Consider the following 228133-nt stretch of genomic DNA (forward strand, 5'->3'; position numbering starts at 1 on the left):
ATCCGGCCCGAGTCCCGGTGTGCCCGCCCGACGATGCCGGGCACCAGATCGGCGAAATACCCGGCGGTTCCCTTGGTTTCGAGTTCGGTCACCATCGCGCGGATCGCGTCGGACGGCACACCGGTGCCCAGTGTCGAGCCGAAGGTGGTGATGCCGAGAACCCGTCGTGGGTGCAGCGCGGCCAGCGCGACGGAGATCGTGCCGCCGAGAGAACCGCCGGCGAGATGAACCTGGTCCAGCCCGAGACCGTCGAGAACGGCCAGCACGTCCGGGACGTAGCCCTCCTCGACGGTGAACGGGCCGGCCTGCCCGGATTCCCCGTGGCCACGCAGATCCAGCGCCACGACCGGCCGGTCGAGCCGGGCGGCGACATCCGCCCAGACCACGGCCGCGGAGTTGATGGGGTGGATGAGCACGAGCGGGGCGCCGGGCCGGTCGCCGGTGGTGCGCAGCACCGACAACCGGCCGGTCCGTCCCGCGATGCTCACGCGGTCCAGGCCCATTATTCCGTCCCGTACTTGGGCATCTGCGGATCCTGGACGCTGACGTGCATATGCCAGATCCGCCAGTCCGGCTCGCCCTTGCCGTCGTCACGGCGGAAGAACTCGGTGGTACGGAACGGGGTCGGCACCGCGCCGGACTGCCCCGGCGCCACGACGTCCGCGACCCCTTCGGCGGTGAGCAGCGCGACGTCACCGAAGATCCGGACGTCCGGCCCGACCGTGTCCTTGATCGCGGTGATGTCCAGCCCGATCTTCGCCGCGTTGACCCACAGGCGATGTTTGTCCAGCACACCGTGGTAGGTGTGGCCGTTGAGGTTGAACTGGTGGTAGCCGTCGCCTTCCGGGAAGTACGCCGTCATCCGGTCGGCGACGAGGCCCACGTTCGCCTCATACCAGCCCTGGTGCACCGCGAGGATCCGCTCGAGGTCACTGCTCATGGTGATTCCCTTTCAGTGGGTGAATTCGCCGGTCAGCTCGCCGACGGCGGCGAGGGTCTCTTCCGCTCCGTCCGCGACGACGGTCGCGATCGCGACGTTGTCCGCGCCCGCGTCGAGGTACTCCCCGATCCGCGCCCGCGCGGCGTCCTGGCCGCCCACGATGCCGAAGACGTCGAGCCAGTCGTCCGGCATCTCCGCCGCGACCACTTCGGGACCGCCACGGGAAAGCATGTCCGCCAGCACCTCGTTGGCGCCGACCGCGGCGAACAGCGGGCCGGGACCTGTCGCGGCGAGGTAGAAAGCGAGGACCGCCTTGAGCGCCTCACGTGTCGTGGCCACCTGTCCCGGGTCCCGTGTGACGTTGGCCGCGGCGAGAACGCTGATCGTGATGCGCTCGTCGCGTCCGGCCGCCAGGGCGGCGGCGTCGAGCTTGCGCCGCGCCGTCCGCACGTACTCGACCGGCGCGAGGGCGCTGACGAGCAGACCGTCGGCGAGCTTCCCCGTCAGATCGAGGCCCTTGTCGCCGAGCACCCCGGTGAACAACGGCACCGGCTCGGGGACGGGATGCGTGAGGGCGACTCCGTCGAAGGTGGCGAACCGGCCCTCGTCGTCGACCGTCTCTCCGCTCAGCAGCGCCCGGACACCGGTGAGGGTTTCGCGCAGGGCGCTCATCGGCGATCGTTGAGTCAGGCCCATCTGCGCGGTCCAGGCGGGGACGCCGTGCCCGATCCCGGGGATCAGCCTGCCGGGGTACGCGCGGGCGAGGGTGCCGATCTCCATGGCCAGCAACGCGGGATGGCGGACGACCGAGGACACGACGCCGATGCCGACCGGGATCCGCGACGTGGCACCGAGCGCGAGCGCGGCCCCCGCCACGCCACCGAGGAAGAAGTAGTCCTCCGGGAGCCACATCTCCCCGAAGCCGGCGGCTTCCGCCGCCGCGGCCTGCTTGCCGATCTGTTCCGGTGGCGTGGTGCTGCCGAGCAGCACTCCCAGCCGGCTGCGAACGGAGTGGGTCATCGACGGGCTCCTGTCGTGCGGACGGGATCAGGATGGTGCCCTCGACGTTACGAACGGGTCGGTGCCCGCTCTTCGGGCACGGCGACGAACCCTGGAGCGGGTTCCTGTGCGCGGTGCACTACACGCGCCGTTTCGACCTTCGCTACTGTCCACAAGGGACACTTTGGGTCAGGGATCCGTTCAGGGTGGTCCACTCGTGGCCTCGGCTGGGTGCCGGCGCCTTGGGCCCGCCCGGAGTACGTGAAGGTCGAGTTTCCTCGGCCGAGACGAGGGAAGGGGTCCTTCACTCGCGACCGCTGTGGCTGCTGATACTTGTGCGGCTCGGGTGACGACAGACCCCACAAGTGTCCTATGTGGACGACCGTCCGCGGATTCCGTCCAGGAGATAAGCGGTGCGGCGGTCGTAGTCTTCCCGGGCGGGCAGCTCGCCGTATTTGAGGGCGAGGGCGTTGTCGACGACGAGTGCGTGGAGATCGGCCGCGGTGAACTCAGGCCGCAGCGCACGGGCGGCCCGCGCCGCCGCGACGAGCTCTTCGTTGGCCTCGCCGCCGACCCGGCAGATCTCCATGAGCCGCCCCGAATGCGGATATGTCCGCAACAGGACGTCGTTGACGGCGGGCTGGCGGTATTGGAGGTCGCGGATCGCGGTGAGGTAGTAGGCGATCCGCTCACCGATGTCGCCGAGGGTCCGGCTGTGGTCGATGACGGCGAACAGCTCGGTCGCGACGACCTCTTCGATGACGGCGTCGATGAGGCCGATCCGCCCGCCGAACCGGTTGAAGATCGTGGCCTTGCTCACCCCCGCCGCCTTGGCGACCTCCTCCAGCGGCACCGTCAGGCCCCGCCCCTGGAAGGCGTCGATCGCGGCAGAGCGGATCTGCTCGGAATTGCGCCTGGCGTCGGCGCGCAGCCGGGATTCCGAAGGCGCCCCACCGGCCAAGGCTCTCACCGTCTCTCGTCGTCGTAAGTTGACTCCGCCGGTCAGCTTACCTACTGTCGTCGGCGGAAGAGAAACTGACCACCGTGGTCAACTTACTCGCCCACAGGAAGAGGCCGAGAGCATGATCGTTGTCACCGGCGCCACCGGCGGGCTCGGCGGCGCCACCGTCGAGCACCTCCTCAAGCGCATACCCGCCGGACGGATCGCCGTCAGCGTCCGCGACACCGCCAAGGCGCGGCACTTCGCAGACCGCGGCGTGCGCGTGCGGCAGGGGTCCTACGACGACCCGGCCGCGCTGCGCGACTCCTTCGCCGGTGCCGAGCAGGTCCTGCTGGTGTCCGGGAACGACCCGGCCGCCGACCTGGTCGGCCTGCACCGCACTGCCATCGAAGCCGCCGTCGCGGCCAGCGCCCAGCGGATCCTCTACACGAGCCAACAGGGTGCCGTCCCCGGCAACCCGTACCGGCCTTCGGACTTCCACATCGCCACCGAGGCGATCCTCGACGACTCCGGAGTCGCCTGGACCGCGCTGCGCAACGGCGCCTACGGTCCACTCGCTCAGGTTCTCGGACCGTGGCAGCGGACCGGCGAGATCGCCCAACCGGAAGACGGCCCCATCCCGTACACCGACCGCACCGACATCGCCGAAGCCACCGCGGCCATCCTCGCCGGTGACCGCTCCTTCGACGGCCCGGTCGACCTCACGGCGCCGACCGCCGTCACTTTCGACGATCTCGCCAAGATCGCCTCCGACCTCACCGGTCGCACCATCGAGCGCGTCGTCGTCGGCGACGAACAGTGGATCGCCGATCAGATCGAGGCCGGCGTCCCGGAGCAGACGGCCCGGCTCATCCTCACCTGGTACCAGGCCGCCCGCGCCAGCCACTTCGCCGAAACCGGCCCGGCACTGGCCGAACTCCTCGGCCGCGAGCCCCGCACCGTCGCCGACCGGCTCGCAGCCGACATCGCCGTCTCATGAGCCTATCCGGATCCGGCACGGGCCGTCCGGTCAGTAAAGATCGGGAACGACGAGCGTGCTTTCTTCGACCTTGACGTGCCCTGCTTCGACGAGGTCCGCAGCACGGGCGAGGAACGCGGAGAGCGACGGCGCGACCGGCTCGCCGAGGTCCGGCACGTTGGGGCGGCACACGACCTGCCCGAGGGTGCCAAGTTCGCCGGGAGCCAGGTCCAGGAAGTAGCAATCGCCCTGGAACGCGAGGAACGGCAACCAGGACTCCGACCACACCGTCCACCGGAGACACGCGGGTTGCTCGACGGGTTCGGCCATGTCGCCGACCACGTCGGTGAGCATCCGGTGCATCCCGATGATCTCGTCGACGGTCAGGAAATGATGGAAGTTGAGCGGGCCGTTCAGTTCGCCGGGATCGTCCTGGCCCGCCGACACGCTCAGGAGGTCACGCAGTTCGGCCGGGAGGACGAGCCCGGTCTCGGTGGCCAGCCGGTCGAGTTCGTGTTCGGAGGCGCCGGGCAAGAACGGTGCGGCGTCGGGCAATTCGCGCTCGATGATGCCTCGCAACCGTGCGAACTCACGGGCGGTCTGGTTCATGGCGGCCAGTATTCACCACGCACGGGCAAATCCGGATGCCCTCGATCCGGCCCGGCCAGTACTCTCCGGCGGATCACGGAATCAGGGGGTAGCCGCGTGTCCAGCCACTTCGAGGCGATCGGGATCGCCGTCGCGAGTCAGGAAGAGTTCGGGGAGCGGGTGGTTTCCCTGATCAGCGCGGGCACCGCCCGGCCTATCACCAGGAAGATCAGCGAGCACGTCTGGACCGATCCGTCCGGTGCCCGGTTGGTCGCGCAGACCCACCGCGGTGAGATCGAATTCCTGCTGCCGTGCCTGGCAGGCGCGGCGCCCGCGGTGCCCGTGGGCGACGTTCGCCTCGTCGACGACGAGACCGCGATGCTCGACCTCCTGGACGGTGTCGGCGGAGAGCTGATCTGCCCCATCGCGGTCGAACTGGAAGACCGGGCGGTCCTCGCCCACTCCGGCGGGCGGCTGGAGTCCGGCTCGCTGGTGCTGGCGGCGCTGGCCGAAGAAGTCACCGTGCACGCCGACGCCGACGCGTACTCGGCCTCGCAGGACGGTGAGCTGGAATTCGCCGCCGACCACTTCATCCCGTCCGGAACCTTCTCGCCCGAAGACGCCGCACCCGGCTGGACGCCCTCCGCCCACGCGCTGTTCGCCGGCGAGGTCGTCGAGACCGGAACTCCGGTGAACACCGTCACCGGCACGGCATTCCACCGGATCCGGGTCCGCACCATCGCGGCGATCGAACTCGACGTCGCCATCGCGGCCACCGAGCTCGAACGGCCACCCGCGCCCGGCAACATCGTGGCCGGGACCTTCTTCCTGACCGGAAGCCTGGGACTGCGGCAGGAAAACCCCGTGAAGCGGCGGAGCTGGTTCCGGCGGTAAGACCGCTACGACGACCGTTCGCGGCGATAGTGGCGAGCGGCTTTCGCCCGGTTGCCGCAGGTTTCCATGGAACACCACAGCCTGGCGCCGTTCCGCGTCGTGTCCTCGAAATACAGCGTGCACACCGGGTACGCCGAACACCGCTTGATCCGGTCCGGACGAGTGCGAAGCAGGCCCAAGTAGCCGTACGCCGCGAGCCATGCGGGCCGCCAGGCCGCGTCGTCGACCTCGATCACCTCTTCGGCGCCGCCCTCCCGCAGTTCCGGCCGTAACCGCCCGCGCGCCAGCACCTCGTTCAGCGCACGTTCGGCGGAGGCACCGGGGCTTTCGAGCACCTCGCGCAGGACGGAACGCGTGTGGCGCAACGGTTCCTCCGCCCCTGGTATATCCGGCAGACCTCGCTCGGCCAGCCAGGCGGCGACTCCCCCGGGCTCGTCGAAAACGTCACGCCGCTCACCACGATCGGGCCATGTGGTGTTCAGCAGATCGAGGGCGAGGGGCTCACCGGACAGAGGACGTTGCAGCACGAGAACCATTCTACCCTCCGTCAGCCGGTTGACAGGTTAGGTTGCCGCATGCTTGGCTCTAACCTGTCAAAAGCATTTAGACGGTTAGACCAAGGAGCACCTGCCATGTCCGAAGCCACCCGGTCCGCCGGCGAGGTTCTTCACCGCACCGCGACCATCGACGGCCGGAGCGTCTTCTACCGGGAAGCAGGCGACCCCACCGCGCCGACGGTGGTGCTGCTGCACGGTTTCCCCACGTCGTCGCGGATGTTCCACACACTGATCCCCGCGCTGGCCGATCGCTATCACGTCATCGCCCCCGACCACGTCGGCTTCGGCCACTCCGACGCCCCGCCCGTCGACCGGTTCGACTATTCGTTCGAGAACCTGACCGCGATCACCCTCGGACTCCTCGACGCGCTCGGCCTGGACCGCTTCGCCCTCTACATCCAGGATTACGGCGCGCCCATCGGTCTCCGCATCGCGAGCAGACACCCGGAGCGGGTCAGCGCGCTGCTGGTGCAATCCGGCAACGCCTACGTCGACGGTTTCACGCCGTTCTGGGACATCCTGTTCGCACACGCCAAGGACCGCGAAACCCACGAGGAAGCCGTGCGCGAACTCCTGGAGCCCGCGGCGACCCGCTGGCAGTACACCCACGGCGTCCCCGCCGACCGGCTGGACCGGCTCTCCCCGGACACCTGGACCCTCGACCAGGCCCTGCTCGACCGCCCCGGGAACAAGGAGGTGCAACTGCAGTTGTTCTGGGACTACCAGTTCAACCTCGACGTCTACCCGGCCTTCCAGGAGTACTTCCGCGAGCACCGGCCGCCGACGCTGATCACCTGGGGCGAGCACGACGAGATCTTCGGTCCCGACGGGGCCCGCGCCTTCCTCCGCGACCTGCCCGACGCCGAACTGCACCTCCTCGACGCCGGTCACTTCGCCCTCGAGACGCACGGCCCGGAGATCGCCGCCCTCATCCGGGACTTCCTCGGCCGCGTCCTGCGCTGAGAGCGGCCGCCGTATCCTCGAGGTGAGGCGGAGGTGCGGAATGACGGACGAGCAACTGCTCATCGAATTCGCGCTGACCCGCATGGACCATCCCGACCTCGACCTCGAGGAAGTGGCGACGCTGACCGTCCGGCGGCTCGGCGAGGAGCGGATGCTGGACTTCGCCGGGCTCACCCTCGCGAGCCGGGGCGAACTACGCGGAGCCGTGTTCCCCGCCGCGGTGGAACACGTGCTCCGCGTCGTCCTGACCTTGCGCGGCCCGGACGACTGAGCACCGTTCCGCCCCGGATCAGGCGATCTTGCGCCGGTAGGTGATCGTGGCGAACAAGTACGCGACGGCCAGAAGACCGGCGCACCAGGCGAGGGCCGTCCAGATATCGGTGCCGACCGGCTGGCCGGCGAGCAGGGCCCGGAGCGCGTTCACGATCGAGGTCACCGGCTGGTGTTCCGCGAAGGCTCGCACGGGGCCGGGCATGGTCGCGGTCGGCACGAACGCCGAACTGAGGAACGGCAGGAAGATGAGGGGGTAGGAGAACGCGCCCGCACCGTCCACGGATTTCGCCGAGAGCCCGGGGATCACCGCCAGCCAGGTCAGCGCCAGCGTGAACAGGAGCAGGATGCCCGCCACCGCGAGCCACGTCCCCAGCCCCGCTCCCGAACGGAAGCCCATGACGAGGGCCACCCCGATGACGATCACGAGTGAGACCAGGTTGGCGACGAGCGAGGTCAGCACGTGTGCCCACAGCACGCCCGAGCGCGCGATCGGCAGGGATTGGAAGCGCTCGAAGATCCCGCTCTTCATGTCGGTGAAGAGCCTCAGCGCGGTGTAGGCGACACCCGACGCGACCGTGATCAGCAGGATGCCGGGCAGCAGATAGTTCACATAGGAATCCGTTCCGGTATCGATCGCGCCGCCGAACACGTAGACGAACATGAGCATCATGGCGACCGGCATCATCGCGGTCGTGACGATGGTGTCCATGCTGCGCGTCACGTGCTTCACCGATCGCCCCAAAAGGACGGTGGTGTCGCCGAAGAAGTGCTTGTTCACGGTGTTCCCCCTACTTGTCCGCGCCGACGACGGCGAGGAAGACGTCCTCGAGCGACGGCTGTTTCTCGACGTATTCGACCTTGGCCGGCGGGAGCAGCCGCTTGAGCTCGGCGAGCGTGCCGTTCACGATGATCCGTCCTTTGTGGAGGATCGCGATCCGGTCGGCGAGCTGCTCGGCCTCGTCCAGATACTGCGTCGTCAGCAGCACGGTCGTACCGCGGGCGGCGAGTTCCTTCACCGCGGCCCACACCTCGATCCGCGCCTCGGGGTCGAGCCCGGTGGTCGGCTCGTCGAGGAAGATCACCGGCGGATTCCCGATGAGGCTCATGGCGATGTCCAGTCGCCTGCGCATCCCGCCCGAATACGTCGAGACCTTCCGCGCGCCCGCGCCGGTCAGCGAGAACCGCTCCAGCAGGTCGTCGGCGATCTTGCCCGGCCGCTTCAGATGTCTCAGCCGGGCGACGAGCACCAGGTTCTCGCGTCCGCTGAGGATCTCGTCGACGGCGGCGAACTGACCGGTGAGGCTGATGACCTCCCGCACGCTCGCCGGATGCGTGGTGACGTCCAGGCCGTCGACGGTCGCCGTCCCCGCGTCCGCCTTGAGCAACGTGGACAGGATCCGCACGACCGTGGTCTTACCCGCCCCGTTCGACCCGAGGAGCGCGAAGATACCGCCCCTTTCCACGTCGAAATCCACGCCCCGCAGCACATGCAGCGTCTTGTACGACTTCTCCAGGCCTCGCACCCGGATCGCCTGAGCTTGTGTCGCCATCAGGCCGTCCCCCTTTCCTACTACTCAGCATCACTGACTACCGGTACATAGTAGCGCTGACTACCGGATGCGCAAGCACCTGGGACGCCGGGCGTAGTGGTGACGTCAAGACAGGGCCGTTCGGCATGCGAAGGCCGTAAGCGGCTCTTCAGCCGGCGGACACGACCGGCTCGGCTATCGGGATGCGTACCGCACGCCGGTTCCCGGTCTCCACATTGATCAGCTGTCCCCTGGGTTTCGCCGGCGCCCTCGCCGCGGCTTTCCTCGCACGGGCGGGCGACGGCTCGCCCCAGCCGCTCGTTTCCGTGGTGCTCATGGTCGCGGTGATCGATGCCGTCGCCCTGCTCGGCACCGCACGAGCCGCCTTCGCCACCGCCGCGGTCTGCTGGATCCTGCACTCTTGGCTGATCCTGGGACATCCGTCCGGGCGCGAAGCTCTCGTGTTCGCGCTCAATGCCTTGGGCGCCACCGGTTTCGCGTTCTTGTCGCGGGACATCAGGGTGGCATCGGGTTCACCCGATTCGGTGTCAAGAACCCGTCAACGCCCACGAACCGAAGACCGGCGGAACCCCACGCTGACTGCGTGACCACGACACTCACCCGCCCCGAAAGCGGTACCGACCGCTCCGAACGCCATCGCCTTTCCGTCGTCGGCGGGCTCGCCGCGCTCTCCTTGGACGCGATGGCCTCGGTCGCCTACGGACCCGAGGCCATCGTCATCGTGCTGGCCGTCGCCGGCGGTGCGGGGCTGGGCTTCACGGTGCCGGTCACACTCGCGATCGCGGTCCTGCTGGGTGTGCTGACGCTGTCCTACCGTCAGGTGATCGCCGCGTTCCCCGATGGCGGCGGCGCCTACGGGGTCAGCCGGACCTACCTCGGGCGCCGGGCCTCGCTGGTGGCGGCGGCATCGCTGATCGTCGACTACGTGCTCAACGTCGCGGTGTCGGTGGCCGCCGGGGTCGCCGCGCTGACGTCGGCGTTTCCCGGGCTCCTGCCGTACACGCTGTGGCTGTGCCTCGGCGTGCTGGCGTTGGTCACCGGCGTGAACCTGCGCGGTATCGCCGAGAGCGCGCGGGTGTTCGTCGTGCCCACCGTGATCTACGTCGGCGCCATCCTGACCGTGATCGTCGCCGGCCTGTTCCGTTCCGGCCCGGCCGCGGCGGTCGTCGCGCCGGACCACGCTCAGAACCTGCAGACGGTCGGCATTCTGTTGCTGCTCAAGGCTTTCGCGAACGGTTGCGCGGCGCTGACCGGAGTCGAGGCGATCGCCAACGCCGTACCGTCGTTCCGCAAGCCTCGCGTACGGCGCGCGCAACACGCGGAGATCGCGCTGGGCGGCCTGCTCGGTGTCATGCTCCTCGGGATCGCCGTGCTGATCGGGAAATTCGCCATCCACCCGGTGGAGGGCGTCACCGTGCTCTCGCAGGTGACGACCGCGGCGCTGGGCGACGGCTTCGGTTTCTACCTCGTGCAGTTCTCGACCGTGGTACTGCTCGCCTTGGCCGCGAACACGTCCTTCGGCGGGCTGCCCGTGCTGGCCCAGCTGCTCGCCAAGCACAACAAACTGCCGCATGTGTTCGCCCTGCGCGCGGAACGCCAGGTGTACCGCTACGGCGTCGGTTTCCTCGCCGTCACCGCGGCCCTGCTGCTCGTCATCACCGACGGCGACATGAACACCTTGGTCCCGCTGTTCGCGATCGGGGTGTTCGTCGGGTTCACCCTCTCCCAGATCGGGATGGTCCGGCACTGGCGGCGGAACCGCCCGCCCGGCTGGCGCGGCAAGGCCACGCTCAACGGCTTCGGCGCGCTGCTCACCGGAGCCGCGGCGATCGTGGTGACGACGACCAAGTTCGGCGAAGGCGGCTGGCTGATCGTCGTCGCGCTGCCACTGCTCGTGGCGGCCATGGAATGGGTGGAACGCAGCTACCGCCGGATCGGCGAGCGGCTCGAACTCGGCCTGACGCCCGCTCCCCCGCGACCGCACCGGTCACTCGTCGTCGTCCCCGTCCACACCGTCTCCCGCCTGACCCGTGACGCCCTCGCCGCCGCACTGTCGCTCGGCGACCACGTCGAGGCGGTGCACGTGATCCACCCCGACGACGAACAGGCGGCGCGGGACTTCGTCACGGACTGGGAGAAGTGGCACCCCGAAGTGACGCTGGTCCAGCTCCACGACGAACGACGCCGCCTCGGCGAGCCGCTGGTGGAACACCTCCGCACGGTCGGCGACCGGCACGTCTTCGTGCTGATCGCCGAGGTCGAGCCCGAACATTGGTGGCAGCGGATCCTGCAGAACCAGCGCGGCGGCGTGCTCGCCCGTGCCCTGCGCCGCCGCTCGGACGCCGTCGTCTGCCGGATGCGTTTCCGGTTGACCGCCCGGTGACGCCTCGTCCGGATCAGGCGATGCGCGCGCCACCCTGCGCGGGCACCGCGTCCGTCCATTGAGGACGGCCGGTGACGACGAACGTGGTCTGTTTGGCCAGCGAGACCGCGTGATCGGCGAACCGTTCGTAGTACCGGCTCAACAAGGCCGCGTCGACCGCCTTCGTGGTGCCGTAGGCCCAGTCCTGGTAGTCGATCACGGTGAAGATCGTCCGGTGCAGGTCGTCCATGTCGTCGTCGACACTGATGAGCGTCCGCGCGAGTACCGCGTCACGGCTCTGGACAGCCTGCCCGGCCATCACCGCGAGCCACACCGCGATGCGGCCCATTTCGACGAACCGAGGCACGAGGACCTGCGGCACCACCCGGGCCGGGTACCTGCGCTCGACGGCCTCGGCGACGTGAATCGCCAGCCGTCCCATCCGGTCGAGCTCGCCGACGGCGTGGATCGCCGCCAGCACGACCCGCAGATCGGTCGCCACCGGCGACTGCAACGCCAAGATCGCGTGTGCGTGCCCCTCCGCCTCGGCCTTGGCCCGGTCCAGGGTCTCGCCGTCGGCGATGACCTCGCGCGCCAGCCCGCCGTCGGCTTCGACCAAGGCCGTTCCGGCCCGGTCCATCATGCCGGCGACCAACCGCGACGTCCGCAGCAGCCGGGCGACGAGCCGATCGAGTTGTTCGTGGTACGAGGTGCGCATGCACCCGATCCTCGTGCGGCGGGAATCGCTTCTCGGTGACACGGGACCGAATTTCACGGGAACAGTACGCCGATCGCCCGGACATCGACCTCTTGTTGACGCCTGTCGTCAGCCGACGTGGATGCCCGGCCGCAGCGCCGGATCGCGTTCGCTGGTGCGGATGATCTCGCGGACCACCGGTGCGGTGTCGCCGCGGCCGAGGATCAGGTAGCGGAACAGGTGCCCGAGGGGATTGCCCTCGCTCCATTCGAAATGACACTGCGGCCGCACCCCGGTGGCGTCGCGCAACGCGAGCAGGACGGCCGCGATCGCGTTCGGCGCGGCCGGGCTTTCCACGCGCAGCACCCGGAATCCTTCGATCTCGACACCGCGGACCTTCAGCACGTCGCTGAACCCGGACGGGTCGATGACGTCGATCTCCAGGAACAGGACGTCGGCGGCGCCCGGCACCGGGTTCATGCCGCGCTGCTCCGCCTCCTTCGCCCGGTACTCGTCGGCGTCCCCGGCCTGGCGGCGGTTCGCGATGATGGTCAGCGCGCCGTCGTGGGCGATCGAATCGGTGACGAACCGGCGGGCGGGTTCGTCGAACTCGATGTGCTCCACCCGCAGTTCCGTGGTGCGGGTGACCCGCGAGACCAGCGACACCACGATGATCCCGAGGATGAAGAACGCGGAGATCGTGAGACCGTCGGGCTTCTCGATCACGTTCTCCACCAACGCGTAGATCAGGATCAGGGTCAGGACGGCGAACGCGATCGCCGCCTTGCGCTGGCGCTTCTTCGCCGCCGAGATGGCCACCGCGACCGACGCGGACACCATCATCGCGAGGATCCCGGTGGCGTACGCCCCGGCCTGGGCGTTGACGTCGGCGTTGAAGATGATCGTCACCAGTACGCAGATCGCGGTGTAGACCAGCACCACCGGGCGGACCGCGCGGGCCCAGTCCGGCGCCATCCCGTACGCGGGCAGATAACGCGGCACGATGTTGATCAACCCGGCCATCGCCGACGCCCCGGCGAACCACAGGATCAAGATGCTGCTGATGTCATAGGCGGTGCCGACCCATTCGCCCAGCAGCTTGTGCGCGAGATATGCCAGCGCCCGGCCGTTCGCCTCGCCGCCCGGTTTGAACGCCTCGGCGGGCACCAGGACCGTGGTGACGAAACTCGTCGCGATCAGGTACACCGACATGATCAGCGCGGCGGCGGTCAGCAGCTTGCGGGTGTTGCGGATGCGGCTCGCCAGTTTCCGCTCGGCGTTCTCCCCCTTGGCCGCCACCAGCGGCATCATGCTCACGCCGGTCTCGAAACCGGACAAGCCGAGCACCAGCAAGGGGAACGCCAGGATCGCCGGGCCGATCACGCCGCCGAACCCGCCCCCGCCGGAGGTGAGCGCGTCCAGCCAGCGGTCGAACGCGCCGGGATCGGCGATCACCTCGCCGATCCCGGCGACCACGACGACGGCGTTGAGCGCCAGGAAGATCGCCACCAGCGGGATCGCGACCCCGACCGCCTCGCTGAACCCGAGCAGGAACACCCCGCCCAGGATCAGCAGCAGGATCACCGTGATCAGCACCTCGTGCCCGTGCAGGAACGACGGGGTGATGGGGTTCTCCAGCGCGTGCACCGTGGCGTCCGCCGAGGACAGCGTGATGGTGATGATCCACGACGTCGCGACGAAACCCAGCAGTACCAGGACGAAGATCTTGCCGCGCCAGAACGGCAGCAGGTTCTCCAGCATCGCGACCGACCCTTGGCCGTGCGGGCTCTCCTTCGCCACCCGCCGGTACATCGGCAGCATGCCCAGCAGGGTCAGCGCGACGATCAGCAAGGTCGCCAGCGGCGACAGCGCACCCGCGGCGAGCGCGGCGATACCGGGCAAGTACGACAATGTGGAGAAATAGTCCACGCCGGTCAGGCACATGACCTTCCACCACGACTGCGGCGTCGCGTGCTCCTCATGGCTCTCCGGGCCCACCGGCTGGACCCGGTGCTCCATCAGCCATCGGCCGACCTTGCCCGTCGGCGCCGCCTGCCGGTCCGGACTGTCCACCCGCTCCGGAACAGCGAAATCCGGCACCTCGGTCATACCCCTGGCCTCCCCGCATCCTCCGCATACCGACGCGGACACTAACGATCCGGCGCCAAGAATCGCCGAGCAGGGCGTAAAGAAAACATCAATGTCGCGCGACGTCGCGGCGGGCTACTTCCCGTCCGTGCCGGGCCGGTCACTGATGGACTCCTGATAGGCGTCCGCGTAGGTGGGCGAGTCCTTGATCAGGTCGTCACAGAAGGCGGCCACGTCCTCACCGATGAGTTCCAGCACCCCCTTGCCGGACGCGGCGCCCTCCTCGAAGAAATCCACGATGCCGGAGAGCAGGGGCCCGTCGGCCAGATCGACCGGTCCCACCTTGAACAGGTACTTCTGCATCTCCTTGTAGACGATCTGATAGTCCGGCGGGAGGGCCTTGACCCTGGCCACGTGCGCGCGCCACTGCTTCTTGCCCTCGATGATGTCCTGGATGCCCACGTCAGCCTCCCAGCTGCTTCAGTTTCCTGGCGACATTCCGGTTCAGCTGCGCACGCCAGCGGTCGCGAAAGCCACGGCCACGTTCCTCTCCGGCCAGTGCCGCGCAGAAACCCTCGATGTCGTCGCCCAGCACGTCGCGCACGCTCTGCCCGTCCGCGGCCGTTTCCTCCAGCAGCCCCAAGGCGCCGTCGAAAATCGGCATCAGGTTCCGGCCGGTGAAGTCCGAATAGAGCGAAAGATGCCCCTTGATCTGTTCCCACGCCGCTCGGTGGTCGGCGGGCAAGGCCGCCGCCCTGGCCTCGAACGCCTTCCATTCCCTGGTGAGATCGCTACCCGTGATGGTCTCCCAGAAGTTCATTTCCCACCCTCCTTGAGCTCGCCGATCCGCGAACTGACGTACTCCCACTTCGCCCAGAACCTGGCGAGTTCCGCGCGGCCCGCGTCGTTGAGCGCGTAGAACTTGCGCGGCGGCCCCTGCTCGGACGGCCGTTTCGTCACCTGGACCAGGCCGTTCTTCTCGAGCCGCAGCAGGATGGCGTACACCGTCCCCTCGACCACCTCCGCGAAGCCGAGCTCGTTCAAACGACGTGTGATGGCATACCCGTAGGTCTCCTCACCGCCGACGATCTCCAGCACACAACCCTCGAGCGTGCCCTTCAGCATCTCGGTCAAACCGTCCATCGCGCCCCTTCGGCCATCCAGTACCCAGCGACACTGAGTACCAGTACAAAGTAGCACAGAGTACCGCGCGAGGTCGCGAAGAAGCCCCGGAAACCGTGCTGGTTTCCGGGGCTGGGTGGACGGTTCAGGCCGATACCTCAGTGTCCGCGGGCGATCCATTCGGCCAGATGCGGGGCTTCGGCGCCGATCGTGGTGGGATCGCCGTGTCCGGTGTGGACCTTGGTGTCCTCGGGCAAGGCGAAAAGCCGTTCCCTGATCGAGGAAATGATCGTCGGGAAGTCGGAGAACGAGCGCCCTGTCGCACCGGGCCGCCCGCGAACAGCGTGTCCCCGGAGAAGAGCGCCTTGGCCTCGGGCAGGTGCAGGCAGACCGAGCCCGGTGAATGCCCTGGTGTGTGGATGACTTCGAGCTCCGTGCCGGCGACGGCGATCCGTTCGCCGTCCTCGACACCGCGGAAACGGCTGCCGGGGTGGGTCATCTCCCACAGTTCCCGGTCCCCGGGTGCAGGACGGCCGGCGCGTGCAGGTGTTCGCTCAGCTGCGGAGCGACGGTGACATGGTCGTTGTGGCCGTGAGTGCAGACGACGGCGACGACCTCACGGCCGCCCACCGCCTCGGTGATGGTCTTCTCGTCGTGCGCGGCGTCCACGATCACGACCTCGTCGTCGTCCCCGACGAGCCAGACGTTGTTGTCGACTTCCCAGCTCCCGCCGTCGAGTTCGAAGACGCCGGCGGTGACGACGCGCTCGATCCGCAGGTTCCCGCTCACAGGATCACCACCGAACGCAGGACTTCACCGGCATGCATGGCGTGGAAGGCCTTCTCGACACCGTCGAGGGCGATCCGCTCGGTCACGAACCGCTCCAGCGGCAACCGGCCCTGCAGGTGGAGGTCGATCAGCATCGGGAAGTCCCGCTCCGGCAGGCAATCTCCGTACCAGGACGACTTCAGCGCACCGCCGCGGGAGAAGAAGTCGATCAGCGGCATCTCCAGGCGCATGTCCGGTGTCGGGACGCCGACCAGGACCACGGTGCCCGCCAGGTCACGGGCGTAGAAGGCCGCCTTCCACGTCTCCGGGCGGCCGACCGCGTCGATGACGACGTCGGCGCCGAAACCGCCGGTCAGGTCCTGGATCGCGGCGACCGTGTCGGTCTCACTCGCGTTGACGGTGTGGGTCGCGCCGAGCTCGCGGGCCCACGTGAGCTTCTTTTCGTCGCGGTCGACCGCGATGATCGTGCCGGCGCCCGCCAGCCGGGCCCCGGCGATGGCGGCGTCACCGACACCGCCGCAGCCGATCACCGCGACCGAGTCCCCGCGGCCGACGGCGCCGGTGTTGACCGCCGCGCCGAGCCCGGCCATCACCCCGCAGCCGAGCAGGCCCGCGACGGCCGGGTCCGCGGCGGGATCGATCTTGGTGCACTGTCCGGCGTGGACGAGGGTCTTGTCCGCGAACGCGCCGATGCCCAGGGCCGGGGTCAGCTCGGTGCCGTCGGTCAGTGTCATCTTCTGTGTCGCGTTGAACGTGTCGAAGCAGTACTGCGGACGTCCGCGTTTGCAGGCCCGGCACTGTCCGCACACCGCGCGCCAGTTGAGGACGACGAAATCCCCCGGCCGCACGGAATCCACGCCCTCGCCGACGCTTTCCACGGTGCCCGCGGCCTCGTGACCGAGCAGGAACGGGAACTCGTCGTTGATGCCGCCGTCGCGGTAGGTCAGATCCGTGTGGCAGACCCCGCAGGCCGCGATCGACACGACGACCTCGCCCGGCCCGGGGTCCGGGATCACGATGTCCGTCAGCTCCACCGGAGCATTCCGGGACCGGGCGATCACCCCGCGCACCTGCTGTGGCATTCCCTGTTCCTCCACCGTTCGACGACACAGGCATGCGCATGAGCGCATGCTTCACGTGAGGTTAGGCCGGAAACGCGCGGCGGCGACCTGGCCATCGGTCCAGTGGATCCTGTCCTTTCGACCAGGCGAGCCCGGCGGCTAGGCTCACCCGATGCCCGACTCCGCCGACCTGACCGCGCTGCGCGACGTCATCGAGGGCCCGCTGCGCGAAATCGCCGACCGTTTCTCGCGTTTCCTCGCCGACGGCTGGCCACACCAGGCCCTGGTGATCTTCACCCGGGAATGCACCGGGCGGCCTCGCAAGGTCACCGGCGCCCGGGAGATCACCGACAAGGTCACCATCGCCGAACTCGAAGCGCTCAAAGCGAGCGTGCCGCCCGGCCGTCAGCTGACCACGACGGCCACGCTCGGGGGCGCCACCCGGACGGTCTGGGCCGTGCAGGATCCGATCGGCACCCTGCTCGTCCTCGTCCCCCGGTCGAGCCGGACCCGCTTCCCGCGCCCCGCTCCACTGGCCGAGGTCTTCGGCATCGTCGCGACCTCGATCCGCCAGCAGGTGACCCAGGCCAGCCCCGACTACCTCGCCGAATCCCGCGCGGCCTCCAGCGAACGCGCCAGGACGATCACCGAAATGGCCGCGGCACACGAAACCGCGCTCGTCACGATCCTCACCACACTGCGCTCCACCCGGCTGGACGACCACCGCGCCCGGCTCGCCGCGACCGACTCCGCCTCGGCCGCACTGGTCGCGCTCCGATCGGCCAGGGAGACCGATCTCGCGCAGTCCGAAGAGCCCGCGCATGCCGCGTTCGGCAGGCTGCGGCGGGAAATCCGGCAGATGCTGCGCCATCACGACGCGGAGCTGGAGTTCACGGCCCCGGCGAAGAACGGGCGGCCGGTACCCGGCGAGGTCGCCCATGCCGCCAGGGCGATGACGTGCGCGGCGGTCCTCGCCTTCACCGGCCAGCCGGATCTGACCCGCCTCCGGATCGCCTGGTCGAGCGACAGCACCGCGCTGCACCTCGATGTGCGAGACCAGGAATCCGGGAACCTCGACGTCCAAGGCCTGCGGGCGCAGCTCGACGGCCGCGCGAAAACGCTGGGTGCCACCGTCGAGATCGACGCCGTCGCCGGCTGGGGCAGCCGCGTCACCGTCGACCTCCCGTTCGAGCCTGCCGCGGGCCGGGTCGACGAGACCCAGCTGGCGGATCTCAACCCCCGCGAGCTCGAAGTGCTCCGGCTTGTGGCACAAGGACAACGCAACAAGTCCATCGCCGCCACGCTCGGCATCACCGAAAGCACGGTCAAATTCCACGTGGCCGGCCTGCTGAAGAAGCTGAACGTCACCTCACGCGGGGAAGCCGCGGCCTTGGCATTGAGCGCCGGAGTCTCCGGGACTCAGCCCGCCGTGCCGTAGCCACCCTCTCCGTCACGCTGTCGCCGGCCGCATGCGGCGGCAGTTCGCCGTCGGCGAATACGACTACCTGGAAGGTCGCATTGAACGGCTGACGGAGCTACCGGCAGGCGCGCGCGAACGGCCCTCGAAGCCACCGATCGACCTGTCGCTGGCCACGCAGCCGGACGACGACGAGACCGGGGTGACGGTTCTCGTCGATCACCTTGCGGACCCGCGCGCGCATGATCGGGTGGTAGCGCCACGCGATCCTGACGATGTGCTGCGGATCGGTGAAGAACGTGCGCAGCGGGCCCTCGACGTTTCCCCCGGCGATCTTCGAACCCCGCCCGATACGGCGTTCAAGGGTGCGGACGACGACGCGAGTCATGGTCAGGGCACGCGGATGATCAAGCCACACCAGCACATCGGTCCGCGCCGTCATCTGCTCCCGTACCTCTTCGCCCTGCCACTCGATCGCCCAGGCATCCCCGTCGAGGAACTGCAAGACGTCGGCCTGCCATGTCTCTCGAACCGTCCATTCAGGACCGAGGTAGAAGGACTCGAGCTCGGCGAAAGGCACGCCCATGCGCTCGCACAGGGTTCGCGCGAGGGTCGATTTCCCCGATCCCGCAGGGCCCGCCACCGCAACCCGCCGGACCGGCCGCCGAGGAAGAGGATCGGTCGCCCCGAGAACATGCATGCGGCGATCATAGATCGACTGTCCTGCGACAGACCGTGGCCAGGACATAGGGTCGACTCATGGCGCGCCTGATCCACCTCAACGGTCTCTCACGCGTGGGAAAGTCGACCCTTGCCCGCCGCTACGCCGACGAACACCCAGGAACGCTCGCCCTCGATCTGGATGTGCTCACGGGGTTGATCGGCGGGTGGCAGGAGAACTTCTTCGCTGCCTTGGAAATCGCCCGCGGCCACGGACGGGACATGGCCGCGCGGCATCTTCGCGACGGACACGACGTGATCCTTCCGCAACTGGTGACGGTTCACGACCGCGATCCGGATCCGGCCTTCGAAGCGGTAGCCGTCGCCGCCGGAGCCACGTACGTCGAAGTGGTCCTCCTCGTCGACGACCACGAACATCTGCGACGCCTGCGCGGAAAGCGTTCGGCCAACGCCGTCGAGGCACAGCTCCAGGCGATGCTGGAAGATCCCGATTCCGACCTGGTCGACCGGATCCGTGGTCACCTCGTCGAGCACCTGGCCGGACGTCCGCACGCGATCCGACTCGACACGACCGGCATCGGGGAAGACGAGTCGTACACACGCTTCCTGAACGCGCTCGATGCGGCACAGTGAGCCCTGACGGGTGATGTTCCGGGTGCGATACTGGCCTTCATGACTCCAGCGAACCGCCCGGACAAAGTCCACTTGAGGGCGTTCACCGAGGCCGACCTCGCTTTTCTCGACCGCCTCTGCACGGATCCCGATGCGCTCGGCGAGTTCGACTGGCCCGGATTCGGTGATCCGAGGGCACGCCGCAAGCGATGGGAGAGCGACGGGTACATCTCCGCCGAGTCCGCGGCGGTCGCGATCGCGCGGGCCGACGACACGGTTATCGGCATCGTCTCCTGGAAGCCCCGCGGCTTCCCCTCGGGTGTCACCTACGAGATCGGCGTGGGGGTGCTACCCGAGCATCGCGGGCAAGGGGTGGGCACGGTGGCGCAGAGGCTGCTCGTGGACTACCTGTTCGGCCGCACGACCGCGAACAGGATCGAAGCCCTCACCAATGGCGGTAACCTCGGCGAGCAGAAAGCCCTCGAACGCCTGGGGTTCCGCCGGGAAGGGGTCATGCGCGGCAGGTCCTTCCTGCACGGCGAGTATGTCGATGTGCTCGTCTACGGTCTGCTCCGCTCAGAGCATCGTCCCGGAACGCCATGAGCCCTTGGTCCAGCGGTACATAGCCGACCGGCCGGACCAGTGAGCCCGGCTCGCCGTGTGCCGATCCCTTGCCGACGAACGGAAATCGGCCACGGCGAGCCGGACATGGACTCCGATACATCTCCTGACTCGCGAGCCCCGGAACGACAGCCGGTCAGCTCCTCAGCTTCGTCACGGTCCACAATGCGGTTCCCGCACGGCAGACCCGCAGCCCGACCGCCTCCGCCTGGCCGCCACTGTTGTGCAGGCAGAGCCCGGTCGACACGTTGGTGAAGTACTTGTTCGTCGTGGACGACGTCCGCCAGTCGCTGGCATTGACCTCGCACGACCCGGCGAACACCGACGACGTCCCGGCCGCCAGACACAGCCCGGTCGCCTTGTTCTTGAACTTTCCGGGCGCGTAGTTGTTCCACTTCTGATGGTTGTTCCTGTCTTGGCAAGCATGCGTGTACACGCTGCCTTCGGAATTCGAGTCCAAGCAGCGTTGAACCCCCGCGGCGAATCTGATCCAGAACAGCGACTCGGCCTGCGTCGAAGCGGCGGCGACGCCGGGTGCCGCGGTGAAGGCCAAGGCCGCGGCCCCGGCGACGGCCGCTACTCGGACCGGGATTCCTTTGGGCGTCATGATTTTCTCCTCTTTTCCGGTACGCTTTCCGTCGACCACGAATCAAATGGGCAGCCACGCGTCATTGTCGCGAATTCGACAAGATCGACGTCGTGTTCCGAAATTCTCGCTCCCCCGAACGGAAATCGACGTTAGCGCCTAGTTGACCCGTTTTTGCGGATCGATCTCCGAAAGCACTCCATCGGCGGAATGCGTGATCACGCAACACGCCGACGCACTGCCGGGCACCTCCACGTTCGGGCCAGCGAGATCACCCGCTTGGGCGCCGCAGACCCCACATACGCCGTCGAGCGGGTTCCTCGATGCGGCCGAAAGCGTGAACCAGACACCAAAGCCGGAGATGAGTGTTACATTGCCCAGGCAGAGTGTCACATGGACGGGGGGACGTGCTGTGGGTTTCGAGGTCGACGTCGCGGACATCAGCAACGCGGCGGGCAAACTCGCCGCGGGGAAGCCGCCCACGCTCACCCCCGGCGGCGCGCCGAACGTCGGCGCCACCCATCGGGCCGCCGGGTTCGCCGGAGACTACGACGTCTGGCTCTTGACCAGGCAGGAGGACCTGACGGCCTCGCAGCAGCAGGTCACCAGCCTGGTCGAAGCCATCCGTGCCGCGGCGAAGAGCTACGACGGCACCGATTCGGCCGCGCGCGACACCTTCCTGAAGACGCTGGACAAAGGCTTCGAAGGGATCGACCGGTGAGCTCGGTCTTCGACAAGATCCGTCACCTCCACGACCAGGTGGAAAAGGGCAGCACGACCGAGCTGGACGACCGGGCACGGGCGTGCCGCGCCACCAAGGAAGCCGTGCTGGACGCCAAATCACTGGTCGAGGCGGTCCGCGTTCAGCTCGCCGAAGGCTGGCAGGGCGGAGCCGGCGAGTCGGCGCTCGCCTCGCTCGCGGACTTCAAGAAGAACCGCGACGACCAGGCCGACGATCTCGAAGAGTCGGCGAAGTCGTTCGAGGTGATCCGCGACGCGCTGGCCAAGACGCAAGGCGACGCCCGCAGCCACCTCGCGGACGCCGATTCCCTGCGGAAGAAGCTGGACGACGTTTGGAACGACCTCTCGCACGGCAAGGGCAACATCGTCTTCGCCTGGGCACAGGACAAGGCGATCAAGGCACGAGCCCTCGTCGTGCTCGCCGACCTGGAGCGGATCATCCTCGGCTATGACGCGGTCCTGCTCGCCGAAGGCCTGAAACTGCGGAACAGGACGGGCCAGGTGTGGGAACTCGCGGGTTCGGGGAAGCGGAACCTCGCCGAGATCGCCGCGATCATGCTGCGCGAGATCCCGGGTTTCGCCGAGCTGGTGAAGAACGACCCGAGGCTCAAGGCCGCACTGTTGACCGGCAATTGGGAACTGCTCCTGCAGAACCGCGAGATCGCGCAGAAGATCTACGACTACCTCGGCTTCAAATACGTCGCGGACGGCGACTACTACACCACCGGCGAACACTCGGTGCAGAGTTTCCTCGGCTGGCACGACCTGTACGACAAGCTGGAAAAACTCATCGGCGCGAACCTCGACGCGACCGGCGACGACGGCGACAACATGGAGTTCACCGATCCGAAGACCGGCAAGCAGTACCGCCTGGAGCTGTGGAAGGGCGGTTACGGGTTCGGCGGCGCGTTCGGCGGCGAAGTCGGGTTCTACACCCGTGAACCGGGCTCCTCGGACCCGTCCGGTTACTTCAACGCCGCCCAGGGCGACGACCAGATCAAGGTGACCCAGACGATCTACAACAAGACGACCGACCAGGTCTATTTCACCAACGACGGCCAAGGCGCCGACGGCACCGACAAGAAGCATTTCTGGAACCTGGCGATCCGCACCGACCCGGACGTCGATCCGAGCCAGCTGGCCCAGCGCGCCACGATCGAGGTGCGGGACAGCGGCCTGCGCGACCAGCTCTACAACGAGATGACCCGGTGGGCGGCCGCGCACCCCGAGCAGCACCTCACCGTCACCAAGACGACAGACGATCCACCGGCGCTGAGCTACACGTGGGAGAAGTAAGCCTCGTTCAGGCCAACGATTCCCGCTTGAACTCCCACGGCTCGTCGTCGTCGTTTCGCCGCGGGCTCTCGGTTTCACGCAGCCCGGCGAACACACCGTCGACGTCGATCAGGCCGGCGACCTCGTCGGCGACGCGCCGGCCATGGCGCTCTTCGATGTCTTCGAGCCCCTCGCGCAGGGCGGTGGTCGCGGCGTTCCTGGCGGTGGCCCGTAATCCTCGGGCCAGCTGCTCCGGGTCACTCATGAACCCACTCTAGGCGGTGAGCGGGCTGCGGCGTTCCAGGAAGACGGTGTCCTGCCAGACGCCGTCGCGTCGGGCGATGCGTTCACGGATGCCGACGGTCCGGTAGCCGGCGCTCTGGTGCAAGGCGATGGAGGCGCGGTTGCCGGTGAAGATCGACGTCTGAAGTGTCCAGAGCCCGGCCGCGTCGGCTTCCGTGACCTGCTTGTACAGCAAGGCCTTGCCCACGCCGCGGCCACGATGGCTTTCCGCGACGTAGACGGAGGTCTCGGCGACTCCCCGGTAGCACTCCCGTTCCGACACCGGAACGGCGGCCGCCCAGCCGACCACCTCGCCGCCGATCTCGGCGACCCACCGGTGGCCGGTCAGCCATTTCGCGTCCAGGGCTTCACGGCCAGGGACCTCGGTTTCGAACGTGGCGATCCCGGTGGCGATCCCTTCGCCGTAGATCCGGCGGATCGAGGCCCAGTCGTTGTCGTCCGACGCGCGGACAGCGACGTCCTCCGGCAGGTTTTCCGGACAGCACGGGCGCGGGGCGAGCAGACCCATCACCGCGTCGGCGGCGTGCGGCAGTCCGCTGCAGCAGGCCTGATTGATCGTCACGACCGTGGCCGTGCCTTCCTTGCGCAGGTGCAGAAAGCCGACCTCGGCCAGTTTCCGTACATGGTGGGAACACGTCGACTGGCTGGTGCCGAGGATCTCCGTGAGCGCGCCGACGGTCAGGCCGCGGGGCGAGATCGCGACCGCGTGCAGGAGTTTGACGCGCATGGGCTCGGCCAGACAGGCGAACCAGCCGGCGTAGGTGGCGGCTTCACGCTCGGGCAGGAGTACGGGCACAACCGTGGTCATACCGCACAGTATCGACCAGAATCGATGGTTGCGTCAATCGACCCCGGTCGATACAGTCCCTCGCATCGCTTCAATCGAAATAGATCGATGAAAGGTGCATGGGGATGAACGAGCTGCCTGTCGTGGTGATCGGCGCGGGCCCGGTGGGGTTGGCGGCGGCCGCCGAGTTGGTCGAGCGGGGTTTCGAGCCGCTGGTACTGGAACGCGGCGCGCAAGCGGGCGCGGGGGTCGCCGAGTGGAATCACGTGCGGTTGTTCTCGGCGTGGTCGGAGCTCGTCGCTCCGGCGGCCGGGCGGTTGCTGGAGGACACCGGCTGGGCTCGCCCCGACGGCGACGCGTATCCGACGGGTTCGGACTGGGCCGAGCGGTATCTGCGGCCGCTCGCGACGGCGCTCGCCGATCGGGTGCGGTTCGACGCCGAGGTGGTCGGGGTCGCGCGGCGAGGCCGGGACCGCGTCGTGGACAGTGGCCGTGACGAGGAGCCGTTCACCGTGCACGTCCGCACCGCCGCCGGGGCGGAGGAGCGGATCGCGGCGCGGGCCGTCATCGACGCGTCGGGGACCTGGACGACCCCGAACCCTCTTGGCGGGGAAGGACTTCCCGCCATCGGGGAACGAGCAGCGGCGGATCGGATCGCCTACCGTGTGCCGGATCTGGACGACCCGGCGGTACGGGCCCGGTACGCGGGCGGGCACGTGGTGGTCGCGGGGAGCGGACACTCGGCGCTGACCGCGCTGGTCGCGTTGTCCGGGCTCGCGAAGGACGCGCCGGACACCCGGATCAGCTGGGTGCTGCGCCGCGGCTCGGTCGGCAACACCTTCGGGGGCGGCGACGCCGACCAGCTCCCGGCACGGGGCGCGCTCGGCCTGCGGGCACAGGCGGCGGTGCGGTCCGGGCTGATCACCGTCGTGACCGGGTTCCGCACAGAAGCGCTCGAACGCGACGACGCCGGGAAGCTCGCGCTGATCTCCTCGGCCGGACAGCGGATCGAGCAGGTCGATGAAGTGGTGGCGCTGGCCGGATTCCGGCCCGACCTGACCTGGTTGTCGGAGCTCCGGCTGGAGCTGGACCCGACGCTGCAGGCGCCGGTCGCGCTCGCGCCGCTGATCGATCCGAACGTGCATTCCTGCGGGACCGTCTACCCGCACGGCGCGAAGGAACTCGCCCACCCCGAGAAGAACTTCTACCTGGCCGGGATGAAGAGCTACGGCAGGGCACCGACGTTCCTCGCCATGACCGGTTACGAGCAGGTCCGCAGCATCGCCGCCGAGCTCGCGGGCGACCACGAAGCGGCCGCGCGAGTCGAACTGCGCATGGCCGAGACCGGCGTCTGCGGTGGCGCCGGCCTGTTCGACGAGCCGGACGACGCGGCGGCCGGCGGATGTTGCGCCACACCGGCCCCGGAGGTCCTGACGCTGACGGCGCCGTCGTCCGTCAGCTGACCCGGTTCCCGCGGTCGCCGACGTCAGCCACCGATGTCCAGCGTGGCCTTGATGTCGGCGACGGCGGCGCGGGCGGTCATCCCGACACCGATGAGGGTCGCGGAGGCGGGGCCGGTCCAGTCGCCGTAACCGAGAAGGTGCAGCCGCGGCTCGGCGACCACGCGGGTACCCGCGGTCGGGATCCGGCCGTGCGTGGTCCGCAGCCGCAACGGGGCCAGATGGCCCAACGCGGGACGGAACCCCGTGCACCAGATGATCGCGTCGGCACGACATCCCGACCCGTCCGTCCACGCAGGACCGTCGCTGTCCAGCCGCGCGAACATCGGGCGCGGGTCCAGCAGCCCGGCGTCGCGGGTTTCGCGCACCGGCGGGACGGCGACGATGTCGCCCAGCCCGGCCACTCCGGCGGTGTCGGGCCGTCCGGTCTCGATCGCCTGGCGGCGGCGGGTGGCGACGTCGAAGAGCGCCTTGCCGTCGATGTCGTCGGGCAGATAACGCGGCGGGCGGCGGGTGACCCAGGTCAGGTTCGCCACGCCGACGAGGTCGGCCGCGATCTGGGCGCCGGAGTTGCCGCCGCCGACGACCACGACGTCCTGGCCCGCGAACTCCTTGGGCGACCGGTAGTCCACGGTGTGCAGCCGGCGGCCGGTGAATCCGCCGGGCATCAGTGGCAGGAAGGGTCGCCACCAGGTGCCGGTGGCACTGATGACCGCCTCCGCCGCCCAGGTCCCGGTGTCGGTGCTCACCCGCAATCCGGTGCCCGCCCGGGACACGGCGGTCACCGTTTCCGACCGGAGGATCGGAAGCTCGTAGCGTTTCTCGTACGCGGCGAGATAGTCGACGACATGCCCGGCGGTCGGATACCCGGGTCCTTGGTAGGGCGGCATCGGCCATCCCGGGAGCGAACTGTGCCGCGCCGGGGAGAACAGTCGCAGCGAGTCCCAGCCGTGGGTCCAGGCGCCGCCCGGTTCGGCTTGGGCGTCGAGGATGACGAAGTCCAGGCCCGCGCGGCGCAGGTGGTAGCCCGCGGCGAGACCGGCCTGGCCTCCGCCGACGACCACCACCCTCGCGGTACCGGTCACTCCGCCGAGGCCTTCGCTCGCCAGCGTTTCCGCAGCCACAGGCTGACGTACACCAGAGCGACCAGCACGGGCACTTCGATCAGCGGTCCGACGACACCGGCGAGCGCCTGCCCCGACGTCACGCCGAAAACGCCGATCGCGACGGCGATCGCGAGTTCGAAGTTGTTGCCCGCAGCCGTGAACGCCAACGTCGTGGTGCGCTCGTACGACAGGCCCGATGCCTTGCCCAGCAGGTAGCCGCCGATCCACATGACCGCGAAGTACACCAGCAGCGGCAACGCGATCCGCGCGACGTCGAGCGGACGGGAGGTGATGTTGTCGCCCTGCAAGGCGAACAGGATCACGATGGTGAACAGCAGGCCGTAGAGCGCGATCGGGCCGACCTTGGGCAGGAACGTGCCTTCGTACCAGTCACGCCCCTTGCTCCCCTCCCCCACGCGGCGGGACAGATAGCCCGCGGCGAGCGGGATACCGAGGAAGATGAGCACGCTGAGCGCGATCTCCCACGGCGAGAAGTCGATACTCGTGGTGTCGAGACCCAGCCAGCCGGGCAGCAGGTCGAGGTAGAACCAGCCGAGCACACCGAACATGATCACCTGGAAGACCGAGTTCAGCGCGACCAGCACCGCCGCGGCCTCGCGATCGCCGCAGGCGAGGTCGTTCCAGATGATCACCATCGCGATACACCGGGCGAGACCGACGATGATCAGCCCGGTCCGGTACTCCGGCAGATCGGGCAGCATCAGCCAGGCGAGCGCGAACATCAGCGCCGGACCGAGAATCCAGTTGAGCACCAAGGAAAGCACCATCGTGCGCTTGTCCTTGGTCACCGTGTCCAGCTTGTCGTAGCGGACCTTGGCCAGCACCGGGTACATCATCAGCAACAGGCCCAGCGCGATCGGCAGCGAGACCTGCCCGATCTTCACCGCGTCCAGGACGCCTTGCAGCCCCGGCATGATGCTGCCCCACAGCAGCCCGGCCACCATCGCGACGATGATCCAGACCGGGAGAAACCGGTCCAGAAAGGACAGTTTGTGCAGGACGTCGGCCTCACTCGAGGAGGTCTCGTCGGCGGTGTGCGTCACGCTGGGGCCTCCTGGCTCCGGTATGTCGTTCAGGCGTCGAGGATCTCGGCTACCAGACCGCGGATGCGGCGGTCGATCTCGTCACGGATCGGGCGTACGGCTTCGACGCCCTGCCCGGCCGGATCCTCCAACGGCCAGTCCAGGTAACGCTTGCCGGGGAACACCGGACACGTGTCACCACACCCCATGGTGATCACCACGTCCGAGGCTTCGACGTCCTCTGTGGACAGCTTGCTCGGCACCTCGGCCGTGATGTCCAATCCCCACTCGGCGAGCACCGCGGCCGCGGCCGGGTTCACCATCTCGGCGGGCTCCGACCCCGCGGACCGCACGAGGATGCGGCCGAGCGAATAGTGCTGAAGCAGCGCGGCGGCGATCTGGGACCGGCCGGCGTTGTGCACGCAGACGAACAGCACCTCGGGAGTGCGGGTCATGAGCAGGATCCTCTCGGTCCGATGACGCACGTGAACATCGAATATCAGCCCTTCAGTTCCTCGAGCAGCCGCCGGACCCGGCGGTCGATCTCGTCGCGGATCGAGCGGACCGCACCCAGCGGCCGCCCGATCGGGTCCGGGACGTCCCAGTCGAGGTAGCGCTTGCCGGGATAGACCGGGCACGCGTCCCCGCACCCCATGGTCACGACCACGTCGGCGGCACGGACGACCTCGTCGGTCAGCGGCTTCGGGAACGCGCCCGCCGGCTCGATGCCGATCTCGCCCAGCGCGTCCGTGACGACCTGCGGGATCGTCCCGCTCGGCCGCGACCCGGCCGAGCGGACCATGACGTGCCCGAACGCGTGGTGGGTGAGCAACGCGGCGGCCATCTGCGACCGGCCGGCGTTGTGCACACAGACGAACAGCACCTGCGGCGCGGTGACCTGGGTCAACCCGTCGGCCTTGGCCAGGTCGAGCAGGCGTTCGCGGGTGAACCGGGCGGTCAGCGTGGGCAGGTGGACCTTGACCGTCGCGGACCGTTCGAGCAGGCGGTACGTCTCGTCGACGAAGCGTTCGACCGTTTCCCGGCCGAAGGTGCCTTGGAACCTGTCGCCCAGCTCGTCGGCGATCCGGTCGAGCTGGACCAGCACCTCGCGGGCGGGAAGCCCGTCCGTGGCGTGGGTCATGGCGTCTCCTCGGCACAGGGATCGACGACTGGATCGAAGTCTATGGATCCAATTCAAAAGCTTGCATCGATGTTTGTCAATTCACCGGGTACGCTCGCCGTCGGAGGGCACTCGGACCGAGGAGGGCATGTGGCGACGGAGACCGGGCGCGGCCGGAAGCCGGTACCCATCACGCTGCTGATGGCCGAGCCCGCGGCGGTCATCTCCCAGGACGATGCCGAGCAGGCGGCGAAGCTGTTCAAGGCCCTCTCGGATCCGATCCGGATCCGGCTGCTGTCGCTGGTCCGGTATTCGCCCGGCGGCGAGGCCTGTTTCTGCGATCTCGCCGAAGAGTTCGAAATGCCGCAGCCGTCGCTGAGTCATCATCTCCGCGTCCTGGTCGCGGCGGGAATCCTCGATCGGGAGCGACGCGGCACCTGGAGCTGGTACCGCGTCCTTCCCGGGCCACTCCGATCACTGGAGGCACTTCTGCGCACCGGTGGCCCGCTGGCCGACCGGACCGCGCCGCTGCGATCGCCGGGCGGTCGTCGGCTTCAGAAGGCCACCGGACCGGCGGAACAGGAATCCAGGACCTCGAAGGCGTCGCCGAGGAGGTGACGGCCACTTTCGCGGCCAGGTGGTGGCGCGACGATACTTCCGCATGATCGCCACATGGGCGGGCAATCCGACGAAAGATCTCAGCCGCCGGCGCAACGGCTCGGCCCACAGCCCTTGGCCGACCGCGCCGGGCAACCCTGGCCACAAGCGGCAGAGCACGTAGCCCGCCCGGCGTGCTCCGAAAGTCGTCCAACGTCAGCGCGGTGACGCTGACCACCACGTCTCCGTAAAAGCCCGCGGCATGGCCGGGCATCCGACCGGCGTTGTCGTACCCTCGCGCTAGCGTTCCTTCATGACCCCGGCCGATGCCCGCGAAGCCCTCCTGTTCCACTCCTGCACACACCCGAACGTGGACGATCCGCGCTGGAAGACGGGGTTTGTCGGGTCGTTGCGGCCCTTCACCGGCCTGCGGGAGGACAATTACCACGAAGTGATGGCAGCCTTGCGAGCGCTTGCCGAGCCGCTACAGGCCGATTTGGTTCCCCGTGAGGTGGTTTCCGCCGTGGTCGGGATGTGTCACTTCGCGCGGGCTTGGGGTGTCGCGCCCGACGGAATGCTCGGCCGGAACGGTCTGATCAGTGCTGCGGACGCGGCCCGTCTCGATGAATGGATCTGGACCATTTCCTACGCCCTGGCCATGATCCTGGACGGCGCCGTGTCAGAGGCTTTCGACGAGTACGACCGTCGGGCAGCGACGCTCGACGGCAGAGGAGGTGGCTGATTGTCCAAGCGACGATACGTGGCGCGGGGCGTGCCCGGCGGGTATCGGATCTGGGACAACAAGGCGCGGCGGTGGTGGGGCGACCATTACGAGCTGTGCCCCGACGACCTGCTCGCCGAGTTGAACGACGCCGCCGACCCGGTACGGGTCACCGCGTTACTCAAGCGCTATCGAGCGCTCCGGCGCTAGGCTGGCGGATCCCCGGGCCACGCGAGGAGGAAGCGATGCGCAACGAAGCCATGGAACGGTTGGACGTCCTGGTCGGATCGTGGCGGACGACGCTGAGCGACGCGTGGTTTCTGGAACCGGCCGATCAGGAGGTGCCGGGTTCGGCGACGATCGAGTGGCTCGGCGACGCGTTCGTGGTCCTGCGCTGGACGATGGGCGGCGAGGACGGGCAGCCATCGAGCGAGATGGTCGTGGTTCTCGGTCGCAGCGACACCCGAGACGCCTATACGGCTCTGTACCACGATGAACGTGGGGTGTGCCGGGTTTTCACCATGACCTTCGACGGGGCGAACTGGAGCCTGAGCCGGGAAGACCCCGACATGTTCCAGCGGTTCGTCGCCGAGGTCGAGCCGGATCGGATCGCGGGCCGCTGGGAGGCGTCCGAGGATCAGGGAACCACCTGGCGCAAGGATTACGACCTGATCTTCGAGCGGAGGTAGCCGTCAGGTCTTGCGGACGGCACCGGTGAAGCCCGCGATGAACAGGGTGGCCGACGCCCACGCCGCGAGCTGCAGGACCCAGCCCGCGACGGTGAGGGCCTGCCCGGCGGCGGATCCCGTGGGGGCGCACAGCTCCCGTGCGCCCGTCTTGACCAAGGGCAGCCCCAGATCCAGCCCCACCCCGATCCGTTCCACCGCACCGCACGGCGTCGCCGGCGCGCTCGCGCGTGCGGTGTGCGCCAGGCCGCCCTGCCCGCCGAGGACGAGGGCCAGCACGACCGAGCAGGCGAGGACGGTGAGCAACAGCAGCAGCGCCCGCCAAGGTTGATAACCGAAGCCGAGGGCCAGTCCGGTGAACCGGGCCCACATCCGGTCGTGCCATCGAAGCCCGCCGCGGCGGATCTGGTCACGCCGTTGCGCCATCAGGATTTCCCGCGCCTCGCTGTCGTGGCCTGCCGCGCGGTGGACGGCGGCCAACTGCTGGTACGGCTGGGCGGCGTAGCCGGGTGTACGGGCACGCAACAGCTCCAGCCACCGGGACAGCCCGATCTGCCGCGGAAGGTCTCCGTAGGTCAGCTCGTCGATGTCGATCAGCGCTCCCGAGGCCTGATCCGACCGAGTCACCTCGCTGGTGTTCAACCACAGCGAGCCTTCGATCGACGCACCGTTCAACCGGAGGACGACGGGCGCGGTGCCCGTCGCCCGGAACCCGGCGCGGAGGAACACGGCCCGGTCGACCTTCAGACCGTTCGCGTCCAGGGCGGGCCCGTCCGTGCTCTCCAGTCGCGCGCCGTCGCAATCCAGCAGGCCGACATGGGCATCGACCAGTTGGACCGCGCCGGTCGCCCGGAATCCGGCGCGCAGGAACACGCCGTGATCGACGCGCAGCCGGTCGGCTTGCAGGGCGGGCCCGTCCGGGTTCGTCAGGCACGCCCCATCGGCTTCCAGCCTGCCGAGATGGGCGCCGACGAGCCGCACCGCGCCCTGCTCGCCGGTGCCGGTGGCTTCGAACCCGCGGCAAAGGGACACGACATGATCGACTCGAAGGAATTCGGCGTCCACGGCGGGCCCGGACGTGTTTTCCAGCCGCGCCCCCTCGCACTCCCATAGCCCGAGATGGGCGCCGCGCAACCGGACCGCACCGGCCGAGGTGCGGGCGGTCGCGACCACACCGTTCATCGTCATCGCCGAGGCGGTGAACCTTTCGGCGTCCACCGGCGGGTCCTGCGCGGAATGCCCGAACCACGAACGGTCCAGCGCCAGGCCCGGCAGGCGGCCATCGCGCAGGTCCAGGCCGTCGGGTACGAAACAGTCGAGCAGTTCGACCCGCGTTCCGCCGTCGATGTTCGCCAGATCGAGACGGCCGGTGATCCGCGCCCCGCGCAGCCGCAGCCCGTGCGGGTCCGCCTCGACGTCCCGGCGGCTCCGGACCAGGTCACGGATCAGCGCCGCCGAGACGGTGCGGCCGCTTCCCCAGGACGGCATCTCGTCCGGATCGACCGTTCCGCCACCGGTCAGGTCGAGCACCTCGCCGTCGCGGACCGCGTCGAGCAGGCGCCGCTCCATCCCCTCGTCTGACACCCGATCATGCTGGCCTGCCCACGGCACGACGGCAAGCGCGAAACTCGAATGCGATCGGCCCGATCTGCCACTACGGTCCGACCATGCCCGCGGATACGTTCGTACCAGCCGGTTTCGTCCCGCCGACCGCGCTCGTCGCCGACGAGTTCCGCCTCGAACCCTTGGGACCGGAACACAATCCGGCCGACCATGCCGCCTGGATGTCGAGTATCGAGCACATCCGCTCCACTCCCGGCTATCCCGACGGCGACTGGCCGCCACGCGACGGCATGACCCTCGACGAGAACCTCGCCGATCTGCGCCGCCACGCCGAGGACTTCGCGCGACACACCGGTTTCACGTTCACCGTCCTCGGCCCGGCGGACGGCGACGTCATCGGTTGCGTCTACCTGTACCCCACCGCCTCCGACGAGTGGGACGTCACGGTGCAGTCGTGGGTACGGGCCGACAAAGCGGAACTGGATGCCACGCTCGCCGACGCCGTCGCACGCTGGCTCGTCTCGGATTGGCCGTGGAAACGCGTGGATCGCTGCGGTCGTTAGCGACGCGCTCAGAGCATCGCGTCGACACCGGTGAGATCACGGCCGATCAGCAGTTTCTGCACCTGGCTGGTGCCCTCGTAGAGGGTCAGCACGCGGGCGTCGCGCAGGTATTTGCCTGCCGGGAACTCGTCGATGAACCCGTAGCCACCGAAGACCTGGAGGCAGTTGTTGCTGACGCGCACCGCCGCTTCGCTCGCGTGGTATTTCGCGATGGACGCGTCGGTCGCGTAATCCTTCGGCGAGACACCGGAATCGGCGATCCGTGCCACGTGATGGGTGAGCAGGCGGGCGGCCCGGACGTCCACCGCGGAATCGGCGAGCAGTTCCTGCACCAGCTGGAACGAGGCGATCGGACGGCCGAACTGGGTGCGTTCGGTGGAATACCGCACGGCTGCGTCCACGGCGGCCTGCGCGAGCCCGACGGCGCCGGCGGCGACCGAGACCCGGCCGCGGGACAGCGCGCCCAGCGCGATGCCCAGACCGCGATCCACCTCGCCCAGCCGCGCCGAATCGGGCACGCGCACGCCGTCGAAGGTCAGCTCCGCGGTCGCCTGGCCGCGCAGGCCGAGCTTGCCGTGGATCTCCCTCGCGCCCAGGCCCGGCGAGTCGGTCGGCACGAGAAAGGCGGTGAGGCCGCGTTCGCTGGTCCGGGCGAACGTCAGCGCCACCTGCGCCCAGGTTCCGTTGGTGATGAACATCTTCCCGCCGTCGAGGACCCAGTCTCCGCCGTCACGGGTGGCGCGGGTACTGACCGACGCCGCGTCTGAGCCGGTGCCCGGCTCGGTGAGGGCGAAGCAACCGAGAGCATCACCGCTGACGAGGCGGGGCAGCCAGTACTCACGCTGTTCGTCCGTACCGTGCGTCACGATGGTCTTGGTGACCAGCCCGAGCGACACCGACACGATCCCGCGCACCGCCGAGTCGCCTCGCCCCAGCTCCTCGGTCACCAGGACGTAGGACAGCATGTCCGCGTCCACGCCGCCGTAGGCCTCCGGGACCATGAGACCGAGGAATCCCAGTTCTCCCAGGCGTTTCACGATGCCGCGATCGACCTGTTCGGCGCGATCCCATTCCGCCGCGTGCGGCGCGATCTCGTCGTCGACGAACCGCGCGGCCATGGCGCGGATGTCGCGCTGCGTCTCGGTCAGGCCGAAATCCGGTGAAATCACGGTGTTTCCTTCTCCAGCGGGTAGGCGGGGGTGGTCAGGGGCAGCCCGAGTCCGGCGCGTTCCCGCAGCCAGCGTGTCGGCCGGTAGCGCGGATCGCCGGTGCTCTCGTGCAGCCGGTTCTGGAGTTCGAGCAGGCGGGCGGCGCCGATCCGATCGCCCCAGGCGAGCGGCCCGGACGGGTAGCCGAGGGCGGCCGTGACGGCGAGGTCGATGTCCTCCGGTGCGGCCAGCGACCGTTCCGCGATCGACGCGGCGACCGAGACGATCGAGGCCAGCAGGCGCTGCGCGACCGAACCGGCGGTGTCCCGCACCACCGACACCGCCTCGGCACCCGCCGCCACCGCGCCGACGGCGGCCCGGACCGCGTCCGGATCCGACGCCGGGGTCACGGCCAGCACGCGGCGCCGGGTGGCGAGCGAGAGCGGGTCCACGCCGAACGTGCGGGCAGCGGGCAGCCCGTGCGCCGCGATCGCCGCCGCGACAGTGTTTCCCCAGACAGGCACCAGTACGACGGCTTCGGATGTGGGCTCGTCCAAGGATTCCGGGAAGGCCGCGCGCAAGGCGTCGGCGTCCGGTCCCGATCCGGCGATCCACAGTGGACACCCGGCGGCGGTGACCGGTGCTTCGGCGGCGGTCTCGGCGCCGGGGCGATGATCGTAGAACCCGCGCCCGCTCTTGCGGCCGTACAGCCCGGCGGCCACCCGGTTCGGGGTGAGGAACGAGGGCCGCAGCCGGTCGGAATGCCGGAACCCGGTCCAGATCGAGTCGATGACGGCGGCCGTCACGTCGAGACCGGTCAGGTCCATCAGCTCGAACGGGCCCATCCGCAGGCCGAGCACGTCGCGGGCGATCCGGTCGATCACCACCGGTTCGGCGACCGAATCCTCCAGCAGCGCGAACGCCTCGGTGACCAGCCCGCGTCCGGCGTGATTGACCAGGAAGCCCGGGGTGTCGGCGACCGTCACCGCGCGATGCCCGGACGCGCGCACCAGATCGGCCAGCGTGCCGGGGATGTCGGGCCGAGTGGCCGCTCCCGGGACGACCTCGACGATCTTCATCAACGGCACCGGGTTGAAGAAGTGCAAACCGGCGAGGCGCGACGGATCGGCCAGCGTCGCGGCGATCCGGGTGACCGGCAGCGAGGAGGTGTTCGTCGCGAAGATGGTCGTGGGCGGCAGCACCGCTTCCAGCTCACCGAAGAGGGCGGCTTTGGTGTCCAGGTCTTCACGGATGGCTTCGATCACCAGATCCACGCCGTCGCCCGGCGCCGAAACCGCGTCCAGCGGCACGAGCCTGGCACGGACCTCGCCCGCCTCCGGTTCCGTCATCCGTCCTTTGGCGACCGCGCGGTCGAGCAGATCTCCGATGAAGCCGATCGCTTCGCCGACGGCGTCACTCCGCGCGTCGGCGAGCTCGACGGTGTGCCCGGCGGTCGCCGCCCACTGCGCGATCCCCCGGCCCATCACACCGGTTCCGATGACCCTGATCCGCATGTTCACTCCTCAACGCAGGTAGACGCGACCGGGGTCGACTTCTTCCCGCAGCCGCCGGAGCTCGGCGTCGGCGGGTGGTTCGATCGTGGCCAGGCCGGCATCGACCTCCAGCGGCCAGCCGGTGGCCGCGCGCACCTGGCCGGCCGTCACGCCGGGGTGGACGGCGACCAGCCGCAGGGGTTCGCCGACGCCCGGCCGCGCGAGGATGCCGAGTTCGGTGATCACCCTGGTGACGCCCGCGCCGAGCGGGCGGATGCCGTCGGCCAGCGCACGATCAGGGCCGGGCGAGGTGCAGAAGTCCAGCTTGTCCACAAAGGACCTGGGGTCGTGGCGGCGCATCACGACGAAGACCTCGCCGGAGTTCGCCATCACCTCCATCGCGCCGCCGGGGCCGGGCAGCCGCACCGCGGGATCGGCCCAGTCGCCGATCACCGACGAGTTCAGGTTCCCCCACCGGTCGATCTGCGCGGCACCGAGGAAACCGACGTCGATATGCCCGCCCTGCAGCACGTTGCCGAACAGCGCGGGCATCGAGAGCACCGCTTCGGCACCGGTGATCAGGACGGCGTCGGCGATCGTCTCCGGAAGCTGCGAAGGATGCGCGCCGCAGACCCCGGATTCGTAGACGATCTCCAGATCCGGCGCGACCGTGAGGTGGGCGAGCGACGCGGCCAGCGTCGGAAGGCCGATCCCGGCGAACACCGTGCGTTTCCCGGCCAGTTCCCGGGAAGCGACCACCGACAGCAGTTCGGACGAAGTCGTTCCGGTGTCCATTGTGGACGTCATCGTGCGTTCTCCCGTCGCCGTCCGTAGTTCACCGGCAGGCTCAGCGCGTCGTCGACGGCGAGGCCCGACCAGTAGCGCTCCCCCAGTTTCGCCACGTATTCCGCGTGATCCCGCGTGCCGAACACCCACTCCCCCAGCCACTCGCGCAGGCGCGCCGGATCCGCGCTGATCGCCGACCAGCCGCGATAGAAGGCGTTGTCCCGGTCGTAGTACCCCTGGGCGAACGACGGGTGCGCGCCGCGCGGGCAGGCCACCACGGCGTCGACGGCGTGCGCGGGAATGAGCGTGCGGTTGGGATCCCGGCGGATCACGTCGTCGTCGACGATCTCCTCGACCACCACCACGGCCTTCTTCGCCGCGTACACGGCTTCGGCCTGGATTCCGGTCAAGCCCCAGACCTGGGTGTTGCCCGACCGGTCCGCCCGCTGGGCGTGGACGATCGTCACGTCCGGGTTGACCGGCGGCACCACGTAGATCTGCTCGCCGTCGTCGTAGGGCGAGGTCACCTTGCGGAGACCGGGGTTGACCGACGGCAGATCGCTGCCCGCGTACGAGCGCACCGGGTAGAACGGCAGCCGCTGCGCGCCGGCCAGATAGCGGCCGATCATGCCGTAGTGGCTGTATTCCTCGAACTCCAGCGGTTCGGGTTCGGCGCGCTCGATCCGCCGCCGCAGCTCCCCGAGCGAGCCCGCCGAGGAGTTGCCGACGAACGACGACACCAGTTTGCGGACACAGCCGCCCGCCAGCATCTGGTCCACGACGATATCCGCGGTCATCCGGACCACGGTGAGGTCGCGGCGGCCCTGCCGGATGATCTCGTGGCCCGCCGCGGTCGGGATCAGATGCGTGAACCCTTCGAGCGCGACAGTGTCGCCGTCGTGCACGAAGGCGGCGATGGCCTCGGCCATCGTGGTGGTCTTGTCGGTCACGGGATTCACCGTGCCAGTCGGCATTGTGCAGAGTCCAATACCGAATTAAGGTCAGATTGATATCCAGTTCAGAATAATCGAGGTGCGACATGGAGTTCCGTCATCTGAACGCCTTCCTGGCGGTGGCCGAGGAACTGCATTTCGGCCGCGCCGCGAAGCGCCTGCAGATGGCCCAGCCCCCGCTGAGCCAGCAGATCCGGCAGCTCGAACGCGAACTCGGGGTCGCGCTGTTCGAGCGCAACACCCGCTCCGTGCGCCTCACCAGCGCGGGCGAATCCTTCCTCAGCCCCGCCCGCACCGTGCTGGAAGACCTCGACCTGGCCACCCGCGCCGCGAAAGCCGCGGGTCGCGGGGAGTTCGGACGGGTCACCGTCGGCTTCGCCGGGGCGTCGAGCCACGAGTCGCTGCCGCTGCTGACCAGGGCGGTGCGGGCCGCGCACCCCGGACTCGAACTGGTGATGCGCGGGCAGACGTACGCCAACGTGGCGCTGGACCGCGTCGCGGACGGTTCGCTGGATCTCGGTTTCGTCCGCCTGCCGGTCACCCAGCCGGGTGTGCGGGCCAGGGTGATCGACGAGGAGGAGCTGATCTGCGCGCTGCCTTCGGACCATCGGCTGGCCGGGCACCGGCGTATCCCCATCGAGGAACTGGCCTCCGAGGTCTTCGTCAGCTTCCCCGCGAACGCGGGCTCGACGGTGCGCGAGGCCACCGTCAAGGCCTGCGCGGAGGGCGGGTTCACCCCGAAGGTGGTCCAGGAGGCGCCGGATTCGTACACGATCCTGGCGCTGGTGGCGGCCGGGGTCGGGGTGACGCTGACCCTCACGTCCTGCCAGCACATCCAGCAGACGGGGCTGGTCTACCGGCGCCTCGCCGGCAAGGCGACGCGCCTGCAGGCCGCCTTGGCCTGGCGCGCCGACAACCCGTCCGCCGCCCTGCGGACGGTGCTGGCCGTCGCCGAGGAGGCCCTGCCCACGCCCGGCGATTGATACGCAGAAGCACTTACTGACCGGCCTATTCGGTATTGGACGTGTCTCGGTGACGGCTGGCATCGTTCCGGCCAGAACAGGGACGTTGGCGCCGGGGGTCGCCGTGCCCGGGAACAACGGCGATCCAAGGAGACGGCATGGCGGCGGACTCGACCGCGAAACGCGCGGGCATCGGGGCCTTCATCGGCTCGACCATCGAGTGGTTCGACTTCTACATCTACGGCACCGCTTCCGCGCTGGTGTTCGACAAGGTCTTCTTCCCCGAGCTCGACGGGGCGATCGGCACCCTGGTCGCCTTCGCGACCTTCTGGGTCGGTTTCCTCGCCAGGCCGCTCGGCGGCGTCATCTTCGGCCATATCGGCGACCGGCTCGGCCGCAAGAAGACCTTGGTCATCACGCTGCTGCTGATGGGCATCTCGACCACCCTGATCGGGGTGCTGCCCGGCTACGCGACGATCGGCGTGGCCGCGCCGATCCTGCTCGTGCTCATCCGGATGATCCAGGGCATCGGGCTCGGCGGCGAATGGGGCGGTTCGGTGCTCATCGCCTCGGAACACGCGCCCAAGGGGAAATCGATCCTCTACGGCGCCTTCGCCCAGCAGGGTTCGCCGGTGGGCAACACGCTGAGCACGGTCAGCTTCCTCGCCATCAGCCAGCTGCCGGACGCGGCGTTCGTCGGCTGGGGCTGGCGGATCCCGTTCCTGGCCTCCGCGCTGCTGGTCGTCGTCGGGCTGTTCATCCGGCTGAAGGTCACCGAATCCCCGGCCATGGCGGGACTGATCAAGACCAAGAAGGTCGCCAAACTGCCGCTGACCGAGGTGCTCCGCAACCACCCGATGCTCATCGTGCTCGGCATCGGCGCCTGCACCATCGGGCTGTCCGCCACCTACTTCAAGTCCACCTTCGCGCTGTCTTGGGCGACGTCGGACATCGGTTTCAGCCGCAGCTCCTTCCTCACCATCATCCTGGTCGCCAACATCACCCAGATCCTGGTGCAGCCGTGGGGCGCGGTGATCGTCACGAAGATGACCAGCTGGCGCCGCGCGGTGTCGGTGATGCTGCTGCCCGAACTCGTGCTGATGCCGCTGATGTTCCTGCTGATCGGCACGGGCGACTACACCTCGGCGATGGTCGGCGTCGTCGTCGCCACCGTGCCGCACTGCCTCTACTACGCCGCGCTCGCGGGCATGCTCGCCAGCCGGTTCCCCGCGCATGTGCGCTACACCGGGATCTCGCTGTGCTACCAGCTCTGCGGCACGCTGCTCGGGGGCACGACGCCGATCGTGGGCCAGTTCCTGCTCAACCTCACCGGCTCGATCACCGCCGTGATCGTGTTCGCGGTGTTCCAGGTCCTGCTGACGCTGGGCTGCATGCTGGCCCTGCTGAAGCGGCCGAGCTACGACGAGCGCGCCGAAGAGCCCGCCCCGCCACTGCGGTGGTGACCCGGTGATCACCGCGAACGGCATCGAGGAGATCCTGGCTCTCGAAGGCCGCGATCTGGGCATGTCGGCCTGGCGGACGGTGACGCAGGACGTCATCGACACCTTCGCCGAGGTTTCCGGTGACGGCCAATGGATCCACACCGACCCGGTTCGCGCCGCGACGGGGCCCTTCGGCGGCACGATCGCCCACGGCTACCTGACCTTGAGCTGGGGCATCCCGATGTTCGCCGAACTGCTGCGCGTCACCGGCGTCGGCATGGCGTTGAACTACGGGCTCAACAAGGTCCGGTTCCCCGCGCCGGTCCCGGTCGGCGGCCGGGTGCGGTTGCACGCGTCGGTGGCGGAAGTGACGGCCGTGCCGCGCGGCGGCGTGCAGATGGTGCGCGCGTTCACCTTCGAGCTGGACGGCTCGGGCAAGCCTGCCTGTGTCGCGGAGTCGGTCACGCGCTACTACCGCTCCCCCTCGTGAGTGTTGGGGACGGTTAGAACCGTCCTCAACACTCACGAGCCGCCCGCGACACGAAACCTCAGGTGAGTGGCGATCCCCGCGACGGGTTCACCCTCCGGGATCAACTCACCACCGCGCCCGGCGAACAGGCCGGTCCCCTGCCCCAGCAGCACCGGGGCGAGGTGGAGATGGACCTCGTCGAGCAGGCCCGCGCCGAGCAGTTGCCCGGCGACGTCCGCGCCCATCACCAGGACGTCCTTGTCCCCCGCGGCGTCCTTGGCGCGCCGGACCGCCGCCTCCAGCCCGTCGAAGGCGAACGTCCCGCCGTTGTCGCCGCGGAAGCCTTCCCTGATCCGATGAGTGACCACGAAGCCCGGTATGCCGGGCCACGGCGTGCCACCCCACGGCCGCAGGCCGAGTTCGAAGGTGCGCCGCCCGATCACGGTGGCTCCGACGATCGCGTTCACCTCCTCGACGGCACGCGCGTCGGCGCCCTCCCCGGCCATCCACTCGTGCAGCCGCTCACCGCCGTCCCCCATCGGCTCCTCGGCCCGCACGTTCGGCCCGGCGGTGAAACCGTCCAGCGACATCGACACATCCAGCACCACCTTGCTCATCGCAAGGCCTCCTTCGTCTCCGTGGCGCCACTGTCCGGGCGCTTTCACTGAAGAGTCGGAGCCGTCCGGGCCGCCTCGACATCGACGATTGCGCGATCCGGCCGGCGCGGTCTATGTTCCTACGTGTTCGAATAGCGTCATGGGACGTCCGATTATCGGACACCTTGCCGAACCGGTCGACTCGACGAGGAGCGAAAGTGACGAACGTGCCCGCCTCGCCCGAAACGGCCGATTCGAGGTCCAGCGGTGTCAGCCGGTCGGCGTTCCGGCGGGTACTGGCGGGCAGTACCGCGGGCGCCGTTCTCGAGTGGTACGACTTCGCGCTCTACGGAATCCTGGCGGCCACGGTGCTCGGCCCGCTGTTCTTCCCCGGCGGCAACGGGTTCGCCCAGTTGCTGCTGGCGCTGGCGACGCAAGGGCTCGGCTTCGTCGCCCGCCCGATCGGCGGCATCGTCTTCGGGCATCTCGGCGACCGCCTCGGGCGCAAACCCATGCTGGTGACCACTTTCCTGCTGCTCGGGTTGTCGACCTCCGCGATCGGGCTGCTCCCCACCTATTCGCAGGTCGGGATCGGGGCGACGATCTCGCTCGTCGTGCTGCGGCTGATCCAGGGATTCGCCCTCGGCGGCGAGTTCGGCGCGGCGGTGCTGATGGTCAGCGAATACGGGAGCCCGAAACGGCGCGGTTTCTGGTCGGCGTGGCCGCAGGCGGGAGCGCCGCTGGGCACGGTGCTGGCCACGGCCGTGGTCGGCGGGATCGCCTTGGTACTCCCCGACAGCGCCTTCGACCAGTGGGGATGGCGGGTCGGGTTCCTGTTCGCGATCCCGCTGCTGGTCGTCGGCTTCTGGATCCGGCGGCGCATCGACGAGTCGCCGGTGTTCCAGGAAGCACAGGCACGGGCATCCGCGGACACCGTCCGGGAACGGTCGAGCATCCTCGAAACCCTCGCCCACCCCGGCCCCGTCCTGCGCGGCCTCGGCGTGCGGCTGGGCGAAAACGTGGCCTTCTACGTCTACACCGTCTTCGTGGTCGCTTATGCCACGAAGACTTTCGGCTACGACAAATCCGACGTGCTCCTCGCCGTCGCCATCGGGTCGCTGCTGCAGTTCGTGGGGATGCTCGCCGGCGGCCATTGGTCCGACCGCGTCGGGCGGCGGATCGCCATGCTGGTCCCCGCGCTCGGCCTCGCGGTCTGGGCGCCGGTCTTCTTCGCGATCGTCCAGGCCGACAATCTGCCCCTGCTCTACCTCGGCGTCGGTGTCGGCGCCGCGCTGCACGGGCTCCTCGCGGGGCCGGAAGCGGCTTGGATCGCCGAACTCTTCCCCACGCGCCGCCGTTTCGCCGGGGCTTCCCTGGTCTTCCAAGGATCTTCGATCATCGCCGGTGCGCCGGCGCCGCTCATCGCGGTGTGGCTGGCCGAAAAGCAGGGCCCCACGGCGGTCGTGCTGTACCTCGTGGGCACGATCGCCGTCACCGTCGTCGCCCTGCTCCTCAGCCGCGAAACCCGTGGTGCGGACCTGAATTCCGGGCAACCCTAGGAGGCGCCGGATCCGTACGGCCGGGTGAGGATCTCCAGCACGTGACCGTCCGGATCGTCGAAGTAGACACCCCGGCCGCCGTCATTGGTGTTGATCTCCCCCGCGCCGCTATGCCCCGGCCCGGCCCAATACGGCACACCTCCTTCGCGGATCCGCCCGAAGATCGTGTCGAACTCGTCCTCCTCGACCAGGAACGCGTAGTGCTGTTTGGAGAACTCCTCGGTGCTGTGCATGACATCGAGCGAGACCCCGTTGCCGGTCTGGACCACCAGGAACGGGCCGAATTCGGCCGGCTCGGGCAGTCCCAGGATCGAGACCAGGAAGGCCGCCGTCGCGGCCCGGTCGGTGGCGTTGATGATGGTGTGATTCAGCTGCACTGTCATGAAAGCACCATGACACCTCGAGTTCGCTGGAGGTCAAGTAACGTTTCACGGTTCGTCACGACTTGAGTACTGCAAGCCGACACGAAGGGGACGTGATGCGTGCTTTGGTGATGGCCGGTGTGGCCGGTCTGCTCACCCTGATCCTCGCCCCGCCGGCGGCGGCCTCGGGCGTACCGGAACAGTGGTCGGCCGGACCGTTCACGGCGCAGGTCGCGGTCATGGCGGGGGACGTCGATGGCGACGGCAAGGACGATCTGGTCAGCTACAACACCTATCTGTACGGGTGCTACGTGATGCGGTCGAACGGTTCGGCCTTCCAGCCACAGCAGAACTGGGGCGCAGGCGACTTCCTGAGCAGTGGCTTCAACGGCAACGCCAACTTCGTCGGCGACATGGACAACGATGGTCGCGCCGACGCCATCGCCGTCCGGCTGCCCACACCCTCGACACCGCAAGGCATCTTCGTCGCGAAGTCGATCACCGACTGGTATGGCGTGGACCGTTTCGGGACGCCCACGCAGTGGCTGAACAACTACATCGCCGGTGACTACGGGAATCTGGCCGCGGATCTGGACGGCGACGGCGACACCGACGTGATCGGCCTGTTCAGCCAGGTCACCCTGGCGGCGAGGTCGGACGGCACCAAGACCCTGCCCTTGACCGCCTGGGCACCGCCCATCCGCGGCGGGAAGGCGACCCTGGCGGCCGACGCGACGGGTGACGGCAAGGCCGACCTCATCCTCGTCGACGCCGGCGGCACCAGAGTCGTGGCAGGCACCGCGAACCGCTGGTTCGACACCCCGGTGTCGTGGTCGGCGACTCCTTTCCACGGCGGCAAAAAGACCCTCACCGCGGATATCGACGCCGATGGCGACGCCGACCTCATCGCGGTCAACGACACGGACGTGCAGGTGATGCGCTCCACCGGGACGAGCTATTCCCCGCCGGAATCGTGGTACGCGGGCGCCTTCTTCGGCACGAAGGAGACGCTCACGGCCGACGTCGACGGGGATGGCGACGCGGACCTCGTCGCGGTGAACGCCAACGACGTCTGGGTGCTCCGCTCGCAGTAGCCGGAACGCGAGAGCCCGGCCGGATGCCTGCGGTGACATCCGGCCGGATCCGGTCAGGATCGGGTTTCGAGCCACTCCTGGAAGGTGGGCCCGGCCAGCTTGGCGTGCGGGCCGGGCAGGAACCCGCCCTTGGCGGCGATCTCGCCGTCGGGCACGTCCGCACCGTCGACGCCGACGACCTCGATCCCCCGGGCGGCGCCGGCGAGCCGGGCCGCCTCCGCCATGATCTCCTCGCGTGGCCCGGCGATCTCGGGAATCGGGGTTCCCGGTGCGGCCGGAGCGGCCGCCAGATCGGCCAGTTCCTCGGCAACGGCGCGGCAGGCCACGAGCTGAGTGGGCATCGACGGAACATAGGCGACGCCGTCCCGCCGCCACTCCAGCAGCTGAAGCACGAACTCGTGGAACTGAGCGGCCCGCAGGAGGCGAACCGGGAGCGGCCCTGCCAGGAGGAGCTCCTCGTGTTCCTTCTTGGCGGCGAGGAAACCGGTGGTGGCGTTGTCGACGCCGATGATGGACGCCGCGGCGATCAGGGAGACTCCGGCCCGCCTGCCTTCCTCGTGCAGATTGCGGGCCGAGGTGCGGAAGAACTCCGTCGCCGCTTCCTGGTCGGAAGCGTGCCACGAAGCGACGTCGATGATGACGTCCACCCCGGAGAGCGCCTCGGCGAGCCCCTCACCGGTGATGATGTCGACGCCGGTGGCCCGGGACATCGGGACGACTTCGTGCGCGCGTTCGGTGAGGACGTCGACGACGTGCCGTCCCAGCCGCCCTGTCGCTCCCGCGACTGCGAACTTGCTCATGGTTCAAGCCTTTCGTGAATGCAGAAGGGGTCAGTCGGTGTAGTTCCGGCCGGGCGGCATCCCCGGGATCGGCTTCGCGATGAGCGCGGCGGGGGCGAAGAACCCGATGTGGGCGATGACCATGACGAGCGTCCAGAGCGCCTTGTCGTCGTAGCGCGCGGACGCCCTGGCGTACAGCTCGTCGGGAACGCGCTCCCCCGACGGGTTGGCGGTGAAGACGGCTTCCACCAGCTCCAGCGCGACCCGTTCGGCATCGGTGAAACAGGTCGCGTCGTGCCAGGTGACCACGGAGGTGATCCGCTCCTCGGATTCCCCGAGCTCTCGCAGCGCGCGCGTCTCACGGACGACGAAGTACGTACTGCCGAGCAGCTGCCCGGCGCGCAGGTGCACCAGACTGACGGTGGTGGTGGGAATGGTGCCGTTCTTGATGACCTGGTGCAGGCCGGCGCCGACTTCCGCCAGCTCGGGAACGAACGGGAGCGGGTTGGGCATCCGCGACCGCGGGCCCTTTGTGGTGGACATGATCGGACTTCCTCACTCGTGATGTCGTGTGGTGACGAGCAAGAGATCCCGGCGACCGGCCCGATGTGACAAGCCCGCCGTGTGGCGCAGGCCACCACTCCCGGGTGTCACAAACCGGCGGCGGCCGGGATCGTAAGGGGAACCACGAACAGGGGGAACAGTGATGACCGAACGACACGGGAGCGCCTTGGATCCGGCGACCGAAACCTTTGTGGCCCATCGCAATCTGCTGTTCACCGTGGCCTACGAGATGCTCGGCTCGGCCACCGACGCCGAGGACGTCTTGCAGGAGACCTGGCTGCGCTGGTCGGGCGTCGCGTTCGACACGGTGCTGGATCCGCGCGCGTTCCTGGTCCGGATCACCACGCGGCAGGCGCTCAAACGGCTGCGGACGCTCGGCCGCCGCAAGGAGTCCTACGTCGGCCCGTGGCTGCCGGAACCGCTGCTGACCACACCGGACGTGGCCGAGGACGTCGAACTGGCCGCGAACGTTTCGATGGCGATGCTGCTCGTGCTGGAGACACTCGCGCCGACCGAACGGGCGGTCTTCGTGCTACGGGAGGTTTTCGCCGTCGACTACGACGAAATCGCCCAGGCCGTCGACAAGACTCCCGCCGCCGTACGCCAGATCGCTCATCGCGCGCGGGCCCACGTCGCCGCGCGCAAGCCACGCGGCACCGGATCCCCTGCCGAACACCGGGCCGCGCTCCAGGCGTTCCGGAAAGCGGTGGAAACCGGCGATCTGCAGGGCCTGCTCGACATCCTCGCGCCGGACGTCGTCGCCCTCAGCGACGGTGGCGGGGTCAAACACGCGCTCCTGCGGCCGATCGTGGGCGCGGACAACGTCGCCCGCCTGCTGGCCGTCGGATGGTGGAAACGCGAGGCGGAAAGGACCGTCGAACCGGTCGAGGTGAACGGCGGGCCCGGCCTGCTCATCCGGGTCGGCGGAGAGATCGACGGCGTGCTGGCGGTGCGAGTCGAGAACGGCTGTGTCACCGGCGCCTACCATGTCCGCAATCCCGAGAAACTCTCAAGCGTGGCAAGGGAAATCACCGTGAGCCGAAAGCGTCCTTCACCGCGTCGGATGCGGTGAAGGACGCTTTCGGCCCGCCCAGGGTCACTCCCGGACAGTGGCCGGGGCGCGCGTGGGTTCGTCCGGGACGGGATCGACGGGCGCGGCCGGAACGGTCGCCGCCGGCTTGCCGCGCCGCCTGCGGATCTCGAACCCGATGAGGATCAGGACGAGCGTCACCGCGCTCAGCCAGAACTGCGAGCGCGTCGACGGCAGCAGCGCCATCGCCAGGATCACGGCGCCCATCAGCGCGATGGTCGCGTAGCTCAACCACGGGAACAGCCACATCTTGAGCGTGAGCTTGTCCGGGTCCTCCCGCTCCAGCCGGCGGCGGAGCCGCACCTGCGCGAGCGCGATCGCGAGGTACACGAACAGCGCGACGGCGCCGTAGGAGTTGACCAGGAACTGGAAGATCAGGTCCGGCGAGGTGTACGCGGCGATCACGGAGATGTAGCCGATGACCGTCCCGGCCAGGATCGCGCGCCTCGGCACGCCGCTGCCGGAGAGCCGGGTGAACGCCTTCGGCGCGTCGCCGTTGCTGGTGAGCGCGAACAACATCCGCGACGAGGTGTACAGGGCCGAGTTCAGGCACGAGAGCACCGCGGTCAGGACGATCGCGTTCATGATCGTCGCCACGGCCGGGATGCCGAGCACCTCCAGCACCGCCGCGTACGGGCTGACCGCGGTCGCCGGATCGTCCCAGGACTTGATCGCGACGACGAGGAACACGGAACCGACGTAGAACAGCACCACGCGGAAGATGATCGAGCGCATGGCCTTCGCGATCGCCTTCTTCGGCTCCGCGGACTCGGCGGCGGCGATGGTGACGATCTCCGCGCCGGTGTAGAAACCGATGCACGGCACCACCGCCGCGAGCACCGCCCCGATCCCGAGTGGCGCGAACCCGCCGTGGGACACCAGATTCGTCAGCCCGCCGTTGGCACCCGGCCAGAAACCGAACAGGTACAAGGCGCCGACGACCAGGAACACGACGATCGCGACGACCTTGATCGAAGAGAACCAGTACTCGAACTCGCCATACGACCGCGCCGAAACCATGTTGGTACCGGTGAGGATCAGGAGCAGGCCGAGACTGAGCACCCAGAGTGGCACGTCGGGTACCCACAGCTGCAGGATCCGGCCGCCCGCGACGGCTTCGACCGCCACGACGATGACGAAGAAGTACCAGTACATCCAGCCGACGGCGAAGCCCGCGCGGTTGCCGAGCGCTTCCCTGGCGTAGACGTAGAACGACCCGAGCGCGGGTTTGGCGATCGTCATCTCCGCGAGCATGCGCATGATGAGCACGGTGATCAGACCGGCGATGAGGAAGGAGACCACCGCCGCCGGGCCCGCCGATTGGATGACCACGCCGCTGCCGACGAACAACCCGGCTCCGATGACGCCGCCGAGGGCGATCAGGTTCATATGTCGCTGTTTGAGCCCTGGTTTCAGGCCGTTGCCCTGTGCCGGACCGGACGTTGAAGTCACGTCTCCTCCTTCTCGCACGCACCGCCGGAGCGGTGGCGCTGGGAGCTCCATTGTGGTTCCGGTCACCGTAGGAACAAGTCGGGCCAGGGGCGAGTGCCAGTTACGATGTGGGAAAGGGGTCCAGATCACCCTCGGGACGAGGGGCGCACGGCCAAGGCCAGCAGTTCCGCCGCCGGGCCGGTGAGACGCCGTCCCTCCGGCCAGACCGCGCGCAACACCCGTCCGAAGTCGACACCCTGCACCGCGACGGGCACGAGCTCGTGGTCCGCGACGTCCAAGGCGCTGATCACCGCGGGGCCCGCGCCCGCGATCACGGCGCTGCGGACGGCGGACGCGGAACCCAGTTCCAGCAACGGTTTCACCGGCCCCACGCCTGCCTCGCGCAACGCGGCGCCGACGGTCTCCCTGGTTCCGGAGCCGTGTTCCCGCACCACGAGCGGCGTGGCAGCCAGCTCCGCCGGGGTGAGCGGACGGCGTTCGCGTGCCCACGGGTGGGTGCCGGCGACCACGACCACGAGATGGTCCACGGCGACCTTTCGCGACGTGAGCCCGGCGAAAGGGCCGAGCGATTCGACGAAACCGATGTCGATCGTGTCCTCACGGGCCAGTTCGGCGACCCGATCCGAATTCGTGACCTCGAGGCCGAGGCGGAGGCCGGGGTGCGCGCGGTTGAGCTCGCCGATCCAGCGCGGCACCAGGTGCTCGGCCAGCGTCATGCTCGCCGCGATCCGGAGCCCGGTCTCGTGCCGGGTCCGCAGGGCTTCGGCGCCGTCGAGCAGTCCGTCGAGTTCGGCGAGGACACGCCGTGCCCGGCCCGCGATCACCCGGCCGTCCGGGGTGAGCGCGGAACCGCGACGGGTGCGGTCCACCAGCACCAGCCCCAGCTTCCGTTCCACAAAGGACAATCGCTTGCCCGCCGACGGCCGGGTCATCCCGAGGGTGGCCGCGGCCTGGCCGATGCTGCCCAGTTCGCCGACCAGGACGAGCAGGCGCAAGGAGTCCAGCTCCGGCGCTGTCATAGCCAAAGTGCATGACCTACCCGCCGTTCTCCCGGCTACCGACGCCGTCCATTCCGGACGACGCTCATCGGTATGAGCACCACGTCTGCGCGGCGAACGAAGCCGCACCTCACCGGTCTGGCCGTCACCGCCCTCGGTGTGGCCGTCGCGTACCTGCTGAGCACAGCCGTTCCGGTACTGAGCGCGCTCACCCTCGCGGTCGTGCTCGGGGTGCTCGCCGGCTCGCTGCCGGTGCTCTCGGACGGCACCCGGCAAGCGATCGCGAAGGTGACGAAGAAGCTCCTGCGCGCCGGTGTCGTCCTTCTCGGTCTGCAACTCGCGCTCCCTTCGGTGCTTTCCCTCGGCCCCGGCACGCTGCTCGCCGTGGTGCTGACGGTCGGCCTCACATTCCTCGGCACTATCGGGCTCGGCAGGCTGATCGGTGTTCCGCGCGGGCTCGCGATGCTGGTCGCGACCGGTTTCTCGATCTGTGGCGCGTCGGCGATCGCGGCGATGGAAGGGGTCGTCGAACGTGAGGACTCCGACGTCGCGACCGCGGTCGCCCTGGTGACCTTCTACGGCGGCCTGGCGATCGCGGCGGTCCCGCTCATCGGCGGCTGGCTGGGGATAGACGCGCTGCGGATCGGCGGCTGGGCCGGGTTGGGCGTGCACGAGGTCGCCCAGGTCGTCGCGGCCGCCACCCCGGCCGGGACCGCCGCCGTCGCGGTCGCCGTGGTGGTGAAGCTGAGCCGGGTCGTCCTGCTGGCGCCGATGGTCGCCGCGGTCAGCGTGCACGAACGACGGCGCCGTCCGTCCGCCGCGGGGAAGCGTGCCCCGCTGGTCCCGTTGTTCGTCCTCGGCTTCCTGGCGATGGTGGTGGTGCGGAGCACCGGGATCCTGCCCGGCGTGGCGCTCGACGTCGCCAAAGTGGTCTGCACGCTGCTGCTGGCGGGAGCGCTCTTCGGGCTGGGCTGCGCGGTCCGGATCGGCACCCTGGTCCGCACCGGTGGCCGGGCGCTGCTGCTCGGCCTGCTCTCCACGCTGCTCGTCGGCACCATCGCCTACGTCACCCTCGCCCTGCTCGGCTAGCTCGCGTTCCGTGAAGGCCTCCTTGAGGGACTCTGGGTCCCTCAAGGAGGCCTTCACGGAACGTCCAGGGCTTGGACGGCGGTCAGCAGCGCGAGCGTCTCGATGTCGGACGCCGAGCAGCCGCGCGAGAGGTCGTTGAGCGGCGCCGCGAGGCCCTGGAGGATCGGGCCGAGCGCGACGGCTCCCCCTAGCCGTTCGGCGATCTTGTAGCCGATGTTGCCCGCGTCCAGGTTCGGGAACACGAGGACGTTCGCGCGGCCGGCGACCGCGGAACCGGGCGCCTTGGCCGCCGCGATCGACGCCACCAACGCGGCGTCGAACTGCAGCTCGCCGTCCACGGGAAGACCGGGTTCCCGCTGCCGCACCAGCGAAGTCGCCTCGCGGACGACGGCCACCCGCTGATGGTCGGCGCTCCCCTGCGTGCTGAACGACAGCATCGCGACGACGGGGTCCTCGCCGGTCAGGCCACGGTGGGTCGCCGCGGCGGCAAGGGCGATGTCCGCCAGCTGCGCGGCACCCGGCTCGGGCACCACCGCGCAGTCCGAGAAGGTCAGCCGTCGCCCGTCCGGGAGCAGCAACAAGAAGCAACTGCTCAAAGTGGACACACCCGGGGCGAGGCCCACGACCCGCAGCCCCGCCCGTAGGACGTCGGCGGTCGGCCGGGTCGCCCCGGCGACGCAGGCGTCCACGTTGCCCGCTCGCAGGGCGGCGGCCGCCACGAACACCGGATCACGCCGAGCGTCGGCGAGCCTTTCCGGATGACGGGCGAATCCCGCCGCCAGCGCGGCCTCGGTCCGGTCGTCGGCGAGTGCGTCCGCGACGTCCACGATCAAGTCTTCCGTGGCGCCCGCCGCGCGCAGGCGCGCCCCGTCGCCGAAGAGCAACGGCCGCACGACCCCTTCGCCCCGGAGCGCCAGCGCGGCTTGGACGGCGCGCTCGTCGTCCCCGTCCGGCAAGGCGACGCGGAGGTTCCGGCCGCACAGTGCCTTTCGCCATCTGTCGAGCGTCGCGTCCGGCGTGACCTCGGTGGTCAGGCTCATCGAAGTACCTCCGCGTACGAAGCGGGGGCCGCCGGAAGACGGCGACCCCCACCGGGTGAAAAGGGCTGATTCAGGGCTGGACGGCCTTCTCGACGTCGTTGAGCATCGCGTCGACGCCGTGGAGCAGCTCGGTGAGCACCTCGCGATCGGCGACCAGCGGCGGGGAGATCATCAGCATCGTCGCGCCGCGATCGTCGCCGCGGAGGATGACGCCCGTGCGCCGGAACGCCTCCGGGAGCACCTCGCGAAGCACCTTCAGCGACTCCGCCTCGGTCAGCTCCCGGCCACTGTCACGGTCGGCCATCAGCTCGATCGCGTAGAAGAACCCGGTGCCGCGGACGTCCTTGACGCAGCGGTGCGCGGACTTGAGGGAGTTCAGCGCGGCGAACAGTTCCGGCCCCTCGGCGAGCACGTTGCCGAGCACGTTCTCGTCCCGCATCGCGGTGAGGTTCGCGACCGCGACGGCGGTGGCGACGGGATGCCCGCCCCAGGTGGCGCCGTGGGTGAAGACGCCGCCCTTCGGGGAGTCGTACAGCTCGGTGACCAGCTTCTCGCGCACGATCACCCCGCCGAGCGGCGCGTACCCCGACGTCGACCCCTTGGCGAAGGTGATCAGATCCGGCACGACGCCGGTGAGCCCGTGCCCGAACCAGTGCCCGAGCCTGCCGAACGAGCAGATGACCTCGTCCGAGACGAGCAGGATGCCGTACTTGTCGCACAGTGCGCGCAAAGCGGGCCAGTATCCCTTCGGCGGGACCAGTGCGCCGCGGCCGTTCTGCACCGGCTCGGCGAACAGCGCCGCGATGGTCTCCGGCCCTTCTTCGAGGATGACCCGCTCGATCGCCGCGACACAGTCCAATTCGGACGCCGGCCCGCAGTCTCCCAGCAGTCCCAACGTGTTCGGCACGTGCCGAACGCCGGGCATGAGCGGACCGAAGGGCTCCTTGATCTTCGCGAGCCCGGTCACCGAGAGGGCGCCGATGGTGGTGCCGTGGTAGGCCATGTCCCGGCTGATGATCTTCGTCCGCTCGGGGTTGCCCTGGCTGCGGTGATACTGCCGGGCGAACTTCAGCGCGGTTTCGACCGCCTCCGAGCCGGAGTTGACGAAGAACGTCGTCCCGAGGTCGCCCGGCGCCAGTTCGGCCAGCAGCGTGGCGGCTTCGATCGCGGGCGTGTGCGCCGAACCCCAGTTGCTCGCGTAGGCCAGGGTGCCGACCTGGTCGGCCGCGGCCGCGGCGATGTCGGCCCGTCCGTGGCCCATGTTGACGCAGAAGAGCCCGGCGAGCCCGTCGAGATGACGGCGTCCTTCGGTGTCGATCAGGTAGCTTCCCTCGCCGCGTACGAACACCGGGAAATCCGAGGCCCAGGTGTCCTTGCGGGTGAAGTGCGGGCCGAGATGCCGTCGAGCCTGCGCTCGCAGCTGGGTGACGTCCACCGGAGACCTCCTTCGAGACACGAGTCTGTGCTTTGACTTTCGCAACCCGGCTGGCACCGGCCCAGCACCAGAGCGGCGGCGTTCGATGGGTCCAGTTGGCTGCCAGGGACTCTCGCCTCGAGGGTTCACGCCGGCTTCCCTTCACCCCGGGACGCGTGGTCCTCGCGGGCAGGGGGTCGAAGGCGTCGCGAAAGCGGCTTTCGCGACGTCAGATGTCCCGAAAGTGGCTTTCGCGACGCTCGGTGCTGCCAGAGAACACCCGGTCCGTGAAGGCCTCCTTGCCGACTACATGAAGGCCCCCTTCCTTGCGCTGGACGCAAGGAAGGGGGCCTTCATGTAGTGCAAACGGGCAGGGCGGCGGTGCGCGGCGGGTCGGGGTGGTCGTACCGAGACCTCCCCGCCGCACCGTCCCGTAGGCGACCTACACGTAGTCCTTGTACTTCTCCAGGAAACGCACCGGCTTGGACAGCGCGTCGCGGCGGAACGGGTCACCCAGCTCGCGGGTGCACATGATCTCGACGACGGTGGTCTTGCCCTCGTTCATCTGCGCCTCGACGGCACGTTGCAACGCGGGGCCGACCTCGTCGAGTTTCTCCACGACGATGCCTTCCGCGCCCATGGCCTTGGCGATCCCCGCGAAGCTCTCGCTCTCCAGCTCGCCCGCGACGAACCGGCGGTTGTAGAAGTCGACCTGGTTCTTCTTCTCCGCGCCCCACTGCCGGTTGTGGAACACCACGGCGGTGACCGGGATGTCGTGGCGGACCGCGGTCATGATCTCGCCCATGCTCATCCCCCACGCGCCGTCGCCGGCGTAGGAGATCGCGGGCCGGTCGGGCGCCGCGGCCTTGGCGCCGATGATGGTCGGCAGCGCGTACCCGCAGTTGCCGAAACTCATCGGCGCGAAGAAGCTGCGTGGCTCCTCGAACCGCAGATAGCTGTTCGCGACCGAGTTGATGTTGCCGATGTCGGTCGACACCATCACCCGCGGCGGCATGGCCTTCTCCAGCTCCCGCAACACTTCCCGCGGGTGCAGCCAGTTGCCCTCCTCGCCCTCCTGTTCGGCGATCATGTCGAGGCTGAACGGGTCGGTCTCGTGGGTCCAGGCGTCGAGCTCGGCCTCCCACGCGTCCTTCTCCGCCTTGATCTTCGCCGCGCGAGCGTCCTTTGTAGAGTCACAGGCGAGCGCGCGGTCCGCGAGCCGCTTGGTCAGCGCGACCGCCGCGTCCTTGGCGTCACCGCAGATGCCGACGGTGATCTTCTTGACCAGGCCGAGCATCTTGTGGTCCGCGTCGATCTGGATGATCTTCGCGTCCTTGGGCCAGTAGTCCATGCCGTGCTGCGGCAGGGTGCCGAACGGGCCGAGCCGCGAGCCGAGCGCGATCACGACGTCCGCCTGCGAGATGAGCTTCATCGCGGCCTTGGAACCCTGGTACCCCAGCGGCCCGCACCACTGCGGGTGGCTCGCCGGGAACGAGTCGTTGTGCAGGTAGCTGTTCACCACCGGCGCACCGAGGCGTTCCGCGAGCGCCTTGCACTCCTCGACGCCGTCGGCCATCACCACGCCGCCACCGGAGATGATCACCGGGAACTCCGCCGTGGCCAGCAGCGCGGCGGCCTCGTCGAGGCTCCGCTCGCCGCCGGGGCCGCGGTCGAGGCGGGCGGGTTCGGGGATCTCGGCCTCGATCTCGCCGTAGAAGAAGTCGCGCGGGATGTTGAGCTGCGTCGGGCCGAGTTCCGAGTGGGCCCGGTCGAAGCAGCGGCCGGTGTACTCGGCCATCCGCTTCGGGTTGTTGACGTGCCCCTGGTACTTGGTGAACTCCTGGAACATCGGCAGCTGGTTGGCCTCCTGGAAGCCGCCGAGCCCGGTGCCCATGGTGCCCGCCTCCGGCGTCACGATCACGACCGGGCTGTGCGCCCAGTACGCGGCCGCGATCGCGGTCACGCAGTTGCTGATGCCGGGCCGTTCTGCCCGATGACGACGCCGTGCCTGCCGCTCACCCGGGCGTAGCCGTCGGCCATATGCCCGGCGCCCTGTTCGTGCACGACCGGTACCAGCCGGATGCCCGCCGGCGCGAAGATGTCCATCGCGTCCATGAACGCCGACCCCATGATGCCGAAGATGTCGGTGACGCCGTTCGCCACGAGCGTCTCGACGAAGGCCTCGGACGGGGTCATCTTCTTCCGGCCGCTGACGACCGCGCGGCCGTCACCCGTCTTCCGTTCCGTCATGTTCCGCTCCTTCGACAGGCGAGATTTACAAAAATCGATACGTGGCGTTCCTGAAATCAGGATGCGGTCGACGATAGGTCCGCCGACGCCCAGCGTCAACGTCGGATTCTGAAAATCGAGACGCCCTGTGCTACTTTTCGAAACATGGAGCTGCTTCGCGAACCCGATCCGATCAACGGGGACACGCCGACCATGCGGCTGTTCTCCCTGCTCGAGCTGATCGCCGCCAAGGATCAGCTGGTCTCCCTGCAGGGCCTCGTCGAGGAGACCGGCCTGCCGAAACCGACCCTGCACCGCATGCTGCAGCAGCTGGAAGGGGCGGGCCTGCTGATCCGGCAGGCCGACGGGCGCCACTACGGCACCGGCCACCGGCTGCGCCGGCTCGCGGAGAACCTGCTCCTCAACGCGACCCACCACGGCGCCCGGCACGCCGTCCTGAGCCACCTCGTCGACGAACTCGGCGAGAGCTGCAACGTGACCACCTTGTCGGGCAACGAAATCGTGTACCTCGACCGGGTCGAGACCCCGGAACCGCTGCGGTTCTACCTCCGGCCCGGCTCCCGGGTGCCGATCCACTGTTCGGCCAGCGGCAAGATGGTCCTCGCGCAGATGAGCCCGTCGCAGCGGCGGAAACTGCTCGCGCACGCGCCGCTCAAGCGGTACACGGACAAGACCCTCACCGACCTCGACGCGCTCGAGGCCGAGTTCACCCGCATCCGCCGGGACAGGTTCGCGCTCGACGACGAGGAGTTCCTCCCCGGTCTGGTGTGCGTCGCGGTCCTCGTGCCTGGGCGCGCCAACCTCTGCGTCGCCGTGCAGGCGCCCGTCATGCGGCTGACGCCGGACAAGGCGCTGCAGACGCTCCCAGCACTGCAGCGCGCGGCCGAGGCGATCAGCCGCGTCGACGCCGAGGGCGGGTCCGAACCGGAAAGTGTTCCGTCGTAAGGAGTTCTCATGATCCCCGAGCTACGGCTCCCGGTGCGTGACGTCTTCGGCATCGATGCTGATCTCGTCGTCGGCGCGTTCCGCGAACGCACCGAGCACGTCCCCGAGATCGACGAGGCGTACCGTTTCAACCCGGACGTGACGCTGGCGCTCCTGGCCGGCTTCACCCACGACCGCCGTGTGCTGGTGCAGGGGCTGCACGGCACCGGGAAGTCGACCCATATCGAACAGGTCGCCGCCCGGCTCAACTGGCCGTGCGTGCGGGTCAACCTGGACGGTCACCTCAACCGCCTCGACCTCGTCGGCCGCGACGCGGTGGTGCTGCGCGAGGGCAAGCAGGTCACCGAGTTCCAGGAGGGCATCCTCCCGTGGGCCTTGCAGCGGCCGGTCGCGCTGGTGCTCGACGAGTACGACGCGGGCCGACCCGACGTGATGTTCGTGCTCCAGCGGGTCCTCGAACGCGACGGCAAGTTCACCCTCACCGACCAGAACCGGGTGCTGCGGCCGCATCCGTCCTTCCGGCTGTTCGCCACCGCCAACACGGTCGGGCTCGGCAACCTCAACGGGCTCTACCACGGCGCGCAGCGGCTGAACCACGCGCAGATCGACCGCTGGAACATCGTGGCGTCGCTGAACTACCTGCCCGCCGCCGAGGAGATCGCGATCGTGCGGGCCAGGGTCCCCGGTGTTTCCGAATCGCTGGCGGCGTCCCTGGTCGCGGTGGCCGCCTTGACCCGCAAGGGTTTCCAGGCCGGTGATCTGTCCACTTTGATGTCCCCGCGCACGGTGATCACCTGGGCGGAGAACATCGGGATCTTCGGTGATCCGGCGACGGCCTTCCGGCTGTCCTTCGTGAACAAATGCGACGAAGCCGAGCGCGACCTGGTGGCGGAATACTTCCAGCGCTGCTTCGACGACGAGCTCCAGCTCCTCTCGGCATGACCGCCGGGCAGGCGGAAACCCGGCGCCGCAACCAGGTCGAGGAGCTGTGCGCCGCCGCGGTCCGGGCGCTCAGCGGCGACCCGGCACTGCATTTCCGGGCACGGCGGCTGCATCGGGGACGCGAACCGCTGCCCCTGCACGCGCCGCATCTGCGCCAGTCCGCCGACGACGATCTGCGGTCCGCACGCGGGATCGCGGACGGGATGGCGCTGCGCCTCACCGCCTCGGACGCCGCGCTGCACCGCGGCCTGAGCCCGCGTGATCCGGCCGAGCGCGGGATTTTCGAACTGCTGGAACAATTCCGCGTCGAGTCGCTCCCTCCCGCGGATCTACCGGGGATGCGGCGGAACCTGCGCCTTCGCCACGTCCGCTGGTCACTGGAGTTCCACCGATCCGGCCTGACCGAGACCGCCCGCGGGCTGCTGCTGTACACGGTGGCCCAGATCTGCCGCTCGCGGATCACCGGCGAGCCCGTGGTCGAGGAGACCGAGGACCTGATCGAGGCGACCCGGTTCGCCTTGGCGCCGTCTCTCGGCCACGACCTCGCCGGCTTGCGGCGGCACCGGACGGATCAGAAGGCGTTCGCCGAACACGCGCTGGCGATCGCCCGGACGACCAGCGGGCTGCTGGCCGGAACCGCGCGAGAAGCCGAAGACGAAGGCGATCCCACCGACCCTCGCTTCAGCCTCGCGATCCACTTCGACACGAGCCATGGCGAGCAGATCCCCTCGGCCACCGCCGGAACCAGCCGGACGTTGGGCGAATCCGGTGCGGCGTACCGGGTTTTCACCACCGCGTACGACCGCGAGCGACGCGCGTCGGACCTGGTGCGCCCCGCGATGCTGGCCGAACTCCGCGAGCGGCTCGACCGGCGTGTCGGCAGGCAGGGCGTCGGGCCGGGACGGCTGGCACGCGACCTCAAGGCGGTGCTCGCCGAACCGGCACGCGACGGCTGGGACGGCGCACAGGAGGAAGGCCTGCTCGACGGCCGGACCCTGGCTCAGCTGATCAGTTCACCCACCGAGCGACGGATCTTCCGCACCGAGCGGATCGAACCCGTGGCGGACACGCTCGTGACCTTCCTGATCGACTGCTCGGGCTCGATGACGGCGCACGCGGAACCCGTCGCCGCGCTGGTCGACCTCTTCGCGCGCTCGATCGAACTCGCCGGGGCGACCTGCGAAGTGCTCGGGTTCACCACCGGCGGCTGGAACGGGGGCAGGCCAAGGCGGGACTGGATCCGGGCCGGACGGCCCCGGCATCCCGGCAGGCTCAACGAACGGCTCCACCTCGTGTTCAAGGCCGCCGGAACACCATGGCGCCGGGCGCGCCCGGATCTCGCCGCACTGCTGAAAGCCGATCTGTTCCGGGAAGGGATCGACGGCGAGGCGGTGGCCTGGGCCTGCTCCCGGATGCGCGCGCGAACGGAGGCGCGCCGGATCCTGCTCGTCCTCTCCGACGGCAGCCCCATGGACAGCGCGACGAGCCTGGCGAACGATCCGCACTACCTGGACGAACATCTGCGGGAAACGGTGCTGCGGGAGGAAAGCACCGTCGAGATCCGTGGGGTCGGTGTCGGCCTCGACCTCAGCCCCTTCTACCGCCGCTCGCGAGTGCTCGACACCTCGGTCACATCCGGGTACGCGCCGTTCCGGGATGTTCTCGAACTGCTCGCCCGGAGGTGAACGCCGCGGGTGACTCAGCGGCCGTAGCCACCCTCTTCGCCGCTGTTCCCGCCGAACTCGGCGCGCTGGCCCTGGTCGCCGCCGTACTCGTTGCCTTGGCCGCCGCCGAACTCGGCGCGCTGCTCTTGGCCGCCGCCGTACTCGTTGCCTTGGCCGCCGCCGTATTCATTCCCTGCCTGGCCGCCGGGCGCGTCGTTACCGAAACCGCCACCCTGCTGTTGCTCTTCGTTCTGCTGCCCGCCACCGGACTCACCGAGGTAGTCCTTCGCCTTGTCGGCGGCCGAGTCGATCTTGTCCGAGTGCTCACCGAAACGGGATTTCGCGAAATCGGCGGCCTTGTCGACGTGCTCCCCGCTGACCTTGTCCTTCATACCTTCGAAGTCGATACCCATGAGAACTCCTCACATCTTCGGATATCCGGAGTTCACCGAACTCCGGCACGTACCTCCATCAAAGTGCATTCGCGTCGCGGGGCAACTCGGGGGCGCCGGGTGGGTGAGTCCCGCGGCGACACGGCATGATTTCCTTAGTCCAGGTAAGGAAAAAAGGCTGGACCACCGCACTGACGACGGCTGCGGTCGCTCACTCGGGTGGACTTACCGATCTTTTCACCGGCACGGGAGAGCACATGACGACAACGGACTTCCAGGTCGACGCGATTTCACCACACTTCGGCCAAGGAAAACAGACGATGCCTGCCCTCGCCAGGAGTTGGCGCTTTTAGCCCTTTCGTGTTCGTATCCCTGGCGTCAGCCAATGCGGAGACAGCCAAAGGGAGTTCGAACTTCATGCGCAGGACAATTGCCCGGACGGTAACGGGCGTGGCGATCGTGGCGGGCCTCGTGGCCGCGTGCGGCTCCGAAGGCGAAAACGGTGCGGCTGGGTCTTCTGGCACGAATGGAACCGCTTCAAGCGCGGCGGCCGCGTCGTCGTCCGGCGCCGGAGCCCCGGCCTCCTCGGGAGCGGGCACCGGCGACGCGGGCCAGGCCGGCGGCGAGGCGGCCCAGAAAGTGACCGCCGCGATCCAGCAGGCGCTTCAGCAGTCACCGATCACCTTCACCACCGAAAGTGCGGAGCTGTCCGAAAAGAGCAAAGCGGCCCTCGGCGAGATCGCCAAGGCCATGCAGGGCAACGACGTCAAGATCACCGTCGCCACGCACGCGGGCTACCCCGACGCGGAAAAGTCCAAGGCCCTTTCCGAAAAGCGCGCGGAAGCCATCGCCGCCGCGCTCGAAGGGGCGGGCGTGGCCAAGGACCGCGTCAAGACCGAGGCGACCGGCAACGAAAAGGCCCAGGGCGACAAGGCGTTGGACACGCAGATCACCGTCGCCCAGTGACCTTCGAGGGAAGCGCGGGTGGCGGGGACGACTCGTCCACCCGCGCGCCCCGCCGTCGCCATTACCTGATCGGCCCGAGCGGCTTTCCCAATTTCGGCGACGAACTGATCGCGGCCACCTGGCTGCGCTATCTGGCGCGGACCGAGCCGGAGGCCGACGTCTGGCTCGACACCCACTCGCCGGGGCCCGCGCAACTGCTGTTGAACGATCTGCACCCGCGCCTTCGCTGCACGGACACCCTTTGGCGGCTGTGCGGCGAGGCGCCGTCGGACGATCCGTGGGAAGTGGCGAACTGGGTGCAGTCGGCGGTGAACGACCCGGGGCTCGCGCCCCGCTGGGACGCGGGCATCGACCTGCTCGGCCGGACCGACGTGCTGCACCTGATCGGCGGCGGCTACCTCAACGCGCTGTGGCCGCGGCATATCGGGCTGCTCGCGGGCGCCGCGGCCGCCGCCCGGCGGTCGGGTGCCCGTACGGCCATGACCGGGCAGGGACTGACCCCGTTCCCGCCCGGTGCCACCGATCTCCTCCGGTCGCTCGCCGACCGTTTCGACGTCGTCGACGTCCGCGACGATCCGTCGGCCGAACTGCTCACCGGCGTCGTCCGCACATGCGACGACGTCTTCCTGGGACCACCCGAGCGGAGACCCGCCGCGCAAGCGCGCGAATTCGTCCTGTGCGTCCAATCCGACATCGGCGCCTTCGAGCCGTCCGTGCTGGCCGCCCAGGTGCTGGGTTTGTTGCGGGCTTGGGAAGTCCACCCGGAGCAGGTCGCCGTCGTCGAAGGGATCCCCCGCGTCGACCGCGCCGTCCCGGCGCTGCTGGAACACGAACTCGCCGGTGCCGAGTTCCACCCGTTCCGCGACATCTGGCGCCACGGCCTGCCGCTGGCGGCCGGGCAGACCTGGATCTCCAGCCGCTATCACCTGCATCTCGTCGCCGCGGCGGCCGGCGCGACCGGCCTGGCCATGAGCGTGTCACGCGGGTACTACACGACCAAGCACCGCAGCCTGATCGACCTCGGCTCGGGTTGGACGCCGTTCGACGCCGAGGAAGGCGGAACCCCGGACCGGCCGTCCGGTTCCGGGTTCCCGCCCCACGTCCTCAGGCGGTGCCGCGACCTGAAACGTTCGGTCGCGACGGCCGTGTACGGGACCCCGGTGGCCGAGGAGGCGCGCCCCGCGACGCGACGCCTCGCCCTGCGCTCGTGGCGAACCCGGTCGAGCTAGCCGTATCTCGCGTGCTTGAAGCCGTAACTCGCGTGATTGGAGGCGTATCTCGCGCGGTGCGAGAGTTACGCCTTCAGGCACGCGAGTTACGCCTCCAAGCACGCATGATCCGTCTCTGATCACGCGCTGAGCGAGGGAACCGCCTCGGCGTCCGGGGCATCTTCGGCCGAGTGCGCCACCGGTGTCCGCGCCACGTCCGGTTTCATCAGGCTCCAGGCGACGACTACGGCCAGGTTCACCCCGAGCGACACCAGTCCCGCGTTGAACCCGCCGAATGTCGCGCCGGTGACGTACAGGGCGATCGCGGTGAGCACCCCGGCGACCATCCCGGCGGCGACCGCGGCCGTCCGCACCCGGCGCACGAAGAGGATCGCGAGCCAGCCGGGGACGACCTGGGCCAGCAGGTTGTAGGTCAGGTTCAGGATCGTGAGCATCAACGTCGACGCGACGAGGGTCAGGACCGCCGCCAGCACCAGGAAACTCGCCACCGCGACCACCGTCCACCGCCGTTGCGCCGCGGCCGGGACGTTCGGCGCGAGGTTGCGGCAGACCATGCCGCCGATGGTGAGCGCGGTCGCGGCGAGCACCAGCACACCGGAGAGCGCGGCGCCGGCGGCGACGAGGCCCAGCAGCCAGTCGGGCAGCAAGCCCTTGGCGGTCACCATGAACACGGTGTTCGGGTTGTCCAGGTCCGGATGCGCGCGCACGCCGTAGTACGCGGCGAGCACCAGGAACGGGTAGATCAGCATGTACATCGGCATCCACACGGTCGAGCTCTTCACCGCGCGTTCGGAACGGGCCGGGAACACGTACGCGCCACCGAAGCCGAGGTAGAACACGATGCTCTGGAAGAGGATCGTGGTCATCGCGAACGTGAGTTCCGAACCGCCCATGGTGGTCTGCGCCGCGCTGAGCACCTCGGGTCCGCTGACCTTCGCGGTGCCGCCGGCGGCGATCACCACGGCCACCCCGACGAGCACGACGCCGAGCAGCATGAACAGATCCTTGAGGATCGAGACGAACGCGGGCGACCGCACACCGGAGACCGCGATGTAGATGAACGCCACGATGCCCGCCAGCACCACGCTCTGCACCGGGTCCAGCCGCAGCCCCAGATTGCTCAGCACGACCTGGAGACCGATGAACTGGTACTGCCCCCACGGGACCAGCGCGATCAGCATCGTCACACAGGTGATCAGCTCCAGCCGCCTGCTGCCGAAATGCCGTCCGAACACGTCGGGCACGGTCATCGCGTCGTACCGTTTCGCCGCCCGCCAGACCAGCGGGGCCAGGAAATAGCCCAGCGAGTACGCGAGCAGGATGTAGCCGAGGAACCAGATCCCGTAGCTCGCGCCGTGCGCGTAGATCCCGCTGGGGAACCCGATCATCGTCCCGATGCTGTACACCTCGCCGACCGCGAGGAAGTACACCAGCCAGGCCGGGAAGGACCGGCCGCCGACGAGGAATTCCGAGATCCCGCCACCGCGCGTGGACCGTCCGGCCCACACCGCGAGCCCGATCGAGCCCGCCATCACCACCGCCACGATCGCGATCAGCATCAGTCGTCCTCCGGGTAGTGGGCGCGGTCGAAGAAACGCCAGCTGATCCACAGGCACAGCGTGGTCAGCGGGCAGCAGCAGAACACCCAGAAGAACAGCACCGGGATGCCCAGCACCGAGGCCGTCGATCCGGACAGCACCAGAATTCCCGCCAGCAGGGCGAAAGCGGGAACGAAAAGTCCTATGAGGACACTCGGCCAGCTGCGGATCATCGTCGTGCTCCCGTCGTCTCACGCCGCCAGACGACCTCGCCGCCGCTGACGGTGGCGTTCACGGTCAGCTCGCGGATCCGGTCGGGGTCGACCGCGGTCGGATCGCCGGACAGCACCGCGAGATCGGCGAGCTTCCCGACCTCCAGGCTGCCCTTGACGTCTTCCTCGCCCGCGAGGTACGCGGCGTCGATCGTGTAACCACGCAACGCGGCGTCGACGTCCACGGCCTGTTCGGGACCGAGTACCTTGCCCTGCCTGGTGATCCGGCGTACCGCGCACCAGATCCCCTCCAGCGGCGGCACCGGGGTCACCGGGGTGTCCGAATGCAGTCCGAAATGGATTCCGCGTGAGCGGGCCGAAACCAGCGGGCTGATCCGGCGTGCCCGTTCGGGCCCGAGGAAGACGTCGCGATGCCGGTCTCCCCAGTAGTAGACGTGCTTGATGAAGAAGGACGCGAGGACGTCGTGGGCGGCCATCCGGTCCAGCTGGTCTTCGCGCACCGTCTGGCAGTGCTCGATCCGGTGGCGCCTGCCGGTGCCCCGCGGCGAGCCCAGCCGGGAGTAGCCGTCGATGATCGCGTCGATCGCCGCGTCGCCGTTGCCGTGCACGGCGACCTGCCAGCCCGCCGCGTCGAGCGCGGCGATCCGGCGGCCGAGATCGGCGGGTTCGAGCAGCATCATGCCGTGCTCGTCCGGATCGCAGGTATAGCCCTCCGCGAGGCATCCGGTCTTGCCCTGGATGGAGCCGTCCGCGACGATCTTCACCCCCGTCATCGCGAACTTGTCGTCCACGCGGGATTCCGGTGGCTCCGGCTCGCCCTCGTCGAGTCCGGGGAGGAGACCGTCGAACAGGTAGCCGCGCACGCGGACACGGAGTTTTCCGGCGCGCCTCAGCAGCGCGTACGCCTCCAGTTCCGCCGCTCCGCCGATGAGCCCGATACCGGTGTCGTGCACGGAGGTCACGCCGTTGGCGAGGTACTCCTCATCCGCCAGAAGAAGGGCTTCGGCCAGTTCACCCGCGCTCTGCCCGGGCAGCCGCGACGTGACGAGGAAGGCCGCCGTCTCGACGAGCACCCCGGTCGGCTCCCCACGGGCGTCGCGCACGATGAGCCCGCCGGGCGGGTTCGGCGTTTCGGCGGTGATCCCGACTTCGCGCAGGGCGAGCGAGTTCGCGGTGCAGAAATGGCCGGAAACATGGGTCAGCACCACGGGATTGCGGCCGGAGACGGGATCCAGATCCGCGCGCGTCGGGTGACGGCCGTCCGCGAGCAGCGTGTCGTCGTACCGGAAACCGCGGATCCACTCCCCCGGTCCGAGCTCCTTGGCCGCCTGGGCGACCCGTCCCACGATGTCGGCGATGGTGTCGTTGGGCGGGCTCCCGGCGTCGACCGGCGCGGCCAGCGTCATCCCGAAGAACGCCGGATGGTTGTGGGATTCGACGAAACCGGGGATCACCGTGCGCTCGGCCAGGTCGAGCACGGTCGTCTCCGGGCCGATCAGCCGGGAGATCTCCCGTTCGGAACCCAGCGCGGTGATCCGCCCGCCGCTCGCGGCCAGCGCGCGCACCCGTCTCCCCGCCGCGTCGAGGGTGAGGACGGTGCCACCGAGCGCGACGAAATCGGCTGCACGCTGGGGATCTTCTCGAAGGAATTCCACACAGGCCTCCCGGGCTCACGAGGGATCCCCAGAGAGTGCGGCACGTCTGGCCGCCTGAACAGGTCCAGAACGCTCCGGCGCGGTGGTACCAGTCGGGACGGCTCAGCCGCCGAGCAGGTCGCGACAGGCCTGTCCGAGCAGCCGGATACCGGGGTCGATGTCGCGCAAGGGGACGGCCGCGAAACCGATCCGGAAGTGGTTCTTCGGCGGGTCGTCCCCGACGAAGAAGATGTCACCGGGCTCGATCAGGACGCCGTCGCGCTCGGCCCGCTCGATCAGCGCCCGGCAGTCCAGTTCGGACGGCCCGGTCATCCAGAGGCTGACCCCGCCCGGCGGGTACGCCGTCTGCGTCCACGGCAGGTGTTCGGTGACCGCGGCACAGGGCGCTTCCCATTTCCGCATCAGTTTCGTGCGGTACCGCCGCAGGGAACGGTGGTACTCGCCGCTGTCGATGAGCAACGCCAGCGCCCGCTGGAGATGGCCGGGCGGATGCCGCAGCACGTACCGCCGGATCTCCCGCAGCTCCCGCACCAGTTCGCGCGGCCCGACCAGATATCCCAGCCGCAGCCCGGGTGAGAGGAACTTGGAGAAGGTGCCGAGGTAGATCGCGTCACCGGTGCCGTCGAGCGCCTTCAGCGCCGGCGTGGGGCTGCCGTGGTACCGGAATTCGCTGTCGTAGTCGTCCTCGACGAGCACCGTTCCCGCGCTCGCGGCGAGGCCGAGCAGCCGTCGGCGGCGGCCGATGCTCAACGTCGCGTTCGTCGGGTGATGGTGGCTCGGGGTGAGATACAGCAGGTCGACGCCGTCGAGGGTGTCCGGCGGGCGCAGGCCGCTCTGATCGACGTCGACGCCGCGCAGCCCGGCGCCGGTGCGCAGGAAGATGTGCCGGGCGTCGAGGTATCCCGGGTTCTCCATCGCCACGACGCTGTCCGGCCCCAGCAACGCGCGGCCGAGCAGGTCGAGGCCTTGCTGCGAGCCGACGGTGATCAGCACCTCGGCCGGGTCGGCCTCGATCCCCCGTGCGGTGAGCAGCTGACGGCAGATCAGGTCGACCAGCATCGGGTCGTCGGAGCCGACGCTGTCCTGCAGGCTCGGGAACACGTGCGGCCGGTACAGCGCGTCGCGCAGGCAGCGGGTCCACGACCGCGCTGGGAAGGCGGTGACGTCCACCTGACCGGCGAGGAACGGGTACGGATAGGTGTGCCAGTCCGGGCGTTTCTCGATATGCGGCACCCCGGCGTCGGGATACCGGCGCACCCGCGCGCTCCAGTCGATGGCCGGGCTGGTGCCGCGCTCCTGCACCGCGCAGTGCGGCCGCATCTCCGCGTTGATGAACAGCCCGCTGCGCTCCCGGCTCTCCACGAACCCTTCGGCGACCAGCTCCTGGTACGCGAGGTTGATGGTGTTGCGGGAAACGCTCAGTTCGGCGGCCAGCTCACGCGAGCTCGGCAACCGGTGCGCCGGGTCGAACGTGCCGATCGCGATGCCGTGCTCGATGGCGCGCCGCACCTGCCGGTAGAGCGGCTCGGCGGACGTCCGGTCGATTTCGATCAACGTTCGCGGCAACGGCACCTCCCTTTCGGCGACGGACCGGGATCTGAACCTAGCTCCAGATCCCGGCCCGCACCACCTAGCCGAGCACGTCGTCGAGGGCGACCGAGGCGATTCCGAGTGCCTCGCCGACCGGCGCGGACGTCAGCCTGCCGTCGACGGTGCTGACCCCGCCGCGCAGCTCTGGGCACCGCGCGACGGCGCCGGACAGACCGTGGTTCGCCAGCTCCAGCGCGTAGGGCAGCGTGACGTTCGTCAGCGCGTACGTCGAGGTGTGCGGGACGGCGCCGGGCATGTTGGCGACGCAGTAGAACACCGAGTTGTGCACCCCGAACGTCGGCTCGGCGTGCGTCGTCGGCCGCGTGTCCTCGAAGCAGCCACCCTGGTCGACGGAGATGTCGACGAGCACGCTGCCCGGCTTCATCCGGGACACGAGTTCGTTCGACACCAGGCTCGGCGCCTTGGCACCGGGCACGAGCACCGCGCCGATCACGAGGTCGGCTTCGAGTACGGCTTCTTCGATCGAGTACGCGTTGGCCGCGGCGGTGCGGATCCGGCCCTGGTACATCCGGTCGGCGGCACGGAGCTTGTCGACGTTCTTGTCGAACAGGACGACGTCGGCCCAAGTCCCGGCCGCGCCGGCGACCGCGTTCATCCCCGCGACACCTGCACCGAGTACGACCACCCTCGCCGGGGCCACGCCGGAGACGCCACCGATGAGCACCCCACGTCCGCCGTTGGCGCGCATGAGCGTCTGCGCGCCGACCTGCGGGGCCAGCCGCCCGGCGACCTCACTCATCGGGAACAGCAGGGGCAGCGAACCGTTCGGCAGCTGCACCGTCTCGTACGCCACCGACGTCGTGCCCGCGTCCAGCAGCGCCCGCGTGCACGGCTCGCTCGCGGCGAGGTGCAGGTACGTGAACAGCAGCTGATCGCGGCGCAGCCGGTGGTACTCCTCGGCGATCGGCTCCTTGACCTTGAGCACGAGGTCTCCGGTCGCCCAGACGTCGTCGGCGCTGTCGAGCACCTTCGCGCCCGCGGCGGCGTAGTCCTCGTCACGCACGGAGGACCCTTCTCCCGCTCCGCGCTCGACGAACACCTCGTGCCCGGCCGAAGTGAATTCGTGCACGCCCGCGGGCGTCACCGCGACCCGGTACTCGTGGTTCTTGACCTCACGAGGGACACCGATCTTCATCTCACGCTCCCGTCTGTTCCAAAGGCAGTGACGCTGAGCGTGCGGCACGGCTGGAACGGCCAGAAGTGCCAGAACCCGCGCGTTCGACGGGTCCAGTTCGCGAGGCAGCGGTGCGTGACGGCCTCGGTCAGGCGTGTCGCGAAAGCCACTTTCGCGACGTCTGATGTCCCGAAAGTGGCTTTCGCGACGCGTCCCCCTGACGCAGGCGAGCAGAGCGCGGGGCGAAGGGGACTTTCCCTACGTCCGACGCGACGAAAGCCACCTTCACAACACCCGCCATCGTTGACGGCACCGCTCATAGCGCCGGGCTATGACGTCTTCGCCGACCGGCGGCTACCGCCACTCCGGGACCGGATCCACAATGGACTCGTGGGAACCCTGGCCATGACCTCGCTCGCGGCGGCGGCCGGGGTCGTCGCCCAGCGCCTTTCCGGGATGGGGCTTTCCCTGCTGTGCGTGCCGTTCCTGGCACTGGCCCTTGGCCCGCTCGACGCCGTCCGGCTCACCCTGCTGCTCGGCTTCCCGGTCTATCTCGCGGTCGCGATCACCCATTGGCGGGCGATCAGATGGGCGCAGGTCGCGTGGCTTGCGGTGCCCGCGGTGGTGTTCACCCCGGTCGTCGCGTTCGTGGTGCGCGGTGTTCCTGCGCGCCCGCTGCTGCTCGCCGCGGGTGGCTGTTGCGTCCTCGCGGTCGGCATCCTGGCGAGCGGCGTCACCAGCAGGCGGCTGGCGGGCAGGACGGGCGCCGTCGGCGCGGGTGTGCTGAGCGCGGCGATGAACTCCGTCGCCGGGCTTTCCGGTCCCGCCGTGGCGGTGTACGGGGCGAGCGCGGGCTGGGGCGCGGACGAGACCCGCGGAACGCTGTCGATCTACTTCTTCCTGCTCGGCCTGGTCGCGCTGCCCAGTCTCGGCTGGGTGGAGGTGCCGGTGAGCGTGCTCCTCGCGGTGGCGGGCGCGGCCATCGCCGGTGATCTGCTGGGACGGGCGCTGAGCCGCCGGGTCGGCGAACGGTCCGTCCGCTGGTCCGTTCTGGTGCTCTCGGCGGCGGGTGGCGCGCTGACACTGGCGCATGCGGCCTGACCGCCGGTAATACGATGGCCGGTGATGACACCGCCGGACCGCCCCGAATGGCGATCGCGTGCGTGGCTGGTCGCCTCGGCGGTGCTGGTCGTGGCCGTGGTCGCGCTGCTGGCCGTCGGCGCGAACGGGCCCGGCGCGGTCGTCGTGCCGATTCTCGTCGTGGCCACGGCCATCGGCGTGACCACGTGGACGCTGGTTCGCGCGCGTCGGCGGCGCCTCGACTACGAAGCCCGCCTCACCGGCTGGGCGGCCGAGCACGCCACGCAGCACGAGCGGCTCCGGATCGCCCGGGAACTCCACGACATCGTTTCCCACGGCCTCGGCGTGATCACGCTGCGGGCCAGTGCGGCGAGGCGGATCCGAGGAGACGCCCGGGAAGCGGAGCGCGAGCAGGCGCTCATCGACATCGAGCGGGCGAGCCGGGACGCGGTCACCGAACTCCGGCGCATGCTGGCCGTGCTTCGCGACCCTGAAGAGCGCGGCGCGCCGTCGCGGCCCGTGCTGAACCTGTCGGATCTTCCCGCCATCGTCGAGGCAGCCCGCCCGCTGGGCGTCGAGCCGCGACTGGATGTCGGCGAGCTCGGGGACGTTTCCCCTGGGGTACAAGCGACTGTCTGCGAAATCGTCCGTGAAGCCGTCGCGAACACCGCGCGGTACGCCGGACCGACGATCGCTCGCGTCGAGCTGAGGCGCGATGGCGACACGATCGTCGTGACCGCCGAGGACGACGGGCCGCGAAGTGACTGGTCCCCCGCCGCCGGTGCCGGCCACGGCCTGGCCGGGCTCCGCGAACGTGCCGGGATTCTCGGCGGCGAACTGCACGCGGCACCGGCCGGGACCGGATTCCGGCTCACGGCGCGGCTACCGGACGGAGCACGCCGATGACCGGGCAGCCACCGATCCGGGTCCTGCTCGCCGACGACCAGCGGCTGCTGCGGCACAGCCTGGCGATCATCATCGGCGCCGCACCGGACATGGTCGTCGTCGGACAGGCCGAGGACGGCGGCCAAGCGGTGGAAATGGCGCGGCGGCTGGGCCCGGACGTCGTGCTGATGGACATCCGCATGCCCGGCCAGGACGGGATCGCGGCCACCAAGGAGATCAGCGACTGCCCCGACCTGGCCGGGACCAGGATCCTCGTGCTGAGCATGTTCGAGCTGGACGAGTACGTCTACGGCGCGCTCCGCGCGGGAGCGAGCGGTTTCCTGCTCAAGGACACCGAACCGGACGAGCTCCTCGCCGCCGTCCGCCGGACGCACACCGGTGAATCCCTCTTCGCGCCCGCCATCCTCACCCGGCTGATAGAGCACTACGTCACGGCGCCGCCGCACCGGAACCCTCCTCCGCCTGCCGGGCTGACCCAGCGTGAAATCGAGATCCTCACGTTCGTCGGCCGCGGGCTGTCCAACACCGAGATCGCCGAAACGCTGACCATCTCCGTCAAGACCGTCAAGACGCACATCAGCCGGCTCCTGAGCAAGCTCGCGGCCCGCGACCGCGCTCAGCTGGTGATCACGGCGTACGACCTGGGCTTGGTGGCCCCGCGTGCGGTCAGGCGTCCCGCCGGTGGAACGTGATCGCGGAGATCCCCACCGCGACGAGCACCCAGCCCAGCACGACGGCCGAGCCGCCGAGCGCGCGCAGGTCGTGGCTCGCGGCGTCGGGGAGGTAGGCCGCGAACGGGGCTCGATCCCGGAGAAGCGGGCCTGCGATGAAGTAGTACCCGAGCAGCCCGGCCACCGCCGGAACACTCCACCGCAGGACGGTCGCGACCGCGGCGGAAAGGATCGTGGTGAGCGCCAGGTAAGCACTCGTTCCCACCGCGTCGGACCACGGTCCACCGGCCAGCGCGGTCAGGATGGCCGCCGGGACGGCCACGATCAGGAGTGCCGCGATTTTGGCCAGGTGCAGGGCGATCCGGCGTGGCATGGCGGTCAGGGTCCGGTGGATCTGACCGCCGCTGTACTCCGACGTCGCCGCGATGACGCCGAGGACGATGAACCCTGCCTGGGTGTAGCCGGCGGGCGACACGCCTTGTCGTGAGAACGCGGTCGCGAGGATCGCCGAAACCCCCAAGGTGCAGAGGAGGGTGAAATACGTCGCCGGCAGGCTGAGGAGTTTGAGGATCTCGGCCCGGATCGCCCGGCCGCCCGTCACGCGTCCCTCCCGCGGAAGACCAGGAAGCCGGCGGCGAGCAGTGCCGCGACCCAGGCCGTCATCACCAGGCCACCGGTGACCGGTGCGAGCTGGACGGGCAGATCCACCCGCTCGACGAACATCCGGAACCCGGCCAGGTCGGGGAAGAACACGGCCAGCGGCGTGAGTTTCGCGAGCAGGTAGGTGACCGTGACCACCGACGTGTTCAGGATCAGCACGGTGAGCGGCAGTATTCCGTTGCGCGCCAACAAGGTCAGGCCGGACGCGAGCAGGGCCGTCAGCACCCAGTAGAGGACGACTCCTGGCAGGCGCCCGAAATCACTCACGCCCTGCGCTTCGACGATGACGAGGGTGATCGTCGAGGAAACCGTCGCCAGCGCGGCGACCACGGTGCCCACCGCCGCCAGCTTCGTGCTCAGCAATCGCCGCCGGGACGGCACGACCGTGAGGCTCGTGGTGATCTGGCGTCCACCACCGGCGTTCTCCCCCTCGGTGGTGTATTCGCTGCTCACCGCGACGACGCCCAGGATGATCGCGCCCACCACGCCGAACGCGAGTTCCTGGAATCCGAGGTCCACGTTCCCGCTCGCGGCCCTTGCGTTGAGGAACGTCAGGGCGGCCGGGAGCAGCACGCCGACCGCGACCGCGACCCAGACCGACGGCAGCGAGGTGAGCTTGCGCAGTTCTGCCCGATAGGCCCTCATCGCACGCCCCCTGTGGTGAGCGCGAAGAAGGCGTCCTCCAGGCTTCGGTGCCCGCCGACGACCTCGGTGAGTGTCCCCCGCGCGACGATCCGGCCGTGGTCGATGACCACGACGTCGTCGACCGTCTCCGACAGTTCTCCCATGAGGTGGCTGGAAAGCAGGACGGTCCGCCCGGCCGCGGCGCGTGCACGGAGGAAACCGCGGATCCAGCGGATGCCTTCCGGATCGAGGCCGTTGACCGGTTCGTCGAGCACCAGCACCTCGGGATCGCCGAGCAGCGCCGCCGCCAGTGCCAGCCGCCGCCCCATCCCCAGCGAATAGCCGCGGACGCGTTTGCCCGCGGCGGCGGACAGCCCGACCTCCGCCAGGACCTCGTCCACCCTGCCGCGCGGGATGCCGCCCGCCGCGGCGACCCACTTCAGATGCGCCCGGCCGGTGCGCGAGCGATGCGCCCCCGAGCCGTCGAGAACGGCACCGACCTTGCGCAGGGGATCCCGCAGCCCGGCGAACGGAACGCCGTCGACCAACGCGGTTCCCGACGTCGGCCGGTCCAGTCCGAGCAGGATCCGCAGGGTCGACGATTTGCCGGCACCGTTGGGGCCGAGGAAGCCGGTCACGCGGCCCGGGCGCGCCTCGAAACTGACGTCGGAAAGGATCGTCGCCGATCCTCGTCGCTTGGTGAGCCGGTCGAACTTGAGCATCAGGTCTTCTTCCCGTCGAGCGCGATCACGTCGCTCGCCAGTCCATCCCGGCGGGGCACCCGCCCGCGTCGGACCGGGGACCGATCCTGTCCGGCGCCAGTAGGCCCTGGGTCCTACGCATGCCCCGATTTACCTGGTCAGAGCTCGGTATCGATTCAGGGATTCTCTGCTAGCCTCGCGGACGTCCCACCGCTCACCGGGGGCGGCGCGACCAGCCAAGGAGTGCACATGACCGCCATCCTCCGCGTCCACGGCCGTCAGATCCTCGACAGCCGGGGCAACCCGACCGTCGAGGTCGACGTCGAACTCGCGGACGGCTCGCTCGGACGCGCCGCCGTGCCGTCGGGCGCCTCCACCGGAACCAAGGAAGCCGTCGAACTGCGCGACGGCGACAAGACCCGATTCCACGGCAAGGGCGTCCGCAAAGCCGTCGACGCCGTCAACACCGAGATCGCCGAGGCCGTCGTCGGACTCGACGCCGAAGCCCAGGCCGACGTCGATCGCGCGCTGATCGCGCTGGACGGCACCGCGAACAAGGCGCGGCTCGGCGCCAACGCCACCCTCGGCGTCTCACTGGCGGTGGCGAAAGCCGCCGCAGCCGCGAAGCGACTTCCGTTGTACCGCTACGTCGGTGGTGTGTTCGCGCATCTGCTTCCGATGCCGATGATGAACATCATCAACGGCGGAGCGCACGCGGACAACCCGATCGACTTCCAGGAGTTCATGATCGGCCCGCTCGGCGCGGAGACCTTCGCCGACGCCGTCCGGATGGGCTCGGAGGTGTTCCACACTCTGCGCGCGTCGCTGCGCGAAGCCGGACACGGCACCAACGTCGGCGACGAAGGCGGCTTCGCGCCGAACCTCAGCTCAGCCGACGAAGCACTCGAGTTCGTGCTGCGCGCCATCGAGCAGTCCGGCTACACCCCCGGCGAGGACATCGCCTTGTTGCTCGACCCGGCCGCGTCCGAGTTCTACACCGACGGCGTCTACGACTACACCGGCGAGGGGCGCAAGCGCAGCATCGAGGAGCACGTGGCCTACCTCGCCGACCTGACCTCGCGCTACCCCATCGTGTCCATTGAGGACGGTGTCGCCCAGGACGACTTCGCCGGCTGGAAGCAGCTCACCGACACCATCGGCGACCGGGTCCAGCTCGTCGGCGACGATGTCTTCTGTACCAACGTGAACCTGCTCAACGACGGTATCGAGCGGGGCATCGGGAACTCGATCCTGGTCAAGGTCAACCAGATCGGGACGCTCACCGAAACCCTCACCACGGTCGAGACCGCGCACAAGGCAGGCTATTCCGTGGTGATGTCGCACCGCTCCGGCGAGACCGAGGACACCACCATCGCCGACCTCGCCGTCGCCACCAACTGCGGGCAGATCAAGACCGGCTCGCTGTCGCGCTCGGACCGCACGGCCAAGTACAACCAGCTCATCCGCATCGAAGAGGAACTCGGCACCGAAGCCCGGTACGCCGGTTCCACGACGCTCAGCGGCCGCCGCTGACGAACTTCCGCGACCCGCGCGATCGCGAGCGTGAGACAGCAGGTTGATCACTGGTCCGTGAGGGCCTCCTTGCCTACCCTGAAGGTAGGGAAGGAGGCCCTCACGGACTACACCAAGGCCGTCAGCGCGTGCAGGGGCGAGCCAGGGACCGCCGCCTCCCCGTTTTCCTTACCTCCCACGAAGTTTCCGCAACGCCTCCCGCAGCGCGGCAAGAGCGGCCTCGGGTTCGTCCCAGAAGATCATGTGCCCGGCCCCGGGATCTCGACGAGTTCCGCCGACGGATTGCGCTCGGCCGCCTCGGCCGCACCGGCGGCGGTGACGACCGGGCTCGCGCCGCCGTACAGAAAGAACGTCGGAGGGGCCACCTTCGGCCAGTCGTCGAAGAAGTCCTCGGATTCGAATCCGGCGTGCGTGGCGACGATCGCGTCGCGGGAGCACGAAGACAACCATCGGGCGCGCAATTCCTGTTCCCGGCGCGGCCATCGCGGCCAGGACCGGGCGACTTCGTCTGCGTCGGTTCCCCGGCGGGCCTGATCGAGCTGACCGAGGAAGGCGTCGAGGGTGGTGGGGTACGGCGCCCGTCCGGGACCGCTCAGGGGAGGATCGGCCAGCACGGTACCCCGAAACGGACGTCCGGCAACCGCGGCACGGGCGGCGATCCGCGCGCCCATGGAGTGTCCGAACAGGATCGGATCGCGCAGCCCGAGCCCGTCCACGACCGCCTCGACGTCCGCGGCGTAGCTCGCCAGGTCGTACTCCGCGGCGTCGTCGGACAACCCGCGGCCGCGGACGTCGAGCACGAGCGGACGCACGAGATCGGTGAGTTCGCGGGCCACGAAGTCCATCGTGACCGCGGGGCTGGTGATCCCCGGCAGCACGAGCACCGGGACCCCGTCGGCGGGCCCGTAGTCGAGCACGTGCAGCCGGACCGGACCCGACGTCACCCAGCGGCTGGTCGCCGGAACGTCGCCGAGATCCGCCAACGCGGGCCGGCCGAGCGTGCGGCGATCCAGATCCGCGAGATACGCCAGGGCCTCGTCGAGCTCGACGACGTCGGCGTATTTCGCCTGCAGGTCGAACAAAGCGGCGTCGTGCGGCCCGGCAGCGCGGTCACCACAGGCTTCCTGGACGACGAGGGTGTCGAAACCGGACTGGACGGCGTCGACGGCGGTCGCCCGGACACATCCCGAAGTGGTCGCGCCGCAAACGACGACGGTGTCCGTGCCCAGACTCGTGAGGAGCGCGGCCAGCGAGGTCCCGTGGAACGCCGACGCGCCCTTCTTCAGGATCAAATGGTCGCCCTCGCGCTGTTCGAGCCGTGGGTCGAGGGCGACCGCTTCGGTTCCTTCGCGGAGTGCCCGCATCCCGGGCGCTTTCCGGAGCCACGCCACGGCGTCGCCGTCCGCCTCGGCGGGCGTGTAACTGATCGCGGTGTAGATCACCGGCACGCTCTGTCGCCGGGCTTCGGCGACGAGGGCGGCGGTCGCGGTGACTTCGGCGGTGAGATCCGCGCCGGACGGGAAGGCGGGTTCGGTGAAGCCCCGCGTCAGGTCGACCACGACCAGCGCCGGACGCGATCCGCGCGGCACGCTCGCACCGAAACCGGCTCGGTCGTACACGCTGTCGAGAGTTTCATCGACGGGCACGCTGCAACTCCTTGATCAGTTTGTCCTGGGTGCGGATCCGGCCGAGCAGCCAGCCCTGGAACAACCCGAGCGCCGCGGCGGCCGCGATCACGCCGTAGCGCTTGACGCCCTCCGGAAGCACCATGGCGAGCCCGTCGACGGCTTCCGGCGCGGGAGCGGCGCTCGTAGCCGCGACCGGCCCCGCCCGCAACTGGTCCGCGAGATTGCGGGCGAACTGGTCGAGCAGCCGGGTGGAGACGGCGCCGATCGCGCCCTTGCCGAATTGGGCGAGCTTGCCGCGAATCGACAGATCGGTGCGCAGCTCGATGGTGGCGCCGCCGGGTGCCTCGCGCACGGTCAGCGTCACGTCGGCCTCGGCGTCGCCGTTGCCGTGGGCGTCCGCTCCCCTGGCCACCAGCCGCAGGCTGCGGTCGGCCTCGGCGACGTCGGTGAAGCGCACCGTGCCCGAGTAGGCGGCCGTGATCGGGCCGACCTTGACCTTGACGCGGCCGAGATAGGCGTCGTCCTGTCGTCCGTCGAGGGTCGCGCCCGGCAGACAGCCCGCCACCCGTTCGACGTCGTTGATCAAGGCGAAGACCTCGTCGGGTCCGGCCGGTACGGACAGCTGGTTTTCGAGGATCACGCTGTCGCCTCCTTCTCCTTGGCGTGGCATCGACGGGTCGCGGTCGCCTCGATCGCGTCCACGATCGTCTGATAACCCGTGCAGCGGCACAGATTCGCCGAGACGGCCTCGCGGATCTCCTCGCGGCCCGCGTCCGGCCGCTGGGCCAGGAAACCTTCGGCCAGCATGAGGAATCCGGGGGTGCAGAAGCCGCACTGCAGGCCGTGGTGCTCACTGAAAGACCGCTGCAGATCGGAAAGTTCGCCGTCCCGGCTCAACGACTCGACCGTGCGGATCTCCGCCGCCTCCGCCTGCACGGCGAACATCAGGCACGCCCGCACCGGTTCGCCGTCGACGAGGACGGTGCAGGCGCCGCACACCCCGTGCTCGCAGCCGACGTGGGTGCCGGTCAGCCCGAGGTCGTGCCGCAGCACGTCGAGCAGGGTCTTGCGCGGCTCGACGAGGACCTCGTGCGTCTCGCCGTTGACGGTCAGGTCGATCAGGTGCCGGTCGCTCATGATGGAACGCTCATTTCCTTGTGGACCCCCGCGTCGAGCGCGGCGAGCACGGTCTGCGGATGCACCGGGGTCACGTCGAGTTCGACTCCCGTGTGGCGCAGCGCGTCGTTGATCGCGTTCAGCACCGCGGCGGGCGCGCCGATGGTGCCGCCCTCCCCCGCTCCCTTCGCCCCGTTTTCCGTGAACGCGCAAGGGGTTTCGAGATGGGTGACGGTGATGTCGGGGATCTCCGTCGCGGTCGGCACCAGGTAGTCGATGAAGCTGGCGGCCGACGGTTCCCCGTTGCCCGCGTAGGTGATCTCCTCGAACAACGCGCCGGCGATACCCTGCGCGATCCCGCCGCGGCATTGGCCGTCGACGACCTGCGGGTGGATCACCACCCCGCAGTCCTCCACGCACGCGTAGCGCAGGATCTTGATCCGGCCGGTGCCCGGATCGGCCTCGACGACCACGGCGTGCGTGGCGTTCGAGAACGTGCCGTCGCCGGGCACGTCGAAACTCGCCGTGGCCGTCAGCGTCGGCTCGACGTCCTTGGGCAGCAGGTGACTGCGCAGGTACGCCACGTCGGCGATCTCCTCGAACGACGCGCGGCGCTCCGGATCGTCGATCTGGACGACGCCGCCGTCACCGTCGAGGCGCACGTTGTCGGGACTCGTTTCCAGCAGGTGCGCGGCGATCTTGCACAGCAGTTCGCCGAGTTTCCCGGCCGCGAGGGACACCGCCGAGCCGCCGATCGTCACCGAGCGGGAAGCGAACGTCCCCCAGCCGTAGGCGATGCGCTCGGTGTCGCCCTGGCGCAGTTTGACCTGGTCGAGGTGCAGCCCGAGCCGGTCGGCCACGATCTGCGCCAGCGTCGTCTCGTGGGACTGGCCGTGGTTCATGGTGCCGCTGGTGACCACGACCGAACCGGTGGTGTCCATCCGGATCTCCGAGATGTCGAAGCCCGGGACCACCGCCATCTTCCGTTTGGCGAAGGCGCCCGAGCCGTATCCGGTCCGCTCGGAGAAACAGCAGTACCCGATGCCGATATGCCTGCCCTCGGCGGCGGCACGCTCCCGGATCTCGTACCAGCCCTCATCCTGGATCGCCGCCTCGGCGAGTTCGAGCGATTCGCGGTAGGTGCCCGGGTCGTAGGTGATGGCGTTGACCCCGGTGTACGGGAATTGCGTGATCACGTTGCGCCGCCGGATCTCGACCGGATCGAGGCCGAGTTCCCTCGCGGCGCGTTCCATCACCCGCTCGATCGCCATCACGTACTGCGGGCGGCTCACCCCGCGATAGGGCGCAGTCGGCGCCTTGTTGCTCGCGATGGCGCGGGCACGGACGCGGTATTCGGGCACCTGGTACACGCTCGGCATCTCGGCCGACGCCATCAGCGGCTCGATCCCCGCCGTGAACGGGTAGCAGGAGTAGGCGCCCATGTCGCAGACCACGTCGACGTCCAGCGCGGTGATCCGCCCGTCCTCGTCGAACGCCGCCAGTGTGCGGTAACGCTGTTCCCTGGCAAGGAATCCGGCCGTGAGCGCCTCGCGCCGGTCTTCGATCCATTTCACCGGCCGGTTCAGCCGCCGGGCCGCCGCCGCGACCGCGATCTCCTCGCGGCCGACGACGCATTTCTGGCCGAAGCCGCCGCCCATGTCCGGAACGGTGACCCGCACGGTGCGTTCGGGGACCCGCAGCGAACGGGCCATCGCCGTGCGCACCTGATGCGGCACCTGGGTGCACATCTGGACGAGCAGCTGGTCGTCGTGGTCGTCCCAGGACGCGACCACTCCTCGCGTTTCGAGCGGAAGCGCGTTCTGCCGTCCGCTCTTCGTGACGACCTCGACCACCCGGCCGCCACCCGCACGGGCGGCTTCGAACGCCGCGTCGACACCGGGTGTGTCGAACATCGACACGTCGACCAGCACGTTGCCCGGCGCCTCGTCGTGCACGAGCGGAGCGCCCGCGGCCAACGCCGACTCCTCCGACACGATCGCGCCGAGCGGCTCGTAGTCCACCACCGCGGCCTCGACACCGTCCTCGGCGCTGTACGGATCGCGGGCGACGACCAGCGCCACCGGTTCGCCGGTGAACCGCACCTTCTCCCTGGCGAGGATCGGCATCGCGGTCGGCGAGAACTCCTCGGGCGGCCGGTCGAGCAGGGCGACGATGTCACCGAGTCCCAGGTCTTCCGCCGTGTACGCGGCGACGACCCCGTCCACCGCCAGCGTGGCCGACAGGTCGATCCCGGCGAGCTTGCCGTGCGCGACCGTCGAACGGACGAAGGCGGCGTGCAGCATGCCGGGCAACCGGATGTCGTCGACGAACCGGCCGCGGCCGGTGAGCAGACGAGGATCCTCGCGCCGGGGCACCGACGCGCCGACCCAGCGGCCGTTCCGCCCGTCGAACCGTGCGGTCATCGCGTTTCTCCTTTCTCCCAGGCCTCGTGCAGCGCCTGGGTGACGAGGGTGCTCGCCAGCCGTCGGCGGTAGGCCGCGCTGCCCGCCGCGTCGTCGGGCGGATCGATCGCCGCGGCGGCGGCCGCCCCGCACGCGGCGAACAGCTCCGGGCCGGGCGCACCGCCGTCGAGCAGCGCCTCCGCCTCGGGCACCCGGATGGGAGCGGGGGCCACGCCGCCGAGCACGACCCGGCCCCCGTGCTCCGCGTCGATGCTCACAGCGGCGTCGACGATCGCGAAATCGCCGTGGCGGCGGGCGAATTCGGTCAACGCGGCCCTGGGCGACGGCCGGGTGAAGCGCACCGCCGTCACGACCTCGTCCGGTTCGACGGCCGTGGTGTAGAAGCCGTGGAACATCTCCGCGGCGGGGATCTCCCTGGGGCCGCGCGGGCCTTCGGCGACGATCACCGCGTCGAGCAGCAGGGCGAGCAGGCACCATTCCGCGGTCGCGTCGCCGTGGACGATGCTGCCCGCCACCGTGCCGCGCGAACGGATCGGCAGATGCCCCACCCACCGCATCGCGCGGGAGAGCACGTCGAAATCCGGCCCGAATTCGGCCGTCTCGACCGCCCGATGGGTGACCAGCGCGCCGATCGTGAGGCTGGAACCGTTGCGCCGGAAGGAGTTCAGCGCCGGGTCCCGGCGCAGCTGTCCCAGATCCACCAGTGCCGTCGGGCGGGCGAGCCGGAAGTTCATCATCGGCATCAGGCTCTGGCCGCCGGCGATGAGTTTCGGATCCTCGCCCGCCGCGGCGAGCTCGCCGAGCAGGCCGACGGCGTCGGTGACGTCGTGGGCCCGGTGGTACCGGAACGCGGCGGGCTTCACAGAGCCGTCCTGGTCTCGGCGGGTGCCTCGACCGGTTCGACGATCCGGTCGAGTTCGCGGCCGCGGGTCTCCGGCGCGCCCACCTTCATGAACACGACCGCGGCCACCACGAGCACACCCAGCACGGTGAAGGTGAGCGGCAGCCCGAGCACCGGCCACAGCACGCTGCCGAACAACAGCGGCGCGAAGCCGGTGATCGCCCGGCTCGACGACGACGCCCAGCCGAACCCCGAAGCCCGGAGTTCCGTCGGGTAGAGCTCGGAGACGTAGGCGTACATCACCGGGATGACCACCAGCGCGAACAGGCCGAACGCGCCGATCGCCACGACCGCCGCGGCAGGCGTTTCGAGCAGCAGCGAGAACACCACGAGCGACAGGGCGGTGAGCGGGCCGGCGATCAGGATGATCCGCTTGCGGCCGACCTTGTCGACCAGGAGCACGGCCACCGCGACACCGACGATGCCGGTCGCGTTCATGAGCGCGGTCGAGGCGAAGGCCGCGATCTCGCCGAATCCCTGCGCCCGCAGGATGGACGGCATCCAGCTGAGCGCGGCGTAGTAGACCAGCATGACACTGATGAACAGCGACCACGCGACCGCCGTGATCCGCGGGTTGAACGCCCACACCCGGCGCAGCTGATCGAACGCGGCCGCGACCGCGCCACCGCGGGTGTCCTCGACCACCGCGGGCGGGACCGAGTACGGCTCCGGAGTCGCTCCCGTGCGGCGCACGAGATCGTCGATCACCGCCCGCGCCTCCGCCTCGCGACCCTTGCGCACCAGGTACAGCGGTGATTCCGGGACGCCACGCCGCACCCAGAACAACAGCAGCGCGGGCAGGATCATCAAGACCAGCATCCAGCGCCAGTTGCCCTCGACCGGGAGCAGCAGCGTCGCGGTGACGGCGGCCAGTGTGGTCCCGATCGGCCACCAGCCGTCCATCGCGGACAGGACCCGGCCGCGATGCTTGCGTGGGGAGAACTCGCTCACGATCGCGTAATCGACCGGGATACAGCCGCCGAGCCCGATCCCCGCCAGGAAACGCAGCGCGAGGAACGTCTCCACGTTCGGCGCGAGCGCGCCCAGCACGGAGAACAGCGCGAACAGCAGCAACGTGATGCTGAACGCCCGCTTCCGGCCGATCCGGTCGGCGACCGTGCCCCAGGCGACCGCCCCGACGGCCATGCCGATCAGGTTCGCGGTGGCCACCAGGCCCTTCCCACCGGCGGACAAGCCGAATTCCGTCCCGACCAGCGGGGTGAGGAATCCGTTCAGCGCGACGTCCCAGGCATCGAACATGTAGCCCAGCCCGCCGATGAGGAAGATCTTTCCCTGCACGCTCCAACGCCAGGGCAAATCCTGGACGATCTGATCACCAGTACGCATGAACCACTCCGTTGCGATTGCCGGCCAGCGCGCCTCAGCGGGCGAACTGGTAGTGGATGGACTCGGTGTCGGGGTCGGTGAGCGGGCTGCCGTTCCACAGCCAGTCGTAGGAAACGTCGGATTCCCCGTCGAAGCGCCGCAGCTTCTCGTCCCGTTCGCGCTGCTCGGGACCGTCGGGCAGGTGGTAGAAGTCCATGTTCTGCAACGAGGCGTCCTGCACCATGCCCGCGTGCTTGGCGCGCCGGTCCACATAGCGGACCAGCGCCCCGTCGATCCCGTCGCGGGTGACGCGGCCCAGCTCCTCCGCCAGCACCGCGGCGTCCTCCATCGCCTGGGACGCGCCTTGTGCCTGATACGGCAGCATCGCGTGGCAGGCGTCGCCGAGCAGGGCGACCCGGCCGTCGACCCAGACCGGGTCACGGCGACGGCGGTACATCGCCCACACCGAGACGTCCTCGTCCTTCGCCTTCGCCAGCATCGTCGGAACCCGATCGTCCCAGTCGTGGTACTCGGCGGCGAGTTCGGCGGCGGTGGCCGGGCCGCTCCAGTCCTTGGCCACCGCTTCGGTGCACGGCACGATCGCGACCACGTTGAGATACTCCCCGCCGCGGATCATGTAGTGCACCAGGTGTTTGTTGGGGCCGTACCAGATCGTGGAGTGGTACCGGTCGGTCAGGAAGCGCGTGGCGGGGTCTTGGGCGATCAGGTCACCGGAGATCAGGGCCCGGTACGCCATCTCGCCGGAGAAGGCGAGGGTGTCGTCGAAACCGGCGAGATCGCGCACCGAAGACCGGATGCCGTCCGCCCCGATCACGACGTCGCCGGTGAAGCGGCGTCCGTCGGCGGTGAGCACGGCGGGCCGGTCCGGCACCGTCCGGTCGAGGTCGGTCACCCGTGCGCCGGTCGCCACCTTCACCACTGGACCGGTCCCCTCGGGATCCAGGCAGGCGTCGAGCAGGACTCCGTGCAGATCGGCGCGGTGGTAGTGCCAGTAGGGCGCGCCGTACTGGTCGGTCACCCGCCTGCCGAGCTCCAGCTGGGCGATGATGCTCCCGTCGGCCCAGCGGCGGCGCACCTGATCCTGCGGCTCCGTCCGCACCCGCTCCAGCCGGGCGCGCAGCCCGAGCCCGATGAGGATCCGGCTGGCGTTCGGCGCGGTCTGGATCCCCGCGCCGATCTCGCCCAGCGCCGGGGCGGCCTCGACCACGGTCACCCGCAAACCCCGCTGCCGCAAGGACAACGCGGCGCAGAGCCCACCGAGCCCGCCACCGACGACAACGACCTCAAACGACTGACTCGCGGCCATGCCCGCCTCCCGTCTTCGTCAGCGCTTCCGCGCCACTGAGCAACCTCCCGGCGCCGGGCACCGTGGGCTCGACCCCGAGTTCCGTCAGGATCCGGAACGTCGTGGCCGTCGCCGCCGACAGGACCGGGATCCCGATCTCGTCCTCCACCGGCTGGATCGCGGGCAGCGACGGCATCTGCACACAGGCGGAGAGCACGAGTGCGTCCACATCGGACAGATTCAACCGCCGATGGTGCTCTCGCAGCCCGGCGGGATCCAGCCGGGCCACGGCGAGATTGTCCGGCACCTCCAGCGAAAGGGCGTCGGCGACCTCGAACCCGGCATCCTCGATGTAGTCCGCCACCGCCTTGGTCAGCGGCTTCATGTACGGCGTGATGATCGCGACCTTGCGGGCACCGAGCGCGCCGAGCCCGGACAGCAGCGCACCGGCGCTGGAGACGACCGGCGACTCGCAGCCCTCTTCGCGCAGCACGCGGGTGATGTCGTCTTCGGCGGTGCAGTGGTAGCCGGGCCCCTGCGCCATGATCGCCACGAGGCACGCGGTGGCGACGACGTCGGGCTTGGCGTCGGCGAGTTCGGCCGCGGCGCGACCGGCCTGGGCGTTCATCGCCCGCAGCTGTTCGGGTTCGACGTGCCGCATCCGGGCCCGCGCGGAATGGAAGACGAACCGGTCCCCCGGCCGGGTCTCCTCCCTGGCGCGCAGCATCCGCGGCAGCTCGGTCTCCATCGTGAGGTTCGAGCTGGGGACGATCATCCCGATGTGGTGGTCGCTCATCGGCGGCCCGCCGGACGCATCTCGGCGACGGTCAGCTCGCCGTTGTCGACGATCAGTTCGTCGTCCAGGTAAAGGGAATTGCCGCGCATCGGGATGTCGAAGTGGCAGGGCGTGTCGTTCGGGCCGCCGAGCTCGTTGTTGGGGCCGATGGAGAACATGACGTTGCCGTAGAAACTCCGCAGTTCCATGCCCATCCCGCCGGGGAACTGGGTCAGGCCGTGCCAGTGGGCGCGCTCGTCGAGCCCCCAGCCCACGTGGCTCATGCCGTAGCCGCGCGGGTCTTCGAAGCTTTCGATGTAGGAGCGCAGCAGATCCGCGTCGAGCCCGGACGATCCGGCGCCGCCGCGGATGTCCCGGATGAAGCCCTGCTCGATGGTGATCTCGACCGGGGTCTGTACGTAGGTGTTGAACGGCAACAGAACGTCGCCCGGCGACAGCACGATCTTCCCGTCGACGCCGTCGTCGGCACCGCCGGTGAACACGAACGCCGCCGGCCAGTGGTCCCAGCGACCGGGTGTGTCGGTGTAGCCGTACTCGGACAACGTCGGGTACACGCCGAGCTGATACGTGACGTCGGTACCCGCCGGGCTGGTGATGCGCATCGTGCCGGCCTTGGCCAGGAGTTCCGCGCCGATCTCCACGCGCTCGCGCAGTTCCTTCGTCGGCATGAGCCTGGCCAGCAGCTCGGGCGGTTCGACGGCGGTGAGGATCCGGGTGCCCGCGTCCTGGATGGCGAACTGTTCCTTGCTGAACAACAGGAACGTGCAGTCGACGACCATGTCGACGCTCTTGAGCGCCTCGACCGCCAGCGGGATGTTCCCCAGCCCCGAGTCGCCCACCGCCCACGCGCCGGCCGCGCTGACCGGCGAGGGCAGCCGCATGTGGTAGGCCGAGGCGCCCAGCTGCTGCGCGGCCCACAGGAAGGCGTCGGCGTACTCCGCCCGCTCACCGCCGCGGGTCAGCACCACCACGGTCTCGCCCTCGTGCACCCCCGAGAACGTCAGCTGGCGCAAACAGATGTCGTTGAACAGGTTCCGGTCCATCGCCGACCACCTTCCATATTGATCCGAGCACGTACTATCCGGGTACGCAAGACCGGTCTTCATACGAACACGTACTATCCGGATACGCAAGAGGTGACTGCGGACAGATCTCGGCGGCCTGCCCGTGAGCGACCGTCCGGACACGTAGGATCACCTCGGGGGCCCGGGCAGCGGGTTGGAGCCGACAAGGAGTAGCGATGGGTGAATCGGCGCGTACGGGCAGGCGCAGGGACGACACGCCGGCCGTCACTCCCGCGCCGCCCTCCGACCTGCTGGCGGCGCCCGGCTACGGCGCCCGACGGCTGTACCAGGCCTACCTCGCCGCGTGGAACCGGCACGTGGACCCGGTGCTGACCGGTCCGCAGTTCGCGGTGCTGTCCGCGGTCCGCGCCTACCCCGGCAGCGACCAGAGCTCACTGGCGGGCGCGGTCGCCCTCGACACCTCGACGATGGCCGACCTGTGCCGCAGGCTCGAACGGCGAGGGCTCATCCAGCGCGTCGAGTCCCCGCACGACGCGCGGCGCAAACTGCTCTCGCTCACCGACGAGGGCAAGTCGGTCTTGAGCCAGGTGAACCGCCGCGCCCGCAGGCTGGACAAGGCACTCCTCGACGGCGACGACGACCTCGACATGGCCGCGCTGCTCAACGCGCTCGGCGCCCGCTGGGAGCGAATCGCCGAAGTCGACAAGCTGCGCTGACCATCGGGCCTGATCGCGGGCCGGGCTGAAGGCGTCCTTCGCCGCGTCTGATGCGGCGATGGGCCCCTTCGGCCAGCGAGGGCTCCGGCGAGCATGGACGCGTGTCAGGACTTCGAATACTGCTCGTAGTGCAACACCGCGTCGAGCGGGAGACGTTCACGCCAGCCGTGCCGTTCCAGATCGGGCACCGTCGGCAGGTCTCGCACCGGGCCGACGCACAGCCACGCCACCGGACGCACGTGTTCGGGCAATCCCACCAGTTCGCGCAAAAACTCTTCGCGGTAGAAGCTGACCCAGCCGACGCCGAGCCCTTCGGCGGTCGCCGCCAGCCAGAGATTCTGGATGGCCAGGCACACCGAGTACAGGCCGGCGTCGGCGATCGCGTGCCGTCCCAGGACGTCCGGCGCACCGCGCGACGGATCGTAGCCGACCACGATTCCCGCGGACGACGCCACGATCCCCTCGATCTTGATCGGCGCGAAGACCCGGGCCCTCTCGGAATCCAGCCCGCCTTCGAATACTTCACGTTCGGCCAGCACATGTTCCCGGAACTTCTTCCGAAGGTCCATATCGGACACGACGACGAAATCCCACGGCTGGGACAGGCCGACGCTGGGCGCGGCGTGCGCCGCGCTCAACACGCGACGCAGCACCTCCGCCGGGATCGGCTCCCCGGTGAATTCACCCCTGGTGTCCCGGCGTCGGAAGATGGTCTCGTACAACGAACGGTCGCCTGCGTCACGGGTCATGAGGCATGATCATGCCTGACCACCACCGGTTACCCGCCAACAGGGTATCGGCGCTTTCCGTTCCTTTCCCTTGCGATAGAAGGCTTTCAGTTCGGCTTACCCCGAAAGACGCCGAGAATGTGTTGTGGCGACCGAAATACCGGCTCTACCCTTCTTCCGGTCGGGGGATTGCGAGGGGATGACGTGGATTTCCGGGTGCTGGGGCCGGTCCGGCTGCAGGTGCGCGGGCAGGCCGTCGCCATCGGCGAGCCGCGCAGGCAGGCCGTACTCGCCGTGCTGCTGTTCGACGCGGGCCGAACCGTCGGCGTCGACCTCCTGATCGACCGGGTCTGGGGCGAGTCGCCGCCCGAACAGGTGCGTCGTTCCCTGCAGGCGCACATCACGCGGATCCGGCGCGCGCTCGAACAGGCCGAGCCCGGTGGCGCGCGGGTGACCAGGGATTCCGGCGGCTACCGCCTCGTCGCCCGGCCCGAGCAGGTCGACGTCTTCCGGTTCCGGCGTCTTCTCCGCGAGCACCCGGCCGACGTCACCGGGTTGAGCGCGGCACTCGAACTCTGGGAGGGCGAGCCGCTGGCCGGGCTGCGCGGCGACTGGGCCGAACGCACCCGGCGGACGCTGCGCCAGGAGTACGAGGCGGCGATCGTCGCGTGGGCCGACGCCAAGATCCGTGACGGCGACGCGGCGGCGACACTCACCCGGCTGACCGAACTCACCGACGAACGTCCGTTGCAGGAGCCCGCCGCGGCGGCGTTGATGCGGGCGCTCTACGCCGTGGGCCGCGGTGCCGACGCGCTGACCCACTACGAACGGATTCTTCGCGCACTGCGAGAAGAACTGGGCGCGGACCCCGGTCCGGAGCTCGCCGCCGTGCACGAGGCCGTGCTCCGTCATGACCTGCCGGCGGCGGGCGCGGCGCCGGCTCCCGTACCCGCCCAGCTACCCGCCGACGTCGCGGCGTTCACCGGCCGCGCCGGTGTGCTGGCCGAACTGGACCGGCTCGCCGACGGCACCGCCGGAGAACCGGTCGTCGTCTGTCTCACCGGGACGGCCGGGGCCGGCAAGACCGCGACCGCCGTGCACTGGGGTCACCGGGTCCGGGACCGTTTCCCCGACGGGCAGCTGTACCTGGATCTGTGCGGTTACGCCCCCGGCGAGCCGATGCGCTCTTCCGACGCGCTGGCCGCCCTCCTGTCCGCGCTGCTGCCCGAAGGCACGCGGATGCCGCCGGGGCAGGCGGAACGCGCCGCCCGGTTCCGCACCGAGGTGTCGGGCAGGCGGATGCTCGTCCTGCTGGACAACGCGGCGACGCTCGAACAGATCCGGCCCTTGCTCCCCGGTACGCACACCTGCGCCGTGGTGGTCACCAGCCGCGACTCACTCGCCGGGCTGGTCGCGCTCCACGGCGCCCACCGGATCGCCGTGGACCGGCTGTCCGCGGCCGACGCGGCCGACCTGCTCCGGCGGCTGATCGGCACCCGGGTCGACGCCGAGCCCGAGGCCACCGGCGAACTGGCCGAACGGTGTGTCCGGCTGCCGCTCACCTTGCGCCTGGCGGCCGAACTCGCCGTGTCCCGGCAGGCCACCCCGCTGTCCCGGCTGGTCGGCGAACTGCGGGCCGCGCAGCAGACCCTGAAGCTGCTCAGTTCCGGCGGTGACCAGCGGGCAGCGGTGCGGGCGGTGTTCTCGTGGTCGCTGCGACAGCTCAGCGAAGACACCATCCGCGCCTTCGCCCTCCTCGGCAGGCATCCGGCGCCCGTCTTCGATTCGTACGCCTTGGCCGCGCTGACCGGCAGCTCCTTCGACGAGGCCCGGGCCCTGCTGGACGCCCTCGCCCGTGCGCATCTGGTCCACCCCGCCGGTGCCGACCGTTACGGCATGCACGACCTGCTGAAGGCGTACGCCGCGGAGATCGAGAGCGAAGACGACGAGCACGCGGCGGTGGACCGGGTCTACGGCTACTACCTCGCCACCATCGCGGCGGCGATGGATCGCCTTTACCCCGCCGAGGCGAACCGCCGGCCCTCGGTCGCCTCGCCGGAGAGCGCGATGCCCGTGCTCGACGACGCCGACAGCGCGCGGGACTGGCTGGACGCCGAGCTGCCGACCGTCCAAGCGCTGGCCGCGGCGGGCAGGCCCGAACACTCCGTGACGCTGTCCGCGTTGCTGTTCCGCTACCTCGACGGACATCACGAGACGGCGGCGCTGGCCGTCCACGGACACGCCAGGAAGGCCGCCCACGTCATCGGTGACCGCGTCGCCGAGGCGGACGCGCTGGTCGCCGTCGGCGGTCACCACATGCAAGCGGGCCGGGCCGCGCCCGCCGCCTCGGACATGTGGGCTGCGTACGCCTTGTTCGGCGAGGCCGGGAACCCGCTGGGTCAGGCACGCGCGCTGGGCAACGTCGGAATGATCGAGGAGAGCGCCGGACGCTACCGGCCCGCCGCCGGCTACTACACCCGCGCGCTGGCCCTGTTCCGCCGTCTCGGCGACCTGACCGGGCAGGCTCATCAGCTCACCCGGCTGGGCACCGTCGAAGCCCGGATCGACCGCCGGGACGAGGGATACGAGCATCTTCGGGAGGCGATGGCGCTGCATCGGGAGGCGGGCCACCGGTTCGGCGAGGCCTGGGTGATGATCGGGCTCGGGGAGCTCGCCGCGAACGACGGCGGACCGGCCGATTCCTGCCGCCTGCACGCCGAAGCCGCGGCCCTGTTCGGCAGGCTCGGCCACCGCGGCAGCGAGGCGTGGGCCATCGACGGGCTCGGGCGGGCCGAAGCGCTGGATGGCCGTCCCGTCGACGCGGCCGCCCACCATCGTCAGGCGCTCGACCTGTTCCGGCGGCACGGCGGCCGCGACGGCGAATCGTGGGCGCTCAACGGGCTCGGCGAAGCCTGCCTGGCGTGCGGCTACCCGGACACGGCCGGCGCGAACCACGCCGAAGCCCTGGCCGTGGCGACCCGGTACGGCTGCCACGAGCAGATCGCGCGCGCCCACCGTGGGCTCGCCAGGGCCGCCTCCGACCCGGAAACCGTCCGCGACCACTACGAGCGCGCGATCGCCCGCTACGCCGAATTGGGCCTTCCCGCCGCGGACCGCACCGAAGCGGAACTTCGTGGGCGCGGCCAGTGACGGGCTGAAGGCTCCCTTCGCCGCGTCTGCTGCGACGAAAGGAGCCTTCGCCCTATTCGGTTGTCGAGGGGTAAGGCACACGCGACACGATCAAGGGACCTCGTAGAACTTGTCGTAGTGTCCCGGCGCGTAATAGAACTTGCCGTTGTCGTCCTTGACGATGCGATCCGGCTTCGGCCGCTGGTTCTCCGGCAACGGTTTCCCGTTGAAGTCCGTGTACTGGTCGGCGTCCCTGATGGGTTTGTTGTCGTACCGCGGCGTCGGGTGGACGTCGAATTCGTAGTACTTGCCGTCGTACGGTTTCATCGGCTTCCCGTCCGGGCCCAGCGGCTGAGCGGCGGGCTTCTTGCCGTCGCTCGTCTTGCCGTCGTGCGGCAGCCTGCCCTCGTTCCCGACCTTGCCACCGGCCTGGCCGTGGTTCCCGTAGATCCTGCCGCCCCAGGTCGAGCCGGGGCCGGGGTGGGGCTGTTCCCGAGGCCGAGCGAGTTGAGCTTGTTGTTGTCCACGCCGTCGTGCCAGGCGCCGAACTGGCCGCTGTCCTTGTGGTCGCGGATCCACTGTTTCATCTTGAGCGCCGCGTCCTTCTGCGCCTGGGTCAGCTCGTCGAACTTCCCGAGGTTCGAGGGAAGCCCGGACGGTTCCGGCTTGGAATTCTTTCCCTTGCCACCGCCTCCGCCGCGCGTGCCGCTGTACTCGCCGCCGCCCGGTTTCGGGCCACGGGGTTTCCCCGCCGGGCCGGTCTTGCCCGTGTCGATCTTGCGGAGCGCCTTCTCCGCCTCGGCGAAGATGTTCTTCGCCTTCTTCATCAACGGCGCGAGCGCGCTCATCGCCTTGACCAGCTTGGTGACGACGGTGGCGATCTTGGAAGCGGTCTTCGCGATGGCGGCGGTAACCTGGGGCAGCACCCAGGTCATACCGAGGCCGAGCGTCGCCAGCACCTGCAGTGCCCAGCTGATCAGCCTGCCGATCAGTTCGGCGATGATGTCACGGACCAGGGTGCGGACCGCGGTGACCACCTCTCCCCCGATCCGGGTGCCGGACGCCGCGCCACCGGCGGCCTGCCGGCAGGCGCCGATCAGCGCCGCGACGTCCGCTCCCCGCGCGCGGCAGGCGTCGCCCGCGGCGCCGGCCCAGTTCGCGGTTTCGGCGGCGACCATCGCGTCCAGGTCGGCACTGATCGAGCCGAGTTCACCGGCCACGTTCTGCCAGGTTTCGGCGTGCGCGGTGATCTCGTCCGGTGCTCCGGCGAGGGCGTCGAGCGCCTCCTTCAGTGGTCCGACGTGCTCCATCAGCCAGCCGACCCCGGCGGCGAGGATGGTGCCGAACGGATCGAGGGCGGCGGACACCGCGTCCATGGCGGTGCCGATCGCGCCGACCGCGACCGACGCCCAGTCACCGCTTTCGATGGACGCCTTGAGCTCGGTCGCGGACTCGAGCAAGGGAACGCCGGACACCGCGGTGGTGGAATCCTTCGGCGTGGCGACGAGGGGGTTCGTCATCGCTGGACCTTCTCCTTCGGCGTCGCCGGGATAGCGGCCTCGTACTGCTTGAACATGTCGACACCGGCGGCATCCTGCTCGGAGTAGGACCGTTCGGCCGTGCGCAGATTGGCGGCGGTCGCCTTGACGCCGTCGATCGCGGCCTTGATCGAGTCGATCGTCTTCTCCTCCGCCGGATTGATGAACGGCGGGACGAACGCACAGATCAGACCGTAGGCCTCGTCCGACATCGCCGCGGTGTTCGCCGCCGACAGCACGGTGCCCAGCCGCTCGGCGATCCCGTCGACGTTGGCCGCGTGCTTGCCGATTTCGGCCGGTACGACCTGAAAACTCATCTATCATCCTTTCGAGGGGCCGGGGCGTACACGATGCCAGCAGCCCGCCACCCGTATACAAGCTCTGTGCGGACAGACAACTTTCCTTGCCCGAAGGGGCACGATCCACTGTGGACACTCGGCCGCGTCAGCCGGCGGCGAGGAACGGGGTCAGCAGGCGGAGCAGTTCCCGGGGTTTGTCCAGCGGGATGATGTGGCCGCAGTCCGGCAGCAGATGAGCGGTGAGGTCTTCGGCGACGGGACGCAATTGCCGTTCCAGCGCGCGGCCAACGGGATGTGCACCGATCGCCATCGTGGGCACGGTGAGACGGCGGGCCGCGACCGCCTCGCCGATCTGGCGCGCGCTGACCGGCATGGCACGGTAGTAGGAGAAGGCGCAGCGCAGGGCTTCCCGGCCGGTGTAGGCGTCGACGAAGGCGTCGCGGACCTCCGGCGTCACACCACGCCCGAGGGTGCCCGAGGCGAGAAACCAGTCGACGTACTCGGCCTCGTGTCCGATCAGGACCGATTCGCCGAGCCCGGGGACGGCGTGGAAGCCGAACCACCACGGCGGGCCACCGGCGAGGAAGTCCTCGGCACCGGGCAGCGAGCCCAGCAGCGACTCCATCAGGACGAGACGCCGCACCAGATCCGGCCGCCGCAGAGCGAGCAGGAACGCGACCGGCGTGCCGGCGTCGATCGCGACCACGGCCGCGCCAGGCTCGCCGAGCGCGCCGAGAAGGCTCTCGACGTCCGCGGCCAGCGTGCTCGCGTCGTAGCCTTCGGCGGCGCGGGTGCTGTCGCCGAACCCGCGCAGATCCGGGGCGATGACCCGGTGGTGCTCGGCCAGCGGGCCGATGATCTCGCTCCAGACCCGCCAGGTGTGCGGGAACCCGTGCAGCAGCAGGATCGCGGGTCCGCTGCCCGCGACGGCCACGTTGACCCGGATGCCGTTGACGGTGATCCGTCGTGATGAGGGCACGTCGCCTCCACAGTGGTTACCATTGGTTACCAGAAAACCGTAGGTAACTTCAGCGATGCCGCCAAGACGGCACTTTCCCCACAGGTGGTGAGCTCCAGGTGACCACAAGGCGCGGTGATCTGTTCGATCCCGAATGCCCCACCCGGCGGCTGCTGGACCGCATCGGGACGAAATGGACGTCGATGGCGGTCAAGATCCTCGCGGAGGCGGCTCCGGACGAGGTCCGTTTCGCCGAACTGCGTCGCCGGATCCCCGGTGTGTCCCAGAAAATGCTGTCGGTGACCTTGCACAACCTGGTCCGCGACGGCCTCGTCGCCCGCCGGGTGGAGCCCACCGTGCCGCCCCGGGTGCACTACCGGCTGACCGACCTGGGCTTGTCACTGGAAGTGCCGCTGGCGGCACTCCGGGACTGGGCCGAAGAGCATATGTCACGGATCGACGAGGCCAACGCGATCAGCGACGCCGACAGAGTGCCCTGAGCTGCCGCGTCACTGGAATGGAGTACCACCGACGCGCCGCGGGACGGGCTCTGGTGCGACACTGGCCCCTCGACGCGGCGAAGGGAGACGGCACTGTCTCGGCGAAGGGCTCGAATCTGGTTGTCCGAGCGACGCCGGGGCGGCCTGAGTCTCGCGTTCGCGCTGCTCGTCGCCGCGTTGGCGATCGCGTTCGGCGACGACGCCCTTTCGATCGCGCCGGTGGACGGCGCCGTCCTGGTTCTTCTCGCCTATCTCGTCGGCTATCTCGTCGTGACGGTGGCCGCGTTCGGCGCGGCGAGCTCCGAGCAGATCGAGGACTGGGCATCCCGGGACAGCCGCGGCACGTTCGTGCAGCGCTACGTCTTCGGGACAGCGCCGGGACCGGGAGTGTCGATCTTCATCGCCGCGGCCGCGCTCGCGGTGGCGGTCGTGTGGATGCCGGGGCTGGGCGGCGAGAGCCTGCCGGCGGGCATGCGCGTGGGGGTGGCGGTGGCCCTGGTCGTCGTCGCGTGGATCTGTGTCCTCGTGTCCTTCGCGATCGCCTACCACGCGGACAACGTGGTCGAGGAGGGGAAGGCGTTGCGGTTCCCCGACGACGGATCCGCCGAGTGGTCCGACTACATCTACTTCGCGGTGTCCGTGATGACGACGTTCGGGACGACCGACGTGGACGTCGTCTCCCGCGAGATGCGCAGGACGGTGACGACGCACGCGATCATCGCCTTCGTCTTCAACACGGTGACGGTGGCGGCGGTCGTGTCCGCGTTGAACAGCGGCTGAAGCCCGGGCTCAGCCGAGCCGGAGCAGAATCGGGCTGCCGGTGACCGTGACGTCGGCACCGGGTTCGACCGGCGTGCCGGTGCCGTCGAGCCGTTCGACCGAGGTGGTGCCGAGCGCCGCCGGGATCCGATCGGATCGGTCGATGGTCCACCAGATCAGGAAATCCCGGCCGCCCTGGTCGAAGCGGCACTGCCAAAGATGGTCGGGCAGCCCGGCTTCGCGCCCTTGCCCGCAGGAGTGGATTCGGCTGCCCTTCAACCACTGGTTCAGGCGTTCCACATGCCGCGCCGCCTTCGTATGCGGACCGCCGACGGGCTGCAGCACGATCGGTATCTTGGCGCTGCCCCAGTTGTAGAAGTACATCCGGCGGTATTGCGCGTACAGCCCGGAGAGGAAGAACCGGGCCGCGTGCTGCGCGCCCCGGTCGGCGTCCACGGGCTGTTGCCTGTTCACGTCGTAGGCCGAGCCGGTGCTCCACAGCCGGACGCCGGCGCCCGCTTCCTGCAGCGCGTTCTCGATCTCCCTCGCCAAGGGCAGCATCGTCTCCGGCGGGTCGGAGTCGTTACGGGGAGCCAGTTTCACCGCGGCGGCGGCGCAATGGTCGTAGCCGCCGAGTTTCGCGAACTGCCGCAACTCGTCGAACGCCGCCGGATCCCAGAGCTCGCCCATGGACGGGCACACCACGGTGGCGGCCGGGTCAGCGGCCTTGATCGCCTGGCTCGCCAGCCGTGTCATCTCCACCAGCTCGGCCATCGAACCGGAGAAGAAGTCCTGATGATTGGCCATGTCCCACAGCTCGTAGGCGTCGATCCGGCCCCGGTACTGCTCGGCGACCGCACGCACGAAACGTTCCCAGTCCGCGAAGTCGTCGGGCGGGCCGGTGCGAGAGTCGTCGGTGAAGACGGACTTCGGGCTGTTCGGGCTCGCCCACGACGGGGTGCCACCGAAGGTCAGGACCACCGGAAGGCCCGCCCCGCGGGCACCGGTCACGAGCCGTTCGAGCGTCTTCCAGTCGTAGCGGCCGCGGGCGGGCTCCAGGTTCTGCCACCGGGTGCGGGTGTTCCACAACCGGACGGACCCGACACCGAACGACGGCATCTGCCCGGTGTTGGAGTTCGCCGTCACCCCGACGAATTCCGGCTCGATCGCGCGAGGCGCGTTCGTCCACATCGACGCCTGGACGGCGGGGGTGGTGACGGGCGACCGGTCCGGCGGATACGCCATGGCGCCTCCGGCGAGCAGGACGACCCCGAGGACCGCGACGAGCGCGACCTTGGCCAGCGGCCGCCGCCGATCCGGCGCGGCGGCCTCGACGTCCGGGACGCCGGTGTCCGCGCCGGGGACGTCCTGGACCGGGACACCGCCCAGGTCCGCCCGTTCCCACGCCCGGTACAGCCTCGCGAGCTCCTCCCGGCTCGCGCCGCACGCCGTCGCGATCGCCTCGATCGGCGCGAACGTCGCGGGAACGTTCCGCCCCGTGCAGTAGCGGTGCACGGTCGACCGGCTCGAATGCACCTTGCGGCCGAGCTGTTCGTAGCTCAGCCCGCTCCGCTGTTTGTGCTCGGTGAGAAGTGCCGCCAGCCTGGCAGCCGCCTCACTCGCCATCCCGCTGAGCCCCTCCGCGCCATGTGCTTGACCGGCTGTCAGTGTCCCATCACGGGCCATTCGCCGCGCGAATTCGCGAGATCACGTCTCCCGGCCCGGCGTCGCCGCAGGTCAGCGGGAAGGTTTCATCCCAGCCTCCCATTCCGGGCGGTTTCGCTTGCCACGGTGTCCCCGCGGCCGAGAGCGTGGACCCGGCAGCAGATCCGGCCATGGGGAGGAATCGGAAATGGAACCGCACAGGACGACCGCGTCCGGAGGGAAGTCGCGACTGCGGCTCGGCGCACTGGCGGGCGCGCTGCTGGTGGCGGCGGCGACCGGTGTCCCGGCCGCCGCCGCGTCCGCGCCGTCGAAGCTGACCACCCGGGCGGACTTCAACACCCCTGGCGGCGGCCAGATCGTCGAACACCTCGAAAAACTGGTCCGCGGCGCGCCCGCGAACTCGACGATCAGGACCGCGCAATTCCTTCTGCGGGACGCGCCGATCACGGACGCGCTCGCTGACGCGGCGGAGCGCGGGGTGCACGTCCAGGTCCTGGTCGACGGGCGGACGACGGACCATCCGAACTACCAGGAGATGAAGAACCGGCTCGAAAAGACCGGCGACAAGAAGTCGTGGGCGAAGCACTGCAAGAACGGGCGAGGGTGCAACGGCGGCAACGCGATGCACAACAAGTTCTTCCTGTTCGACCAGACGCTGGGCGCGTCCGCGGTGGTCGCGACCGGCTCGGCCAACTTCAGCGAGAACACGACCGGCGGCAAGGGCGGCTGGAACAGCTACTACACCGACGTCGGCAACGCGGGCCTGTTCGCCAGGTACAACGACTACTTCGTCGACTTGCGCGAGGTCGCGGACGGGGCCACGGCGAACCCCGACTACTACGAGGCGAACCCGCCCGTCGTCACCGGCGACACCAAGAGCTACTTCTACCCGAGGCTCAAGGACGCGGGCAACGACACCGTCGAGAACTCCTTGAAGGAGGTCGGCTGCTCGACCGAGAAGAGCAAGATCCGCATCGGGGTGTGGTCACTCACCCGGATGAAGATCATCGAACGGTTGCGGGCACTGGCCGCACAGGGTTGCTCGGTCGACATCGTCGCTTTGCGGATGGCGAAGGGCTCGTGCGAGGCGCTGCTGAAGGGGAAGCCGGATCGAGTGCGGCTTCGTGGGTTCAAAGCCGGGAACGAGGCCGGTATCCACGAGAAGAACATGATGATCGAGGGCGACTACCTGAAGCCGGGCACCAAGGTCGTCTTCACCGGGAGCCAGAACTTCAACAACCCGTCCTTGCACGAGAACGACGAGAACGTCATCCGGGTCTTGAACAACGACGCGATCTACCAGAGCTTCGTGAAGAACTTCGAGCAGGTGGCCGATGCCACCGACCAGGAGATCAAAGCGCCAGGGGACTGCGTGAAGATGGTGCCGCACAACGATCCCGCCCCCACCGAGGGTTAAGGACTGCGGCACCGCCTCGTGAGTGGTAAGGACGGTTCTAACCGTCCTTACCACTCACGAGGTCAGGGGCGTGACCCGCGATTGGCGCCCTTGCCCGCCCAAGTCCGTGAAGGCCTCCTTGCCTACCTTCAGGGTAGGTAAGGAGGCCTTCACGGACTTCTGGAGTTGCCGCCGATGCCGCCACAGGGATTTCGCGTGATCAGATGGACGGCACGGGTGATCCGACGGACGACACGCGTGACTGGATGGACGACACACGCACGCTGCCGGACCCGCGACGAGTCGTCCGTCTGGACACGTGTGCCGTCCGCCTGGACACGTGTGTCGTCCATCTGATCACGGGCGACTCCAACGGTGGGGTGTCGCGAAAGCCACTTTCGCAACGTTGAAGGTTGCGGAAGTGGCTTTCGCAACGTCGGCAAGCGGTTGCGCGAGGTCAGGGCCGCCAGGTGTCGTTCAGCGCCAGCGTGCAGCCACCCGATGCGGTACCGACGCGATTGGCGCCCGATTCCCAGGTGACGGTGCCGCCCTCCTTGCGAATGTACTTGTACTGGAAGGCGGCCCCCTTCGGCAGCGCGACCTTCCCTGTCCACAAAGGATAGTTCGCGGACGACAGCGGCACGGCGTTCGCCGGGTTCCACGCACCGAGTTCGGCGCGGTCACCGACGACGAAGATGTTCTGGCCCCACGAAGTCGTGGCGTTCACCCGGAACTCGGCCGAGACGCTGGAGCACGCCGCGCTGTACCGCTGCTTGACCACCGACGGCGTCTCGACCGGGGCTCCGGCGTCGATCGAGTGCGCGAGCCGGACGAACTGCGCCATCGACCACGCCAGGGGCGTCGCCGCGCCGGTGCCTTCGCCGAAGGTGAAGCCCGCGGCGCTCGGCCGGTCCCAGACCTGTTCGGGGATCAGGAAACCGGCGTTCGCCGAGGCCGCCATGGTGGCCAGATGCGTCGTCGCCGAGCGGCCGTTGGCCAGTTCGTATTCCCCGCGTTCACCGGTGAGCAGCGGCCACAGCCGTCCGACGCCGGCACCGGTGTAAGGACCTCCGGACGCCGTCTCGCCATAGCCGTCGTGGTTGTACCGGTACCACATCGGGCCGTTCGGGGTGTCGACCTTCAGCGTGGAGTCCACTTCGGACAGTGAGGCGGCGACGTCCGGATCGGCCGCCGGTTTCACGCCGAGGCGGACGAGGTCGAGGAAGCCCGCGTCGATGATGGCGCGCTCGTCATGGTTCCCGCCGCCATTCTGCAGGAAGATGTTCTGGCCGTCATTGGGATTGCCATTGCCGTCGATGCGGTGGAAGTACCGGCCGTCGCCGAGCGGCCCGGAAGTGGTGAACGTCCACGCGCTCACCTGCGCTTGCCACTGGTCGGCGATCTGGCGATAGCGCGCGGCGCTCGTGGTGTCGCCGTTGCGTTCGGCGATGTCGGCGGCGCAGATCAGGCCGGCGATCTCCGCGGCGATGGTGGACGGCGAGTAGCCGCCGTTCTCCTCCCAGCGTTCTTGCGGCGTCGAGGGACCGCGTGCGACGAGGAAGTCCGCGGACTTCTTCACCTTCGCCCACATCCCCGCGTCGAACCGGCTCAGCTGCCACGCGAGCACGATCGGGAAGGCGACCTCGTCCATCTGCAGGCTGGTCCAGCAGTTGGTGCCGTCGAGCCGCGTGTTCTGCGGGAACGAACCGTCCGGTCGCTGCTGCACGGTGAACAGATAGTCGACCGATCGGTTGGCCGCCGCCGAATCGCCCGCCGCGATCTGCGCGGTCGAGACCTGGTAGAGGTCGCGAGACCAGACGGCGTGGTATCCGCAGTCCCCCGTGCCGTTCGCGTCCTTCGCCTCACCCCACGGGTTGGTGAGCGAAGCGACATTCGCTCCCGGATACGTCTTGTCCTCGTGGGCTTTGAGGGTCATCAGCGCGACGTTGTACTGCGTGGTCAACCCGGCGCCCGAGATCGACCGGGGCACCGCGGCCAGCGAGGAGAGGTAGCCGCTCCAGCCGGAGCGGTACGCGCTGTCCGCCGCCGCGAAACCACCCGCGAGCGAGGCCGACGCGTTCGCCGACGCGGCACCACGGTCGCTTCCGAAACCCAAGGCGAGCGTGAAGGTCGTGTCCGTCCCCACGGGAATCTGCCCCAGCTGCACCAGGTTCCCCGCTGTGGAGGCCGAGTCGTATTGCGCGCCGAGAACGTGGTCGCCGCTCAGGTCGACATAGCCGTCGCTCGCGCTTCCGCTGTAGCCGCTGGTCGCCTTGACGAAACCGGTGGAGGCGGCCAACGCGCTGGACACCGGCCCGTCCGAAGCGACCAGCTGCCCGCCGGAGGTGGCGCCCGTGTCTCCCATGCCGCTGTTGTTCAGGGACGGGTTGTACAGCGCGTAAAGCTGCAGCGGACCACCGCTGAGCACCTCGAACCTGGTCTGGATCAGCACGGTGGACCGGGCCGGGTCGGCGGTGTGGGTCTTGGTGATGCGATACCGGCCGTTGGTGGCGGTGTTGATCTGCCGGTAGCTCAGCGAACGCGGATCGGTCAGCACCAGCTGTTTGGTCGTGTGATCGCGTTCCAGCTGCGTGAACCCGGCGCCGTCGGACACCACGTACTGCAGGTCCTGGACGTTGGCGGTGTCCACGGTCGGGTAATAGATCTCGTGGCTGATGCCCTGGCCGAGGGTGAACCACACCTTCGACGCGGCACCGGCGGCGGTACCGAAACCTTCCTTGCCCCCGGTCGTCCAGGCCGCCCCGGTACCCGGTGCGCCCGGCGCGTCCGCCAGTGGCGCGGCGCTCACCGGCGTGGCGGCCAGGAGCGCCGGAACGGTCAACAGCGCGACTATCGCGCGACGCCGCTTCGGTGACTTCATGAGGGTCCTTCCCACAGGCTTCATCGACGGCAGGATTTGTTGTTAGCGGCAACTTATTACCTGAACCGTCGCGCCCGGCAGGGCCGATCGGAGTAACCCGGACCAGTTACGTCACTGGTCCGGTGAAGCGGCCGGGACCACTGGGCGGGCCGCCGAGGATGAGGTCGGCGGCACGAGCGAGGACTTCGAGACGGGTCCGTCCCGGATGGTCGGCGGCGAGGAAGTGGTTGCCGATGGCCGCACAGAAGGCGAGCAAGGCACGGGCTTCGACCTCGTCGGGATCGTCGCAGAACGTGGCGATCCCATCGCGGGCCAGCTGCATACGCCGGTTGTCCACGCGCCGCAGGCGTTCGGCCACGGCCTCGTCGCGACGAGCCCAGTCACGAACGGCCAGATCGATGGGCAGCAGCCGGCCACCGGAGAAGGTGAGCCGACCGGCCAGCCGGACCTTGTCCCGCGCGTCGCATCCCTCCCGCTCGACGCGGGCGAGGACCTCGTCGACGCTTTCGTACTCCCAGGCGTCCAGCATCGCCTCGAGCAGGGCCGCGCGGTCGGCGAAGTAGCCGTAGAACCCGCCCTTGGTCACGCCGAGCGCCTTGGCGAGAGCCTCCACGCGCACCGCGTCCACCCCGCCCTCCGCCAGCGCGCGCAGACCTTGTTCGACCCACTTCTCACGCGGTGTGCGCAAAGCGCCCATGCCGTGGCCCACCTCACCTCTCCGCCGGTTGTACGCCACCGTATAACCGGTCTAGCCTGACGTTATACGCAACCGTATAACACTATCTGGGGAGTTGGCATGATCAAATGGGCGGGTTGGCTCATCACCCTGTTCGGTGCGGCGCACACCCTCGGCGCCCTCACGGTGTTGAAGGCCGCCGGGCATGCCGGCACGTGGTTCAGCGGAGCCTTGTGGCGGGACGACCTCACCGCCATGAGCCCCGCGAACAGCGCCTTCTGGCTCAGCGCGGCCAGTTTCGGCGTGCCGCTCGTCCTGGTCGGCCTGACCGTGCTGTGGCTGGAGCGGCGCGGAATCACCCCTCCCCTGTTCCTCGCGTGGGCGCTGGGAATCTGGACGCTGCTGATCGCCGCGGTCCTCCTGTTCACGCCGTGGCCGATCCTCCTGGTCGCGACCGTGCTGCTGCTGGCCGGGATCCGGCGCAGCGAACCGGCCCCGCCGCGAGGTGCGACGGGGCCGGATCAGGGAGTGCGCGGGATCAGCCGACCGGACGCGGCTTGAGGTTCACCTCCACCGTGTTGCCGGGGCCGGAGGTGACACCGGTGATGATGTCGTTGAGGAACCCACAGCCCTGCAGCGGCGGCAGGGTGTAGGACCCGGTGAGCTTGCCACCGGCCAGCGGGTCGAAGCCCGCCTTCGACTGGAGCGGGATCTGGGCCGGCGTCTTCGTCTGGCACTTCGCGCTCGACGAGACCGGGAAGCCGAAGACGCTGATCCGCGGCAGCTTGACCGTCACCGCCGAGGTCGACTTCAGCACCCCGTCGGCCAGCGTGCCGGTGGTCTTGCCCGCCGACACGAACTCGATCTTCGCGTTGACCGGGACGAAACCCCAGAGCGTGAGGTTCGCGCTCGTCGGGTTCAGCGTCAGATCGGCCTCGAAGGTCCCGTTCGCCAGGCTGATCGCGGCGTTGATGCCACCGCGCAGGTCGATCGGGCCGGAGAGCTTCTTCAGCTGGGTCTTGCCGGTCAGGTCGTAGCTGTACTTGACGATCGGGGACGTGTTCGGCTTGGTCTTCGCCGTGACCGGCGCGCTGGCGGCCGACTTGTTCCCCGCGGCGTCCTTGGCGACCACGGTGAAGGTGTACTCCGTGTCGGCCGTGAGACCGTCCACAGTGGCCGAAGTCCCGGTGACCGACTTGACGACCTCGGTGCCCTTCAAGATGTCGTAGCCGGTGACACCCACGTTGTCCGTCGAGGCGTCCCATTCGAGGCTCACGCTGGTCTGCGTGGTCCCCGTGGACCGCGGGTTGCCCGGCACGGCGGGAGCCACGGTGTCGGGAGAGGCCTGCGTCCGGACGGTGATGGCGGCACTGGGAGCCGACGCGTTGCCCGCGGCGTCCTTCGCGACCACGGTGAACGAGTACTCCGTGTCCGGCGCGAGACCGTCCACAGTGGCCGAAGTACCCGCCACCGACTTCACCAGCGTGCCGCCGTTGAACACGTCATAGCCGGTGACACCGACGTTGTCCGTCGACGCGTTCCATTCGAGGTTCACGCTGGTCTGCGTGGTTCCCGTGGAGCGCGGGTTGCCCGGCGCGACGGGAGCCTGCGTGTCCGGCGCCGCCTGCGTCTTCGCGGTGACAGCGGCACTCGCCGCCGACACGTTGCCCGCGGCGTCCTTCGCCACCACGGTGAACGAGTACTCCGTGTCCGGCGCGAGACCGTCCACAGTGGCCGAAGTCCCCGCCACCGACTTCACCAAGGTGCCGCCGATGAAGACGTCGTAACCGACGACACCGACGTTGTCCGTCGACGCGTTCCAGGACAGCGCGACGCTGGACTGGGTGACGTCGGTCGTGGCGAGACCGGCCGGAACGCTGGGCGCTTCGGTGTCGGGAGCCGTGGCGGTCCGGGCGGTCACCGGCGCGCTGGGCTCCGACTTGTTCCCGGCCGCGTCCTTGGCCACCACGGTGAAGGTGTACTCGGTGTCGGCGGCGAGACCGTCGACGGTGGCGCTGGTTTCGGTCACCGACTTCACAAGGGTGGCGCCGTTGTAGACGTCGTAACCGGTGACGCCGACATTGTCACTCGACGCGTCCCACGCCAGGCCGATGCTGGAAGCCGAGGCACCGGTCGAGCGCGGGTTGCCGGGCACACCCGGAGCCTGCGTGTCGGGTGCCGCCTGCGTCTTCGCCGTGACGGCGGAGCTCGCCGCCGACGCATTGCCCGCGGCGTCCTTCGCCACCACGGTGAAGGTGTACTCGGTATCGGCCGTCAGACCGTCGATCGTGACCTGGGGCTCCGTGACCGACTTGACGACCTCGGTGCCCTTCAAGACGTCGTAGCCGGTGACACCGACGTTGTCGCTCGAAGCGTCCCAGGCCAGCGTCACGCTGGTTTGGGTGGTTCCGGTCGAGTGCACGTTCCCGGGCGTCGTCGGCGCCTGCGTGTCCGGGGCCTTCGCGGTCCGGGCGGTGGCGGGCGCGGTGGCGGGCGAGACGTTGCCCGCCGCGTCCTTCGCCTTGACGGTGAAGGAGTACTCCGTGTCCGGGGTGAGCCCGTCGACCGTGGCCGACGTGCCGGTCACGGATTTGACGAGATCGGCGCCCGAGTAGACGTCGTACCCGGTCACGGCGACGTTGTCGGTGGCGGCGTCCCAGGACAGCGCGACGCTGTTCTGGGTGACGTCACCGACCGTCACGGCGTCGGGGGCCGAAGGCGGGATCGTGTCCGCCGCCGCGGTGACGGTGAAGGTGTGCAGCACGTTGGCCTGGCCGCTCGCGGGAGTGCAGTCCGCGACGAAGGTGCCGAGGCCGGTCTCCGCACCCGAAGCCGTCAACGGGGTCATGGTCAGCACCAGATCGTGCACCGACAGGGTGGCCGTCCCCGGCTGGTCGAACCGCAGCGACGGCGCGGAACCGGTCGCGTTGATCACCAGGTCGTTGCCCTTGGGCGGGATCGGTTGCTGCGGAACCGCGGTCGGCACGCCGACGGCGAGATGCCCCTGCGGGCTGGAGACCAGCGACGTGGCCAGAGCCGATCCCTTGATGGTCTCGGCGCCGACGAGCCGGAGCCCTTCGGTGGCCGTCGAGCCCGCGTTGGAAACGGCCTTGATGTCTATCTTGGGGGTGAACTGGCCCACCGGGATCGACTCGGGCAACGTGGCGTCGATGTCGACCGTGACGTCCTGGTTGCCGATCAACGGGAACGGGCAGCTGTAGACCTGCTTCAGCGGCGGGCGGTTCCCCGAGCCGACAACGGCTTCCGGGGTGACCGGCGAACCGGTCACCGTGTAGGTCTGCAACACCGTCTCGGCCCCCGCCGCCAGCGTGCAGTCCGAAGTGAAGGTGCCGAGACCGGTCTCGGTGCCGTCGGCCTTGAGCGGGGTCATCACCAGCTGCAGGTTGTTCACGGCGAGCGTCGCGGTGCCCGGCTGGTCGAACCTCAGCGCGGGCGCGCTACCGGTGGCGTTCACGATGAGGTCGTTGCCCGCCGCCGGGATGGGCTGCTTCGGCACGTCGGAGTCGACCTTCACCGTCATCGAGCCCTGGCTGCCGGGCATCGTCACGGTGGAGGTCGCCTTCGCGGTGCCCTTGATGGATTCGGCCCCTACGAGACGAAGGCCTTCCGTCGCCGTCTTGCCCGCGTTGGACACGGCGGTGATCTCGATGGCGGGAGTCAGTTTCCCGGTCTCGATCGTCGAAGGTTGAGTGGTCTTGATGGTGACCGAGACGTTCTGATTACCGATCAACGGGAACGGGCACGAGTAATTCTGCGTGAGCTCACCCGGAGCCGCGGCACTGGTGCCCGAAGCGATCGTGAGACCCAGTGTCACCAAGGCCGCCGTGCTCACGACGGCGATGCCCCCGGCCAGTCTTCGACTACGTCTTCTGTGTTTCACAGGTCCCTCTCCAACACATAGACCACACCCGCCGAAACCATCGGACAAACGATTAATGCCCGCTTTCGCGGGCTCTTCCCAGCGGGCGCGTGTGCACATTTACGGGTATGCCACAGGGAATTAACACACCCGCGAGGCTCGGCAGGCAAGCAAAATCACAGAGCCCGCGCGACCATTCTTCGTCTTTGTCATACGCGGTCGATTCGCCGTTCGCGAATCTGTCAGCCGCGCCTCCAAAACGTCCGCCGCCACCCCGGGAAGGGTGGTTACTGGCCAACAGGGCCGCGATCGGGTCGGCTTACTTGCCGCGCCAGGGCGGGACCCAGCCGAGGCGTTTGCAGACCGTGTCGAGGTCGGCGTCGGTCAGGCTCCGGCGATCCGAGAGGTTCGCCGACCGCGGCCCGAGGATCTGCATCCGGTCGACCGCGGTGCCCGGGTCGCCGATGTCCTTGCGGACCTCGATCAGGAAGTCCGCGTAGAGGCGGAACTGGATGTCGGGCGGTGCTCCGGCGGGGAGTCCCTGCATGAGGCGGGAGTACGCCTTGACGATGCCGTCCGAGCCGTACACGTTCACCCAGGTGTCGAAGCGGCGCTTGTGCTTCAGCTCCTCTTCCGTGGGCATGTCGTCGCTGGTGAACATGCGTTCCAGCATGTCGACGACGGGCTCGCACATCTCGCGTTTCTGCTCGGAGATCCGTTCGCGAACCTGGTCGGCGCTCTGCACCCGCGCTTCGAGACGGCGTGCGGCCAGCGCGAAGATCCCGGCGACCACCGCCGCGGAGACCGAGGCGATGGCCGCGATGACGGCGACGACGATGGACGACATGCGATCGATCCAACCACGATCGGCCGCGCGGCGAAGGTCACTCAGCGGGAAGCGTCGGCCAGAATCCCGGCCACGACGCGACGTGCGTTCTCCGCTTCCGCATCGGCGCGGCCCCGTGCCTGGGCGCAAGTGACCAGCGTCTTCCACAGCGCCCAACCACGCCCGCGCTCCCATTCCGGGCCGTCGGCCGAAATCCCCTCGCGGAACGCTTCCCTGCCTTCGGCGGTCAGCAACGTCCATGCGATCGCCAAGTCGCAGGACGGATCCCCGACCCCGCAGGTACCGAAATCGATGACGGCCGCCAGCTCCCCGCCATCGAGCAGGAGATTCCCCGGCGCGATGTCGCCGTGGAACCACCGATCCGTTCCGTCCCAGGGAGTTGCCAGCGCGGTCTTCCAGATCTCGCGCGCCGCGCCGACGTCGATGTCGCCGTCCAACGCCGTGAGCGCGCGCTCAGTCTGCGCGTCGTAGGTGCGCAGGGTGGCGCCCCGGAACCAGTTGTGCTTGCCCGGGCGAGGGCCGTCGGCGGGGTCGATGCTCCGCAGCGCCGCCAGGAAACCGGACAGGTCGAGGGCGAACCGGACCGGGTCGGCGATCCGGCCGGCACTCGCGGGTTCGCCGTCGAGCCATCGGTAGACCGACCACTCGAAGGGATAGCCCGCGCCAGGGCGTCCCTGCGCCAGCGGAACCGGGATGGGCAGCGGCAGCCGGGGAGCGAGCAGCGGGAGCCAGCGCTGCTCCTTGTCCACCGCCAAGGCGTACTCGGCGGCGCTCGGCAGCCGTGCCACCATGTCGTCGCCGATCCGGAAGGTCCTGTTGTCCCACCCGGATTCGGCCACCGGCCGGACCGGAAGACCGGCCCACTCCGGGAACTGCTCGCCGAGCAGCCCGCGCACCTGCGCCGCGTCCACGGTGATCCGCCGCGGCGGCGGGCCCAGGTCCGGAGTGCTCATCGCTCGGCGGGAATCCACACACCGAGTCTCGTCGTGCCGTCCAGTGAATATTCGGCGGACTTCCGCCCCGGAGTCGACGCGGTGGCGGTGCGCGGGCTGAAGGCTCCCTTCACCGCGTGAGATGCGGCTAATGGAGCCTTCGCCCCGGCCGGATACGGCGTCGTGAGCGGCGATCATGCCCGAGGGACGCGGTCGAGTGTGGAGGATTCGGGACGGTGAACGTCCTCAATCCTCCACACTCGATCTCCGGATCGGTACGAGCCGCTAGCCGAGGGTCCAGTACACCGCGCGCGACTTCCCTGCCGCGTTCGAGGCGGTTCCGACAACCCGGCCGTTGTCCGTGATCCGGTAGCCCTGGCTGCGGGTGCCGCCCGGCAGCGTGCCCAGCTGCCTGCGTTCCCCATCACGGAACCAGACCGTCGCCTGGCTCCGGAAAGTGCCTGCCACGGTGCCCTGGGAATCGACCGCTTCGGCGTCGGCGCCGAGACCGTCGTCGGGCAGCGCGGTGACGTTGCCGTCGGGGTCCCAGCGCAGGGCGGACGGACGGGGCGGGTTGAGGTAGCCGGTGCCGACCACGTAACCGGTGGGGCCGATCCCGTAGATCCACACCGAGTAGGGGCTGGGCCAGTCCAAGGGGTGGAGCACGCCGTCCCGATCCCATTTCGCCGGGATCGGGGGCCCGCTGCTGGTCTCCCGCAAGGTTCCGGCGGCCACACCGCCCTTGTTGACGCGGCTCGCGCCGCTGCTCACCCCGTGCGGCGCCAGCTCGGTGATCGGCCCGCCGTTCACCCACCGCGCGGCCTGGTTCGCCGCGGAGCGGACGGCGCTGCCGACGATGATGGTGCCGTCTCCGGAGATGCCGTCGGCCATGCTCCAGGTCTCGCCGGGCAACGTGCCCAGGTCGGTGGCCACGCCGTCGGGATCCCATCGGAACCCGTGGTACTGCTCGGCAGGCGTCAGCCAGCTCCCGACGACGACGTTGGTGTCGCTGATCGCCCACGCGGTGGCGTTGTGATAGCCGGGCGGAAGCTGCAGCAAGGTCGCCTGCCCCGCCGCGTCCCAGCGAGCGGGGACGGCGGTGGTCGCGGTCAGCACGTATCCCGCGGACACCCCGAGGCCGTTGATGGCACGCACCTGTCCCTCGGTGCCTCCCGGCGTGGGCAGCGCCATGATCTGCCCGTTCGCGTCCCAGCGGACCGGATGGCTGCGCTTCGGGTTCGGCCCCACGAGCGACAGCCCCACCATCTCCCCCGCTTCGTTGACCGCGAGGACCGTGCTCTCGTCGTCCCCTGGCAGCGTGCCGAGATCCACCGGCCCCGCCGTGGTGGCCCGCGCGGTCCCCGTCACCGCTCCGGTGGCCACGGCGAGAGCCGCCACCAGCGTGAACATCCGTCTTCGCCCGACCGGCACACGATTCCTCATCGACGACTCCCCAATCCCGATCCAGTGGTGTGGATATGCGGACCCCGGAGCGACATTAATGCACTCGCTTCACGAATCGCTCACGTTCCACACGAACAGCCGACCGGTGCCGCGGGGAGCGGAACCTCTTGACAGAAGCCGGATTCGCCGGTCGTGCGCACCGGTGCCGGAAAACCCGGCACATTCTTGACACAAGAAGCGCGGACTATCCGGAAAATGCCGTCGGGAAACACAATCGGGCGGCGGCATTCGTACGTTCGGCCGTATCTTCGGCAATGCGTCGCGTCAGGTGTTCGCGCCGAGCCGGTCCGCCCGGACGAGATCGGCCAGGAGCGCGGCCTGTTCCCGGTGGTATGCCTCGACGTTCGCCAGTTTGACGTCTTCGTAGCCACGAACCAGATCGGGCAGCTCGGCCAAGGCAAGCAGCCTTCCGCGATCGGCGTCCTCGGTGCCGAAAGCGGTGAGGATCGTCTCCCGGTACTGCCCGACGAGCTCCCGCTCGACCTTCCGGACGTGTGCCTTGCCGAACGGGTCCCACCGGGTGCCGCGCAGCTTCCGCGCGGCGCGCAGCGCGACGAACACCGGGCGGAACTTCGGGCCCAGCGCGATCTTTCGTTTCATTCCCATCGCGCGCAGGAAGGGCGGGTGCAGACGGTAGGCGTACCGGCTCCCGACACCGAACTCCGCCTCGATCCCGGCGAGCACGGCGGGATCGAGCGACAGCCGCGCGACCTCGTACTCGTCCTTGTAGGCCATCAGTTTGTGCAGATTGCGTGCCACCGCTTCGGTGATGGCGGTCGAATCCCCTTCCAGGACCCGGACGTGCTCGACGAACTCGGCGTACTCCCGCGCGTAGCGAACGTTCTGGTACTGGACGAGTTCGGGAACGCGGATGTCCAGCAGCCGCGCGAGTTCCGAACCCGGCTCGGCGTGCACGAGCGCGCGAGCGCGCAGGGCGGCCGCCGACGGGGCCGGCGTCGCGGCGACGGCGGGCGGGGCGACCAGGGCGTGCAGTCCGTCCGGGTCGGCGACGAGCTGCCTGCCGCGCCGGAACGCCTGGAGGTTGCCCGCGACGGCGACCCCGTTGAGTTCGATCGCGCGTTCCACGCTGGCCGCGTCCAGCGGGATGGCGCCGGTCTGGTACGCCGCCCCGAGCTGGAGGATGTTGGCGAACTGGTCGTCGTCGAACAGGGTTTCCGCGACTTCCCGCGCGTCGAGCGCCACCGTCCGCGCCGCGTTGTCCGAGATCGCCCCGCGCACGGCGGCGGCGTCGGGGAAGGACACCGTGGTGTCGACGACCATCCGGCCGGTCGGCACCTCGGTCGTGGAGACCACGGCCGTGGTCCGGCCGGGGTCCGCCACCGTCAGATGCGCCGGATCCGCGCCGACGAGGACGTCGCAGGCCAGGTAGAGGTCGCACTCCCCCGCCGCGAGCTTCGGGGCCTGCGGCGTCGGCTCCGCGGTGATCTTCAGATCCGAGACGACGGCGCCGCCCTTCTGCGCGAGCCCGGTCTGGTCCAGTGTGCGGACCTGCTTGCCTTCGAGCACGGCGGCCGTGGCGAGGATCTGCGCGACGGTGACCACGCCGGTCCCGCCGACCCCGGTGATACGCACGGTGAAGTCGGTGCCGCCGGTCTCGGGATCGGGCAGTTCGGCCGCGGTGATCTCCCCGGCCGCGCGCCGGTGTTTGCGGCCGGTGGGCACCACCGTCATGAACGACGGGCAGTCCCCCGCCAGGCAGGAGTAGTCCACGTTGCACGACGACTGGTGGATCGCGGTCTTACGGCCGAATTCGGTGCCGACCGGCTGCACGGACAGGCAGTTCGACTTCTCGCCGCAGTCGCCGCAGCCCTCGCACACCCGCTCGTTGATCACGACCTTGGCGGCCGGGGTCTCCAGCTTGCCCCGACGGCGTTTGCGGCGCTTCTCGGCGGCGCATTCCTGATCGTGGATGAGCACCGTCACCCCGGGAACGCGGGCCAATTCCTCTTGCGTGCTCAGCAGTTCGTCGCGGTGCCGGACCTCGACGCCGTCCGGCATCCGGACACCGCGGAGCCGCTTCGGCTCGTCACTGGTGACGACCACCTTCGCGACGCCTTCGACCAGGAGCAGCGACGCCAGCCGGTCCACCGAGAGCCCGCCGACGGCGTCCTGCCCGCCGGTCATCGCGACCGTCGCGTTGTAGAGGATCTTGTAGGTGATGTTCACCCCGGCGGCCACCGCCGCCCGCACCGCGAGGCTGCCGGAATGGGTGAACGTGCCGTCGCCGATGTTCTGCACGAAATGCGAGGCGTCGACGAACGGTTCCATCCCGAGCCACTGCGCGCCCTCGCCGCCCATCTGGGTCAGGCCGACCACGTCACCGACCTGTTCCGGCTCCATGAACAGCGCCATGGCGTGACAGCCGATACCGCCGCCCACCACCGTGCCCTCGGGCACCTTGGTCGAGGAGTTGTGCGGGCAGCCGGAGCAGAAGTACGGCGTCCTGGTCAGCAACGGCACGGAGATGCGCTCGCGGCGGCGGCGCTGCCGCCACGCGGTCACCGACGGGATCTCGTGGTGCTCGCTCAGCCGGGCGGCCAGCGCCCTCGCGATGGCGTCCGGTTCGAGCTCGCCGAGCTCGGTGCACAACGTGCGCCCGTCCGGGCCGGTCTTGCCGTACACGGCGGGCGCGCCGGCGGTGCCGTACAGCACCTCCTTGATCGCCGACTCGACGAAGGAACGCTTCTCCTCCACCACGACGATCTCGCTCAGGCCGTCGGCGAACCGGCGGACGATCGACGGTTCGAGCGGGTGGATGACGCCGAGCTTGAGGATCCGGATCCCGTGCCGGGACAACGCTTCGGCGTCCAGGCCGAGCAACCGCAGTGCCTGCATCAGGTCCAAATAGGACTTTCCGGCGGTGACGATGCCGACGCGGTCCGCCGGTCCTTCGCAGACGATCCGGTTGACCCCGCTCGCGCGCACGTAGTCGACGGCCAGCGGCAGGCGTTCGGTGTACAGGCTGCGTTCGAGCGCCATCAACGTGGTGCCGAGCAGCCGGGTGCTGGGCTTGTGCCGGTACGCGGGCAACTCCAGCTCCGGCGCCGTCCACGCGGGCCGGACGTGCGCGGTGCTCGCGGCGTCGGCCACGTTCGCCACGAGTTTCATCGACGACCACAGTCCGCTCGCCCTGGACAGCTCCACGGCGTGCAGCCCGAAGTCCAGCACGTCCTGGGAGTCGGACGGGAAGAACACCGGCATGGCCAGATCGGCCAGCGCGAGCTCGGAGGCGCAGGGCACCGACGAGGACTTGGCGTTCGGATCGTCGCCGACCAGCGCCACCGCGCCGCCCGCCGGGTCGGTACCCGCGAGGTTGGCGTGCCGCAGGGCGTCGGTCGCCCGGTCGAGGCCGGGTGCCTTGCCGTACCAGAACCCGGTGACCCCGCCGCGCGACGAGCCGACCGACGCGGTGAGCTGGCTGCCCATGACCGCGGTCGCGGCGAGCTCCTCGTTCAGGCCGGGACGGTGCACGACGTCGTGCTTCTCGAGCAGGTGGGAGCGACGGCCGAGTTCGAGGTCGTAGCCTGCCAGCGGCGACCCCTCGTAGCCCGAGACGAACACGGCGGGGGACGCCCCGGCGGCGCGGTCGTGCCGCACCCGGTCGAACAACATCCGGACCAGGGCCTGGACGCCGCTGAGGTAGACGGTGCCGTCCTCCCGCAGATACCGGTCCTCCAACGTGAACTGCTCCACCAGACCTGCCTCCTTCGGCACCCCCGCGTGACGTCACGACAGAAGACCCGACCACGCGGGCCGCCGCAACAGGCGGCAGTCTATTGGCACCCGGCACGCAAAAAATCCGGCCCATCTTCTCTGCTGGCCAATATTCGTTGCGTCTGCGTACCATCCTGGCTCATGGCGGACCAGCTCATCGACGAGACCGATCGCGAGATCCTCGAACTGCTGCGGGAGGACGCCCGGCGCACCCTGGGCGACATCGGGGCCCGCGTCACGCTGTCCACCGCGGCGGTCAAACGCCGGATCGACCGCATGCAGGAGAACGGCGTCATCGTCGGCTACACCGTCCAGATCGACCACGCCAAACTCGGCTGGGGCATCGAGGCGTTCACCGAACTGCGGTTCACCGGGACCACCAAGGTCGGCGAGATCGTCCGCACCACCACCCGGATGCCCGAGGCGCAGGCGGTGTTCACCATCGCGGGCGACCCCGACGCGCTCGTCTGGCTGCGGGTGCGGGACATGGGTCATCTGCAGCGCACCATCGACGAGATCCGGCGGCATCACCAGGTGACGGGCACGAAGACGCTGATGGTGCTGGACTCCTGGACGCGAGGGCAGCAGTGGCCCCACCCCTCGTGAGTGGCAAGGACGGTTCTAACCGTCCTTGCCACTCACGAGGCGGGTGGCGCCCCGCAGCAGCCGCTCCCCTGTGCGCGCGAGGTACTCGCCGAATTCCGCCGGTTCCTCCACCGTGAACCCGATGTCGGTGAGCGTCAGCACGACCGCCAGCCACTCGAAGGAATCGACGTACGCGACATATCGGCACCGGTGGTCACCGAGGGCCTCGAAACTCCCGTCGATCCGGTGAAGCCGGGCAGCGGCCTCAGGCGCGCCGACCTCCAGGGTCAGCGTGATCCGGAGGGATTTCGGGCTGTGGAAGCGTTCCTGGAGATGAGCCGCGACGTCGCCGACGGGGAGCGCACGCGGCTCGAACGCCACTTCGGTCATCGACGGCGCACCGATCCGGTCGAGCCGGAAGCTCCGCCAATCCCGCCTGCCGAGGTCCCAGGCGTAGAGGTACCACCGCCTGCCGAGCTGGACGAGCCGCATCGGCTCGACCGTCCGCGCCGACGGGCCGTCCTTTCCCGTGTACCCGAACTCGAGGCACCGCCGGGCCGCGATCGCCGCGGCCAGGACGTTCAGGATGTCTGGGGCGACCCGCGGCTGTTCGCCGCTCCCGAACTCGACCGCGGCGAGCATTTCGTCGGTCCGCCGTCGCAGTGCCGCCGGCAGGACGCGCCGGAGTTTCGCGGCGGCGCGGTCGGCCGATTCGGCGGTCAGGTCCACGCCGGTTCCGCCCGCCGCGGCGAGCCGCAGGCCGAGCACGGTGGCGATCGCCTCGTCGTGTTCCAGCATGAGCGGCGGCAGCGCGCTGCCCGCGACCAGCCGGTAGTTGCCTCCCGGACCGCGGCTGCTCTCCACGGGATAACCGAGCCCGCGGAGGTGGTCGATGTCCCGGCGCAGGGTGCGCGGCGGGACTTCCATGGCCGTCGCGAGTTCGGCGGCGGGCCAGGCCCGGCCGGACTGCAGGAGCGACAGCAGCCGCAGCATCCGTTCCCGTGGTGCCGTCACGACGCCTCCCGATAGTTGTGGCCGTAATCCGGCCACATCTCATCGTAGCCTCGGTTCATGGCGAAAGTTCAAGCTGACCGAGGCCGCTGGATCACCGTGGAAGGAGCACGAACGCACAACCTCCGCGACATCTCGGTGCGGGTGCCGAAACACCGCCTGACGGTGTTCACCGGCGTGTCGGGATCCGGGAAGTCGTCGCTCGCGTTCGACACCATCGCGGCCGAAGCCGAGCGCCTGGTCACCGGCACCTATCCCGCCTTCGTCCGGAACCGGCTCCCCCAGCATCCGCCCGCCGACGTCGACCGGATCGACGGGCTGGTCTTCACCACGATCGTCGATCAGCGGCGGTTCACCGGCAACGCGCGATCCACCGTGGGCACGGCGAGCGACATCGCGCCGCTGCTGCGCCTGCTGTTCTCGCGGCTGGGCAAGCCGGGCGCCGGGTTCTCGCCCGCCTACTCGTTCAACGATCCGGCCGGGATGTGCCCGCGATGCGAGGGGCTCGGCGCGGTCGACGACATCGACCTCGACCGGCTGCTCGACCGCTCGCGAAGCCTGCGCGAAGGCGCCGTACGGTTCCCGACGTTCGCCCCCGGGACCTACCGCTGGAAGCGGCTCGTCCATTCCGGACTCGTCGACCCCGATGTCCCCTTGGGACGGTTGCCGGCGGGGAAGGTCGAAACCCTGCTGCACGCCGAAGCACTCCCCCTCGACGACCCCGGCCCCGACTACCCCAAGCACGGCCTCTTCGACGGCATCGTCCCGCGCCTGCGGGACTCGTACCTGCGCAAGACGCCGTCGCGGCTCACGGCCGAGGAACAGGAAGGACTGGCCGGAGTCGTCACTCGCGGCGTCTGCCCGGAGTGCGCGGGAACCCGCCTTTCCGAGGCCGCGCGCGGAAGCCTGATCGACGGGCGGTCCATCGCGGACTGGTCCAGTATGCCGGTCGGCGAGCTGCGTGACGTCGTCTCGGCCGTGCGCGATCCGTCGGTGGCTCCGCTGACTCAGGCGATCCGTGAACGCCTCGACGCGCTGGACTCCGTCGGTCTCGGCTACCTCAGCCTGTCCAGGGAGTCGAGGACGCTGTCCGGCGGCGAGGCCCAGCGCGTCAAGATCGTCCGTCATCTCGGCAGCGCGCTCAGCGATGTCTGCTACGTGTTCGACGAGCCCAGCACCGGCCTGCATCCGCACGACGTGCACCGGCTTCTCGAACTGCTGGCCAGGCTCCGTGACGCGCACAACACGATCCTCGTGGTCGAGCACCATCCCGCGGTCATCGCGGCCGCCGACCACGTCATCGACCTCGGGCCGGCCGGAGGCGACGGCGGCGGCCTCGTCCAGTTCGAGGGCGGCCCCGGCGAACTCGTCTCGGCCGGTACCGAGACCGGGCGGCTCCTCGGTGCCCCGCTTCGCTTCCGGGAGCGGACCCGCGTCGCGCGGGGCGCCGTGACGATCTCCGGCGCCCGCAGCCACAACCTCCATGACGTCACCGTCGATGTGCCGCTCGGCGTCCTGACCGTCGTTTCGGGGGTCGCCGGCTCCGGCAAGAGCACGCTGATCACCGGCGAACTCCCCCGGCGGCATCCCGATTTCGTCGTCGTCGAACAGGCCCCGCTGCGCGGTGGCATCCGGTCCACCCCGCCACGGTGCTCGGTATCGCCGAGCCCATCCGCGAAACCTTCGGGAAGGCCACGGGGAAACATCCGTCGTGGTTCAGCGCCAACGGCCGCGGGGCCTGCCCGGTCTGCAAGGGGAAGGGCGTCATCATCACCGACCTCGCCTTCCTCGACGACGTCCAGACCGCTTGCGACGCCTGTGGCGGCACCAGGTTCAACCCGGACGCGCTCGCCGCGCGCCTGCACGGCCGCACCATCGCCGACGTACTGGCGATGAACCCGGCGGACGTCGCCGCGCTGTTCGGCGAGCGGTCCCCCATCGGGCAGCGGTCGCGCTGGCTGGACCGGGTGGGGCTCGGCTACCTGACCATCGGGCAAAGCCTCGACACGTTGTCGGGCGGCGAAAGGCAACGGCTGCTGCTCGCCCGGCACCTCGCCGACGCCGGGCCCGCGCACGAACTGCGCCTGGTCCTCGACGAACCCACCGCCGGACTGCACGGCAGCGACGTCGACCGGCTGCTCGCCCTCTTCGACGAACTCGTCGACGGCGGGGCGACCCTCGTCCTGATCGAACACGACCAGCGGGTGATCGCGCACGCCGACCACGTCATCGACATCGGGCCGGGCGCGGGCGCCGAAGGCGGGACGGTGGTGTTCGAGGGCACGCCCGCGGCACTGGCGGAGGACCCCGCGTCACTCACCGGGCGTCATCTGCGAACGCGTTCCCGGCGCCGGACGGCGCCGGGAACACCCACCCGCCCGGGAACAGTTCCCGGGCGAGCGCGATGATTCCCCATCGGGCTTTGCCCGACACGCCGGTACCGAACAGTTCTTCGTCCTGGTTCGCGTGATCTAGCCGACAAGTTCGCAGGACTTGTCGGCCTTCATCGCCTGGCCGAGTCCCGGCACGTCGCCGGTTTTGATCTCGGGTACGTGCGAAACCAGATCTATCCCGATCACGTCGAGGGACGCCTTGGCGTATTCGACCCCGCCTCGCGGCAGCAAGGTGCGGGACTTGGTCACGTCCCCGTGGAGCTTTCGGTAGAATTCCAACTCGCCCGAGGCCAGCCTGTTGGCGTCCTGAGCGGGCGGAGCGACCTGCGGGAGCTTCTCCAGCCCTGATATCGCCGTGGTCAGCGCGGCGTCCAGCTTCTTCAGCGAGTCCGCCGCCTTGGGCAGATCCGCCTCGGACTTGATGTCGTACCCCTTGGTCATGGTGTAGACGATGAACCGCATGTCCTTGACCGCGCCGCAGTATCCGCCCGCCCAGGAGACCAACGCGGGATCCGGGCCGGTCGGCGACGGAGGCGGCGGCGCGGGCGCGGGTTCCGGCGGATTCGAACCGCAGCCTGCGAGCAGGCAACCGACGGCGAGCGCCATGGTCACTCGAATGCGCGCTGTCGTCTGGCTCTTCATCCAGCAGAGGGTAAAGCTGTCCGACGGGACCGGTCCCGATGGGAGGACTAGATGACTCAGTCTCTGCCGCAACGGATGTACCTGCTCGGCTACGACACCGAGAAGAGCAGGCTCGATCCCGCCAGTGCCGTCGTGCGGGGTTCGCTCCTGCGCGCGGCCGCGGTGGCCGAGCTGATCCTCGCCGGTCTCCTCATCGATCGCGACGGAAAAGCGGAGCGCACGGCCGCGGCGGGTCTGGCCCCGGGAGACCCCTTCCTCGCCAAGGTGCTGGAAGACGCTCCCGGAGCGAAACCGCGGCGCTGGCTCACCGTCGTCGACCGCGACTGGCATAAGGCCGAGGACGTCGTCCGGGACCAGCTCGCCACGGCCGGGACGATCACGGTCGGCAGGCACCGGGCGTTGGGCATCTTCCCGGTCCGCGACATCACCCTGGCGGATCCTCCGCAGGCAGACGCGCTCCGCGAACGGGTCCGCGACGTGGTGCTGAGCGGTCGTGATCCCGCCGCCGTCCCGATCGAGGACGCGGTGCTCGCCGTCCTCTCCGCCGAGGGCGACGTCCACACGGTGTTCAGTGCCAAGGAAAACCGTGCCCACCGAAGCGCGATCAAGGCGCTCGCTGCGCGCTTCGACACCACTCTGCCCGGGCTGCGGAAGGCGGTCCAGTACTCGGTCGCGGCCCGGCGGTCGGTCAGCGGCTAGCCTCCTCCCTGTCGACTACCCTGGTGAGGAAATGCTGCTGCCCCAGCGTCCAGACGTTGGTGGCCAGGAAGTACAGCAGCACCCCGATCGGCACCGGGAAGAACGCTCCCGAGACCAGCATCCCGACCGGCGCCAGATACATCATCAGTTTGGTGATCCCGGCCGTCTCCGGTGCGGTCTGCCGCGCGAGTCCCGACCGCATCGAGAAGAACGTGGCCAGGCTCGCGATCAGCATCAGCGGCACCCCGACGGCGATCATGTGGACGTGGTCCGTGCCGAAGGCGGCCAATTCCGCCGCGGGTTGCGAAAGCCAGTTGCCGAGCTTCGCGCCGAACAGGTCGGCGTTCAGGAACGACCGCACACCGGCCTGGTCGAAGACGTGGTTCGAGACGGCGCCCGGGGTGAAATCGCGCAGAACCCAGTACAGCGAAAGGAACACCGGGAGCTGGATCAACGCCGGAAGACAGCCGCCCAGCGGGCTTGAGCCGCTTTCGGCGTGCAGTTTTTGGATCTCTTTCGCCATCCGCTGGCGATCCTTGCCGTACTTCTCCTTGATCCGCTGCATTTGCGGGGCGAGCGCCTGCATGCGGCGGCCCGCGCGCAACGCGCTGAGCGCGGGTTTCACCAGCAGGAGGCGCAGCGTGAAGACGAGGAACACGATGGACAGCACCCAGGCGACGCCCGAGTCGGGGCTCGACACGGCACCGAAAACCTTGTGCCAGAACCAGAGGATGGCGGAAACGGGGTACAGGAAGACATCGAACATGACCAGGTCACTCCGTCGGTCGAAGGTAGGCGGGCAGGAGTGACTGCCTCACCTTCGAACGAGGAAAGGTCAGGCAGTCGCGATGCCCTGTGACGGAGCCCTTGGCCGGACGCGGCCACGCGCGTCGGGGTCGCGCAGGCTCAGGAACAGCTGCGCGCGTTCGCGCAGGCTGATGGCGCGCACCCGCATCGCGGCGGCCGCCGGTTCCAGGCGGAAATGCACCGCGAGCGCGAGCAGGACGGCGGCGAGGGACGCGGTCAGGGCGGCGGCCAGCCCGAGCGGGTTGGCGACCGCCACCGACGCCGTCAGCGCGGTGGCCAGGCTCAGCGGGTTGATCCCGCCGACGACCGGGAGCACGACGAACAACTCGGGCAGGAACAGCGCAAGCATCAGCTTGAGCCGCACGCCGAAGTAGGTTCGCTCCACGTCACCGACACTACCGGAGATATTGCGTTGCGTGATTCCCGAGCGCGCGGGCAGTCTGTCGCAATGGGTCACGTGGAAGTCGCGCATGTCGAGTACCACCTGCCCGACGGACGGCTGCTTCTCGACGATGTCTCGTTCCGGGTCGGGGAGGGCAGCGTCTGCGCGCTCGTCGGCGCCAACGGGGCGGGCAAGACGACCTTGCTGCGGCTGATCTCCGGGGAACTCTCTCCCAGCGAGGGCTCCGTGACCATCAGCGGCGGGCTCGGGGTGATGCCCCAGTTCGTCGGGTCGGTGCGCGACGAACGGACCGTGCGGGACCTGCTCGTCTCGGTGTCGCCGGACGCGCTCCGCGCCGCCGCCCGTGCCGTCGACGAGACCGAGCTGGCCTTGATGGAACGCGACGACGAAGCGAGCCAGATGGCGTACGCACAGGCTCTCGGCGACTGGGGCGACGCTCGCGGCTACGAAGCCGAAGTCGTGTGGGACAAGTGCACGACGGCGGCGCTCAACATGCCGTACGAGAAGGCGCGCTGGCGCGAGGTGCGCACGCTGTCCGGCGGCGAACAGAAACGGCTCGTGCTGGAGGCGCTGCTCCTCGGCGGATCCGGCGTCCTCCTACTCGACGAGCCGGACAACTACCTCGACGTCCCCGGCAAGCAGTGGCTGGAAGAACGGCTGCGTGAGACCCAGAAGACCGTGCTGTTCGTTTCGCACGACCGAGAACTCCTCGCCCGGGCGGCGAAGAAGATCATCAGCGTCGAGCCCGGGCCCGCCGGCGGCGACGTCTGGGTGCACGGCGGCGGCTTCGACACCTATCACCAGGCGCGCGCGGAGCGGTTCGAACGCTTCGAGGAACTCCGCCGCCGCTGGGACGAAAAGCACGCCCAGCTCAAGAAACTCGTCGCCGACATGCGCCAGTACGCCGCGCGCAGCGACGAGATGGCCTCGCGCTACCACGCCGCGCAGACACGGTTGCGCAAATTCGAGGAGGCCGGAGCGCCCGCCGCTCCCCCGCGCGAACAGAAGATCACCATGCGCCTGCGCGGCGGCCGGACCGGGGTGCGCGCCGTCACCTGCGAAGGGCTCGAACTCACCGGCCTGATGAAACCCTTCGATCTGGAGGTCTTCTACGGCGAACGCGTCGCGGTGCTCGGCTCGAACGGCTCCGGCAAATCGCATTTCCTGCGGCTGCTGGCGGGAGAGGACGTCGCGCACGACGGACTGTGGAAGCTCGGCGCCCGCGTCGTCCCCGGCCATTTCGCGCAGACACACGCCCATCCCGAACTGCTCGGGCAGACGCTCGTCGACATCCTCTGGACCGGCTACGCGCGAAGCCGGGGGCCCGCGATGAACATCCTGCGCCGCTACGAACTCGACGGGCAGGGCGACCAGCGGTTCGAGAAGCTGTCCGGCGGCCAGCAGGCGCGGTTCCAGATCCTGCTGCTGGAGATCGGCGGCGCCACCATCCTGCTGCTCGACGAACCGACCGACAACCTCGACCTCGCTTCGGCGGAAGCGCTGCAACAGGCGCTGGAAGCCTACGAAGGTACCACCGTCGCGGTGACGCACGACCGGTGGTTCGCGCGCTCCTTCGATCGGTACCTCGTGTTCGGCTCGGACGGGCACGTGCGGGAAACGACGGAACCGGTGTGGGACGAGCGGCCGGTACAACGGGCCCGGTGACTCACTCGGGTCGGTGAAGGCGACACACCAACCGGAGGTGCCCTCGGCGGCCCCGTCGTGTGTTTGAATGCCGCATCGTCCCAAGGCTGGAGTTTTCTCGTGCAGGCCGCTGCCATCCCTTTCGCCATCGCGGCGCTGTGCTGTGCGGCGTTCCTGGTGAGCTTCCTGCGTGACCGGCGCAAGCTGCGGAACGGCTTCTACCTCTTCTTCGCGCTTCTCTTCCTCGGCGTGACGTTGATCGCGCTGCTCGCTTCGGTGTCTCCCGAGGCGGCGGGTTTCGTCGCGGTCGGCGTGATCCTGCTGATCATCCCGACGGTCCTCGCGCTGACGGTCTTCCTGATCTGCAACGGGATCACCATGCTCCGCCGGGAGGGACGCCGGCTGGCGAACGTCCTTTCGCTGCTGACCGGGATCGGCATCTGCGCGCTGATCGTCTTCAACGCCACGGTCACCCAACTGGCCTGGGAACCCCTCGACATCGTGCGGGGCATCCTCAACGGGCTCGTCGTCTATTTCTCGTTCCTTTTCGTCTGCTTCCTCCTGTACTCGATCGTCTACGGCCGCATCCGCACCGAGAAGGGCGTCGACTTCGTGGTGGTGCTGGGTTCGGGGCTGCTGGACGGTCACCGGGTCCCGCCGCTGCTGGCCGGGCGCCTGAACCGCGCCCGGCGCGTGCTCGACGCCGAGGCCCGCCACGGCGGGGAACCGATGGTGGTCACCTCGGGCGGGCAGGGGCCCGACGAGGACCTGCCCGAGTCCCACGCCATGGCCGAGCATCTGGTTGAGAACGGGGTGCCGAGGGAACGGATCCTGCTCGAAGACCGGTCGCGGACGACCTTCGAGAACCTCACCTTCAGCGCCGAGATCATGCGGCAGCGGAAGGCGGACTACCGCTGCACGATCGTCACGAACAACTTCCACGTGCTCCGCGCCGCCCTCACCGCCCGCCGCGCGAAGGTGAACGGCCAGGTCATCGGGTCGCCGACGGCGTGGTACTTCTGGCCGAGCGCCACCATCCGCGAATTCGTCGCCATCGTGGTGGAGCACAAGTACAAGAACCTGGTGGTGTGCGGGCTCATCGTGCTTTCGCAGGTGTCCCGCGCCTTCTCGTGACGTCCTCCAAAGCCGATCTCGCGTGCTCAGAGACGTAACTCGCGTGCTTGAAGGCGTAACTCGCGAGTTACGCCTTCAAGCACGCGAGTTACGCGTCTGAGCACGCGAGTTGCGCCTTCGGTCCTCCGGAGAAATTGACACCCCGGGCCGAATTCCGGGCATCACCACTTGACGCCGCGTGACAAATCCCAGCCTTCCGTTTGACAACACCGTTTTCGCCGGGTCATCGTCCTGCGCATGAGCGCTTACACCCGGCAGGCGATGGCGCGGCTGTTCGACCGGACGGCGGAGACTTACGACGCTCTCGGCGTCGACTTCTTCGGCACGTTCGCGGGAGAACTGCTCGACCGGGTCGCGCTCCTCCCCGGTGAGCGGGTGCTGGACGTCGGCTGCGGACGGGGCGCGGTGCTGTTCCCGGCGGCGGAGCGGGTCGGCGCGGGCGGATCGGTGCTGGGGATCGACCTTTCCGCGGAAATGGTCGAGCGCACCGCGAAGGACGTCGAGGCTCGCGGCGTCAACGCGGAGATTTCCCTTATGGACGCCCAAGAACCGACTCTGCCCGACGCCGCCTTCGACGTGGTCCTCGCGTCGTTCGTGGTCTTCTTCCTGCCCGATCCGGTCGCCGGGCTGCGGTCTTGGCATCGTCTCCTCGCACCCGGTGGCCGGCTGGGTGTGACCACGTTCGGCGCCGACGATCCACGGTGGGCCGCCGTGCGCGCGCTGTTCACCCCGTTCGTACCGCCAGAGCTGGCCTGGACGCTGGCCATCAGGGCGGGTCTGTTCGCCACCCTCGAAGGTTTCGGCCAGGCCGTGGAGTCGGCGGGCTTCAGCGGTGTCACGTCCGTGGAACGCGTCTATCCGGTGAAGTTCGCCGACCCCGGGCACTGGATCACCTGGTCCTGGTCGCACGGCCAGCGGATGTTCTGGGAGCTGATCCCGGAAAACCGTCTCGACGCCGTCCGCCAGGCCGTGCTCGCGGAGCTCGAACCGCTCCGCGAGCCCGACGGGAGCGTGGTGCTGGCGCAGACCGTGCGCTACACCCTCGCCCACCGCGGCTGACGGCTCACAACGCGAGCCTCGGCCAGGACGCCGTGTCCCGCGAAAGCTGCCGATCGTGCGTCGCGATCACCACCGCGGCCGGTGTCGCGTCGAGCGCGGCGGTCAGCTCGTCGACGAGTGCGGCGGACAGGTGGTTGGTCGGTTCGTCCAGCAGTACGACGTGCGGGCGGCCCGCCAGTACGAGCGCCAGGTCCAGCCGACGCCGGGCGCCGACCGAAAGTTCCACCACCGGCCGGTGCCGGTCGTAACCGGCGAGCAGACCCAGCTCGCCCAGTCCCGGGCCGGAGATCCCCGACCTGGCGAGCCGTTCGTCGTACAGCTCCATCGCCGTCCGCCTGCCCGGCAGGTCGGACTCCTGTCCCAGCCGCCCGATCCGCGCCGACCGCGAGCGCGCGACCGTGCCCGTGTCCGGCTCCAGTTCCCCGGCCAGCACGCTCAGGAGCGTCGACTTGCCCGCTCCGTTGGGACCGGTGACCACCAGCCGGTCGCCGCTTTCCAGTGCCACGTCGACCGGACGCGCGAGCCGCCCGGCCACCGTCACCCCGGCGGCACGGAGCAGGACCGCGCCTCCGTGCGACGGCAGGTCGGGCATGGCGAACCGGGCGGGCGGCGGCGGGACGGCCACCACGTGCCCGGCCAGTTCTTCCTGCCTCCGGTGGACCGCGCGCACCAGCCCGGGCGCGCGGGTGGCGCGGACATGCCTGCCGGTGCCCTTGGGCGGCCGCCAGTTGTCACGCAACCGGTTCCGGGCGGCGGACAGGTCGTCGGCCAGCCGTTGCCGCTCGGCGATCTGCTCGGCGTGCTCGGACTCCCAGCGGGCACGTTCGGCTCGGCGGGCCTCGACGTAAGCCGCGTACCCGCCGCCGTACACACGTGGCTTGCCGTCGCTCGACGGATCGAGGTCGATCACCGTGGTGGCGACGTCCGCGAGCAACGCCCGGTCATGGCTGACCAGCACGACCACGCCCGGGTGCGCGCGCAACCGTTCGGTGAGGTGTTCGAGGCCCGCCGCGTCGAGATGGTTCGTCGGCTCGTCGAGCAGCAGGACCGGATGCCCGGCGCCGAGCAGGCAGGCCAGCCGGACCCGGTGGCGCTGCCCGACCGAGAGTGTCCCGAGTGGACGGTCACGATCGTCCACGGCGTTCAAGGCCGCCAAGGAAACCTCGACGCGCCTGTCGGCGTCCCACGCGTCGAGGGCTTCGGCCTGCTCCAGCGCGGCGGCGAAAACGTCGTCCGCACCCGGACGGCCGTCACTGAGCGCCTCGGTGGCGGCCTCGAGACGAGCCAGAGCCTCGCGGACGGCGGCCAGTTCGAGGTCGATCAGCGCGCCGACGGTGTCGCTCGCGCCGAGCGGGATCTGCTGGTCGGCGACCCCGGCCGAACCCGAGCGATGCACCTCGCCGCGGTCGGCGGGCAGGTCACCGGCGAGCACCCGGAGAAGCGTGGTCTTGCCGCGGCCGTTCTCCCCGACGATGGCGACCCGGTCCCCGGCGGCGGCGACGAGATCGACGCCGGAGAGCACGGGCCGTCCCCCGAAGGAGAGGTGGACGCCGGACAGGCGGACGTGCGCCGCGCGCACAGGCGCGGGAGAAAGAGGGGAATGCATGAAGGAACTGCCTCCGGTGAAGGTGATGAGCAGGAAGAACGAACTCCGGTACCGCGGCTCGCGGTACCGGTGGAGGCGTCGTTCCTCAGAGGAACAGCAGTTGCTGCATCACGTTCACGAGGGTAGACACGGCCGGAAGGCGCCGCATCCGATTTTCGGAACCACACGTTCGCGCCATCCCCCTGGCGCCCGCGTCACCACCCGGGCACCCCCTTCCACCTGCGACTACTCGCCGCTCCTAGCCCGCGGGCACCGCTTCAAACCACCACTTTCCGGGGTCACCCACGGGTGCACCACGACGGTTGCCATGATCACCGGCCCGGCCGACGGTGGGCTTCTCAGCAACATCCTTCGAGAGGAGCAGGACCGATGGCGAAGACCATGCAGCCGCAGGAACTCATCGACAGCGCGGTGGTCGACCCGACCGGCAACAAGCTCGGGAAGGTGGGCAACGTCTACCTCGCCGACGCGACGCGCCAGCCGGAATGGATCACCGTCAAGACGGGCCTGTTCGGCACCAAGGAGAGTTTCGTCCCGCTCTCGGGAGCGCATGCGGACCAGGACGGTGTGCACGTCCGCGTCGACAAGGAAGCGGTCACCGACGCGCCCCGAATCGAGGCCGACGGCCACCTGTCCATGGAGGAGAGCACGCGGCTGTACCAGCATTACGGGCTCCCGATGCCGCGGACCTCGCCGGACGGCCGGATGGACGACCGGACGCAGGGCCGGGGCGGCACCGGCCGCGGCCAGGCAGGTATGGACAAGAGCGCGGGCAAGCAGAGCCGTGACGCCGAACCCGCCATGACGCGTTCCGAGGAACGGCTGAACGTCGGCACGGAGCAGGTCGAGACCGGCCATGTCCGGCTGCGCAAGTACGTCGTCACCGAGGAGCAGCAGGTCACCGTTCCGGTCAGCCACGAGGAGGTCCGGATCGAGCGCGAGCCGATCACGAAACCGGGCGGTGAGCGGGCCGAGATCGCCGAGGACGAGCAGGAGGTCGTGCTGCACGCCGAGAAACCGGTGGTGGACAAGGAAACCGTCGCGGTCGAGCGGGCACGGCTCAAGACCGAGACCGTCACCGAGGACCAGACGATCTCCGGCAAGGTCCGCAAGGAACAGTTCGAGGTCGTCGACGACGAGGGCAAGCACCGCAAGTCGTGACCCGGTTCAGCGCGTGCGCCGGACGCGGGCGGCCGCGACCACGAAACCGGTCGCCACGGCACCCGCGACCGAGCAACCGGCGCCGAACACGACCGCGGGCTCGTGCACTCTCAGCACCGAGACGCACAGCCACACCGTCGCGCCGAACAGCAGCCCGAGGACCGGCCCGCCGACGACCGCGCCCCGCCAGCGGTGTCCATTGCGGATGGTCCGCAGCCCGGATTCCAAGTACGCCAAGGCGAACAGGGCGAGGATCAGGCTGCCCGCGCCGAGCGCGCTCGCGAGCGGATGCTGTTCGGTGACGACGGTGAAGGTGCGCGGGACACCGTCTGCCGTCAGGGTCGCGGTGACCGCGCCGCCGACGATCCACCGGGTGAGCCCGGGAAAGGCGAGATCGGCACGGAATCCCCCGCCCTCGGGTTTCGGCACCGCCGACGCGGAACCGAGCGGGATCCCGGCGGCGGAAAGAGCGAGGGTGACCTGTCCCGGGTTCCCCTCCCCCGTCACCGCGAACGTCTTGCTGAGGTCGACGGGCACCGACGAGGCCGCAACGCCGTCGATCTTCAGCGTCGTGGCCTCGTGCGGCAGCCGTTCCGGAGTGAGCAGGGTGAGCACCACGAGCACGATCGCGGCGGCCGCCGCGGCCAGCCGGAACCAGAGCACCGTGCCCGGACGTTTCCCCGGCGCGAGTTCCGCGCGGGTCGCCGACAGCGTCGGATCCGGGACCGGGCGACGGACCGGCCGGGTCGGGCCGTCTCCGGCGGGCGACGGCGCGCCGATCGCGGCGATCACCCTCGGGGTGAGGTGCCGCACCGGCACGCGGGAGCGTTCGAGCCAGCCCGGCCCGTACACGGCGGTGGCGGCGGAGGCGAGATCCGCGGCGAAGGTCTCCGCGTCGCGGTACCGAGAGTCGAGTTCGCGCGAGAGGCTGCGCATGACGACCCCGGCGAGCGGTGACGGCACGCCGTCGATCGGGCGCGGATCGGTGAACATGTGCTGGCGCATCATGCTGATCGCGCCACGGGTGTTGTCGAACGGCAGCTTCCCGGACAGCAGTTCGTAGAGCACCGTGCCCGCCGAATAGACGTCCGCCGCGGGGCTCAGCGCGTTGCCCATCGCCTGCTCGGGGGCGATGTAGGCGGGCGTGCCGAGGACTTCGCCGCCGTGCGTGACGAGGGTGGCGCCCTCGCTGATCACCTTCGCGATGCCGAAGTCGGCCACCTTCATCACACCTTGCGTGGTGAAGAGGAGGTTCTTCGGCTTGACGTCGAGATGCAGCACGCCCGCTTCGTGCGCCGCGTGGAGCCCGGCGAGCATCGCCAGCCCGATCGCACAGGCCTGTTCCCCGCCGATCTCACCGCTGTGGAACCGGCTGTGCACCGTGCCGCCGTCGAGCCGTTCCATCACCATCAGGTGCTCGCGGCCGGTGCGCACGTAGTCGTACACGGGCACGATATGCGGATGGTCGAGGCTGGCCAGCACGCGCGCTTCGCGGTCGAAGAGCTCGCTGCTGACGGCGTGGTTCAGGACGTCCCACGGCAGCTGTTTGATGGCGACGTCACGGCGCAGCGAACGGTGGACGCCGGCGAAGACGACCCCCATCCCGCCCTGGCCGATCGCGGCCCCGATCTCGTACTGCGGCAGCGCGGCGACGACCTCGGCGGGTGCGCTCATCGGTTGATTTCCTTGGTGGCGTCGGGAAAACGGACCGTCTCGTCGCCACCGGGGCCCGGCACGGGATGCGGGGTCAGGTAGCCGAGCAGGAAGGCGATCGCGGCGGCGCCGAGGACCACCGGGATCTCGATCGCCGGTTCCGGCGGGACGAGCCGAAGCACCGACAGCGAGACGACGGCGACGAGCCCGGTCCCGAATCCGGCCGGCAGGAACCGCAGGCCGCGGCGCCACCGGTTGGCGGGAAGGCGGTGGCGGGCCAGCGCGAGCAGGGCGGTCAGCCACGCCAGCACGGTCAGCACGAGCATCGCGAGCCCGAAAGCGCCGTAGACAGACCAGAAGGAGCCTCGGATGTCCGCGACGGTGGTCGCCTCGCCGAGCGTTCCGCGCCGCACGTCGAGCAGTTCGACCGTCGACGGGAGCAGGCCGATCGCCTGACCGGAGAGATCCGCCATGTCCAGCACGAAGGTCCTGGTGACCCGGCTGTGCGCGGGGACTTCGAACGGCGCCGTGGTGTCGTAGGCGAAGAACGTCAGTGCGAGCGCCACGCCGGACACCCGGACGCTGCGGACCTTGACGGTGGTGCCTCCGCTGTTGGTGGCCGTGACGGTGAGTTCGATCTGTTTCGCCGGGTCGATCATGACCGTGGCGTTGGCGATCGGCCGGTCGTCGAGAGAGACCGCCAGAGCGAGCCTGGCGTCGGCGACATCGTCCGCGTTGGCAGGCGGCGAACCGAGGAGGATCGCGCAAAGCCCCAACGCAACCCCTGCCGCGATGACACGTCCCATTTTGCGCATCCCCTGTTTTCCTTGGCCGGCTGGTCCGGAATGCTACAGCGAGCACTTACCGGAGAGGGACGTCCCAATGCGTATCGTGGTTCGCCTGATATTCGGCACCGTGACCGGGTTGTTGTTCCTGCTTTCCCAGGTGGGAGCGGGAAACGCGCAGCAGTCCCCTTATCAGTCCACGGTTGGTTTGAAACCTTCGAGCGGGCCCGCCGGGAGCACTTTCACCATTTCCTGGAATTTCTCGCCGTGTAAAGGTCCCATTTCTTTCACCTGGGACGGAGCGGCCGTCACGTCGGTCAGCGCCCCCAGCGGACAGGTCGGGGCGACCGTGCCGGGCAACGCGGCACCTGGCGGCCACACGGTCACGGGAACCTGCACGAACGCGCGGACCGGCCAGCCGCTGACCGGCAACGCGACCTTCCGCGTGACCGGGACGGTGACCACGGCCCCGCCGACGACGAAGGTGCCTCCGACGACCAAGCCGACGGCGCCGGTGACCACCCCGACCAGACCGGGAACGACCACGACGCCGTCCACCCCGGTCACCACGACGACGCCGCCCACCACGACCCCACCGTCCACAACGGACACTCCCCCGCCGTCGGACGTCCCTTCGACGAGCAGCACGCCGCCGGGCCCGAACGACCTGCTGCTCGACCGGCCGAGTGTGCAGCCCGGCGACGCGCTGACCGCGACCGGCAAGGGCTGCACACCCGGTGAACGCGTCACATTGACGTCGGACGGGGAACGCGTCGGCGGCGCCTACGCCGACGGCACCGGCGCCTTCACCGCGGCCGTCGAGTTCACGCGGATCGAGGCGGGAAGGCACACCGTCGTCGCGGACTGCGGCGTGCGGCTGACCGGTGCCGTCGAGCAGGTGGTGACCAGTTCATCCGGCGGGCACAGCGGAACCCTGGTGGTGCTGGTGTTCTTCGTGCTGGCCGGGATCACCGTGATCCGCTTTCCCTGAGATCAGCGCGGTGGGCGCATCGCCGCGAAGACCAGGAGCACCGCGGCCAGGAAGACGGCGGCGACCGCCAGGTCGATCAGGAAGCCGACGACGAGTCCGGTGATCATCGCTCACTCCTGTGCCGTCCGGGCGGCTTCACGACGGCGCGCGTACAGGCTGGTGAACGAGACCGTGACGAGGACGGCGACGATCACACCCAGCGAGGCCGGGGTCGGCACCTGCGGCACCGACGGCCAGATCCCGTGTGCCCAGTGCAAAACCAGCTTCACCCCGATGAAGGCGAGGATGATCGCGAGGCCGTGGTTCAGGTGGACCAGCTTCGCGAGCGCCGAGTGGAGCACGAAGTACAAGGCGCGCAAGCCCATCAGGGCGAAGGCGTTGGTGGCGAACACGAGGTACGGGTCTTCGGTGATGCCGTACACCGCGGGCACGGAATCGACCGCGAACACCACGTCGGTCGCGAAGACCGCGACGACCACGACCGCCAGCGGGGTGAGCGCGCGGCGTCCGTGTTCACGCACGGTGAGCCGGGTGCCGCGATAATCGTCCGTGACCGGCATCAGCTTGCGCAGCAACCGGACCGACCGCAGCCGCGAAAGGTCCATCTCGCCCTGGCCGCCGGACATGGCCTCGCGCAGGATCTTGACCGCCGAAACGAACAGGATCACGCCGAAGACGAGGAACGCCCAGGTGCCCGCCGACAGCATCGCGGCACCGGCCGCGATGAACACGCCGCGGAGCACCAGCGCGCCCACGATGCCGTACAGCAGCACACGTTGCTGCACCTCGGACGGGACCGCGAAGGCGGCGAGCAACAGCATGAAGACGAACAGGTTGTCGACCGACAGGGATTTCTCGACGACGAAACCCGTCATGAACTCGAGCGCCTGACCGCCGCCGAACTCGAGCCACAACCAGAGGCCGAACACCACCGGGAGCGCGAGGTAGAAGGCCGACCAGCCGGCCGCCTCCCGCATCGACACCTCATGAGGGCGCCGGGTCACCGCGAAATCGGCGACGAGCAGGGCCAGCAGGACGGCGATGCTGATCGCCCACAGCCCCGGCGAACCCACGGACTCGGACATGAAGCCTCCTCGAACTCGATGTTCGAGGTCTCCTTCACCCCGGTGGGGCGGCTCCCCGGGGACGCCGGCGGGGCGTCCGTACTGACCGGGCGGGCTCTTGGGAAGTACTCCCCTCGTCGGTCCAGTATCGCATTTAGTAAAGAGATATTAAAGCGAAGGTCAAGCCGGGCCCTCCCGCAAGACGCCGCGGACCGCGTCGACGGAGAGGTCGTCCCAGGGGAATTCGGCCATCCACCAGGTCGCCCCCGCCCGCTCGTAGGGCGCGAGATCAGTGCCCGCGGGCACTCCGATGGCGAAGTCGTACCGCGCCATGTCGCCCTCGCGCAGGGCGGTGATCGTCTCGACCGCCTCGGCGAACTCGTCCGCGTGCGGCAGGTTCACCGGAAAGAATCCGTCGTACCGCGCGGCCCTGCGCATCGGCTTCGTCTTCCCCGGGAAGCCGGCCAGCCACACAGGGACCGGACGGGCGGGACGAGGCAGGAAGGTGATGTCGTCGACCGTGTAGTGCACGCCGTGGTGGCGCACCGGTTCACCCGACCAGGCGACAGTGAGGATCTCAAGCGATTCGTCGAGCATCTCGGCGCGTTTGCGATCGTCCGGTTCGTCGCCGGTCCTCGAGAACTCCTCGCCGAAGCGGTCGCTGCCGAGCCCCGCGCCGAGGATCAGCCGTCCGCCGCTCAACCGGTCCAAAGTGGCCGTCTCGCGGGCGAGCTTGACCGGGCGGCGGCGGGCGAGCGGCGTGACCATCGGGCCGAAGGCGAGGGTCTCGGTGGCCGACGCGACGGCGGCGAGGGTGATCCACGGATCGGCGATCGCGCGCACCGGCTCGCGCCAGCGGACGTGATCCCAGACGAACAAGCCGTGCCAGCCCGCTTCTTCGGCTTCGGCGGCGAGGCGCGCGATGATCACCGGATCGGCCAGTTCGTCGAAGATCGGCAGCCAGAGTGCTGAGCGCAGTGTCATGCTCGCGACCGTACGGACCGGCACCGACAGTCGGAGCGGTTCGACGTGACCGAGTGGACGACACGTGTGATTCGACGGACGACACGCGTGATCGAGTGGACGGCATTCGGACTCGACCGGTCCTGCAGCGAGGCGTCCGGCTAGACACGCGTGTCGTCCGTCTGATCACACGTGCTGCCCACTGGTTGACAACTCCACTAGAGTTCAACCCATCGGTTGAATACCCTGCGGAAGAGAACCAGATGACCGACCTGACGATCACCCGCCTCCTCGACGCGCCGCGCGAGCTCGTCTTCCGCGTGTGGACCGACCCGGACCATCTCGCCCAGTGGTGGGGCCCGGCCGGCTTCACCAGCAAGTCCTGCACCGTCAACCTCACCGTGGGCGGCAAGTGGCGCACCTGCATCAGCGACGGCGAGACCGAGCTGTGGATGTCCGGCGTCTACCACGAGATCGTCCCGCCGGAGCGGCTCGTCTTCAGCTTCGCCTGGGAGGAGCCGGAAGGCTTCCGCGGGCACGACACCCTCGTCACGGTCGCCTTCTCCGATCTCGACGGCAAGACGGAGATGTCGTTCCATCAAGCGATCTTCGAGACCGTGGCGGAGCGCGACAGCCACGCCGAAGGTTGGCAGTCCTGCTTCGGCCGCCTCACGGAGCATGTAGCAGATGCGAGCGGTCGATGAGATCGCTCATGGCCCGCTGAAACTCGCTTCGCCGCTTCTCGCTCCACCCGGCGGTCAGCTGATCGAAGACCTGCTCCTGCCAACGATGCGCCTGGTCGAGCATGGACCGGCCCGCCGCGGTCAGCGAAACCTCGCGACGGCGCCCATCGCCGCGCGAGGCCTCCATGGACAGGTAGCCCGCCTCGATCGCGGCCTTGACCAGACGCGACGCGCCGCTCTGGTCGAGGCCGATCTCGACGGCGATCGCGTTCACCGTCGCCTCGGCCCCGCGATCGGCGAGGGAGTGGACGGCTTCGCCGACGAGAACGAGACGCCCTTGATCGGCGACGGCCGCCGTCCGGCGCGACCAGTGCCGAACGAAGGCGAACAGGGCCTGGCCAGGACCTTGGGCGCTCATTCGGTCGCCGCCATCTCACGGCAGATGTAGGCCAGTTCGAGCGCGGATTTCAGGTCGGGCAGCCGGAGCGCCGCGGTGACCTTGCCGCCGCCCACCCGGAACACGGTCGCCACCCGGGTCGGTGCCGTGCTTTCGGGCCAGGTCGCGTCCTCCTCCACCACCATCAGGCGGTCGCTGACCGGATGCCACGATCGCGGCTTCAGCCTGATCCCCGAGCGGTCCACCCAGTCGGCGAACTGCGCGGACGTGATCGGCCCGGCGCCCTTCGGCCCGAGGACGACGACCGGATCTCCGACCGCGTCCGCCGATCGCCTCAGGTCGCCTTCGTTGACGCTCTCGTGCCATTCGTTGATCGCCGTCTCGAGTTCCATGACCCAACTATATGCGAAACGCATACATTTAGCCCACCGATCGCAGTACCTGCCGGGCTCGCGCCACCCCGTCCTCCTCGCGCAGCCGCCCCGCGACGTACTGCGCGCCGCGGCGGAACAGGAGATTGCCGGACAGCTCCAGCAGCCGCGCGGTCAGCGAGTCCGCCGTCAGCTCCCGCAGCGGCAGCGGGCGCGGACCGGCGCCGAGCCGGGAAACCCGGTCGCCCCAGTAGGGCTGGTCGGAGAAGACCGGGCAGACCAGCGACGGAACACCGGCACGCAATGCGGCCGCCGTCGTGCCCGCGCCACCGTGGTGCACCACCGCCGCGGTACGTGGGAACAGCCACGCGTGCGGGACGTCCCCGACGGTCAGCAGATCGTCGTCGCCGGCTCCGGCATCGGTACCGAGCAGGCCGCGCAACCCGGCCCGGCGCAACGCCGCGCGGACGGCCGCGAACGTCCGCTCCGCCTCCGACGGCCGCATACTGCCGAAACCGACGTACACCGGAGGCGGCCCGGACGCGAGGAAATCCCGCAGACGCGGGTCCGGCCGCCAGCCGGCGGGCGCTTCGAGGAACCAGTACCCCGTGACGTGGACCCGCGCCGGCCAGTCCTTCGGCCGGGGCACCACGGCGTCGGAAAATCCGCACAGCACCGGGGTTTCCGTCCGCCGTGGCCCGCGCAGCCCGGCCGCGGGCAGGCCGAGTGACCGCTCGCGCCACCGGTCCACCTCCGGCCGCAGCACCTGCCAGGCGACGGTGTCGACGGCGCGGAAGCTCAGCCGCCTGCCGCAGGGCCCGGCCTTGGCCGCCCACGGCGCCAGCGGATGGGCGAAGGCCCCCGTCGGCACGCTGGGCTGGTAGTGCAGTTCCACATTGGGAACGCCGAGCGACGCGCCCAGGTGCGCGCCGAGGAATCCCAGCGTCGGGGCGAGGACGAGGTCCGCCCCCGCCGCTCCCTGGTGGACGTCGGCCAGCAGACGCTCCATCACCGGGGCCAGCGCACCACGCAACCCGCGCAGGAAGGTCACCGACGTGCGCCCTTCGGTCCATTCGCGTCCACCGTCCGAACCGAGAATCTCCCCGGGATCGGCCGAGAGCGGCGCGAAATCCAGGCCGTGCGAGGTCACCAGGGTCCGGAACCGTTCGGCCGCCAGCACCCGCACCCGATCACCGTCGAGACCACGCCCCAAGGCGATGCACGGCTGGACGTCGCCCCGCGAGCCGGGAGCGACGATCACCACGAGCCGGCTCATCGCTTCGCCGCCGTCAGCCGGTAGCGGAGGCGGAACGGCAGGTTCGCCAGCACGGCGGCGATATGCGCGTCCCTGCCCACCAGGTACCTCGGTGCGGCACGGCGCGCGGTCAGCGCGTGGACCACGACCCGCGCCACCCGCTCGGGCGGTACCCCGTTCCGCGCGGACCGCTCCGCACTGCGTTCGGCCTCGTCCAGTTGCGCCGCATACCTTTCCCGCGCGGTTTCCGGCAGCGCGGCACGCACCTCTTCGGCGGCGGCGCGGGCTCGCGACCAGATCGAGGTGGCGACGGCGCCGGGCTCGACGAGGACGACGCCGATCCCCGACGGGGCCAGCTCGGCGCGCAGGCTGTCGGTCAAACCGACCAAGGCGAACTTCGACGTGTGATACGGCCCGACCATCGGCCCGGCGATCCGTCCGCCCATCGACCCGACCGTCACGACCCTGGCACGGGACGCGGCGCGCAGCGCGGGCAGCATCGCCTGCGTGACGGCGAGCTGACCGGTGACGTTGACCTCCAGCTGGTGCCGGAAATCGTCGAGCGGGACGTGTTCCAGCGGCCCCGGCCTGGCCGTCCCGGCGTTGTTCACCAGCCCCCGCACCGGACCCGCCGCCACGACCTTCTCGCCGCAAGCCGCGATCGACGCCGGATCCCGGAGATCCATCCGCAGCACGGTGACCGCTTCGCCGTGCGCACGAACAAGTTCCCGTTCATCCGCGTCGGTGCGCACACTGGCCCAGACGTGGGCGTCCCGCCGGACGAGTTCGGCCACGCACGCCCGGCCGATCCCGCTCGACGCCCCGGTGACCACAAAGGACGGACGCGTCACGACGACTCCCCCGCCTTCACCGGTGCGGCGAGGGCACGCAGCATCCGCGGCCACGTCTTGTGCAACTGGTCCTGCCAGTACGCCCAGTGATGCGTGCCCGGCCCGTAGAAGTCCGTCATGACCGGGACACCGAGCCGGTTCAGCCGGTCGGCCATCGCGGTGGTCTGGCCGGAGCAGAGGAATTCGAGCAGCATCGCGCCGGGCAGCACGTCGATCGGGAGCTTGCCGTCGAACGGTCCGGGCAGGCCGTTGCCCGTGGACAGGTACAGCTCCGTGCCGCGCAGGCGGTCGGCGTTCACCAGCGGATCGTGCGCGTCCCAGCGGGACGCCTCGCGACGGCGGTCACCCCAGAGCGCTTCGGGGTCCTGCCGCGCCGAGGCCACGATCGCGCTGGTCAGCAGCTCGCCGTACGGGCCCGTGGGGTTGAGATTGCCGCTGAACGACCCGGCGAACCGGAATACCCCCGGCCGCCGGGCGGCGAGTTCGACCGCGCCGTAGCCGCCGAGCGAGAGCCCCGCCGCCACCCGGCGGCCGTCCCCGCGATAGCCGCGGTCGATCAGCTGCGGGATCTCGACGGCGGTGAACGTCTCCCAGTGATTGAGCACGACGTTCTTGCCGTAATTCCACCAGTCGGAAAAGAACCCCGCTGAACCCGAGCCCGGCATCACCACCAGCGCGCCCGAGTCGTCGGCGAGCTTCCGGATGTCGGTGTTGGCGGTCCAGCCGCGGTAGTCCTGCAGCCGCGTCTCCCCGGCGAGCAGGTACACCGCCGGCCACTTGCGGTCCGGTTCGGCGTCCCAGCCGGACGGCAGGATCAGCCGCACCATCGCGTAACTCCCGACGCCGACCGAGCGCACGGTGAGATCCAGCATCCGCGGGTCACCGTCCACAGTGGTCTGGGCGACGACGTGTGAGCCGTCGTCGGCGCGGGCGTCCGGGACTTCGCTCTCGGCCCGTGCCGAGGCCGCGAAGACACTCGGCAGCAGGCAGGCGGCGGCCACCAGCGACGCGACGGCCCGCAGCCGCCTCGAAGTATCGCGCATACGTAATCCTTTGTCCCGGTCGTTCGATCGAATTCGAAAATGTGACGGCGATTACCCGAGAAGGAAAATCAGAGGTGGCGACACGTTAAGCGGACGAGCCTCTTCCGCGCAATTGTCCCGCCCACAATCCGGGAGGACAATATGAATGCCAGGGAAACAAGAAATGCCTCGGCCTCCCCCATCGGGGTGACCCGTCGCTCACGGACAGTGAACGACTGTGGCACGGGAGTACCAGACTGGCTCGGACACCAGCGAAAATCCCGAAACTCGCAGGTCACACCCCGTACACGAAGGACATTTACGTTCTCTTGACACCTTCCGGTATTCGATTTCCCGCCGTAGCCTTCGTCGTGCCGCCCGGGTTCGGCGTTCCCTGACGCGACCCCGGCGCCCGCGTCCCACCGAAGGGACCAAACCTCCCAAGGACCCTTCCGAAAGGGCTATTCATGGCTGCCCGAATTCGCGCGCTCGTCGTGTCCGCCGCCGCGGTCGCGACCATTTCCGGCACACCCGGAGAATCGATTCAGGCCGCGCCCGCGCCGCCTTCCCCCGTCGTTCCGGAAGCCGCCCTGCTGCCACCGGAAACCGTCCCGCACGCGTCCGCTCGCGACGGTTTCGACGTGGCCTCGGCACTGTCCACCCCGGGCCGTGGGCAGAGCAGGGTCGATATCGGCGGTTGCGAAGACGTCGTCCACGGCAGGCTGGTCGGCGACGGCGCCGCCGGCCAGGGCTTCCAGTCCGCCGTCCCCGGCGGCCAGGTCTCCGAACTGGTCGCCCGCCTGACGAACCCGCCCGATCTGCCGGCATGGGCCGCGCAGGCCGGGAGGTGCTCGAAGGTGACGGTCGACGACGCGGCCGGTACCGCGGTGTCGACCGTCACCGTCCACCCGGGTCCCGCCGTGCCGGGCGCGAAAACCCTTTCCTACGAACAACTCCTGACGCTCCCCGGACAGCCCCCGAGCTGCCGGGACTGCGTCTGCGCACCGTCGCCATCGCCGCCGACGACGTGCTGGTCGTGCTTCGTGACGCCGGGACGACCGGCCTCGATCTCGACGCGCTCGCCGTCGCCGCCTGGCGGCACGCCGCCGGTCCGCTCGGCCGCTGATCCCCCGCACCACCCCGGATACTGAGGAGACGCCATGTCCCTGGCCCCCGAAAACCTGCCCGCCACGGCCGGCCCCACCCTCCCCGACTGCCTCCGGCATTGGGCGGACACCGGCGGCGACCGGCCGGCGGTCACCTTCACCGACTTCGCGACCGATCGCGCCGGGCGACGGCGGACCCTGACGTGGAAACAGCTCAAGGACCGCGTCGACGCCGTCGCGGGAGCGCTGCCCGTCCGGCCCGGTGACCGGGTGGCGGTGCTGTGCCCGCAGAGCGCCGATTACGTCGTCGCCTTCCTCGGCGCGATCACCGCGGGCGCGATCGCCGTACCGTTGTTCGATCCCGGGCTGCCCGGGCACGCCGGACGGCTCGCCGCGGTGCTCACCGACTGCTCCCCCACCGCGGTGATCACCACCGCCGCGGCCGAGGACGCGGTCCGCGAATTCCTGGCGGGACTGCCCGGCGGCGAGCAGGTCACGGTCGTCGCGGCGGACAAAGCGAGCCCCGTCCGCGCCTGGCCCGCCCCGGCGCCGGCACCGGACGACGTGGCGTACCTGCAGTACACCTCCGGTTCGACGCGCAGCCCGGCCGGAGTGGTGCTGACCCACGAGAACGTGCTCGCCAACGTCCGCCAAGCGGTGCACGGGCTCGGTATCGAGCCGACGGGCACCACGGTGTCGTGGCTGCCGCTGTTCCACGACATGGGTCTCGTGCTCGGCTTGATCACGCCGCTGGCGATGGGCATGCGGTCGGTGCTGATGGATCCGCTGGCCTTCATCGAGCGCCCGGTGCGCTGGCTGGAACTGCTCGGCGACCACAACGGGAGCTGGAGCGCCGCCCCGAACTTCGCGTTCCACTACGCCGCGAGCCGGGTGCGCGAGGAAGACCGCGCCAAACTCCGGCTCGACCGGGTCGCCGCGATCGTCAACGGAGCCGAGCCGATCAACCCCGGCGTACTCGACCGGTTCCACGAGACGTTCGCCGAGGCCGGATACACCCCGGACAAGACCCGGCCCGCGTACGGGCTGGCCGAGGCGACCGTGTTCGTCACCACCGGTCCCGGCGTTCCGCCACGGGTCACCACGTTCGACCGCGCCGCGCTGGGCGCCGGAACGGCACGGCCGTCGGACGACGGCCTCAAGCTGGTCGCCTGCGGTGTCCCGGTGGGCCAGCAGGTCGCGCTGGTCGACCCGGAAACCGGGGTCGCGCTGGCGGACGGTTCGGTCGGCGAGATCTGGGTGCACGGCCCCAACGTCGGCACGGGCTACTGGCAGAAACCCTTGGAGAGCACCGAAACCTTCGGCGCGCGGCTGACCGGCGACCACGGCGGGCTTCCGAGCGGCCCCTGGTTGCGCACGGGCGACCTCGGCGTCCGGTACGACGGCGAGGTCTACATCGCGGGCCGGATCAAGGACCTGCTCATCGTCGACGGCCGCAACCACTACCCGCAGGATGTCGAAGCGACGGCGGCCTCGGCCGACCGCGACATCCGCCCGGGCAGTGTCGCCGCGTTCGCCGTCGAAGGCACCGACACCGAAGCCGCGGTCATCGTCGCCGAACATCGCGGCCACACCGCGCTGACCACGGAGGACGAGCGGGCACTCGCCGTGGTGATCCGGCGGCTCGTCTCCGACGCGCACGGCCTCGCGCTGCGCGACGTCGTGCTCGTCCCGGCGGGCCTGGTCCCGCGGACCTCCAGCGGCAAGATCGCGCGGAGCGCCTGCCGCGACCGTTACCTCGCCGGCGATTACGGAAAGGCCTTGGTGCGATGAGAAACCCGTCGTTCGACACGCCCACGCTGCGCCGCTGGCTGCTGGACACCGTCGCCGGGCACACCGGCGTCGACGCGGCCCGGCTCGAAGCCGACCGCCCGCTCAGCGACTACGGCCTGTCCTCCCGCCAGGCCGTCGGGATCGCCGCCGATCTCGAAGACCTGCTCGGCACCCCGCTCCCGGCCACCCTGCTGTGGGAGAGCCCGACCATCGACCACCTGGCCCGCTCGCTCACCGGCGGCACGGAGCCCGAACCCGAACCGGCGAGCACGGACCGGCGCCGGACCGATCCGATCGCCGTCGTCGGCCTCGGCTGCCGTTGGCCGGGAGCGGACGGCCTCGACGAGTTCTGGGAGCTGCTGCGCAGCGGACGGGACGCCGTCCGGACCGCGCCTCCGGGCCGGTGGAGCGCCGACGCGGCACCGATCGTCGGCGGATTCCTCGACGACGTGGCCGGTTTCGACGCGGACCACTTCGGCATCACCCCGCGCGAAGCGTCCACAATGGACCCACAGCAGCGGATGCTGCTGGAGGTCGCCTGGGCCGCGCTCGAACACGCCGGGATCGCCCCGGCTTCCCTGCGCGGCAGCAGGACCGGCGTGTTCACCGGGATCTCCACCCACGACTACGGCCACCTCACGATGGCGGGCGACGGCGTGGATCTGTGGACCGCCACCGGCGCGGCCGGGAGTATCGCGGCCAACCGGCTCTCCTACGTCTACGACCTGCGCGGGCCGAGTATGGCGGTCGACACCGCCTGCTCCTCGTCACTGATCGCGGTGCACCACGCGGTCCGCGCGCTGCGCGACGGCGAGGCGGATCTGGCCTTGGCGGGCGGGGTGAACCTCATGCTGCTGCCCGGCCCGACGGCCGCGTTCGCCGCGGCGGGGCTGCTCGCCGAAAACGGCCGCTGCAAGACGTTCGCCGCGGACGCCGACGGCATCGCACGGGCCGAGGGCTGCGGTGTCGTCGTGCTCAAGCGGCTGGCGGACGCCGAATACGACGGGGACCGGGTGCTGGCGGTGATCCGCGCCACCGCGGTCAACTCCGACGGACGCTCACAGGGTATGGCGGCGCCGAACCCCGTCGCGCAGCAGGACATGCTGCGCACGGCGTACCACGGCGCCCGGCTCGATCCGTCCACAGTGGACTATGTCGAGGCGCACGGCACCGGCACGCTGCTGGGTGACCCGATCGAGGCCCGCTCGCTCGGCGCCGTGCTCGGCAAGGACCGTCCCGCCGACGCTCCGCTGCTGATCGGCTCGGTGAAGACGAATATCGCGCACGCGGAGGCGGCCGCGGGGATCGCCGGGCTGATCAAGGTCGTCCTCGCGATGACCCGGGACGAACTGCCGCCCCAGCTGCACTTCACCGCCCCCAACCCGCATATCCCGTTCGACGATCTGCGTCTCAAGGTGGTGACCGAACCGACGCCGTGGCCACGCCGGTCCGGCCGGGCCACGGCGGGTGTCTCCGCGTTCGGTTTCGGCGGGACCAACGCGCACGTCGTCCTCGAACAGGCGCCGCCACCGGAGCCGGTCCCGGACCGCGGCGACGTCCGCATCGGCCTGCTGTCCGCCCGCACCCGAGACCGTCTCGCCGAACGCGCGACGCAGCTGGCGAACTGGCTGGACACGACGTCGTCGCTGTCCCTCGCCGACGTCACCCACACGCTGTCCCGGCGGGACAACGGCGGCCCGCACCGCGCCGCCGTCGTCGCCGGGGACACGGCCGAACTGGCGGATCTGCTGCGCGCCGTCGGCTCCGGTGCCGATCCGCTGCCCGCGGGCACGGTCACCGGCACCGCCCGGAGCACCGACGGCCCGGTGTTCGTGTTCTCCGGCCACGGCTCGCAGTGGCCGGGCATGGGGCAGGGGCTGCTGGCCGCCGAACCCGCGTTCGCCGCACAGGTCGACAAGCTCCACGACCTGTTCACCGAGCACACCGGCCGCTCGCTGCGTGCACTGCTCACCGGCGGGGATCCGTTGTCGCTACCCGAAACCCAGACGGCCATCTTCGGCACGCAGATCGCGCTCGCCGCCCAGTGGGAGGCGCTCGGGGTCCGGCCGGCGGCCGTCGTCGGGCATTCCCTCGGTTCCGCCGCGGCCGCCGTGGTGAGCGGCGTGCTCACCCCCGACGAGGCCGTCCACCTGGTGGCGACCCGGGCCCGGCTCCTGGGCACCATCAGGCCCGGCGGAGCGATGGCGGCGGTCGAACTCGCCCCCGAAGAGCTCGATCTGTACCCGGACATCGAACTCGCCGTCGAATCCGCGCCGGGCCAGCTGACCGTGGCCGGGGACGCGACCGTGCTCGACCTCCTGGTCGCGGAACTGGAAGCCGCCGGGCTGCGGGCGCGGCGGCTGCCGGTCGAGGTCGCCGGGCACTCCGCCCGCGTCGACCCGGTCCTGCCCGCCCTCCGGGAGGCGCTCGTCGAACTGGGCGGCCGTCGTCCGACGGTGCCTTGGTACGACACGGTTCTCGCCGATCCTCGGGAGCTGCCGGACTTCGACGCCGGATACTGGGCCGCGCATCTGCGCCGTCCGGTGCGGTTCCGGCAGGCCGTGGCGGCCGCCGCCGCGGACGGGCACCGCGTGTTCCTCGAGGTGTCGCCGCATCCGATCCTGCGGGGTTCGGTGGCGAGGACGCTCGAAGCCGAGGGGATCCACGACGCGCTCGTCACCGGGACCCTGCGCCGGGGCCAGGACGAGGTCCGCGCGCTGGGCGCCGCCGCGGCCGAGCTGTACTGCGCCGGCACCCGGATCACCACCGCCGATCCGGACGACGGGGCGCGGCTGGTCGACGTCCCGCCGATGCCGTGGCGGCACGAACGGCACTGGTACACCGCCGCCGAGGAACCGCCGTCGTTCGCGGCGCGCACCCCGGAGCCCGAACCCGAGCGGAGCGGCGGAGGCGACCGGCTCACCGAGATCGTCGCCGCCGTCATGGGGCTGCGTCCCGACCGCCTCGACGCCCACGTCCCGCTGGTGGAGCTCGGACTGGATTCCCTGATGGCGAACCGGATCCGTGAGGCCGTCCGCCGGGAGTTCGGCACCGAACCCGACGCCGCCGCCGTGCTCCGGGGCGCCACGCTCGCCGAGCTCAGCCGCGATCTCGCGCCCCGCGAGAACGAGGAACCGTTGCCGTCGCGCGGCCGCGCCTGGGACGCGGCTGATCGCCTGGTGCTGCGCCTATGGCAGGAACACACCGGCGCCGAAGCGACCGGCATGCACGTCCGGCTGACCGAGACGGACACGCCGGACCGGCTGGCCGAGCTGCTCGCCGAGGGACTCGGCACCGAGCTCGCCACTCCTGTCGACGCCGCCGAACTCCGGCGGCACGACTCGCTCGCAGCCATCGCCGACGTCGCCCGCGCGGTCCTCGACACGCGGGAGGAGCGGGGGCCGGTGCACGTCCTCGCACCTGGTGAGGCCGGAGTCGCGCCGCTGCTGCTGTTCCACCCTGGCGGCAGCACCTGCACCGTGTACCGGCCGCTGCTGGAGCGGCTGCCCTCCGGTGTGCCGTGCGTCGGGTTCGAACGCGTTCCCGGTGTCAGCATCGAAGACCGGGTCGAGCAGTTGCTGCCGTTGGTGCGGGAACAACGTCGCGACCGGCCGTACCGGCTGGCGGGCTGGTCGTTCGGCGGGGCACTGGCGTACGGCGTCGCCGCCCGGCTCGCCGAAGAGGGCGAGGAGGTCGAGTTCGTCGCGCTGATCGACACGATGCTCCCGCTTCCGGAACCGGACCTCGACGCGAGAGCGTCATCCGCCCGGCGGTTCCTGCGCTTCACCGGGTACGTCGAGGGGACCTATGGCCGCGAAGTGCGGCTCGGCCACGAGGAACTCGCGCCGCTACCCGAAGAGGAGCAGATCGAGCTGACCATGCGGCGGGTCGCCGAGGCGGGTTTGCTCAGCCCCGGCGTGCTCCGGCACCAGCGTCAGTCCTTTTTGGACACCCTGGCGGCCGAACGGGGCACACCCCGCCGCTACGACGGACGGGTCGTGCTCTACCGGGCGACCGAGCAGTACGCGGCCGGGCTGGCGATGGAACCGCGGTATTCGCGCACAGATCTCGCGGCGGGCTGGGCGGAGCTGTGCCCGGGGCTGGAGATCGTGCCGGTCGAGGCGCATCACCTGTCGGTGGTCGACCCGCCCCACGTCGACGTCGTGGCGAGGCATCTGACGGGACTCCTGTGACCACGGCCCGGGCCGAGCGAGCGGTCGACCGCGCCTGGCCGCTGCTGGCGGTACTCGGCGCCGGGCTCTTCCTCGTGGCGGTCGACGCGACCGTGCTGCACGTCGCGTTGCCCGACCTCGTCCGGCAGCTGCGCCCGGGCGCGGCGGCACAGGTGTGGATCGTGGCGATCTACCCGCTGACCGCCGCACCGCTGCTGCTGCCGTTCGGCACCCTCGGCGACCGGTACGGGCGGCGGCGCGTACTGGTCGCCGGGTACGTCGTGTTCGGGATCGCGTCGCTCGGCTGCGCGTTCGCGCCGAACGTGCCGGTGCTGCTGGGCTGCCGCGCACTGCTCGGCTGCGGTGGCGCGATGATCATGCCGGTGACGATGTCGCTGCTCCGCGAGCTGTTCCCGGATCAGCGGCGTCGCCGCGCGGCGATCGCGGTGTGCAGCGGGATCGCGGGCACCGGATCGGTGTTCGGGCCGATCCTCGGCGGAGTGCTCGTGGAGTCCTGGGGCTGGCGGGCGACGTTCCTGCTGAATCCTCCGGTGATCCTGGTGGCGGTCGTCCTGGCGGTGCGATGGCTTCCCCGGAATCCGCCAGGACGGCGGCCGTGGGACGCGGTCAGTGCCGCCCTCGCGGCGAGCGGCGTCCTCGGGATCGCTTTCGCCGTCGGGCATCCGGGCTCCTGGACCACCGCCGTCGCCTCGGGCTCGACCGGGTGTGTCCTCATCGGACTGTTCCTGCGCCGCCAGCGCCGGACCGATCCGCCGTTGCTGGACCTCGCCCTGTTCCGGCGGCCGGGTGTGCGGGCCGCGGTCGGCGGAGTGCTGCTGGTGATGAGCACGCTCGTCGGGCTCGGCCTGCTGTTCGCCCAGTATCTCCAGGTGGTGCTCGGGCTTTCGCCCACCGCGGCGGCGGGCAGGCTCCTCCTGGTGCTGGGCGCGTCGGCGGTCGGCAGTGTGGTGACCCCGTCCCTGCTGGGGCGCTTCGGCAACGCCCGGGTCCGGACGGCCGGGTTCGGGGTGGCGGCGGTCTCGTTGCTGGTCCCGGCGGCGGGTCCGGCCGCGCTGACCTCGCCGGTGCTGCTGGGCGCCGGGCTGACCGGGCTGGGCCTGGGGATGGCGCTCGCGCTCACTGCGAGCACCGACACCCTGCTTTCGGCGACGTCGGCGGACCAGGCGGGCGGTGCCGCGGCGGTCGAGAAGACCGGTTACGAACTGGGTGCCGGTTTCGGGACGACGGTGTTCGGTTCCCTGGCCGCCGCCGTGTACGCGGGGCATCTGGCCGTCCCAGCCGGCTTGCCCGAACCAGCGCGGGTGCTCGCCCTGTCGGGACCGGCCCAAGCGGAGGCGGCCACCTCGGGCCTCACGCCGCATTTAGCCGACGAACTGCTCGACGCCGCGAAGGCCGCCTGCACCACCGGACTCCAGGTGTCGGCGGCCGTCGCTTGTGGACTGTTCCTGATGGCCGTCCTCGCCAGCGCGCGCCTTGGGTCTCGTGAGTGGTAAGGACGGTTAGAACCGTCCTTACCACTCACGAGCCCCAAGACCGAACTGGGAGTTTCGCGTGACCGGGCGGACGACACGCGTGATCAGACGGACGACACGCGTGACTGGAGGGACGGCACACGGTGCGGCCGGATCCGCCGCGAGCCGTCCGCCTGGACACGTGTGCCGTCCGTCTGATCACGCGTGTCGTCCCTCCAAGCACGCGAGATACGCCTCCAGGCACGCGAGTAACGCCTTCAAGCACGTGAGTAACGCGAAAGGCCCCACCCGGCTTCGGGTGGGGCCTTCACTGCGGTGGGCGATACTGGGATCGAACCAGTGACCTCTTCGGTGTGAACGAAGCGCTCTCCCCCTGAGCTAATCGCCCGCGGTACGAACTTCGGTCCACCGGAGGAAGCGAACCTGGTGCGCGATACTGGGATTGAACCAGTGACCTCTTCCGTGTCAGGGAAGCGCTCTCCCGCTGAGCTAAACGCGCGTGGTGTTTCGTTCGTACTGGAGACAGCTTAGCGGACCCCGTTTCCGGGCCGTCACAGGGGTTCCCCTTCCGCGAAGCTCAGGGTTTCGGCAGCCGGGAAGCGACCGAGCCCGCGATCTCCTTCGCCCGGTCGCACGGGCTCCCGCTCCCCTCGCGTGCCAGCAGCCGGACGGCGACATGTTCGGCCTCGCGGTCCGGCAGCGGACGATGCTGCCAGGTGACGGCGCAGTTCGAGCCGCCGAACTCCCGCAGGTCACCAGTGACGCCACTGCCGAGGTCGACCGGCGACCCCTCCGGCGCGTAGGCGCCTCGCTGCAACTCGACGGTCAGCGTGTCGCCGCCGCCCACCCACTCGCAGATCCGCAACGTCCGCGGCGCGGGCTGCGCGTTGGGCATGGCCTTGCCGAGCACGGCCGGGTCGGCGACCGCGCAGGGGTCGAGCGGCAGGATGCTCGCCGGGTCACCGGCACGGTCGGCCTCATGCGTACGCAGCCGGGTGAGCGCGGCGCTCAGCATGTCGTCGGCGGCCTTGCAGGGATCGCCTTCCCGGCCGGGATGGGAGACGACGATGCCGAGCCGCCGGTCCGACGGCAGCTGCGCGACCGAATCGCAGCCGCCGCTGATCGTGCTGCGCAGCAACGGCACTCCTTCGGCCGTGCGGTCCGTCCGTTCGACGCTGGACGTGCTCACCCCTTCGCCGAGCCGGAGTTCGAAGCTGACTCCCTTGAGGCCGGTGTACCTGCAGCGTGCCGGGTAGATCGGGCCCGTTTCCGGCTTCAGGGTGCCGAATTCCTGCACGAACCGGCCGGCGAGCACCTTGCACGGATCCACCATGCGCAGCCGTTCCAGGCCGAGTGCCTCGTTCGCCGACAGCGACGTCGTCCCGGGGTTCTCGGGTTTGGCGTGCTCGGCGATGGCGAGCCCGAGCGCGACCATCCCGGCGACGACGAGCAGGACGACCGCGGCGAGCGAGCCGAACAGGATCTTCTTCGTCCGCGGCGCCATCTTCTTGGGCGGCGGCCGCCAGATCGGCAGCGGCAGGGCCAGCACCGAGCGCACTTCGGTGTCCTGCTGCCGGATCCGGGCGTGCACGGCGGGCGGCCAGGGCGCCGCACCGGGCGGCACGGGGCCGAGGAAGTCCAGGATCTGTTCCGGGGTGGGCCTCCGTGCGGGGTCCTTGGCCAGGCAGGGTTCGGCGACCTGCCGGATCTCGTCCGGGACGGCGCTGAAATCCGCCGCGGCGTGCACGACGTTATACAGGGTCTGTGGTGCGGTCGGGCCGGTGAACGGGCCGCGGCCGGTCACGGCCATGACCAGGATCGCGCCGAGGGAGAACACGTCGCTCGCGCCGGTGATCGGCCCGCTGCCCGCCTGTTCCGGGGACATGAACGCGGGCGAGCCGATGATCGCGCCCGTCCCGGTGAGATCCGGCACGTCCTCCGCCACTCGCGCGATGCCGAAGTCGATCACCCGGGGGCCGTCACTCGTCAGGATGATGTTGCTGGGTTTGAGGTCCCGGTGGATCAGCCCGGCACGGTGGATCTCGGTCAGCGCCGCGGCGAGCCCGGACGCCAGCAGCCGCACCGACTCCGCGGGCAGGGGGCCGGCCGCGTCCACGGCCTCCTTCAAGGACGGCCCGGTGACGAAGACCGAGGCGAGCCACGGGGTTTCCGCTTCCGCGTCGGCGTCCATGACCGCTGCCGTGTACGCCCCGGAGACCAGCCGCGACGTGGCGACCTCGCGCCGGAACCGCTCACGGAAGCGGGGGTCGTGCGCGAACTGGGCGTGCAGCTGCTTGACCGCGACGAGCCTGCCGTCCGGGGCGAGGCCGAGCACGACGCGGCCCATGCCGCCTTCGCCGAGCTCGGCGATGATCCGGTACGGGCCGATCTGCCGGGGTTCGCCGGGGTTCAACGGTTTCACTGATCAGCCCTAGGGTTTCGGAAGTTTCGGCATCAGCGCCTCGGCGAAGCGCTTCGCCTTTTCGCAGGCTTGGTCGGCGTTCGTCTCGGAACCGCTGGTCCCGACGGTGAGCTCGACGTTCTCGCCGTCACGGTCGCTGACGGACCGGTGCTGCCAGGTCAGCGAACAGCTGGAGCGGGCGGCACCGTCGTCCCGCTTCGCCAGATACACCTTGGTGCCACCGATGTCCAACGTCGCGGTGCCGGTGTAGTACGAGTCCTTCGACTGGACCGGCGGATACGACCGCACGAAGCTCAGCCGGACGCTGCCCGCCGTGTCGTACCGGCATTCGTGCAGATGTTCGCGGATCGTTTCGACGACCGGGCCGATCAGCCGGTCGGTGGTCGCGGGGCCGAGCAGCGCGCACGGATCCAGCGGCGCCAGGGTCCCGGCGGGGAGCTCGCGTTCCTGGCCGCCGGCGCGGATCCGCTTCACCGCGTCGGCGAGCGCGGCCTTCACCACCGAACACGCCGTGTCCTTTGTGGACATCGAGTTCACGTCGGCGGCGAGTTTGGTGTTCGGCAGGCCGGACACCGGGACGGCGACCGCGCACGAGTCGTCGGAGCCTTTCACCCGCAGCGGAAGCCCTTCCAGCTCGCCGCCCGATTCGCCTTCGATCAGATCGCCGCCGACCGCGAGCTCCAGCCATTTGCCCGCGGGCGAGGAGTACGTGCACGAATCGAACTGGACGTCGATCTTCCTGCTCAGCTTGCCGAAGCCCGGCACGTCTCGTCCTTCGAGGACCTTGCACAGGTCGACGCGGCGCAGATTGTCCGGGCCGAGTGGGTCCTGGTTGACCGGGGTGGCGATCGGTTCGTCCGGCTGCGGCGGCGAGCTCGGCGCGACGGCCACCGGCGGATCTTCCCCGGACAACGAGACCGCCGCGACGACGCCGCCGGCGAGCAGCACGACGGCGCCCGCGGCGAGCCCCGCGTACAGGCCGCGCCGGGATCGCTTCGGGGGCGGCGGATTCAGCAGCCGCCGGACCTGGGCCTGCTGCGTCTCGATGAGATGCGACACCACCGGAGGCCACGGGCTGGTCATCGGCGGGATCGGGCCCAGCCGCTCCAGCACCCAAGCCGGTGACGGCCGGTCCGCCGGGTTCTTCGCCAGGCACGGCTCGACGATCTGCCGCAGCTCCGGTGCCAGCTGCCGGAGATCGGGGTGGACGTGCACGACGTTGTACAAGGTGTGCGGGGTGGACGTCCCGGTGAACGGATTCGCCCCGGTCGCGGCCATCACCAGCAGCGCGCCGAACGAGAACATGTCGCTCGCCGGGGTCAGTGGTTTGCCCTCGGCCTGTTCCGGCGACATGAACCCGGGCGAACCGATGACGGCGCCGGTGTGCGTGAGTTCGGAGTCGCCTTCGACGGCGCGGGCGATGCCGAAGTCGATCACCCGGGGGCCGTCACCGGTGAGGATGACGTTGCTCGGCTTCAGATCGCGGTGGATCAGTCCGGCCCGGTGGATGTCGCCGAGCGCCAGCGCGAGCCCCGCGGCGAGATGCCGGACCGCCACCGGAGGCAGCGGGCCGCCGGCGGAGACCGCTTCGGACAACGCCGGTCCCGGCACGAACACCGAGGCCAGCCACGGTGTCGGCGCGTTCGGATCGGCGTCCATGACCGGCGCGGTGTACGCGCCGGACACCAGGCGGGAGGTTTCGACCTCCCGGCGGAACCGCTCGCGGAAGCCGGGGTCGTGCGCGAAACCCGGATGGACCTGCTTGATCGCGACCAGGCGCCCGTCGGAAGAGGTCCCGAGCAGCACCCGGCCCATCCCGCCCTCGCCGAGCGCGGCGAACACCCGGTAGCGCCCCACGCCGGTGGGTTCGCCGGTGTTCAACGGCTTCACGAAGGCCCCCTTGTTCCGAGGGGCGATGGTACAAAACCACCCGCAAGTGTCACGCGGCGCGTCGGTCCGCCCGGCCGAAGTCCTTGAGCCGGAGGCTGTTGGACACGACGAGCACGGACGACAGCGACATCGCCGCCCCGGCGATCAGCGGGTTCAGCAGTCCCAGCGCGGCCAGCGGGATCGCGGCGACGTTGTACCCGAACGCCCAGAGCAGGTTCCCCCGGATGATCCGCAGCGTGCGGTCGGCGAGCCGGATGGCGTCGGGGACCACGCGCAGGTCTTCGCGGACCAGCACCATGTCGGCGGAGCGGACCGCGATGTCGCTGCCCTGGGCCATCGCCATGCCGAGATCCGCGGTGGCCAGCGCCGGACCGTCGTTGATCCCGTCGCCGACCATCGCGACCCGCGCTCCCCCGGCCCGCAGTTCCTCGATGACCGCGGCCTTCTCCGCGGGCAGCACCCCGGCACGCACGTCGGATACGCCGATCTCGTCCGCGACCACGCGGGCGGCGGCTTCGTTGTCGCCGGTCAGCAGCACGGTCCGCAGGCCGAGCTCGTGCAGGGCGTCGACGGCGGCCCGCGCCGACGGCTTCACGACGTCCCGGACCTCCAGCTGCCCGGCGACCCGGCCGTCCACCGCGACGAGGATCGCCGTCGCGCCGTCCGCCGCCGTGAAGTCGCCGGGAACGGAGATCCCGCGGTCGGCGAACAGACGCGCGTTGCCGACGAGGACGTCTTGTCCCTCGACGTCTCCCCGCGCACCGAGCCCGGGCAGCGCGGCGAAGCGTTCGACCGGGGGCAGGTCCGGCAGCTCGGCGCGCGCCGCGGTCACCACGGCCGCCGCGATGGCGTGCTCCGAACCGGCCTCGACGGCCCCGGCGAACCGCAGCAGCTCGCCGATGGTGAACCCGTCGGCGGGACGGCACGCGGTCACGGTCATCTTCCCGGTGGTGACGGTGCCGGTCTTGTCCAGTACGACGGTGTCCACCGTGCGGCTCGCCTCGAGCGCGTCCGGGCCCTTGATGAGGATGCCGAGCTGCGCGCCGCGACCGACCCCGGCCATCAGCGCGGTCGGCGTCGCGAGCCCGAGCGCGCACGGGCAGGCGATGATGAGGACGGCGACGGCCGCCGCGAACCCTTCGCGCGCGGGCGCGCCGCCGAGCAGCCAGACCGCGAGCGTCAGCGCCGCCACGCCGAGCACGGCGGGGACGAACACCGCGCAGATCCGGTCGACCAGGCGTTGGACCGCGGCCTTGCGAGCCTGCGCGCGTTCCGCGAGCGCGGTCATCTGGGCCAGCTGGGTGTGCGTGCCGACCGCGGTCGCGCGGACGACGAGCCTGCCGTCCCGGTTCACCGAGGCGCCGATCACCCGGTCCCCGGTGGCGACCTCCGCGGGCACCGGCTCACCGGTCACCGCGCTGACATCCACAGTGGACAGTCCGTTGTGGACGACGCCGTCGGCGGCGATCGACTCCCCCGGCTTGACCACGAACAGGTCGCCGACGGCCAGTTCGCTGATCGGGACCATCCGCTCGGCCCCTTCCCGCAGAACCCGGACGTCCTTGGCGGCCAAGGCGTCCAGCGCGGCCAGCAGCCCGGCGGCGCTGCGCCGGGACCGGCTCTCGAAGTACCGGCCTGCCAGCAGGAAGGTGGTCACCCCGGCGGCGACGTCGAGATAGATGGCGTCGGCACCGGCCGCCGTCGGGCCGAAGCCGATCCAGTAGCCGGGTTCGGTGCCGCCCGCGAAGGCGGACCAAGCCGACCACGCGAACGACGAGAGCACCCCCAGCGACACCAGGGTGTCCATACTGGACGACCGATGACGGAGGTTTCGCAGCGTGGCGCGGTGGAACGGCAGCGCGGACCAGAACACCACGGGAACGGCCAGCGCGAGGCACAGCAGCTCCCAGCCGGGAAACCGCAGCCGCGGGACCAGGGCGAGCGTGATCGAGAGGTTCCCCAGCGGGATCGCCAGCAGCGCGGCGACGACCAGCCGCCGCCGGAGATCACGGACCCGGGCGAAGCCGATGTCGGGATCCTCGTCGCCCCGGATCTCCGCCGTGTAGCCGGCTTTGCGGACCCGCTCGATGAGCACGTCGTCGGCAAGAGTCCCGGGGACCTGCACGGTGGCGCGCTCGGTCGCGTAGTTCACCGACGCGCGCACCCCGTCGAGCTTGTTCAGCGTGCGTTCCACCCGCGCCGAACAGGCGGCGCAGGTCATCCCCGACACGGTCAGCTCCACCGTGCGGACGGCGGACTCCGGCGCGGAAATCGTCATTCGTGGCACTCCCAGGTTTCACCGATGGTTCCTGGTGGTGGAACAGGTGTCCTGGTTGGTGTCGCGAGGAGATTACCGGCGGCGGGAACCGGACCCGCCGCCGGGCCGACTACTGCGGTGGTGGTGGAAACAGGTGTCCCGACACCGCACTCGCGTGCCTGGAGCCGTAACTCGCGTGCTTGGAGGCGTAACTCGGTGTTCGGCTTCCAAGCACGCGAGTTACGCCTTTGAGCACGCGAGTTACGGCTCCAAGCACGCTTGGCTCAGGTCTGGCGTGGGGTCAGCGCGAGCTCGAAGGTGTTGCCGTCTCCCTGGAAGAGGGTGCTGACGTAAGAGGTGAACGCGCCGCAGCCGGTCAGCGGCGCCAGCGAATAGGTGCCGGTGAGCGCACCGCCCATCGCCATGGTGAAACCGTCGCCGGTGCGCAGTTCCGCCGTCGACGGGGCCGACGTCCGGCAGCCCGGCCCGGTGCTGACCGGCATGCCGACGAGCGTCACGAGCGGAAGGACGGTGGTGAACCGGGGCCGCGCGACGAAACCGGTCCCGGCGAGATCGCCGCCCTGCGCTCCGTCGGCGACGAACTCCAGATCGGCCGAGCCCGGCAGGAAGCCGAACAGCCGGAAGTCGGCGTGCGCCTTGTCGAACACCGGGCCGCCGCTGAACACGGTGGCCGCGGTGGGGCTCAGGTCGAAGGTGCCGGTGAGCGGCGCGGCCGCGCCGAGTGCTTTGACGCCGGTCTTCCCGGCGACCGCGTACCGGTGCCCCGCGGGTTTGTCGCCGAGTTCGAAGGAGAGCAGGACCGGGTCCTGGCCGGGGTCGAGCGTGCAGTCCGAGGTGAACGAGCCGAGCCCGGTGAAGGAACCGTCGGCCTTCTTCGGGGTGAGACGGGTCGTGAAGTCCCCGACGGTGAGCGTCGTCGTGCCGGGTTTCGCCAGCGTCACCGTGGGCACGGTGCCGGTCGCCACCGGGCTGAACGGGCCGGACGGCGGGAGGTCGGTCTTCGCGACGTTCAGCGGGATGCGCACGGGGAGCGGGTTCGCGTCGCCGTTGACCACTGTCACGCCCGCCGCCGCGGTGCCTTCGATGGTGGTGGCGCCGACGAGGTTCAGCCCGCGGGCCGCCTTGTCCGGCACGGTCACGGTGATGGTCAGCCCGGAGGTGGTGAGCGTGCCGCCGGGCGCCGTCGGCACCTCGAAGTCGGCCTTGATGTTCACGTCGAGCTTCTGCAACCCGATCAGCGGGAACGGGCAGGTGAACGACAGCTTCTTGTCCACGGGCGTACCCGCCGCCGCGCTGCGGACGGCGACGAACAGCAGGCAGCCGGCGGTGATCAGCACGACGAGTCCCGCCGCGAGCAGCATCCGGACGTTGACACGAAGGGGCATGGTCGCCTTCCCGAAAACGGCACCGGTCCCCGTCGCGGGAGGCGACGGGGACCGGCTGCCTGACTACTTCTTGGTGAGGTTCAGGTCCAGCGTGTTGCCGTCGCTCTTGGCGAACGCGCTGATCCAGTCGTTCAGCTGACCGCAGTTCTGCAGCGCGGACAGCGAGTAGGTACCGGTGAGCTTCCCGCCCTTGAGCAGGTCGAAGTCCGGCCCCGTGGTCATCTCGCTGGTGGACGGGCTGACCGTGCCGCACTTCGGGTCGGTGCTGATGGGGATCCCGAAGACCTGCACGCTCGGCAGGAACACGTTGAACTTGATGTGCGCCTTGAACCCGGTGCCGACGAGCTCACCGGACTGCTTGCCGACCTGCTCGACCTTGATCTCCGAACGACCGTCGATGAACCCGAACAGCTTGAACTGGGTCGACGACGGGTCGAGCTTGAGGTCACCGGTGAACGTCTTCGACGCGAGGTCCACGTCCGCGTCGAACCCACCGTTGATCGCGGCCGTGCTGCCGAGAGACTTCAGCGCGGTCTGCCCCTTGATGCCGAACGCGTACTTGAGCCCGCCGCCACCGGGGGTGGTGGGCGTGGTCGGGGTCGTCGGCGTGGTCGGCGTCGTGGGGGTGGTGGGCGTGGTCGGGGTGGTGGGCGTGGTCTGCGTGGTCGTGCCGCCGCCCCCTTCACCGATCTTGATCGTGGCCAGCGTGTTGTTCTGGCCGGGATCCTGCGTGCACGGCGCGTCGATCGTGCCGTCCGGCGTGATGCCGGTGACCGAACCGTCGGCCTTGCGCGGGGTGACCTTCAGCTGCAGGTCGCCCACGGTGATCTTCGCCTCGCCGGGCTGGTTGAAGGTCAGCGAAGGCGTCTTGCCCGCCGCGTTGACCGTCATCTCGCCCGAGGTGGGGATGTTCTGCTTGGCGATGTCGTTCGGGACCTTGACCGGGAGGTTGAGCCCCGGCGCCTCCACGTTCGCCGCCGCGATGGCCTGGCCTTCCAGCGTGGTCGCACCGATCAGGTTGAGCCCGCTGACCGTGTCCGCGTTGATCGTGGACACGGCCTTGATGTCGAACGTGCCGGTCGGCTGACCGGTCTTGACCGACAGCGGAAGATCGGTGTTGATCACCACCTTGAGCGACTGCGACCCCACGAGCGGCAGGTTGCAGTGATAGTTGAGCGCGAGTGAGATCGGATCGGCGACACTGGACTGTGCCCCGACCACGAGTACCGCGGTGGCAAGCCCCACGGCACCGGCAGCGGCGGCGGCGACCGCCTTCTTGGTTCCTCTACGGTGACTCACGATCGTCCTTCCGTGGTATCAACGATGATACGAAACGGCGTACAATTCCCCAGAGCAATGATTACCGGCCCGAGAGAATTCTCCGGGTAGCGACGATGTCTGACGGATCGCAACCGAACAGTAAACTAACGACGCGTCCGCACCGCTATCAAGTGCTTCACCGGAAAAGTTGACGTGCCACCGGTAAATTGTCACGCTGGCACGGTGCGGCGGCGGTGTTCCTAGTAGCGACACATGGGTTTCCCCAGTTCAGAGCCGGATAAGGCGGCTCGCGGAACCGCTGACGAGGGTGACAATCGCGCCCCGGGAAACTATCTCGCGCATGCCAATCCCCGTTTTCCGGCCCGCACCCTCCTTGCTTGCCGGAATCTTTCGTGAGTAACCTCGCGGTTCAGCAAGCCGGTCGCCGCCGACCACCGCGGATTCCCGCTCGTCGCGGGCGCGACAGGCCCTCTTTCGCCGAATTCGACGGGGAAATCATGAAAAGAATGCGCCGCACGGCAGCGCGAATCGCGTTCGCCACCGTCTCCGTGACCGCCGCGGCGGTCCTGCTGAGCGCCTGCGGATCGGACGACCCGGCCGACGCGGGCAGGCACGCCGACCCGGCCGCGCTCGCGTGGGTGGACAAGGTGTGCTCGGGCGTCGCGACGGGCTCGGCGAAGCTGTCGCAGCCGCCCGCGTTCGACCCCGCCAATCCGCAGGCGACGAAGACCGCCATGGTGGGCTTCCTGAACTCGCTCTCCGCCGCGCTCGACGACATGGCGGGCGGGCTCCGGAACGCCGGTGTGCCGCCGGTCCCGGATGGACAGTCCGCCGTGGACAAGGCCACCACCACGCTCGGCGAGACCAAGTCGAAGGTGTCCGCCACCCTGACGCGGATGCAGGACGCGAAGGTCACCGACCAGGCGAGCCTGCAGAAGGTGGTCGCCGACGCGGACAGCACGATGAGCGGGCTGAGCGAGCCGGAAGGCCCGATCAAACACCTGCGCACCAACCCGGAACTGGATCTCGCGTTCACCGAGTCCACGACCTGCCGCCAGGTCTACGGCGGCAACGCCTGAGCCGGCACCACGAAGTCCGAACGGTGTCGCGAAAGCCACTTTCGGGACATCCAATGTCCTGAAAGTGGCTTTCGCGGCATCCACCCAGTCACCTATCCGCCCTGGAGGCCCGGCCGTGCCGACCCCGTTCACCCGCCCGTCCCGCCGGACGCTCGCCGTCGCGCTGGCGATCGTCCTGTCCGCCGGTCTCCTGACCGTGCTGACCGGAAGCCCGGCGAGTTCCGCCGTCGCGGCGGCGTCCGACGATTCGTTCTACACCCCGCCGTCTCCGCTCCCCGCGGGCAAACCGGGCGACATCATCCGCTCGCGTATCTCGAAAGCCGGTCCGCGTAAGGATTCCGTCAACGCGTGGCAGGTCATGTACCTGTCGACGAACGCTCTCGGGCAGCCGGACGCGGTGACCGGGACCGTGCTGGTGCCGAAGAACGTGGACCCGGCGAAGGCGCCGATCGTCTCGTTCGCCGCCGGTACGCACGGTCCCGCGTTCACCTGCACGCCGTCGAAGATGATCGACATCGGCGCGTTCTACGAGCAGTCCGGTCTCGACGACGCGCTCGACGCCGGGTACGCCGTCGCCCTCACCGACTACGAGGGCTACCGCCAGGATCCGAAGACGACCTACGTGGTTGGGCGTTCGGAAGGCCCGGCGGTGATCGACGTCGTCCGCGCCGCGCAGCGCCTGCCGGAGGCGAAACTGTCGGCCGACGCCAAGGTGCTCTTCCGCGGGTACTCGCAGGGCGGCGGGGCGGCCGCCTGGGCAGGGGAACTGCAGCCCGCCTACGCGCCGGAGCTGAACCTCGTCGGCGTCGCCGCCGGCGGTGTGCCCGCCGACCTCGTCCAGGTCACCCTGCAGCTCGACGGCAAGTTCGGCTTCGGTGTCTTCGCCTACGCCCTGATCGGCCTGGACAACGCCTATCCCGAACTGAAACTGGACTCGTTCCTCAGCGACAACGGCCGCGTGAAGCTGGCGGAGATGCAGAAGAGCGCGTGCACGTTCGAACTTCTCACGACCTACGCGAACAACAAGATCGCCGACTACACCACCAGCGCCGGGTACGTGCGCCCGGAATGGGTGAAGCGCCTCAACGAGAACAAGCTCGGCGGCACTCCCCCAAGGTCCCGGTGTTCCTCTACCACGCCACCCAGGACCAGCTCGTGCAGTTCGCCCAGGCCGACGCGTTGCACAAGGCCTACTGCACCGCCGGGGTCAAGACGACCTGGAAGACCTTCGAGACCGACCACATCACGGCGGTCTACACCGGGAACGCCGACGTGCTCGCCTTCCTCAAGGACCGCGTCGCGGGCGCTCCGGCGACGTCGAACTGCTGATCATCCTTTGCTCGTGAGTGGCTTAAGCCAACTGTGTCCTATGTACCTACTGGTCCGAAGTCCGTGAAGGCCTCCTTGAGGGACTCTGGGTCCCTCAAGGAGGCCTTCACGGACTGGGCACACAGGACGCGCGGCGTGCGCAAAGACGCGACTCGCGTGATCAGAGACGGGACTCGCGTGCTTGGAGGCCGCACTCGGGGTGTTTCCGTCTCTGATCACGCGAGTTCCGCCTTCGATCACGTGAGTGCGGCGTGTCAGTTCGGCGATTGCACGTGATCAGACGGACGACACGCGTGACTGGACGGACGCCACACGCGTGACCCAGAGCCGTCCGTCTGGACACGCGTGCCGTCCATCCGGTCACGCGACCCAGTGTCCTTTGTGGACAAAGACCGTCAGACGTCGGCGGGCCGCAGCCGTTCCGCGCGCAACGCCAGCTCGATCCGCAGCCGCTGATCCGGATCGTCCAGCCGCTCCCCGAACAACTCGGAAAGCCGCCGCAGCCGCGCCCGCACCGTCTGCGGATGCACGGCGAGCTGCCGGGCGATCTCGGGCGCGCTCCCGCGCGTCTGCACCTGCGTGAGCAGGGTCGCCGACAGCTCGTCGTGCTGACGCGGCGCCAGCCCCGACAACGGTTCCAGCGCCTCGCCCGCCAGCCGGTCGAGCAGGAATTCGTCGGCGAGCAACAGCAGCGTGGTGATGTGCTCCTCGCACCACAGCACCGGGCCGACCGTGGTGATCATCCCCCGCTGGGCGAGCTCGGACGCGCGGCGCGCGATCCGGTACGACTCGGCGGCCTGCGCGATCGGAACGGAGACCCCGACGGTCGCCGACCAGCCGGACGGCAGCTCCCGGAGACCGCTCAGGTCGGCTTCGGGACAGGCCACCAGCGCGCCGGGCATATCGGACACGAGATCCACGGGAACCGCCGAGGGCAGCAGCCCCGCCGGGAACGAGGGCGCTCCGGGTGACGCGGTGAAGACGACCGCCGTGATCCGGTCCGGGATGCGCCAGCCGATGGCGACGGCGAGCGCGCCGGCGTCGGCCTGGCTGTACCCGGTGCCGCCGGCCAGCAGCCGGAACAACCGCGCGCGCTGCTCCGCGGGCCCTGTCGCTTCCGCCTGTGCGGCGTTGTAGCCGTCGGCCAGCGCCATCGTCACCTCGACGACGTCGCCGAAAAGGCACTCGGCCGCGCCGTAGAGGACGTCGCCGGGCAGCTGGAGCTGACGGCCGATCGAAGCGATCGAACGCCACAGCACCCGGCTCGAGACCCTGAACGCCGCCTGCGCGGCTTCCCGGCTGAGTCCTTGATGGAACGCGATCCTGCCCTGTGCGCGGAAATCGACCAGGAGGTCGTTCTGCAGCAGTTCGGGGACGCCGACCCTGTCGATGGCGCGTTCGATACTGCGCCTGGTCAGCTCGACGGCCGCCGCGCGGGCCTCGCCGTCACTGAACACCTCGGCGCATTCACCGATCTCGGACACCACGCCTTCGACGCAGTGCCGGGCGATCGCCGGGATCCGCGGGCGGACGGCGTCGCCGAGTTCCCTCGGCAGGCGTGCCCAGAGGGCGCCGACGGGCTGCCAGCTCACGTGTGCGATCCCCCGTTGAGAAGTCGGCCGACGATTACGGGCACCAATTCCCTTTCGTCCGCGCGCCACCGGCGCACTCGAATGCACGGAGCGTAGAACCGTCGCCACATCCGTGTCAAAAGACGTCACACCGAAACACCCGTCCGTTGTCACGTGGCTGAGCGTCACGACTTTCCGTTGCAAATTCAACGTCACATTCGGGGTACAGGCCGTCCGCCGATCCAGTACAAACAGCCCGGCACCGTTCCCGTCGTTCCGACGTGGTTATGCAAACGGATTCATGTTTCCCTCCCCGGTTCGAGGAAAATCAAAGGGTGGTCTTGGTGGTCGAGTACCGCGGTTTCGGCATGCTGGCGACGTTGCCGCGTTCGCTCGGCGAAGAACTGCGTCCGTATACCGGGCACGCCGCGGCCGCGATGGTCAAGCAGGTGCAGCGGTCGGTCACCGCGTATGCGCAGCCGTTGCGCGGCGTCTTCGGCCGCGTCCTGGTCGTTTCCTGCGAGCGGGCGGTGCGGCATTACGTCGACTGCATCGGCGATCCGGACCTGCCCCACGACCGCTGGATCGACTTCTACCGCCTGCGCGGGCGGATGGAGTTCGCCGAGGGCCGGAGCCTGGAACCGTTGCACGACAGCGTGACCGTCGGCGCGCGGGCGGCGTGGCGGGCGATGCGGCCCATCGTGCGCGGGCTCGGCGCCGGCCCCGACGTCATCGCGCTCGCGGCGGAATCCGTCTTCGTCTACGTCGACGAACTCTGCGCCACGACGATCGAGGGCTACCAGCAGGCGGAAGCCAGGGCGGCGGGGGCGATCCCGCTCCGGCGCCGCCGCCTGCTGGAGCTGATCGCCCAGGCACCGGAAGGCTCGGCGGGCAGCATCGCCAGCCTGGCCGACGGCGCGGGCTGGCGGGTGCCGAGTGCCGCCGCGATGGTCGCCCTCAAGCGCGCCGCGGGCGCGCCCGCCTTTCCGGCCCACCTCCTCGGCGACACGGTGCTGGCCGACCTCGACACCGCGGAGCCGTACCTGCTCACCGCGGATCCCGACGCCGACCTCGCCCCACTGAAGGACGCGCTGGACGGCTGGCGCGTGGCCGTCTCCCCCGTCGTACCGCTGTCCGACGCCCCGGCCGCCCTCCGCACCGCCCGCCGCGCGCTTCTGCTGACCGGCGAGGACGCCCCCGGCCCGGTCGTCTGGTGCCGGGATCACCTCGCCACACTGTGGCTGCTCGCCGAAGACTTCCTCGGGGCCGAACTCGCCAAGCAGAGCCTCGACCCGTTCACCTCGCTGAGCGAGAAACAGCAGGAGCGGCTCAGCGAAACCCTGCTGGCGTGGCTGGAAACCCGCGGCGGGGCACCGGAGATCGCGCAGCGGCTCGGCGTGCACCCGCAGACTGTGCGGAACCGCCTCCGCCAGCTGGAGGATCTGTTCGGCGACCGCCTCAGGGACGCCGACGACCGGTTGAACATGCAGCTCGCGCTGCGCGCGCGGCGCCTTATGCGCGCTCACCGCCGCGACGAAGGGACGCCAGGGACCTGACGCGCCGGACCCGGCGTTCCGGTGGCCGCACGGTGGGGAGCACCCAGCGGAGGCCGCGGCGGGCGTGCTTCGCCCTCGGCTGGTCGACGTGGAAGTCCGCCCGGCAGGCCATTGCGTTTCTCCCCGTGGTGACGGGTGTTTACCGACGCTTTCCTGAATACCGGGACGGTGGGAAAATGTCGATGCGCAATAGACCGAGGCCGCCGGTTTTGGCATCCGCCTCGTGGTCGTTCCCCGAATTCTTGTCACCCGGGTCGCAATCGCCGGACGTGTCCCGCGACACGCTGACGAACCCGGCGTTCCACACGTTATTTTGACGCCCGACAACGGAAAGGCGGGACATGGCCCTCCAAGCGCGCATACTGACCCTGCACGGCAGGGAAATCCGGCTGCGGGAATACGTTCCGTCCACAAAGGACACCGAGGGCGAGCCGCTCGTGCTGTTGCACGGGATCTCGGGCAGCGGCGAGACCTGGATCCCGTTGCTCGACCACTTCGAGCGAAGCGGGTTCGGGCGCCACGTCCTCGTCCCGGACCTTCCCGGCCACGGCGATTCGGCCGCCCCGCGGGCCGACTACGGCCTCGGCGCGATGGCCAGCGTGGTGCGCGACGTCCTCGCGCTCACCCGGAACCGGCACGCGACCATCGTCGGGCACTCTCTCGGCGGCGGGATCGCGATGCAGTTCGCCTACCAGTTCCCGGAGATGTGCGCCCGGCTGGTGCTCGTGGACAGCGGTGGACTCGGCCCGCAGGTGTCCCCGGTACTGCGCGCGACGGCGCTGCCTGGGGCCAATGCGACACTCACCCTCGCGGTCAACCCGGTCACCGTCACGATCGCGCACGGACTCGCCGCGGCCTGCCGCTCCCTCGGCGGGAAACTTTCCCCCGAGACCAGGGAGCTGACACGTCACCTTGCGTCACTGGCCGACCCGGGCAGGCGCCGGGCATTCCTGTCCATCGCGCGCAGCCTGATCGACCTCAGGGGTCAGCGCGCGAGCGCGATCGACAAGCTCTATCTCGCCCGGGAGGTGCCCACCCTCGTCGTCTGGGGCGCGCGCGACCCGCTCATCCCGGTCGCCCACGGCCACAAGACCGCCGAAGTGCTGCCGGACAGCCGATTGACCGTGTTCAAAAATGCGAAACACTTTCCACATGTGGCCGACCCGGCTCGGTTCGCCGGCGAGCTCGAACGCTTCCTCGCCGCGACCGCGCCCGCCCGGTTGACCCTGGACGAGGTCGTCGAGGTGCTCATCCGCGCCAGCGAGGCGGCGGAAGCGCCCGGAAACGTCCCGGAAAAGTTGTCACCCGGACGCCATCTCAGGCCCGCCTAAATGTCACTCGTCGCCGGATCCGACCACCCGTTCGGGTGTAGTCCATCCAGGTGGCCGATCAAGCTCCCGCCAGCCGTTGACAGTCCTCTCGGCCGGATTTTATGTTGCGTGAGCCACAAAATCTGGATCGGCTTCACCGTTGAAGAGGCTGATTTTGTTGCCAGCAAGGATAAAAACATGACCGACTTGGATACCGGATTCTCGCGGCACGATCTGCGGACCGCACGACCCGACCCCGACGTGCGTCACCCCGCCACCCCGCACCGCCAGCCACCGGGTCCGGTCCAGCGACCGCGCGCCTTCACGCCGGCACCGAGAACCCCAGTGGAGAACCGACCTGTGCGCAGCACCGGTGCGAATGGACTGTGGGCGTCACTGCCCAGAGACCTGGGCGAGCGGTTCCGGCCGCGGGCCGACCCCTTGGCACGAGCCATCCTGCAGGAGGTGCAACGAGCCGTTCCCGAGTACGCGCAGCCGTTGGAAGGCGCGTTCGGACAGATGATCACGCAGGGTATCCGGCAGGCGATCCTGCACTGCCTCGATACCGTCGGTCAGGGGACGGCGCCGCTCGACAAGTGGTCGGCCGTGTTCCGCAACCTCGGGAAGGTCGAATTCAGCGAAGGCCGTAGTCTCGACTGCCTTCAGACGGCCTACCGCGTCGGCGGCCGTGTCGCGTGGCGGCACGTTTCGGAATTCGGGCAGGCGATCGGAGCGGACGCCGATCTCCTGTGCACCGCCGCCGAAGCGATTTTCGCTTACGTGGACGAGATTTCCGCACTGTCCATCGAGGGCTACACGGCCGCTCAGGAACGGGCGGCGGGCACCAGGGCCAGACGCAGGCGCCGGTTGCTCGAACTGATGCTCTCCGATCCCCCGTCCTCACCGCAGTCGATCGCGTCGCACGCCGCGAACGCCCAGTGGGCGCTGCCCACCGAGGTCACGGTCGTCGCACTCGAGCGACGGCTCGGCCCGCTGGACCCCGACAGCGCAGACCTGGACGCCGACGTCCTGGTCGACTTCGAAGGTCCGAAGCCCTGCCTGGTCACCGGCGACCCGGAAAAGCACCTGAAGGACCTCGCCGAGCGGCTTCCCGGCTGGCGCGCGGTGATCGGCCCGGCCGTGCGGCTCACCGAAGCGCCGCGCTCCCTGCTGTGGGCCCGCCGCACGCTGCGGCTGGTCCAGCGCGGGGTGCTGCCGGACAATCCGGTCACCCGGTACAGCGATCACCTGTCCACCCTGTGGCTGCTCGCCGACGAGTTCCTGGTCCGTGAGCTGTGCACGCGCAGCCTCGCCCCGTTCGACGACCTCACCCCCAAACAGCGGGCGCGGCTCGGCGAGACGTTGCTGATCTGGCTCCAGTCCCGGGGCAGCGCTCCGGAGATCGCGAAGAAACTCAAGGTCCACCCGCAGACCGTCCGGTACCGCATGCACCAGCTCATCGATCTCTTCGGCGACCGGTTGAACAACGCCGACGACCGGCTCGACATGGAGATCGCCCTGCGCGCGGAGGCCCTGCTCGCCGAGGACTGAGTACTCGTCGGTGAATCGACGTCGGCAGGGCGCCATCCGAGCGCCCTGCCACGGCGGCGTCCGGTCGCCTTTCCGGAGCGATCCGCGGCTCTGACAGATCAGCGTTTCCCACTCACAACGAGGTGACGAGGTGACCCGACCGCAGGACGCCCGCAGCGGGGTCGAGGCGACGTACGGTCCGCTGCTCACGCCCGCCCGGCCGGGTGGGTCGAGCGGGCGTCCGGTCCAGCTCTGGGCGCTGCTGCCGAGAGAGCTGGCGACCGTGTTCCGGCCGGTGCTGGCCGATACGGCCGGGGAGGTGGTTCGGGAGATCCAGCGGACCATCCCCGAGTACGCGCGGCCGCTCGATGGCGCGTTCGGGAAGGCGCTCAAGACCGGCGTGCAGATGGCGTTCGTGCAGTTCCTCGAGCGCCTCGGGAACCCCGAGGCTCCGCCGGAGGACCGGCGGAGCGTGTTCGTGAGCCTGGGTGTCCAGGAGTTCCATCAGGGCCGCAACGTCGACGTCCTCCAGGCGGCCTACCGGGTGGGCGCCAGGGTGACCTGGCGCCGGATGGCCGAGGTGGGGCGCCGCGCGGGAGTGCCTTCCGCGACGCTGTGCCTGCTCGCGGAAGCCATCTTCGCCTACATCGACGAGCTTTCGGCGCTGTCGGTCGAGGGTCACGCGGAGGCGCGGGAAAAGGCCGCCGGCGCACTGGAGCGCCGGCGGCACCGGCTGATGGAACTCCTGCTCGCCGAACCCCCGTCGCCTCCCGAGGTCGTCAAACACGCCGCCGACCTGGCCCGCTGGCAGCTACCGGACCTGCTCGTCGCCGTGGCCCTCGACCAGCCTTCGGACGAGGCCCCACCGGCCGCCTCGACCGCACTCGCCGACTTCGAGAGCACCTCCCCCTGTCTGCTGCTGCCCGCTCCGGAACCGGACGAACGGGAGCGATTCGCCGAAGCCCTGGCGGGCACGCGGGCCGCGATCGGCCCCGCGGTCCCACCCGTGTTCGCGGCCCGTTCCTTGCGGGCCGCCAGGGAAGCCCTGCGGCTCGTCGACTCCGGCGCGCTCGTGGACGAACCCGTGACGTGGTGCGTCGACCATCTTTCGCGCCTGTGGCTGCTCAAGGAACCGTTCTTGGCCGCCGAGCTCGTCCGGGAACGGCTCGGGCCGCTGGCCGGGTTGACCGGGAAGCAGCATTCGCGGCTGGCCGGGACGCTGCTGGCGTGGCTGGAGACCTGCGGAAACGTCCGCGAGGTGGCGGAGCGGCTCGCGGTGCACCCGCAGACTGTGCGTTCCCGCGCTCAGGAGCTGGAGGCACTGTTCGCGGACGGGCTGCGGGATCCGGAGCGGCGGTTCGAGATGATCCTGGCTTTGCGGGCTGCTCCTTCTTGACGGATTCCGGTCACTCAGGGGAGCGGCTGAGGGGAACTCGTTGCGTTGAGTGAGGGGTGTGTGGAAATAGGGACGTTGAATGTCCCTATTTCCACACACCCCTCACCAAGGCGACCGCTCACAGCAGGCTCATGCCGAACCGTGTGGATTTCAGGTCACCTGACGCACCGAAATCCACACAGTCACCAGTTACCGCTCCGCGACGTCGGGTATCCGTTAGCGATCAGGCGCCGCCCGTTCCGTCCGCCCGGTCACCCTCAAGTACCAGCCGACGCCATGTGAAGGGTCCCTACACGCGCTGGCGCGTCTCGGGTTCCGCGAGAGGCGCCGGTGTCGCGACCCCTCCGGTCAGGTACTCGGCTTCCGGTCGCATCAAGCGGCCGCCAAAGCGGTGATCCGCCACTTCCCCTCGGCCCGTTCCGCGTTGACGCTCAGCTGAGCCGCGCCCGTACTGCGTTGCCCGTCCCCGCGCACACCGGTCTGGTCCAGGAACACCAGCAGCGACGCCCGGTCCCCGTCGAGGACCTTGACGCCCGAGACCACCGCGGTCGAGGTCACGACCAGTTTCTGCTCCGCAGCGAGCCCCCGGACCTGCGCGAACAGCTGGTCGTACTGTCCCAGCGCCGGCCCGGTGAGGACCGCTTTCGCGGCTTGCTCGCTCTTGGCGGGGTCGTCGTAGCGGTAGGAGAAGACCGTGCCGAGCGCCTTGCCGATCTGGTCGCCCACCTCCGCGGTGGTGGCGACGTCGGTCAGCGCGGTGTTGTGCGTCAGCGCCGCCGTCGCGTCCCGCGCCTCGATCGCGAACCACCCCGCGAGGCCCGCCATCGCCAGCGCGACCGCGCCGAACACCATCGCTCCCCGCCGCCGCACCGGAACGACGACCGGCGCCTCAGGAGTCTCCTCGGCAGCGGTTTCCTCGGCAGGCGCTTCGAGAACCCGGGTGCTCCCGCCCATCTTCCCGGCCACCTTCACCGCGCGCCGCGCCGGTTTGTCGGCTCGTTTCGTGGTCATCGTGTCCTCCGTCAGGGCTTTCCGGTGTCGGTCACCGGCACCTGGCCGAGTGACGTGACGCGCCACCCGTCCGGCGTCCGGTTCAGGCCGGCGCGGAACCGGTTGTGCTTGGTCACGGCTTCCCCGCCCTCGGACCGCACCTCGAGCTCGACCGAAGCGATCACCTCGGCCGTCCCGCCGCCACTGTCCACTTCGGTCACCGCGGCGTCGACGACCCGGCCGGTGGTGACGGTTTTCGCCTGGCCGATCCGGCCGAGGCCGCCTTCACGGTCCCGCGCCAGCTCTTCGTGCAGCGCGCCGCCGGACAGGTTCAGCCAGTTCTGGTAGCCCTGCTCGGCCTGCCGGTAGTCCAAAGTGGTCAGTGCCGCGACCGACTGCCTGCCCGCCTGCAAGGCCTCGTCGCGGACCGTGGCCCGCGCGACGCCGTCGTCGTGGCTCGCGTCCCACCACGAGTAGCCGAACCAGGCCGCCGCCGCGGTGGCGACCGCTGCCAGAAACGCCACGATCCGAGTCATGGCCTTCACCTCCTGGGCACGTTCTGCGAGCCACGCACGTTCGTCGGGTTGCCCTTCGGCAGGGCACAGCGCGCCGCGGTGTTCAGTGGACGCGGCGCAGTGTCGAGTCCGTCGCGATAGCCGGTCCCGTAGCCGGTGACGCACGGCGGCGGATCGAAGAACGTCAGCGAGAGGCCGACGTGCGCGCCGTCCGGCCCCATGATCGCGTGCCCGGCGGCGACCGCTTTCGGCGCGGTGACCAGTAATTGCTCGAGGCCGTCCTGCCGGGTTTCGAGCACGTCCGCGGTGGTCAGCAGATTCGCCAGCAGGATGCCAAGGCTCGGGCCGGTCTCCCGCAGCAGGGTGCTGATCTCGTTCGCGGCCGCCGGGACGGCCGGGATCAGCCGTCGCAGATCGCCGTCGGAGCTCTTCAACGTCGCGGCGAGCAGTTTCGCGTTCGCGCCGAACGAGCGGATCGCGTCCGCCTGCGAGACCTGGGTGTCGAGCACGGTCTGCGCGTCGGTCACGAGCCTGGTCAGCGGGCCGACGTGCGCGCTCGCCTCCCGCACGAACTCGATCCCCCTGCCGACGAGCTGATCCAGCGCCGGGCCCGCGTCGGACGTCGCGTTGTACAGCTCGTCGACCACGGTCCGCAGGGCCGGTTTCGGCACCGAGTTCGCGAAAGAGTCCACACTGGACAGGACGACGTCCACCGGCAGCGGGATCTTCGTGTCCGCCTCGGCGATCACCGAACCGTCCCGCAGCATGGCCCCGTTGTCGCGGCGCGGCCGCAGATCGACGTACTGCTCGCCGACCGCGGACCGGTTGGCGACGACGGCTTCGGTGTCCGCGGGCACATCCGGGCCGCCCGGCTCGATTTCGAGGTCCACCTCCATCCCGGAGGCGGTCAGCCGCAGTTCGCCGACCCTGCCGATCGGCACGCCCCGATAGGTGACCTCGGCGTTGCTGAAGATGCCCCCGCCGGTCGCGAGCCGCACCTTGACGGTGTACCCGCGATCGAGCACCAGTTTGTCCAGCCCCGCGTACGTCGCGCCGACATACGCGACGCCGAGGACCGCGATGGTCACGAAGACCACCAGCTGCACGCGGACGAACTTGGTCAACATCAGCGGCCACCACTGTTCTTGAAGGTCAGGAACGTGTTCAGGTAGTCACCGCGGATGGCCTCGAGCGCGGCGTCGGGGAACGGGAAGGTGAAGATCATCTCCATCGCCTTCGGCAGTTTGTCCCCGGATTCGGCCAGCTTCCGCAGCAGCGGTTCGAGCGCCTTGAGGTCGGCGACGAGATCGTCCTTGCTGCGGTTCACCGTGTCGACCGCGACCGAGGTGAGCCCGTCCAACGACTTCAGCATCCCGACCAGCGCCTGACGCTGCTGGTTCAGGACCTCGATCCCCGGCGTGAGCCCGTTCAGGGTCGCCTTGATCTCTTCGGTGTTCGCGTTCAGGGTCGCCGCGAGCTTGTTGACACTCTCGATGGCGCGGGTGATCTCCGCCTTGTGCTCGTCCAGCCCGCGGACGAACACGTCCAAATTGGACAGAAGGCTGCGTGCCGCGCTCTCCTTGCCGCCGAGCGCGGCGTTGAGTTCACGGGTGATGTTCTGCACCTGCGCGACGCCACCGCCGTTGAGCAGCAGGGAAAGCGCGCCGAAGACCTCCTCGATCTCCGGGGTCAGCGAAGAGCTGGCCAGCGGGATCACCGCGCCGTCGACCAGCCGCCCGCTCGGTGTCCCCTCGGGCGGTGGCGCGAGCTCGACGAACTTCTCGCCGAGGATGCTCGCCTGCCGCAGCCGCGCGACGGCGTTGGCGGGCAGGTTCACGTCCCCGCTGATGAGCAGGCCGACCACCGCGCTGCGGCCGTCCGGCGCCAGATCGACGGTCCGCACCTGGCCGACCGGGACGTCGTTGACCTTCACCCCGGACTGGGGCACGAGGTCCAGCACGTTGGTGAAACTGGCCGTGACGTGGATCGGGCGCTCCCCCAGCGCGGCGCCGCCCGGCAGCGGGATGTCGTAGACGTCCACACCGTCGCTGCAGCCGGTGGCCGCCAGCACGAGGACCAGGACCGCAGCGAGCCGGGTTTTCATTTCGCCCCGAGAATTCGGTGATGTTCCCTCGCCCGTCCAGCGTTCCCGCGCCCTGGTTGTACGCGCCGAGCACGTTCGCCAGCGCGTTCGGCGCGGCGTCGAGCGCCTCGCTCAGCGAGGCCTTCTGCTGGCTGAGCAGCTTGGTGATCTCGGCGAGTTTGTCCACATCGGACTTGACCTTGCCCCGGTTGTCCTTGATGAAGCCCTGCACCACGCTGAGCGCCTCAGTGAGCTCGGTCATCGCGCCGGAGAACTGGTCCCGCTGATCGGCCAGGATCTTGCTGAGCGAGGAGATCTGCTGGATCGCCTGTTTCACCTTGCCGTCGTTCGCGGCGAGCATCGCGGTGAACTTGCTGATGTTGTCGACCGAGGTGAACAGGTCGTCCTTGGAGTCGCTCGCCGTCCTGGCGAACTCGCCGAGATTCTTGATCGCCTCGCCGAGCTTGCCGCCGTTTCCGTCGAGATAGGTCGCGGCCTTGGTGAGGACGTCGCTGACCGCGCCGTCCCGGTTGGCGCCCTTCGGCCCCAGCGCGGTCATCAGCTGGTTGAGGCTGCCCAGGAGCTCGTCGACCTCGACCGGGGTGACGGTGCGCTCGGGCGGGATCCGCGCGTCGCCGCCCAGCTCCGGCCCGCCGAGGTACACCGGGGTGAGCTGCACGTACCGGTCGGCGACCAGGCTCGGCGTGATCACGACGGCGCCGACGTCGGCGGGCAGCTTGACGTCGGGCCGCACCGTCATGGTCACCTCGACGTTCGTGCCGCGCGGTTCGACCTTGGTGACCGAACCGATCGGGACGCCGAGCACCCGTACCTCGGTGTTCGGATACACCCCGACGGTCGCGGTGAAGAACCCGGTCAGCACACGGTCGGCTTGCCTGGTCAGCAGCGGCCAGGCCGCCGTCACCAGCAGACCGGCGACGACGGCGACCGCGAGCCGCCGCAGCCAGGCCCGCCGCCGCGCGTGGGCGCCGAGATCAGTCAGCGTGAAATGGCGTCCCATCAGCGTCCCCCTTGCCTCGAAGGCATGCAGCTGCCCGGCGTGCCGCCGGTCGGCACGAGCCCGCAGATGTAGGTGTCGATCCACCGGCCGTTGCCGACCGCGTTGCCGAGCAGCCGGTAGAAGGGGCCGGCCAGCCGCAGGCTCTCGTTGAGCTTGTCCTGGTTGCGCAGCAGCACGGTGGCGACGCGATCGAGCTGGTCGAGCGCGGGACCGAGCGTCTTCTGGTTGTCCGCCACCAGTCCCTTGAGCTGGATCGACAGGTTCTTCACTCCGCTGAACAGCTTCGCGATCGCGTCCTTGCGCGCGTTCAGCTCCGTGAGCAGCGTGTTGCCGTCGCGGATCAGCGCCTCGATCTGCTGCGAGCGATCCCCGAGCGTCTTGGACACCTTGTTCGTGTTCTGGAACAGCTTCACCAGCTCCTGATCCCGGGAAGCGAGCGTCTTGGACAGCGCGGTGATGCCGTCGAAAGCGGTCCGGACGTCCTGCGGGGCGGAGGCACCAAGGGTTTCCGACAGCGTGCCGAACGCCTTCGCCAGCTGATCGGTGTCGATCGCGCCCACCGTGTTCGCGAGGTCGTTGAAGACGGTCGTGACGTCGTACGGGGAACTCGTGCGCTGCACCGGGATCGGCTCGTCCGGGTCCAGTTCCGCGTTGCCGACCGGATCGAGGACCAGGTTCTTCTGCCCCAGCAGGGTTTTGATCTTGATCGACGCGGTGGTGCGGTTGCCGACCCAGGTGTCCTTGACCCGGAACAGGACCTTGACCTTGGCACCGTCCAGCAGGACGTCGGAGACCTCCCCGACCTTCACCCCGGCGACCCGGACCTCGTCGTTGCGTTTGAGCCCGGCCGCTTCGGTGAACTCGGCCGCATACGTGGTGCCGCCGCCGATCAGCGGGAGGTCGTCGGAGAAGAACACCGCCGAGCCGGCGATGGTCATCAACAGGGCCGTGACAGCGCCCACGACGATGGGATTGCGGCTGCGGAAGGGTTTGATCCTCGGCGCTTTCACCGGCACCGTCCCTGGGTCAGCGGGATACCGACCGGCGGGCCGCCGGGGGCGGGCGGCGCGTCCGATTTCACCGAGCACAGGTAGAAGTTGAACCACGAACCGTACGAGACCATCGCGCCCATGCGGTCCAGCTTCTTGGGCAGGTTCCCCAGGAACTGCTCGAACACCGGAGTGTTGTCAGCGAGGTTCTTCGACAGGTCGCCAAGGGTGTTGATGCTGTCCTTCAACGGTGCGCGGCCGTCCTGGAGCAGATCCGCGGTGGCGGTGGTGAGCTCGCCGAGCCCGCCGATCGCCTGCCCGATCGGTTTCGCGTCGCCGGCGAGCCCGGAGACCAGCTGCGCGGTGACGTCGACGAGCTTGTCGAACTGGTCGCCCTGCGAGTTGAGCGTGTCGAGCACCGTGTTGAGGTTCCCGATCACCTGGCCGATCACCTGGTCCTTGCCCGCCAGGGTGTTCGTGAGCGAAGCGGTGTGCTCGATCAGGCTGTCGATGGTGCTCCCCTCACCCTGCAGCACCTGGACGATCTCGAACGACAGCTGGTTGACGTCGCTCGGCGAAAGCGCCTGGAACAGCGGTTTGAACCCGTTGAACAACGCGGTGAGGTCCAGCGCCGGATGGGTCCGCTCCGGCGGGATCAGCGCGCCTTCCTCCAGCACGGCAGGCCCGGCGGGGCCCGGGTCGATCGACAGGTACCGCTGCCCGACGAGGTTGCGGTACCTGATGGTGACCGTGGCACCGGCGGTGAGCCGTCGCTTGTTCTCGACCGAGAACCGCACATCCGCCAGCCGCCGCTCGACCACCCCGACCGAATCCACCTGGCCGATGCGGACACCGGACATCCGGACCTCGTCGCCGGGGTTGACCGAGGTGGCGTCGGTGAACCTCGCGGTGTAGCCGACCGTCGTGCCGACCCCGGAGTTGGCGATGGTGATCGCCAGGATCCCGGTCGCCACCGCGGTGATCACGAAGAAGATCAGGCCCTTGATCGCCGGGCCCGCGACACTCCTCATCGGACGGTCACCTCCGTACCGCGTAACGCCGGGCCCACGAGCACACTGCTCCAGTCCGGGACCTCGGCCGGCTTCATCCCGAGCGACGGCGCCAGGATCTCGGCGACCAGCCCCCGCTCCCCCTTCGAATTGGCCGGACCGAGGTCCCCATCGGCGGCGAACGCGACCGCCACCGAAGACCCGCCCCCGCCATAGCAGCGCGGCCCGCCCTTTTGGTCGAACCGCGGATCGTCCCGGCCCGGCACGTACTTGTCGCGCGGGTCGTGGACGGACAGCGTCACGTGCAGCCCGGGTTCCCCGGTGCCCTTGCCCAAGGCCTTCTCCATCACCGGTTTGAGCCGGTTGACCGCGTCGAACAGGCAGGGGAATTGGGGTGAGTACCGGGACAGCAGTTCCAGGGTCGGCCTGCTCTTCACGCTGACGCCGATGATGTTGTCCTTGTTCTGCACCAGGAACTTGTTCAGATCGCCGCTCGCGGTGGTGACGCTCGTGTACAGCTTGTCGAGGTCCCCGCGAGTGTCCACAATGGTCTTGGCGGTCGTGGAAAGGTCCGAGAGTGCCTTGAGGATGTCCGGCGCCGCACCGGTGTACAGATCCGCCACGTCGGCGAGACCGCTGACGTCGGCCTTGAACTGCGGCATCAGCGGATTCACCTGGTTGAGCAGGTCGTTGAGCTGAACGATGCTGTCCCCCAAGGACTTCCCGCGGTTGTCGAGCGCGAGCGAGATCGCGCCCAGTGAACTGTTCAGCTTCTGCGGCTGCACCGCGCGCAGCAAGGGCAGCAGATCGCCGAGGACGCGTTCCAGTTCGATCGCGTTGGCCGACCTGTCCTGCCCGATGACGTCGCCGTCCCGCAGCGAGCCTCCGGCTGGCCGGTCCGGGAGCACGAGGTTGACATAGCGCTCGCCGAACACGGTCTTCGGCAGCAGCCTGGCCGAGACGTTACGCGGCAGCTGATCTATCTTCGCCGGGTCGATCGCCAGATCGATCTCCGCGCCGTCCGCGGTACCCCGGACGGCCCTGACCTCACCGAACGGCACGCCCCGGACCTTGACCTCGGCGGGCGGGGCCAGCTGGTTGCCGACCCGGTCGGCCTTGAGCGTGACCAGCTCAGCGCGGTCGAAGTCCTTGTTGAAGATGCCGACGGCGAGCCAGCCGAGCAGCACCAGGATGACGAGGAAGATCACCCCTGCCGCCTGCGTCCGTGCCCGCGCGCTCATCCGGACACCTTCACCGTCGTGGTCGCGCCCCAGATCGCCAGGCTGAGAAAGAGATCGAGCACGCTGATCAGCACGATCGACGTCCGCACGGCACGGCCGACCGCGACCCCGACGCCGGCCGGGCCGCCCGCGGCGCGATAGCCGTAGAAGCAGTGCGTGAGGATGACGCCGACGCTGAACACGAGCACCTTGCCGAACGACCACAACACGTCTTCAGGAGGCAAGAACAGGGAGAAGTAGTGGTCGTAGGTCCCGCCGGACTGTCCGAAGAAGACCACCGTCGTCACCCGCGAGCCCAGGTACGAGATCAGCAGGCCGATCACGTAGAGCGGGATGATCGCGATGAACCCGGCCACGATCCGGGTGGTGACGAGGTACGGCATGCTGCGCACGGCCATCACTTCGAGCGCGTCGATCTCCTCGGAGATCCGCATGGCGCCCAGTTGCGCGGTGAACCCGGCGCCGACCGTCGCGGACAACGCGAGCCCCGCCGAGAGCGGCGCGATCTCGCGGGTGTTGAAGTACGCGGTGAGGAAGCCGGTCATCGCGGAGATGTTGATCTGGTTCAGCGCGCTGAAACCCTGCAACCCCACCGTGATCCCGGTGAACACGCACAGGCCGACCATCACGCCGACGGTGCCGCCGATCACCGCGAGCGCCCCGCTGCCGAAGGTCACCTCGGCGAGCAGGCGCACCACTTCGCGGAAGTAGCGGGTGACGGCCATCGGGATCGCCGCGAGCGCGCGGATGTAGAACAGCAACTGGTCGCCCAGCTCGAAAAGACTGTTGCCGGGGCGTTTGAACGCCTCGCGGGCCCGTTCGGGGACGCTGGTCACGGGATCAGGTTCCCTTCGCGGGGACGAGCTGCAGGTACAGCGCGGTCAGGATCGTGTTGACGAAGAACAGGAGCAGGAACGTGATCACCACCGACTGGTTGACGACGTCGCCGACGCCCTTGGGGCCGCCTCGGGGTTCAGTCCCCGGTAAGCCGCGACGACGCCGGCGAGGAAACCGAAGATGAACGCCTTGATCGAGCTGATCACGAGGTCGGGCAGCTGGGCCAGGGCGTTGAAACTCGCGAGGTACGCGCCCGGGGTGCCGCCCTGCACGATGACGTTGAAGAAGTAGCCGCCGAGCACGCCGACGACGCTGACCAAACCGTTCAGCAGCACCGAAACGCCGATGGCCGCCTGCACACGGGGCACGATCAGCCGGTGGATCGGCGAGACACCGAGCACCTCCATCGCGTCGATCTCCTCGCGGATGGAGCGGGCGCCGAGATCCGCGCAGATCGCCGACCCGCCCGCTCCCGCGATGATCAACGTGGTCACGATCGGGCTGGCCTGCTGCACCACCGCGAGGACGCTCGCCGCGCCGTTGAACTGCTGCGCGCCGATCTGGCTCGTGAGCGAACCGAGCTGCAGCGAGATGACCGCGCCGAACGGGATCGACACGAGGATCGCGGGCGTGATCGACACACTCGCGATGAACCAGAACTGCTGGATGAACTCGCGGATCTGCACCGGACGACGGAACATCGCGAGGACGACGTCGATCCCCATGGCGCACATGCGGCCGAATTCGCGAAGCCCGGCGGCGGCCTTCTCCGGCGCGCGGGCGAGGAGGGCGACTGGATTGGCCATCGTCAGGCTCCGTATCCGCGGACGGAAGCCGGGGAAAGCGCCTCCGGTCCCAGCGCCGCCGGGAGCAGGAAGGCGCGCGGAACGCGCCCGGTCATCACTGACATTCGGGCTTCCTCACTTCTACTTCTCCGGCCGAACGGCCAACTCGTGCAGCACGCTACTGGCGGAAGATCAGGGAGACAAGTAATTCGATAATGGTGTGGCAGGGAGGGGTCAAGGTTGTTATGGGCGTAACTGTTTTGCCTTGTGTCTCGTGAGTGGTAATGACGGTTCTAACCGTCCTTGCCACTCACGAGACCGCAGGTGATCGCTTTTGTCACCCCCGTCAGCCGCCGCGGCCGCGGAATTGTCACGCACACCCTGAGTCCTCTCGCTTTCATTGCGGCCGCACCGAAAACACCGCTACGTTCGGCGAATGGAGCAGGCTGCCATCGAGGTGACCGGCCTCGCCAAGCACTACGGTGAAGTGACGGCCCTCGCCGGCGTCAGTCTCCGGGTCGGCCGCGGCACCGTGCTCGCGGTGCTCGGCCACAACGGCGCGGGCAAGACGACGTTGATCGACATCCTCAGCACCCGCGTCAAGCCGACCGGCGGAAGCGCGAAGGTGTGCGGCTTCGACGTCGTGCGCGCCGGGCATCACGTCCGGCGGCGGATCGGGGTCACCGGCCAGTTCGCGGCGGTCGACGACGCGCTGTCCGGCCGCGGCAACCTCGAACTCGTCGCCAGGCTGCTGGGCGCGAACCGGCGACAGGCCAGGGCCCGCGCGGCCGAACTGCTCGCCATGTTCGGTCTCGACGACGCGGCGGACCGGCCCGCGCGGACGTACTCCGGCGGGATGCGGCGACGGCTAGATCTGGCCGCCGGCCTCGTCGGCTCCCCCGACGTCCTCTTCCTCGACGAACCGACCACCGGGCTCGACCCGCTCAGCCGGGCGGGGCTCTGGGACGGCGTCGAACGGCTCGCCGCGCGCGGCACCACCGTCGTGCTCACCACGCAGTATCTGGAGGAGGCGGACAGACTGGCGGATCACGTCATCGTGCTGGGGCTGGGGCACGTCACGGTTTCCGGGCGGCCGTCGGAGCTGAAGGCGCGGCTCGGGGAAAGGACCGCGACGCTGACCTTCGGCACCGACCTGGCCGCCCGCCGGGCACTGGCCGCATTGCACCGGCTCGGCATGGGCTGCACGACGTCGGCCTCCGGGCTGGTGATCGGTGTCGCGCTGTCCGGGCCCGCCGACATCACGGTGCTGGTCCGCGCGCTCGACGCGGCGGGCGCACCGATGAAGGACCTCACCGTCGCCGAGCCGACACTCGACGACGTCTACCTTTCGCTGCACCGGAATCCGGCGGCCACGCCATGACCGAGGCACGGCACCGCGCACCGTCGCAACCGGTGCTGACCAATCCGGCGACCTGGCCGCCGAGCACGTTCGCCACCCAGGTCCGAGTGCTCGCGGTCCGATCGCTGAAGACGGCTTTCGGCGACCGTCGGCTGGTGTTCTTCGGGCTGCTGCAACCGATCGTGCTTCTCCTGCTGTTCAGCCAGGTCTTCACCGGGGTCAGCACACTGCCCGGCGTCGCGGCGTATCAGGGATACGTGAACTTCCTCGTCCCCGCGACACTGGTGAACATCGCGATGACCACGGCGATGAGTTCGGGCGCCGGCCTACTCGCGGAGATCTACAGCGGCTTCACCGGACGCCTCCGGTGCATGCCCATCAGCCTTTCCGCCGTCCTGGTGGCGCGCACCATCTCGGATTCCGCCCGGCTCGGCGTGCAACTGCTCGTGACCGCGCTCGCCAGCGTGGTGCTGCTGGGTTTCCGGCCGACCGGCGGCGTTTTCGGTATCACCGCGGCGCTGCTGCTCACGCTCGTCGTCGGCTGGTGCCTGAGCTGGATCTTCGTCGCCATCACGACCTGGCTGCGCAAGGCCGAGACCCTGCAGATGGCGTCGTTCGTGGTGATGTTCCCGCTGATGTTCTCCTCCAGCGCGTACATGCCGCTGGAGACGATGCCGTCCTGGCTGCGGATGGTCTCGGCGCTCAACCCCCTCACCTACGCGATCGACGCGACCAGGGCGCTCGCCCTCGGGCGTCCGTCGGGCTGGTCGATCCCGGTGTCTCTGGCGATCGCCGCCGTGGCCGCGGCCGCCGGCGGATGGATCGCGGCCCGGACCTTCCGGACGCCACGGGACGTCACCCCGATGACCTGAAACTCCGCACTCGCGTGATCAGGGGCGTATCTCGCGTGCTTGGAGGCGTAACTCGCGAGTTACGCCTCCAAGCACGCGAGATACAGCTCCAAGCACGCGAGTTATTGAGGGGTAAGACAAAGGTGGCATGTCGGGCGGTTTCGTGTGACTGGATGGACGACACGCGTGTCCAGGCGGACGACTCGTGGCGGGCCCGAAACGCCACTCACGACCCGGCCCGCTCTTGACCAGGGCCGAAGGCTCCCTTCACCGCATTAGACGCGGCGAAGGGAGCCTTCAGCCCACCACTGACCCATCCGAGAACACGCCACGTTTGCCTTAACCCTCAAATACGCGCGGAGGACGTCAGCCCGGAAGGGACTCCAGGTGGTCCGCGGCCGCCACGACTCCCCCGGCCGCCGCGAAGGAGGCCCGCACCCGCGCGACGGACGCGGCGTAGGCGGGTTCGGCCAGCACCTCGGTGACCGTGCGGCGGATGTCGGGCGCCTTCGCGCGGTCGAAGCGCAGCCGCAGCCCGGCGCCGGCCGCCTCGACCTGCTGAGCCAGCATCGACTGGTCGTCCCGGATCGGCGCGATCACCAGGGGCAGCCCGGAAGCCAGCGTCTCGCTCACCGTGTTGTGCCCGCCGTGACAGATCACCGCCGCCGCTTTCCGCACCACTTCCGCCTGCGGGATCCGCTTGACGACCAGCACTTCGTCGCTGAGCAGTTCGCCGGTCGGGTCGACGACGAGGCCCTGGACGTCCGGCATCCCGGCGAGGGCGTCGACGCATTCGGACAGGAAACGCCGTCCGAGCGCCGCGTTGGCGGTGCCGAGGGTGGCGATGACGAGCGGGCGGCCGTCGAGCCGGTCCCACGAGAAACCCACCGGCGGCGCGGGAGCCAGCGCGGGGCCGACGAACCGGACCGCGCCGACGTCGGCGATCGGCCCCGTCAGCGACACGGTGGTGAACGCCAGGATGAGATCCGGCGAGAACCGCAGATCCCCGCACGACACCTGGTGCCGAACGCGGAGCCCCTCCTGCAGTCCGTCGACCCAAGCGGCGATCTTCGGCATGGCGCCCAGCGGATCCCCGAGTTCGGTGGACGTCGACGCCGACGTCACCCACGGCAGGGAACGGCGGCTCGCCACGAGGGCGCCCGCGAAAGCCTGCTGATCGGCGAGTACGACATCGGGCCGGAAAGCCTCCACCGCCCTCTCGACCCCGGGGACCATCGCGTCCGCGAGCGGGACCAGATACCGCTCCCACAGGTACTTCAGCGCCGCGAACCCGCGCAGGCCGTCGGGACGCCGCTCGACGGCGAACTCCAGCGCGTCACCCGCCGCGTACACCCGGCCCGCCCGCGTCAGTTCGGACGTCGTCGGTTCCGGGCCGCACCAGGCGACGTCGTGGCCGCGGCCCACCAGCTCGGCGGCCACCGCGCGCAACGGCGCGACATGCCCGGTGAGCGGCGGGACGACCAGCAGGTACTTCATCCGCGCGGCCTCCCGTGCCGGTCGATCCACTTCAGCAGCAGCTCCCGGACCTCACGGTGCTGCTCGACGAGCACCGAATGCCCTTGTCCCTCGAACACGTGCAGCTCGCCGCGGGGCAGCAACGAGGTCAGCGCGGTGAGATCGTCGGCCTGGTAGCCGTGACTGCCCAAAATGGACAGTACGGGGCAGCCGATCCCGGCCACCTGGTCCAGGGTCAGCAAGGGCCCGAGCGGGACCTCCTCGGCCATCGACGTGGACATGATCCGCTCGGCCGCCATTCTCGCCAGCCGCCGGTGATGCGCGCTGTAGTTGGCCTCGATCCAGTCGAAGCTCTCCTCGACCTTCAAGAACCGCACGGTGTGTTCGAGGATCTGCGACATCTTGCCCGCCCACAGTTCGGTGGCGGGCTCCGACTCGATGCACACGATGCTGCGCACCCGTTCCGGTTTCGCCACGGCGTAGCTGTAGGCGAGGGTGCCGCCGAAACTGTTGCCGACCAGGTGCACGGGCCGGTCGAGGTCGAGCTGGTCGAGCAGGTCGTCGAGATCGGCGACGAAATCCGCGATCGTGTACCCGCGCTCCGGGCGTTCGGTCTTGCCGTGGCCGCGCAGGTCGTAACTGATCACGTCCACCCCGGCGGCGGCCACCGGCGGGGCCAGCGTGAGGTAGAAGCTCGCCAGGCTGTCGGTGCCCATCCCGTGCAGGAACACCACGGTCTCCGTACCCCCGCCGGGCACGAGCTGCACGTTGGTGCGCAGCCCGTTCACGGTCATCGTCGGCACCTTCTCAGCCCCGTTCGCCGAGCCGGGCGGCCACGTAGTCGGCGATGTCGCCGACCCGGAGCCCGATCACGTCGTCGAGATCCTTCTCCGCCAGGAACTCCGCGAGATTGACGTCCTCGCCGAAGAACTCGGCGAGGATGCTCGCGAAGGTCACCAGGTCGATGCTCTCCAGGCCGAGATCCTCGTGGAAGGTGGTCCGCGGGGTGATCTCGATGCCGAGGACGTCGGTGTCCCCGACCAGTTCCTTCAGCAACTCGGCCACGGTGCCGAAGACCGACGCCGGGCTCTGCTGTTCGATCGTCATGCTCTGCTCCTTGCTCTCACCCGCGGTTCCAGGCCACCACGTGCCCGGGAATTCCGGCGAATTCCGCCCCGATACCGATCTCCTCGGCCAGCCCCGCCGGCTCGCCTTCGGCCCGGACCGCGATCCGGGGAGCCGTCGCGGTCTCTTCCCTGACCAGCGCGACCGCGACGTCGCCCGCCGACGCGACGGCCACCGCCAGCGGCGGCACGACCCGGCCGTGCAGGCCGGTGACCCTGGTCCCGTCGGCGCTCACGCGGAGTTCCGCCGGGTAGACGCCGTCCAAGCCGAGTTTCGAGCGGACCGCGTCCTTGATCGCGATCCGCTCCAACAGCCAGCCGCGCTGGCGTCGCGGCGCGCAGGCGGCGAACTCGGCGCGTTCCTCGGTGCCGAGATAGATGCCGGCGTAGATGTCCCGTGCGGCGGGGCTCGGCCACCGGTCCGTGACCACCGTCCAGCCACCGTGATGGTCCTCCGAAAGCCGGTGCCGGTCCGGGAAGGCGTAGACCCGGTGCGCGGGCCGGTCGCACGGGAACCGGATGTCGCGCCACTGCTCGATCCTGGCCAGCACGGCGCCGTCCAGCACGAGCTCCGCGTCCATCTCCAGTACGTCCGGCCGCGGCAGCCGGACCCGGACGACGCAGCGCAGCTTGGTGCCCGGCGCCGGTTCCGGTGCGAACCAGGTGACCCGGCCCATCGACGTCGGGAACGCCAGCAACGCGTCCGCCTTGGTCGCCATCAGCCAGCAGCCCAGCAGTTGGCCGACGTTGTCCAGCAGCGCGCCGGGCGCGGACGGCACGACGAGGTCGCCGCGGATATGCCGCTCGCCCAGCCCGATGAGCTTGTCGAGCCCTTGGTACGCGGGGCCGTGGAACATCTCGCGGCGGGTGTAGATCTCGGCGGCGGTCAGCGGCGGCGCCGTTTCCGGTCCGGGCGGCGGAGACGGCCGCGGGGCCGTCGGATAACGCTGAGCCAGGTGGACGTCCATACTGGCGTGCGGTCCGATTTGGACACTGATCCGGTCGCCCTCGCGGGTCATCGAAAGCGGCACCCGCACCGCCGGGGCGGCGATCAGCCAGCGGGAGAACGCCGCGTTGCTCACGCCCGTCGCGACCGTGCCCGGCCAGGCCCGTTCCGCTTCCCGGCAGGCCAGGTCCACCAGTGTCGTGGCGGGCACGGTGGGACGGAAGTCCGCCTCGTCCGGCCAGTCCTCGCGCTGCCGGAAGAACCGGTGATCGACCAGATAAGGCATCGTCGCGAGCGATACGTCCACAGTGGACTCGACCGTCCGCCGGGCCGCCGCGTTGACGACACTCGCCGCGGCCTGCCGGGTCTCCGCGAGCAGCGCGGTGAACTCCGCGACGATCGCGTCCGGCACGCCGTGGACCAACTCGGGAACCGCGCCGTCGAACATGCCCTTGACGTCGCCTTCGACCGAAAGCAGCGTGCCCGCCGTGTCGATCCGGGTCCGGCGCGGCTCCAGCGCGTCGAACGCGGGCCTTCCGCCCTCCACCCAGACAGCCGTGGCGACACGGCGCAGCTGGGCGAGACCCGCCCTCGTGCCGGAGGACGCCGGGACGACCAGGTGCGGCCGCGAGCCCAGCGTGTCCGACACGAACGTACCGAGCTGGCCGGCCCCCGCCTGCACGAAGACACGGGCGCCATCGGCGTAGAGCGCGTCGACCAGTTCCCGGAACCGGACCTTGCGCACCAGATGGGCCAGGTACAGCTCGCGGACCTCCACCGGATCCGTGGGATACGGCCGGGCCGTGGTCGCCGACCAGACCGGGATCCGCGGCGGCTTCAGGTCCAGTTCGGCCGCGAGCCGGGTGAACGGGCCGAGCCGGGACCGCATCAGCGGGGTGTGGAACCCGGACCGGAACGGCAGCGTCCTGGCGACGACGCCGTGCTGGGTGCACAGTTTCGCCAGCCTGGCCGCGGCGGCCGGGTCACCGCAGACGATCGTCTGCCGCGGCGCGTTCTCGTGGGAGATCATCAGCTCCGGTTCGGCGGCGAGCAGCGCCTCCGCCCGCTCCGCGGAACAGCCGAGCACGAGGAATTCGGCGTCCGGCAGCGTGAATCCCCGCGGCCAGTACCGGTTCAGCATGTCCTCTGTGGACTGTCCGGGGTACATCCCCGCCGCCTGCATCGCGGTCCATTCGCCGACGCTGTGCCCGGCGAGCAGATCCGGTTTGACGCCGAGCCGTCGCAGCGCGGTGTCGAGCAGCAACCCGACCTGGGACACACTCGACGCGCGCGCGAGCACGCTCGCCGTCGACCACTCGGGCCGGTCCAGGCCGAAGTGCCGGGCGACGTCGGCGCAGCGCGGTTCCGCGTCCGCTTCCAGCCCCGGGTAGACGAACGCGGTCTTCGCCCCGGTCTGCTCCAGCAGGGGCGCCGTCGTGCACCAGATGTCGTTGGGGCCGTGCCAGGAACCGCCCTCGGCCGCGATCTTCGCCAGCACCCTCCGCGCGACTTCGAGCCGCTTCCCGGTCGGCCCGACGATCCCGATCCGGCACGGACCGTGCCCACCGGACTCCGGATCCGGGCGATCAAGCAGGGCGCGCAGTTCTTCCGGTGTGGACGCCGCGAGCAGGAGGACCCGCTCGGGCTCTCCGGTCACCTTGGCCCGGCTCGGCCGCGACGGCGCGGGGTCCGCCTCCTCCAGCACCACGTGCGCGTTGACCCCGCCGAAACCGAAGGCGTTGACCGCCGCCCGGCGCGGGACGTCGCCCGACCGCCACCGCTCGGCGTCGGACAAGGCACGGAAACGGGTCTTGTCCAGCAGCGGACTCGGGTCGGCGCAGTTCAGGGTCGGCGGCAGGACGGCGTGGTGCAGCGCGAGCGCCGCCTTGATCAGACCGGCGGCGCCGGCGGTCGGCATGGTGTGCCCGATCATCGCCTTCACCGCGCCGATCGCCGCGCGGGGCCCGTCCGGCGGGCCGAACACCTCGGCGAGGGTGGCCAGTTCGGCGGCGTCCCCGGCCGGGGTCGCGGTCCCGTGCGCCTCCAGCAGGCCGAGCGCGCCGGGGGCGGTGGGGTCGAGGCCCGCCGACGCCCATGCGCGCCGCAGGGCCAGCGTCTGACCGGCGACGGCCGGGCTGAGGAGGCTCGCGCCCTTCCCGTCGCTCGACGTCCCGGAACCGCGCAGCACCGCGTAGACCCGGTCACCGTCGCGGCGCGCGTCGTAGAACCGTTTCAGCACCACGATCGCGGTGCCCTCACCGATCAGGAGACCGTCCGCGTCCCGCGAGAACGGGCTGATCCGCTGGCTCGGCGAGAGGGCGCCGAGCTGCGTGAACATCGACCAGAGCGTGTCGTCGTGGCAGTGATGCACGCCGCCGGCCAGCACGACGTCACAGCGACGGCGGGCGAGTTCGCCGATCGCCTGGTCGACGGCGAGCAGCGAGGACGCGCAGGCGGCGTCCACCGTGTACGCGGGGCCGCCGAAGTCCAGCCGGTTCGCGACCCGCGACGCGGCGAGGTTCGGCACCAGCCCGATCGCGGTGTCCGGCCGGAACTCGCCGAGCGGCTCCAGCAGAGCGTCCCGGAGCCGGTCGAGCATCTCGGGACGGGCCGACGGCAGGAGATCCCGGACGGCGCCGGTGATCTGGCGGACCGACCGGACCCGCTGGTCGAACCGCTGGAGCCCGGGCGAGAGATAGCCGCCCCGGCCGAGGATCACGCCGACGCGTTCGAGGTCGCCCAGCCGTCGCAGGCCACCGGCGTCGTCGACCGCCGCGGCGGCCACGGCCAGCGCGACCAGCTGGTCCGGTTCCATCCCGGCGACGGTGCTGGGGGCGATCCCGAGCGCCGTCGCGTCGAAGTCCAGGCTGTCGGCGACGAACCCGCCGCGCCGCCCATAGGTGCGGTCCGGCGTGCGGCCGTCACCGTCGTGGAAGCTCGGGTCCCAGCGGTGCGGCGGGATCTCGGTGATCGCGTCGGTACCCGAAACGATGTTCTGCCAATATTCGTCCACAGTGGACGAGCCGGGAAGGAAGACGCCCATCCCGACGATCGCGACCGGCTCCTGGTTCACCACAGCGACGCCGTGTACAGCACCGAGCGGACATCGGCCGGGCCGTAGGCCAGCTCGCGCAGGAGCGCGGCGGTGCCTTCGTCCGGGTCGATCAGCGCCACCTCGCGGCGCTCGTACTCACGCGCGAGCTCCGGCGACACCATGCCCGCGTGATCGTCCGAGGGCGCCCACGGTCCCCAGTGGACGGTCAGCGCCCGGCATCCGGTGCGTTCCGCCCACTGCTCACCGAGGGTTTCCAACGCGTCGTTCGCCGCCGCGTAGTCGGTCTGGCCCCGGTTCCCCAGCACCGCGGAGATGCTGCCGAAGAACGTCACGAACCCTGGCCGCACACCGAAATGCTCCAGCGCGTCGAGGAGCGCCCGCGCACCGTCCACTTTGGTCCCGTAGACCGTGCGGAACGACTGCTCGTCCTTGTCGGTCATCAGCTTGTCGTCGATCACCCCGGCCGCGTGGACGACGCCGTCGATGCGGCCGTAGCGGGTGTGCAGATCCTTGACCACCTGCCGGACCGCGGCGGCGTCGCGCACGTCGAGGGGCCGGTACGCCGCGGTGCCGCCCGCCGCGCCGATCTGATCGAGCGTCCGCGCGATCTCGCGCTGGGCCAGCACGGTGCGCACCCGGCGTTCGATGTCCGCCAGCGAACCGCCGCGGGCGGCCAGCGCCGAGCGCATACCCGGCGCGTCAGCGGGGAGGTCCTCGTCGCCGGGTTCGGCAGGCCACGGGGTGCGGCCCGCCAGCTCGATCCGGCATCCGCTCGCCGCGAGCGCGACGGCCGCCCGTGCGGTGATCCCGCGGGCGCCGCCGATCAGCAGCAGCACGGAATCCGCGTCGAGGCCGAGCGCCTTGACCTCTCCCCCGCCGGGGCCCGCGCCCGCATACGCGACCGAGCCGAGGGAACCCGCGGAAGGCTCGAACGCCGCACGCCCCGCGGTGTCGTAGCGGACCGCGGCCGGTCCGTCCGCGATCGCCTCTTCCAGCACGATCCGCCCGAGGTCCACTGTGGACTCCAGCTCGACCAGCCTGGTCGGCTCGTTCCGTTCCCGTGCCGCGGCGCGGACGAGACCGCGTAATCCGGCGGTATGCCCGGCGCCCGTCCTCGCCACCACGACCACCGTGCCCGTGGCGCTCTTGAGCAGGCCGAACACCTGCGCCGCGACCGGCTCTTCGGCGTCCGACAACGGATTCAGCACGACGAGGACGTCGGCCTCCCGCTCGGCGGGCAGGGCGCCCGCGTCGGCGAACACCGCGCGGACCGATTCGGCCAGCTCCTCCTGTCCGGGCTCGAAGCTCACCGAGACCGTCTTACCGGTCACCTTGGCGAGATCGGGCGTGCCGAGCGGCGCGGACACGCGGTCGAGCAGGTACCGGCCGGGCGCGGTGCCTGCCGGGGCCTCGTCCTGGGTCGCCGCCACGGTGACCGGGGCGGCCGGCTCGAGCCATTTCCGCAGTCGTGCGGCCAGTGCGCTCGCCGTCCGGTCGCGGCTGAGCTGATCCTGGGCGTCGTCGTGCACCCGGCCGGAGAGGCCGAGTTTCGCGAGCAGCGAGCCCGCGATCTCGGTGCGTTTGATCGAGTCGATGGAGAGATCCGCTTCCAGATCGAGATCGGCGTCGATCATCTCGGCCGGATAGCCGGTGCGTTCGCTGATCGCGCCGATCACGGTGGCCAGGACATCCGTGACAGGGACCTCCGGGGCCTCCGCGACCGGTTCCGGCTCGGGCACGACGACCGGGGCCTCGACCGGCGGCAGCAAGGCGGGCACGACCGGCGCCCGCACCGGGGCGGGGGCGAGCGGCGCGGTGCCGAGATACCCCAGCATCACGTCCCGTTGCGCCGCCAGCAGTTCGCGGCTGGTGCGGAGGAATTCGACGACGGCCTGGTCACGACCGGGCGCGGGCTGGTTCATGGTCGTCCTCGGGATTCGTCGGGCGGGCACGAGCCCATGGGCGGGGACCTCGCCGCCGAGCGCGCGGACGGTCTGGCCGTCCACGGTCCAGGCGGGCTTGGGGAGTGGGCCGACGCGGACACGGCCGCGGAAGAGCCGTTCGGTGCGCACGTCGACGCCGGTGAGCGCCACGCGCGCGAGCGCGGTGAGGAACCCGCGCAGCCCCGGTCCACCCGGGTCGCACGCGATCACGGTGTGCGGACGGTCGCCGAGGATCTCCTTGGCCAGTCGGGAAAGCACCTGCCCCGGACCCGCCTCGACGAACGTGCGCGCGCCCGCCGCGTACATGTCCTCGATCAGTTCGACGAAGCGCACCGGCGAGCCGATCTGCGCGGCGAGCCCGGCGCGCACCGCGCCCGCTTCGTACGGCCGCGCCGTGCGGTTCGACCACACCGGCGAACCCGGCTCGCCGATCTCGGCGTTGTCGAGGTCGACGGCGAACACGTCGCTCGCCCCGGCCACCAGGGGGCTGTGGAAGGCGCACGCGACCGGGATCCGTTTGGCGCCGATCCCCTGTGCCCGCAGTTCGCGGACCGCCTCCTCGATGGCGGCGGTCGGTCCGGAAAGGACGGTCTGGCCCGGCGCGTTGTGGTTGGCCAGTACGACGTCCGGATGGTCGAGGGCGGCGGCCAGTTCGTCGCGGGACGCCTTCACCGCGGCCATCGCGCCCGGGTCGGCGCCCGCGACCTCGGCGATGGAGCGGGCCCTGGCCCGGCTGAGCGCCACCAAGGTCGCGGTGTCGAACGCGCCCGCCACCGAAAGCGCGGTCAGCTCTCCGTAACTGTGCCCCGCCAGCAGATCCGGCCGGACGCCGAGGTCGGCGAGCAGGCGGCAGACGGCCGATTCGACGAGCCCGAGCGCGGGCTGCGCGACGCGGGTGTCCTTGAGCGCCTCGTCCTGCGCGGTGCGGGCGTCTTCGGTGAAGGCGCGCGGCGGGAACGTGGTCGCGGCGACGTCGGGAGCGAGCCCCAGGACGTCGGCCAGTTCGGGGAAGTGCACGAAGAGCTCGGCCAGCATCCCCGTCCGCTGGCTGCCCTGGCCGGGGAACAGGAACGCGACCTTGCCCGCCTCGATGTCGCCCGCCGTGAACCCGCCCTTGCCTTCGGCGGCCTCACGCAGTTCCGTGAGATCGCCCGCGACCACCGCGAGCCGCACGGGGCCGGATCCGCCTCCTTCGGCGGCGAGCGCGGCGATCTCCCGAAGCGGGCGTCCTTCGTTGGCCGCCAGCAGATCCCGCAGCGCGGCGCGAGCGGCATCCACGTCGGCGCCGCGGAGCAGGACCAGCTCGGCGTCCCAGTCACGGGGGCCGTGCCGCCGTCCCGGCGGGACACCCGGCGCGGCGAGTACGGCGTGGAAGTTGGTCCCACCGAACCCGAACGCGCTCACTCCGGCGAACTCGCGTCCGCGCGGAACCGGCGCCGGCCGGGCGCCGGTGGAGAAGGTGAAGGGACTGCTCTCGGCATCCCAAGCGGGGTTCGGCCTGCTCAGGTGCAGCGTGGGCGGCACGACCTCGTGCCACAGCGCCAGCGCCGCCTTCATCAGGCCCGCCAGCCCCGCCGCGCATTTCGTGTGCCCGATCTGGCTCTTCACCGAACCCAGCGCACAGGTGCCCGGTTCGGCGCCCGCGGCGAGGAAGAACTCGGTGAGCGTGGTCAGTTCGGTGGCGTCGCCGACGACCGTGCCGGTGCCGTGCGCCTCCACCAGCGAGACGTCCGCCGGGGACACCCCGGCGTCGCGATAGGCCCGCGCGAGGGCTCGCCGCTGCCCCTCGGGACGCGGCGCGGTGAGGCCGAGCGCCTTGCCGTCGCTGGCGGCGCCGACACCCTTGACCACGGCGTAGACCCGGTCGCCGTCGCGTTCGGCGTCGGACCGCCGCTTGAGCACGAGACACGCGACGCCCTCGCCGAGCGCGATCCCGTCCGCCGACGCGTCGAACGGACGGCACCGGCCGGTCGGCGACAGGGCCCCCGCGGAGGTGAACATGAGGTAGTCGTTGACCCCGTTGTGCAGGTCGACGGCACCGCACAGGACCATCGAGCTGGTTCCCGACCGCAGTTCCTTCACCGCGAGGTCCAGCGCGGCCAGCGACGAACCGCACGCGGCGTCCACGGTGTAGTTGGTGCCGCCGAGGTCGAGCCGGTTGGCGATCCGGCCGGAGATGACGTTGGCGAGCGTGCCGGGGAACGAATCCTCGGTCAGCTCCGGCAACTGCGCGAGGAGTTCTTCCGGGACGTCTTCGAGGTAGCTGGGAAGCAGCGCGCGCAGGACACCGGCGTTCGCCAGGTCTCCCCCGGCTTCGGCGCCGAAGATGACGCTGGTGCGCTCACGGTCGAAACCGCCGTCACCGTAGCCCGCGTCTTCGAGGGCACGGCGCGCCGTCTGCAGGGACACCAGCTGGGCCGGGTCGATACTGCCCATCGACCTGGGCGGGATGCCGTACGCGAGCGGGTCGAACTCCACCGGCGGCAGGAAACCGCCCCATTTGGACGTCGACTGGTCCGCGTAGACGTCGGTGTCCCAGCGCGCGGCCGGCACCTCGGTGACGGCGTCCGTACCGTGCAGCACGTTGGACCAGAAGGCCGGGAGATCCGGCGCTCCGGGGAAAACGCAGGCCATCCCGACGATCGCGATGTCACCGTCCACAACGGACTCTTCCTCGGGTGTGCGGGCGGCGAGCAGTTCCGCCGCGCCTTCGGTGACTTCCCGATGCAGGGCGGCGATGTCGGTGCGGTCTTCGCGCAGGACGGTCACCTGTCCCGCCATGTACATCCCCTCGGCGAGCTGGCCGAGCGTGTCGACCTCGACGAGCGCGTCGCCTTCCCGCCGGATGCCCTTGCTCGCGATCCGCAGCCGCCCGGTGTTCAGCTCTTCCAGCCGCTGCCAGGCCTCCTGCGGTGGGACGCCGTCCGCGCGGAGCCCGGCCTTCAGCGCGGCGAACTCGTCGGTGTACGGGCTGGGCAGGCAGCGGGTGAGATGCCCGGGCGCGGTCTCCAGGGTGACCGTGGATCCCGCGTCGAGCACCCGGTCCTGGAAGGTCCCGGTGATGGCGCCGTGGGTCACGGCTTCCTCGGTGAACAGGTACGCGGTGCCCATCAGGACACCGGCGCCGTCACTCAGGGGCTCGGCCATCGCCGACACCATGGCGGCGGAGCGGGCGTCGTGGATCCCGCCCGCGAACAGGACCTCGACGCTATCGGCGCCGTGTTCGCGCAGGACGTCCAGCTGCTGCTCCCACAGCACGAAACTCGACCGCGGGCCGATATGCCCGCCGCATTCGGCGCCCTCGAAGACGAACCGGCGGATCCCGGCGTCGAGGAATTGGCGCAGCAGGATCGGCGAGGGCACGTGGAGGAAGGTCGCGATGCCCTCGGCCTCCAGCGCTTTGGCCTGCGCGGGTTTGCCGCCCGCGATCAGCACGCAGCGCGGGCGCGCCGCCCGGATCGCCGCGAGCTGTTCGGCGCGCAGTGCCTCCGGGACGAAGCCGAGGATGCCCGCTCCCCAAGGCCGTTCACCGAGCGCTTCGGCGGTGCGGCCGAGCAGTTCGGCGGTCTTGGCGCCGTTCGCGGTGGCCACCGCGACGAACGGGAAGCCGTCGTGTTCGGCGACCGCGGCGGCGAAACCGGGCTGGTCGCTCACCCGCGTCATCGGTCCCTGCACGACCGGCAGCCGGGTCCCCAGCGTGCGGCACAGCCGTACGCCTTGGTCCGAGGGGATCGTCGACGGCGCCGCGAGCGACCGCACCACCGAACGGACAGCGCTTTCCGCGTCCTCGAAGCGCTTCGCGAACAACGCGCTGAGCCCGTCGTCCGCCCTGGCGAGTTCGTTCCGGGCCGCCGCGGGCACGTCGGCCTCCGGGAACAGGCCGAGCCCGTCGAGCACCACACCCGCAGCGCCGCCCGCGATCGCCGCCACCGCGGTGCGCGGCCCGATACCGCCGAACGCCCATACCGGGACGTCCTCGAACCGCTCCAGCAACCGCTGCAGCAGGACGAACGTGGTGAGATCGGAGCCGCCCGCTTCGGCTCCCTTCGCGACCAGACCGGAGGCGCCGGCGTCGAGCATCCGGACGGCCTGCTCGACACCGGTCACCTCGGCCAGCACGGGGAGGCCGGCCCTGCCCCGCCAGACCGCCCCCTCGGCCAGCAGCACGAGCCCCGCGCCGCTTTCCCGCACTTCTTCTTCCCGCACGTGCCCGCCCGCCGGGATCCGGACACCGAACGGGAAGTTTTGGTCCATTGTGGACCCGAGCTCCACGATCCCGAGGCCGCCGCCCCTGGTGACGGCGGCCGCCAGCCCCGGGTCCGGGCATCCGAGCGGGTTGACGCCGAGTACCCGCGTGCGCGCCGTCGCATGACTCACCGGCGGACCTCCTGTTCGGCTGGGGCTGGTCGAACCTCGCCGGGTTCGGCGATCTTTCAGCGGGATTCCCAAGAAATAACCTACTTGCCGCAGAGAGCGCAATACTCTCGTGCGAAAACTCGGAAAACAAGGGAACACATGCTAAAGTCCGGCGCCGGAAACAAATATGTCGACACGGTCAGAACAAGCCTCTGACCTGCACTTTTATCACCTTCGTCGGCGATTTGAACAAATCATTGCTCACTGGCATGACAAAACAGAAGAATTGTCATCGAACGCAGAATCGATAACCATGGAGCGCATGTGGAAGTGACAGGACGGGTCGTCGTGCTGACCGGCGCGGCACACGGTATCGGCGCCGCCATGGCCAGGCGGTTCGCCGCCGAGGGCGCCGCCGGGGTGGTGGTCTCCGATCTCGACCTCGAGGGCGCGGAGAAGGTGGTCGCCGAGATCACCGCCGCGGGCGGCACCGCGATCGCGCGTCACGCCGACGCGTCGTCCAAAGAGGACTTGAAGATGCTGGTGACCGAGGCCCGCGCGGCGTTCGGGCCGGTGGATCTCTTCTGCTCCAACGCCGGCGCCGCGTTCGGGACGGGCGTGCACGCCGCGGACGAACAGTGGACGCGGTCGTGGGCGATCAACGTCATGCAGCATGTGCACGCCGCACAGGTCGCGCTCCCCGCGATGCTGAGCCGGGGCCACGGTTATCTCCTGATCACGGCCTCGGGCGCGGGTCTGCTGGGCACCCCCGGCGACGCGCCGTACTCGGTGACCAAGCACGCGGCCGTCGGGCTCGCCGAATGGCTGGCCATCACCTACCGTCCGCGCGGGGTCCGGGTCAGCGCGCTGTGCCCGCTCGGCGTGCGGACCGCGCTGCTGGAGCCGGGTATCGCCGCCGGTCACCCCGCCGCGCTCGCGATCGCCGCCGCCGCGCCCTTGCTGGAGCCGGAGGACGTCGCGGAATCCGTCGTGCACGGGCTGGCGTCGGAGGAATTCCTGATCCTGCCGCACGAATCGGTGCGGGAGACCTACGCCCGCAAGGCGGCCGGGCTCGACGAATGGATCGACCGCACCATCCTCGAAACCGGCGCGCGGAAGAGGTGACCATGGAGTACCGCAGGCTCGGCGCGAGCGGGCTGTCCGTCAGCGAGATCTCCTACGGCAACTGGCTCACCCACCCCGACGGCGCGGAATGCGTGCGGACCGCGCTCGACGCGGGCATCACGACCTTCCACACCGCGGCCGCCTGGGACGACGGTGCCGCCGAAGAGAATCTCGCCGCGGCGCTGAGCCAAGCGCGCCGCGACGACCTCGTCCTGTGCACCGGTGTCTTCTGGCCGGAAGGCCCGGGTGTCAACGACGCCGGTCTCAGCCGCAAGCACCTGACCACGTCGCTGCACGGCTCGCTCCGGCGGCTGCGCACCGACTACATCGACGTCTACCAGTTGCTGCGGTTCGACTACCGCACGCCGCTGGAGGAGACTTTCCTCGCGCTGTCGGATCTGGTGCGGCAGGGGAAGATCCTCTACGCGGGCACCGCGGAATGGACGGCGGAACAGCTGCTGGAGGCCCGGCCGATCGCCGAACGGCACGGCGTGCCGCTGGTGGCGAACCAGCCGCACTACTCGATGCTGTGGCGGGTCGCCGAGGCCCAGGTGATGCCGGTGTGCGAACGCTCCGGGATCGGTCAGTTCGCGTCGGTCCCCCTCGCGCAGGGCGTGCTGACCGGAAAGTACCGGCCGGGCGAGATCCCGCCCGGCTCACGAGGCTCGAAGGCGGTCGAGACACGGCCACTGCTCCTGCCGGACCTCCTCGAACGGGTCGGCATGCTGCGCGGCGTCGCCGACGAGGCCGGGCTGACCATGGCCCAGCTGGCGCTCGCGTGGACGTTGCAGCACAACACCGTCGCTTCGGTCGTGATGGGTGCGAGCACCGCCGCCCAGGTGACCGAGAACGCGAAGGCGGCCGGGGTGGTGCTGGACCTCGACGCGCTGACGCGGATCGATCACCTGCTGGGGAGCTTCGTGCAGACGGATCCGCGGCTGACCTGGTCGCCTCCCGCGATCAGCTGACGCCTCGCCTCGTGAGTGGCGAGGACGGTTAGAACCGTCCTCGCCACTCACGAGGGGTCAGTTCAGACTCGAGCAAGGCCTCGCATCGGGATCCTGCGCGCCCTTGGGCACCCACCGCACGTTCGCGAACGACGCGGAGAACTTGCCGTCGGTGTAGACCAGGAACGGCGTGTTGACGTTCTCCAGGTCCAGCCCGTTCGCGAAGCACGACACCGGGATCTTCACCGTCGTCTTCGGCGCCCCCGCCAGGTCGGTGAACAGCTTGGTGGCGTTCACCTCGGAGAAGCACGGGTAGACGCAGTGCATGCTGATCACCGTCCGGTTGGCCGGCGCCTCGTGCACCACCGTGTCGAACTCCAGCGCCGCGTCGGCGTTGAGGTAACCCCGCAGATCGTTGGTACCGGCTGGGTTCTGGAAGTAGAGCTGCGCCGGGCCGGTGCCGGTCCAGGTCGCCTTGAGGCCGTCCTGCTGCACGTTCACGTCCGACTGCACGACGCCGATCTCGGCGTGTGACGCGGTGCCGTCGGGGCCGATCTCGGTACCGCCCCAGTTCTCCGCGGAACCGATGAAACCCTTGTACGGTGCGACATCGGTGCGGTTGAACACTTCGAGATCCTCGGTCGCGGTGCCGCCGCCACCGGTCGAGCCGCAGGTCACCGGCCCGGCCGTCTCGTCCAGCTGCCCGACGGTGACGCGCTGCCCGGTCTTGAGGCCGTAGCCGAGTTTGAACAGCGGGTCGTAGTCGGCCGAACCCGCGTTCAGCGGCGTCTGGCAAGCGCTCTTCGGCCACGAGTACGGCAGCGTGGCCTTGAAGCCACCCTTGACCAGGACGTCGGCGACGCCACCGCCTTCGGTACCCGGCAGCCAGGCCGCGACGAACGCGTCGGAACGGTTGATCTCCTTGTTCATGTACAGCGGGCGGCCGCCCACGTAGACCGTGACGACCGGAGCGCCCTTCCCGCGGACCTTGTCCAGCACGGCCAGGTCCTCGGGGTAGAGCCTCGACGCCTCCAGGGTCTTGCGCGTCAGGTCGCCGACGCCTTCCGCGTACGGGGTCTCACCGACCACGGCGATGACCGCGTCGTAGCCCTTCGGGTCGGTGTCGCCCTTCTCGTCGAAGGTGACGTTGACGTCGCCGAGCTGTTGCTTGAGCCCGGCGAGGATCGACGTGGCGTTCGGGAAGTCGGCGTTGGTGTTGCCGGTCCCCTGCCAGCTCAGCGTCCAGCCGCCGGTCTGGTTCTGGATGCTGTCCGCGCTCTTGCCGACCACGAGGACCTTCGACTTCGGCTTGAGCGGCAGCACGTTGCCGTTGTTCTTCAGCAGCGTCTGCGAGGAGCGGACCGCGTCACGCGCCAGCCAGGTCTCCTTCAGCGCCTCGTCGGAGTTGGCGTAGGACCGGTCCGACGGCTTCTGCGACTCGTACAGCCCGGAGCGCAGCTTGACGCGCAGGATGCGGGTCACCGCGTCGTCGATCCGCGACATCGGGATCTGGCCGCCGTTGACCTGGGCGACGGTGTTGGTGATGAACGCCTTCCAGTCGTTCGGCACCATCACGATGTCGATGCCGGCGTTGATCGCCTGCGGGCAGGAGGCGTTGGTGCAGCCGGGAACCTGGCCGATGCCGTTCCAGTCGGACACGACGAGGCCGTCGAAGCCCATCTTGCCCTTGAGGATCTGGTTCAGCGCCTTGTCGCTGCCGTGCAGCTTGCCCTCGTCGATGCCGAGTTCGGCGTTGGTCCAGCTGTTGAACGACACCATCACCGTCTGGGAGCCCGCGGCGAGCGCGCCGTAGTAGCCCTGGCCGTGGACGTTGATCATCTCGGCCTCGGACGACGGGTTGACGCCCTGATCCTGTCCCTTGAGGGTGCCGCCGTCACCGATGAAGTGCTTGGCGGTACCGATCACGCCGTTGTAGCCGATGCGCTTGGTCGAGCCGTCCTGGAGCCCGTTGATCGCCTCGTAGCCGTAGGCCCTGGTGATCCTCGGGTCCTCGGAGAACCCTTCGTAAGTGCGTCCCCAGCGGTCGTCCTTCACGACGGCCAGCGTCGGCGCGAAGGCCCAGTCCTGGCCGGTGGCGCGGATCTGCCGGGCCGTCGCCGCGGAGATGTCGCGCACCAGGCACGGGTCGTGCGCCGCACCGAGCCCGATGTTGTGCGGGAAGACGGTGGCCCCGTACACGTTGTTGTTGCCGTGCACGGCGTCGATGCCCCAGATCACCGGGATCTTCGTCCGGCTGCTCTTCGCGGCGTCCCAATAGGAATCGGCGAGTTTCAGCCAGTCCTGCTGGGAGGCGTGCTTGTCCTTGTTCGGCCACGAGCCGCCGCCGTTGAGGACCGAGCCGATCGAGTACTGGCGGACCTCGTCGGGGGTGATCGCGGCGATCTCGGGCTGTGTCATCTGCCCGACCTTCTCTTCGAGGGTCATTCCCCCGAGGATCTTGGCGATCCGCTGTTCGTCACCGGCCTTGCCCTTGAACCGGCTCTCGACCTTCGGCCAGTCGGCGAGCGTCGGCAGGCTTTTCTCGATGCGGGCGCAGCCGTCCCGGTCGAGCGCGGGCTTCCCGATCACGGGCTGCTCGGCGGCGACGGCGGCGGGCGTGGCCACCACGGCCCCGCCGAGCAGGGTGAGACTCATCAAGGCGATCAGCGGACTTCGGCGCGCGCGAGCACGTCTTGCCATGGTCTGGTCCATTCTGCGGGAGGCGGGGACCGGCCGATCCTCACCGGCCCCGGCGGCGGCGTCAAGAGTTTCCGGCCGATACGCCGCCTGTTAATTTTTGCCGTGAACTAAGACTCATCCGGCCACCCGCCGCCGATTGCGCCGCTTGGCGGTGTACGGCAGCGCGAACAGGTACAGCCCGCTGAACATCAGCAGGAAGAGCGGCGGCAGTGGCGTGTAGAGCACCCACTGCGCAGGGTCGCCCTGCGCCACCACGACGAAGCAGACGATGACGGTGGCGACGAAGACGAGGGACGTCCACCGGTGGAACGTCCGGATCCGCTTGCTCACGAGAACCTCCTGGAGTCGTTTTGCCTGATGGCGAAGACGCTAGGGATCCCAGGGGCACCGACGCTTCTCGATTCCTGATCGGTCCGCTTGACCTCCACATTACTTGAGCTTTTACCTTCACGGGAAACGAAGGGAATCACTCATGACCGTCTTGGTAACCGGGGCCACCGGGAACACCGGCCGCCACGTCGTGGCCGAACTCGTCCGCCGCGGGGAACCTGTCCGGGCACTCACCAGGAACCCCGCCGAAGCCCGGCTTCCGGCGGGTGTCGAACTCGTGAAAGGCACCCACACCGCGCCCGAGACCCTGACCGAGGCCCTGGAAGGTGTCACCAAGCTGCACATCACCGTCACCGCGGGGCTCGCCGACGTCGGCCAGGATCTGGTCAAACGCGCCGTGGACGCGGGCGTGCGCCGGATGACCGTCGTCTGGGGCGGCTACGTCGGTCCGACGGAACAGGCCATGGCCGAATCCGGGGTGGAATGGACACGCCTGGAACCTCAGGAGTTCATGTCCAACGCCCTGACCTGGGCCGACTCGGTCCGCGCCGAAGGCGTGATCCGCGAGCCGTTCGACCTTCCGAGCGCGGTGGTGCACGAAGGCGACATCGGCGCCGTCGCCGCGACCGCGCTCGTGGAGGACGGGCACTCCGGCAAGGTCTACAACCTCACCGGGCCGCAGGCGCTGACGACGAGCGAACGGATCGCCATCCTCGGCTCCGCGGTCGGCCGTGAGCTCACACTGGAGGAGATCACGCGGCAGCAGGCGATCGATCGCCTGCTGGCCGACGGCGTCTCGGTCGCGGACGCCGAGTACGTCGTCGGCTGGCACAGCGATCCGCCGGTCGAGGCGCGCACCGTCGTCGACACGATCGAGAAGGTGACCGGACGGCCTGCCCGCACGTTCGCCCAGTGGGTCGCCGAGCACGCCGACCGGTTCAGGTCGTGAGCGGGCCGACCGCCTTCACGTTCTCCAGCACCGGGGCGGTGTGCACCGTGTGGATCGCCAGCAGCGCGCCCAGCCGGCGCGTGAGGTAGTGGTGTAGCGCGGCGGGATCCGGGCACAACGCCTGCGCGGCCAGGTTGGTGGGCCCGGTCGTGGCGACGACGACGGCCAGCTCCTCGTGGGTGGCCAGCGTCGTCGCCACCTCGTCGAGATCCGCCGGCGCGACGGCCATCCACAGGAACGCCTGGGTGGTGACGCCGTACAGGGCCGCGCTGATCTCGACGTCGAAGAAGAGCGCGCCTCGCGCGCGCAGATCCGCGAGGCGGCGCGCCGCCGTCGCCGGGGCCAGGCCCGCCGCGGCGGCGAGCTCCGCGATGCTCGCCCGGCCGTCGTGCCGGAGGGCGGCGATCAGCGCGTGATCCGCCGCCGTCAGCGGGCTCTCCTCACCGGCGGATTCCGGCGGTCGCAACGCTTCCTGCTGCTCCTCGGTCAGCGCGGCGACCCGGCCGCGCCACGCCGTCGGGCCGCCGAGGTAGGTGTGCAGGATGAAATGCGCGGACACCGCCGTGACACTCGCGGCGCGCGGGATGTCGTGCAGCAGCATGGCGCTCTGCGCGTGCCTCGGCGTATGCGCGATCGTCACGATCTCCGTGCCGCCGGAGGTGAGCTTGACCCAGGACGTGTCCGGCCGCCTGGCCAGCGAGCGGGCGAGCGTCCGCGCGGTGGCGGGCTGCGCGCTCAGCCGTACGAGCCACTGCGTCAGCCCCGTCTGGCCGGGATCGGGCAGACCCACCACGCGTAACCCGGATTCGGCCCGGAGCCGCTGATAGCGCCGGGCGACGGTCTGGGTCGAGACACCGAGCACCGTACCGATCCGGCTGAACGGCGCGCGGGCGTCGATCTGGAGCGCGTGGATCAAAGCGCGGTCGATGTCGTCGAGCATGGAATATTTCGTCCATCCGGTCCGGGATTCGTGGAACAGAAGTCATCTTCACCGCACGCTCTCGATCATGCAACCGACGAAGAGCGGATCCGTCCCGCTCGCCACGCTGCTCGCGGCGGAGGCGATGAACGTGCTGGACTCGACGATCACCCAGGTCGCCGGTCCGGCGATCCACGCCGACCTCGGCGGCCCCGCTTCCGCCATCCCATGGTTCGGCGCCGCGTACACACTCCCGTTCGCGGTGCTGCTCATCACCGGTGGCAGGCTCGGCGACCTGCTGGGCCGCCGCCGCGTTTTCCTGTCCGGCGTCGCCGTGTTCGCGCTGGCCTCCCTGTGCTGCGCGCTCGCACCGGGCACCGGCGTGCTCATCGGCGCGCGAGCGGTGCAGGGTATGGCGGCGGCACTGGTGATCCCGCAGACCTTCGGCTTGATCAAGGTCATGTTCTCCGGCCCGGCGCTGGCGGCGGCTCTGGGCTGGAACGGGCCGGTGGTCGGCCTGTCCGCCGTGAGCGGGCCGTTGCTCGGCGCCTTGCTGACGGATCTGGTCTCATGGCGGGCGGCGTTCCTGGTGAACGTGCCGATCTCGATCGCGGTGCTCGTCGCGGGACGGCTGCTGCCGGAAGACCGCGCCGAGCATCCGGTCCGGCTGGACGTGCCGGGCACCTTGCTCGCCTCACTCGGCATCGGGCTTCTCGTGTACCCGCTGATCGACAGGTGGAGCTGGGGCCTGTTCGCCGCCGGTGCCGCCGTGCTGGTGCTGTTCGGGTTCCATCAGCGGAACCGACGTCATCCGCTGGTCGAGCCGAGCCTGTTCGGACATCGTGGTTTCCCCGCCGCGCTGGCGGCGTCGACCCTGTTCTTCGCCGTGATGAACGGGGTGATGCTCGTGGTGGTCCTGCACCAGCAACTCGACCAAGGTCTCGGCGTACTCGCGTCCGGGCTGACACTGCTGCCGTGGTCGGGCGGGCTGGCGATTTCTTCGTGGGCGGCGGGAAAATGGCTCGTTCCCCGATACGGCTCGCGTGTCGCCTTCGCCGGTCTGGCGCTGCTGCTCGGAGGAATCCTGCTGGCTCTCGATGGCGCGCTGCCGATCGCGCTCGGGATCGGCGGGCTCGGACTGGGGCTGTTCACGGTGCCGTTCTTCACCGCGGCGCTGTCCGTCGTCCGTCCACACGAGACCGGATCCGCGGCGGGACTGCTGAACGCGGTGCAGCAAGTCGGCGCGACGCTGGGTATCGCGGTGTTCGGCTCCGTCTTCCTGCACGGCCATTCCGTGGTGCGGGCGTTCTCGCTCGCGGCGGCGCTGGTGGTGGCGACCATGGTCGCGACCGCACTGATGCCCCGGACCTGAGATGGTCACTGGGCTCACCGGCTCGGTCCGTGAAGGACTCCTTGAGGGACTCTGGGTCCCTCAAGGAGTCCTTCACGGACTTCAGGCTGCCCCTGGACCGGCGCGCTACGCCTCCGCGGCCTTGAACCACGCGCCGATCCCCGCGAGCGCGCCCGGACCGTAGTCACCCCGGACGTCGTCGGCCAGATCCGCGATGGAGACGGCGCGCAACGCCGCCCGCCATTGGACTTCGGCGTTCGCCATCGCGCGGCTGATGGCGCACGGCGTCGTGCACGCCTCGGGCGGCGTCGCCATCGGGCCGCGCTGCCGGATCTCGGTGCAGACGAAGGCCGGGCCGGGTCCGTCGATGGCCTCGACGACGTCGAGCACCGTGATCTCCGAAGGCGGCCTGGTGAGGACGTAGCCGCCGGCCTTCCCCTGCACCGACCGGATGAGACCGGCCCGGGAAAGCGCCTGGAGCTGCTTCGCGAGGTAACTCGGTGAGACGTCGTGCAGCTGCGCGAGGCGCGCGGCGGGCGCGGGTTCGTCGACCGAGGTCAGCACCACACAGCAGTGCAGGGCCCACTCGACCCCACCGGACATCTTCACCCGGATGACTCTAACCCGCCTCTTGACTCGGACACAATATGTCCGAGTAATATCTCGGACATGAGGTGTCCGAGTTGACGGGCGCCACCGACGAAGGGCACTGGGTCATGAAATTCGCGATCATCGGCGGGACCGGGCTGATCGGTTCGCAGGTCGTGCGCAACCTGAACGAGGCAGGCCACGAAGCGGTGCCGCATTCGCCCTCCACCGGGGTCGACCTGCTCACCGGCCAGGGCCTGGACAGCGCGCTCGACGGCGCCGACGTGGTCGTCAACCTCACGAACTCGCCGACCTTCGACGACGCCTCCCCCGCGTTCTTCCGGACGTCGATGGACAATCTCGTCGCGGCCGCGAAGAAGGCGGGCACCGGGCACTTCGTGATCCTGTCGATCGTCGGCGTCGACCAGGTACCCGACCTCGACTACTACCGCGCGAAGACCCTGCAGGAGGACATCCTCAAGGAGAGCGGTGTCCCCTACTCGATCGTCCGCGCCACGCAGTTCATGGAATTCGTCGACGCGGTGCTGTCCTGGACCTCCGACGAGAACGCGGTCCGCCTGCCCAGCACGCCGATCCAGCCGATCGCCGCGGCCGACGTCGCCGCCGCCGTTTCCGAGGTGTCGGCCGGGAAACCGCTGAACGGCATCCTCGACGTGGGCGGCCCGGACGTCTACCCGCTGGCCGAACTGGGCCGGATCACCTTGTCCGCCAAGGGAGACACGCGTCCGGTGACCGTCGACGAGACCGCGGGCATGTTCGCCGCGGTCAAGGGCGACGTGCTCACCACGAAGGACGGCGCCCGCATCGCCGCGACCCGCTACCTCGACTGGCTCAAGTAGGCGTGCGCTGAAGGGAACCATGCCCGCATGTGACGCGACGAAAGGGCCCTTCGCCGCGTCGCATGCGGCGAAGGGCCCTTTCAGCCCGCGATCAGCTGGGCAGCAGCGCCGGAGCCGCGAGACGGCTGGCGTTCGCCGCCTCGTCGTCCGGCGCGGCCTGCGCGGAGCGTTCCGCCTCGACCCGCGCGAGGTAGTTGGCGACCTCGCGTTCCTGCTTGTGCGAGTCCCAGCCCAGCAGCGGCGCCATCAGCCCGGCCACCACCGGCGCCGCGGTCACACCGCGATCCCGCTCCTCGATGGAGATCCGGGTACGCCGTGTCAGCACGTCCTCCAGGTGCAGCGCGCCTTCGTGGGAGACGGCGTAGACGACCTCCGCCTTCAGGTAGTCCGCGGTCCCCGGGATCGCTTCGCCCAGTTCGGGGCGTTCCGAGATCGACTCCAGGATGTCCTCGATCGCGGTGCCGTAGCGCTGGAGCAGGTGCTCGATGCGGGCGATGGGCAGCCCCGTGCGCTGCACGAGCGAGTGCCGCGCACCCCACAGCTCGTGGTACCCGGTCGCGCCGACGATCGGCAGCCGCTCGGTCCACGACGACGGCGCGGGGCGGCCGAGGTCCTCCACCGCGACGTCGACCGCGTCGGCGGCCATCACGCGGTACGTCGTGTACTTGCCGCCTGCCACGATCACCAGCCCCGGCACCGGATGCGCCACGGCGTGTTCCCGCGACAGCTTCGTGGTCGAGGTCGCCTTCGCGGCCAGAAGCGGCCGAAGCCCGGCGTACACACCTTCGATGTCGTCGGCGGTGATCGGCGTGCGCAAGACGGCGTTGAGGTGATCGAGCACGTAATCGACATCCGCCTGGCTGGCCGCCGGGTGCTCGCGGTCGAGATCCCATTCGGTGTCGGTGGTGCCGACGATCCAGTGCCGTCCCCACGGGATGACGAACAGCACGCTCTTCTCGGTGCGCAGGATCAGCCCGGTGTCCAGGTCGATCTTCTCGCGCGGCACCACCAGGTGGATGCCCTTCGAAGCGCGCACGGTGAACGGCGCGGGGATGCCCGCCGCTTCGGCCATGTCGTCGCTCCACACGCCGGTGGCCGCGACGACCGTCTTCGCCCGGACCTCGATCTCCGCACCGCTCTCGCGGTCGACGACCTTGGCTCCGACGACGCGTTCGCCGTCGCGGATCAGCGACGTGACCCGAGCGCGGGTGAGCACGGAAGCGCCCTGCTCCGCCGCGGTCCTCGCGATGGTCATCGTGTGGCGGGCGTCGTCGACCTGCGCGTCGTAGTACTGGATGGCGCCGATCAGGGCGTCGTCCGCGAGACCGGGAGCGACCTTGCCCGCACCGCGCTTCGACAGATGCCGGTGCCGCGGCAGGGCCCGCGCTCCGCCGAGGGTGTCGTACAGCGTGACACCCGCGCCGATGTAGCCGCGTTCCCAGACGCGATGCTTGAGCGGCACCAGGAACTTCACCGGCCGGACCAGATGCGGCGCGAGGGTCTGCAGCAGCAGGCTGCGTTCCTTCAGCGCCTCCCGGACCAGCTTGAAGTCCAGGTTCTCCAGGTAGCGCAGCCCACCGTGGATCAGCTTCGAAGACCGGCTCGACGTCCCGGCGGCGAAGTCGCGGGCCTCGACGAGCGCGACGGACAGTCCGCGCGACGCCGCGTCGAGGGCGACGCCGGCACCGGTCACTCCCCCGCCGACGACCAGCACGTCGATCTCCTCACGAGCGAGCTTGCGCAGCGTCTCGGCACGGTAGACCGGGGAAAGCGGTACGGATGTCACCTTGTTCCTCCTGTTCATCGGGCTCACTCGACCTCGACCCAGTCCAGCGTGCGGCCGACGGCCTTCTGCCAGCCCGCGTAGCCCTCGGCGCGCTGTTCGTCCGTCCACGACGGCTCCCAGCGCTTGTCCTCGTTCCAGTTCTGTTCCAGCTCGTCGGTGCTCTTCCAGAACCCGACGGCGAGCCCGGCCGCGTAGGCGGCGCCGAGCGCGGTGGTCTCCGCGACGACCGGCTTCGACACCGGCACACCGAGGATGTCGGCCTGCAGCTGCATGCACAGTTCGTTCGCGGTCACGCCACCGTCCACACGCAACACGTCGAGCGTGACGCCGGAGTCGTTCTGCATGGCCTCGACGACGTCGCGGGTCTGATAGCAGATCGCTTCGAGGGTCGCCCGCGCCAGATGCGCGTTGGTGGTGGCTCGGGTGAGGCCGACGATCGCGCCGCGCGCGTCGGAACGCCAGTACGGGGCGAAAAGCCCGGAGAACGCGGGGACGAAGTAGACGCCGCCGTTGTCCTCGACCTGCCGCGCGAGGCTCTCGCTCTGGGACGCGCCGCTGATGATGCCCAGCTGGTCGCGCAGCCACTGCACGGCGGAACCCGTGACGGCGATGGAGCCCTCCAGCGCGTACACCGGCTTCTCGTCGCCGAACTGGTAGGCCAGCGTCGTGAGCAGACCGTGCTTCGACCGCACGACCTCGTGCCCGGTGTTGAGGAGCAGGAAGTTGCCGGTGCCGTAGGTGTTCTTGGCCTCGCCGGGGCGGAAGCACACCTGGCCGACGGTCGCGGCCTGCTGGTCGCCGAGCACGCCGGTGATGGCGACCTCGCCGCCGAGCGGGCCGTCCGCGCGAGTCACGCCGAAGCGGCCGTTGTTCGACGACGGCGCGATCGACGGCAGCATCTGCTTGGGGACGCCGAAGAACGACAGCAGTTCGTCGTCCCACTCCAGCGTTTCCAGGTCCATGAGCATGGTGCGCGACGCGTTGGTCGGATCCGTCACGTGCACGCCGCCGTCGGGCCCGCCGGTGAGGTTCCAGATGAGCCAGGTGTCGGTGGTGCCGAAGAGCGCGTCACCCTTTTCGGCGTCTTCGCGGACGCCTTCGACGTTCTCCAGGATCCACTGCAGCTTGCCGCCGGAGAAGTAGGTAGCGGGCGGGAGACCGGCCTTGCGCCGGATGACGTCACCCTTGCCCTCGCGTTCCAGCGCCGAGGCGATCCGGTCGGTCCGGGTGTCCTGCCACACGATGGCGTTGCAGTACGGGCGCCCGGTGCGGCGGTTCCACACGACGGTGGTCTCACGCTGGTTGGTGATGCCGAGCGACGCGAGGTCGGCGGCGGTCAGTTTCGCCTTGTTGAGCGCGGTGGCGATGACCGAGCGGGTCCGTTCCCAGATCTCGGTCGCGTCGTGTTCGACCCAGCCCGGCTTCGGGAGGATCTGCTCGTGCTCGAGCTGGTGGCGGGCGATCTCGTTGCCGCCGTGGTCGAAGATCATGAAGCGCGTGCTGGTGGTGCCCTGGTCGACGGCGCCGATGTAGTCAGGCATGATTTCCCTCTCTTTAAGCAACGCGCTCGATGTCTTTGGCGGGCAAGGCTTCCGGCGCCGGTTCGGCGGGCAGGTAACGCTCGATGAAGAACTTGTAGATCGCCCCGCCGATGACCGCGCCGATCACCGGGGCCACGATCGGGATCCACCAGTACGGATAGCCGTATTGGTCGGTGAACGCGGTGTCGTAGCCGGTGAGCCAGGACATCAGCCGCGGGCCGAAGTCGCGGGCGGGGTTGATCGCGTAGCCGGCGTTGGTGCCCCAGGCCATGCCGATCGCGACCACGAGGAAGCCGACGACGACCGGGGCGAGGTTCGCGGCGGGCGCGGTGTTGCGGAGGTCGGTGATGGCGAAGATCACCAAAGCCAGAATCGCGGTCCCGATGATCTGGTCCCGAAAAGCGCCCCAGTCACCCACCGGCAGGGTTCCGTTACCCGGAAGAGTGGAGAACACGCCCTGGGTCTTGATCGTCAGGCCGGGGTCCGCGGCGTTGAGCACCTCGGTGTAGTTCCAGCGCACCAGCAGCGCACCGAGGAACGCGCCGGCGGTCTGCGCCAAGGCGTACGGGGCGACCTTGCGCCACGAGAAGCCCTTGAACACCGCGAGCGCCACGGTGACGGCGGGGTTCAGATGCGCGCCACTGATCCGTGAAGCCACGTAGATACCCAGCGTGACACCGATTCCCCACGCCCACGCGATGCTGTCGTGGTCCCCGATGCCCGCGGCGACGACTTGAGCCACCACCCCGCAACCGAACAGGATGAGGATCATCGTCCCGACGAACTCCGCCGCCAGTTCGCCCGCCAGTCCGCGAGCCTTGAGGTTTCGCACCATTGCTTCCTCCACAAAGGACACCGTTGCCCTGTTGAGGCCGAAGTTAAGTTCGCGGAAACCCGGGGTCAACGGACGCCGGTCGGCATTGTCGAACGCCCGGAGACGATGTTCGACATTGTCGAATCAGGGCCGGTCGGGCTACGGTTGGGCCGTGCCCGGTCCGATCCAGTCCATCGAGCGCGCCGCCGCGATCCTGCGGTTGCTGGCGCGCGGTTCAGGCCGTCTCGGGGTCGGCGAGATCGCCGATTCCCTCGAACTCGCCAAGGGAACCGCGCACGGGATCCTCCGTACCCTGCAAGGGGTCGGCTTTGTCGAACAAGACCGCGACACCGGGAAATACCAACTGGGCGCGGCGCTCCTGCACCTCGGCACGAGCTACCTCGACGTCAACGAACTCCGCTCCCGCGCGATCAACTGGGCCGACGCGCTGGCCGCGCGCAGCGGCGAGGCCGTCCGGATCGGCGCCCCGCTGGAGGGCCGGGTCCTGGTGGTGCACCACGTGTTCCGACCCGACGACAGCCTGCAGACGCTCGACGTCGGCACGCTTCTGCCGTTGCACGCGACGGCGCTCGGAAAAGTCCTTCTGGCCTACGACACCGGTCTCGTGGCATCGTTGCGCACCGGCGGGCCGGAGGCCTACACCCGCCGGACCCTGGTCACCCAGACCGCGATCAAACGCGCCTGTGGCAAGGTGCGCGAGGCGGGCTGGGCGAGCGAGAACGGCGAGATGATCACCGGCGAGGCCGGGATAGCCGCGCCGATCCGCGGCCACGGCGGCATCGTGGTCGGCGCGATCGGGGTCTCCGGCGCGGCGGAACGGATCTGTGAAGCCGACGGCAGCCCGATCCCGCGGCTGCTCGGCCACGTGCGCGACGCGGCACGGGCGGTCTCCCGCGATCTCGGCGCGTCCCGATGGTGATGGAGGTGCTCGCGTGGTCCAGCGCTACGTGATGTCGATCGATCAGGGCACCACCTCGACACGGTGCATCCTGTTCGACGCGCGCGGCAGGCTGGTGTCGGTCGCGCAGCGCGAACACCAGCAGCATTTCCCGCGGCCCGGCTGGGTCGAACACGACGCGACGGAGATCTGGCGCAACGTCGGCCGGATCGTGCCGCAGGCGCTGGCCGACGCCGGCGTCGACGCCGCGCAGGTGGTCGGCCTCGGCATCGCGAACCAGCGCGAGACGACGGTGCTGTGGGACAGGCACACCGGCAACCCCGTCGGGCGCGCGATCGTCTGGCAGGACACCCGCACCGACGCGATGCTCGAACACCTCGCCCGCGAGCCGGGCGCGGACCGCGTCCGGCGGCTGTGCGGACTTCCGCTGGCCACGTACTTCTCCGCACCCCGCATCCGGTGGATGCTCGAACGGACCCCTGGCCTGCGGGAACGCGCCGAGCGCGGCGACGTCCTGTTCGGGACGGTGGAGAGCTGGCTGATCTGGAACCTGACCGGCGGACCCGAGGGCGGCGTCCACGTCACCGACGTCACCAACGCCTCGCGCACCATGCTGATGAACCTGCGGACGCTGTCGTGGGACGACGAACTGCTGGACTTCTTCGACGTCCCGCGCGCCATGCTGCCGGAGATCCGCCCGTCGACCGAGGTGTACGGGACGACGTCACGGGTGGTTCCGGGCATCCGGATCGCGGCGGCGCTCGGCGACCAGCAGGCGGCGTTGTTCGGCCAGACCTGCTTCGCGCCCGGCGAGGCGAAGTGCACGTACGGAACCGGCAGCTTCCTGCTGCTCAACACCGGCCCGACGCCGGTGCTTTCGACCCACGGCATGCTGACCACCGTCGGCTTCAAGATCGGCGACGAACCCGCCGTGTACGCACTCGAAGGGTCGATCGCGGTCACCGGATCGCTGGTGCAGTGGTTCCGCGACGGGCTCGAACTGATCGGCAGCGCGCCCGAGATCGAGACGCTGGCGCGGACGGTGGAGGACAACGGCGGCTGCTACATCGTGCCCGCCTTCTCGGGCCTGTTCGCGCCGCACTGGCACAGCGAGGCGCGCGGCGTGATCGCCGGGCTGACGTCGTACATCACCAAGGGACACCTGGCCAGAGCCGTGCTGGAGGCGACGGGCTGGCAGACCCGCGAGGTGGTCGACGCGATGAACGCCGATTCCGGGCTCGCGCTGTCGACGCTCAAGGTGGACGGCGGGATGACCGCCGACAACCTGCTGATGCAGTTCGTCGCCGACGTCCTCGACGTACCGGTGGTGCGCCCGATGGTCGCGGAGACGGTGTCGCTCGGCGCGGCGTACGCGGCCGGGTTGTCGGTCGGTTACTGGCCCGACCTGGAGGGTCTGCGCCGGAACTGGCACCGCGCCGGGCAGTGGCTGCCGACGATGGACCCCGCCCGCCGCGACAGTGAGTACTCGCATTGGCGCCAGGCCGTGGAGCTGACGTTCGGCTGGATGCGCCCCGGCCCGACGGCCGCTCCCCCGGGCTCCGACCTGGTCGAGGTCGTCCTGGCCGATCACCGCCGGATCGAACAGCTGTTCCGCGACCTGCGCAACGACGAGGCCGACCGTCCGGCGCTGATCGCGGAGCTCTCGGCGTCCTTGGTCGCCCACGCGACCGCGACGGAGCGGATCGTCCGTCCCGATGCGACGGAGAGCGGGCTCGCGGACGAGCTGCTGGCCGTACTGGAGTCCGCCGACTCCGAAAAGGCGTTGGCGGCGCTGGAGAATTCGGTGGACGCGCATATCCGCGCCGAGGAACGCGGGCTGCTGAACGAACTCCGGCGCACACTGTCCACTTCGGATCGCACCGGCCTCGGCCGGGCGTTCGTGGCCGAGCGGCAGCGGCAGCTGGACCTCGGCTGCGGCTCCGCCGCGCACGTCCGCGAGCAAGGTTCCCGGCTGCGCCTCTCGTGACGTGCTAGCCTGTCGCCGTGCGCCGCTTGGACCGACTCGTAGTCGAGCGCGCCGGCTGAGCCAGGTCGCCGGCGCGCAGTCCGGCGACCCCTCGATACGGGGCATCTCCCGGGACCTGGCCCTCCATGGCGTGTCAGTTTCCCGCCTTTGGAGACCACGATGTCGATCACCGCTTTCCAGGTTCCCGCCCCTCGCTCGTCCATGCTGGTCCGCCGCCGGATCGCCACGTACTTCGTCGGCGGTGTCGAACAGATCCCCGCCCTGCTCGAAGCGCTCGGCTGCCTGGTCCACGACCTGTCCGTCGACGTCCGCGACGGCGTCCGGGAAAGCACCATGACCTGCGCCGTCCTGATCGACACGGCCGAGATCGAGCCGCTGCTGGACAGGCTGCGCGACCTGACCTCGGTCGTCTCGTCGGAACTGGTCTGACGGGGTGCGCCACCTCTCGACCTCGTGAGTGTTCAGGACGGTTAGAACCGTCCTGAACACTCACGAGGTCGGCGCTAAGTCCCCTATGCCCGAAGTCACTTGCACGGTTCCATGCAGCCGGTCATCCAGCGACCATCAGCCTCTTGACTTAGTTAAGAAGCCTTCTTAACTTCGATTTCATGGCCGAAACTCCCCGAAACAGCAGGTCCCAAGCCTATCGTCGGCTCAGTTTGGCCGAGAAACATGACAAGTTCGTCAAGCAGTACTCGCGGCGGACCCTGTTCCGGGTGGGTGCGGTGGGCGGCGCGGCACTCGCCGCCGGCGGCGTCCTGCTCCCGGGCGCGGCCGCGGCCTCCCCCGGGCCGATGGTGCTGCTCAACGCCGACAAGGTCGCCGGCTCGGCGCTGCGGCCGTTCGGACGGCACATCGCCTACGGGGCCGACCCGTCACAGCAGGTCGTCGTCTCCTGGCAGGTGCCCGCGGCGGTGACCGCGCCGTTCGTCCGGATCGGCACCGTACCCGGCGACTTCAGCCCGCCGATCCCGGCCGAGGTCCGGGCGCTGACCAGCCAGATGTCCTGGCAGCATCCGGTCGAGGAGGTCCCGCCGAACAGCCCGAAGTCGATCACCCAGTACTACCTCCACGCCCGGATCGACCACCTCCTGCCCAACACCACGTACTACTACGTCGTCGGCCACGAGGGCTACGATCCCGCCACCCGGCTCGGCGAGATGGCGAGCTTCCGCACCGCTCCCGCCCCGGGCGGCGACGGCACGTTCTCCTTCACCGCTTTCGGCGACCAGGGCGTCGGCTACAACGCCGTCGCGACCAGCAGCCTGATCGCGGGCCTCGACCCGGCCTTCCACCTCGCGATGGGCGATCTGAGCTACGCGCTCGAAGGCGAGGGCGGGCACCCGGAGGAAGACCAGTACGACGCGCGGCTCTGGGACTCCTTCTTCGTGCAGAACGAGCCGGTCACCGCCGGGATCCCGTGGATGATGGCGCTCGGCAACCACGAGATGGAGGGCTGGTACTCCGAGGACGGTTACGGCGGCGTCCGGGCACGCTTCACCATGCCGGACAACGCCTGGGACGGCTCCACCTGCATCTACTCGTGGCGCTATCAGAACGTCGGCCTGATCAGCCTGGACGGCAACGACGTCTGCTACAACAGTCCGTCCAATCTGGACTACACCAAGGGCAAGCAGCTCAGCTGGCTCGGGAAGACGCTCGCCGCGTTCCGCGCGGATCCCACGATCGACTTCATCGTCGTCTACTGCCACCAGTGCACGTATTCCACCTGCCATTCCAACGGTGCCGAACTCGGCGCGCAGAAGGACTGGGCGCCGCTGTTCGACAAGTACCAGGTCGACCTGGTGCTCAACGGCCACAACCACATCTACGAACGCACCGACCCCATCCGGGCGGGCAAGGCCGTCAAGAAGGTGCCCTCGCGCGGGACCACGAACCCGGTCAAGGACGGGACGACCTACATCACCGCGGGCGGCGGCGGGGGCAGCGTCTCGGAATTCCCCGCGCCCGACACGTACCTCGGCCATGAGACCAGCAATGACTCCCCGGTCCCGATGAAGTATTCGGAACGCGACGGCCAGGACCGCACCAAGAAGGTCACCTGGTCCCGCGTCCGGTTCCGCGGCTACAGCCTGGTCGCGGTCGACGTCGTCGCGGGCACGGGCACCACACCGCCCAAAATGGACGTCCGCGCGATCAGCGCCGACGGCACCCTCGTCGACCAGATCATCGTGCAGCGTTCCTGACGTTGCCGCACATCGTCCGGACGACCATTCCGCCTCGGCCGATCGGCCGAGGCGGAACCCCGCTTTCCCGGCGCATTTCCCGAAGCGCGAAAACGCTTTCTGTGCGGTCCGCCGCCGTTACAGAGTCATGACACGAACGAGACGGGGCCACGATGATCGTCTCTGAACATCGGCACCATGTTCGACCAACGAACCAGGCCCATCGCAGTGCCCGGCGCGAACCGGCGACCACGCCTCCGCGTGGCTGTCCTGATCGCCATCCCGGTGATCGCCGCGATCCTCGGCTACGTGATCTTCCAGTCCGTCGCGGAAAGCCGCCCGGCTCCGGAAAGACGCGACGCGACCGTGGTCTTCGACCGTACGTCGGGCGAGCGGGTGATCGACGAGCAGGGTTCGGAAAGATTCCGCACGGCGTCGGTGGTGAAACTGTTCATCGCCTTGGACGCCGTCATCCGCAAAGCGAGCAGGACGGACGAAGCCCAGCTCCACCGGATGCTGGCGAAAAGCGACGACGCCGTCGCCAACACGCTGTGGACCAGGAACGGCGGCCCCGCGATCGTCACCAGGACGGTGGCCGCCGCGGGCCTGAAGAACACCATCCCGCCCACCGACCCTGGCCGCTGGGGCGACACACTGTCCACTGCGGACGACATCGCCGCGGTGTACCGCCGCGTCCTCAAGCTGCCGAGGGCCAAACGGGACGTCATCCTCGAGCCCCTGCGCCAGGCGAACCGCACCGCCGCCGACGGGTTCGACCAGCACTTCGGCATCCCTTCGGCCTTCGGCGACCGTCCGTGGGCCGTGAAACAGGGCTGGGCGGCCGGGCGCGGTTCCGTGGACGCGCATTCGACGGGGCTCGTCGGTGACGGCGACCGCTACATCGTCGTCATCCTGTCCGGTTCCGCGGAGGGCACCGGCCTCGACGTCGCGACGGCCGCGGTCACCTCGGTGGCCAGATCCCTGGCTCCCCGGCTGGGAAAGTGACCTCGGCCGCGTTTTCCACCGCGATCTTGAAAGCGCTTACAAGAAGGTCCGCGAAACAGGCTCGCGGAGCCGCCGGGTCCCCGCCCGCCTGAGCCTTCAACGCGCCCAGCTGTTCACCGGCGAGCGGGGCGACCCGGTCCATGAACTGCCCGAGGAACCGCAGGGCGGCGACGGGCGGTATCCCGGCCACGGCGAGATCCGTCACCGCGCGCGAAACGGACGGGCGCACGACCGCCGGGGCTCCCGTGCCGTCCCTGCCGAGCACGCCGTGGCGTTCCAGGCACCGGGCGACGGCGGGCTGGTCACGGGCGATGTCCGCCATCGCCGCGTCCAGCTGCCCGGCGCGGTCCACTGTGGTCGTTCCGAGCATCGCGGCGATGGACACCAGGTTGAAGCCCTGTTTCTGCAGCATCGTGATTCGCCGCAGGCGCCGCAGATGGGCCGGGCCGTAGTAGGCGGACCTGCCGTGCCGGACCGGCGGGGCGAGCAGGCCCCGTGTCTGATGGGCCCGGATATTGCGCGCCGACATGCCGACGATCGTGGAAAGTTCTTCGATCGTGTATCCGGCCGGTCTCGGCGAAAAGGGCTTCACGCCGACAGTTTAACCAATGGTCGGATGAGTACACCACAGAGCCGGGGCAATGGCGTCACCACTGTCAACCGGCTGAATCAGCGAGTTGCCATAAGTCCATCGGTTCCAGGCGACGATCGCAAGGTCGACAGCCGGTTTACATGGTTTCATGCCAGGCAATGCCGGTTTTGGGGTGTTCCGCGGCCCCCGGTTACTCCAGTCAGGCGATCTTGATGGGCCGACGACTTCTTTGCCGTTTAAATGCACCAGAGACATCCGATGTCTCGACTCTGTCGACGCCCGCGGAGCGCCGCTGAACCCGATGGTCGGTCGTCAAAGTTTCAACCTTTTCCCAGGAGGTTTCCATGTTCTGGAAACGGATCGCGGTCGCGGCCGTGGCCGCGACCGGTTTGGCCACGGGGCTGGTGGTGTCCCATCAGGACACTCCCGCCGCCGCGATAGAACCCGCCGCGGCGAAAGTGCCCGCGTTCGACCACATCGTCCTCGTGATGTTCGAAAACAAGGACTACAAGGAGATCAGCGGCAGCTCCAAGGCGCCGTACTTCAACAAACTCGCCGCACAGGGCGCGAAGTTCACCAAGGCGTACGGGACGACACACCCGAGCCAGCCGAACTACATCGCCCAGTTCGCGGGTTCGACACACGGTGTCGACAGCAACAAATGCCAGGATCTCGGGAACAAGGAGAACCTCGCCTCCCAACTGGCGGGGATCGGCAAGAAGTTCGTCGGGTATGCGGAGAGCATGCCTTCCGACGGGTACACCGGCTGCACGAAGGGGAAATACGCCCGCAAGCACAACAGCTGGGTCAGCTTCAGCAATGTGCCGTCGTCGGCGAACAAAAGGTTCTCGTCGTTCCCGAGCGACTTCACCAAGCTGCCCCACGTCGCTTTCGTGACCCCGGACCTGTGCAGCGACATGCACGACTGTTCGGTCGACACCGGCGACAAATGGCTGCAGAAGAACCTCGACGCGTACGCGCAGTGGGCCAAGACGCACAACAGCCTGCTGATCGTCAATTTCGACGAGGACAGCGGGACGTCGGTGAACCAGATCTTCACGACGTTCGTCGGCGCCCACGTGAAGCCGGGCAGCTACAGCGAATCCATCAACCACTACTCGATCCTCCGCACGATGGAGGCCTCGTTCGGCCTGCCGGGGATCGGCAACGCGGCAGGCAAGTCGCCGATCACGAGCGTGTGGCAGTAATCGGGTGAACCCCGCGGGCGTGTCCACTGTGGACGCGCCCGCGGGCCGGGAAGGGTGGTTCGTCGCGTGTACCTCTCCACGATCGGCCGCCGGGAGCATCCCGGCGGCGTGTCCAAGAAGTCCTTCGCCCTGCTGGGCGGGAACGTGTTCGCCCTGGGCACCGTCAGCCTCGTCACGGACGTCTCCTCGGAGATGGTGACGGCCGTGCTGCCGGTGTACCTGGTGCTCGGGCTGCACCTCGGCCCGGCGGCGTACGGCGTGGTGGACGGCCTCTACACCGGCGCGACCGCGCTGCTGCGCCTGGTCGGCGGCTACGTCGCGGATCGGGTGCGACGACGCAAGGTGGTCGCCGGGCTGGGCTACGCGATGTCGGCCGCGGCGAAACTGGGGCTCGTGGCGGCCGGGTCGTCGGCGACCGCGATCGGCGTGGTGCTCACGGCGGACCGCACGGGCAAGGGACTGCGGACCGCGCCCCGCGACGCGCTGATCACCTTGTCGGCCCCCGAACACATGCTGGGCCGCGCGTTCGGCGTGCATCGGGCGATGGACAGCGTCGGCGCTTTCCTCGGCCCGCTCGCCGCGGTCGCGGTGCTGGCCGTGGCGGGCTCGGCGACCGGGGTCGATGGCTTCGACGCGGTCTTCGTGACCAGCTTCTGCATCGCCACCGCCGGTGTGCTGCTGCTGGCGTTGTTCGTCCGCGACCACCGCGCGCCCAAATCGCCGTCGGGCACCGTGTCCCTGCGGGCGGCGGCGGGGCTCCTGCGGGGCGCCGGCGTGCGGCGGCTGCTGATCGCCGCGTGTGTCCTGGGCCTCGCCACCATCGGGGACGGGTTCGTCTATCTCCTGTTGCAGGACAAGGAGGACATCGCGACCGGCTGGTTCCCGCTGCTGGCCGTCGGGACGAACCTGGGCTACCTGCTGCTGGCCGCGCCGCTCGGCGCGCTGGCCGACCGCGTCGGCAGGCTGCCGGTGATGCTCGGCGGTTACGGCGCCCTGGTCACTGTCTACCTGTTGCTGCTCAGCCCGCTCACCGGCTGGGCGTTGTTCGTGCTCACCCTCGGCCTGTACGGCGTGTTCTACGCGGCGACCGACGGCGTGCTGATGGCGCTGGCCGGTCCGTTGCTGCCCGAGGCGCTGCGCACCACCGGGATCGCGATCGTGCAGAGCGGGCAGGCGCTCGCGTACTTCGTCTCGTCCGTCCTTTTCGGACTTTCTTGGCAGTTCTGGGGCGCGACTACGGCGATCACGATCGCCGCCGGGACGGTACTCGCCGCCGTCGCCGCCACCTTCGTTCTCTTGGTTCCCCGCAGGAAGGCACGACCGTGAACACCCGCACCCGCGTCCTGATCGCCGTCACCGGAGTACTCGCGCTGGCCGCGGCCGCCGTGATCTACGTCGGGGTGGCGGGCGCGCGCAACCAGGACACCGCGTCGGCGGGTACAAGCGGCGCCGTCACGCTCGAAGGCGGGCGGCTGCTCTTCCGCAGCACCGCCGACGCCGACCGCGGGCACGTGTCCAGTGTCAGCGCCGCCGACCCCGGCGGGGCACGCGCGGTGTCGACCGTGTCCTGCAGCCGGGTCTACGCGGCGGGTGGCACCGGGATCTGCCTGCGCCCGGAAAGCGGCCTGACCACGTATCAGCTGGCCGTGCTCGACAGCGGTCTCGCGGTCACGCAGGAGATCCCGCTGGTCGGCCTGCCCAACCGGGCACGGGTCTCGCCCGACGGGAAGCGGCTGGCGTGGACGGTGTTCGTCACCGGCGATTCCTACAACGGCGGCCGGTTCTCCACCCGCGCCGGCACCCTCGACCTCACCACCGACAGCGTCGAGGGCACGCTCGAGGACTTCGCCGTGACCGTGGACGGCAAGCCGTACAAGGCGGCCGACTTCAACTTCTGGGGCGTCACCTTCACCCGGCAGCCGGGCCGGTTCTACGCCACCATGTCGACCGGCTCCCATCGATACCTCGTCGAGGGCGACTCGAACGCCCGGACCGTGAAGACCTTGCGGGACAACGTCGAATGCCCGTCCCTCTCCCCCGATGAGACCCGCGTCGCCTACAAGGCCGCCATCGACGGCGATCCCGCGAAGGGGTGGCGGATCTCGGTGCTCGACCTCGCGAGCGGCGCCGTGACGCCACTGGCCGAGACGAGGAGCGTCGACGACCAGCCCGCGTGGCTCGACGACCGCACCGTCGCCTACGCCCTCCCCCGCACTCAGGGTCATTCCGATGTCTGGGCCGTGCCCGCCGACAGCTCGGGCGCGCCGCGGCTGCTGATCCCGGAGGCCGAGTCGCCCGCCGCGCTGCCCTAGGCACACGTGATCAGACGGTCGACACGCGTGATCAGAGGGACGACACACGTGATCGGGCGGACGACACCCGGCGGGATCCGGCCAGCGCCGTGTCGTCCGTCCGATCACGCGTGTCGTCCTTCCAAACACGCGTGATCACCCGGCTAGGCTGCGGACATGAGGGCCGCGCTGCTGATCGTCGACATGCAGGAAATGCTCGTTCCCCTGGTCTGGCGCGGCGAGGAACTGGCGGCCCGGATCGCCGCGCTCGCCAGGAAAGCCCGCGAGAACGGTGTCCCGGTGATCGCGCTGCGGCAGATCGGGGCGCCCGGCACCGACTTCGACCCCGCGTCCCCGGGCACCCGGGTCAGCGCACTGCTCGGCCTCGAACCGGTCGATCTGGTGGTCGACAAGACGGCGACGGATTCCTTCTACCGCACCGGGCTGGCGGGGCTGCTCGTCGACAGAGGCGTCGACACCGTGGTGCTGACCGGACTGGCCACCGACTACTGCATCGACGCGACCGCCCGGTCCGCACAGAGCCACGGCCTGGACGTCGTGCTGGTCGGCGACGGCCACGCTCCCTCGTCCGACGGCGACCCCACCACCGGGCTGACCGCCGAACAGGTCGTCGCCCGGCACAATCTCCTGCTGAGCACGGCGATCCATCCCGGCGGACGGCTGCGCGTGGTGCCGTCGGCGGAGGTCGGGTTCACCGGCCCGTAGGATCGGCCGGCCATGATCACGAACTTCCTGCTCGACCACTCCGCCCTGGTGCCGGTGGCGATCCTGCTGGTCGCGCTCGTCTGCGCCGTCCTCGGCCACCTTTTCGCGGGCAGGCGCCGAGTCCTCTGGGCGCTCGCGGGAGTGGCGATGGTGCCGGTCTTCGCGCTGACGCTGGTGCCCACCGGGCGCACGATCGACGAGATCGTGTGCACAGTCCAGTTCTCGCTGCCCACGCTCGGCTCGGTGGAGCTCCTGGCCAACGTCGCGCTGTTCCTGCCGCCGGTCTGCTTCGCCGCGCTGGCGTCCCGGCGCCCGGTGACGATGCTCGCGGCCGGCTCTGCGCTGTCCGCGGTGATCGAGGCGCTGCAGGCGTTCGTACCCGCGATCGGCCGTGCCTGCGACACCAACGACTGGCTGATGAACACCCTCGGCGCCCTCCTCGCGGCGGGTATGGCGTGGCTGGTGGGCCGCCGGGCTCAGTCGGGCAGCTCCACGGGCGCGATGTCGTCGTAGACGTCGCCGGGCCCCGGGTTGGCCGGATCCGTCTCGCCACCGAAGTGGTGCAGGACGCCCCACACCGCGTTGAGCGCCGTCTGCACCGCGCCTTCGGCCCAGCCCGCCGTCCAGGAGACGTCGTCGCCCGCCAGGAAGAGGCCGCGGTGGCGCTCTTCCAGCCGGTCCTGTTTGAAGTGGGTGAACAGCCGGTGCTGGTAGCGGTAGTGGCCGGGCAGGTTGGCCTTGAACGCGCCCATGAAATGCGGTTCGGCCTCCCAGGACACGGTCACCGGGTCGCCGATGATGTGCCGCCGGACGTCGACGCCGGGGTAGATCTCCTTCAGCGACTGCAACATCACCTCGACGCGCTCGGACACCGAAAGCGGCAGCCACTTCAGCGAATCGTCGGCCCAGGTGTAGGACAGGCAGATCACCGCGGGCGCGTCCGGATCGTCGCCGAGCAGATAGGTGCCGCGAGGCATGCGGTCGGTCAACGTCATGCTCATCGTGTCGCGACCGGTCGCCGGGTCCTTGTCGAGCCAGAACGGCCGGTCCACCGGGACGAAGACCTTCGAGGACTCCATGTAGTGCGTGCGCTCGATCGCCGTCCAGTGGTCGATCGGGAACAGCGCCTCGTCGCATTCGATCTTCGACAGCAGCATCCAGCTCTGCGCGGTGAACACCGCCGCCGGATAGGTGCGGATGCGGCCTTCGGTGTCGGTCACGGTGATGTTGTTCGGCGCGGTCCGGTGCAGCCGGGCGACGCCGGGGTTCGGGCTCCCGCCGTGCAGCGAGCTCAAACTCGTTCCGGCGGGCCAGAACGCGATGTCCTCGGGCGCGTGTTCCCACAGCCGCAACGGAAGCCGCCTGCTGCCGCCGACGATGCTGCGGTGTTCGTCGTCTGCGCCGGTGTAGACCACCCGCAGGATCTCCAGGATGGAGTTCGGGAAGTCGGTGTCCCAGCCGCCGGTGCCGAAGCCCACCTGTCCGAAGATCTCGCGGTCGCGGAAGGACGCGAACGCGGGCGAATCGCAGAGGAAACCGTAGAAGGTCTGGCTGTCCAGCTTCGGGACGAGCTCGTTCCAGAGCCGCTTGATCGTCTTCACGTCGCGGTCGCGGATCGCCTTCTGCATCTCGGTGAACGCGGCCTGCTCGGAAAGCGTGCTGTCCCAGGCGGCCGCGACCTTGCCGAAGACGGCGGGAAGTTCGTCGGCCGTGCGCGCGTAGTGGCTCTCCCCTTTGAGATCGACGACGGTGCTCGGCGTGCCCGGCGCCAGCGGGTTCGGGAACGGCGTGGTCTCCAGGCCGACCTTGTCGATGTAGTGGAACAGCGCGGTCGACGCCGGCGGGAAGCGCATCGCGCCCATCTCGGCGACGACGTCGTCCGGACAGCCGGGGAAGTTCACCGTGCGCAGGCGGCCGCCGATCTCGGCGATCTCGTACACGACCGGGCGCAGGCCGAGTTTCATCAGTTCGTACGCGGTGACGATGCCCGAGAGGCCGCCGCCGATCACCGCCACCTCGGTGCCGTGCCGCTCCGCCGGCAGGGAGCCGAGCCCGGCGGGGTGGGCGAGGAAATCGTCGTAGGCGAACGGGAAATCGGGGCCGAACATGGTGATCGGGCGGTCCGCCGGTTCGTCGTGGTGGATCGCGGTCGGGAGGGCGGAGGTCATGCGGGAAGTCCTCGGTACAGATCGGGCCGTCGGTCGGCCAGGTGGGTGTTCTCCAGTCGCGACGCGACGAGCGCGTCACGGGTGACTTCGGCGCTGATCAGCTCCGGACCGGCGCCCGCCCGGGCGAGCACCTCACCGGTCGGGGCGACGACGCAGGATCGGCCGCAGTAGGTCAGTTCCTGTTCGGTGTCGCACCGGTTCGCGTACGCGACGAACAGCTGGCTCTCGTAGGCGCGGGCGGGCACCAGCGTGTCCGCGACCAGTTCGTACGGGCTCATCAGCGCGGTCGGCACCACGAGCAGCTCGGTCCCGGCCAGCGCGTGCGCTCGCACCAGCTCGGGGAACTCGACGTCGTAGCAGATCAGCAGGCCGATCCGGAGTCCGTCGAGCTCCGCCTGCACGACCGCCTCGGCGCCCGGCTCGAACCAGTCGCGGTCGATGTCGCCGAACAGATGGGTCTTGCGGTAGTTCGCCAGGCGCTGCCCGTCGCGGCCGATCAGCTGGACGCTGTTGTACACGCGGCCGCCGTCGGACTCGGGGTATCCGTAGGCCAGCGCGACGCCGGATTCCCTTGCCAGCGCCGACATTCGGGCCGCTGTCGGGCCGTCGGCCGGCTCGGCGAGCTCGTGCGTCCGGGCGCCGATGTGGTAGCCGGTCGTGATCATCTCGGCGGCGATCACGAGATCGGCGCCCGACGCCTCGACGGCGGACGGCAGCTCGGCATACGAGCCCTGGTGGACGGCGACCCTCATACCGACGACGATATCCGCCGCTTCGATGCACCGATAAGAGTGAATCGTTGCGCAAGATATTGGCAGACCGGCGAGTCAGTGCACCATCACGCAATCCAGCGGCGATCTGTTGTCCGGATCACCCGCCCGGCGGCGGCTCCTCCGCGTGATCGTCCGCCCAGCCGAGCGCCTCGGCGATCGCCTTCTCCGCGATGGCCGACATCGTCGACATGTAAGTACCGCTGACGTGGTTGTCGTCGAGGTAGACGAGCACGTTGCCGATCACCGGCGGGCAGACCTCGGCCGTGCAGAAGTAGTCGCTGAAGTCGACGAAACGCACGTTCGGCGGCAGATCCGGCAGCGCCTCGTACGGCGGCTCCGCCGCATAGAGGTCGTAGCGCGGCGTGGCGCAGTCGGGCGAATCCGCGCCGCGGCTCTCGACGCACGCCGACGGCGACTGGCCGAAGCGCGGGTTGTCCCGGACCGCCAGCACCGGGATCCCCACCTCGTCGACCTTGCGCCACTGCGCGATGTACCCGGCGGGAACCCGTTCTTCGACACCGACCTTCACGTCCCTGGTGCCGATCGTCATCACCGCGTCGGGCCGGGTGGTGACGATCTCGTCCACCACGGCGGTGTTCCAGTCGATGCAGGACTGATCGCCAGGTACGGCGTCGGAGTCGGTGGAGAACGGGCAGCCGCCACGAAGGATCGACGTGACCTCCCAGTTCTTCTTTTCGGCGATCGGGAGGAGAGCACCGAGGAACTGCCCCGCGTGCGAGTCGCCGGCGACGACGATCCTCCGGGTGGGATGCCCGGTGGTCTGCGAGGTGCAGACTTCGAGATCGGCGTTACGCGGCGAGACTCCGCACCGGGCCGGGTCGATCCCCGCCCAGTCTTCGGACACCGCGACGAACGACGGGACGAGCGCGGCGTCGGCGGCCCCCCAGTAGGAGAACCCTCGGTGTGCGCGAGCGCGCCGGGATGATCCGGGTCGTCGACCGCGATCGAGTAGTTCTCCGCCTGGCTCACGCTCACCCACTGCCAGGCGCCCGTCGCGGCGAGCACGGCCGCGAGTGTCGCGGCACCGAACCGGTACGCGCCCCACCGGTTCCCGGCCCCGATCGCGGAAACCCGGACCGGCTTCTCGACGAGATGATGGGTCAGCACGGCGAGGACGAACGCCAGCGCGATGATCACCGCGCCGCCGCGCAGGCCGACCTCTTCCCGGTCACGCGCGACGAGGTAGAAGACCAGGACCGGCCAGTGCCACAGGTAGAGCGCGTAACTGAGGTCGCCCAGGTACTTCAGTGGGCGGCTGCTGAGGAAACGGTCGGCGCCGCCCCGGAACGCGGTGTCCCCCGCCAGGATCACCAGCGCGGCCGACAGCGTCGGCCACAGCGCGAGATACCCGGGGAAGACCGTCCCGACCTGGAGCACCAGCCCGCAGGCAACGAGCCCGGCGACCCCGGCCCAGCCGAACACGACCCGCGCCGGCCGGGGCACCTGGATCCGGTCGATGAGCAAAGCGAGCAAGCCACCGAGCGCGAATTCCCAAATCCGCGTCAGCGAATCGAAGTACGCCAGCGGCTGATCGACGGCGGTCAGCCACACCGAGTATGCGAGCGACGCCGCGAACACCACGCCGAGGGTTGTGGACAGCAGCGGAAGCACGGTGCGGCCCGCCCGCTTGGCGATCAGGAGCACCAGCCCGACCAGCAACGGCCAGACCACGTAGAACTGCCCCTGGATCGACAACGACCAGAAATGCTGGACGACGCTCGCCGAATTGTGCTGCGCGAAGTAGTCGGCGGAATCCGCCGCCAGCTGCCAGTTCTCCAGGTACAGCGCGGAGGCGACGACCTCCTTGATCGTCTGGAACCAGCGGTTCTGCGGCAGCAGCACCATGCTCACCGCGACGACCAGCAGCAGCACGGTGAGCGCGGCCGGGAACAGCCGCTTGATCATCCGGCCCCACATCGGCCGGTATTCGATCCGCCCGCGCGCCGCCGCGCGATAGAGCTGTCCGGTGACAAGGAACCCGGAGATCAGGAAGAACGCGTCGACGCCGCCGGAGATCCGGCCGAGCCACACGTGGTAGACGACCACCAGCACACACGCGAGCGCCCGCAGTCCCTGGATTTCCGGGCGGAACCGCCGCTCCGTCTCCCGCACACAACCACCACCATGATCACCGTCCGCCGACGGGCCGGGACCCTACGGGAGGAAGCTGTGAGCAAGCTATGCCCCTCGTGAGTGGCGAGGACGGTTAGAACCGTCTTCGCCACTCACGAGGGGGCGAGCGGGTCAGGTCGACTTCTGGCCGTCGATGCTCTCCCGCAGGATGTCGGCATGGCCCGCGTGCTGCGCGGTCTCGGCGATGACGTGCGCGAGCACCCGCCGCACGCTGCGCACCGCGCCCGGCGGGTTCCAGGGCGCCTCCGGCAGCGGATGCGTCAGGGAAAGGTCCGGGATCGACGAGACGATCTCCGTCGTCCGCGCGGCCACCTCCTCGTAGCGCGCGAGGATCCCCGCGAGGGTGTCGCCGGGCAGCATCCTGAAGTTGTTCTGGTGGTCGATCGCCCACTGCGGGAACTCACGGGCGGTCCCGGCGCCGATGTCCGCCCAGGTGACGCCTTCCGGCAGGTCGTAGGTCATCGCGGACGGACCCTCGACCACGAAACGCAGCCACATCTCCTCGATCGAGGCGACGTGTTTGATCAGTCCGCCGAGGCTCAGCTCGCTGACCGTCGGATGCGCGTCGAGCTGCTCGTCCGTGAGTCCCTGGACGGTGGTGGTCAGCGTGGCACGGACGGTGTCGAGGGCTTCGAGCAGGTCGGCGCGCTCGGCGTCGAGGATGGTGGCGGTCATCGGGCCCTCCGTGTTGTCGTTTTCTGGCACGAGACGACTCTCGCAGGAGTAGAGGACAGGTTGTGGCCGCTACTTGAGGCAATATGGAAAACATGCCGAAGACCTCCGCGCGACTGCTGTCGATGCTCTCGTTGCTGCAGGCCCGTCGCGACTGGCCGGGAGCGCTGCTGGCCGAGCGGCTCGACATCAGCCCGCGCACCGTGCGGCGCGACGTCGACAGGCTTCGCGAGCTCGGCTACCCCATCGCCACCATCAAGGGACCGGACGGCGGGTACCGGCTCGACGCCGGATCCGAGCTGCCACCGCTGTTGTTCGACGACGATCAGGCGGTCGCGCTGGCCATCGCGCTCCAGATCGCCACCACCAGCGGCGCGGGGATCGAAGAGGCGGCGATGCGGGCGCTGCACACAGTCCGTCAGGTGATGCCCTCGCGGCTGCGGCGCCGCATCGACACGGTGCGGGTCACCGCCGTCGAATCGCCCGCGAGCCGCTCGGAGCCCCGTGTCGACGGCGACGTCCTGCTCGCGCTCGGCGCGGCGGTGCACGCCCGCGAGGTGCTGCGATTCGACTACGCGGACGCGCGGCGCCGGGCCGAACCGCATCACCTCGTCACCTGGCACGGCCGCTGGTATCTCGTCGCCTGGGATCTGGATCGCGCGGATTGGCGCACCTTCCGCGCCGACCGGATCTCTCCGCGCACCCCGACCGGCCCGCGGTTCACGCCGCGTGAACTGCCGGTCCCCGACGTCGCCACCTTCGTCGCGAGCCGGTTCCGCGGCTCGTCCGAATCCGGCGAGTGGCCGTGCCGTGGGGAAGTCGTCCTCGATCTCCCGGCGGCCACGGTGTCCCACTACGTCCGCGACGGTGTCGTGGAAGAACTCGGGCCGGAGAGGTGCCGCCTGGTGCTCGGGTCCTGGTCGTGGGCCGGGCTCGCGGCGAGTATCGGCCGGTTCGACGCCGACATCGAGGTCATCGGGCCGCCCGAACTGCGGGAGGCGTTCGCCGTCCTGGCCCGCCGATACACGAAGGCCTCCCGCTGAACACGGGGTACGACGCCGGGCCCGCCCAGGGTCTGGGGGCGATGCCCGACGCCGTCGACCGCCCGAGGTCCGGAGGCGGCGCCCTCCGGTACCGGTCCGCCCGGGATCCGGTACCGAAGTCTCCAAGTCACGACTTGTGGTGGACCTCCTGGAGCCCGAACACGGGCGTCGGGATGCCCTCGTAGCGCGCTTTCAGCTGCAGCGCGAGGTAGAGGGAGTAGTGCCGCGACTGGTGCAGGTTCCCGCCGTGGAACCACAGGCCTTCCTGCCGGGTGGGCTTCCACATGTTGCGCTGCTCCCCCTCCCACGGCCCGGGGTCCTTCGTCGTCCCGGAGCCCAGGCCCCAGCATTTGCCAACGCGGTCCGCGGTCTCCTGCCCGACGAGGTCCGCGACCCAGCCGTTCATCGAGCCGTAGCCGGTGGCGTAGACGACGAGATCCGCCTTCAGTTCCGTGCCGTCGGACAGCACCACCGCGTCACGCGTCAGATGGTCGACCTGGCCGTGGGCGAGTTTGATCTTCCCGTCGGCGACCAGCTCCGACGCGCCGACGTCGATGTAGTAGCCGGAGCCGCGGCGCAGGTACTTCAGGAACAGACCGGATCCGTCGTCGCCCCAGTCGTGCTGGAACCCGGCCGCTTCCAGCCGCGCGTAGAAGTCCTTGTCCCGCTCGCGGATCGCGTCGTACACCGGGATCTGGAACTGCGGCATGATCCGGTACGGGATCGACGCGAAGATCATGTCCGCCTTGTCGGTGGTGATCCCCGAGCGCACCGCGCGTTCCGAATACAGGTCGCCGAGGCCCAGGTCCATCAGCGAATCCGACTTCACCACATGCGTCGACGACCGCTGCACCATGGTGACGTCGGCGCCGTGTTCCCACAGCGCCGCGCAGATGTCGTGCGCGGAGTTGTTGGAGCCGACCACGACCGCCTTCTTGCCGGCGTAGGCATCCGGGCCCGGGTGCTGGGACGAATGGTGCTGATCGCCCTCGAACACGTCCATTCCGGGGAACGACGGGAGATTCGGCTTACCGGACATCCCGGTCGCGAACACGACGTGCCGCGGGGTGAGCACCAGTTCCTCGCCCTCGCGGACGACGGTCACCAGCCACTGCTCCTTTTCCTCGTCCCAGGACGCCGAGGTGACCTCGGTGCTCGTCCAGTACGGCACCTCCATGAGCCGCGTGTACATCTCGAGCCAGTCGGCGATCTTGTCCTTGGGCGCGAACACCGGCCAGTTGTCCGGGAACGGCAGATAGGGCAGGTGGTCGTACCAGACCGGGTCGTGCAGGCAGAGGTTCTTGTACCGCTTGCGCCACGAGTCGCCCGGCCGCTGGTTGCGTTCCAGGACGAGCGTGGGCACGTCGAGCTGCCGCAGCCTGGCGCCGAGCGCGATCCCGCCCTGGCCGCCGCCGATGACGACGACGTACGGCTGCTGCTCGTAGCCGAGCCGGGTCTTTTCCTCCTCGCGCTTCTCCGCCCACGACTTCCGGCCGCGGACGACGCCGTGCTCGACGCCCTTCGGCCGCTGCTCGTTGCGACGTTCCTCGAAACCCTTGAGCTCGCGCAGACTGGTCAGCAGGGTCCAGGCGCCTTCGTCCTTCAGCCTCAAGTGGCCCTTCGCGCGACCGGTCGCGGTTTCGAATTCCAGCCACGCTTCGGTCACGCCGTCGGCTTCGGTCGGTGTCTCGGTCGTGCGGAACCCGGAGGGATCGATCCGGTCGAGGCAGGCGCCGAGCAGGCCGGCCACCTCGTCGCGGCCTTCGACCGTCTTGATCGTCCAGGTGAAGGCGACCAGGTCACGCCAATAACTGTCGACGGCGAAAAGCGCGGCGGCGGCTTCGGCGTCGCGAGCGGCGAGGGCCGATTCGAATCGGCTCAGCCAAGCGTCCACCCGAGCCTGCGGCGAGCCCGTCGCCTCGATCCGGTCCACCGTCTGTGTCATGGCCACTCCTGAACTTCGGCGTTCGGCTGTTACCCCGATCACACGCCGGGGCCGGGTACGGCGGCAAGGGTTGCAGCGAGTTGCAGCGCGGCTCCTTGGCGCGTCTCGCCAGCCGGTCCTATGCTGGTCAGTCGACGCGATGGTGCGGAGGTGGCCTGTGGGCGTGCACAGCTCGGTCCCGCCCGGCGCCGACCTGCCGATGCACGCCCGCGACCTGATCCGCATGCACGAAGCCGTGATCGGCGGCGGCCGCCCCCGCGTCCGGCCGAGGCCGCTGGTTTCGCGCTCGTGGTCGCGGATGCTGAGCCTGGGGCTCGCCGCCGACGGGGTGAACACCCGGGATTCGGTGCCGCTCGAAGAGGTCGCCCGCCGTCGGCGCGCCTCCCCGCTGCGGCTGGTGGTGGAAGACCTCGGGCAGGTGGTCGGCGCGACGGCCGACACCGCGAACATGCTGCTCGTGGTGACCGACGCCGAGGGCATCATCCTCTGGCGGGTGGGTTCGCCCTCCGTGCGGCGCCGGGCCGACACGCTGGGCTTCACCGAAGGGGCCGTCTGGACCGAGACCAGGGTCGGCACCAACGCGATCGGCACCGCGCTCGCCGAGGCCGCGCCGGTGGAACTGCTCGCCGGGGAACATTTCGAACAGGGCCAGCATCCCTGGTACTGCACCGCGTCGCCGGTCCACGATCCGCGCACCGGCGAACTGCTCGGCGTGATCGACGTCAGCGGTCCCGCGCTGACCCTGCACCCGGCGATCGGCGCACTGGTGGAGACCGGGCGGCGGCTGGTCGAATCCGAACTCTGGCGGCACCACCAGCAGGGTCTCGACCGGTTGCGCCGCACCGCCGAGCCGGTGGTGACCGGCGTGGGCGGCCCGGTGTTGCTCGTGGACGACGACGGCTGGGTCGCGCACGCCGCCGGTGTCGCCTCCGGTGCGCGGATCGCCGCGCCGTCGGAAGGACAGATCCTCGCCGTGCCCGGTCTCGGCGCCTGCCTGCCCGAGCGGCTGGCCGAAGGGTGGCTCGTCCGGCCTGCCGACACCGCGCGGCAGGTCCGGCTGGACCTCGAACTCGGCCACGCGCCGATGCTGCGGATGGCATCGGGTGACGTCGGCTGGGTCCGCACGGTGACACCCCGGCACGCGGAGATCCTGGTGCACCTCAACACTGCGGGCTTGTCCGGGCTTTCGGCCGAGGCGCTCAGCAGGGCGCTCTACGGCGACGCCGAACACCTCGTCACCGTCCGCGCCGAGGTCTCCCGGCTGCGACGGCTGCTGGGGGCCATTGTGGACACCCGGCCGTACCGGCTGGCCGCCGGTGTCACCCTCACGGTCCACAAAGGACTCGAAGTCGGCGGCTGAACCGCGCCCGGTTGCCGGACGATCGGTCCGGGTACTCCGCGCGCATGGAGATCTTGCTCGCCGGAGCGGGCGTTCTGGCGCTGTGCGCCGCCGTGCTGCCGAACCTGCTGCACGAGCGCGCGTTGTCGATGCCGCTGGTCCTGCTGGTGGGCGGGCTGCTCTTCGGGCTGCTGCCGTTCGCGTACCCCTACGGCCAGGGTGTCCTCGACCCGCGGTCGCAGGTAGGCACCGTCGAAGTGATCACCGAACTCGGCGTGCTGGTGTCGCTGGTCGGCGCGGGACTGAAATCGGACCGGCTGATCGGCTGGCGATCGTGGAGCTCGACGTGGCGGCTGCTGGCGATCACGTTGCCGCTGTCGGTCTGCGCGGTCGCCCTGCTCGGCTGGTGGGCGCTCGCCCTGTCCCCCGCCGCCGCGCTGCTGCTGGGCGCCGTGCTGTCCCCGACGGACCCGGTTCTGGCGAGCGACGTCCAGGTGCCCGCGCCGCATACCGTCGACGGACGAGGCTCGGACAACGAGATCAGGTTCACGCTGACCTCGGAGGCCGGGCTCAACGACGGCCTGGCGATGCCGTTCGTGGTGCTGGCCCTCGTCTGGGCCGGGACGACGAGCACGTCGCCGGTGCCCTGGCTGCTGACCGAGGTCGTCGTCCCGCTCGCGGTCGCCGTCCTGGTCGGCCTCGTCTGCGGCCGGGTGCTGTCGTGGCTGATGTTCCGCGTGCGGCACGAAAGGCTGCGCCTGGGCGAATACTCCGACGGCCTGGTGGTACTGGCCATCGCGTTCCTCCCCTTCGCGCTCTGCGAGTGGCTGGGCGGTATCGGGTTCGTCGCGGTGTTCACGGCGGCGGCGACCATCCGCGCCAGCGAACGGTCGCACGAGTACCACGGGGTGCTGCACGAATTCGGCGATCAGCTGGAACGGCTCTTCGTCGCGCTGGCCTTGCTCGGTCTCGGTGTCGCGCTGGGCGACGGGCTGCTGGCGGGTCTCACACTCGCCGAAGTCCTGGTGGCGGTCGCCGCGGTGGTGATCGTGCGCCCGCTGTTCGGCGGGCTGGCACTCCTCGGCGGCTCCACCACCGGTCCGGCGGCGACGGCGATCGCGTTCTTCGGCATCCGCGGGATCGGCAGTCTCTACTACCTTTCCTACGCGCTGGGGCACGGCGATTTCCCGATGGCCGACTCGTTGTGGCGGGTGACGGCGCTGACGATCGCGGTGTCGGTACTCGTGCACGGGCTGCTGTCCGGACCGGTCATGCGCAGGCTGGAGGACCGGGGGATGCAGAACCTCGGGTGAGCCGACCCGGCCTGGCGGGCAGCGAGGCGGCGTGTCGCGTCAGCGATGCCACTCCCGGCCCTCGAGCCGAGCCTTCACCCGCTGCAACGTGGTGGCGATATTGGCCTGATTCGTCCCGGCGCGATCCGGCTCGCCGGTGATGAGGATGGCGAGCGGGACGAACCACGGCGGCACCCTCAGCCAGTTCGTCACGGTGAGCCGGCTGCCGTCGCCTTCGGGGACGATGTCGTACTCCCACCGCGAAATCGGCACGAAGAACGGCGTGCGCACCCGGTAGGCGAACCTCCGTCCCGGTTCGGCCTCGACGATCTCGGCGTGGGTCACCCAGCGCCGTCGTCCGTTGCGGTTGCTGCCGGCGAACCAGTTCCCGACACGCGCTTCGGTCGCGCCCCGGATCCAGCGCGCCTTGCGCAGTTCCTCGGTGCACTCCGACATCGCGACCGGATCGCTGACGAGCCGGTACACCTGCTCGGGGGTGGTGCCGATCGCGACCTCTCCGGTCGCGATCGGTTCGCTGTAGGTCAGGCTGTCCCTCGGCTTCGTCGCCATCGCGCCTCCCAGTCGACTTCGCCAGCCCACCAGCAGGAGCCCCGCCGGTCAAGCCCGGCGCGGGCAGCACCGCACAGACGCGGAATCCTCGTGCGGCGATGAGTGCCGGGAGAGCGCTTTGCGTCATCCGGGTACGAAGCCGGGTCAAGTGGCCGGTTCCGCCGGGAAGACGGCCTGGAAGCCCAGCGCCCGCAGCATCTGCGTGAGCATCGCCCTGGTGTTGGCCTTCGCGCGTTCGAGCAGGCCGGAGTGCTGCGCGGCCTCGCCGATCCGTTTCTCCGCGGCGAGGTAGAACGGCCGCTGATCCTGGACGGACACCAGCGCGCCGAGCCGGTCGATCAGGCCACGCTCCTGACCGAAGACGTAGCTGCGTTCGTTGTCCAGATTGGGTTTCGCCAGCTTCGGTTCGGGTAGCCGCACCTCGACCGTCCGCCGGTCCTCGGACACGGTCAGCGAATTCTCCACCAGCGGCCCGAAATCGACATACGCGTCGACGGAGCCCGCCGCGACGAACAGCGTGCGTTCCCCGGCGATGCCCGCAGGCACCCATTTGACGTCCTTCTCGATGTCGACGACGACCTGGTAGTCACCGGCCGCCGCGTGGTACCGGCTCAGATCCCGCACCGCCTGGAGCACCGCGGGTTGCGAACGGTCCACAGTGGACGTTCCGAACGGGTCGAGCTTCGGCAACAGTCCGGTGATCTGCAGGGCCGCGGCGACGATCAGGAGCCCGATCAGCGCGAACGCCCCGAGACGAACCCAGCGTTTCTTCACACCCACGGGAGTACCCGGCGGACGCGGCACCGAAGCGTCGGAGCCGGATTCCGTACGATCGGCGCAGCCGGGTTTCGCACTTGGAGTAGTTTGGCCCCATGCAGAACGTCTTGCCCGCGCCGGAGAAGGCCGGGCTGAACATCTCGGCGTTGCACTGGGCGGGTTTCCTCGGAATCGCCGTGCTGGTGCTGGTCACGTCCGGGATCGGCCTGCCCTCCGTCCTGGTGGTGGCGCTGGGCGTCGCCGGGATGGCCACCCTCGTGCTGTCCTGGCTCGGCATCGGACGGCTCGCCGCCGGGCTGCCCGAGCGGCGGCTGCACTGGATCGCGGTCTCGTGGTGCGCGCCGCTGCTCGTCGCGCGCCCCCTGTTCAGCGGTGACATCAACAGCTACCTGGCGCAGGGCCTGATCGCGGCCAAAGGGCTGGACACCTATCTCGTTGGCCCCGCCGAGGCGCTCGGCGCCGATTCCCCGGTGACGATGGCGGTCAGCCATTACTGGCGGGACACGCCCGCGCCGTACGGTCCGGCGTTCGTCGCGCTGGCCCGCACGATCGCCCAGATCGCCGGGGACGCCTTCGTGCCGACAGTGCTGCTCCACCGGTTGCTTGGCCTGATCGGGATCGTGCTCATGGCGTGGGCGCTCCCCCGGCTCGCCCGCCGCGCCGGGGTCTCACCGTCGATCGCGGTGTGGCTGGCCGTGCTCAACCCGCTGGCGCTCTGGCACGTCGTGGCGGGCGTGCACAACGACGGGCTCATGGTCGGGCTGATGGTCGCCGGGCTGGAACTGGTCCTCATGGGCGCGGCGAAGACCGGTGCGGCCAGGCCTGCCCTGATCGCGGCGGGCGTGATCGCGGTGAGCGCGGCCGCGAACATCAAGATCGTGGCCGTCGCGGGCCTGCTGTTCGTCGGCGTCGACCTGTTCCGCCGGGCGAAGCCCGCCGGCCGGGTGGCGGTCGCGCTCGGGCTGCCCGCCGGATTCGCCGCGGTCACCGCGGCGATCTCGCTCGGCAGCGGGCTCGGCTTCGGCTGGGTCCGCGTGCTGTCCGGTGTCTCGGGCCAGGTCCACAGCTGGATGGCGCCCACCAACGAGCTCGGCTTCCTCGTCGGCGGGGTCGGCAAGATCTTCGGGGCCGACCTGACCGACGGCGCGATCAAGGTGTTCTCGCTCATCGGAGCGATCCTCGGTCTCGCCGTCGGCGCCAGGCTGCTGTGGCTCACGTACCGCGAGAAGCTGCACCCGCTCTACGGCGCGGGCCTGACCTTCGCCGCGATGCTGGTCCTCGGTCCGGTCGTGCAGCCCTGGTATCTCCTGTGGACGGTCGCGCTGCTCGCCGTGAGCCTCACGACCGACCGCGGGCGGTGGATCCTCGCCGTCGTCAGCGCCGTGTTCGGCGTGCTGCTCCCACCCGCGAACGGCGGCGCCGTCTCCTTGGCGCTGGGTTACCTGATCGCCGTCGTGCTGATCGGCGGCACCTTGTTCGCGCTCAAGCGGAAGGGCCTCTTGCCGGAGATCAGGTTCCGCAAGAGCCGGACGTAAAGGCTCCATCGAGCGGGCGTCTCGACCGTGCCGGTGAGTTCACGCTCGGCGCGGTCGAGGCAGTCTTCCAGCAGGGCGTCGTGCATCGGCCGCCACAACAGCGGATACGTCAGCCAAGCGGGATGCCGGAGCCGCAGCACCATGAGGTGCCCGAGTTCGGTCTTCCCGCTTTCCGTCGCCCGCAAGGTGAATTCGTGGAATCCGTCGAAGCCGCGCGGCGCGGTGAACCGGAACCGCACCGACTTCCCGGGTTCGTAGGACTCGACCCGATACCGCACCGGCCCGTGCCCGCCGTCCGCTCCCACCCCGAGCGGCCGGTCGAACCGCATCGGCGGCCACGCGTCGACGGGCCAGAGCCGGTCGCCGTCCGCGGCCAGCGTGTCGATCAGCGCGCCGACGCGTTCTGGTGCCACGTCGACGATCCGGTGATGCCTGTTCCATACGCGCATCGCGCCTCCCAGTTCTAGAGACCTTCCCCTAAAACCATAGTAGAGGATAGTCTCTGAAAATGGGACGGCCACCGCGGCACACCGCCGACGACTTCCTCGACGCCGCCGTGCGGATCTTCGCCACCGAAGGGGCCGCCGGGGTGACCATGTCGGCCGTCGCCCGCGAGGTCGGCGCGCCGAGCGGGTCGATCTACCACCGTTTCCCCGGGCGTCCGGCGCTGCTCGCAGCCGTCTGGCTCCGCACCCTGACCGGCTTCCAGCAGGGCTATCTCGAAGCGCTCGAACAGGAACCGGCCGTCGAAGCCGCCGTCGAGGCCTCGGCGCAGGTCGTCCGGTGGTGCCGCGCCCATCCCGCCGAGGCGAAACTGCTCTACGGGGGCGACAGGGCACTCGGCGTCGACGACTGGAGCGCCGAGGATCGCGCCCGTGTCGTGGCCGCCAACCACCGGCTCGACACGGCGATCACCAAGGTGCTGCGGAAGCTGCGTCCCCTGACCGGCCGGAGCACCGACGAGCTGATGCTGGCCCTCGTGGACCTTCCCTACGCCGCGGTGAAGAGACACCTCGATCGCGGCGAGGCACCGCCGCCACGCATCGTCGACCTGGTGACGAAGACGACCCGCACGCTGCTGACGGGCTGAGCTCAGGTCCGCGCGGGGATGACGAGGGAGAACTCCCCGCCGTCGACCAGGTCCAGCAGCAGCCGGGCGGCCCGGCTCGGTGGCCGTTCTCCCCGGGTGGCGATGGTCAGCGGCCAGGTGAGGCCGGGCTCGTCGAGCGGGATCGTCCGGACCCCCGAGAGCAACTTGAGGTCGGGCACGACGGCGACGCCGAGCCCCGCCGCGACATAGGAGGGCACGGCACGGAGGTCGGCGACCTCGACGATGACCCGGCGCGGCGCCCCGAGCGCCTCGAAAGCGCGGTCCAAGGCAACCCGATTGCCGAAGCCGCGCGGGTTGTCCACGAAGGACTCACCGGCGAGGTCGGCCAAGGTCAGCGACCGCCGCCCGCTCAGCCGGTGGCCGTCGGGCAGCACGGCGACGAACGGCGCCGAACCGAGCAGTTTGGTGTCGAGCCCGGCGAGATCGGATTCGGGCAGGCCGAGGAGGGCGACGTCGAGCCTGCCCTGACGCAGATCCTCGGCCAGCCCGGTCGACCCGGTGATCGACACCGAAACATGCAGGTCGACCAGCGGATAGCGGCGGTGGAACGCGCCGAGCAGATCGGGCAGGTCGAGATCGCCGACGCTGGTCAGCGTGCCGATGCGGAGGCTGCCCCGGAGGCCGGCGGAGGCGTCGGTGACCACCTCGCGTGCCCTGTCGAAGGCTTCCAGCGCGGCCTTGGCCTCAGGCAGGAACACCTTGCCGGCCGGGGAGAGCTCGACCCTTCGCGTCGACCGGTCGAACAGCTTGACCCCCAGTTCTCCTTCGAGGGCCTGGATCGTCGCCGAGACGGTGGACTGCACCGCGTACAACCGCTGAGCCGCGCGAGTGAAGCTGAGCTCCTCGGCGACGGCGACGAAGCATTCGAGCTGACGAGTCTCCACACCTCGATTATCGCATTTGTCGATAACTGTGACCAGGATTGTTCGTTGGACTTGGATGATCCGGAGATTCACAGTGGAGACATGCTGAACAGCGTCGCCCTCCCCCGTCCCGCGTTCCGGCGGATCAGCCACGGTCGCGGTTTCTGGGTCATCGCGGCGGCCTACGCCGCCTCGCTGGCCTTCTCCACCGTCCCCACTCCGCTGTACGCGCTCTACCAGCAGCGCGACGGCTTCCCGACCTACGTCGTCACCATCGTCTTCGCGGCGTACGCCGTCGGCGTGATGGGCAGCCTGTATCTGGCCGGCCATGTCAGCGACTGGCTGGGACGACGGCGGGTGATCCTCGCCGCGACCGTGACGCAGGCCCTTTCCGCGACACTTTTCCTGACCTGGCCGGATGTTCCCGGGCTGATCCTGGCCAGGCTCGTCGGCGGCGCGGGCATCGGCGCGCTGACCGCGACCGCCACCGCGCATCTGTCCGAACTCCGCGCCGTCGCCCGGCCGAGGGAGGACCACGGCCGCGCGGGACTGATCGCGACCGTGGTCAACATGGGCGGGCTGGCGCTCGGGCCGCTGTTCGGTGGAGTGTTCGCGAGCTATTCGGCCGAGCCTCTCACCACCCCGTTCGTGTTCTTCCTGGTCTTGCTGCTCGCCGCGGCCATCGCGGTCGCGCTCGTACCGGAAACGGTGGAGCGCGCCGAAGAACGGCCCGCCTATCGGCCGCAGCGGGTCTCACTGCCGTCGAGTGCCCGGCCCGCCTTCTTCGGCGCGGCGATCGGCGCCTTCGCGGCGTTCGCGATCACGGGGCTGTTCATGGCACTGGCGCCGACTTTGCTGGCTCAGGGCATGCACGAGAGTTCGCGGCTGCTGGCCGGTCTCGCGTCGTTCTCCGTGTTCCTCGCGGCGGCCGCGGCGCAGGTGCTCCTCGCCGGTCTGGCCAGGAAAACCCAGCTGCGGCTCGGCCTCGGGCTGATGGTGAGCGGGCTGGTGGCGCTGCCGGTCGCGGTGACGACGTCCCAGCTGTGGCTCTTCGTCGCGGGCGGGATCGTGGCGGGCGCCGGCGTCGGGCTGGGCTTCCGTGCCTCGGTGGCCACCGTCGCCGCCCTCGCCGAACCGCCGGTGCGCGGCGAGGTCCTCGCCGCGGTGTTCCTGGCCGCCTACGCCGGGCTGGTCCTGCCCATCCTCCTCGTCGGCATCGCGCTGATCTGGCTGCCGAGCGCGTGGGCGCTGATCGGATTCTCGGTGCTGGAGCTGGGTTTGCTCGCCTGGTCGGCGCCAAGGGTGCTGACCTGACCGTCCACAATGGCGCGCCCGCGTGGTGACCCTCGTCAAACCGGCGGGCGCTCCACGCGGGCGGTGTGCCATCCTGGTCGAGGAACCTCCTCAACGAGGTCCCCGGACGAGTGGGTGCCGTACCCGGCCAGCGACAAGACGGCGCTCTGGGAGCGCGTCATGTCGTGGCTTGTCCTCATCGTTTCGGGTGTGCTGGAAGCCGTTTGGGCCACCGCCCTCGGCAAATCCGAAGGGTTGTCCCGGCCGGTGCCGTCGGTGATCTTCGGCGTGACACTGGTGGCCAGCATGGTGGGTCTCGCTTACGCGATGAAGGATCTCCCCGTCGGCACCGCTTACGCGGTCTGGGTCGGCATCGGGGCTTCGCTCACCGTCGCCTATGGCATGTGGTCCGGCGCGGAAACCGTTTCGGTGGCCCGGATCCTGCTGATCGTGGGCATCGTCGCCTGCGTGGTGGGCCTGAAGATCCTGCACTGACCGCGTAACTCGCGTGATCAGAGGCGTAACTCGCGTGCTTGAAGGCCGCACACGCGAGTTCCGGCTTCAAGCACGCGAGTTACGGCCTCGAGCACACCATCGGCGCGAAAGAGGGACCGCCCCCGACGCACGGACGACGTCGGGGGCGGTCGGGTCCGGGCGCACCCCTGCGTGTGGCCCGGACGGCTAGGTGGTCAGGCGCGCGCCCAAAGCGCTGGGACGTTCGGGGGCTCCCAACCGACCTGAGCGGTGTGGCCCTGCAGGGCCCGGTACGAGACGCCGCCGTAGGTCACGGTCGCGCCCGCGGCGTAGGTGGTGCCCGCCGCCCAGGTTCCGCCGGGCGGGTTGTTCGACGTCGTGGTGGTCGGCGTCGTGCTGGACGGCGGGTTCGACCCCGAGGTCACCAGGCGGAGGCTGTAGACGCTCAGGATCTCCGAGATCGGCTGGAAGTAGAACGTGCCGCCCGAGCTGCAGTTGCCGGAGCCGCCCGAGGTGACGCCCTGCGCCTGGTCACCCGCGAGCCACGAACCCCCGGAGTCACCCGGCTCGGCGCAGGCGTTGGTCCGCGTGAGGCCGGAAACGGTGCCCTGCGGGTAGTTCACCGAGGCGTTCTTCTG

Annotated in this window: 199 protein-coding genes, 2 tRNA genes, 6 pseudogenes and 1 riboswitch (2 of these 208 running past the window's edge); of the genes and pseudogenes, 82 read left to right on the top strand and 125 right to left on the bottom strand. The window is 69.7% G+C overall.

All coding sequences use genetic code 11. The annotated features are described in order from the left end of the window. From MJQ72_RS21750 to MJQ72_RS21765, 4 genes are all read right to left on the bottom strand, one after another. On the bottom strand, positions 1–488 hold the 5' portion of the coding sequence (locus MJQ72_RS21750; RefSeq protein WP_240601182.1) for an alpha/beta fold hydrolase. Its footprint begins 313 nt before the window's first position; the window shows 488 of its 801 coding nt (coding positions 1–488); it begins with the start codon at positions 486–488; its stop codon lies off the left edge, out of view. A gap of 14 nt (positions 489–502) precedes the next feature. After that, positions 503–940: a nuclear transport factor 2 family protein gene (locus MJQ72_RS21755; protein WP_240601183.1), complete on the bottom strand. Its 438-nt coding sequence runs from the start codon at positions 938–940 to the stop codon at positions 503–505. A gap of 12 nt (positions 941–952) precedes the next feature. Next, on the bottom strand, positions 953–1960 hold the full coding sequence (locus tag MJQ72_RS21760; RefSeq protein ID WP_240601184.1) for an LLM class flavin-dependent oxidoreductase: 1008 nt from the start codon (positions 1958–1960) through the stop codon (positions 953–955). 349 nt (positions 1961–2309) lie between these two features. Beyond that, the gene (locus MJQ72_RS21765) at positions 2310–2909 is read right to left on the bottom strand and encodes a TetR/AcrR family transcriptional regulator (protein WP_240601185.1); all 600 of its coding nucleotides are present in this window, start codon (positions 2907–2909) and stop codon (positions 2310–2312) included. Between the two features lie 112 nt (positions 2910–3021). Here MJQ72_RS21765 and MJQ72_RS21770 point away from each other — a divergent pair, with 112 nt between their 5' ends. Then, positions 3022–3879, top strand: a complete 858-nt coding sequence (locus MJQ72_RS21770; RefSeq protein WP_240601186.1) for an NAD(P)H-binding protein — start codon at positions 3022–3024, stop codon at positions 3877–3879. Positions 3880–3909: 30 nt separating this feature from the next. Here MJQ72_RS21770 and MJQ72_RS21775 read toward each other — a convergent pair whose 3' ends face one another. Then, positions 3910–4467: an SMI1/KNR4 family protein gene (locus MJQ72_RS21775; RefSeq protein WP_240601187.1), complete on the bottom strand. Its 558-nt coding sequence runs from the start codon at positions 4465–4467 to the stop codon at positions 3910–3912. Between the two features lie 96 nt (positions 4468–4563). Between MJQ72_RS21775 and MJQ72_RS21780 the strand changes: the two genes are divergently transcribed. Continuing rightward, positions 4564–5340, top strand: a complete 777-nt coding sequence (locus tag MJQ72_RS21780) for a hypothetical protein (protein ID WP_240601188.1) — start codon at positions 4564–4566, stop codon at positions 5338–5340. Between the two features lie 5 nt (positions 5341–5345). Here MJQ72_RS21780 and MJQ72_RS21785 read toward each other — a convergent pair whose 3' ends face one another. Continuing rightward, entirely contained in the window at positions 5346–5876 is a 531-nt protein-coding gene (locus tag MJQ72_RS21785) for a CGNR zinc finger domain-containing protein (RefSeq protein WP_240601189.1), read from the bottom strand. A 96-nt stretch (positions 5877–5972) separates the two neighbouring features. On the opposite strand from MJQ72_RS21785, the gene MJQ72_RS21790 reads away from it, so the two are divergent. Next, complete coding sequence (locus MJQ72_RS21790) at positions 5973–6860, top strand: alpha/beta fold hydrolase (RefSeq protein ID WP_240601190.1); 888 nt, start codon at positions 5973–5975, stop codon at positions 6858–6860. 40 nt (positions 6861–6900) lie between these two features. After that, positions 6901–7131, top strand: coding sequence for a hypothetical protein (locus tag MJQ72_RS21795; RefSeq protein WP_240601191.1), 231 nt, complete (start codon positions 6901–6903; stop codon positions 7129–7131). 18 nt (positions 7132–7149) lie between these two features. On the opposite strand, the gene MJQ72_RS21800 is transcribed toward MJQ72_RS21795, so the two are convergent. Both MJQ72_RS21800 and MJQ72_RS21805 read right to left on the bottom strand, forming a co-directional pair. After that, positions 7150–7911: an ABC transporter permease gene (locus tag MJQ72_RS21800; RefSeq protein WP_315860892.1), complete on the bottom strand. Its 762-nt coding sequence runs from the start codon at positions 7909–7911 to the stop codon at positions 7150–7152. Between the two features lie 10 nt (positions 7912–7921). After that, entirely contained in the window at positions 7922–8683 is a 762-nt protein-coding gene (locus tag MJQ72_RS21805) for an ABC transporter ATP-binding protein (RefSeq protein WP_240601192.1), read from the bottom strand. 182 nt (positions 8684–8865) lie between these two features. On the opposite strand from MJQ72_RS21805, the gene MJQ72_RS21810 reads away from it, so the two are divergent. Both MJQ72_RS21810 and MJQ72_RS21815 read left to right on the top strand, forming a co-directional pair. Then, on the top strand, positions 8866–9270 hold the full coding sequence (locus MJQ72_RS21810; protein ID WP_240601193.1) for a hypothetical protein: 405 nt from the start codon (positions 8866–8868) through the stop codon (positions 9268–9270). Continuing rightward, positions 9267–11066 (top strand): APC family permease, encoded by a 1800-nt coding sequence (locus MJQ72_RS21815; protein ID WP_240601194.1) that lies wholly within the window; start codon positions 9267–9269, stop codon positions 11064–11066. Before MJQ72_RS21810 ends, MJQ72_RS21815 begins: the two co-directional genes overlap by 4 nt. Before the next feature lie 13 nt (positions 11067–11079). Here MJQ72_RS21815 and phoU read toward each other — a convergent pair whose 3' ends face one another. The 7 genes and pseudogenes from phoU to MJQ72_RS21850 form a co-directional block, all read right to left on the bottom strand. Beyond that, positions 11080–11763: a phosphate signaling complex protein PhoU gene (phoU, locus tag MJQ72_RS21820; protein WP_240601195.1), complete on the bottom strand. Its 684-nt coding sequence runs from the start codon at positions 11761–11763 to the stop codon at positions 11080–11082. Between the two features lie 108 nt (positions 11764–11871). After that, the gene (locus MJQ72_RS21825; RefSeq protein WP_240601196.1) at positions 11872–13851 is read right to left on the bottom strand and encodes an amino acid transporter; all 1980 of its coding nucleotides are present in this window, start codon (positions 13849–13851) and stop codon (positions 11872–11874) included. A 114-nt stretch (positions 13852–13965) separates the two neighbouring features. Continuing rightward, positions 13966–14292 (bottom strand): DUF1048 domain-containing protein, encoded by a 327-nt coding sequence (locus MJQ72_RS21830; protein ID WP_240601197.1) that lies wholly within the window; start codon positions 14290–14292, stop codon positions 13966–13968. Position 14293: 1 nt separating this feature from the next. After that, a complete protein-coding gene (locus MJQ72_RS21835; RefSeq protein ID WP_240601198.1) occupies positions 14294–14650 on the bottom strand; it encodes a DUF1048 domain-containing protein in 357 nt (118 codons plus the stop codon). Then, entirely contained in the window at positions 14647–14973 is a 327-nt protein-coding gene (locus MJQ72_RS21840) for a PadR family transcriptional regulator (protein ID WP_240601199.1), read from the bottom strand. Before MJQ72_RS21840 ends, MJQ72_RS21835 begins: the two co-directional genes overlap by 4 nt. Positions 14974–15110: 137 nt before the next feature. Continuing rightward, positions 15111–15741, bottom strand: a pseudogene (locus tag MJQ72_RS44665) (MBL fold metallo-hydrolase). Continuing rightward, positions 15738–16823 (bottom strand): S-(hydroxymethyl)mycothiol dehydrogenase, encoded by a 1086-nt coding sequence (locus tag MJQ72_RS21850; protein ID WP_240601200.1) that lies wholly within the window; start codon positions 16821–16823, stop codon positions 15738–15740. The pseudogene MJQ72_RS44665 and the gene MJQ72_RS21850 overlap by 4 nt, the downstream one beginning before the upstream one ends. A gap of 151 nt (positions 16824–16974) precedes the next feature. Here MJQ72_RS21850 and MJQ72_RS21855 point away from each other — a divergent pair, with 151 nt between their 5' ends. Continuing rightward, positions 16975–18240 carry a helix-turn-helix transcriptional regulator gene (locus tag MJQ72_RS21855; protein ID WP_240601201.1) on the top strand — a complete coding sequence of 422 codons (1266 nt, stop codon included), beginning with the start codon at positions 16975–16977 and terminating at the stop codon, positions 18238–18240. Positions 18241–18337: 97 nt separating this feature from the next. Here MJQ72_RS21855 and MJQ72_RS21860 read toward each other — a convergent pair whose 3' ends face one another. Then, a complete protein-coding gene (locus MJQ72_RS21860; protein ID WP_315860893.1) occupies positions 18338–18919 on the bottom strand; it encodes an AAA family ATPase in 582 nt (193 codons plus the stop codon). Positions 18920–18978: 59 nt separating this feature from the next. Between MJQ72_RS21860 and MJQ72_RS21865 the strand changes: the two genes are divergently transcribed. Both MJQ72_RS21865 and MJQ72_RS21870 read left to right on the top strand, forming a co-directional pair. Beyond that, complete coding sequence (locus MJQ72_RS21865; protein ID WP_240601203.1) at positions 18979–19533, top strand: AAA family ATPase; 555 nt, start codon at positions 18979–18981, stop codon at positions 19531–19533. A gap of 39 nt (positions 19534–19572) precedes the next feature. Further along, the gene (locus MJQ72_RS21870) at positions 19573–20115 is read left to right on the top strand and encodes a GNAT family N-acetyltransferase (RefSeq protein ID WP_240601204.1); all 543 of its coding nucleotides are present in this window, start codon (positions 19573–19575) and stop codon (positions 20113–20115) included. 154 nt (positions 20116–20269) lie between these two features. Here MJQ72_RS21870 and MJQ72_RS21875 read toward each other — a convergent pair whose 3' ends face one another. Continuing rightward, positions 20270–20740, bottom strand: coding sequence for a ricin-type beta-trefoil lectin domain protein (locus MJQ72_RS21875; RefSeq protein WP_240601205.1), 471 nt, complete (start codon positions 20738–20740; stop codon positions 20270–20272). Positions 20741–21131: 391 nt separating this feature from the next. Between MJQ72_RS21875 and MJQ72_RS21880 the strand changes: the two genes are divergently transcribed. Beyond that, positions 21132–21440 (top strand): hypothetical protein, encoded by a 309-nt coding sequence (locus MJQ72_RS21880; RefSeq protein WP_240601206.1) that lies wholly within the window; start codon positions 21132–21134, stop codon positions 21438–21440. Continuing rightward, positions 21437–22756, top strand: coding sequence for a DUF4474 domain-containing protein (locus MJQ72_RS21885; RefSeq protein WP_240601207.1), 1320 nt, complete (start codon positions 21437–21439; stop codon positions 22754–22756). The genes MJQ72_RS21880 and MJQ72_RS21885 overlap by 4 nt, the downstream gene beginning before the upstream one ends. A 7-nt stretch (positions 22757–22763) precedes the next feature. On the opposite strand, the gene MJQ72_RS21890 is transcribed toward MJQ72_RS21885, so the two are convergent. Beyond that, positions 22764–23000, bottom strand: a complete 237-nt coding sequence (locus MJQ72_RS21890; RefSeq protein ID WP_240601208.1) for a hypothetical protein — start codon at positions 22998–23000, stop codon at positions 22764–22766. Positions 23001–23009: 9 nt separating this feature from the next. Beyond that, a complete protein-coding gene (locus MJQ72_RS21895; RefSeq protein WP_240601209.1) occupies positions 23010–23846 on the bottom strand; it encodes a GNAT family N-acetyltransferase in 837 nt (278 codons plus the stop codon). Between the two features lie 104 nt (positions 23847–23950). On the opposite strand from MJQ72_RS21895, the gene MJQ72_RS21900 reads away from it, so the two are divergent. Continuing rightward, positions 23951–25288: an NAD(P)-binding domain-containing protein gene (locus MJQ72_RS21900; RefSeq protein WP_240601210.1), complete on the top strand. Its 1338-nt coding sequence runs from the start codon at positions 23951–23953 to the stop codon at positions 25286–25288. A 23-nt stretch (positions 25289–25311) separates the two neighbouring features. On the opposite strand, the gene MJQ72_RS21905 is transcribed toward MJQ72_RS21900, so the two are convergent. From MJQ72_RS21905 to MJQ72_RS21920, 4 genes are read right to left on the bottom strand one after another with little or no spacing between them, the layout of a single operon-like run. Next, a complete protein-coding gene (locus tag MJQ72_RS21905; protein ID WP_240601211.1) occupies positions 25312–26409 on the bottom strand; it encodes an ArsO family NAD(P)H-dependent flavin-containing monooxygenase in 1098 nt (365 codons plus the stop codon). After that, positions 26367–27455 carry an ACR3 family arsenite efflux transporter gene (arsB, locus tag MJQ72_RS21910; RefSeq protein WP_315860895.1) on the bottom strand — a complete coding sequence of 363 codons (1089 nt, stop codon included), beginning with the start codon at positions 27453–27455 and terminating at the stop codon, positions 26367–26369. The genes MJQ72_RS21905 and arsB overlap by 43 nt, the downstream gene beginning before the upstream one ends. A gap of 29 nt (positions 27456–27484) precedes the next feature. Further along, on the bottom strand, positions 27485–27889 hold the full coding sequence (locus MJQ72_RS21915; RefSeq protein ID WP_240601212.1) for an arsenate reductase ArsC: 405 nt from the start codon (positions 27887–27889) through the stop codon (positions 27485–27487). A gap of 44 nt (positions 27890–27933) precedes the next feature. Further along, on the bottom strand, positions 27934–28575 hold the full coding sequence (locus MJQ72_RS21920; RefSeq protein ID WP_240601213.1) for a low molecular weight phosphatase family protein: 642 nt from the start codon (positions 28573–28575) through the stop codon (positions 27934–27936). A 129-nt stretch (positions 28576–28704) separates the two neighbouring features. Here MJQ72_RS21920 and MJQ72_RS21925 point away from each other — a divergent pair, with 129 nt between their 5' ends. The 4 genes from MJQ72_RS21925 to MJQ72_RS21940 all read left to right on the top strand — a co-directional run bounded on the left by MJQ72_RS21925 (position 28705) and on the right by MJQ72_RS21940 (position 30561). After that, positions 28705–29172 (top strand): helix-turn-helix transcriptional regulator, encoded by a 468-nt coding sequence (locus MJQ72_RS21925; RefSeq protein WP_240601214.1) that lies wholly within the window; start codon positions 28705–28707, stop codon positions 29170–29172. 292 nt (positions 29173–29464) lie between these two features. Continuing rightward, complete coding sequence (locus MJQ72_RS21930; RefSeq protein ID WP_240601215.1) at positions 29465–29893, top strand: hypothetical protein; 429 nt, start codon at positions 29465–29467, stop codon at positions 29891–29893. Next, positions 29894–30082, top strand: a complete 189-nt coding sequence (locus MJQ72_RS21935) for a hypothetical protein (RefSeq protein ID WP_240601216.1) — start codon at positions 29894–29896, stop codon at positions 30080–30082. 35 nt (positions 30083–30117) lie between these two features. After that, a complete protein-coding gene (locus MJQ72_RS21940; RefSeq protein WP_240601217.1) occupies positions 30118–30561 on the top strand; it encodes a hypothetical protein in 444 nt (147 codons plus the stop codon). Between the two features lie 3 nt (positions 30562–30564). On the opposite strand, the gene MJQ72_RS21945 is transcribed toward MJQ72_RS21940, so the two are convergent. After that, entirely contained in the window at positions 30565–32142 is a 1578-nt protein-coding gene (locus MJQ72_RS21945; RefSeq protein ID WP_240601218.1) for a hypothetical protein, read from the bottom strand. A gap of 83 nt (positions 32143–32225) precedes the next feature. Between MJQ72_RS21945 and MJQ72_RS21950 the strand changes: the two genes are divergently transcribed. Next, complete coding sequence (locus tag MJQ72_RS21950) at positions 32226–32684, top strand: GNAT family N-acetyltransferase (protein ID WP_240601219.1); 459 nt, start codon at positions 32226–32228, stop codon at positions 32682–32684. Positions 32685–32692: 8 nt separating this feature from the next. On the opposite strand, the gene MJQ72_RS21955 is transcribed toward MJQ72_RS21950, so the two are convergent. Genes MJQ72_RS21955 through MJQ72_RS21970 form a run of 4 tightly spaced genes read right to left on the bottom strand, consistent with a single transcriptional unit; the run spans position 32693 to position 37085 of the window. Further along, positions 32693–33853 (bottom strand): acyl-CoA dehydrogenase family protein, encoded by a 1161-nt coding sequence (locus tag MJQ72_RS21955; protein ID WP_240601220.1) that lies wholly within the window; start codon positions 33851–33853, stop codon positions 32693–32695. After that, a complete protein-coding gene (locus MJQ72_RS21960; RefSeq protein ID WP_240601221.1) occupies positions 33850–35346 on the bottom strand; it encodes a 3-hydroxyacyl-CoA dehydrogenase in 1497 nt (498 codons plus the stop codon). Before MJQ72_RS21960 ends, MJQ72_RS21955 begins: the two co-directional genes overlap by 4 nt. Before the next feature lie 9 nt (positions 35347–35355). Beyond that, positions 35356–36132 (bottom strand): CoA-transferase subunit beta, encoded by a 777-nt coding sequence (locus MJQ72_RS21965; RefSeq protein WP_240601222.1) that lies wholly within the window; start codon positions 36130–36132, stop codon positions 35356–35358. After that, entirely contained in the window at positions 36129–37085 is a 957-nt protein-coding gene (locus tag MJQ72_RS21970; protein ID WP_240601223.1) for a CoA transferase subunit A, read from the bottom strand. The genes MJQ72_RS21965 and MJQ72_RS21970 overlap by 4 nt, the downstream gene beginning before the upstream one ends. Before the next feature lie 65 nt (positions 37086–37150). Between MJQ72_RS21970 and MJQ72_RS21975 the strand changes: the two genes are divergently transcribed. The 3 genes from MJQ72_RS21975 (at position 37151) to MJQ72_RS21985 (ending at position 39958) form a co-directional block, all read left to right on the top strand. Next, positions 37151–38047, top strand: a complete 897-nt coding sequence (locus MJQ72_RS21975; protein ID WP_240601224.1) for a LysR family transcriptional regulator — start codon at positions 37151–37153, stop codon at positions 38045–38047. 137 nt (positions 38048–38184) lie between these two features. Beyond that, complete coding sequence (locus MJQ72_RS21980; protein ID WP_240601225.1) at positions 38185–39489, top strand: MFS transporter; 1305 nt, start codon at positions 38185–38187, stop codon at positions 39487–39489. Positions 39490–39493: 4 nt separating this feature from the next. Next, complete coding sequence (locus MJQ72_RS21985; RefSeq protein ID WP_315860896.1) at positions 39494–39958, top strand: MaoC family dehydratase; 465 nt, start codon at positions 39494–39496, stop codon at positions 39956–39958. Between the two features lie 32 nt (positions 39959–39990). Here the strand turns inward: MJQ72_RS21985 and MJQ72_RS21990 are convergent, their stop codons facing one another. After that, positions 39991–40554: a dihydrofolate reductase family protein gene (locus MJQ72_RS21990; protein WP_240601226.1), complete on the bottom strand. Its 564-nt coding sequence runs from the start codon at positions 40552–40554 to the stop codon at positions 39991–39993. Between the two features lie 197 nt (positions 40555–40751). Here MJQ72_RS21990 and MJQ72_RS21995 point away from each other — a divergent pair, with 197 nt between their 5' ends. Beyond that, positions 40752–42092 (top strand): MFS transporter, encoded by a 1341-nt coding sequence (locus MJQ72_RS21995; protein WP_396426974.1) that lies wholly within the window; start codon positions 40752–40754, stop codon positions 42090–42092. On the opposite strand, the gene MJQ72_RS22000 is transcribed toward MJQ72_RS21995, so the two are convergent. Beyond that, the gene (locus tag MJQ72_RS22000; RefSeq protein ID WP_240601227.1) at positions 42089–42475 is read right to left on the bottom strand and encodes a VOC family protein; all 387 of its coding nucleotides are present in this window, start codon (positions 42473–42475) and stop codon (positions 42089–42091) included. The two genes, MJQ72_RS21995 and MJQ72_RS22000, sit on opposite strands and share 4 nt — an antisense overlap. 95 nt (positions 42476–42570) lie before the next feature. Here MJQ72_RS22000 and MJQ72_RS22005 point away from each other — a divergent pair, with 95 nt between their 5' ends. Next, complete coding sequence (locus tag MJQ72_RS22005; protein WP_240601228.1) at positions 42571–43548, top strand: VCBS repeat-containing protein; 978 nt, start codon at positions 42571–42573, stop codon at positions 43546–43548. Between the two features lie 53 nt (positions 43549–43601). Here MJQ72_RS22005 and MJQ72_RS22010 read toward each other — a convergent pair whose 3' ends face one another. Both MJQ72_RS22010 and MJQ72_RS22015 read right to left on the bottom strand, forming a co-directional pair. Continuing rightward, complete coding sequence (locus tag MJQ72_RS22010; protein WP_240601229.1) at positions 43602–44348, bottom strand: SDR family oxidoreductase; 747 nt, start codon at positions 44346–44348, stop codon at positions 43602–43604. 30 nt (positions 44349–44378) lie between these two features. Next, entirely contained in the window at positions 44379–44870 is a 492-nt protein-coding gene (locus MJQ72_RS22015; protein WP_240601230.1) for a carboxymuconolactone decarboxylase family protein, read from the bottom strand. 163 nt (positions 44871–45033) lie between these two features. On the opposite strand from MJQ72_RS22015, the gene MJQ72_RS22020 reads away from it, so the two are divergent. Then, a complete protein-coding gene (locus MJQ72_RS22020) occupies positions 45034–45963 on the top strand; it encodes an RNA polymerase sigma-70 factor (RefSeq protein WP_240601231.1) in 930 nt (309 codons plus the stop codon). A 24-nt stretch (positions 45964–45987) separates the two neighbouring features. On the opposite strand, the gene MJQ72_RS22025 is transcribed toward MJQ72_RS22020, so the two are convergent. Then, entirely contained in the window at positions 45988–47370 is a 1383-nt protein-coding gene (locus tag MJQ72_RS22025) for an amino acid permease (RefSeq protein ID WP_240601389.1), read from the bottom strand. Between the two features lie 188 nt (positions 47371–47558). After that, positions 47559–48452, bottom strand: a complete 894-nt coding sequence (locus MJQ72_RS22030; RefSeq protein ID WP_240592866.1) for a LysR substrate-binding domain-containing protein — start codon at positions 48450–48452, stop codon at positions 47559–47561. Between the two features lie 72 nt (positions 48453–48524). On the opposite strand from MJQ72_RS22030, the gene MJQ72_RS22035 reads away from it, so the two are divergent. Then, a complete protein-coding gene (locus MJQ72_RS22035) occupies positions 48525–49520 on the top strand; it encodes a YeiH family protein (RefSeq protein ID WP_240592867.1) in 996 nt (331 codons plus the stop codon). A gap of 53 nt (positions 49521–49573) precedes the next feature. Here MJQ72_RS22035 and MJQ72_RS22040 read toward each other — a convergent pair whose 3' ends face one another. From MJQ72_RS22040 to MJQ72_RS22055, 4 genes are all read right to left on the bottom strand, one after another. Continuing rightward, on the bottom strand, positions 49574–50560 hold the full coding sequence (locus MJQ72_RS22040) for a phosphotransacetylase (protein ID WP_240592868.1): 987 nt from the start codon (positions 50558–50560) through the stop codon (positions 49574–49576). Between the two features lie 70 nt (positions 50561–50630). Beyond that, entirely contained in the window at positions 50631–51995 is a 1365-nt protein-coding gene (locus MJQ72_RS22045) for an aspartate aminotransferase family protein (protein WP_240592869.1), read from the bottom strand. A gap of 421 nt (positions 51996–52416) precedes the next feature. Next, the gene (gene xsc / locus MJQ72_RS22050; protein WP_240592870.1) at positions 52417–53937 is read right to left on the bottom strand and encodes a sulfoacetaldehyde acetyltransferase; all 1521 of its coding nucleotides are present in this window, start codon (positions 53935–53937) and stop codon (positions 52417–52419) included. Further along, the gene (locus MJQ72_RS22055; protein ID WP_240592871.1) at positions 53934–54224 is read right to left on the bottom strand and encodes a thiamine pyrophosphate-binding protein; all 291 of its coding nucleotides are present in this window, start codon (positions 54222–54224) and stop codon (positions 53934–53936) included. Before MJQ72_RS22055 ends, xsc begins: the two co-directional genes overlap by 4 nt. 144 nt (positions 54225–54368) lie before the next feature. Here MJQ72_RS22055 and MJQ72_RS22060 point away from each other — a divergent pair, with 144 nt between their 5' ends. From MJQ72_RS22060 to MJQ72_RS22070, 3 genes are read left to right on the top strand one after another with little or no spacing between them, the layout of a single operon-like run. Further along, entirely contained in the window at positions 54369–55169 is an 801-nt protein-coding gene (locus tag MJQ72_RS22060) for an IclR family transcriptional regulator (RefSeq protein WP_240592872.1), read from the top strand. A gap of 9 nt (positions 55170–55178) precedes the next feature. Then, entirely contained in the window at positions 55179–56111 is a 933-nt protein-coding gene (locus MJQ72_RS22065; RefSeq protein WP_240592873.1) for an AAA family ATPase, read from the top strand. Continuing rightward, positions 56108–57796, top strand: a complete 1689-nt coding sequence (locus MJQ72_RS22070; RefSeq protein WP_240592874.1) for a cobaltochelatase CobT-related protein — start codon at positions 56108–56110, stop codon at positions 57794–57796. The genes MJQ72_RS22065 and MJQ72_RS22070 overlap by 4 nt, the downstream gene beginning before the upstream one ends. Positions 57797–57810: 14 nt before the next feature. On the opposite strand, the gene MJQ72_RS44840 is transcribed toward MJQ72_RS22070, so the two are convergent. Beyond that, on the bottom strand, positions 57811–58188 hold the full coding sequence (locus MJQ72_RS44840; protein WP_315860735.1) for an antitoxin: 378 nt from the start codon (positions 58186–58188) through the stop codon (positions 57811–57813). Between the two features lie 429 nt (positions 58189–58617). On the opposite strand from MJQ72_RS44840, the gene MJQ72_RS22080 reads away from it, so the two are divergent. Together MJQ72_RS22080 and MJQ72_RS22085 are read left to right on the top strand one after the other, a co-directional pair. Next, a complete protein-coding gene (locus MJQ72_RS22080) occupies positions 58618–59133 on the top strand; it encodes an OmpA family protein (protein ID WP_240592875.1) in 516 nt (171 codons plus the stop codon). Further along, a complete protein-coding gene (locus tag MJQ72_RS22085) occupies positions 59130–60362 on the top strand; it encodes a polysaccharide pyruvyl transferase family protein (RefSeq protein ID WP_240592876.1) in 1233 nt (410 codons plus the stop codon). Before MJQ72_RS22080 ends, MJQ72_RS22085 begins: the two co-directional genes overlap by 4 nt. Positions 60363–60481: 119 nt before the next feature. Here MJQ72_RS22085 and MJQ72_RS22090 read toward each other — a convergent pair whose 3' ends face one another. The 5 genes from MJQ72_RS22090 to ald form a co-directional block, all read right to left on the bottom strand. Continuing rightward, positions 60482–61921 carry a sodium:solute symporter gene (locus MJQ72_RS22090; protein WP_240592877.1) on the bottom strand — a complete coding sequence of 480 codons (1440 nt, stop codon included), beginning with the start codon at positions 61919–61921 and terminating at the stop codon, positions 60482–60484. Beyond that, entirely contained in the window at positions 61921–62133 is a 213-nt protein-coding gene (locus MJQ72_RS22095; RefSeq protein WP_240592878.1) for a DUF3311 domain-containing protein, read from the bottom strand. The genes MJQ72_RS22090 and MJQ72_RS22095 overlap by 1 nt, the downstream gene beginning before the upstream one ends. Beyond that, positions 62130–63788, bottom strand: coding sequence for an amidohydrolase (locus MJQ72_RS22100; protein WP_240592879.1), 1659 nt, complete (start codon positions 63786–63788; stop codon positions 62130–62132). Before MJQ72_RS22100 ends, MJQ72_RS22095 begins: the two co-directional genes overlap by 4 nt. 102 nt (positions 63789–63890) lie before the next feature. After that, positions 63891–65354 carry a PLP-dependent aminotransferase family protein gene (locus MJQ72_RS22105; RefSeq protein WP_240592880.1) on the bottom strand — a complete coding sequence of 488 codons (1464 nt, stop codon included), beginning with the start codon at positions 65352–65354 and terminating at the stop codon, positions 63891–63893. Positions 65355–65418: 64 nt separating this feature from the next. Continuing rightward, a complete protein-coding gene (gene ald, locus MJQ72_RS22110; protein ID WP_240592881.1) occupies positions 65419–66534 on the bottom strand; it encodes an alanine dehydrogenase in 1116 nt (371 codons plus the stop codon). Between the two features lie 369 nt (positions 66535–66903). On the opposite strand from ald, the gene MJQ72_RS22115 reads away from it, so the two are divergent. From MJQ72_RS22115 to MJQ72_RS22125, 3 genes are read left to right on the top strand one after another with little or no spacing between them, the layout of a single operon-like run. Continuing rightward, positions 66904–67614, top strand: a complete 711-nt coding sequence (locus tag MJQ72_RS22115) for a sulfite exporter TauE/SafE family protein (RefSeq protein ID WP_240592882.1) — start codon at positions 66904–66906, stop codon at positions 67612–67614. A 24-nt stretch (positions 67615–67638) separates the two neighbouring features. Beyond that, a complete protein-coding gene (locus MJQ72_RS22120) occupies positions 67639–68499 on the top strand; it encodes a sensor histidine kinase (protein ID WP_240592883.1) in 861 nt (286 codons plus the stop codon). Further along, positions 68496–69191, top strand: coding sequence for a response regulator transcription factor (locus MJQ72_RS22125; protein ID WP_240592884.1), 696 nt, complete (start codon positions 68496–68498; stop codon positions 69189–69191). Before MJQ72_RS22120 ends, MJQ72_RS22125 begins: the two co-directional genes overlap by 4 nt. Here MJQ72_RS22125 and MJQ72_RS22130 read toward each other — a convergent pair. The 3 genes from MJQ72_RS22130 to MJQ72_RS22140 are packed head-to-tail and all read right to left on the bottom strand — an operon-like array spanning position 69166 to position 71176. Continuing rightward, positions 69166–69771: a hypothetical protein gene (locus MJQ72_RS22130; RefSeq protein ID WP_240592885.1), complete on the bottom strand. Its 606-nt coding sequence runs from the start codon at positions 69769–69771 to the stop codon at positions 69166–69168. The genes MJQ72_RS22125 and MJQ72_RS22130 overlap by 26 nt on opposite strands. Next, positions 69768–70475, bottom strand: coding sequence for an ABC transporter permease (locus MJQ72_RS22135; protein WP_240592886.1), 708 nt, complete (start codon positions 70473–70475; stop codon positions 69768–69770). Before MJQ72_RS22135 ends, MJQ72_RS22130 begins: the two co-directional genes overlap by 4 nt. After that, positions 70472–71176 (bottom strand): ABC transporter ATP-binding protein, encoded by a 705-nt coding sequence (locus MJQ72_RS22140; RefSeq protein WP_240592887.1) that lies wholly within the window; start codon positions 71174–71176, stop codon positions 70472–70474. Before MJQ72_RS22140 ends, MJQ72_RS22135 begins: the two co-directional genes overlap by 4 nt. 228 nt (positions 71177–71404) lie before the next feature. Between MJQ72_RS22140 and eno the strand changes: the two genes are divergently transcribed. Further along, complete coding sequence (gene eno / locus MJQ72_RS22145) at positions 71405–72688, top strand: phosphopyruvate hydratase (RefSeq protein ID WP_240592888.1); 1284 nt, start codon at positions 71405–71407, stop codon at positions 72686–72688. A gap of 239 nt (positions 72689–72927) precedes the next feature. Here the strand turns inward: eno and MJQ72_RS44845 are convergent, their stop codons facing one another. Genes MJQ72_RS44845 through MJQ72_RS22195 form a run of 9 tightly spaced genes read right to left on the bottom strand, consistent with a single transcriptional unit; the run spans position 72928 to position 83227 of the window. Next, on the bottom strand, positions 72928–74334 hold the full coding sequence (locus MJQ72_RS44845) for an isochorismatase family protein (RefSeq protein ID WP_315860736.1): 1407 nt from the start codon (positions 74332–74334) through the stop codon (positions 72928–72930). Then, on the bottom strand, positions 74321–74956 hold the full coding sequence (locus MJQ72_RS22160) for an SRPBCC family protein (protein ID WP_240592889.1): 636 nt from the start codon (positions 74954–74956) through the stop codon (positions 74321–74323). Before MJQ72_RS22160 ends, MJQ72_RS44845 begins: the two co-directional genes overlap by 14 nt. Continuing rightward, positions 74953–75453, bottom strand: coding sequence for a (2Fe-2S)-binding protein (locus tag MJQ72_RS22165; protein ID WP_240592890.1), 501 nt, complete (start codon positions 75451–75453; stop codon positions 74953–74955). Before MJQ72_RS22165 ends, MJQ72_RS22160 begins: the two co-directional genes overlap by 4 nt. Further along, positions 75450–77855 carry a xanthine dehydrogenase family protein molybdopterin-binding subunit gene (locus MJQ72_RS22170; protein WP_240592891.1) on the bottom strand — a complete coding sequence of 802 codons (2406 nt, stop codon included), beginning with the start codon at positions 77853–77855 and terminating at the stop codon, positions 75450–75452. The genes MJQ72_RS22165 and MJQ72_RS22170 overlap by 4 nt, the downstream gene beginning before the upstream one ends. Continuing rightward, positions 77852–78718, bottom strand: a complete 867-nt coding sequence (locus tag MJQ72_RS22175; protein ID WP_240592892.1) for a xanthine dehydrogenase family protein subunit M — start codon at positions 78716–78718, stop codon at positions 77852–77854. Before MJQ72_RS22175 ends, MJQ72_RS22170 begins: the two co-directional genes overlap by 4 nt. Then, positions 78715–80103, bottom strand: a complete 1389-nt coding sequence (locus MJQ72_RS22180) for an MFS transporter (protein WP_240592893.1) — start codon at positions 80101–80103, stop codon at positions 78715–78717. Before MJQ72_RS22180 ends, MJQ72_RS22175 begins: the two co-directional genes overlap by 4 nt. 34 nt (positions 80104–80137) lie before the next feature. Further along, the gene (locus MJQ72_RS22185; RefSeq protein WP_240592894.1) at positions 80138–81409 is read right to left on the bottom strand and encodes an FAD-dependent monooxygenase; all 1272 of its coding nucleotides are present in this window, start codon (positions 81407–81409) and stop codon (positions 80138–80140) included. Continuing rightward, a complete protein-coding gene (locus MJQ72_RS22190) occupies positions 81387–82184 on the bottom strand; it encodes an aspartate/glutamate racemase family protein (protein WP_315860737.1) in 798 nt (265 codons plus the stop codon). Before MJQ72_RS22190 ends, MJQ72_RS22185 begins: the two co-directional genes overlap by 23 nt. Further along, entirely contained in the window at positions 82181–83227 is a 1047-nt protein-coding gene (locus MJQ72_RS22195) for a leucyl aminopeptidase (RefSeq protein WP_240592895.1), read from the bottom strand. The genes MJQ72_RS22190 and MJQ72_RS22195 overlap by 4 nt, the downstream gene beginning before the upstream one ends. 197 nt (positions 83228–83424) lie before the next feature. On the opposite strand from MJQ72_RS22195, the gene MJQ72_RS22200 reads away from it, so the two are divergent. Beyond that, on the top strand, positions 83425–83925 hold the full coding sequence (locus MJQ72_RS22200) for a MarR family winged helix-turn-helix transcriptional regulator (RefSeq protein ID WP_240592896.1): 501 nt from the start codon (positions 83425–83427) through the stop codon (positions 83923–83925). Between the two features lie 104 nt (positions 83926–84029). Here MJQ72_RS22200 and bluB read toward each other — a convergent pair whose 3' ends face one another. Further along, complete coding sequence (gene bluB / locus MJQ72_RS22205; protein ID WP_240592897.1) at positions 84030–84674, bottom strand: 5,6-dimethylbenzimidazole synthase; 645 nt, start codon at positions 84672–84674, stop codon at positions 84030–84032. A 183-nt stretch (positions 84675–84857) separates the two neighbouring features. On the opposite strand from bluB, the gene MJQ72_RS22210 reads away from it, so the two are divergent. Then, positions 84858–87803 carry a BTAD domain-containing putative transcriptional regulator gene (locus tag MJQ72_RS22210; protein ID WP_240592898.1) on the top strand — a complete coding sequence of 982 codons (2946 nt, stop codon included), beginning with the start codon at positions 84858–84860 and terminating at the stop codon, positions 87801–87803. Positions 87804–87893: 90 nt separating this feature from the next. On the opposite strand, the gene MJQ72_RS22215 is transcribed toward MJQ72_RS22210, so the two are convergent. The 4 genes from MJQ72_RS22215 to MJQ72_RS22230 all read right to left on the bottom strand — a co-directional run bounded on the left by MJQ72_RS22215 (position 87894) and on the right by MJQ72_RS22230 (position 90598). Next, positions 87894–88109 carry a hypothetical protein gene (locus tag MJQ72_RS22215; RefSeq protein WP_240592899.1) on the bottom strand — a complete coding sequence of 72 codons (216 nt, stop codon included), beginning with the start codon at positions 88107–88109 and terminating at the stop codon, positions 87894–87896. Further along, a complete protein-coding gene (locus MJQ72_RS44850; protein WP_315860738.1) occupies positions 88106–89302 on the bottom strand; it encodes a hypothetical protein in 1197 nt (398 codons plus the stop codon). Before MJQ72_RS44850 ends, MJQ72_RS22215 begins: the two co-directional genes overlap by 4 nt. Further along, complete coding sequence (locus MJQ72_RS22225) at positions 89299–89637, bottom strand: type VII secretion target (protein WP_240592900.1); 339 nt, start codon at positions 89635–89637, stop codon at positions 89299–89301. Before MJQ72_RS22225 ends, MJQ72_RS44850 begins: the two co-directional genes overlap by 4 nt. Before the next feature lie 127 nt (positions 89638–89764). After that, positions 89765–90598 (bottom strand): alpha/beta fold hydrolase, encoded by an 834-nt coding sequence (locus MJQ72_RS22230; RefSeq protein ID WP_240592901.1) that lies wholly within the window; start codon positions 90596–90598, stop codon positions 89765–89767. A gap of 98 nt (positions 90599–90696) precedes the next feature. On the opposite strand from MJQ72_RS22230, the gene MJQ72_RS22235 reads away from it, so the two are divergent. Together MJQ72_RS22235 and MJQ72_RS22240 are read left to right on the top strand one after the other, a co-directional pair. Continuing rightward, positions 90697–91077: a helix-turn-helix domain-containing protein gene (locus MJQ72_RS22235; RefSeq protein ID WP_240592902.1), complete on the top strand. Its 381-nt coding sequence runs from the start codon at positions 90697–90699 to the stop codon at positions 91075–91077. A gap of 120 nt (positions 91078–91197) precedes the next feature. After that, positions 91198–91857 carry a DUF1345 domain-containing protein gene (locus MJQ72_RS22240; protein WP_240592903.1) on the top strand — a complete coding sequence of 220 codons (660 nt, stop codon included), beginning with the start codon at positions 91198–91200 and terminating at the stop codon, positions 91855–91857. Positions 91858–91866: 9 nt separating this feature from the next. On the opposite strand, the gene MJQ72_RS22245 is transcribed toward MJQ72_RS22240, so the two are convergent. Beyond that, the gene (locus MJQ72_RS22245; RefSeq protein WP_240592904.1) at positions 91867–93462 is read right to left on the bottom strand and encodes a helix-turn-helix domain-containing protein; all 1596 of its coding nucleotides are present in this window, start codon (positions 93460–93462) and stop codon (positions 91867–91869) included. 226 nt (positions 93463–93688) lie between these two features. On the opposite strand from MJQ72_RS22245, the gene MJQ72_RS22250 reads away from it, so the two are divergent. Beyond that, positions 93689–94918 carry a phosphatidylserine/phosphatidylglycerophosphate/cardiolipin synthase family protein gene (locus tag MJQ72_RS22250; protein WP_240592905.1) on the top strand — a complete coding sequence of 410 codons (1230 nt, stop codon included), beginning with the start codon at positions 93689–93691 and terminating at the stop codon, positions 94916–94918. Positions 94919–95354: 436 nt separating this feature from the next. On the opposite strand, the gene MJQ72_RS22255 is transcribed toward MJQ72_RS22250, so the two are convergent. Both MJQ72_RS22255 and MJQ72_RS22260 read right to left on the bottom strand, forming a co-directional pair. After that, on the bottom strand, positions 95355–97778 hold the full coding sequence (locus MJQ72_RS22255; protein WP_240592906.1) for a glucan 1,4-alpha-glucosidase: 2424 nt from the start codon (positions 97776–97778) through the stop codon (positions 95355–95357). Positions 97779–97884: 106 nt separating this feature from the next. Then, positions 97885–98475 carry a TetR/AcrR family transcriptional regulator gene (locus MJQ72_RS22260; RefSeq protein WP_240592907.1) on the bottom strand — a complete coding sequence of 197 codons (591 nt, stop codon included), beginning with the start codon at positions 98473–98475 and terminating at the stop codon, positions 97885–97887. A gap of 99 nt (positions 98476–98574) precedes the next feature. Here MJQ72_RS22260 and MJQ72_RS22265 point away from each other — a divergent pair, with 99 nt between their 5' ends. After that, positions 98575–99015, top strand: a complete 441-nt coding sequence (locus tag MJQ72_RS22265; RefSeq protein WP_240592908.1) for a DUF6463 family protein — start codon at positions 98575–98577, stop codon at positions 99013–99015. Here the strand turns inward: MJQ72_RS22265 and MJQ72_RS22270 are convergent. The 5 genes from MJQ72_RS22270 to MJQ72_RS22290 form a co-directional block, all read right to left on the bottom strand. Next, a complete protein-coding gene (locus tag MJQ72_RS22270) occupies positions 98993–102307 on the bottom strand; it encodes a fibronectin type III domain-containing protein (RefSeq protein WP_240592909.1) in 3315 nt (1104 codons plus the stop codon). The two genes, MJQ72_RS22265 and MJQ72_RS22270, sit on opposite strands and share 23 nt — an antisense overlap. A 346-nt stretch (positions 102308–102653) precedes the next feature. Further along, entirely contained in the window at positions 102654–103181 is a 528-nt protein-coding gene (locus tag MJQ72_RS22275; protein WP_240592910.1) for a hypothetical protein, read from the bottom strand. 41 nt (positions 103182–103222) lie between these two features. Further along, entirely contained in the window at positions 103223–104134 is a 912-nt protein-coding gene (locus MJQ72_RS22280) for an aminoglycoside phosphotransferase family protein (protein WP_240592911.1), read from the bottom strand. 264 nt (positions 104135–104398) lie between these two features. Then, the gene (locus tag MJQ72_RS22285) at positions 104399–105556 is read right to left on the bottom strand and encodes an HAF repeat-containing protein (RefSeq protein ID WP_240592912.1); all 1158 of its coding nucleotides are present in this window, start codon (positions 105554–105556) and stop codon (positions 104399–104401) included. A 285-nt stretch (positions 105557–105841) separates the two neighbouring features. Next, positions 105842–109291: an indolepyruvate ferredoxin oxidoreductase family protein gene (locus tag MJQ72_RS22290; RefSeq protein WP_240592913.1), complete on the bottom strand. Its 3450-nt coding sequence runs from the start codon at positions 109289–109291 to the stop codon at positions 105842–105844. A gap of 162 nt (positions 109292–109453) precedes the next feature. Here MJQ72_RS22290 and MJQ72_RS22295 point away from each other — a divergent pair, with 162 nt between their 5' ends. Next, a complete protein-coding gene (locus MJQ72_RS22295; protein WP_038512105.1) occupies positions 109454–109918 on the top strand; it encodes an Lrp/AsnC family transcriptional regulator in 465 nt (154 codons plus the stop codon). Positions 109919–109933: 15 nt separating this feature from the next. On the opposite strand, the gene MJQ72_RS22300 is transcribed toward MJQ72_RS22295, so the two are convergent. Then, positions 109934–110911 carry a YafY family protein gene (locus tag MJQ72_RS22300; RefSeq protein WP_240592914.1) on the bottom strand — a complete coding sequence of 326 codons (978 nt, stop codon included), beginning with the start codon at positions 110909–110911 and terminating at the stop codon, positions 109934–109936. A gap of 57 nt (positions 110912–110968) precedes the next feature. Here MJQ72_RS22300 and MJQ72_RS22305 point away from each other — a divergent pair. Further along, positions 110969–113316: pseudogene (locus MJQ72_RS22305) on the top strand (excinuclease ABC subunit UvrA). Positions 113317–113379: 63 nt separating this feature from the next. Here MJQ72_RS22305 and MJQ72_RS22310 read toward each other — a convergent pair. Next, positions 113380–113943 carry a hypothetical protein gene (locus tag MJQ72_RS22310; protein WP_240592915.1) on the bottom strand — a complete coding sequence of 188 codons (564 nt, stop codon included), beginning with the start codon at positions 113941–113943 and terminating at the stop codon, positions 113380–113382. Between the two features lie 51 nt (positions 113944–113994). On the opposite strand from MJQ72_RS22310, the gene MJQ72_RS22315 reads away from it, so the two are divergent. Then, positions 113995–114642 carry a GPP34 family phosphoprotein gene (locus MJQ72_RS22315; protein WP_240592916.1) on the top strand — a complete coding sequence of 216 codons (648 nt, stop codon included), beginning with the start codon at positions 113995–113997 and terminating at the stop codon, positions 114640–114642. Here the strand turns inward: MJQ72_RS22315 and yidC are convergent. Next, positions 114632–115408, bottom strand: a complete 777-nt coding sequence (gene yidC / locus MJQ72_RS22320) for a membrane protein insertase YidC (protein WP_240592917.1) — start codon at positions 115406–115408, stop codon at positions 114632–114634. The genes MJQ72_RS22315 and yidC overlap by 11 nt on opposite strands. Positions 115409–115477: 69 nt before the next feature. Further along, positions 115478–115834 (bottom strand): DUF6412 domain-containing protein, encoded by a 357-nt coding sequence (locus MJQ72_RS22325; RefSeq protein ID WP_240592918.1) that lies wholly within the window; start codon positions 115832–115834, stop codon positions 115478–115480. Between the two features lie 63 nt (positions 115835–115897). Between MJQ72_RS22325 and MJQ72_RS22330 the strand changes: the two genes are divergently transcribed. The 3 genes from MJQ72_RS22330 (at position 115898) to MJQ72_RS22340 (ending at position 119689) form a co-directional block, all read left to right on the top strand. Continuing rightward, positions 115898–117517 carry an ABC-F family ATP-binding cassette domain-containing protein gene (locus tag MJQ72_RS22330; protein ID WP_240592919.1) on the top strand — a complete coding sequence of 540 codons (1620 nt, stop codon included), beginning with the start codon at positions 115898–115900 and terminating at the stop codon, positions 117515–117517. A 99-nt stretch (positions 117518–117616) separates the two neighbouring features. Further along, on the top strand, positions 117617–118630 hold the full coding sequence (locus MJQ72_RS22335) for a YdcF family protein (RefSeq protein WP_240592920.1): 1014 nt from the start codon (positions 117617–117619) through the stop codon (positions 118628–118630). A gap of 237 nt (positions 118631–118867) precedes the next feature. After that, on the top strand, positions 118868–119689 hold the full coding sequence (locus tag MJQ72_RS22340) for a class I SAM-dependent methyltransferase (RefSeq protein WP_240592921.1): 822 nt from the start codon (positions 118868–118870) through the stop codon (positions 119687–119689). A gap of 4 nt (positions 119690–119693) precedes the next feature. Here MJQ72_RS22340 and MJQ72_RS22345 read toward each other — a convergent pair whose 3' ends face one another. Then, positions 119694–121295: an ABC-F family ATP-binding cassette domain-containing protein gene (locus tag MJQ72_RS22345; protein WP_240592922.1), complete on the bottom strand. Its 1602-nt coding sequence runs from the start codon at positions 121293–121295 to the stop codon at positions 119694–119696. A gap of 369 nt (positions 121296–121664) precedes the next feature. Between MJQ72_RS22345 and MJQ72_RS22350 the strand changes: the two genes are divergently transcribed. Beyond that, complete coding sequence (locus tag MJQ72_RS22350) at positions 121665–122456, top strand: DUF2382 domain-containing protein (protein WP_240592923.1); 792 nt, start codon at positions 121665–121667, stop codon at positions 122454–122456. Positions 122457–122462: 6 nt separating this feature from the next. On the opposite strand, the gene MJQ72_RS22355 is transcribed toward MJQ72_RS22350, so the two are convergent. The 3 genes from MJQ72_RS22355 to MJQ72_RS22365 all read right to left on the bottom strand — a co-directional run bounded on the left by MJQ72_RS22355 (position 122463) and on the right by MJQ72_RS22365 (position 125626). Continuing rightward, positions 122463–124130, bottom strand: coding sequence for a serine/threonine-protein kinase (locus MJQ72_RS22355; protein ID WP_240592924.1), 1668 nt, complete (start codon positions 124128–124130; stop codon positions 122463–122465). Then, complete coding sequence (locus MJQ72_RS22360) at positions 124127–124915, bottom strand: hypothetical protein (RefSeq protein WP_240592925.1); 789 nt, start codon at positions 124913–124915, stop codon at positions 124127–124129. Before MJQ72_RS22360 ends, MJQ72_RS22355 begins: the two co-directional genes overlap by 4 nt. 171 nt (positions 124916–125086) lie before the next feature. Further along, a complete protein-coding gene (locus tag MJQ72_RS22365; protein ID WP_240592926.1) occupies positions 125087–125626 on the bottom strand; it encodes a hypothetical protein in 540 nt (179 codons plus the stop codon). Between MJQ72_RS22365 and MJQ72_RS22370 the strand changes: the two genes are divergently transcribed. Continuing rightward, positions 125583–125885, top strand: a complete 303-nt coding sequence (locus MJQ72_RS22370) for a hypothetical protein (protein ID WP_240592927.1) — start codon at positions 125583–125585, stop codon at positions 125883–125885. The two genes, MJQ72_RS22365 and MJQ72_RS22370, sit on opposite strands and share 44 nt — an antisense overlap. 110 nt (positions 125886–125995) lie before the next feature. On the opposite strand, the gene MJQ72_RS22375 is transcribed toward MJQ72_RS22370, so the two are convergent. Then, the gene (locus MJQ72_RS22375; RefSeq protein ID WP_240592928.1) at positions 125996–126970 is read right to left on the bottom strand and encodes a TerC/Alx family metal homeostasis membrane protein; all 975 of its coding nucleotides are present in this window, start codon (positions 126968–126970) and stop codon (positions 125996–125998) included. Between the two features lie 159 nt (positions 126971–127129). Beyond that, entirely contained in the window at positions 127130–127933 is an 804-nt protein-coding gene (locus tag MJQ72_RS22380) for an LLM class flavin-dependent oxidoreductase (RefSeq protein ID WP_240592929.1), read from the bottom strand. 242 nt (positions 127934–128175) lie between these two features. Here MJQ72_RS22380 and MJQ72_RS22385 point away from each other — a divergent pair, with 242 nt between their 5' ends. Then, the gene (locus MJQ72_RS22385) at positions 128176–128616 is read left to right on the top strand and encodes an SRPBCC domain-containing protein (protein WP_240592930.1); all 441 of its coding nucleotides are present in this window, start codon (positions 128176–128178) and stop codon (positions 128614–128616) included. On the opposite strand, the gene MJQ72_RS22390 is transcribed toward MJQ72_RS22385, so the two are convergent. Genes MJQ72_RS22390 through MJQ72_RS22410 form a run of 5 tightly spaced genes read right to left on the bottom strand, consistent with a single transcriptional unit; the run spans position 128582 to position 132512 of the window. After that, the gene (locus tag MJQ72_RS22390) at positions 128582–129013 is read right to left on the bottom strand and encodes a MarR family winged helix-turn-helix transcriptional regulator (RefSeq protein ID WP_240592931.1); all 432 of its coding nucleotides are present in this window, start codon (positions 129011–129013) and stop codon (positions 128582–128584) included. The two genes, MJQ72_RS22385 and MJQ72_RS22390, sit on opposite strands and share 35 nt — an antisense overlap. Further along, positions 129010–129384, bottom strand: coding sequence for a hypothetical protein (locus tag MJQ72_RS22395; RefSeq protein WP_240592932.1), 375 nt, complete (start codon positions 129382–129384; stop codon positions 129010–129012). The genes MJQ72_RS22390 and MJQ72_RS22395 overlap by 4 nt, the downstream gene beginning before the upstream one ends. A 28-nt stretch (positions 129385–129412) precedes the next feature. Then, positions 129413–130639 (bottom strand): glycosyltransferase, encoded by a 1227-nt coding sequence (locus MJQ72_RS22400; RefSeq protein ID WP_240592933.1) that lies wholly within the window; start codon positions 130637–130639, stop codon positions 129413–129415. Beyond that, positions 130636–131469 carry an SDR family NAD(P)-dependent oxidoreductase gene (locus MJQ72_RS22405; protein WP_240592934.1) on the bottom strand — a complete coding sequence of 278 codons (834 nt, stop codon included), beginning with the start codon at positions 131467–131469 and terminating at the stop codon, positions 130636–130638. The genes MJQ72_RS22400 and MJQ72_RS22405 overlap by 4 nt, the downstream gene beginning before the upstream one ends. Then, on the bottom strand, positions 131466–132512 hold the full coding sequence (locus MJQ72_RS22410) for an alpha/beta hydrolase family protein (RefSeq protein WP_240592935.1): 1047 nt from the start codon (positions 132510–132512) through the stop codon (positions 131466–131468). Before MJQ72_RS22410 ends, MJQ72_RS22405 begins: the two co-directional genes overlap by 4 nt. Before the next feature lie 446 nt (positions 132513–132958). On the opposite strand from MJQ72_RS22410, the gene MJQ72_RS22415 reads away from it, so the two are divergent. From MJQ72_RS22415 to MJQ72_RS22430, 4 genes are read left to right on the top strand one after another with little or no spacing between them, the layout of a single operon-like run. Then, complete coding sequence (locus MJQ72_RS22415; RefSeq protein ID WP_240592936.1) at positions 132959–133642, top strand: hypothetical protein; 684 nt, start codon at positions 132959–132961, stop codon at positions 133640–133642. Positions 133643–133651: 9 nt separating this feature from the next. Next, positions 133652–135388, top strand: a complete 1737-nt coding sequence (locus MJQ72_RS22420; RefSeq protein WP_240592937.1) for a fatty acyl-AMP ligase — start codon at positions 133652–133654, stop codon at positions 135386–135388. Next, positions 135385–139581: a type I polyketide synthase gene (locus MJQ72_RS22425; protein WP_240592938.1), complete on the top strand. Its 4197-nt coding sequence runs from the start codon at positions 135385–135387 to the stop codon at positions 139579–139581. Before MJQ72_RS22420 ends, MJQ72_RS22425 begins: the two co-directional genes overlap by 4 nt. Then, positions 139578–141074: an MFS transporter gene (locus tag MJQ72_RS22430; protein WP_240592939.1), complete on the top strand. Its 1497-nt coding sequence runs from the start codon at positions 139578–139580 to the stop codon at positions 141072–141074. Before MJQ72_RS22425 ends, MJQ72_RS22430 begins: the two co-directional genes overlap by 4 nt. Before the next feature lie 295 nt (positions 141075–141369). On the opposite strand, the gene MJQ72_RS22435 is transcribed toward MJQ72_RS22430, so the two are convergent. The 7 genes from MJQ72_RS22435 to MJQ72_RS22465 all read right to left on the bottom strand — a co-directional run bounded on the left by MJQ72_RS22435 (position 141370) and on the right by MJQ72_RS22465 (position 150327). After that, positions 141370–141441, bottom strand: a tRNA-Val gene (locus MJQ72_RS22435). A gap of 36 nt (positions 141442–141477) precedes the next feature. Beyond that, positions 141478–141552, bottom strand: a tRNA-Val gene (locus MJQ72_RS22440). 78 nt (positions 141553–141630) lie between these two features. Then, entirely contained in the window at positions 141631–143475 is a 1845-nt protein-coding gene (locus MJQ72_RS22445; RefSeq protein WP_240592940.1) for a serine/threonine-protein kinase, read from the bottom strand. A 9-nt stretch (positions 143476–143484) separates the two neighbouring features. Continuing rightward, positions 143485–145365 carry a serine/threonine-protein kinase gene (locus MJQ72_RS22450; RefSeq protein ID WP_240592941.1) on the bottom strand — a complete coding sequence of 627 codons (1881 nt, stop codon included), beginning with the start codon at positions 145363–145365 and terminating at the stop codon, positions 143485–143487. 49 nt (positions 145366–145414) lie between these two features. Next, positions 145415–147643, bottom strand: coding sequence for a cation-translocating P-type ATPase (locus MJQ72_RS22455; RefSeq protein ID WP_240592942.1), 2229 nt, complete (start codon positions 147641–147643; stop codon positions 145415–145417). 263 nt (positions 147644–147906) lie between these two features. Beyond that, positions 147907–149028, bottom strand: coding sequence for a DUF6801 domain-containing protein (locus MJQ72_RS22460; protein ID WP_240592943.1), 1122 nt, complete (start codon positions 149026–149028; stop codon positions 147907–147909). Positions 149029–149091: 63 nt separating this feature from the next. Next, positions 149092–150327, bottom strand: coding sequence for a DUF6801 domain-containing protein (locus MJQ72_RS22465; protein WP_240592944.1), 1236 nt, complete (start codon positions 150325–150327; stop codon positions 149092–149094). A 488-nt stretch (positions 150328–150815) separates the two neighbouring features. Between MJQ72_RS22465 and MJQ72_RS22470 the strand changes: the two genes are divergently transcribed. Together MJQ72_RS22470 and MJQ72_RS22475 are read left to right on the top strand one after the other, a co-directional pair. Continuing rightward, the gene (locus tag MJQ72_RS22470; RefSeq protein WP_240592945.1) at positions 150816–151388 is read left to right on the top strand and encodes a hypothetical protein; all 573 of its coding nucleotides are present in this window, start codon (positions 150816–150818) and stop codon (positions 151386–151388) included. A gap of 115 nt (positions 151389–151503) precedes the next feature. Continuing rightward, positions 151504–152717, top strand: a pseudogene (locus tag MJQ72_RS22475) (lipase family protein). Between the two features lie 395 nt (positions 152718–153112). Here MJQ72_RS22475 and MJQ72_RS22480 read toward each other — a convergent pair. After that, positions 153113–154309: a CdaR family transcriptional regulator gene (locus MJQ72_RS22480; RefSeq protein WP_240592946.1), complete on the bottom strand. Its 1197-nt coding sequence runs from the start codon at positions 154307–154309 to the stop codon at positions 153113–153115. 314 nt (positions 154310–154623) lie between these two features. Here MJQ72_RS22480 and MJQ72_RS22485 point away from each other — a divergent pair, with 314 nt between their 5' ends. The 4 genes from MJQ72_RS22485 to MJQ72_RS22500 all read left to right on the top strand — a co-directional run bounded on the left by MJQ72_RS22485 (position 154624) and on the right by MJQ72_RS22500 (position 160080). Beyond that, the gene (locus MJQ72_RS22485; RefSeq protein WP_240592947.1) at positions 154624–155844 is read left to right on the top strand and encodes a CdaR family transcriptional regulator; all 1221 of its coding nucleotides are present in this window, start codon (positions 154624–154626) and stop codon (positions 155842–155844) included. A 341-nt stretch (positions 155845–156185) separates the two neighbouring features. Then, the gene (locus tag MJQ72_RS22490) at positions 156186–157175 is read left to right on the top strand and encodes an alpha/beta fold hydrolase (protein WP_240592948.1); all 990 of its coding nucleotides are present in this window, start codon (positions 156186–156188) and stop codon (positions 157173–157175) included. Positions 157176–157514: 339 nt separating this feature from the next. Then, complete coding sequence (locus MJQ72_RS22495; protein WP_240592949.1) at positions 157515–158705, top strand: helix-turn-helix domain-containing protein; 1191 nt, start codon at positions 157515–157517, stop codon at positions 158703–158705. Between the two features lie 130 nt (positions 158706–158835). Next, positions 158836–160080 (top strand): CdaR family transcriptional regulator, encoded by a 1245-nt coding sequence (locus MJQ72_RS22500; RefSeq protein WP_240592950.1) that lies wholly within the window; start codon positions 158836–158838, stop codon positions 160078–160080. Between the two features lie 372 nt (positions 160081–160452). Here the strand turns inward: MJQ72_RS22500 and MJQ72_RS22505 are convergent, their stop codons facing one another. The 10 genes and pseudogenes from MJQ72_RS22505 to MJQ72_RS22550 all read right to left on the bottom strand — a co-directional run bounded on the left by MJQ72_RS22505 (position 160453) and on the right by MJQ72_RS22550 (position 169572). Beyond that, positions 160453–161091 (bottom strand): hypothetical protein, encoded by a 639-nt coding sequence (locus tag MJQ72_RS22505; RefSeq protein WP_240592951.1) that lies wholly within the window; start codon positions 161089–161091, stop codon positions 160453–160455. Positions 161092–161102: 11 nt separating this feature from the next. Further along, on the bottom strand, positions 161103–161606 hold the full coding sequence (locus tag MJQ72_RS22510) for a hypothetical protein (protein ID WP_240592952.1): 504 nt from the start codon (positions 161604–161606) through the stop codon (positions 161103–161105). Positions 161607–161611: 5 nt separating this feature from the next. Further along, positions 161612–162712, bottom strand: coding sequence for an MCE family protein (locus MJQ72_RS22515; RefSeq protein ID WP_240592953.1), 1101 nt, complete (start codon positions 162710–162712; stop codon positions 161612–161614). Next, positions 162712–163689, bottom strand: a complete 978-nt coding sequence (locus MJQ72_RS22520; protein ID WP_240592954.1) for an MCE family protein — start codon at positions 163687–163689, stop codon at positions 162712–162714. Before MJQ72_RS22520 ends, MJQ72_RS22515 begins: the two co-directional genes overlap by 1 nt. Positions 163690–163759: 70 nt before the next feature. Then, positions 163760–164689: pseudogene (locus MJQ72_RS22525) on the bottom strand (MCE family protein); the annotation flags it as partial. Beyond that, positions 164689–165699, bottom strand: a complete 1011-nt coding sequence (locus tag MJQ72_RS22530; RefSeq protein ID WP_240592955.1) for an MCE family protein — start codon at positions 165697–165699, stop codon at positions 164689–164691. The gene MJQ72_RS22530 and the pseudogene MJQ72_RS22525, both read right to left, overlap by 1 nt. Further along, complete coding sequence (locus MJQ72_RS22535; RefSeq protein ID WP_240592956.1) at positions 165696–166709, bottom strand: MCE family protein; 1014 nt, start codon at positions 166707–166709, stop codon at positions 165696–165698. The genes MJQ72_RS22530 and MJQ72_RS22535 overlap by 4 nt, the downstream gene beginning before the upstream one ends. Next, on the bottom strand, positions 166706–167929 hold the full coding sequence (locus tag MJQ72_RS22540) for an MCE family protein (RefSeq protein WP_240592957.1): 1224 nt from the start codon (positions 167927–167929) through the stop codon (positions 166706–166708). Before MJQ72_RS22540 ends, MJQ72_RS22535 begins: the two co-directional genes overlap by 4 nt. Then, a complete protein-coding gene (locus MJQ72_RS22545; RefSeq protein ID WP_007033208.1) occupies positions 167926–168765 on the bottom strand; it encodes an ABC transporter permease in 840 nt (279 codons plus the stop codon). Before MJQ72_RS22545 ends, MJQ72_RS22540 begins: the two co-directional genes overlap by 4 nt. A gap of 4 nt (positions 168766–168769) precedes the next feature. Next, a pseudogene (locus tag MJQ72_RS22550) lies at positions 168770–169572 on the bottom strand (MlaE family ABC transporter permease). Positions 169573–169987: 415 nt separating this feature from the next. Between MJQ72_RS22550 and MJQ72_RS22555 the strand changes: the two are divergent. Both MJQ72_RS22555 and MJQ72_RS22560 read left to right on the top strand, forming a co-directional pair. Next, positions 169988–170932 carry an ATP-binding cassette domain-containing protein gene (locus MJQ72_RS22555; protein WP_240592958.1) on the top strand — a complete coding sequence of 315 codons (945 nt, stop codon included), beginning with the start codon at positions 169988–169990 and terminating at the stop codon, positions 170930–170932. Further along, positions 170929–171783, top strand: a complete 855-nt coding sequence (locus MJQ72_RS22560; protein ID WP_240592959.1) for an ABC transporter permease — start codon at positions 170929–170931, stop codon at positions 171781–171783. The genes MJQ72_RS22555 and MJQ72_RS22560 overlap by 4 nt, the downstream gene beginning before the upstream one ends. Before the next feature lie 345 nt (positions 171784–172128). On the opposite strand, the gene MJQ72_RS22565 is transcribed toward MJQ72_RS22560, so the two are convergent. The 5 genes from MJQ72_RS22565 to MJQ72_RS22585 are packed head-to-tail and all read right to left on the bottom strand — an operon-like array spanning position 172129 to position 184683. Beyond that, positions 172129–173259 (bottom strand): glycosyltransferase, encoded by a 1131-nt coding sequence (locus MJQ72_RS22565; RefSeq protein WP_240601392.1) that lies wholly within the window; start codon positions 173257–173259, stop codon positions 172129–172131. After that, a complete protein-coding gene (locus MJQ72_RS22570; protein ID WP_240592960.1) occupies positions 173256–174041 on the bottom strand; it encodes an alpha/beta fold hydrolase in 786 nt (261 codons plus the stop codon). Before MJQ72_RS22570 ends, MJQ72_RS22565 begins: the two co-directional genes overlap by 4 nt. A gap of 4 nt (positions 174042–174045) precedes the next feature. Further along, on the bottom strand, positions 174046–174345 hold the full coding sequence (locus MJQ72_RS22575) for a phosphopantetheine-binding protein (protein WP_240592961.1): 300 nt from the start codon (positions 174343–174345) through the stop codon (positions 174046–174048). 16 nt (positions 174346–174361) lie between these two features. After that, a complete protein-coding gene (locus tag MJQ72_RS22580; RefSeq protein ID WP_240592962.1) occupies positions 174362–178384 on the bottom strand; it encodes a beta-ketoacyl synthase N-terminal-like domain-containing protein in 4023 nt (1340 codons plus the stop codon). After that, the gene (locus tag MJQ72_RS22585) at positions 178378–184683 is read right to left on the bottom strand and encodes a type I polyketide synthase (protein ID WP_240592963.1); all 6306 of its coding nucleotides are present in this window, start codon (positions 184681–184683) and stop codon (positions 178378–178380) included. The genes MJQ72_RS22580 and MJQ72_RS22585 overlap by 7 nt, the downstream gene beginning before the upstream one ends. A 303-nt stretch (positions 184684–184986) precedes the next feature. Here MJQ72_RS22585 and MJQ72_RS22590 point away from each other — a divergent pair, with 303 nt between their 5' ends. Then, positions 184987–185787, top strand: coding sequence for an SDR family oxidoreductase (locus MJQ72_RS22590; protein ID WP_240592964.1), 801 nt, complete (start codon positions 184987–184989; stop codon positions 185785–185787). A gap of 2 nt (positions 185788–185789) precedes the next feature. Further along, on the top strand, positions 185790–186755 hold the full coding sequence (locus MJQ72_RS22595; protein ID WP_240592965.1) for an aldo/keto reductase: 966 nt from the start codon (positions 185790–185792) through the stop codon (positions 186753–186755). 57 nt (positions 186756–186812) lie between these two features. Here the strand turns inward: MJQ72_RS22595 and MJQ72_RS22600 are convergent, their stop codons facing one another. Together MJQ72_RS22600 and MJQ72_RS22605 are read right to left on the bottom strand one after the other, a co-directional pair. After that, positions 186813–189389 (bottom strand): exo 1,3/1,4-beta-D-glucan glucohydrolase, encoded by a 2577-nt coding sequence (locus MJQ72_RS22600; RefSeq protein WP_240601393.1) that lies wholly within the window; start codon positions 189387–189389, stop codon positions 186813–186815. Positions 189390–189548: 159 nt separating this feature from the next. Next, entirely contained in the window at positions 189549–189764 is a 216-nt protein-coding gene (locus tag MJQ72_RS22605; RefSeq protein WP_073844200.1) for a hypothetical protein, read from the bottom strand. Positions 189765–189906: 142 nt separating this feature from the next. On the opposite strand from MJQ72_RS22605, the gene MJQ72_RS22610 reads away from it, so the two are divergent. Continuing rightward, positions 189907–190713, top strand: coding sequence for an NmrA family NAD(P)-binding protein (locus MJQ72_RS22610; RefSeq protein WP_240592966.1), 807 nt, complete (start codon positions 189907–189909; stop codon positions 190711–190713). Here the strand turns inward: MJQ72_RS22610 and MJQ72_RS22615 are convergent. Next, complete coding sequence (locus MJQ72_RS22615) at positions 190703–191653, bottom strand: Lrp/AsnC family transcriptional regulator (RefSeq protein ID WP_240592967.1); 951 nt, start codon at positions 191651–191653, stop codon at positions 190703–190705. The genes MJQ72_RS22610 and MJQ72_RS22615 overlap by 11 nt on opposite strands. A gap of 67 nt (positions 191654–191720) precedes the next feature. On the opposite strand from MJQ72_RS22615, the gene MJQ72_RS22620 reads away from it, so the two are divergent. Next, the gene (locus MJQ72_RS22620) at positions 191721–193004 is read left to right on the top strand and encodes an MFS transporter (protein ID WP_240592968.1); all 1284 of its coding nucleotides are present in this window, start codon (positions 191721–191723) and stop codon (positions 193002–193004) included. Between the two features lie 105 nt (positions 193005–193109). Here the strand turns inward: MJQ72_RS22620 and MJQ72_RS22625 are convergent, their stop codons facing one another. Beyond that, on the bottom strand, positions 193110–193586 hold the full coding sequence (locus MJQ72_RS22625) for an Rrf2 family transcriptional regulator (protein ID WP_240601394.1): 477 nt from the start codon (positions 193584–193586) through the stop codon (positions 193110–193112). Positions 193587–193699: 113 nt separating this feature from the next. Between MJQ72_RS22625 and MJQ72_RS22630 the strand changes: the two genes are divergently transcribed. After that, positions 193700–194431: an NAD(P)H-binding protein gene (locus tag MJQ72_RS22630; RefSeq protein ID WP_315860911.1), complete on the top strand. Its 732-nt coding sequence runs from the start codon at positions 193700–193702 to the stop codon at positions 194429–194431. Positions 194432–194522: 91 nt separating this feature from the next. On the opposite strand, the gene glpD is transcribed toward MJQ72_RS22630, so the two are convergent. Genes glpD through MJQ72_RS22645 form a run of 3 tightly spaced genes read right to left on the bottom strand, consistent with a single transcriptional unit; the run spans position 194523 to position 198593 of the window. After that, positions 194523–196235, bottom strand: coding sequence for a glycerol-3-phosphate dehydrogenase (gene glpD, locus MJQ72_RS22635; protein WP_240592970.1), 1713 nt, complete (start codon positions 196233–196235; stop codon positions 194523–194525). Positions 196236–196240: 5 nt separating this feature from the next. After that, entirely contained in the window at positions 196241–197758 is a 1518-nt protein-coding gene (glpK, locus tag MJQ72_RS22640; protein ID WP_125692820.1) for a glycerol kinase GlpK, read from the bottom strand. Positions 197759–197771: 13 nt separating this feature from the next. Then, positions 197772–198593, bottom strand: a complete 822-nt coding sequence (locus MJQ72_RS22645; RefSeq protein WP_240592971.1) for an MIP/aquaporin family protein — start codon at positions 198591–198593, stop codon at positions 197772–197774. Between the two features lie 151 nt (positions 198594–198744). Here MJQ72_RS22645 and MJQ72_RS22650 point away from each other — a divergent pair, with 151 nt between their 5' ends. From MJQ72_RS22650 to MJQ72_RS22670, 5 genes are all read left to right on the top strand, one after another. Beyond that, positions 198745–199512 carry an IclR family transcriptional regulator gene (locus MJQ72_RS22650; protein ID WP_016335197.1) on the top strand — a complete coding sequence of 256 codons (768 nt, stop codon included), beginning with the start codon at positions 198745–198747 and terminating at the stop codon, positions 199510–199512. Between the two features lie 13 nt (positions 199513–199525). Continuing rightward, on the top strand, positions 199526–201478 hold the full coding sequence (gene glpK, locus MJQ72_RS22655) for a glycerol kinase GlpK (RefSeq protein ID WP_240592972.1): 1953 nt from the start codon (positions 199526–199528) through the stop codon (positions 201476–201478). 159 nt (positions 201479–201637) lie between these two features. After that, on the top strand, positions 201638–201907 hold the full coding sequence (locus tag MJQ72_RS22660; protein ID WP_240592973.1) for a hypothetical protein: 270 nt from the start codon (positions 201638–201640) through the stop codon (positions 201905–201907). A gap of 230 nt (positions 201908–202137) precedes the next feature. After that, complete coding sequence (locus MJQ72_RS22665; protein ID WP_240592974.1) at positions 202138–203685, top strand: metallophosphoesterase family protein; 1548 nt, start codon at positions 202138–202140, stop codon at positions 203683–203685. Between the two features lie 177 nt (positions 203686–203862). After that, positions 203863–204669 carry a class A beta-lactamase-related serine hydrolase gene (locus tag MJQ72_RS22670; RefSeq protein WP_240592975.1) on the top strand — a complete coding sequence of 269 codons (807 nt, stop codon included), beginning with the start codon at positions 203863–203865 and terminating at the stop codon, positions 204667–204669. On the opposite strand, the gene MJQ72_RS22675 is transcribed toward MJQ72_RS22670, so the two are convergent. Then, the gene (locus MJQ72_RS22675) at positions 204626–205261 is read right to left on the bottom strand and encodes a MerR family transcriptional regulator (protein ID WP_240592976.1); all 636 of its coding nucleotides are present in this window, start codon (positions 205259–205261) and stop codon (positions 204626–204628) included. The two genes, MJQ72_RS22670 and MJQ72_RS22675, sit on opposite strands and share 44 nt — an antisense overlap. 344 nt (positions 205262–205605) lie before the next feature. Between MJQ72_RS22675 and MJQ72_RS22680 the strand changes: the two genes are divergently transcribed. The 5 genes from MJQ72_RS22680 to MJQ72_RS22700 all read left to right on the top strand — a co-directional run bounded on the left by MJQ72_RS22680 (position 205606) and on the right by MJQ72_RS22700 (position 209999). Further along, positions 205606–206469, top strand: coding sequence for an alkaline phosphatase family protein (locus MJQ72_RS22680; protein WP_240592977.1), 864 nt, complete (start codon positions 205606–205608; stop codon positions 206467–206469). A gap of 66 nt (positions 206470–206535) precedes the next feature. Beyond that, positions 206536–207795, top strand: a complete 1260-nt coding sequence (locus tag MJQ72_RS22685; RefSeq protein ID WP_240592978.1) for an MFS transporter — start codon at positions 206536–206538, stop codon at positions 207793–207795. Next, positions 207792–208781 carry a hypothetical protein gene (locus MJQ72_RS22690; protein ID WP_240592979.1) on the top strand — a complete coding sequence of 330 codons (990 nt, stop codon included), beginning with the start codon at positions 207792–207794 and terminating at the stop codon, positions 208779–208781. Before MJQ72_RS22685 ends, MJQ72_RS22690 begins: the two co-directional genes overlap by 4 nt. A gap of 156 nt (positions 208782–208937) precedes the next feature. Further along, complete coding sequence (locus MJQ72_RS22695; RefSeq protein WP_240592980.1) at positions 208938–209486, top strand: cysteine hydrolase family protein; 549 nt, start codon at positions 208938–208940, stop codon at positions 209484–209486. A 12-nt stretch (positions 209487–209498) separates the two neighbouring features. After that, positions 209499–209999, top strand: a complete 501-nt coding sequence (locus tag MJQ72_RS22700; protein ID WP_240592981.1) for a VanZ family protein — start codon at positions 209499–209501, stop codon at positions 209997–209999. Here MJQ72_RS22700 and MJQ72_RS22705 read toward each other — a convergent pair. The 4 genes and pseudogenes from MJQ72_RS22705 to MJQ72_RS22725 form a co-directional block, all read right to left on the bottom strand. Then, positions 209963–211654: an NAD(P)/FAD-dependent oxidoreductase gene (locus MJQ72_RS22705; protein WP_240592982.1), complete on the bottom strand. Its 1692-nt coding sequence runs from the start codon at positions 211652–211654 to the stop codon at positions 209963–209965. The genes MJQ72_RS22700 and MJQ72_RS22705 overlap by 37 nt on opposite strands. Beyond that, positions 211651–212406 (bottom strand): carbon-nitrogen hydrolase family protein, encoded by a 756-nt coding sequence (locus MJQ72_RS22710; RefSeq protein WP_240592983.1) that lies wholly within the window; start codon positions 212404–212406, stop codon positions 211651–211653. Before MJQ72_RS22710 ends, MJQ72_RS22705 begins: the two co-directional genes overlap by 4 nt. Positions 212407–212524: 118 nt before the next feature. Beyond that, positions 212525–214560, bottom strand: a pseudogene (locus MJQ72_RS44855) (acyltransferase family protein). A gap of 132 nt (positions 214561–214692) precedes the next feature. Continuing rightward, complete coding sequence (locus MJQ72_RS22725) at positions 214693–215256, bottom strand: DinB family protein (RefSeq protein ID WP_240592985.1); 564 nt, start codon at positions 215254–215256, stop codon at positions 214693–214695. A gap of 92 nt (positions 215257–215348) precedes the next feature. Between MJQ72_RS22725 and MJQ72_RS22730 the strand changes: the two genes are divergently transcribed. Beyond that, a complete protein-coding gene (locus tag MJQ72_RS22730) occupies positions 215349–216296 on the top strand; it encodes a YafY family protein (protein ID WP_240592986.1) in 948 nt (315 codons plus the stop codon). A 127-nt stretch (positions 216297–216423) separates the two neighbouring features. Here the strand turns inward: MJQ72_RS22730 and MJQ72_RS22735 are convergent, their stop codons facing one another. Next, positions 216424–218241: an NAD(P)/FAD-dependent oxidoreductase gene (locus MJQ72_RS22735; RefSeq protein ID WP_240592987.1), complete on the bottom strand. Its 1818-nt coding sequence runs from the start codon at positions 218239–218241 to the stop codon at positions 216424–216426. Positions 218242–218398: 157 nt separating this feature from the next. Here MJQ72_RS22735 and MJQ72_RS22740 point away from each other — a divergent pair, with 157 nt between their 5' ends. Together MJQ72_RS22740 and MJQ72_RS22745 are read left to right on the top strand one after the other, a co-directional pair. Next, entirely contained in the window at positions 218399–219601 is a 1203-nt protein-coding gene (locus MJQ72_RS22740; protein WP_240592988.1) for a GAF domain-containing protein, read from the top strand. Positions 219602–219645: 44 nt separating this feature from the next. Next, a complete protein-coding gene (locus MJQ72_RS22745) occupies positions 219646–220893 on the top strand; it encodes a cation:proton antiporter (protein ID WP_240592989.1) in 1248 nt (415 codons plus the stop codon). Between the two features lie 39 nt (positions 220894–220932). Here MJQ72_RS22745 and MJQ72_RS22750 read toward each other — a convergent pair whose 3' ends face one another. Then, entirely contained in the window at positions 220933–221442 is a 510-nt protein-coding gene (locus MJQ72_RS22750; RefSeq protein WP_240592990.1) for an SRPBCC family protein, read from the bottom strand. Between the two features lie 144 nt (positions 221443–221586). Further along, complete coding sequence (locus MJQ72_RS22755) at positions 221587–222222, bottom strand: DUF4230 domain-containing protein (protein WP_240592991.1); 636 nt, start codon at positions 222220–222222, stop codon at positions 221587–221589. A 92-nt stretch (positions 222223–222314) separates the two neighbouring features. Between MJQ72_RS22755 and mptB the strand changes: the two genes are divergently transcribed. Beyond that, positions 222315–223754 (top strand): polyprenol phosphomannose-dependent alpha 1,6 mannosyltransferase MptB, encoded by a 1440-nt coding sequence (gene mptB / locus MJQ72_RS22760; protein WP_240592992.1) that lies wholly within the window; start codon positions 222315–222317, stop codon positions 223752–223754. Here mptB and MJQ72_RS22765 read toward each other — a convergent pair. Continuing rightward, complete coding sequence (locus tag MJQ72_RS22765; RefSeq protein ID WP_240592993.1) at positions 223658–224203, bottom strand: SRPBCC family protein; 546 nt, start codon at positions 224201–224203, stop codon at positions 223658–223660. The two genes, mptB and MJQ72_RS22765, sit on opposite strands and share 97 nt — an antisense overlap. A 59-nt stretch (positions 224204–224262) precedes the next feature. Here MJQ72_RS22765 and MJQ72_RS22770 point away from each other — a divergent pair, with 59 nt between their 5' ends. Next, entirely contained in the window at positions 224263–224844 is a 582-nt protein-coding gene (locus MJQ72_RS22770; RefSeq protein ID WP_240592994.1) for a TetR/AcrR family transcriptional regulator, read from the top strand. Between the two features lie 2 nt (positions 224845–224846). On the opposite strand, the gene MJQ72_RS22775 is transcribed toward MJQ72_RS22770, so the two are convergent. Continuing rightward, positions 224847–225749 (bottom strand): LysR family transcriptional regulator, encoded by a 903-nt coding sequence (locus tag MJQ72_RS22775; protein WP_240592995.1) that lies wholly within the window; start codon positions 225747–225749, stop codon positions 224847–224849. Between the two features lie 81 nt (positions 225750–225830). Between MJQ72_RS22775 and MJQ72_RS22780 the strand changes: the two genes are divergently transcribed. Continuing rightward, positions 225831–227042 carry an MFS transporter gene (locus tag MJQ72_RS22780; RefSeq protein ID WP_240592996.1) on the top strand — a complete coding sequence of 404 codons (1212 nt, stop codon included), beginning with the start codon at positions 225831–225833 and terminating at the stop codon, positions 227040–227042. A gap of 79 nt (positions 227043–227121) precedes the next feature. Continuing rightward, positions 227122–227190: riboswitch (guanidine-III (ykkC-III) riboswitch) on the top strand. Between the two features lie 11 nt (positions 227191–227201). Further along, entirely contained in the window at positions 227202–227516 is a 315-nt protein-coding gene (locus tag MJQ72_RS22785) for a multidrug efflux SMR transporter (protein WP_034316926.1), read from the top strand. Between the two features lie 194 nt (positions 227517–227710). On the opposite strand, the gene MJQ72_RS22790 is transcribed toward MJQ72_RS22785, so the two are convergent. After that, positions 227711–228133 carry the 3' end of an alpha-lytic protease prodomain-containing protein gene (locus MJQ72_RS22790; RefSeq protein ID WP_240592997.1) on the bottom strand. Its footprint extends 903 nt past the window's final position, so only the last 423 of its 1326 coding nucleotides appear in the window; its start codon lies beyond the right edge, outside the window; it ends in the stop codon at positions 227711–227713.

This window comes from Amycolatopsis sp. EV170708-02-1 (assembly GCF_022479115.1).
In the GTDB taxonomy this organism is placed as follows: Bacteria; Actinomycetota; Actinomycetes; order Mycobacteriales; family Pseudonocardiaceae; genus Amycolatopsis.

What these genes read in the sequence shown, in the direction of transcription:
- MJQ72_RS22560 (WP_240592959.1), top strand. Translation starts at nt 170,929, where the DNA reads ATGACCGAGGCACGGCACCGCGCACCGTCGCAACCGGTGCTGACCAAT.
- MJQ72_RS21890 (WP_240601208.1), bottom strand. Translation starts at nt 23,000, where the DNA reads ATGAGTGACCCGGAGCAGCTGGCCCGAGGATTACGGGCCACCGCCAGG.
- MJQ72_RS22540 (WP_240592957.1), bottom strand. Translation starts at nt 167,929, where the DNA reads ATGAGCGCGCGGGCACGGACGCAGGCGGCAGGGGTGATCTTCCTCGTC.
- MJQ72_RS22615 (WP_240592967.1), bottom strand. Translation starts at nt 191,653, where the DNA reads ATGCTCGACGACATCGACCGCGCTTTGATCCACGCGCTCCAGATCGAC.
- MJQ72_RS21810 (WP_240601193.1), top strand. Translation starts at nt 8,866, where the DNA reads ATGCGTACCGCACGCCGGTTCCCGGTCTCCACATTGATCAGCTGTCCC.
- MJQ72_RS22315 (WP_240592916.1), top strand. Translation starts at nt 113,995, where the DNA reads ATGACTCAGTCTCTGCCGCAACGGATGTACCTGCTCGGCTACGACACC.
- MJQ72_RS22565 (WP_240601392.1), bottom strand. Translation starts at nt 173,259, where the DNA reads ATGAAGTACCTGCTGGTCGTCCCGCCGCTCACCGGGCATGTCGCGCCG.
- MJQ72_RS21875 (WP_240601205.1), bottom strand. Translation starts at nt 20,740, where the DNA reads ATGACGCCCAAAGGAATCCCGGTCCGAGTAGCGGCCGTCGCCGGGGCC.
- MJQ72_RS22250 (WP_240592905.1), top strand. Translation starts at nt 93,689, where the DNA reads ATGGAACCGCACAGGACGACCGCGTCCGGAGGGAAGTCGCGACTGCGG.
- MJQ72_RS22275 (WP_240592910.1), bottom strand. Translation starts at nt 103,181, where the DNA reads ATGTCGTCCATCGTCGTCGCCGTCATCGCGGCCATCGCCTCGGTCTCC.
- MJQ72_RS21970 (WP_240601223.1), bottom strand. Translation starts at nt 37,085, where the DNA reads ATGCCGACTGGCACGGTGAATCCCGTGACCGACAAGACCACCACGATG.
- MJQ72_RS22120 (WP_240592883.1), top strand. Translation starts at nt 67,639, where the DNA reads ATGACACCGCCGGACCGCCCCGAATGGCGATCGCGTGCGTGGCTGGTC.
- MJQ72_RS22705 (WP_240592982.1), bottom strand. Translation starts at nt 211,654, where the DNA reads ATGACCTCCGCCCTCCCGACCGCGATCCACCACGACGAACCGGCGGAC.
- MJQ72_RS22700 (WP_240592981.1), top strand. Translation starts at nt 209,499, where the DNA reads ATGATCACGAACTTCCTGCTCGACCACTCCGCCCTGGTGCCGGTGGCG.
- bluB (WP_240592897.1), bottom strand. Translation starts at nt 84,674, where the DNA reads ATGACCCGTGACGCAGGCGACCGTTCGTTGTACGAGACCATCTTCCGA.
- MJQ72_RS22025 (WP_240601389.1), bottom strand. Translation starts at nt 47,370, where the DNA reads ATGAACCTGATCGCCCTCGGCGGCGTCATCGGAGCCGGGTTGTTCGTC.
- MJQ72_RS22695 (WP_240592980.1), top strand. Translation starts at nt 208,938, where the DNA reads ATGAGGGCCGCGCTGCTGATCGTCGACATGCAGGAAATGCTCGTTCCC.
- MJQ72_RS22505 (WP_240592951.1), bottom strand. Translation starts at nt 161,091, where the DNA reads ATGACCACGAAACGAGCCGACAAACCGGCGCGGCGCGCGGTGAAGGTG.
- MJQ72_RS22730 (WP_240592986.1), top strand. Translation starts at nt 215,349, where the DNA reads ATGCCGAAGACCTCCGCGCGACTGCTGTCGATGCTCTCGTTGCTGCAG.
- MJQ72_RS22390 (WP_240592931.1), bottom strand. Translation starts at nt 129,013, where the DNA reads ATGAGCGCCCAAGGTCCTGGCCAGGCCCTGTTCGCCTTCGTTCGGCAC.
- MJQ72_RS22225 (WP_240592900.1), bottom strand. Translation starts at nt 89,637, where the DNA reads ATGAGTTTTCAGGTCGTACCGGCCGAAATCGGCAAGCACGCGGCCAAC.
- MJQ72_RS21920 (WP_240601213.1), bottom strand. Translation starts at nt 28,575, where the DNA reads ATGACCCACGCCACGGACGGGCTTCCCGCCCGCGAGGTGCTGGTCCAG.
- MJQ72_RS22285 (WP_240592912.1), bottom strand. Translation starts at nt 105,556, where the DNA reads ATGAGGAATCGTGTGCCGGTCGGGCGAAGACGGATGTTCACGCTGGTG.
- yidC (WP_240592917.1), bottom strand. Translation starts at nt 115,408, where the DNA reads ATGTTCGATGTCTTCCTGTACCCCGTTTCCGCCATCCTCTGGTTCTGG.
- MJQ72_RS22190 (WP_315860737.1), bottom strand. Translation starts at nt 82,184, where the DNA reads ATGAGCGACCACCACATCGGGATGATCGTCCCCAGCTCGAACCTCACG.
- MJQ72_RS22040 (WP_240592868.1), bottom strand. Translation starts at nt 50,560, where the DNA reads ATGAGCCTGACCACCGAGGTCACGCCGGACGCGACGCTCGACAGATGG.
- MJQ72_RS22195 (WP_240592895.1), bottom strand. Translation starts at nt 83,227, where the DNA reads ATGGACCGGAACCTGTTCAACGACATCTGTTTGCGCCAGCTGACGTTC.
- MJQ72_RS22510 (WP_240592952.1), bottom strand. Translation starts at nt 161,606, where the DNA reads ATGACTCGGATCGTGGCGTTTCTGGCAGCGGTCGCCACCGCGGCGGCG.
- MJQ72_RS22265 (WP_240592908.1), top strand. Translation starts at nt 98,575, where the DNA reads ATGATCAAATGGGCGGGTTGGCTCATCACCCTGTTCGGTGCGGCGCAC.
- MJQ72_RS22350 (WP_240592923.1), top strand. Translation starts at nt 121,665, where the DNA reads ATGGCGAAGACCATGCAGCCGCAGGAACTCATCGACAGCGCGGTGGTC.
- MJQ72_RS22520 (WP_240592954.1), bottom strand. Translation starts at nt 163,689, where the DNA reads ATGAAAACCCGGCTCGCTGCGGTCCTGGTCCTCGTGCTGGCGGCCACC.
- MJQ72_RS21850 (WP_240601200.1), bottom strand. Translation starts at nt 16,823, where the DNA reads ATGCCACAGCAGGTGCGCGGGGTGATCGCCCGGTCCCGGAATGCTCCG.
- glpD (WP_240592970.1), bottom strand. Translation starts at nt 196,235, where the DNA reads ATGAACAGGAGGAACAAGGTGACATCCGTACCGCTTTCCCCGGTCTAC.
- MJQ72_RS22035 (WP_240592867.1), top strand. Translation starts at nt 48,525, where the DNA reads ATGAGCACCACGTCTGCGCGGCGAACGAAGCCGCACCTCACCGGTCTG.
- MJQ72_RS22490 (WP_240592948.1), top strand. Translation starts at nt 156,186, where the DNA reads ATGGCCCTCCAAGCGCGCATACTGACCCTGCACGGCAGGGAAATCCGG.
- MJQ72_RS22460 (WP_240592943.1), bottom strand. Translation starts at nt 149,028, where the DNA reads ATGCCCCTTCGTGTCAACGTCCGGATGCTGCTCGCGGCGGGACTCGTC.
- MJQ72_RS22135 (WP_240592886.1), bottom strand. Translation starts at nt 70,475, where the DNA reads ATGAGGGCCTATCGGGCAGAACTGCGCAAGCTCACCTCGCTGCCGTCG.
- MJQ72_RS22725 (WP_240592985.1), bottom strand. Translation starts at nt 215,256, where the DNA reads ATGACCGCCACCATCCTCGACGCCGAGCGCGCCGACCTGCTCGAAGCC.
- MJQ72_RS22425 (WP_240592938.1), top strand. Translation starts at nt 135,385, where the DNA reads ATGAGAAACCCGTCGTTCGACACGCCCACGCTGCGCCGCTGGCTGCTG.
- MJQ72_RS22015 (WP_240601230.1), bottom strand. Translation starts at nt 44,870, where the DNA reads ATGTCCACCACAAAGGGCCCGCGGTCGCGGATGCCCAACCCGCTCCCG.
- MJQ72_RS22005 (WP_240601228.1), top strand. Translation starts at nt 42,571, where the DNA reads ATGCGTGCTTTGGTGATGGCCGGTGTGGCCGGTCTGCTCACCCTGATC.
- MJQ72_RS21980 (WP_240601225.1), top strand. Translation starts at nt 38,185, where the DNA reads ATGGCGGCGGACTCGACCGCGAAACGCGCGGGCATCGGGGCCTTCATC.
- glpK (WP_125692820.1), bottom strand. Translation starts at nt 197,758, where the DNA reads ATGCCTGACTACATCGGCGCCGTCGACCAGGGCACCACCAGCACGCGC.
- MJQ72_RS22200 (WP_240592896.1), top strand. Translation starts at nt 83,425, where the DNA reads ATGGGTGAATCGGCGCGTACGGGCAGGCGCAGGGACGACACGCCGGCC.
- MJQ72_RS22295 (WP_038512105.1), top strand. Translation starts at nt 109,454, where the DNA reads ATGGCGGACCAGCTCATCGACGAGACCGATCGCGAGATCCTCGAACTG.
- MJQ72_RS22010 (WP_240601229.1), bottom strand. Translation starts at nt 44,348, where the DNA reads ATGAGCAAGTTCGCAGTCGCGGGAGCGACAGGGCGGCTGGGACGGCAC.
- MJQ72_RS22020 (WP_240601231.1), top strand. Translation starts at nt 45,034, where the DNA reads ATGACCGAACGACACGGGAGCGCCTTGGATCCGGCGACCGAAACCTTT.
- MJQ72_RS22215 (WP_240592899.1), bottom strand. Translation starts at nt 88,109, where the DNA reads ATGAAACCGTACGACGGCAAGTACTACGAATTCGACGTCCACCCGACG.
- MJQ72_RS21915 (WP_240601212.1), bottom strand. Translation starts at nt 27,889, where the DNA reads ATGACCCGCACTCCCGAGGTGCTGTTCGTCTGCGTGCACAACGCCGGC.
- MJQ72_RS22125 (WP_240592884.1), top strand. Translation starts at nt 68,496, where the DNA reads ATGACCGGGCAGCCACCGATCCGGGTCCTGCTCGCCGACGACCAGCGG.
- MJQ72_RS21930 (WP_240601215.1), top strand. Translation starts at nt 29,465, where the DNA reads ATGACCCCGGCCGATGCCCGCGAAGCCCTCCTGTTCCACTCCTGCACA.
- MJQ72_RS22380 (WP_240592929.1), bottom strand. Translation starts at nt 127,933, where the DNA reads ATGACACTGCGCTCAGCACTCTGGCTGCCGATCTTCGACGAACTGGCC.
- MJQ72_RS21900 (WP_240601210.1), top strand. Translation starts at nt 23,951, where the DNA reads ATGAACGAGCTGCCTGTCGTGGTGATCGGCGCGGGCCCGGTGGGGTTG.
- MJQ72_RS22745 (WP_240592989.1), top strand. Translation starts at nt 219,646, where the DNA reads ATGGAGATCTTGCTCGCCGGAGCGGGCGTTCTGGCGCTGTGCGCCGCC.
- MJQ72_RS22780 (WP_240592996.1), top strand. Translation starts at nt 225,831, where the DNA reads ATGCTGAACAGCGTCGCCCTCCCCCGTCCCGCGTTCCGGCGGATCAGC.
- MJQ72_RS22770 (WP_240592994.1), top strand. Translation starts at nt 224,263, where the DNA reads ATGGGACGGCCACCGCGGCACACCGCCGACGACTTCCTCGACGCCGCC.
- eno (WP_240592888.1), top strand. Translation starts at nt 71,405, where the DNA reads ATGACCGCCATCCTCCGCGTCCACGGCCGTCAGATCCTCGACAGCCGG.
- MJQ72_RS22785 (WP_034316926.1), top strand. Translation starts at nt 227,202, where the DNA reads ATGTCGTGGCTTGTCCTCATCGTTTCGGGTGTGCTGGAAGCCGTTTGG.
- MJQ72_RS22765 (WP_240592993.1), bottom strand. Translation starts at nt 224,203, where the DNA reads ATGCGCGTATGGAACAGGCATCACCGGATCGTCGACGTGGCACCAGAA.
- MJQ72_RS22280 (WP_240592911.1), bottom strand. Translation starts at nt 104,134, where the DNA reads ATGAGCACTCCGGACCTGGGCCCGCCGCCGCGGCGGATCACCGTGGAC.
- MJQ72_RS22575 (WP_240592961.1), bottom strand. Translation starts at nt 174,345, where the DNA reads ATGACGATCGAACAGCAGAGCCCGGCGTCGGTCTTCGGCACCGTGGCC.
- MJQ72_RS22355 (WP_240592924.1), bottom strand. Translation starts at nt 124,130, where the DNA reads ATGAGCGCACCCGCCGAGGTCGTCGCCGCGCTGCCGCAGTACGAGATC.
- MJQ72_RS22170 (WP_240592891.1), bottom strand. Translation starts at nt 77,855, where the DNA reads ATGACCGCACGGTTCGACGGGCGGAACGGCCGCTGGGTCGGCGCGTCG.
- MJQ72_RS22455 (WP_240592942.1), bottom strand. Translation starts at nt 147,643, where the DNA reads ATGACGATTTCCGCGCCGGAGTCCGCCGTCCGCACGGTGGAGCTGACC.
- MJQ72_RS22680 (WP_240592977.1), top strand. Translation starts at nt 205,606, where the DNA reads ATGTTCTGGAAACGGATCGCGGTCGCGGCCGTGGCCGCGACCGGTTTG.
- MJQ72_RS21805 (WP_240601192.1), bottom strand. Translation starts at nt 8,683, where the DNA reads ATGGCGACACAAGCTCAGGCGATCCGGGTGCGAGGCCTGGAGAAGTCG.
- MJQ72_RS22165 (WP_240592890.1), bottom strand. Translation starts at nt 75,453, where the DNA reads ATGAGCGACCGGCACCTGATCGACCTGACCGTCAACGGCGAGACGCAC.
- MJQ72_RS21870 (WP_240601204.1), top strand. Translation starts at nt 19,573, where the DNA reads ATGACTCCAGCGAACCGCCCGGACAAAGTCCACTTGAGGGCGTTCACC.
- MJQ72_RS22360 (WP_240592925.1), bottom strand. Translation starts at nt 124,915, where the DNA reads ATGGGACGTGTCATCGCGGCAGGGGTTGCGTTGGGGCTTTGCGCGATC.
- MJQ72_RS21760 (WP_240601184.1), bottom strand. Translation starts at nt 1,960, where the DNA reads ATGACCCACTCCGTTCGCAGCCGGCTGGGAGTGCTGCTCGGCAGCACC.
- MJQ72_RS22470 (WP_240592945.1), top strand. Translation starts at nt 150,816, where the DNA reads ATGCGCCGCACGGCAGCGCGAATCGCGTTCGCCACCGTCTCCGTGACC.
- MJQ72_RS22140 (WP_240592887.1), bottom strand. Translation starts at nt 71,176, where the DNA reads ATGCTCAAGTTCGACCGGCTCACCAAGCGACGAGGATCGGCGACGATC.
- MJQ72_RS21770 (WP_240601186.1), top strand. Translation starts at nt 3,022, where the DNA reads ATGATCGTTGTCACCGGCGCCACCGGCGGGCTCGGCGGCGCCACCGTC.
- MJQ72_RS22625 (WP_240601394.1), bottom strand. Translation starts at nt 193,586, where the DNA reads ATGTCCGGTGGGGTCGAGTGGGCCCTGCACTGCTGTGTGGTGCTGACC.
- MJQ72_RS22735 (WP_240592987.1), bottom strand. Translation starts at nt 218,241, where the DNA reads ATGACACAGACGGTGGACCGGATCGAGGCGACGGGCTCGCCGCAGGCT.
- MJQ72_RS22415 (WP_240592936.1), top strand. Translation starts at nt 132,959, where the DNA reads ATGGCTGCCCGAATTCGCGCGCTCGTCGTGTCCGCCGCCGCGGTCGCG.
- MJQ72_RS22030 (WP_240592866.1), bottom strand. Translation starts at nt 48,452, where the DNA reads ATGACAGCGCCGGAGCTGGACTCCTTGCGCCTGCTCGTCCTGGTCGGC.
- MJQ72_RS22180 (WP_240592893.1), bottom strand. Translation starts at nt 80,103, where the DNA reads ATGCGTACTGGTGATCAGATCGTCCAGGATTTGCCCTGGCGTTGGAGC.
- MJQ72_RS22065 (WP_240592873.1), top strand. Translation starts at nt 55,179, where the DNA reads ATGATCCCCGAGCTACGGCTCCCGGTGCGTGACGTCTTCGGCATCGAT.
- MJQ72_RS21965 (WP_240601222.1), bottom strand. Translation starts at nt 36,132, where the DNA reads ATGACGTCCACAATGGACACCGGAACGACTTCGTCCGAACTGCTGTCG.
- MJQ72_RS21795 (WP_240601191.1), top strand. Translation starts at nt 6,901, where the DNA reads ATGACGGACGAGCAACTGCTCATCGAATTCGCGCTGACCCGCATGGAC.
- phoU (WP_240601195.1), bottom strand. Translation starts at nt 11,763, where the DNA reads ATGCGCACCTCGTACCACGAACAACTCGATCGGCTCGTCGCCCGGCTG.
- MJQ72_RS22660 (WP_240592973.1), top strand. Translation starts at nt 201,638, where the DNA reads ATGTCGATCACCGCTTTCCAGGTTCCCGCCCCTCGCTCGTCCATGCTG.
- MJQ72_RS22420 (WP_240592937.1), top strand. Translation starts at nt 133,652, where the DNA reads ATGTCCCTGGCCCCCGAAAACCTGCCCGCCACGGCCGGCCCCACCCTC.
- MJQ72_RS22595 (WP_240592965.1), top strand. Translation starts at nt 185,790, where the DNA reads ATGGAGTACCGCAGGCTCGGCGCGAGCGGGCTGTCCGTCAGCGAGATC.
- MJQ72_RS22670 (WP_240592975.1), top strand. Translation starts at nt 203,863, where the DNA reads ATGTTCGACCAACGAACCAGGCCCATCGCAGTGCCCGGCGCGAACCGG.
- MJQ72_RS22060 (WP_240592872.1), top strand. Translation starts at nt 54,369, where the DNA reads ATGGAGCTGCTTCGCGAACCCGATCCGATCAACGGGGACACGCCGACC.
- MJQ72_RS22410 (WP_240592935.1), bottom strand. Translation starts at nt 132,512, where the DNA reads ATGCGCGATACTTCGAGGCGGCTGCGGGCCGTCGCGTCGCTGGTGGCC.
- MJQ72_RS22710 (WP_240592983.1), bottom strand. Translation starts at nt 212,406, where the DNA reads ATGAGGGTCGCCGTCCACCAGGGCTCGTATGCCGAGCTGCCGTCCGCC.
- MJQ72_RS22000 (WP_240601227.1), bottom strand. Translation starts at nt 42,475, where the DNA reads ATGACAGTGCAGCTGAATCACACCATCATCAACGCCACCGACCGGGCC.
- MJQ72_RS22260 (WP_240592907.1), bottom strand. Translation starts at nt 98,475, where the DNA reads ATGGGCGCTTTGCGCACACCGCGTGAGAAGTGGGTCGAACAAGGTCTG.
- MJQ72_RS22630 (WP_315860911.1), top strand. Translation starts at nt 193,700, where the DNA reads ATGAAATTCGCGATCATCGGCGGGACCGGGCTGATCGGTTCGCAGGTC.
- MJQ72_RS21960 (WP_240601221.1), bottom strand. Translation starts at nt 35,346, where the DNA reads ATGCGGATCAGGGTCATCGGAACCGGTGTGATGGGCCGGGGGATCGCG.
- MJQ72_RS21825 (WP_240601196.1), bottom strand. Translation starts at nt 13,851, where the DNA reads ATGACCGAGGTGCCGGATTTCGCTGTTCCGGAGCGGGTGGACAGTCCG.
- MJQ72_RS22400 (WP_240592933.1), bottom strand. Translation starts at nt 130,639, where the DNA reads ATGAGCCGGCTCGTGGTGATCGTCGCTCCCGGCTCGCGGGGCGACGTC.
- MJQ72_RS22645 (WP_240592971.1), bottom strand. Translation starts at nt 198,593, where the DNA reads ATGGTGCGAAACCTCAAGGCTCGCGGACTGGCGGGCGAACTGGCGGCG.
- ald (WP_240592881.1), bottom strand. Translation starts at nt 66,534, where the DNA reads ATGAAGATCGGTGTCCCTCGTGAGGTCAAGAACCACGAGTACCGGGTC.
- MJQ72_RS21785 (WP_240601189.1), bottom strand. Translation starts at nt 5,876, where the DNA reads ATGGTTCTCGTGCTGCAACGTCCTCTGTCCGGTGAGCCCCTCGCCCTC.
- MJQ72_RS21940 (WP_240601217.1), top strand. Translation starts at nt 30,118, where the DNA reads ATGCGCAACGAAGCCATGGAACGGTTGGACGTCCTGGTCGGATCGTGG.
- MJQ72_RS21855 (WP_240601201.1), top strand. Translation starts at nt 16,975, where the DNA reads ATGCCCGACTCCGCCGACCTGACCGCGCTGCGCGACGTCATCGAGGGC.
- MJQ72_RS21835 (WP_240601198.1), bottom strand. Translation starts at nt 14,650, where the DNA reads ATGAACTTCTGGGAGACCATCACGGGTAGCGATCTCACCAGGGAATGG.
- MJQ72_RS22185 (WP_240592894.1), bottom strand. Translation starts at nt 81,409, where the DNA reads ATGGCCGCGAGTCAGTCGTTTGAGGTCGTTGTCGTCGGTGGCGGGCTC.
- MJQ72_RS22610 (WP_240592966.1), top strand. Translation starts at nt 189,907, where the DNA reads ATGACCGTCTTGGTAACCGGGGCCACCGGGAACACCGGCCGCCACGTC.
- MJQ72_RS21895 (WP_240601209.1), bottom strand. Translation starts at nt 23,846, where the DNA reads ATGACCACGGTTGTGCCCGTACTCCTGCCCGAGCGTGAAGCCGCCACC.
- MJQ72_RS22310 (WP_240592915.1), bottom strand. Translation starts at nt 113,943, where the DNA reads ATGAAGAGCCAGACGACAGCGCGCATTCGAGTGACCATGGCGCTCGCC.
- MJQ72_RS22555 (WP_240592958.1), top strand. Translation starts at nt 169,988, where the DNA reads ATGGAGCAGGCTGCCATCGAGGTGACCGGCCTCGCCAAGCACTACGGT.
- MJQ72_RS22750 (WP_240592990.1), bottom strand. Translation starts at nt 221,442, where the DNA reads ATGGCGACGAAGCCGAGGGACAGCCTGACCTACAGCGAACCGATCGCG.
- MJQ72_RS22340 (WP_240592921.1), top strand. Translation starts at nt 118,868, where the DNA reads ATGAGCGCTTACACCCGGCAGGCGATGGCGCGGCTGTTCGACCGGACG.
- MJQ72_RS22055 (WP_240592871.1), bottom strand. Translation starts at nt 54,224, where the DNA reads ATGACGGAACGGAAGACGGGTGACGGCCGCGCGGTCGTCAGCGGCCGG.
- MJQ72_RS22375 (WP_240592928.1), bottom strand. Translation starts at nt 126,970, where the DNA reads ATGTCCGAGTCCGTGGGTTCGCCGGGGCTGTGGGCGATCAGCATCGCC.
- MJQ72_RS21790 (WP_240601190.1), top strand. Translation starts at nt 5,973, where the DNA reads ATGTCCGAAGCCACCCGGTCCGCCGGCGAGGTTCTTCACCGCACCGCG.
- MJQ72_RS21775 (WP_240601187.1), bottom strand. Translation starts at nt 4,467, where the DNA reads ATGAACCAGACCGCCCGTGAGTTCGCACGGTTGCGAGGCATCATCGAG.
- MJQ72_RS22620 (WP_240592968.1), top strand. Translation starts at nt 191,721, where the DNA reads ATGCAACCGACGAAGAGCGGATCCGTCCCGCTCGCCACGCTGCTCGCG.
- MJQ72_RS22535 (WP_240592956.1), bottom strand. Translation starts at nt 166,709, where the DNA reads ATGAGGAGTGTCGCGGGCCCGGCGATCAAGGGCCTGATCTTCTTCGTG.
- MJQ72_RS22515 (WP_240592953.1), bottom strand. Translation starts at nt 162,712, where the DNA reads ATGTTGACCAAGTTCGTCCGCGTGCAGCTGGTGGTCTTCGTGACCATC.
- MJQ72_RS22070 (WP_240592874.1), top strand. Translation starts at nt 56,108, where the DNA reads ATGACCGCCGGGCAGGCGGAAACCCGGCGCCGCAACCAGGTCGAGGAG.
- MJQ72_RS21950 (WP_240601219.1), top strand. Translation starts at nt 32,226, where the DNA reads ATGCCCGCGGATACGTTCGTACCAGCCGGTTTCGTCCCGCCGACCGCG.
- MJQ72_RS22090 (WP_240592877.1), bottom strand. Translation starts at nt 61,921, where the DNA reads ATGCTGATCGCGATCGTGGCGGTGGTGATGGCGGGCTCGATCGGGCTC.
- MJQ72_RS22245 (WP_240592904.1), bottom strand. Translation starts at nt 93,462, where the DNA reads ATGGCGAGTGAGGCGGCTGCCAGGCTGGCGGCACTTCTCACCGAGCAC.
- MJQ72_RS22395 (WP_240592932.1), bottom strand. Translation starts at nt 129,384, where the DNA reads ATGGAACTCGAGACGGCGATCAACGAATGGCACGAGAGCGTCAACGAA.
- MJQ72_RS22345 (WP_240592922.1), bottom strand. Translation starts at nt 121,295, where the DNA reads ATGCATTCCCCTCTTTCTCCCGCGCCTGTGCGCGCGGCGCACGTCCGC.
- MJQ72_RS21755 (WP_240601183.1), bottom strand. Translation starts at nt 940, where the DNA reads ATGAGCAGTGACCTCGAGCGGATCCTCGCGGTGCACCAGGGCTGGTAT.
- MJQ72_RS44850 (WP_315860738.1), bottom strand. Translation starts at nt 89,302, where the DNA reads ATGACGAACCCCCTCGTCGCCACGCCGAAGGATTCCACCACCGCGGTG.
- MJQ72_RS22255 (WP_240592906.1), bottom strand. Translation starts at nt 97,778, where the DNA reads ATGAAGTCACCGAAGCGGCGTCGCGCGATAGTCGCGCTGTTGACCGTT.
- MJQ72_RS22385 (WP_240592930.1), top strand. Translation starts at nt 128,176, where the DNA reads ATGACCGACCTGACGATCACCCGCCTCCTCGACGCGCCGCGCGAGCTC.
- MJQ72_RS22095 (WP_240592878.1), bottom strand. Translation starts at nt 62,133, where the DNA reads ATGATCCGCAGCTGGCCGAGTGTCCTCATAGGACTTTTCGTTCCCGCT.
- MJQ72_RS21990 (WP_240601226.1), bottom strand. Translation starts at nt 40,554, where the DNA reads ATGAGCAAGGTGGTGCTGGATGTGTCGATGTCGCTGGACGGTTTCACC.
- MJQ72_RS21860 (WP_315860893.1), bottom strand. Translation starts at nt 18,919, where the DNA reads ATGCATGTTCTCGGGGCGACCGATCCTCTTCCTCGGCGGCCGGTCCGG.
- MJQ72_RS21840 (WP_240601199.1), bottom strand. Translation starts at nt 14,973, where the DNA reads ATGGACGGTTTGACCGAGATGCTGAAGGGCACGCTCGAGGGTTGTGTG.
- mptB (WP_240592992.1), top strand. Translation starts at nt 222,315, where the DNA reads ATGCAGAACGTCTTGCCCGCGCCGGAGAAGGCCGGGCTGAACATCTCG.
- MJQ72_RS22600 (WP_240601393.1), bottom strand. Translation starts at nt 189,389, where the DNA reads ATGAGTCTCACCCTGCTCGGCGGGGCCGTGGTGGCCACGCCCGCCGCC.
- MJQ72_RS21865 (WP_240601203.1), top strand. Translation starts at nt 18,979, where the DNA reads ATGGCGCGCCTGATCCACCTCAACGGTCTCTCACGCGTGGGAAAGTCG.
- MJQ72_RS21975 (WP_240601224.1), top strand. Translation starts at nt 37,151, where the DNA reads ATGGAGTTCCGTCATCTGAACGCCTTCCTGGCGGTGGCCGAGGAACTG.
- MJQ72_RS44840 (WP_315860735.1), bottom strand. Translation starts at nt 58,188, where the DNA reads ATGGGTATCGACTTCGAAGGTATGAAGGACAAGGTCAGCGGGGAGCAC.
- MJQ72_RS22330 (WP_240592919.1), top strand. Translation starts at nt 115,898, where the DNA reads ATGGGTCACGTGGAAGTCGCGCATGTCGAGTACCACCTGCCCGACGGA.